This is a genomic window from Frondihabitans cladoniiphilus, from assembly GCF_039544345.1.
GTDB lineage: Bacteria > Actinomycetota > Actinomycetes > Actinomycetales > Microbacteriaceae > Frondihabitans > Frondihabitans cladoniiphilus.
Genome location: NZ_BAABLM010000002.1, coordinates 226,895 through 452,734 on the forward strand (window position 1 = coordinate 226,895; position 225,840 = coordinate 452,734).

Below are 225,840 nucleotides of genomic sequence, written 5' to 3' on the forward strand. Positions count from 1 at the left end.
AAAGGGCCGCCTGGCCGGGGTACACCCGTGCCTCGTAGGCTGGGGCCATGGAATTCAGACATCTCGGACACTCCGGCCTCAAGGTCTCGGAGATCACGTACGGAAACTGGCTCACGCATGCTTCGCAGGTCGAGAACGAGACGGCGCTCGCCTGCGTCCGCGCCGCCCTCGACGCAGGCATCTCCACTTTCGACACGGCCGACGCCTACGCCAACACGGCGGCGGAGAAGGTCCTCGGCGACGCGCTCAAGGGCGAGCGTCGCGAGTCCCTCGAGATCTTCACGAAGGTCTACTGGCCGACCGGCCCCCGCGGGCACAACGACGTGGGGTTGAGCCGCAAGCACATCCTCGAGTCGATCGACGGCTCGCTCTCCCGCCTGGGCACCGACTACGTCGACCTCTACCAGGCACACCGCTACGACACCGCGACACCTCTGGAAGAGACGATGCAGGCGTTCGCCGACGTCGTGCGTCAGGGTAAGGCGCTCTACATCGGCGTCTCCGAGTGGACCGCCGCCCAGATCCAGGCCGGTCACGCACTCGCCCAGAAGCTGGGAATCCAGCTCATCTCGAACCAGCCCCAGTATTCGATGCTCTGGCGGGTCATCGAAGAGGAGGTCGTGCCGGCGTCGAAGCAGTACGGCGTCTCGCAGATCGTCTGGTCACCCGTCGCCCAGGGCGTGCTGACCGGCAAGTACAAGCCGGGCGCCGAGCTCCCGGCCGGCAGCCGCGCCACCGACGAGAAGGGCGGCGCCAACACCATCAAGCGCTTCCTGACCGACGAGGTCCTGACCGGAGTGGCGCAGCTCGAGCCGATCGCCGCCGACCTCGGCATGTCGATGGCCCAGCTCGCAATCGCCTGGGTGCTGCAGAACGACAACGTCGCCTCGGCGATCATCGGCGCCTCGCGGCCGGAGCAGGTGGCCGACAACGTCAAGGCGGCCGGCGTCACGCTCCCCGCCGAGGTCCTCGCGAAGATCGATGCCGCGGTCGGCCACCTGGCCGAGCGCGATCCGGGCAAGACGGTCTCCCCCGAGGTCCGTCCCGCCTGAGCGGCGTCACCGGCCGGACGCGCACGACAGCGCGTCCGGCCGCGCGTCAGTTAACGACCTGTTCTTTTTCCCCGGTCCGGGAATGAAGATCCGTTCGATACGCTTGCATGATTCGACGGGTTCGGTGACATGACACCAAACATCGTCACTGCATCCGTCCCATCAACTCGTAGGAGATCAACAATGGCAATCACCATCGAAACCATCCCCGGCTACGTCGCAGGCACCTGGAACGTCGACGCCGCCCACTCCGAGGTCACCTTCTCGGTCCGTCACCTCGCGATCAGCAAGGTCAAGGGCTCGTTCGGCACCTTCGACGCGACCCTCACGACCGGTGACTCGATCGTCGACTCCACCCTCGAGGCCTCCGTCGACATCGCCTCCATCTCGACCGGCAACGCCGACCGCGACGGCCACCTCCACTCGGACGACTTCTTCAACACCGAGGCGCACCCCACCGCGACCTTCAAGTCGACCACCATCACCGAGAAGGGCGACGACCTCGTCATCGACGGCGAGCTCACCCTCAAGGGCCACACCGAGCCCGTCACCCTGAAGGCCGAGTTCGGTGGCATCGTCACCGACGGCTACGGTCAGACCAAGGCCGGCTTCTCGGCCAAGGGCAAGATCGACCGCACCAAGTTCGGCATCTCGTTCAACGCCCCCCTCGACAACGGCGGGCTCACCCTCGGCAACGAGATCACGCTCGACTTCGAGATCCAGTTCGTTCTCGCTTCCTAAGCACTTCGCTTCACCGCTTCACCTCGAAGGGGCCCACGCCGAACGGCGTGGGCCCTTTCTGCACTCCCTGTCAGGCGGCGACCGCTCCTCGAGCCGAGGCCGGGGTGAGGTGCCGCCGCAGCAGTTCGCGCTCGACGACCGTCCACGCCGCACTCGTGAACAGGTAGAGGGCGGCCGCGAGAGGCGCGAACGCCGCGAACACGACGGTGACGAATGGCAGGATGCGCAGCACGGCTCCCATTCCCGGAACCGCGGCCGCTTCCGTCGACGCCGCAGAACCGGCCCAGCGGAGATTCGCCCGCCGGGTGATCTCCACGACCACGGCGAGCGCCGCCAGCACGACGAGCGGCACCGCCACGGCCACGACCACCGGCGTCAGGCTCGCGAACAGGTTGGCGCCGAGCACGGCTCCGGCGAGGGTCTGGGTCAGCAGCAGATTGGCGTGACCGGCGATCGTCGCATGCGCGAAGAGGGCGTAGACGCCGGACAGCACGGGCACCTGCAGCAGCGTCGGCAGGATCCCGGCCAGGGGTGAGACGTGCTCGGCGGTGTAGAGCTCCTGCAGCTTGCGAGTGGCGGTCGGGGCATCCTTCGCATAGCGCTTCCGGATGGCGGCCACCTGCGGGGCGAGACGACGCCGGGCGACCTCGGCGCGCACCTGCGAGACGGCGACGGGCAGCAGCACGAGCCGGACGGCGAGGGTGAGGGCGACGATGGCGGCGGCGGACGCGGAGGCGCCCGCCCACGGCGAGAAGAGCACGCCGAGCTGCAGAACGAGGTGGTAGAGGCCGTCGAGGGCAGCGGCGACGGGCGGGAAGTCGAACGGGTTCATGGTGAGAGGTCTCCTGAGAAGGTCGAACGGACGAACGGAAGGACCGTCTGACCGTCGCCGGAGCGCGCTCTCGCTAGAGGGAGGGCCGAAGTCGGGCGGCGGTCGGCGTCGACCAACCCGGAGCCCTTGCTCGCACGTGCCCCTCGGCGTCGGGATCGCTCTGCACGACGCGGACCCGCAGGTCGGCGTCTTCCCGCGGGTCGGCGACCGGAAGGGTTCGCACCCCCGAGACCAGTGAGGCGAGGATGCGCGTGGCAGCCACGAGGACGGCCACCGAGGCCACCCCCAGCACCCCGACGAGCAGGAGGCTCGACAGGGCCGGTGCACCGATCGGGAGTCCGCCGGACACCACCTCGCCGGCGGTCGCGAGCAAGCGACCGATCAGGGCGAGGAGGAGGGTCATGCCGAGACGCTAGCATCGGCAGCGCCCCGAGACGCCCGGTCGCCGGTCCGCTGCCCGCGAACACGACCCCGGAACACCCCGGTCGGGGTCGAGGTTGCATCAAACCCGAGCGCGCACCGAGCGGAGCCCGCCGGGACACGCGAGAGGATCCTCATGACGAGCGAGAGCACGACCGGAAGCCCGACCGGGAACCCCACCGACGACACGACCGACTGGCTCGCCCTCCTGGCCACGGCGCACCGCGAGTTCGCCGCGCGCATCGAGTCCGTCGAGGACTGGGACGCCCCGACACCGGACACCGAGTGGAGCGTCCGCGACCTCGTGGCCCACGTCACCGAAGAGCAGCAGTGGGTCCCGCTGCTCCTGGCCGGCAGCACGACCGCCGAGGCGCGACTCGCCATCACCCCGCTCGGCGACGACCTGCCCGTCGAGTGGCACCGGTACTCCCGGGCAGCGCAGGCGGCCTGGGCGTCGGCCGACCTCGGCGCCGATGTGCACCTCTCGTACGACACCGTGACGGTGTCCGACTACTTGACCGAGCAGGTCGGCGACGTGACGATCCACTCCTGGGATCTCGCCCGGGCCACCGGAGCTCCCGAGGCGCTCGACGACCGACTGGTCGACGCGGTCTGGGGGCTCTTCGAGCCGCAGGCCGCACGGCTGCAGTCGAGCGGCCTCTATGCGCCGGTCGTGCCCGTGCCGACGGACGCGCCTCTGCAGATCCGCCTGCTCGCCCTGACCGGGCGCGACGCCAGCTAGCCGACCGCCCGAACCGTTCGGCGGATCGACGTCGCCGGATCAGCGCCGACGTGCGGCGACGGATCAGCGACGGGCGACGCCGGATCAGCGCCGACGGGCCGCGACGAACGGCGGGTCCTCGATGCCGAGGCGGGCGCGTCGCACGCGAGCGGCTTTGGCCGCAGCGGGTTCGGCCCCGAGCAACGCGCCGATCCCTCCGAGCATGACTCCCGCGGGGGCCCGCGTGGGGAGGTCGAGCGACCCGAGGTGCGGGGCCCGGAGTCCGAGGATTTCGCGGAATCGGGGCGACAGCGTGCCGACCGCCCCGTCGAACAGCACGGGGTAGCCCGCCTTCAGCACCGGGAACAGCGGCGGCCGGCGGATGAACTTCACCACGTCGTCCGTGCGGGCGGTCCGCTCGAGCACGCCGTCGCGGTCGAATGCCATCAGCTGCTCCTGCATCTCGACGTAGGAGCGCGGCGGGTTCTCGACCCCCATGAGCTCTCCCGCGGTGGCCCATTCGCGCACGTAGGCGTCGGCACCGCCGGGGATCGGCGCACCCCAGGCCAGCGCGGCGGCGAGGAACGAGTCGGCGAACGCCATGTGCACCCAGGCAAGGAGGTCGGGGTCGTTCGCGGCGTAGTCGTGCGAGACGCCGTTCCGGTCGAGGTAGGAGCCGGTGACCTTCTCGTGAATGCGCGTGACGAAGTTCGAAGCGTGGGTGGCAGCCTCCTTACTGCCGTACGAGACCGTGAAGATCCACCGGATCGTCCCCGCGAGCCGACCCAGCGGGTCCTCGAGGTAGCGGGAGTGGTCGTGGACGCCCGCGAGGGCCCCGGGGTGCAGGGCCTGGACGAGCAGGGCTCGCACGCCGGCCGGGATGGTCGACATGCCCCCGTGCACGGCCCAGACGGCCGACCCCGGGCCGAAGAACCCGGGGTCGTCACCGTCGGCGAGGTCCTCGACCCACTGCGGCGTGCCGGTCCGCTGCCCGTTGAAGGTGAACTGCAGGCGCGAGCGGATCGGCTCGGTGAGGGTGGCGAGGGCGCTCATGGGAGGGGCAGGCCGAGGCCTAGTTGCCCTGCGCCTCTTCGGAGACGTGCTGCCACTCGTTCCAGGTGGCCAGCCGCGACTCGTAGTCCTTGGTGACGAGGCCCAGCGGAACCGACCCGAAGAAGATGCGAAGCGGCGGATTCTCGGCGTCGACGACCTTCAGGATCGCGGCGCGGGTCGCCGTCGGCTCGCCCGGGGTGGCGGCCGCGGAGGGACGGTTCTTGCGTGCCTCGTGCGCCTCGGCGTAGTCGGGCAGCTCCGTGCTGTGCTTGGCCGAGGGGCCGGACCAGTCGGTGGCGAACCCGCCGGGCTCGATGGTCGTGACCTTGATGCCGAAGCCGGCGACCTCCTGGGAGAGCGACTGGCCCATCGCCTCGAGGGCCCACTTGGACATGTGGTACGCGCCGATACCGGGGAACGCCGAGATCCCGCCGATGCTGGAGACGTTGATGAGGTGACCGGACTTCTGACCACGAAGGTAGGGAAGGGCGGCCTGAGTGACCCAGAGGGCGCCGAAGAGGTTGGTCTCGAGCTGGGCGCGCACGTCCTTCTCGCTGAGCTCCTCGATCATGCCGAAGTGGCCGTAACCGGCGTTGTTGACGACGACGTCGAGCCGGCCGAACTTCTCGAACGCGACCTTCACAGCGGTGAAGTCCGCCTCGCGGTCGTCGACGTCGAGCTGGAGGGCCAGGAACGTGTCGGGGTACTTCTCGGTCAAGTCGTCCAGGGTCTCGACCTTGCGGGCGGTCGCCGCGACGTTGTCGCCGCGCTCGAGGGCGGCCTCGGTCCACTCGCGTCCGAATCCACGGGAGGCGCCGGTGATGAACCATGTCTTGCTCAAAGTGGGTGTCCTTTCGAAGGGTGATCCATCGACAGACAACTCCCCGCGCGTCCCCCCTGTTCCAGGTTTCCCCAGGAGACCTCCTAGAGTGGTGCGGTGACCACCGACAGTGCGCGTCCCTGGCTTGATTCCTACGCTCCGGGCATCCCCCACGACATCGAGCCGGCGAAGGGCTCACTGATCGACCTCGTGCGCGACACCGCCACGACCTACCCGAAGGCCGTCGCCCTCGAGTACTTCGGCGCCGAGACCACCTACAGCGACCTCGTCGAGCAGGTGCAGCGGGCGGCCGAAGGCTTGCGCAAGCTGGGCGTGAAGGCGGGCGACACGGTCGCCCTGATCCTGCCGAACTGCCCGCAGCACGTCGTCGCGTTCTACGCGATCCTGCGGCTCGGCGCCATCGTCGTCGAGCACAACCCGCTCTACACGCCCCGCGAGCTCCAGCACCAGTTCGAAGACCACGGCGCCCGGTTCGCGATCGCGTGGGACAAGACCGTGAAGACCATCCAGGCATTCCCCGCCGAGGTGCCGATCGAGGCGATCGTCTCGATCGACGTGACGAAGGCGATGCCGCTCCTCATGCGCGCGCAGCTCCGACTGCCGGTGAAGAGGGCGCGGGAGTCGCGCGACCGGTTGACGACCGAGGTCACGGGGACCACGACGTGGGAGCAGGTCGCGTCGTCGGCCAGGATCGACCTCGCGCATCCCCGGCCCGCCACCGACGACCTGGCGTTGATCCAGTACACGAGCGGGACCTCCGGCAGCCCGAAGGGGGCCATGCTCACGCACGGCAACCTCTTGTCGAACGCGGCCCAGGCGCGGGCGTGGATCCCCCAGATCAAGGACGGCGAGACGGTCGTCTACGCGATCCTGCCGATGTTCCACGCGTACGGGCTCACGCTCTGCCTCACGTTCGCCATGCGGATGGGGGCGCGGCTCGTGCTGTTCCCCGCGTTCGAGCCCTCGCTGGTGCTCAAGGCGATGAAGAAGCATCCCCCGACCTTCCTTCCGGCCGTGCCGCCGATCTACCAGCGCCTGCAGCGCGCCGCCGACGACGCCGGCGTCTCGCTGAAGGGCATCGAGATCGCGATCTCCGGGGCGATGCCGCTCTCGGCCGCGGTCGTCGACCCCTGGGAGGAGCGCTCCGGCGGCTGGCTCATCGAGGGTTACGGCCTGAGCGAGACCTCGCCGATCCTCATGGCGAACCCTGTCTCCGACAACCGTCGAGCCGGCACCGTCGGCATGCCGATGTCGAGCACCTACGCGCGGGCCGTCGATCCCGACGACCCGACCCGCGAAGTGGCGCCCGGCGAGCGCGGCGAGCTGGTCGTCAAGGGCCCGCAGGTGTTCCAGGGCTACTACGGCCGCCCCGAAGAGACGGCCGAGGCGTTCGCCGACGGCTGGTTCCGTACCGGCGACATCGTGACGATCTCCGAAGACGGCTACTTCACCATCGTCGACCGCATCAAAGACCTCATCATCACCGGAGGCTTCAACGTCTCGCCGTCCGAGGTCGAGGACCTGCTGCGGAAGTTCGACGGGGTCGCCGATGTGGCCGTCGTCGGCCTCGGGTCGACGCAGAACGAGCAGGTCACCGCAGCCGTCGTGGTCGAAAAGGGCGCGACCCTCGACGAGGCGGCCTTGCGCGAGTACGCCCGCGAGAACCTCGCCGCTTACAAGGTGCCGCGCCGCATCGTGATCGTCAACGACCTGCCGAAGAGCCTCATCGGCAAGGTGATCCGCCGCAAGGTGAAAGAGCAGCTGCTCGCCAAGAAGTAGGGCTCTGCACCCCTGCCGGCACCCAATGCGTCGACTGGGCGCACACGGCCACCACCGAAGAGCGAGGTGGCCATTCGCGCCCACTCGATCGCAGACGGCGGGATGCACGGCCACCCGTCGGGCGCGTCACCGCGTAGCTAACCACGCGACGAAACCGGCGAGCACTGCAGCGACGAGGACCAGTGCCGACACGAGGAAGGCTCGCACGACGGGCTGCAGGGTTTGCCGGTTCCAGCCGAGCATCAGCAACTCGAGAAGAACCGCGCCTACCACGACGAGCGGCATGTCGTGGCTGAGGTGAGCGGCGACACGATTCCGGGCCGACTGGGCGTTCAGGGTAAACCCCGCGATGAAGCCGATCAGCGCAAACGCGCCGAGAACCGATTGTGTCAGGACCGCGATGACGATGGCCTCGTTGGGTACGAGGAAGCGGCGTGATCCCCCGCGGGCCGCGATCACCGCAAGAAGGAGAAGAGCCTTTCCCCCGCGCACAACAACTCCCACTGGAGAAGCCGCCGAACCGAGCCCATTGGGATCTGACAACGCTTCATACGCTTCTCGGGCCAGAAGGAAGCTGGCGCAGCAGGCAAGAGCCGGGTAAGACGCACAACACAAGGCCGAGAGAACTCGCCGGGCGGATCGACGCGTCAACGAAGGCTGAGGCATCACGTCGCAATCAGCGCTGCTGATTTTTGCGACACTGCGGCACTAAGGGTGAGCAGTTCCTTGGAGTCTGGCTTAGTCTCACCATCGAGAAAGTGCTCTCGCGCGCCCCCGACCAGGAATGATCGCCGGGACAGGGGCAAACGGTTCGGCATGCTCATGAGGCACGACTCTAGAGCTGAGATCTATCCAATGTGAAATGTCTATTCGGCGAGTTGCTGATCCAATCGCCCCCGCCGGGCCCGTCAGCGCAGGTCGGGCAAGTGCCTGATGCCGAACTCGTGCCGCAGCGCACTCCGCGCCGCGTACGCCCCGCCGAGCCCGTGCACACTCGGCCCGGGAGGGGCCGACGACGACCCGAGGTAGACCCCGGGCACAGGCGTCCGCCACGGATCCGTCGACACGTTCGGTCGGGCGATCAGCTGCCAGAGACTCGGCGCCCCGGTGGCGATGTCGCCGCCGATGTAGTTCGGGTCGTAGTTCTCCAGATCCTTCGCCGTCCGGCTCGACGACGCCAGGATCGTGTCGCGGAAACCCGGCGCGAACCGCTCGATCGTCCGGATGATGGCCTCGGTCTGATCGATGTCCGAGTCGCGCGGCACGTGCGTGTAGGCCCAGAGGCTGGCCTTCCCCTCGGGAGCACGGGTGGGGTCGACGACGCTCGGCTGGACGACGAGCACGTACGGGTCGTCGCTGTGCTGCCCGCGCGCGACGGCGGCCTCGGCGGCGGCGATCTCGGCCCGCGACCCACCGAGGTGGACCGTGGGGGCGAGGCGTGCATCCGCGTTCTCCCACGGCACCGGCTCCGACAGCGCGAAGTCGACCTTCGAGGCCGCATTGCCGTAGCGGAAGCGCCGGAGCGCGTCGTTGTAGCGGGTCGGAAAGCGCCCGGCGCCGATGTCGGCGAGGGCCCGGGCCGACACGTCGAGGATCGTCGCGCGGGCGTGCGCCGTCTGGCTGAGGGAGGTGATCTCGACGCCGGTCTCGATGATGCCGCCGTGGGCCGTGAAGTCGTCGGCCAGGGCATCCACGATGCTCTGACTGCCACCCCGAGGCAGCGGCCACCCCTTCGCGTGCGCGTGCACCGCGAGGGCGAGACCCGCCGCCGCGGCGCTCAGGCTCGGCATCGGACGGATCGCGTGGGCCATGACCCCGGCGAGCATCGCGGGCGCCTCCTCGTTCCGCCAGCGCTCGTTCCACCACGGGCCGCCCTGGTCGAGCATCGCCAGCCCGAAGCCGGCGATCGCGAGGGGATGCCGGGGCACCTGGAGAATCGGCGACAGCGTGAACTGCGCGATCTCGGCGTTGCGGTCAATCGACGGCCCGAGCAGGGCGCGGAAAGCCGGCCCGTCGAACCCGAGCGAGTCGACGGTGCGGTCGAGATCACGCCAGGCGACACCGGCCCGGCCCCCGTCGAGCGGATGCGCGTACGAGATCTCCGGGGTGATCACGTCGATTCTGTCGGTCAGCCCGAACCGTTCGAAGAACCCCGAAACCGCGCCCATGGGATGCACGGCCGAACACACGTCGTGGAGGAACCCCGGCAGCGTCAGCTCGGCCGTCCGGGCCCCGCCGCCGATCGTGTCGCTCCGTTCGAGCAGCCGCACCGACAGGCCCGCCCGAGCGAGCACCACGGCTGCGGCGAGGCCGTTCGGCCCCGCTCCGACTACGATCGCGTCGTCCGACATGGCACTCCTCGGTTCCCGGACGACACGGCTCGCGTCCGGCGGTCCACGGTAGTGGAACGGCCGGGCCGCGGTCACGGTAACCTCGTTCTCGCACCACTGTCCCAGGCCCGTCCCGCAAGGGTTCGCGCCCCCCTTGAAGGAGACCCGCATGGGATCGCTGATCTACGGTTCGACGGCCATCGAGATCGAATTCGAAGACCGCACCCTCGAGCACCTTCAGATCGTCATCGCGACGAAGCTGCGCCGACGCGAGTCGTTCTTCTTCTCCTGGCGAGACACGCAGAAGGTCGGCGACGGGCGCTCGAGCCTCTGGATGGACCCGGGCATCCCCCTCTACTTCAAGTACTCCGGCGGGCGCGTGCCGTCGATCAGCCGCGCCTGGTTGGCCGAGCTCACGGCCAGCGCCAACAGCTCGTCGGGGCTGGTGCTGAGCGACGAGCCGTCGCTCGACAACTCGGCCAAGGGCTAGCCGCCCGCCGCTTCAGGCGAGCGCCTTCCGCTTCAGGCGCGCGCCCGACCCTTCGGGCGAGACCGAAGCCGGCCCGCCTCGGAGGCGACGCGCCTCAGGCCCTCGAGCCGCGCATCCGCCGGTTCTTCGCGTTTCTGAGCGCGCCGAGCACGATGCCGCGCCATCCGAGCAGGAAGACGCCGAGCACGATCAGCGCCACGATCACGAAGCTGACGGCGATGCCCTGCCCCGAGACGACGCGGAGGAGCATTCCGAAGAGCACCGTGGCGATCCAGACGACGATGCCCGACCGGAGCGCCGGCAGCCTCCACCGCGCCACGAGCACCACGATCCAGCCGATGGCCATGCCCGACAGGAACGGCCAGGCGGTGGTCCAGATCCCGGCGACCACGTCGTTCTCGTCGTGGCTGCGGCGGCCGATCACGACGAAAGCCAGCACCAGCACGACATCTGCGACGAAGGCCCACCAGGGCGCGCGGCGGGCCATCAGCGGGTCCTCGGGTTCTCGAGGGCCTGCGAGAGTTCGGACAGGAGGTCGTCGATCTGCGGCTCGACGAGGCGGTCGATCGCGTCGGCGATCCGTGAGCGGTGTTCGACGAGGGCGAGGCAGACACCGGTGCCCACCGCCCTCGCATGGTCGTCGGCGAGTTCGAGTTCGGTGCGCAAAGCGGCTTTCGCCTCCTCGGAATAGGCAGCGGGGGGCGTGGGATGCACGGGCTCGGCCAGTGGGAGCGCCGCGTCGCGATCCTCCTGCGCCAGCTCGGCGAGGGTGAAGAGGAACGGCTGGCCCGGCTCCGGTGGCGGATCGATCTCGAGCCCCTGGAACTCGAGGGCGAGACCTTCGTCGGGCCGGTAGCCCGGCAGTTCGGGCCCCTCGGCCTTGGCGAGTTCGCGGCTGACCAGGGGCAGGTTGCGGGCCGTGTAGCGATCGACCTCCTCGTCGACGATGACGCGCATCCGCGACAGGAGGGCGTGCTGGACCGAGTGGGGAACGTCGACGTCGAAGCCCGCGGCCGTGGCGACGGGAGAGCCGAAGCAGAGGCGGCAGACGCGAGTCCGGGCGCGGGAGGTGCCGATCTCCCATCGCGGGAGCCAGCGGAGGAAGGCGTCGACCCCGCTGCGCACGCGCCCCTCGATCGAATCGGCCATGGCGCCATCTTAAGCGTCGACCGTCGCCCGGACCCTGGGACGCGCTCGGAGACCCACGATCTAGACTCGGACGATGCCCGAATCCATCCGACGAGTGTCGCGCTGAACCGGCGTCCCCGGCTGGCCGCCGCTCTCGCCCTCGTCGCCGCGCTCGGCCTGTCCGGTCTCCTCACCGGGGCCGCTTCCGCCGACGGTGCGACCCCGACAGCCGCCCGCATCACCCCGACGGCCACCGGTTCGACCCCGACAGCCGCCCGTACCGCTCCGAGCACCCCGCTCCCGACGCAGGGCCTCCCCTACGTCGCGCTCGGCGACTCCTATGCCGCCGGCTACGGCCTCGCCGACCCGACCGGCGAACCGGTCCCGGCGTGCGGCCAGTCCGCCCTCGACTATCCGCATCGGATCGCCGCGGCCCTGCACCTCGACCTGGTGGACCGCACCTGTGCCGGTGCGACGACGGCGAACATCGTCGACACGAGACAGAACGGCGCCGCCCCGCAGTCCGACTCGTTGAGCCGCGCCACCCGCGTGGTGACCGTCTCGATCGGCGGCAACGACGCCGGGCTCTTCGCGTCGGCTTCGTCGTGCATCGCCCTCTCGGCGAACGGTCCGGTGCTCGCCAAGGGCGGCGGTGCCGATTGCAAGTCCACGTTGGACGCCGACGGTCACGACACGCTCGAGGCCGCCATCGAAGGCCAGGTGGCGTCCGGTCTCACGCGGGCGTTCGCGACGATTCACGCCAAGGCGCCGAACGCCCGGGTCTTCGTCGTGGGCTACCCGGCCATCTTCCCCGACGCCGCCCACACCCCGGCGGCCGGCTGCTACCGACCCGTGTTCGACGCCGCGAGCGTCCTCGGCACATTCCCCGTCGACGGTTTCCCGTTCACGACCACCGACGTGGCGTATCTCGCCGGCGTGCAGAAGGCGCTCGACGCCGAGACGCGCCGGGCGACCGCAGCAGCCGGCTTCACCTCCGTCTCCGCCCTGGCCGACAGCGAGGCGCACTCGGCCTGTGCGGCACCGTCCGCGGCCTACGTCGAGGGCATCACCCTGACGGGCTCGGCAGGACTGACGCAGGTGTCGCTCGAGACGGGAGCCTTGCATCCCAACGCCCGCGGAGCGGCCTTTCTCGCCTCGCTGACGACGCCGCTGGTGCGGAAGGCCTTGGCCGTGACGCCGTCGCCGAGCCCGTCGGCAGCGGCCGCGGCACGACCCTCAGTATCGGGGGATGCCCTGCTCTGGCTCATCGGAGCCGCCGCCGTGGTCGTGGCCGCCGCCGCGGTCCTGACCTTCCGCGTGCGCCGCCGCCGTACCCGCGACCCGGATGCCGAGCCGGTCAGGGAACGGTGACGAAGTCGATCAGCTGTTCGACCCGGCCGAGGAACGACGGCTCGAGGTCGGCGTAGGTCCGCACCCGCGAGAGGATCCGTTGCCAGGCGCGCGCGATGTCGGCCTGCTCTTCATGGGGCCAGCCCAGGGCCTGGCAGATGCCGTGCTTCCACTCGATCGAGCGCGGGACGACCGGCCACTCGGACAGCCCCAGGCGTTCCGGCTTGACCGACTGCCAGACGTCGACGTAGGGGTGCCCGACGACCAGCACGTTCTTTCCGAGCGGGCTCCGGGCGATGGCATCGGCGATCCGGCTCTCCTTCGAGCCGGTCACGAGGTGGTCGACCAGCACGCCCACCCGGCGGTCGGGGCCGGGCTTGAACACCTTCAGCACCTCGGCCAGGTTGTCGACGCCCTCGAGGTATTCGACGGCGACGCCCTCCACCCGGAGGTCGTGCCCCCAGACCTTCTCGACCAGCTCGGCGTCGTGGCGGCCCTCGACGAAGATGCGGCTGGCGAGGGCGACCCGGGCCTTGGCGTCCGTCACCGCGAACGACCCCGAGGCGGATCGCGCCTTGCCCTGCGGAGCGGCGCGGGGGAAGCGGAGGGAGACCGGTTCGCCGTCGATGGCGAAGGCGGCGCTCAGCGGGAAGGCGCGCACTCGGTCTTTCCAGTCGGCCAGCTCGACCATCGAGGCCTCGACCCGCACGACCGCGCCGGTGAAGCCGGACACGGTCTCTTCGACCACGAGATCGCGAACCGCATCGACCTCGCGCGGCGGCTTCTTCGTCGATTTCTTCCAGGCACCGCCCGCGAGGACGTCGGAGCCGTAACGGTCGGGGCCCGCAGCGCCCGGGTGCCGGGTCGCTCCGCCGTCAGCGCCGGGCACTCGTCTGACCCGTCCGCGCACCCACCGCGCCCGTGCCCGATGACCGAGGCGTGGGCGCCGGTCGGAAGCCGTCGGTGAAGACCCAGACGGCGAAGATGAGGAGCCCGACGATGTAGGCGATCGAGACGACGATCGGCGCCCAGGGCGTCTCGAGGGCCGAGCCCTTCTGCGAGAGGATGCCCAGCAGGAGCTCGGCGGCGATGAAGACGTAGGTACCGCCGACCGCTCGACCGAGGTAGGCGGCGTACCGACGCCGCATCTCGGGGTGACGTCCGCCGGACTTCCAGTACGCGGAGTGGGGCACGAGGACGTGGCGTACGGGCACCAGCGCCATGATGCCGGCCGTCACGAGCCAGAGGCCCAGCACGACGAGTCCGGCGATCAGGACGAGGATCTCGACGTCGCTGCTCGAGGCAGCCAGGGCGCGGTCGTGCGGCCCGGCCCAGATCAGGATCGTGTGGAGCGGCAGGGTCTTGAGCCCGACGACGAACACGATGGCCAGGACGACCATCCCGATCGCGACCGGGCGCAGAGGGGACAGCCACCAGCCGACACCACGCGGTGCCGGCCGGGTCGAGGACGTTCGCTGATCGGTCATGATCCAAGGGCGAGGGAGGGCCGCCTCGGAAGGCGGCCCCGGGCCCGCCTCAGGCCTGTGCCCTCTCGAGGACGAGTTCGCGGACACGAGCGGCGTCGGCCTGGCCCTTCATGGCCTTCATGACGGCGCCGATAACGGCTCCGGCGGCCTGGACCTTGCCGTCGCGGATCTTCTCCAGGACGTCGGGCTGCGAGGCCAATGCCTCGTCGATGGCGGCGATGAGGGCTCCGTCGTCGGAGACCACCTTGAGCCCGCGCTTCTCGACGACCTCGATCGGCGTGCCTTCGCCGGCGATGACGCCCTCGAGCACCTGCCGTGCAAGACGGTCGGTGAGCTCGCCGTCCTCGATCAGGGCGATGAGCTCGGACACCTGGAACGGGGTGACGAGCGAGGAGGGTTCGACGTCGGGCCCGGCGGCGTTCGCCAGTCGGGCGATCTCGCCCGTCCACCACTTGCGGGCGGCCTGGGGGGATGCCCCCGCCTTCGTGGTCTCGACGATCTCGTTCGTGAGACCGGAGTTGACAACGTCTTGGAACTCGAGGTCGGTGAATCCCCACTCGGCCTTGAGCCGGCGACGGAGCACCGCCGGCGTCTCGGGCAGGGCCGCACGGAGCTCTTCGATCAGCTCGAGGCTCGGCTCGACGGGCACCAGGTCGGGCTCGGGGAAGTAGCGGTAGTCGTCGGCATCGCTCTTCGGGCGCCCCGCGGAGGTGCGGCCGGTGTCCTCGTGCCAGTGCCGGGTCTCCTGCGTGATGGAGCCGCCCTTGGCGAGGATCGCCGCCTGACGCTGGATCTCGTAACGGATGGCGCGCTCGACGGCTCGGAACGAGTTGACGTTCTTCGTCTCGGTGCGGGTGCCGAGCTTCTCCTGGCCATGGGGGCGCAGCGAGATGTTGGCGTCGCAGCGGAGGTTGCCCCGCTCCATCTTCGCCTCGCTGATGCCCAGCCCGCGCACGATGTCGCGGATGGTCTCGACGTAGGCGGCACCGAGCTCGGGCGCGAGCCGGCCCGCACCGATGATCGGGTGCGTGACGATCTCGACCAGCGGCACCCCGGCGCGGTTGTAGTCGACCAGGCTGTACTCGGCGCCCTGGATCCGGCCCGTGGAGCCGCCGACGTGCGTCAGCTTGCCGGCGTCCTCCTCCATGTGGGCGCGTTCGACCGGCACCGTGAAGATCGTGCCGTCGGCCATCTCGACCTCGACCGAGCCCTCGAAGGCGATCGGCTCGTCGGACTGGCTGATCTGGTAGTTCTTCGCGAGGTCGGGATAGAAGTAGTTCTTCCGGGCGAAACGCGATGACGGGGCGATGGAGCAGCCGAGGGCGAGGCCGAGGCTGATCGCGTAGCGGACCGCCTGACCGTTCACGACGGGGAGCGAGCCCGGCAGGCCGAGGTCGACCGGGGTGATGTTCGTGTTGGGCTCGCCGCCGAAGACGTTCGGCGCGTCGGAGAACATCTTCGTGGTGGTCGACAGCTCGACATGGACCTCGAAGCCGACGACCGGCTCGAAGAGCTCGAGGGCCTTGTCGTAGTCCATCAATTCTGGGCGGGCGGCCATCAGACGACTCCCTCGGTAGCAGCGGATTGTTCCGACTCGGACAGCTCGGGGGCCTGCGACGGCAGCGTGTGGCCCCACACGTCTTCGAACGCCTTCTCGAGGGCGGCGCCGTAGCGGTAGAGGCGCGCGTCTTCGCGGGCGGGCGCCATCAGCTGGATGCCCGTCGGGAGGCCGTCCTCGTCGGCCAGACCCATGGGGATCGACATGCCGGGAATGCCCGCGAGGTTCGCCGGGATCGTCGTCAGGTCGTTGAGGTACATCGACAGCGGGTCGTCGATCTTCTCGCCGAGCGGGAACGCCGTGGTCGGCGCGGAGGGCGATAGGAGGACGTCGACCTCGCCGAAGAGGCGCGAGAAGTCGCGCTGCACCAGCGTGCGCACCTTCTGGGCACTGCCGTAGTAGGCGTCGTAATAGCCGGCGCTCAGAGCGTAGGTGCCGAGGATGATCCGGCGCTTGACCTCGGGGCCGAAGCCGGCCTCGCGCGTCGCGGCCATGACCTGCTCGACGGTGCCTCCACCGGGGATCGTCGCGCGCATGCCGAAGCGGACCGAGTCGAACTTCGCCAGGTTGGACGAGGCCTCGGCGGGGAGGATCAGGTAGTAGGCGCTGATCGCGTACTCGAAGCTGGGCGCGGAGACCTCGACGATCTCGGCTCCGGCCTTCTGCAGGATTTCGACGGCGTCCGCGAAGCGGGCCTTGACCCCCTGCTGGAAGCCGTCGCCGTTGAGCTCCTTGACGATGCCGATCTTGACGCCGCGCAGGGCGCCGTCGGCAAGGCCGTCGCGGGCGGCGTCGGCGAACGAGGGCCACTCGTCGCGCAGCGAGGTGGAATCGCGACGGTCGTGGCCCTTGATCACGTCGTGGAGGAGAGCCGAGTCGAGCACGGTGCGGGAGACCGGGCCGACCTGGTCGAGCGACGAAGCCAGGGCGATCGCGCCGTAGCGGCTGACCGAGCCGTAGGTCGGCTTCACGCCGACGGTGCCGGTCACGGCTCCGGGCTGGCGGATCGAGCCACCCGTGTCGCTGCCGAGCGCGAGAGGGGCCTCGAAGGCGGCGACGGCCGCGGCCGAACCGCCACCGGAGCCGCCGGGGATCCGCTCCAAGTTCCAGGGGTTGCGCGTCGGGCCGTAGGCGGAGAACTCCGTCGACGAGCCCATGGCGAACTCGTCCATGTTGGTCTTGCCGAGCGGCACGAGGCCGACCGCGCGCAGCTTGGCGACGACCGTCGCGTCGTACGGCGGGATCCAGCCCTCGAGGATCCGGCTGCCGGCGGTCGACGGCATGTCGATCGTGCAGAGGACGTCTTTGATGGCGATCGGCACGCCGGCCAGCTCGCCGAGGGGCTCCCCCGCGGCACGGGCGGCATCGACGGCGCGCGCGGCGTCGAGTGCCGTCTCGCTGACGTGGAGGAACGCGTGAACGTCGCCGTCGACGGCGGCGATGCGGTCGAGGTGAGCCTGCGTCGCCTCGACGCTCGACACCTCGCCCGCGGTCAGCTTCGAGGCGAGATCGGCCGCGCTCAGCCGAATGAGGTCGTGGGTCACTGCTCTTCTCCCAGAATGGCGCTCACCTTGAAGCGGCTGCCGTCGTGCTCGGGGGCGCCGCGCAGCGCCTGCTCCTGCGTCAGGGTCTCGCCGACGACGTCGTCGCGGAAGACGTTCGACAGCGGGATCGGGTGGCTGGTCGCCGGGACGTCTTGATTCGCGACCTCCTGCACCTTGGCGATGCTGTCGACGATGTGACCGAGCTCTCCGGTCATCTTGTCGATCTCGTCGGGGGTGAGGGCGATGCGGGCGAGACCGGCGAGGTGCTCCACCTGCTCGCGCGTGATTTCAGACATGCGGCTCCGTCACGTGTTCTGTCGGGGGTACCCCGAGAGTCTATTCGGGTGCCGCCTGGGGCTGCGCCGATTGCGGGGCGCGCCCTCCCTGCGAGGCCGACCCGGGCATCCCCCCGGCTCTCGACGAGAACCGCTCGGACACGGGCGCTTTTCGGACGCGAGCGCTACTCGGACACGGGCGCAGCCCGGACGGACGAGAGGGTCAGACCAGGGCGCCGCGGTTGACGTCCTGCGGGCGGACGTAGGAGAGGTTGGGGCCGGCGACCTCGACGGGGGCGTCCGGGCCGGGCAGGCGGCCGCCGGCGACGGAGGCGTGGCCGATGCCGATCAACGCCAGGTTGCGCATGGACTGGCTGCCCGGCACGAAGTAGCCGTTGTGACTGATGGTGCCGGTCAGGTGCTCGTGCGTGTACGGATCGGTGCCGCCGGCGACGGACAGCAGGGTGGCTCCGAAGCCCGAGGCGCCCGGGTCGGCGCCGAAGAAGGCGCTGCCGGCGACGGGGTCGAGCGGTGCCGCGGCGGCGTAGACGTCGCCCGTCGTGACCGCGAGGTCGGACGCCTTCGGCACGACGCTGCCGGGCGACCCGAGCACCGTGAGGGAGTCCGCGTGGATCGTGCCGGACGAGAGGGCGATCGTCGCGGTGGTCGACCCGTACGAGTGCGCGATGAGATTCAAGCGAGGGGGCGAGGATGCGCGGACCGCGTCGAGCCCCTCGACGGCGTCTTCGAGATGGGTCGCCCCCGCCTGGGCCAGCCGCAGATCGAGGACGTTCGTCAGGTCGGGCGTGCGGTACCCCATCCAGGCCACCGTGGCCGTCGTCAGCGCCGGCGAGGTGGGGGTGGCGAGGTCGTTCGCCCAGAAGGTCTGCTCGGCGTGCAGGGCGGCCGCGCGGTCGGTCCAGAAGCCGATCTGGTTCGAGACCGTGTAGAGCATGCCGGGAATCATGTAGCTGACGCTCTGAGCGGTGTCGACGTCGCCGACCGCCACTGCCGCCCGCCCCGGGAAGACGGTGTCGAGCGAGAGCAGACTGCGCGGCGACGTGTCGCCCTCGGACCCGGGCCGGAGGGCTTCGGAGATCTGCTGGAGCATGGTCAGGCGACGGGTGTCGTCACCGGCGTTCGCCTTTCGACCACTCGAGCGAGCACCCGCGCGCTCGTCGGAGTCGAGGTCGCTCTGCACCTGGGCGATCGTCGTCGTCAGGGTGACGCGGTTGGCGAGGTCGCGCGCGCTGTAGGGAAGGCCTTCGAGGTTTCCGACGACGCCGGGAAGTGCGCCCGTGAGGACCGTGCGTCGTTCGAGGGGCAGCCGCGCCCACCAGGCGGAGACGATCGGGGCGGACGTGTTCTCGCCGAGGACGGTCGCGAACGAGACGTCGGCCCCGGTGGAGACGTCGAAGGTCGCGGCGAAGCGACGGACCTGCCGCGAGGGGGCCGCCGCCAGGGCCGCGAGACAGGCAGTGGGGTCGGCGATGCTCGCACGGGGGCCGTCGACCGCAGTGGTGGCCGAAGCCGCGACGAGCGGGTGGCCGGGCGTGGCCGCGCAGGCGGTCAACGAGGGCGTGACGGGATCACCCTCCACCGGCGCGTCGAGGATGACGATCGACGTCGCGTCCCCTGCGGACGCGTGTCGGAGCGGCACCCCGTCGACGAGCAGCACGCTCGAGAGGGAGACCGACCGCGACTCGTGCACGGTATGCGCGGGTGCGACGGAGGGACCGGTCACACCGAACAGGTGGAACACGGAGTACAGGAAGGCTGCGGCAAAGAACAGCACGTCGGGTTTTTCCCCTCGCAGCGCACCTGGGTCTCGTACCCCTACAGACGAGATCGATGCGCTAGCACACACATTAGGAGAGGGCGACGCCGCTGCACCAGGGATTCCGCGTAAACATCACGTTACGTCCCCCTAATTGGGGGCAGGATCGCCCCCCTCTTTGGGGACATCGGTCGCCACCTCTTCGGGGGCGGACAAAGCGGTCGGCCCCTCGCTCACGAGGAGGGCGAATTCGGCCGCGTCGATGATCCGTACCCCGAGCGCCTCCGCCTTGGTCAGCTTCGACCCGGCGCCCGGACCGGCCGCGACGAAGTCGGTCTTCTTGCTCACGCTGTTGCCGGCCTTGCCGCCGGCGGCGAGGATCGCCTCTTGCGCGCTCTCGCGAGTGAAGCCCTCGAGCGAGCCGGTGGCCACGACGGTCAGCCCGGACAGCACGCCTCCGGCAGCCACGGCCGCACCGGGCCCGGGGTGCCCCGGCGTGGCGAACTGCACGCCCGCGGCCGTCCAGCGGTCGATGATCTCGCGGTGCCAGTCGACCTCGAACCAGGCGAGCAGGGCGTCGGCGATGATCCCGCCCACACCGTCGACGGCAGCCAGCTCTTCGCGGCTCGCCGCTCGGATCGCGTCGAGTGACCCGAACCAGTCGGCGAGCGCCCGCGCCGCGACGGGGCCGACATGGCGGATGCTCAATCCGACCAGGATCCGCCACAGGGGGCTCGTCTTGGCCTTCTCGAGGTTGGCGAGCATCTCGAGAGCGGTCTTGGACGGCACGGACCCCTCGTCGCCCGCGAACTCGGCCGCCTGGGGGTCGTAGTCGCCGTCGCGCTTGGCCCGCTTGCGACGGAAGGGGGTGACGAGCTTCGGTTTGTCGTCGTCTTCGAGCTTGACCATGCCGGTCTCGGAGTCCCGGACAACGACCCGCACGGGGAAGATGTCGCGCATCGTCAGGTCGAACAGCCCTGCCTCGGTGCGCAGCGGGGGGATCTTCGGCTCCTGCGGCTGCGTCAGGGCGGCGGCCGCGACCTCGCCGAGACCCTCGACGTCGAGCGAGCCGCGCGAGGCGATGTGCTCGACCCGGCCGCGGACCTGGGCGGGGCAGCTCTCGGCGTTGGGGCAGCGGAGGTCGATGTCGCCCTCTTTGGCCGGGGCGAGGGGCGTGCCGCACTCCGGGCAGTCGGCGGGCATGACGAACTCGCGCTCGGACCCGTCGCGCAACTCGACGACCGGCCCCAGCACCTCGGGGATCACGTCGCCCGCCTTGCGCAGCACGACCGTGTCGCCGATCAGCACCCCCTTGGCCTTGACGACCTGTTGGTTGTGGAGCGTCGCCTGGCGCACCTCGGACCCGGCGACCTCGACCTTCTCCATGACGGCGAACGGGGTCGCCCGGCCGGTACGCCCGACGCTGACGACGATGTCGAGGAGCTTGGTGTTGACCTCCTCCGGCGGGTATTTGAAGGCCGTGGCCCACCGAGGAGCGCGACTGGTCGAGCCGAGCTCGGCGTGGAGCGCCAGATCGTCGACCTTGATGACGATGCCGTCGATCTGGTGCTCGACGCTGGCACGCTGCTCGCCGTACTTGGTGATGAAGCCGTCGACCTCGGTGATCGTGTCGAAGACGCGGAAGTGGGTCGAGATGGGCAGCCCCCACTTCTCGAGCAGGCCGTACACCTCGGACTGGCTGCGGACGTCGGTGTCGCGCTCCAGCTCGCGGACCGGCCAGGCGCCGATGCCGTGCACGAGCATGCGGAGGCTCGTCAGGCGCCTCTCCATCAGCGCCAGCTTCTCGGCGCTCTTGCCCTCGCGCTTCTGCCTCAACGACCCGGCGGCGGCGTTGCGCGGGTTCGCGAAGAGACGTTCGCCCGCGGCCATCTGCGCAGCGTTGAGCGCGTCGAACTCGGCGACGGGGAAGAAGATCTCACCCCGGACCTCCACGAGCGGGGGATGCCCCTCCCCCACCAATCGCGCCGGGATCGTGCCCATCGCCAGCACGTTGCCCGTGACGTCTTCGCCGACGACGCCGTCGCCCCGGGTCGCCGCCGTCACGAGCACCCCGTTCTCGTAGCGCAGGTTGATCGCCAGGCCGTCGATCTTGAGCTCGGTGAGGAACCGGACCCTCTCGGCCCCGGCGTCGCGCTCGACCTTGCCGGCCCACTCGGCGAGCTCGTCGAAGCTGAAGACGTTGTCGAGGCTCAGCATGCGCTCGGCGTGCTCGACCGGAGCGAACTGCGTCGTCTCGGCCCGGCCGCCCACGGTCTGGGTGGGGCTGTCGGACTTCTGCAACTCGGGGTGGGCGTGCTCGAGCGCTTCGAGCCGGTGGATCAGGGCGTCGTAGTCGCCGTCGCTCACCGTCGAGGCGTTGCCCTCGTAGTACTGGTCGCGGAGTTCGAGGATGCGCGTGGTCAGCGTCTGCGCCTCGTCTCGCGCCTCCTCCAGCCCCTCGCCGCCCTCCGGGGCCGTTTCGGTCGTGGCCGGCTTGGAGGGGGTCATTCGAGACTCCTAGGAGGTGAGGACGGGGACTGCGCCGGGCACGGCGCTCAGGGTGCGGTCGATCGTGCACTGGCCGAGCACCCGGGTGCCGACGTACACGACGGCCGTCTGCCCCGGAGCCACTCCGTTGAGGGGCTCGTGCGGCGTGACGACGAGTTCAGTTCTACCCTCTGCCACCGACACGCGGGCGACCGCCGCGACCGGATCCGCATGTGCGCGGATCTGGACCTCGCACTGGAACGGGATCGTCGGGTCGACGGGGGCGAGACCGGCCCACGAGAACTTCGCGCCGGCGATCTCCGCGATGTCGAGCGCCTCCTTCGGTCCGACCACGACGGTGTTGTCCTTCGGGCGGACCTCGAGGACGAAGCGGGGCTTGCCGTCGTCGGACGGGAAGCCGATGTTCAATCCCTTGCGCTGCCCCACCGTGAACGCGTGGGCACCCTCGTGGGAGCCGACGACCGCGCCGCTCCGGTCGAGGATCTCGCCCGTCTCGGCCCCGACGCGCTCCGCCAGCCAGCCGCGGGTGTCGCCGTCGGGGATGAAGCAGATGTCGTGACTGTCGGGCTTCTGCGCGACGGTGAAACCGCGCTCGGCGGCCTCGGCCCGGATCTCCGCCTTGGACGGCGTCGCTCCGAGGGGGAACATCGAATGGTCGATCTGCTCCTTCGTCAGCACGCCGAGTACGTAGGACTGGTCCTTCGCCCAGGCGGCGGCCCGGTGCAGCTCCTTGTTGCCGGAGGCGTCCGTGCGGATGCTCGCATAGTGACCCGTCGCCACCGCGTCGAACCCGAGGGCGACGGCCTTCTCGAGGAGAGCGGCGAACTTGATCTTCTCGTTGCAGCGCATGCAGGGGTTCGGCGTGCGGCCGGCGGAGTACTCGGCGACGAAGTCGTCGACGACGTCGAGCTTGAACCGCTCGGAGAAGTCCCACACGTAGTACGGGATGCCGATCATGTTGGCGGCCCGCTGGGCGTCCATGGAGTCTTCGATGGTGCAGCAGCCTCGGCTGCCGGTACGGAGCGTGCCCGGCATCCGGCTCAGGGCCAGGTGGACTCCGACGACGTCGTGCCCGGCGTCTTTCGCGCGGGCCGCCGCCACGGCCGAATCGACGCCACCGCTCATCGCTGCAAGAACCTTCATCCGAGAAGTGTACGCACCTCCCCGACGGGTGGCCCCCGTAAACTGATGCTCCCGCGGGAGTGGTGAAATTGGCAGACACGCAGGATTTAGGTTCCTGTGCTTTCGAGCGTGAGGGTTCAAGTCCCTTCTCCCGCACCCGCCTTCGTCGATCAGAACGAGGCGAACCGATCACAGGAGAACCGATGCTGCTTTTGACCCACTTGGCCGGAGTGCATCTCGCTGCGTCGTCCTTCCTTCCCTTCCTCAACCCGACCACGCTCATCGAGGCCTTCGGCCCCTGGGCCGTCCTCGGCATCTCGGCCATCATCTTCGCCGAGACCGGGCTCCTGATCGGCTTCATCTTCCCCGGCGACACGCTCCTGATCATCGTCGGCGTGCTCTCGGCGACCAACAAAGACAGCCTTGGGCTGCCCATCTGGCTGATCGCCCTCGCGATCGCCTTCGCCGCCTTCCTCGGTGGCGAACTCGGCTACCTGATCGGCCACAAGGTCGGCCCGCGCATCTTCGAGCGCAAAGAGAGCGGCATCTTCTCGTCGGACAACGTCAAGCGGACCAACGCGTTCTTCGACCGGTTCGGCGCCTTCGCCGTGATCCTGGCACGCTTCGTGCCGGTCATCCGCACGTTCCTGCCCATCGCGGCGGGTGTCGCCCACATGCGCTACCGCAAGTACTCCCTTTACAACGCGATCGGCGCCCTCGCCTGGGGCTTCGGCATCACGATGATCGGCTACGGCATCGGCCACATCCCGCCGGTGGCCCGCTTCGTCGAGCAGTACATCGACCTGATCCTGCTCGCCGCCGTCGTGGTCACCGTCGTCCCCATCGCCGTCCACCTGCTGCGCACCGGCAAGCACGCCAGGGAGGCGAACGCCGCCGCCGAGCAGGAGCAGACGAGCACTGCTCCCACCGACACGGCGGCCTCGACGAACTAGTCGGCGGTCGCCAGCGCGGCGATCCGCGGCGCCAGGGCCCGGAACGCCTGCGAGCGATGGCTCACATCGTCTTTCTCGTCGACAGTCAGTTCGGCCGCGCTCCGGTCGGAGCCGTCCGGTCGGAAGATCGGGTCGTATCCGAACCCGCCCTCGCCGGCCGGTTCGGTGAGGACGGCGCCCGGCCAGGTGGCCAACTCGACGTACTCGTCGGCGGTGACCGACTCGGCGGGCCCGTCGGGGCCGACCTCCTCGAGCGACGGCGGGACGACGAGTGCCGCCGCGCAGACGAACGACGCCCGCCGATCGGTCGACGAGCCGAGGTTCGTCAGCAGCAGGCGTAGGTTGTCGCCGTCGTCGCGAGTGCCGGCGTAGCGAGCCGAGTGGATGCCCGGCGCACCGTCGAGCGCCTCGACGGAGATCCCGGAGTCGTCGGCGATGGCCGGCAGCCCCGTGTGCTCCGCGGCCGCGCGGGCCTTGATCAGCGCGTTGGCCTCGAACGTGTCGCCGTCTTCGATCGGCTCGGGGCCGTCGTAGGTCAGGAGTTCGATGCCTTCGAGAGCGGATCCGAGGATGCGCTGCAGCTCGGCCACCTTGTGCGGGTTGTGCGTGGCGATCACGACCTGGGTCACGAGGCCGCACCCCCGGCGGGCACCGCGGCGTCGTCCGATGCAGCGGCCGCGAGCGTCGCCGTCTGGATCGCTGCCAGATCGACCGCGCCCCCGAGCGCCAGGTCGAGTAGAGCGTTCAGCTCGTCGCGGTCGAACGGGGCGCCCTCGGCGGTGCCCTGGACCTCGACGAACTTGCCGGAGCCGGTGACGACGACGTTCATGTCGGTCTCCGCACGGACGTCCTCCACGTAGGCGAGGTCGAGCATGGGTTCGCCGTCGATGATGCCGACCGAGACGGCCGAGACGCTGTCGGTGAGGGGCTTCGCCTTCTGGGCGATGAACTTGTTCGCCTTGCCCCACTCGATGGCCTGGGCCAGCGCGACGTAGGCGCCGGTGATCGCGGCAGTCCGGGTGCCGCCGTCGGCCTGCAGGACGTCGCAGTCGAGCACGATCGTGTTCTCGCCGAGCGCCTTCGTGTCGACGATGGCGCGGAGGCTGCGGCCGATCAGGCGGGAGATCTCATGGGTGCGACCGCCGATCTTGCCTTTGACGCTCTCGCGGTCGTTGCGGGAGTTCGTCGCGCGCGGGAGCATCGCGTACTCGGCGGTGACCCAGCCCTTGCCCTTGCCGGTGAGCCAGCGCGGCACGCCGTTCGTGAAGGAGGCCGTGCACAGCACCTTGGTGTTGCCGAAGCTGACGAGGGCGCTGCCCTCGGCCTGGGCGCTCCAGCCCTTCTCGATGGTGACCGTGCGGAGGTCGTCGGCCTGTCGGCCGTCTGCGCGGATCGTCATGGGGTTTCTCCTAGCGTCGATGCCGGTGGAGTCAGCAGGTGCTGGCCGGCGGGTAGAGCGGTCAGCGGGGCCGGCGGGCGAACCCCGCCGGCAGGTCGATGGTGCCGGTCTCGAGGTGGCTGACGGCCCGTACTTCGGGGCCGAGGAACCGCTTCGCGAGCCGGATGAACGGCGCCTGGTCGGCGGCCGTCGCCTGGAAGTCGTAGACCGGGGGCTCGTCGGTGCGACGGAGCAGGTCGTGGGCGACGAGGGTCGAGTAGACGTCGTTGGCGGTCTCCTCGGCACTCGAGACGAGCGTCACGTCGGGGCCCATCACGTACTGGATGGCCGCCGACATCAACGGGTAGTGCGTGCATCCCAGCACCAGGGTGTCGATCTCCGCCTCGCGCAGCGGCGCGAGGTACTCGGACGCCACCTCGAAGAGCTCGAGCGAGGACGTGTCGCCGGCCTCGACGAACTCGACGAAGCGGGGGCACGCCTGCGTGAACAGCGCGAGGTCGGGAGCGGCGGCGAAGGCGTCCTCGTAGGCCCGCGAGTTGACCGTGCCGAGGGTGCCGATCACGCCGACGCGTCGGGTGCGGGTCTGCTTCATCGCCGCGCGGACCGCGGGCTGGATCACTTCGACCACGGGGATGCCGTGCGGGCCGGTGTAGCGCTCCCGGGCATCCCGCAGGACCGCGGCGGAAGCCGTGTTGCAGGCGATGACCAGCAGCTTGACTCCCTGCGCCACGAGGTCGTCCATCACGGCGAGCGCGTATTCGCGCACCTGGGCGATGGGCTTCGGGCCGTAGGGCATGTGCTCGGTGTCGCCCACGTAGAGGACCGATTCGCGAGGGAGCTGATCGATGATCGCCCGGGACACCGTCAGGCCGCCGACTCCTGAGTCGAAGACTCCGATGGGTGCGTCCGTCACGAGACACCACCCTACTGGCCGACCCGAGCAGAAGGCCGCCCGTCGGGTTCGGCCGTAGGCTGGCCGAGTGACCAGCGCCCTGTTGACCGACCGGTACGAACTCACCATGCTCGACGCGGGACTCCGCGACGGCACCGCGAACCGCCGCAGCGTGTTCGAGGTTTTCACCCGCAAGCTCCCGGAGGGGCGGCGCTACGGCATCGTGGCGGGCACGGGGCGGTTCCTCGAAGAGCTGAAGCGCTTCCGGTTCGGCGAACCCGAGCTCGACTGGCTGCGGCGCGAGGAGGTCGTCGCCCCGGCCACGATCGACTGGCTGGCCGACTACCGCTTCTCGGGTGACATCTCGGGCTACCGCGAAGGCGAGGTCTACCTGCCGAACTCGCCGCTCCTCGTGGTCGAGTCGACTTTCGCCGAGGCGGTCCTGCTCGAGACTCTCGCCCTCAGCATCTTCAACTACGACTCGGCCGTGGCCAGTGCCGCCTCGCGCATGGTCTCCGCCGCCTCGGGTCGCCCCCTGGCCGAGATGGGATCACGCCGGACGGGCGAGTGGAGCGCCGTGGCTGCGGCCCGCGCCGCTTTCATCGCCGGTTTCGGCGCCACGAGCAACCTCGAGGCCGGGCGCACCTGGGGTGTGCCGACGATGGGCACGGCCGCCCACGCCTTCACCCTCCTCTACGACACGGAGGAGCAGGCGTTCCAGGCGCAGGTCGAGGCGATGGGCCCGTCGACGACCCTGCTCGTCGACACCTACGACATCCCGACGGCGGTCGAGACGGCGGTCCGCGTCGCCGGCCCCGAGCTGGGGTCGGTCCGCATCGACTCCGGCGACCTTCCCTCGCTCGTGGCTCAGGTCCGGGCGAAGCTCGACGCCCTCGGCGCACCGAACACGAAGATCACCGTGACCAATGACCTCGACGAGTACACGATCGCGGCGCTGCGGGCGGCACCGGTCGACAGCTTCGGCGTCGGCACCTCTGTGGTCACCGGGTCCGGGCATCCCGCGTCGTCAATGGTCTTCAAGCTCGTCGCGCACGAGGACGCGCGCGGCGAATGGGTGTCGGTCGGCAAGAAGTCGGCCGAGAAGGCCACGGTCGGGGGCAGGAAGTTCCCGGTGCGGGCGAGGCGCAACGGCTTCGCCACCGAGGAGATCGTGAAGATCGGCACCGACGAGGTCCGCGGGTCGGAGCGCCCGTTGCTCGTGCCCCTGGTGACCGCCGGCGTCGTCGACGAGCGGTACACGGGGCCCGAGGGCACCCTGCTGGCGAGGGAGCACCGGGCGGCGTCGGTCGGCGAACTGCCGGCGTCGGCGTTCAGCCTGGGCCGCGGCGAGCCGGTCATTCCGACCCGCTACGAGTAGGAGCGGCGGCCGCTACTCCGACTTCATCTTCTCGAAGATCTCTTTGCAGGTCGGGCAGACCGGGAACTTCTCCGGGTCGCGACCGGGGGTCCACTTCTTGCCGCAGAGGGCTTTGACCGGCTTGCCGGTGATCGCCGACTCCATGATCTTGTTCTTCGGCACGTAGTGGGAGAAGCGCTCGTGGTCGCCGGGGTCGATGTTCTCCTCGTTGAGGAGCTTCTCGAGCTCGCGATCGAGAACGTCGAGGCCGCCTGCGGTTCCAGTGTCACTCATGCCGACAATGGTACGCCGACGCGGGCGGGTCGAACAGGGCGCGAAACCCCGAGGAGAGGGCCGCCAGCCGGCCGGTCGGCCGTGGGCCCGCGCGTGCCCGCCGACGGCGGATCAGCTGCGCAGGGCGAACGCGAGCAGCTCCGGTGCGCGGCGCGAGAAGACCCGCGATCCGATCAGGACCCCCACGACGAGCACGACGACCCCCGTGCCGATCCCGACCCAGAGAGCGGCCTGCCCGAGGCCCGACTCGCCCCCGACGACCGCTCGGATGCCGAGGATCCCGGCGGGCACGGACAGGGCCAGCGCTCCGCCGAACAGGATCGACTGCGCGACACCGGCGACTCCCCCGGTCGTCTGCGGCTGCTGGAACGGGTCGTCGCCCGGCCGGACCGCCGCATACGGCAGAGCGGCCGAGAGGATGCTCGACAGTCCCAGCCCGGACAGCAGCAGAGCGACGCACACGCCGAATTCCGGGGCGAAAGCACTGGGGTCGCCGTGAAGCCAGGCCGCGACGATGGACCCGACCGCAGCGACGGGCAACCCGATGACCAAAGGCGGAGCGAGACGCCCCATCCGGTCGGCGAGGCCCGTCGTGTTCGAGGCCACGTGCATCCAGAGGGCCGTGTTGTCGTAGGCGACGTCGTTGTGCGGCAGGAAACCCAGCACGAGGCACATGAGGGGCACGGGGATCAGAGCGAGGGGAGCCCAGGGGATGCCCGCGATGCCGAGCGGCACGACGAGGAGGGGGAGGAACGGCAGGACGACCAGCGACCAGCGATAGCGGGAGTCGCGCGCCCAGTAGGTCAGGCTCCGCCCGGCCACGGCGCCGGCGGGCGTGGCCGTGGTGAGGTCGAACCAGCCCAGCCCTTCGCGTTCGTGGACGACGGCCAGACGTTGCGGACGCGTCAGTGCCTGGCGGACCAGCGACCGCCAGGCCCACCAGAGCAGCGCAGGGGTCGCGACGGAGACGAGGAGGCCGAGGACCACATGCCCGGTTCGAGCCGACGCGACGTTGCCGGGGAGCGCGGCAGCAGCGCCGAAGGGGGTCCAGGCGAGGCCGTGGGAGAGGCCGGACGGCGCATCCCCCGAGTTCATGGCCAGTCGCACGAGGTCGATGACGAGAGGCACGAGGAACAGAGCCACGACGCTGCCGCCCACGATGAGCAGTTGCCGCGAGCGGCGCCCGGTGAGCTGGGCGTTGAGCGTGGCTGCGACCAGGCCGAGAAGGAACGCCGTGGCTCCCGCGAGGACCGCCGAGAGCACCGCGCTCCACGCGACACCGGCTCCGTCGCCCCAGGCCCGGACGTAGCCGATGGCGAGCACGACGACGCCGAGCGTCGGCAGCCCGATCAGCCCGCCGAGGGCCAGACCCGAAGCGGCCGTGTCGATCGAGAGCCCGTAGCCCGCGAGACGACGCGGGTCGGTCCAGGCCGGGCGCGTGGCGGCGAACGGGAACACGGCGAAGGCGACGAGCAGGAGAGCGCCGCCGTCGGTCAGGATCGCCGCGGTCTCGGCGGGAGCAGACGATCGGAGCAGGCTGACCAACGAGGCCACGAGGATGCTCGCCACGAGAACCACGAGCACCGTCACGACGGCCTGGAACGCGGGCCGGAGGCCGAACCGCACCCGGTTCGCGATGGAGTCGAGCCTCAGTCGGAGAAGGTGGACAACCATTCCATCCCCTCCGATGCGGCGCTTCCTCCGGCGAGCTCGACGAAGCGCTCCTCGAGCGAGCGGCCGTCGCGGACCTGCTCGACGGTGCCGCTGGCCAGGACGTGTCCGTCGACGATCACGGCGACCGAGTCGCAGGTGCGCTCGACGAGGTCCATGCTGTGGCTCGACAGCAGCACCGTGCCACCGCCGCGCACGTAGCGCTGCAGGATCTCGGTCACCGTCGCCGCCGACACCGGGTCGACCGACTCGAACGGCTCGTCGAGCACGAGGACGCGTGGCGAGTGGATGATGGCCGCCGCGATGGCGACCTTCTTGGTCATGCCGACCGAGTAGTCGCTGACGAGCCGGCCCAGGGCGTCGTGCAGCCCGAAGGCGTTCGCCAGGTCGGCCGAGCGTTTGCGCGCCGTGGCCCCGTCGAGGCCGCGGAGCGTCGCTGCGTAGTAGAGGAACTGCGCGCCGGTCAGCCGGTCGAACAGGCGCAGCCGGTCCGGCAGCACCCCGAGCGAGCGCTTGGCCACGGCAGCCGCAGCGGCGGCCTCGTGGGTCGTGCCCCACAGGTCGGCGCCGAGCACCGTCACGGTCCCCTGGTCGGGGCGCAGCAGGCCCGTGGCGATCGAGAGGGTCGTCGTCTTGCCGGCGCCGTTGGGCCCGACGATGCCGTAGAACGAGCCGGCGTGCACGTCCAGGTCGACGTTCTCCACCGCGGTCGTGTCGCCGTACCGCTTCACGAGACCGCGGATCGAGAGCACCACAGGCGTCTCGTCGCCGCCTCCGAGCGGCGCCAACACCGGCACGGGTCGGGGCGAGAGCGCGGGATGCCCGGGCCGCCCTTCCGGCTCGTTACCGGTCTTCGGCGTCTCCGCGCCGTCCTGGCGGCCACTGACTCTTTCGCCGCCTCGAAGCGATCTCCACCACGACGTGACCGCCGAGGACGCCTTCGTCAGCACGGTCTCTGCGCGGGCAGCAGTCCCCGCCGCCGGCGCGGGCTGGGCGTCCGCCGCCGTCTCCGGCGCGGGCTCGGCGTCCTCCGCCGGCGCGGGCTCGGCGTCCTCCGCCGTCTCCGGCGCGACTCCAAGGTCCTCGCCTGCCGCCGTAGCCTCGGGGGCTACCGGCTCGGCGAGCTCGGGCTCGAGTCGTTCCGCCCCGTCGAGTTCCGGCTCGCGTCGTCCGCCTCCGTCGGCCTCCCCCTCGTCGGCCTCCACCTCGTCGGGTTCCGGCCGAGCGACCGGTGCCGGCGTGGTGCGTCGCCGAGTCGTCGAGGGCCGAGCCGCTGCAGGGCGGGAGGTGACCGGACGGGGGTCGGCCGCAGGCGCGGCCGGAGTCTCGGTCTCCTCCAGGGCAGCGGTCTCCTCGGCGGCAGCAGCCGCGGCTTTTGCTCGGGCGGCGGCAGTGGTCTTGCCGGCCGCAGTCGGCTTGCCTGCCGCAGTCGGCTTGCCTGCCGCAGTCGTCCTGGCCGCCGCAGTCCTCGTCGCTGCGCTCTTGCCCGCGGCCGTCTTGGCGCTCGCCGTCTTGGCGGCGCCGCCCTTGGCCGCCCCGCGCGGCTTTGCAGTCGGCGTCCTCGCGGCCCCGGATCGAGGCGCTGCTGCTCGGGCTGCGGTGGCCAGAGTCGCAGCGGGCTGAGCCTCAGGGGTCGAGGCGGGCTCGCGTTCCTCGGGGGCGCCCGGCTCCTCCACCTCGCGGCCGTCGACCGCACCCGCGTCCGCGGTGGCCGCCGCCTCTTCCGCCGCGACCGCCTCGAGTCGGATGTCGCCGGTATCGGTGTCGCTCACGTCGTCCCCTTGCTTTTCGTACCCCGGCGCCGGTGCCCGGCAGTGGTGCGAAGACCTCGCGCCTCGAGCTCCGTCGCCTCGAAACGCGCCTTCGCGGGTCCCCCTGGACCATCCCTCTCGGGCTGCGCACCGATTTCCGTACCCCACCGTAGCAACCACGGCGGGGCCTCCGTCGGGCCATGTCTGCATGTCACGAAAAGGACACGAGTGTCTGAGAGACTGGCGGGTTCGCTGGTACCCCGTTTGGGTCACCAGAGTACGATGGGCTTGCACAGTGATGTGTCGCACACTTCAGAAGGAGACAACATGAGCACGCAGATCGTGATCCTCGCCGCAGGCATGGGCACTCGGCTCGGTCGTTCCCTGCCCAAGTGCCTGACGGAGTTGGCCGACGGCCGCACCATCATGCAGCAGCAGTTCGACAACATCCACGAGGCTTTCGGCGAAGACGTGAAGATCACCGTCGTCGTCGGGTACAAGTACGAGCACATCGTCGAGGCCTTCCCGACGGCGAGCTTCGTCTACAACGAGCAGTACGACCAGACCAACACCTCGAAGAGCCTGATGCGCGCCCTCAAGGCGACCGGGTCCAACGGTGTCCTGTGGATGAACGGCGACGTGGTGTTCGATCCCGCAGCCCTGCAGCGCGCCCAGTCGTACGTCGCCGCCGATCAGTCGTTCGTGTCGGTCAACACCGCGAGCGTCTCCGACGAAGAGGTCAAGTACACGACCGACGCCGAGGGCTTCATCGACGAGCTCTCCAAGCAGGTCAAGAACGGTCTCGGCGAGGCGGTCGGCATCAACTTCGTCTCCAAGTCCGACAAGGCGCAACTGACTCGTCAGCTCGGCCGGGTCGACGCCCAGGACTACTTCGAGCGCGGCATCGAGCTGGGCATCGAGCACGATGGCCTACGCTTCGTACCGGTGGACATCTCCGACCTCTACGCCGTCGAGGTCGACTTCGCCGAAGACCTCGAGCGAGCGAACCTCTTCGTCTGACGCATCACAGCTCTTCATGTCCCCTGACCAACAGAGGACGACCGTGACCGCAGCTACGACCACCCGCGTCGAGACGGCTCCCTACGCCCGCGCCACGGGGGTGACGCGGTACCGCAAGGTGCTCTGGCTCTTGACGAGCCGCGACCTCAAGGTCCGCTACTCGACCTCGAAGCTGGGTTATCTCTGGTCGATCCTCGACCCGCTGTTGATGTCGGCGATCTACTTCTTCGTCTTCACGGTGGTCTTCCATCGTCACGTCGGCGAGACGCCGTACATCATCTTCTTGTTGACGGGTCTGCTGCCGTGGCAATGGTTCAACGGCGCCGTGTCGGACAGCACCAAAGCCTTCATCAGCGACGCGAAGCTCGTCCGGTCCACGAAGATCCCCCGCACCATCTGGGTGAACCGGATCGTCCTCTCCAAGGGCATCGAGTTCCTCTTCAGCCTGCCCGTCCTCGCGATCTTCGCCCTCTTCACCCACGCCGGAGTGGGGTGGCACACGCTTCTCTTCCCGGTGGCCATCGTCCTGCAGGGCGTTTTCATAACAGGCGTCAGCCTCATCATCGCGCCGCTCGTCGTCTTCTTCCGCGACCTCGAGAGGGCGACGAAGCTCATTTTGCGTTTCCTCTTCTATGCTTCGCCGATCATCTACGGCACAAAGAACCTCCCCGAGCGCTACCACCTCCTCGCCTCGTTCAACCCGCTCACAGGCATCTTCGGCATGTACCGGTCGGCGTTCTTCTCCGACCAGTTCTCCCTCCGCGACTCCGTGATCGCCGCGGTGGTGAGCTTCGTGCTCCTCGCTGTGGGCATCCTCGTCTTCCGCGCCTCCGAGCGCGCCGTCCTGAAGGAGATCTGATGGCCGTGCCCGAGAGCGGCTCGCCCGTGATCCAGGTCGTCGACGCCGGCATCCGCTTCCGCCGCAACAAGTCGGCGAAGCGTTCCTTCAAAGACCTGTTCAGCGACAGCAGCCGACGCTCGCGTCCGGGAGAATTCTGGGCTCTGCGCCACGTGAGCTTCGACGTCCACCGGGGTGAGGCGATCGGCGTGGTGGGGCGGAACGGGCAGGGCAAGTCGACCCTTCTCAAGCTCGTCGCCGAGGTCGTCCTGCCCGACGAGGGGCGGATCCGTGTGCGTGAGGGCGTGGCCCCGCTCATCGAGATCACGGGGGGCTTCGTCAACGATCTGAGCGTCCGCGACAACGTCTACCTCACGGCCGGGCTCCACGGAATGTCGAAGGACGAGATCCGTGCCAGCTTCGACGAGATCATCGACTTCGCCGAGATCGCCGAATTCGTCGACACTCCCTACAAGCACCTCTCCAGCGGAATGAAGGTGCGCATCGCGTTCGCTGTGATCGCCCGCCTGGACGAGCCGATCATCCTCGTCGACGAAGTCCTCGCCGTCGGCGACCGCGCCTTCCGGGAGAAGTGCTACAAGCGGATCGAAGAGATGGTGGCCTCGGGGCGCACGCTGTTCCTGGTCTCGCACAACGAGAAGGATCTCCGCCGCTTCTGCGAGCGCGGGCTGTACCTCGAGAAGGGTGCGCTCGTCTTCGACGGCCCCATCGACGAGGCGCTCGACATCTACAACGCCGCACTCGACAGCAAGGCGCCGGCCAAAAGCGCTTGAGCCACTGAGCCACTGAGCCACTGTCTCTCCGCGCGCGAACAGCCGCAGCCCGAGTTCCCACCGTCGCGGCGTAGGCTCCGGTGATGCGACGCACCAAGGCCTCCAAGTCGACCGCGCCCGAGACCGGCGACACCACCACGACCGACCTCGAGAAGGCTTTGCCCGTTCAGGGCGACGAGCTGAAAGAGGTCGGCGGAGATCTGGCCGACCCGACCGACGGCCCCCGATGGCAGCGCGGCCTGAACCGCGTCCTCGTCGTGCAGCGGCCCGTCGTGGTCTCCCACATCGCGATGCTTCGCCGACGTCGCCCCGGCGCGACCCCGGCCGACATCCTCAAGACCCTCGAGCGCGAATACCTGGCGGCCGTCACCACGGGCGGTGCGGCCGTCGGCGCGAGCGCCGTGATCCCCGGAGTGGGCATGGCCGTCTCGCTCGCGCTGTCCGGGGCCGAGACCGCCTACTTCCTCGAAGCCAGCGCGCTCTACGCGCAGTCGGTCACCGAGATCCACGGCGTGGCCGTCACCGATCCCGAACGCGCCCGCACGATCGTCATGGCCATGATGCTGGGCGGCCCCGGCGCCGACCTCGTCAAGCAGCTCGCGGGCGAAGCCATCGGCCAGGGCCCGGCCCGCAAGGCCTTCTGGGGCGACCTGGTGGCCCAACGACTCCCCCAGGCCTCGCTCGGCGGGGTCGCCGACCTGGTCCGCAAACAGTTCATCAAGCGCTTCGTCCGTTCGCAGGGCACGTCGATCGTCGGGCGCGCGATCCCGTTCGGCATCGGCGCAGTGATCGGCGGTGTCGGAAACCACACGCTCGGCCGCCGGGTCGTGACGAGTTCGAGGACGGCCTTCGGCCCCGCGCCGACCCGATTCCCCGACGAGCTCGACGCCTGAGGCCCCTCCCCTTCTCCACAGAAGGGGCCGGCACGGCCGTCGTCCACAGGCGAGGCCCTCCTCACAGGCGTCGCACCCCAGACGTCGCACGCTCCTTCTACGTTGTCGGCATGAGCAGTCACACGCCCGCATACGAAGTCCCGTTCTGGATCGACCGACACGACGCACCCCACCTCTACCGCCTCGTCAACCTCTCCGACGAGATGGTCCGAGGCGTCCGGTGTTCCCTTCTCGGGCCCGGCTACCTGGTGCCCCTCCGCCCCACCGACCTGGGGCCCGGTGTCGGCGTCACACTGACCCTCATCGGTAGCGACCTCAGCCGCAGCTCGGTGGTCGTGGTGCGCTGGTTCCGCGAGAACGACGACGAGTACCTGTGGCGCTTCAGCTTCTGACGGCGCCGTCAGCTCTCCGCACGGCGGCGGCGCTGTTCACGCACGAAGTCCGCCGCGCTGAACGCCTCGAGCACCGGGGGCAGGTCGTCGCCCGAGATCCCCGCGACGAGGGTGCCCGGATCGACGCCGACGACCGTTGCGAGACGCACGATCGTGTGCAGAACGGGGTTCCCGATCCCGCGCTCGATCTTGCCGTAGTTCGAGACGTTCATGCCCGCGAGGTGGGCGACCTCGTCCTGGCTGAGGCCGAGACGGAGTCTCTCGGTGCGAACCCGCTCGCCGAAGAGGCGGGCGGCGGCAGAAGTCGGGTCGGGCACACCTCATGGATACGCGGCTGCATGACAAAGGTCCAGACTGTCCAGGCATGAGTACTATATACCTCATGCCTCAGCGCCTCAAGCAGCGAGGCCTGCGGGGCGTCCTCAGAGGATCGGGGGTCGCCCGGCCCTCGTCATCCGCCACACGGTCCGCCACCCGATGGAGCGGCGCCCACCCGGGTCGCTGGCCCAGCCCTCGCGGAATCCCGCGAACCACGGCCGAAGCCGGTCGGGCCGTCGAGCCCATCGCAGCACCTGCACCAGGGTCCAACTCGCCACGTACACGGGCACGAGCGGGCCGGGGAGGTTCCGTCGCGCCAACCAGACGCGATTGCGAGCGTTGAGCCGGTAGTACTGGCTGTGCCGTGCCGGATCGATGGCAGGGTGGGCGGCCACGAGATCGCCCGCGTACCAGACGCGTTTGCCCTGCGCCCAGACGCGCCAGGCGAGTTCGATGCCCTCGTGCGCGTAGAAGAACGGCTCGGCCCAGCCGCCGGCGGCGTCGAAGACGGCCCGGGGCAGCAGCGTCGCCCCTTCCCAGACGGAGAACACGTCGCTCGACGTCGCCGGGTCGCCCTTGCGGAGCCGGGGGATCCATCTCGTCGGGGCTTCGGCGCCGTCAGGGTCGACGACCCGCGGTTGAAGGAGGCCGATGTCGGGCGTCGCCCCGAGCATCCCCGTCGCCTCTTTCAAGAAGGTCGGGGACGGCAGGGAGGCGTCGTCGTCCAAGAAGAACACGAACTCGCCCTCGACCAGGGCGGCGCCGCGATTGCGTCCCGCCGGGATCCCCACGTTCTCGGGCAGTTCGAGGACTCGCACGCCGTCGGGCACCGCCCCCGGCGCGGCTCCGTTGCCCACGCAGACGATGTCGAGCACGACGCCCTCCTGGGCCAGAAGGCTCCGGAGGCCTCGGTCGAGGTCGGCCGGACGGCGGCCCTGGGTCAGGCTGACGACGCCGACGCGCGGGAGGCCGGAGGAGGTTCCGGCGGCGGAGGTCAGTTCCGCACCCGCTTCGATGCCATGATCGCGACGAAGTGGCCGAGCAGGGCCAGGAGCGAGAGCGGCGCGAGGACGGAGAGGAGGATGCGGTCGGCGGCGACCTGCCCCACGGCCAGTCCGACGAGCGAGAAGACGAAGACGATGATCGTCAGCTCGACCGAGTGGTAGAGCCGGTGGAACGGCAGGAACCGAGCGGCGCTGCGAAGACGGGCGAGGAGGCGGCCGCTGGGCACCGTGACTCCCCCGCGCTTGTCCTCCAGCCGGTCGAGCCCGGCGTTGGCGCGGGCGACGTGGACCATGTCGTTGAGCGCCTTGTTGAGCACGATGATGAGCGCCAGCGTCAGCCCGAGCGTGGTCCAGAGGAAGCCGTTGGGCGCATCGAAGGGATGCCCGGCGGCGCGGAACCCGAGCATCACGGGAATGAGCGCCTCGGTCGAGTAGTGCCCGACCTTGTCGAGGAACACTCCTGCCGGCGACGACTCGCGCCGCCAGCGGGCCACCTCGCCGTCGCAGCAGTCGATGAGCATCTGGAGCTGCCCGAGCACGAGGGCGAGCGCGGCCCCTGTGACGCCGGGGATCAGGAGCGAGAAGGCGGTCGCCCACCCCGCGAGGATCATGAATCCGGTGACGCCGTTGGCAGTGATGCTGGTCTTCAGGAAGAGCCAGGTGAGGTACGGCGAGACGTCGCGCAGGTAGAGCGAGGCGGTCCAGTGCTCGGCGTTGGCGCGGCTGCGGACCTCGGGCGGCTGGGCGACCTCGCGCAGCTGGGCGATGGACGTCGGGCGGGTCACGCGAGAAGGCGACGGCATTCTTACCTTCCGATGTGCGCGGTGATGTTCTTCGTGAGCGAGAGGAAGCCGGCCACGAAGCCGATCCCCCAGCCGAAATGGATACACGGCAACACTACGAGAAACCACGCCCGCGTTCGGCCGTCCTCGTCTCGCGCCGACACGAACGTCGCCGCGACGACGAACACGAGGTAGACCGCGGGCACGACGAAACCGATCAGGAACCAGGCGACCGCCGTTCCGGCGATGGCACCCACGACACCGACGAGGCCCGCGACGACCCCGAGGGCGACGGCCAGCACCATCACCGGCGGCACGAGGTAGCGCAGGGAGTTGGCGAAGGCGAAGCGCCGGACGAGTTCGCCACGCCAGATGCCCGTGGCCACGAACTGGCGCACGAGTTTCGCGAGGCTGGGCCGGGGCCGGTAGGTGACCGTCAGGCGGGGAGTGAACCAGACGACACCGCCGGTGGCTCGGAGACGCCGGTTGAGCTCCCAGTCTTGACCGCGCTTGATGTTCTCGTCGAAGAGCCCCACCTCGATGAGGCGGTGGCGCTGGAAGACGCCGAGGTACGCCGTCTCGGCGGGCCCCTCCTTGCCGCCGACGTGGTGCGGGGTGCCCCCGAGACCGACACTGCTTCCGTAGGCGCGAGCCACGGCCTTCTCGAAGGGGGTCCGCCCCTCGGCGTGCATGATGCCGCCGACGTTGTCGGCGCCGCTCGCCACCAGGGTCTCGACGGCGATGCGGGTGTAGTCGGGCGGGAGCACCGAGTGCGCGTCGACCCGCACCGTGACCGGGTACTGGGACGCGAGGATGGCGACGTTGAGACCGGCCGGCGTGGATCCGACGGGGTTGGGGATGCTGCGGATGCGCGGGTCGAGGCGGGCCATCTCGGCCACGACCTCGTTGGTGCCGTCGACGCTGGGCCCGAGGGCCAGGATCACTTCGAACGGCCCCTCGTGGTCTTGCGACACGAGGCTCTCGACGGCGGACCGGATTTCGTCCACCTCGTTCAGGACGGGCATGACGTACGAGACACCGATGGAACGGCTGTCGGGTTCGCTCATGTCATCCTGTGGTCTCGGGCCGCCGGGTATCGGCTCATCGGCGGATGAGCCTATCAGCAGGCGGGGTCAGCCCTTGAGGGTACCGAGGACGACGTCGGCCGTCTTGGTCGAGCCGTCCCGGATGAAGGTCACCTGCGCCGTGGCCCCACCCGCGAGGGTGCGGATCTGGGCGGTCAGGTCGGTCGCGTCGGTGACTCCGTTGCCGTCCACCTTCGTCACGACGTCGCCGGCGCGCAAGCCCGCCTTCTCGGCGGCCCCGCCGGAGACCAGCGACTTGATGAGAGCGCCGGTCTGCGTGGCGGAGCTGTCGCTGGTCGCGTCGTCGATCGAGGCCCCGAGCAGGCCGTGGGTGGCCGAGCCGCTCGCCATGATGCTCTTGGCCACGCGGTCGACGAGGTTGGACGGCACCGCGAAACCGACGCCGATGCTTCCGGCCGAGCCGCCCGACGAGCTGCTCGAGGGCGCGGACGCGATGGCCACGTTGATGCCGATCAGGTGCCCTTTGGAGTCGAGCAGGGCACCGCCCGAGTTGCCGGGGTTGATCGAGGCGTCCGTCTGGACCACCGGGAGGGAGATGTTCGTGGCCGCAGTGCTGGTGCTGCCGGTGCCGTTGTCGAAGCTGAACGGGCCCTGGCCGTTGTTGGACGACCCTCCGGTGGAGCCGCCCGCCGTCGAGCTCGAGTCGGGCACGGCCGACGAGGCGACCGTGATGCTCCGATTGAGCGTCGAGATGATCCCGTCGGTCACCGTGTTCGACAGTCCGAGCGGCGCGCCGATGGCGACAGCGGTGGCGCCGACGTTGATCTTCGACGAGTCGCCGAAGGTGATCGGCTGGAGGCCCGTCGCCGAGATCTTGACGACGGCGAGGTCGACGAGGGGGTCGAGTCCGACCACCTTCCCGGTGTAGATGTGGCCGTTGGCCAGCGTGACGGCGATCGTGCCGGTGGCGCTCGCCCCGTCGAGGGTCACGACGTGCGTGTTGGTGACGATGTAGCCGTCGCTCGACAGGATGACGCCCGATCCGGTACCCGCCGAGCTGCCGGAGACGACGTTGATGGTGACGACCGACGGAGTCGCCTTCGCAGCGACCGCGGTGACGATGGTGGCGTCCTTGTAGTCGTTCACCGTCAGCGAGGTCGAGGTGCCGGTCTCCGACGTCGACCGCGAGCCGAGGAGCGCGTAGCCGCCGGTCGCGACGAGACCACCGATGATCGCGGCGACGACGGCCACCCCGACGAAGGCGCCGATGCCGCGGCCTCGGGTCTTCGCAGCGGGTGCGCCGGCCTCGACACCGGTGCTCCCGTAGGCGGATGCCGCCCCGTTCGCGCCCCCGAGGTAGTCGGCGTTCGCCCCCACGACGGGATCGTTCGCGGCCTGGGCCGAGAGGTCGGCGTAGGCGGCGGAGTGGCTGCCGGCGTAGGCGGCGTGGTCGAGCGAGGCGGGAGCCCGGTGGGCCCCGGTCGGAGCCGGCAGATCGGCCTGGCGCATGGCGGAGAGGGGTTCGGGGGTGGTGCCTGGGAGCGGGGGCGCAGTCGGGCCCGACGCGACGGGGGCCTCGGCGGCAGGAACGGAGTCGTCGCCCCGACGGGACCGGTCGGCCAGGGCATCCTCGTGATCGTCGGGGGTGCCGTTCGGCTCAGGGGTCTCGTTCATGCGCGAAGGCTCCTCTCGTGCGGGCGGCCCGCAGGTGCGACGGGTCGTTCGGCCGGACGCCGACGAACGGCGGCCAGGGCCAGGCTGTCATCATAAGCGGGCCTCGTGAGGAGGCGCCGTGAAGCGGGCTACGGTGGGATGCACATCCCCCATCTCGAACGAGGCCCCATGTCGTCCCTTGCCCCCTGGGAGCGCGCTGCCCGCGGCGCCATGCTCCTCGATGCCGAGGGCCGCCTGGCGCCCACCATCTTCGCCGAGATGTCGGCGCTGGCGAACCGGACCGGGGCGATCAACCTCGGACAGGGTTTCCCGGACGAGGACGGCCCGGAAGAGGTCCTCGAGGCCGCGCGTCAGGCGATCACCGACGGGGTGAACCAGTACCCGCCGGGCCGCGGCCTGCCGGTCCTGCTCGAAGCCGTCGCCGCGCACCAGAAGCGCTTCTACGGCATCGAACTGGACCCGTCGCTCGAAGTCCTGGTCACGGCCGGCGCGACCGAGGCACTCGCCGCGACGCTCCTCGCCCTCGTCGACGCGGGCGACGAGGTGGTCACCCTCGAACCGTTCTACGACTCCTACGGCGCTGTCATCGGGCTCTCGCGGGGCCAGCACGTCACCGTCCCCCTGCGCGGGCCCGACTTCCGAGTCGGCCACGACGAGCTGCGACGCGCCGTCACCGACCGGACCCGCATCATCCTGCTGAACGACCCGCACAATCCGACCGGCACAGTCCTCGACGAGGCGACGAAGTCCCTCATCGTCGAGTTGGCGCACCAGCACGACGCGCTCATCGTCTCCGACGAGGTCTACGAGCACCTGATCTTCGACGGCGTCGCCCACCACCCGATCAGCACTCTGCCCGGTGCGGCCGATCGCACCATCACGGTCTCGAGCGGGGGCAAGACGTTCTCCACCACCGGCTGGAAGATCGGCTGGCTCTCCGGTCCGGCGGCGCTGGTCGAGCGCATCCTCGCGGTGAAGCAGTTCTTGACCTTCGTGAACGGCGCCCCCTTCCAGCCGGCCATCGCCGTGGGGCTCGGGCTGCCCGACAGCTACTTCGAGGGGATCGCTGCGACGCTGCAGCACAAGCGCGATCTGTTGAGCGCGGGGCTGGTCGCAGCGGGCCTGCCCGTCTCGCGCCCCCAGGGCTCGTACTTCGTCGTGGCGGATGCCCGGGGCCTCGGCTTCGACGACGCCGCCGAGCTGTGTCGCCGCCTGCCGTCGCTCGCCGGAGTGGTCGGGGTGCCGATCAGCGCGTTCTGCCACGCCGATCTCGCCGCCGAGTACTCGTCGCTGGTGCGGTTCGCATTCTGCAAGCGGGTCGACGTGCTCGAGCGAGCGTCGGCGCAGCTGGCGGCTCTCCGACCGGGCCTCTAGACGTACCCGGCCGTGAGGTCGGTGATGCTTCGGGCGAGTGCCGCATGCTCCGCGCCGGCTCCTCCGATCCCTCGCTGCACCCTCGCAAGCGGCGAAAACTCTCGTCCGCGGCGCCGATCCTGAGCCGCACGCGAGGGGCTGTGCCACACGCCCCGCGCTGGCGCCTCCGATCCCCCACTGCACCCCCGCAAGCGGCGAAAACTCTCGTCCGCGGCGCGGATCCTGAGCCGCACGCGAGGGGCTGTGCCGCACGCCCGCAGCTCGCCGCCCGCTGCGCGAGTGTCACCAACCTGATGGCTCAGTACAGCTAGAGCGACTCGACCGTTTCGCGGGCCTGCGCCCCGTCGGCGCTCACGGTCGGTGCTCCGGCGGCCACGTGGAACCGACGCAGTGTCAGCGCAGGGTTGACTGTGCGAACCGCCTCCAGCCGTGCCCGACTCACCTCGGCGACGGCGATGCCCACCTCGTCGCCGATGGTGGCGATCTCGACGCCGGACGGGTCGACGACCATGCTGTTGCCGACGCCCACCGGCGGCACGTGGTCGGCGGCCGCGACGTAGATCGTGTTCTCGAGTGCGCGGGCCGTGACGAGCGTCCTCCAGTGGTGCTCTTTGAGCGGGCCGCGGACCCACTCGGACGGGATCAGGACGATCTCCGCCCCGGCATCCACGAGCATCCTCGTCACTTCGGGAAACCGGACGTCGTAACAGGTCTGGAGGCCGACCGTGAAGCCGTCGACCGTGAACGTCTCCGGCTCGTCGATCTCGCCGGGGACGATCCAGTCGGACTCGTTGCCGCCGAACGCGTCGTAGAGGTGCAGCTTGCGGTAGGTCGCGACGAGTTCGCCCGAGGGCGCGAGGGCGACGAGGGTGTTCGAGAAGTGCGTGGCCGAGCGGGTCTCCACCAAGCCGGCGACGACGAACAGACCGAGACGGGCGGCGAGGCGTCCGAGCCCCTGTACGAAGGGGCCGTCGAGCGGCTGCGCCCCGTCGAGGTAAGCGGGGCCGATCTCCTTCTCGAAGAAGGACGAGTACTCGGGAGCGACGAGGATGCGCGCCCCGCGTCGTGAGGCCCGCTCGGCCAGCTCGGTGATCGTCTCGAGGTTGGCTTCCGCATCGCCTGTGGGGGCGAATTGTGCGACGGCGATGGCGAGCGTGTCTTCCATGCCGCCACTGTAGTTCCTGGCGAGCGCGCCGCTGCTGCCCACGGGCCCCTCCCCTGTCGTCGTCGATCCCGGGTTCCCGCGGTTTCGCGTTCTCGCGTTTTCCCGTTCCGGCGTCCCGGCGTTCCGGCGTTCTCGCCTTCCCGCGTTCTCGCGTTCCCCCGTTCCGGCGAGCGAAGCGAAGCCTCAGCGCCCCCGGCGCGCGCGCCGAGAGGCGCCAGACAAGCACGCGAGAAATGCGAAAAGGCCTGTCCAAAGGAAGGACAGGCCTAATGCATTTGTTGCGGGGGCAGGATTTGAACCTACGACCTCTGGGTTATGAGCCCAGCGAGCTACCGAACTGCTCCACCCCGCGGCACAAGAAGTGACTCTATCACGGGGATCAGCACGGCGCCAATCGAGGCCGCCTCCGGCGCTCCGGAGGCGGCCTCGCCGACTACTTCGAAGCGGCCACGGCCGCCTCGAGCGCCTTCTGCAGGTTCGCGTCGGCCTGGGCGGCGGCCACGAGATCGTTCTTGGCGTAGGCGGCCGTCCTGTCGCTCAGCGCCTGCTGCGCCTGCGCCAGGGCCGTCTGGAGCGCCGGGTTCGTCGCGCCGGTGCCGGTACCGGTACCGGTCGAGCCGCCCGTGTCAGTGCTGCCTGAGCCGCTGCTGCCCGTGCTACCGCTCCCGCTGCCCGTGGTCGGCGTTGTCGTGCCCAGGTCGGCGTCGCCCGTCTGAGCGCCGGAGTCGCCGCCGAAGATGTCGTCGAGCGCCCCCTTGAGGGTGCTCTCGAACGCGATCTTGTCACCGAACGAGACCAGGATGCGCTGGAGGATCGGGTACGAGGTGTTCGACGTCGACTTCACGTAGATCGGCTGGACGTAGAGGAACCCTCCGCCGACCGGAAGCGTGAGCAGGTTGCCCCGCTCGATGGTCGTGTCTCCTCGCGAGAGCAGCGAGAGCTCGGACGCGACCGTCGTATCGGAGTTGAAGTTCGCCTGTACCTGTCCGGGGCCCGGCACGTTGTCGGTCTTGGGCAACGCCAGCAACGTCAGCTTGCCGTAGGACGAGGAGATCTTGCCCTTGGTGTCGCCGGCGTCCGAGTTGGCCGCGAGGTAGCCGGTCAGCACGTTCCGAGGGTTCGACTGGCCCGTCTGTTGCGGGATATAGGTCGAGTACAACTGGAACGCGGGATCCTGCCCGGGCAGTTTCATGGTCAGGTAATACGGCGGCTGCAGATCGGCGTCGCCGGTCTTCGTGGGCTCGTTCGGCGTGGTCCACGCGTCGTCGCCGTTGTAGAAGGACCCGGCGTCGGTGACGTGGTAGGTGCCGAGCACCTTCCGCTGCAACTTGAACAGGTCCTCCGGGTAGCGGACGTGGCTGAGCAGCGTGCCGCTCATGTCCGCCATCGGCTTCACCGTGGAGGGGAAGATCTTCTGCCAGGTCTTGAGGACGGGGTCGGTCTTGTCCCAGGCGTAGAGGGTGACCTTGCCCGAGTAGGCGTCGACCGTGGCCTTCACGGAGTTGCGGATGTAGTTGATCTGATCCGTCGCGTAGGCCGGGGCCTGCGTGTACGTGTCGGCGATCGACTGCGACAGGCTCTGCTCGGCGGAGTACGGATACTGATTCGACGTCGTGTATCCCTCGACGATCCAGACCACGTGGCCGTCGACCACGGCCGGGTACGGGTTGCTGTCGATGGTCAGATACGGCGCGACCTTCTTCACGCGGTCGGACGGACTGCGGTCGTAGAGGATCTGCGACTTGGAGTTGACGGCGCTCGACAGGAAGATCTGCTGCGACTGGAACTTGATCGCGTAGATGAGCTTCGTGAAGGCGTTGTCGAGCTTCGGGCCGCCGTTGCCGGTGTAGGTGGTCGTGGCGTTGCCGTTGCCGTCGTCGTCGTTGCCGGACGGGTAGTCGAGCTCGACCTTGTTGAGGCCATTTCCGCCGACGATGGAGTACTGCGGGCTGTTCTCGCCGAAGTAGATGCGCGGCTGGAACGTCGACGAGGTACCCAGGGCCCCGGTGGCCGGGATTCCCGACTCGAGGAAGACGGGCTGACCGTCGGCCGAGCGCTGATTGCCGTACGCCGCGACGACGCCGTAGCCGTGTGTGTACACGAACGTGGAGTTGTATTCGGTGTTCGAGGCGCCGAGGCCCTGCTGGTCGAGCTCGCGGACGGCGATCACGACGTCCTGCACCTTGCCGTCGATCGTGTAGCGGTCGACGTCGAGCTGGTCCGGGAACGAGTAGTACTGCTTGTACTGCTGGAGCTGGGCGAACGCGTCGGTGACGAGGGCCGGGTCGATGATCCGGATGTTCTCCGTCGTGACGGCGTCGCTCGCCAGGGCGCCGGCCGTCGCCGTCGACTTGGCCTTGTAGGTGCTCTCCTTGACGCCCGAGACCCCGTAGGCGTCTCGGGTGGCGTCGATGTTGCGTTGGATGTAGCTCGACTCGATGCTCTTCACCGAAGGGTCGACCGTGAACCGCTGGACGATCCACGGGTAGATCGCGCCGATCAGCAGGCTGATGATGATGAGCAGCGCCGTGCCGATGATCGGGACCCGCCAGCGGCCGATGATGCTGGTCACGATGAAGAGGATGGCGACGACGGCGGCGGCGTAGGCCAGGATCTGCTTGGCGGGGATGCCCGCCACCACGTCGGTGTAGGTGGCGCCGACGAGCAGTTTGTTGGCCCCGTCGGTGAGCGTGGCGTACTGGTCGAGCCAGAGGCTGATGGCTTGCAGCGCGAGATACACCGCGGCGGTGACCGCGATCTGGATCCGTGCGACGCGGGTGATGCCGATCTGACGGCCCGCGAAGCGGAGGGCCCCGTAGAGGTAGCTCGTCGCCAGAGCTGCCAACGCCGACAGCAGCACGACGGCGGATGCAAACCCGACGATGCCCTGGTAGAAGGGCAGCGAGAAGACGTAGAACCCGATGTCGAGGTGGAACTGCGGGTCGGTCTTGCCGAACGGGGTGCGGTTGAGGAACTCGAGGACCATCTGCCAGTGGCTGGAGGCGGCAATGCCCCCGAAGAGCCCGAGCACGATCGGGATGCCGAACATGACCGTCTTGCGAAGGGGCTCGATGACCTGCTGGTAGCGGTCGAGTTGCGAGTTGAGCTTGGCGTAGACCGGCCGGAACCGGAAGGCGACGTCGATGCTGACGTAGACGGGTACGGCCATGCCGAGGAAGCCGATGAAGAAGAGCGACGTGCCGGCGACCCACTGGGTCATGATCACCTTCGTGAAGCCCAGCTGCTGGTACCAGAGGAAGTCGGTCGCCAGGCTGGCGAAGATGAAGAACAGGATCACCAGGACGGCGAGGATGCCGATGGTGATGAGGATGGGCGTGCGCGGGGATCGGCGAGCCGACCCCGAGCGCTGGGGCCCGGCTGCTGCTGCGGATGCAGAGGAAGTCAAGAGGATGCTCCTGGCTCGGGGAGAGGTGGAACCGCCATCCTATGCGTCCGACCTGCGCGGTCCGCGCTCTCGGAGCGAGCCTGTGGAGAACCCTTGGAGACGCCGAACGTGCCCTCTACGAACGGCCGCGAGTCACTTCGTCGAGCAGGTCGGCAGTGCGGACGTGTCGCCCTTGGAGGCGACGGTGTCGAGCACCGTGACGGACTCGTCCAGCGTCGTGACCGCGTAGACCGAGAGGCCCGAGGGGATGTGGCCCACCACCTCGTCGCAGTTGCTCGCCGGAGCGAGGAACACCGTCGCCCCCGCCTCCCGGGCGCCGTACATCTTCTGTCGGATGCCGCCGATCGCGCCGATCGTGCCGTCGGCCGTGATCGTTCCGGTGCCGGCGACGGACTTGCCGCCGTTGAGCGACCCGGGCGTCGTCTTGTCGATGACCCCGAGGGCGAACATCTGGCCGGCGCTCGGGCCTCCGACGTCGGCGAGCTTCAGGGTGACGCTGAAGGGGAACGTGTAGGAGACGGAGGCGCCGATGCCGAGGAGGTACGACCCCTGGAGCAGCTGCGGAGCGACTTCGACCGTCTCGAGCGTCGTTCCCGTGCCTCCTGCGTTCTTGCGGTCCACCACGATGGTCGCCTCGGCGCTGCCGTTCTTCGTCACGAGGGCGCGGAGGGTGTCGACGTCGCTGTTCTGGGTCAGATTCGTGCCGTTGATGCTGACGATCTGGTCGCCCTCGTCGAGTCGTCCCGAAGCGGGGCTGCCCTTCTCGACGGCGCTCACGATGATCTTCGTGCCCACCTTGAAGCCCTCGTGGGCGAGGGCCGCGGTGACCGCCGACTTCTGGCTCTGCTCCATGTCGGTGGTGTTCTGCTGCTCGACCTGCTTGTTCGAGACGCCGGTCGGGTAGATCTCCGAGATCGGGATCACGGCCTTGCTCGGGCTGAAGAAGGCGCTGACGATCTCGAGCCAGTTCGGGCGCTGGGTCTGGTTGCCGACGACGCTCACCGTCAGGAGGTCGAGGCTGCCGGACGTGGGATAGGTCGGGTGGCCGGAGACCGTGATGAGCGGCGTCTGCTTGCCGTCGTACGGATTCGTGCCGAGGGTGTTGAAGACCGGCCCGGGTTGCTCGATGAGGTACGGCGCGGGGAGGAGCGAGAGGACGACGCCGATCACGAGAGCCGCCGCCAGGAGGGCGAGGCCGATCCAGCCGCGGCGCTTCTTCGCGGGCGGTGTCGGCGCCTCGGGCACGGCGAAGAAGCTCAACGGGGTCCTTTCGGGGCGGGCTCGGGAGGTGAGACGGGGGCGCCTCGCTGCGTTTTCTCAGGGCCGGATGCACGGCTCCGGGCCGGATGCACGGCGCCGGGGAGTGTTCGCCCTGGGCGCAGTGCCGAAACCTCGGAACGGGGTGAATCCCAGACTGTCGGAGTGGCCACCGGCTAGCCTAATTGCCATGTCTGAAGATTCGCAGCCGGGGCCGGAGGACGAGTTCCGCGACATGCTGCGGCAGTTCCTGTCCGGCAACTCCGAGATCGACCCGTCGAAGCTGGTCGGCGCCGCCGGCCTGCCCAACGACCCCGCCTTCATGGCGAGGCTCATGAGCCAGTTGCAGGCCGCCGTGAACAGCAGCGGAGACGGCATCGACTGGTCCCTCGCCGCCGATCAGGCGACGGCCATCGGCAACTCGTCGGCGATCGAAGCGACGCCGGCGCAGGTCAGTGGTCTCGAGCAGGCCTTCCACGTCGCAGCACTGTGGCTCGACGAGGTCGCCTACGTGGCCGAACTGACCGTCGAACCCCGCGTCATGACCCGGGCCGAGTGGGCCCGCGCCACCATGCCGGTCTGGAGTCAGCTGGCCGAGCCCGTGGCCGACAGCATCGCCGACTCCCTCACCAAGGTCCTCGGCGAGCAGGCTCCCGAAGAGATGCAGGGCATGCTCCAGGGCGCGAGCCAGGTCATGCGCAGCGTCGGCGGCGCCCTCTTCGCCATGCAGCTCGGCCAGGTCGTCGGCCAGTTGTCCACCGAGGTGGTCTCGGGCGGTGATGTGGGCATCCCCCTTCTCGACGAGCAGCAGGCGGCTCTCATCCCGCAGAACGTCACCGCGTTCGGCGAGGGCCTCGACGTCGACGCCGACCAGGTGCAGCTCTACCTGGCGGTCCGTGAGCTCGCCCACGCCCGACTCTTCCGGCACGCTCGCTGGCTGCGCCTCCACCTCATCTCGTCGATCCGCGAGTTCGCCCAGGGCATCTCGATCGACACCTCCCGTCTCGAAGAGCTGGCCGCGGACTTCGATCCGGCCAACCCCGAGCAGTTGCGCGACGCCATGCAGAGCGGCGCGCTCATCCCGCCGAAGACCGACGAGCAACTGGCCGCTCTCGGGCGTCTCGAGACGACCCTCGCACTGATCGAGGGCTGGGTCGACGTCGTGACGGCCCAGGCCACCGAGCGTCTGCCGAAGTCGGGTGCCATCGCCGAGACGGTCCGCCGGCGGCGCGCGTCGGGCGGGCCCGCCGAGTCGGCGTTCGCGACCCTCGTCGGCCTCGAGCTTCGTCCCCGCCGACTCCGCGAGGCGGCGGCCATGTGGCAGGCCGTGACCGAGGCGACCGGCGGCGAGCTCCGCGACTCGCTCTGGGCCCACCCGGACATCGTCCCCACGTCCGACGACATCGACGACCCGCAGGCCCTGATCGCCCGGCTCACGTCGAAGGAGCCGGCTCTCGACGACGTCGACCGCGCGATCGAGGACCTGTTGAACGACACCCGCGACGACCGTCCCCGCGAGGCGGGCGACGGCACCGCGAGCGAACCGGAGGCCTGAGACCCCGTCGCGGGCCCCTGTGGAGAGGCCTCACGGCCTGTGGAGAACGCGCGCCGTCGAACGGCGACATCGGGCACACTCCCGGGATGAGCATCCGACTGGACCCCCGCCTCCCCCTCGTCTGGCGCGACCCGAGCACCCTGCAGATCGGCGTCGACCATCCCGTCGTCGTCCTCGACGGCCTCACGGTGCGCGACGAACGATTCCTCTCCCTCGTCTCGGCCGGGCACGGCCGAGAGGGCGTCGCCGCTCTGGCCACCCGAGCAGGCTGGCCCCAGGGGGATGCCCAGGCCCTCGTCGACCGCCTCGAACCGGCTCTGGTCCCCTCGACCCCTCCGCGCGCCGTCGCGGTGGCACTCGCCGGCGACAATCGCATGGCCGAGGAGACCCACCTGCTCCTGGCGGATTCCGGGGTCGGAGTCGTGCGGGTCGATGCGGTCTCCGTGGTGACGGCGCCGCCCTGCCACTTGGGCGTCTCCTTCACCCACCATGTCCACGACCCGGAGGTGACGTCGGCCTGGCTGCGACGCGACGTCTCGCATCTCACCGTCGTCTCGGGCGACCGGTCGACGAGGGTGGGCCCCTTCGTCGTGCCGGGGGTCACAGCCTGCTCGCGATGCCTCGATCTCTACCGCTCGGAGGTCGAGACCTGCTGGGGCGTGATCGCAGGCCAGCTCTGGGGGCGGCGAGGCCCCGAGCCCGGGCTCGTGGAGGCCCGGGAGATCGCGGTGCGAGCCGCGCGCCGCGTCCTCTCTCACCTCACTGCCGATCGCGATCCCGACGGCGTCGACGACGCGGTCATCGAGACGATCGACGGAGCGACGGGGGCGGTCAGCCGATCGACGAGCCGACTGCATCCGGCGTGCGGATGCGCAGCTCTTCCAGGAACCGGCTCGGGCGACGCTCGCCCCCGCGCGACGACCCGCCGAACCCCTGTCCGGCGTGGCTCCACGACAGCTGGAGGCGCTCTCGTGCGCGGGTGATCCCGACGTACAACAGCCGACGCTCCTCGTCGACCGCCTCGAAGGTGGTGGCGTAGCTGATCGGAAGGTAGCCCTCGCTCAGGCCGACGACGTAGACGCTGCGCCACTCGAGCCCTTTGGCGGAGTGCAGCGTGGCCAGCGTCACGGCCGCCATGGTCGGTTCGTGCTGGCCGGCCTGCCGGGCGAAGAGCTCGTCGACGAACTGGCGGAGGGTGGTGCCCTCCGGCGATCCCTCGGCCAGACCCATCAGAGCGTTGAGCGACTCCCATTTGTCGCGCACTGCACCGCGCTGCTCGGGCGGCTCCTGCGACCATCCCAGCGAGCGGAGGACGTCGCTGACCGTCTTGAAGAGGGGCTCGCCCACGATGCTGACCGCCGCCCCCTTGAGCATCATCAGAGCCTGCTTGACCTCGCGGAGGTCGAAGAAGCGGGCCCCGCCGTGGAGCCGAGTCTGGATCCCCAGGTCGGCGAGGGCCCGCTCGAGATTCGCCGCCTGCACGTTGACCCGGAAGAGCACGGCGATGGATTCGGGTGCCGCGCCCTGTCGGATCTCCTCGGCGATGGACTCCGCGACGGCGCGAGCCTCCGACACGTCGGTGAGGTGATCGGTGACCTGCGGCGCCGGGCCCTGGGCCTCGGCCACCGGGCTCAGGTGCAGCGCCCCGGGCCGGCCGCGCATGAGCTCATTGGCCGTCTCGACGATGGGTCGCGCGGATCGGTAGTTCTGCTCCAGCCGCAGCACGGTCGCCTCGTCGTAGCGCGAGCCGAAGCCGAGGAGGAAGTCGGCCGAGGCGCCGGCGAACGAGTAGATGGTCTGGCTGGCGTCGCCGACCACGCAGACGTCGTTGCGGTCTCCGAGCCAGAGCTCGAGGAGATCCTGCTGGAGAGGCGAGACGTCCTGGTACTCGTCGACGACGAAGAAGCGGTACTGCTCGCGCACCTGCTGCGCGACGCGCGGCTCCAGTTCGAGCATGCCGGCGGTGGCGAGCAGGACGTCTTCGAAGTCGAGCTGCCGCCGTGCATCCTTCAGGTCCTCGTAGGCCTGGTGCAGGTCGAGCGCCTGCTCGGGGGTGACGTTCTGAGGCAGACCGCGCTTCGGCAGGGCGGCCGCGTACTCCTCCATGGTGAGCCGCGAGACCTTCCGCCATTCGATCTCGGCCGAGAGGTCGCGGAGGCTGGCGGTGTCGAGGCGGAGGCGCAAGGTCTCGGAGGCGTGCGCGAGGAGCTTGGCCTTGCCGTCGAGGAGGCGCGGCATGGTGCCGCCCATGGTCTGCGGCCAGAAGTAGGCGAGCTGCGAGAGGGCGGCCGCGTGGAAGGTCCGCGCCGCCACTCCCCCGGCGCCGAGCTGCCGCAGACGGCCGCGGAGTTCGGCGGCGGCCCGGGAGGTGAAGGTGAGCGCCATGACGCGGTTCGGGGCGTACACGCCGGTGGCCACTCCGTAGGCGATGCGGTGCGTGATCGCCCGGGTCTTGCCGGTGCCCGCGCCGGCGAGGAGGCAGACCGGCCCGAGGAGCGTCTCGGCCGCGAGGCGCTGCTGGTCGTCGAGACCGGCGATCAGGTCGGCGGCTTCCATCTCAGCGCCCCGAGCGGAGGGAGCGCGACGCCTCAGTCGTCGATCTCACCGCCGTACCAGTCTTCGATGATCGCGCGCGCGATAGACGAGCGACCGGGGAGGATGACCGAGTCGCCGGCGGACGCCAGCTCGTCGCGGGTGAACCAGCGGAGGTCGATGATCTCGGCGCCGTCGGGCTCGAGACTGCCGGGGTTCGCCACGTCGACCGTCGCCCGGAAGCCGAGCATCAGCGAGGCGGGGAAGGGCCACGGCTGGGATCCGAGGTAGGTGGCGTTCGTGACCCGGACGCCGCTCTCCTCGAAGATCTCGCGTTCGACGGCCTGTTCGAGCGACTCGCCCGGCTCGACGAACCCGGCCAACAGGGAGAAGCGGTTCTTCTCCCAGAGGGCGTTGGAGCCGAGCAGGAGCCGGTCGTCGGCGTCGGTCACGCCGACGATGATCGCCGGGTCGGTGCGCGGGAAGATCTCGTGGCCGTCTTCGGAGTCGACCAGGACCCAGCCGCCCTTCGACGACACGAGCGGACGCCCGGTGCGGGGCGAGAAGCGGTGCGAGGCGTGCCAGTTGGCGATCGCGATGGCCTCGGTGGCGAGGCCGGCGTCGCGGGCGCTGAGGTCGGTCGCGAACATGCGCAGGTTGCCCCACTGCTCGGCGTCGGCCACGGCCGAGGCCTGCTCGTCGCTCAGGACGGCGGCCACGAGCGGAGTGCCGATCGGCTCGGGGGCGTCGTCGGCGAGCGACCGGCCCAGGTAGATGAGCAGGGCATCCCCCGGGACCTCGCTCGGGGCGAGGAGGGCGAGCGACGACTTCGCACCGTCGGCCGAACCGGTGGCACCGAAACCGTCGGTCTCGGGGGCGGAGGCGCCGGGCGCCAGAAGGGCACGGCCCTTCCAGACCGGCAGGATGCGCGTGGCCGGGTCGGCGAGGAGCTCCACGAAGACATCGGGCCGGTCGCGCGTCAGGTAGTCGCGGTCGACCTCGTGGCGGGAGAGCGGAAGGTGTGCGGAGAAGGACGACTCGTCGCTGCCTCGACCCTGCGCATCGTTCCGACCGGTCGAAGGAGTTGTCGACATGCGCGCACCAATCATGTTCAAGTAACCGTCGTTTTCGGCCCATTCGGGGTGTGGCGAACGACAGGAGCCGGACCTGTCGGCCTACCCTGAGGCATGGCCAGATCTCATCTCACTCTAGCCGCGTTGGCGACAGCAGCCGTCGCCGACCTCGACGTCCGCGCCACCGGCCTCCAGGGCTCCATCGGCACCGGCGACTTCGACTCCGCCCGCCTCACGGGCGGTCAGGGCGAGAACTGGATCATCCGCGTTCCTCGCTCGCAGCGGGCCGAGGCCGAGCAGTCGGCCGATCTCGTCGCCCTGCGCGCGCTGAGCCTCGGCGTGCGCAAGCGCCTGTCGTTCGAGGTGCCGACCTACCGCGGCCAGGCGCCCATCGCCGAGACCCGCGCCATCGTCTACGACTACGTCGAGGGCACGCCTCTCGCCGCCAGCGACGTCCTCGCCGGAACGGGCCTGCCGTCGGCGGTCGGCGCCGCCGTCGCCGCGATCCATGCTCTGCCCACCAGCTTCGTCACCGATGCCGGGCTCTCCAGCCACACCCCCTTCGAGGCCATGCGCTCGTCGGCCAGCGTCGTCGATCGCGCCGCGGCGACGGGGATGCTGCCCGCAGCTCTGCTCGAACGCTGGGAGAACGCGATCCAGGACAGCCTTCTCTGGCAGTTCCAGCCGACGGTGATCAACGGGTCGCTCGAAGCCTCGTCGTTCCTGGTGTCGGGAGACCGCATCTCCGGCCTCCTGGGTTGGCACGACCTGCAGATCGGCGACCCGGCGCGCGACCTCGCCTGGGTTCTCGGTGCTCCGACGGAGGACAGCGTCGACGCGGTGTTCGAGGCGTACAGCGTCTCGCGCGGCACCAGCGACCGGCAGCTCCGCCACCGGGCGACCCTCTACCACGAGCTCGATCTGGCCAAATATCTGCTTCACGGCACCCACACGAAGAACACCGAGGTCGTCGACGACGCCGTGGCGATGATGACGCGTCTTGTCGACACCGTGCAGTTCTCGGACGAGCGACCCCTCGTGGCCGGGACGACCGAGGCGCTCGACCTCGACGGCGTCGAAGACCTGCTGACCGCGACCGAGCGCCGGCACGCCTAGCCCGGTCTCTCACCCGCCGTCTCGACCGTCGACCAGATTCGAAGCAGTTCGTCGCGGTCGGCCACGTGGGTGGGCCGGATCGCCGTGTCGTCGCTGACGTAGTAGAGCACCGCGTCGATCCGCTCGGGATCGACATCGCGGTAGCGCGCGTAGGCCTCGCGGTACAGCGCGAGCTGGAGCTGCTTGAGTTCGAGATCGGCCTCGTCGACCGGCGCCTTGCCGGTCTTCCAGTCGACGACCTGGTACCGCCCGTCGCGCTCGAAGACCGCGTCGATCTTGCAGATGATCGTGCGGGCGCCGAGCGGCAGGTGGATCTCCAGCTCGACGTCGACCGGGTCGAGGTCGGCCCACTCCGAGGCGCCGAAGGTCGCCTGGAGCTCGGCCAGGCGTCGGGCGTCGTCGGCGTCGATCGGCGCGCTGCTGATCGATGCGGTCGACCCGGGCTCGTCGAGATCGGACTCGAAGGGGGCGGCGTCGAGGGTCTCGCCCTGACCGGTCGGACGGTAGCGCTCTTCGACCCACGAGTGGAAGAGGGTGCCGAGCCGGGTGGCCCGATAGGGGCGCTCGGGAAGCGGCCGGCGCAGTGCGGCGGCGACGGCTGCGGGGTCGTCGACGTAGTCCTTGAATCGAGACGCGGGAATGCGCTGCGGCAGCGGCACGGACGAGGCACCCTCGCGCAGCGATGCGCTCTCCCGCAGCAGCAGTTCGATGTCGCGATCCCAGCGTCCGAGCGAGGAGCGGTCTCGACCCGAGCGTTCGCCGGCGCTCGAGAGCTCCTGCGCCTCCCGCACCCGCTCGGCCGCCGCTTCGACGACACCGCGGCGAGCGCCCAACGGGTCGAACGGCCAGACGAGTTCGCGGCTCTCGGCGGCCAGCGGGTTGTCTTCGTGATCGGGAGCCTCGGGCAGCAGGGCGCCGTCGACCAGGCCGGCCTCGACCAGTTCGACGAGGTAGGGACTCGGCCCGCGAGGCCGGGTCTGCGAGGCCCAGAACGAGCCCGTCATCACGAGGTGGTCCTTGGCGCGGGTGATCGCGACGTAGGCGAGCCGACGCTCTTCGGCGAGGTGGCGCTCCTTCAGTTCGGCCTCGAACGCCTTGAGGCCCTGGTCGAACTCCTTCTGGTCGTCGAAGCCCCCCCAGGGCAGCACCGGCAGCTCGAGGGCGTCGCCCCGGAACTCGAACGGCAACTGCCCGGTCGCGAGCCACCCCCGGCCCTCCCGGGACGCCCCGGGGAGCTCGCCCTCGACGAGCCTCGGCACGGCGACGAGCTGCCACTCGAGCCCCTTCGAACCGTGGACGGTCAGCAGTTGGACGACCCCCTCCTCGCTGTCGTCCGACCGCGGCCCCATGTCGTCACGACGCTCGGCGGCGTCGAGCCAGGAGAGGAAGCCGGCGAGACTCGAGGACTCGTCCGTCGCGACGTAGCCGGCCAGCTCGTCGTCGAACGCCTGGAGATACGCACCGCCTCGAAGAGAACCGGAGGCCGCAGCGACCTCGACGTCGAGCAGCATCTCCTGCTGCACGAGCGCGACGAGATCGACGAGGTCGAGCCCGATGCGGTTGCGCAGGAACGCGAGCTGGCGGGCGAGGGCCCGGAGCCGCTCGACCCCCTCGGCGCTGAAGCCCCGCAACTGGGAGTGGGACGCCGGGGCCGTCCCGACGAAGTCGAGGGCGTCGACTATCGATCCGTTCTCGCCCGCGGCGACGGAAGCGCGGAACGAGGCCGCAACCTCGACGTCGAGCTGCTTCTGCGCGTGGTCGTGCGAGAACAGCCAGGAGGCGACACCGCGGAGCGCTGCGATGTCGTGGATGCCGACCCGCCAGCGGGCGCCGGCGAGGAGCCGGATCAGCTCGGAGCCCGCGGCGGGGTCGTGCAGGACGCGCAGGCAGCTCACGAGGTCGACGATCTCGGGCCGTTGCAGGAGGCCGCCGACACCGAGGATGCGGAAACGCACGCCTCGAGACCGGAGCGCGTCGGCGAAGACCGGCAGCGTCTTCTTCGAGCGGAAGAGGAGTGCCGCCGTCTTCTCGGTGCCGTCGTCGTTCCTCTCGGCGAGCCCGCGCGCGAACCAGTCGGCGACCGAGGCCGCCTCGTCGTCGACCGTCTCGCCGAAGACCACGTCGACGGAGCCGGTCGGTGCGTCGGGGCGCGCCACCAGACGACCCACGGGCACGGCCGAGGCCCGCGAGAGCTCGTCGACGACGACGTTCGCCGCATCGAGGACGACCCGGGGGTTCCGCCAACTCGTCGACAGGGTGAAGGTGGCGTCGTCCGCCGCCCCGAAGTCGGTCGGGAAGCGGCCGAGGTTCGCTGCGCTGGCGCCCCGGAAGCCGTAGATGGACTGGTGCGGGTCGCCGACCGCCATGACACCGTGACCGGTGAAGAGCCGTGCGAGAAGCCGCGTCTGCACCACCGAGGTGTCCTGGTACTCGTCGAGGAGGACGACCCGGAAGCGCTCCCGGTGCTCGGCGACGACACCGGGCGCGGTCTCGCAGACCTCGAGCGCGAGAGCGACCTGGTCGGAGTACTCGACGAAGCCCCGGCGGGCCTTCTCCGCCGCGAAGGCCTCCGCTAGAGCGAGCAATGGAGGCAGGGCCGCCACGGAGGCGGCGGCCGTCGTGACGCTCGCGTACGACGACCCCTTGGCCGAGGGGAGGGACGCGACGTCGAGGAAGTGCTCGGCCATGGTCTCCACCCGGGCGGCGTCGGCGACGTTCTCGCCGAGCGCATGACTCAGCGAGAGCACCGTCTCGGTGATCCAGTCGACGGTCTTGCCGAGCCCGGCCAACCGGTCGTCTCGGCTGCCGATCACGAGGGAGCGGGCGAGCTGCCAGGCGGAGGCCTCGCCGAGCACCTGCGACTCGCTCTCCCGGCCGACGAGCAACGCGTTGTCGCGGAAGATCGAGTTCGCGAAGGCGTTGTAGGTCGAGACCGTGGGCGCGTCGAAGGGATCGAGGTCTCCGTCGAGAAGGCCGTGCTCGCCGAGGAGCGCGATCCGCCGCCCGATGCGCTGGCCGAGCTCGCCCGCCGCCTTGCGGGTGAACGTGAGCCCCAGCACTTGGGGAACGGTGACGAGACCGTTTGCGAGCAGCCAGACCACCCGGCTGGCCATCGTCTCCGTCTTGCCGCTGCCCGCCCCGGCCACGACCAGCGCCGGCGCGAGAGGCGCCTCGATGACGGCCTGCTGTTCGAGCGTGGGCGGCGGCAGCTCGAGCGCCGCCGCGACGTCGAGGGCGCTCAGACGTGGGCTCACTGCGTGACCTCTCCGACGACGTGGATGCGGCACGAGCCGCCGAAACGCCCCTGGCAGTGCTCGTCGACCCGGGCGACGAACACCCGATCGGCCATCCCCCGGGCGTCCGTCTCGAGTCGCTCTCGGAACGCGTCGACCGCGACGTCGTCGAACGCCTCCTGCACCCGTTCGGTGTAGGGCTTGCCCCGGACGCCCTTCGCCACGAAGAGCAGTTTCGCTCCGCCGCGGACCGAGTCGGCGTCGGCGGCTTCGAGGGCGCCCGAGGCGAGCGCGAGCTGGTAGCTGGCGAGCTGGGGATGCCCGGTCGTCTCCGCTGCGGTCGTGGGCGTCTTGCCCGTCTTCAGGTCGACGATGACCACGCTGCCGTCGCTCTGCCTCTCGACCCGGTCGACCGTGCCGCGGAGCAGAGCCGGCCCGACGGCGAGCTGGAACGACGACTCGGCCCCCAGCAGCTCTCCGTGGGCGGAACGGAAGTCGCGCAGGTAGGCGGCGAGGCTGTCGGTCATGCTCCGGGCCCGCACGCGTTCGGCGTCGGACTGCCACTCGGCTTCGAACTCGAGTTCGCCCCAGCGCGCCTCCACGCTCTGCCAGAGCGACTCGGGGTCGATGTCGACGGCGTGCTCCATCGCATCGTGGATCACGGTGCCGAGACCCATGGCCGAACTCGACGGCGTGCCGCCGAAGCGGTCCACGAACCAGTGCAGCGGGCACTCCTCGAACGAGCCGATCTGCGACGGCGAGACCGGGACCTGCGCGTCGGGGGCAGTGAGGTCGACGAGCGGCTCGAGGGTCGTCGGCTCGAGCAGGCCGTACCAGTGGTCGGGAGACGCCCCGGCGATGCCCTCGTCGGCGAGACGGGCGAGGGCGGCGGCCGCCTCGTGGGAGGCCGCGGACCCGTCGGATGCTCGGGCCGGCGTCGTGAGGACGTGCCGCAGATGCCCGACCAGCCCTCGGAGCGACAGCGGCGGCCGCACGTCGGCGACGGGTGTCGCCGGTGGCACCAGACGGAGGAACATCGACGGCCCCTCGTCGTCGTTCGCCGTCGACGAGAGGATGACCTGAGTCGTCGCGCGAGAGACCGCCAGTGTGAACATGCGCAGCTCGTCGGACAGGACCGCGGCACGCCGGTCGACGGGCGCCTCGCCCTCTCCGGCGCCGGCGCCGGTCACGGCTTCGACGAGGGCGTCGGGGGCGAGCAGACCGCCACGGACCCGGAGGTTGGGCCACACCCCCTCCTGCAGCCGCGCCACGACCACCACGTCGACCTCGGCGCCGATGGCCCCGGACGGTGTGCAGACGAGCACCGCCTCGCCGAGGGCCTGGGGCGACAGCGTGTCCTCGGCGACCTCGGCACCGAGGATCGAGTCGAGGAACCGGACCGGCTCGGCCTCCGGACTCCGTTCGACGAACCGCTTGGCCGCCGTGAAGAGCGCGACGACGCCGTCGAGGTGGCGATCGGCCTCGGCCGCGACGATGCCGTGGCCGCGCGACTGGGCGCTCCATTCAGCGGCCAGGCCGCTGCGCTCCCACAGCCCCCAGAGGATCTCTTCGATGCTGCTGCCCGACGCGGCTTCGGATCGTGCGGCGTCGAGACTCTTCGAGAATCGACCGGCGCGGGCGGCGAAGCGCGAGTCGATGGTCGCGAACCGCCCCGGGCCGGCGAGGGCCTCGACGATCAGGTCGTCGGCCGAGCGGACGCCGCCGGCGGCCAGTTCGTCGGCGCGGAGGGCGAGCCGGAGGCGCCGCAGGGAGAGCGAGTCGAACCCCGCCAGTGGGCCCGAGAGCAGGTCGGATGCCACGTCGGCAGTGAGCTCGTCGCGGCCGACCGCGACGGAGGCGGCGAGGAGGAGGTGCCGTGCGCCGTATTCGTCGCGGACGGCGTTGCCCGCGACCGGGGTGCGGGTGGGCACCTCGGCCAACTGCAGAGAGCGAGCCACCGCCGGCACGAGGGCCCCGTTGCGGACGACGACCATCATGCGCGCCCAGGGCAGTCCTGCGAAGAGGTGGTGCTCACGGAGGGCCCGGGCCACCGCGGCGATCTCGTGGGCCGGACTGTCGGACTCGATGCGCCAGAGCGGTGGCACGCCCTCGTGCTCCGCCACGTCGGACGTCGCAGCGTGCTGACGCCCGGCACCGGCGGTGCCGATGCGGTCGGTGATCGACGAGACGAAGCGTCGGATGCTCGGGGCGTGTCGGTGGACCCTGGCGAGATGGACCGTGGTCACCTCTGACACCTCGAGCCTCGCCGCGAGACGGCCGAGCACGTCGGGCGAACCGCCACGGAAGGCGTTCGTGGCGAGGTCGGGGTCGCCGAACGCGACGACGTCGACGCCGCGCCGGACGAGCGCGCGGAGAAGCGCCAGGGTGGACTCGGTCGCCTCCTGGGCGTCGTCGAGGACGACCACGCGGAGCCCCTCCAGCAGCGGAGGCGTCTCGCCGCGGTCGAGTGCCGCCACGGCGTACGCCACCAGCTCGGCCGAGTCGAGGGCGTTCGTGCCGAGGCCGTCGACGACCTCGGCATACTCGTCGGCGAAGTCGCCGGCCGCGACCCACTCCGGCCGGTCGTGCTGCCGACCGAGGGCCCGGAGGCCGGCCGGGTCGACGCCGTGCTCGGTCGCCCGCATGAGCAGCTCGCGCAACTCGGTGCGGAAACCGCGGAGCTGCTGCACGACGGGGCCGAGCGGCTCGGGCCAGGCAGGACCGTCGCCCTCGTCGAGGTGGCCCTCCAGAAGGGCTCGGACGATTGCATCTTGGTCGCCGCCGGTGAGCAGCGTCGGCGGGAGGCCGGAGGCGAGGCGAGCGGCGTGACCGGTGACGTCGAATGCGAACGACGCCACGGTGCGGGCCAGCGGCCCGGGCGTCGGCAGGTCGAGCCGGCCGGCGATGACGTCGCGCAGCGCGGTGGCGGTGGTTCGGGAGGGCGTGAGCGCCAGGACCGACTGCGGGCCCCACCCCTCGCGGTGCACCCGGTCGAGGACGAACTCGACCAGGGCCGTGGTCTTGCCGGAGCCGGGCGCCCCGATCACCGCGGCGGAGCGGCCCTCGGGCAGGGCGAGGACCGCGAGCTGGGAGGCGTCGAGAACGGGGGTGGGCACGGAACGACGGTAGCGGGAACCGACGACATCGCCCGGGCGGCGGCCCCGTGCATCCCGCGCTCTTCTGCTCTGGGTGAACGTGGACGGCGAGGCGCTCCGGCGTCGGATATGGTCGTCCTCGTGGACATTCGCATCGGCATCATCAACAGCCCCCGTGAGATCGCTTTCGAGTCGTCGCAGACGAAGGAAGACGTCCAGAAGGTCGTCGCAGACGCCCTCGAAGGCGGCAAGCCCTTCTTCACGCTGAACGACCAGAAGGGCAAGCTCTTCATCGTTCCCGTGGCCAACCTCGGCTACCTCGAGGTCGGCACCGAAGAGCGCGGCCGCGTCGGCTTCGTCAACTGACATGGAACTGCTCTTCGCCGGTCTCGGCGGGGCTCTCCTCGGCTTCATCTTCCACTTCGCCCTGCCGGGTCAAGACACCCGCGGGGCGTTCTGGGCGGCCGCCTGGGGCATCTGCTCCGCGGTCGTCGTGTGGGAGGTCTTCATCTGGCTCGGCCTGAAGTCGGGCGGCGGATGGATCTGGGTCTTCGCGCTGGTCGCCAGCGGGCTGACCGTCATCGCGTCGATCCGACTCACGACCGGACGGCGTCGCGCTGCCGATGCCGAGCTGCTCGAAGCGCTGTTCCGCGGCCAGGCGGCGTAGCCACCGTTCTCGCAGAGCAGTCAGGCCGTCAGGCCCAGAGTGTCCATGCGGCGCGTGTGCGCTGCGATGAGTTCGGTGAAGACCGGCTCGAGACGCTCGTCGTCGGCCGACTCGTGCGAGGCCGAGATGGCCGCCCGTGCCACGAGCAGGGTGTCTCCCACCAGACGACGCCCCCAGAGCGCGAGGCGCGACGCCAGTTGCGGGTCGGCGCTGATCGCCAGCGAGAGCTCGGCCACGATCGACGTCTCGTCGGACGTGGCGTCGGTCTCGAGCGCCGCGACGACCCGCTCGCGCGAATCGCCCGGCAGGCCGGAGGCAAGCCGCGAGAACACGTCGTTGAGGAGCCCCGCCGCGACGTAGGACGCGAGCATGGACTCGTACCAGTCGCCGTTGCCGGTGCGCCGCTGGAAGTCGTCGATCAACCCGGTGTGGGGCTGCATGAGGTCGGCCGCGTCTCCGCTCTGCCGCTCGATCTCGGCGAGGAGGCCGCGGTGCCGTTCGAGGGTGGACGTGGCCACGACGCCGGTCAGAGCCTTGGCGCGAGTGCTCGGAGCGATGGCCGCTGCACGGCCCAGGGACTCGAACAGGGCGAGCTGCAGATAGGCCGACTGGCCCAGGAAGACGTCGAGGGCCGGAGTGAAGTCGGAGAGCTCGACCCGGCTGACCACGAGAGGTCGCGAGGGGCGCTGCGGCCGAGAACTCTTCGGCGCGGCACGTCTCGCCCGAAAGCCCTTCCATGACACCACGGGCCCACCTTACCGGGAGCCGAGGCGGCCCCGACTGGGCGTGCGGCTAAACTGTGGGCTTACCCCTACATATGAGACAGGGCCACACGTGACTTTCAGCGACCTCGCGATCGACGACGACATCGTCGACGCTCTGGCGGCGAAGGGGATCATCGAACCGTTCCCCATCCAGACCCAGACCATCCCCCTCGCCCTCGCCGGCCAGGACATCATCGGCCAGGCCAAGACCGGCACCGGCAAGACCTTCGGCTTCGGCCTCCCGATCATCCAGCGCATCGGCATCGATCCGGCCGCCGGCGTCAAGGTGCTCGTCGTGGTCCCGACCCGCGAGCTCTGCGTCCAGGTGTCCGAAGACCTCGAGACCGCCCTGGCCAACCGCCCCGGCACCAAGATCGTGTCGATCTACGGCGGCAAGGCCTACGAGGGCCAGGTCGAACAGCTCAAGGCCGGTGCGCAGATCGTCGTCGGCACCCCCGGGCGCCTCCTCGACCTCGCCGGGCAGCGACTGCTCGACCTCAAGCACGTCACCGAGGTCGTGCTCGACGAGGCCGACAAGATGCTCGACCTCGGATTCCTCTCCGACATCGAGAAGATCTTCGCGCAGATCCCCCCGACCCGGCACACCATGCTGTTCTCGGCGACCATGCCCGGCCCGATCGTGGCCCTGGCCCGCCGCTTCATGACGAAGCCGATCCACATCCGCGCCACCGACCCCGACGAGGGTCTGACGCAGGCGAACATCAAGCACCTCGTCTACCGGGCGCACAACCTCGACAAAGACGAGGTCATCGCGCGCATCCTCCAGGCCGAAGGCCGCGGCAAGACCGTCATCTTCACTCGCACCAAGCGGGCGGCGGCGAAGCTCGTCGAAGAGCTGAACGACCGAGGCTTCAACGCGGCCGCCGTTCACGGCGACCTGAACCAGGAGCAGCGGGAGCGCGCCATGGCGGCGTTCAAGGCCGGCAAGAAGGACATCCTGATCGCCACCGACGTCGCCGCCCGAGGCATCGACGTGAACGACGTCACCCACGTGATCAACCACACGGTGCCCGACGACCACGACACCTACCTGCACCGCGCCGGCCGCACCGGCCGCGCGGGCAAGACCGGCATCGCCGTCACCTTCGTCGACTGGGACGACCTGCACAAGTGGGCCCTCATCAACCGAGCCCTCGAGATGAACCAGCCCGAGCCGGTCGAGACCTACTCGTCGAGTCCGCACCTCTTCACCGACCTCGACATCCCGGCCGGCACTCGAGGGCGCCTCAAGCCGACGTCGCGCGAGGTCCCCGAACGTCGCAGCACGGCTCCGGCCGGGCGCGACGGCTCCGGCGGCGGGCGTGGCTCCGGCCGCGGTTCCGATCGGGGCGACGGGGGTCGAGGCGACAGCGGCCGTGGCGGTTCGCGCGGCGGCTCGCGCCCCGAGTCGCGCGGCGACTCCGCCCAGTCCTCCGGTCCCGCCCCCGTCCGGCGCGGGCGCATCCGCGGCGACGGCTCCTCCACCCTCGACGACGCCGCCACGCAGACGCGCGAGCCGGCTCGCGAATCGGCTCCCCGCGACTCCGCGCCGCGCGAGGGTCAGGCTCCGGCCGGCGATGGGGCGGCCCGCAAGCGCAGCCGCAACCGCCGTCGCCGTCCGGCCGGCGAGGGCTCGCAGGCGACCCCGCCCCAGGCGTAGCCGGCCCGTCCAGGCGACTCGACCCGCGCATCCCCCGGCTTCGGCCTCGGGCTGTGCGGGTCTTCGCGTTTTCCCCCTCCGCAGCCCTCGGCGCCCCTCATTCTCGAATTCAAGGGCAGAAAGGCCGAGGACAGAGCGGGGGATGCACGACCTCAGCCGACGACGGGCGACGCTCCCGTGGCCTGCTCGACGATCCGCGCGAACTGGTCGGGGGCCGTCGAGTTCTCGCCCAGGCGGTTGGGCTTCCCGTCGCCGTGGTAGTCGCTCGACCCGGTGACGATGAGGTCGTGCCGTTTCGCGAACCGCCGCAGGGCCTCCCGCCCCTCGCTCGTGTTCTCGCGGTGACCGATCTCGACGCCGCCGAGCCCGGCCTCGACCAGTTCGACGAGTGTGTCTTCGGAGAGATTCGTCTGCCGACCCCGGGTGGCCGGGTGCGCGATGACCGGCACTCCCCCGGCCTCGCGGACCAGTCGCACGCCGACGAGCGGGCTCGGCGCCGCATGCGGTTCGTAGTAGCCGCTGCGCCAGTGCAGGATGCCGGCGAAGGCCGCGCTGCGGTCGCGGGCGTAGCCGCGGGCCACGAGGGCGTCGGCGATGTGCGGACGGCCGAGGGTGGCGCCGACGGTGGCCTGGTCGAGGACGTCCTGCCAGGTGAGTTCGTAATCCTCTCCGATCCGGGCGACCATCCGCTCGGCACGGTGCAGGCGGTCGTCGCGCAGGCGGGTCGTCTCGGCCACCAGACCCGGCGACGTCGGGTCGAACAGGTAGGCGAGCATGTGGACGCTGTCGTACCCGACCCGGGTGGAGAGCTCCATGCCGGGAACGAGCGTGAGGCCCGTGCCTTCGACGGCGTGCGTCGCCTCGGCCCAGCCGGCCGTCGAGTCGTGGTCGGTCAGCGCCACCGTGCCGAGGCCGGCCCGGACCGCGGAGGCCACGAGTTCGCCGGGGGTCTCGGTGCCGTCCGAGACGCTGCTGTGCGTGTGCAGGTCGATCGGGCCGGTGCTCATCGTTCCATCGTAGGCGTCGAGGCGGGGTCGCCCTCGGCCTCATCCCCTAGGCTCGACCCACCGTGTTTCGTCGCTTCGTCTCCTTCGTCCTCCTGCTGGCCCTGGCCGCGGCCCTGCTGGTCGTCGTCCTCCCGCAGCTCGTCGGGGTGCAGCGCGAGCACTACACGGCCCAGCTGGTCTCGTTCCGCGGCATCGCGGCGGTCGCCGCCGTCGTCGTGGCGGTCGTGCTGCTCCTGGTCGCGATCCTCCTGCGGCCCATCCGGGGCTTCCTCCGAGGTGCCGCGGTGCTGCTCGTGGTCTTCGCGCTCGTCTCGGCCGGCATCGTGTTCGAGCGCGGCACGGGCGACACGAAGTTCCAGGCGAAGGCGACGGGCGACATCACCGTCCTGTCCTGGAACACCGAGGGCTCGCGGCCCGGCGCCGCGACGATCGCCGCTCTCGCCCTGGCCACGAAGGCCGACGTCGTCAGCCTGCCCGAGACCTCCAAGGCCACGGCCGACGCGGTCACCGCGGCTCTGACCGCGGCCGGCAAGCCGATGCAGGAGTTCAACCTCACCTACGACGAGCTCGACCCGTCGCACTCGACCTCGCTCCTCATCAGCACGGCTCTCGGCAAGTACACGCAGTCGACGGCCACGAAGACGACCGAGACGCTGCCGACCGTCATCGCGACCCCCGACGACGCTTCGAAGCCGATCATCGTCGGCGTCCACTCCGCAGCGCCCGTGCCGGCCCTGCTCTCCGAGTGGCGCTCCGGCCTGAGCTACCTCGCCAAGCTCTGCTCCGGCGACGACATGGTGATGGCCGGCGACTTCAACTCGACCCTCGACCACCAGGCCGGGCTCGGCGACCAGAGCGCCGCCCTCGGCAACTGCCGCGATGCAGCCCAGGCGACCGGCAACGCCGGAGTGGGCACCTGGCCGACCCGTCTGCCGGCCCTCCTCGGCACCCCCATCGACCACGTCATGGCCACGGCCGACTGGCGAGCCACGGGGATGCGCGTCATCGAGACCCAAGACGAGGCCGGCAGCGATCACCGACCGATCGTCGCCCAACTCAGCCCCGTCGCGAGCACGACGACGCCGTAGGCGGCCGATCGCACCACGGTCGCACCGGCCGGACGTCCTCTCGCATCCGGCGATCGCCCGAGCGTTCACCTGCCTGACGGCCCGCCGCGCCATACTGGAGGCATGGCTGATCAGAAGGCTCCGCGCGCGACGTCCAACCGCTCCACGACTCCGGTGTCGGAGACCTTCAAGGAGTACATCTCCTCGCAGTGGGCCGATCGACAGAGCACGGTCACCGAGGCGCGCGAGCAATCGCCCCACGCCGCCGAGCGTCGTGCCCGCCTCTCCGCGCTGCACCCCGGCAAACGCTTGGTCGTACCGGCCGGGCAGGCCAAGGTCCGCTCCAACGACACCGACTACGCGTACCGCGCCCACGCCGCCTTCACCCACCTGACCGGCTGGGCCTCCGACACCGTCCCCGGCTCGGTCCTCGTGCTCGAGCCCAGCGCCGACGGCCACGACGCCACCCTCTACTTCCGCGCCAGCGCCGGTCGCGACTCCGACGAGTTCTACGCGAACCCGGAGATCGGCGAGTTCTGGATCGGGCCCCGGCCCTCCTTGTCCGACGTGGGCGTCGACCTCGGCATCGCGACCCGCGACCTCGCCGACTTCGAAGCCGTGGTCGCGTCGAACGACGTCGACACGCTCCTCGTCCGCGAGGCCGACCCCGATCTCACCCGCCGCATCGAGGCCCTGGTCCCCGACCTCCCGGTCGACTCCCCCGTCGACACCGTGGCCGACAGGGCCGCCGCCGCAGGGCTCCTCGCCCGCGACGTGAGCGAACTGCGCCTGGTCAAGGACAGCTACGAGATCGCCCAGATGCGCGCCGCCGTGGCCGCGACGAAAGTCGGGTTCGACGACGTGATCGCCGACCTCGACGAGGTGGTCGTGCATCCCCGGGGCGAACGAATCGTCGAAGGCACCTTCAACCGACGGGCTCGAATCGACGGCAACGCGGTCGGGTACGACACGATCGCCGCGGCGGGCGACCACGCCTGCATCCTGCACTGGACCCGCAACGACGGCCCCGTCGCCCCCGGCGACCTGATCCTGATCGACGCCGGCATCGAGCTCGACAGCCTCTACACGGCCGACATCACGCGCACGCTGCCCGTCTCCGGGCAGTTCTCCGACGTGCAGCGCCTCGTCTACGACGCCGTGCTCGAGGCGGCCGACGCCGCGTTCGCCATCATCAAGCCGGGCATCCGCTTCCGCGAGGTCCACGCCACCGCCATGGCCGTCATCGCCGAGAAGACCGCCGAGTGGGGCTTCCTGCCCGTGACCGCCGCGGAGTCGATCCAGCCCGACGCCCAGTACCACCGCCGCTACATGGTCCACGGCACGAGCCACCACCTGGGCATCGACGTGCACGACTGCGCCGCCGCCCGGCGCGACCTGTACCTCGATGGCATCGTCGAAGAGGGCATGGTCTTCACGGTCGAGCCCGGCCTCTACTTCCAGCCCGACGACCTCACCGTGCCGGAGGAGTTCCGCGGCATCGGCGTGCGCATCGAGGACGACGTCCTGGTGACGGCCGACGGGGCCGAGAACCTGTCCATCGCCATCCCGCGCACCGCCTCCGACGTCGAGGCCTGGGTCGGTCGGCGCTCGCGGTAGCGAGTCGTTCACCGCGAGCGACTAAATTGGTTCCGTGAGCGCCACGAGAGTCTTCGTCGCCCGGCTCGCCGGGTGCTCCGTTTTCGACCCCGCGGGCGACAAGGTCGGCAAGGTGCGCGACGTCCTCGTCGTGTACCGCCGTTCCGAGGCGCCCCGCGTCGTCGGCCTGATCGTCGAGGTGCCGGGCAAGCGCCGCGTCTTCGTCAGCATCGGTCGCGTCACGAGCATCGGCTCGGGTCAGATCATCACGACCGGCACGATCGCCCTGCGTCGCTTCGAGCAGCGCGGGGGCGAGGTGCGCGTCATCGCCGAGATGCTCGGTCGCCGGGTGTCGCTCCGTCAGGACAACTCCAAGGCCATCATCGAAGACGTCTCCATCGACGAGACGAGCGAGGGCGACTGGGAGGTCGGGCAGGTCTTCCTGCGCAAGCCCAAGACCAGCCCGTCGCCCTTCGGCAAGGGTCCGACCGTCTTCTCGTCGTGGGCCGACATCCAGGAGGAGAACGCGCCGGGCGAGGCCCAGAGCGCCGAGCACGTCATCGCCGCCTACTCCGACCTCCTCCCCGCCGACCTGGCCAACACGCTCCTCGACCTGACCGAAGAGCGCCGCTACGAGGTGGCCGAAGAGCTCTCCGACGACCGCCTGGCCGATGTCCTCGAAGAGATGCCCGAAGACGAGCAGGTCCAGATCCTCAACCGGCTCGAAGACGGTCGGGCCGCCGACGTCCTCGACCAGATGCAGCCCGACGACGCCGCCGACCTCATCGCTCAGCTCACCGACGAGCGCGGTGAGGCCCTGCTCGCCCTGATGGAGCCCGAAGAGGCCGACGACGTCCGCATGCTCCTCAGCTACGACGCCGACACGGCCGGTGGTCTGATGACGACCGAGCCCGTCATCGTCTCCGCCGACGCCACCGTGGCCGAGGGCCTGGCCCTGATCCGCCGCCACGAGATCGCCCCGGCGCTCGGGGCCGCGGTCTGCGTGGTCCTCCCGCCCTACGAGCCGCCCACTGGCCGCTTCTTGGGCATGGTGCATTTCCAGCGCATGCTGCGCTACCCGCCGAACGAGCGTCTCGGCACGCTCCTCGACCAGCAGCTCGAACCCGTCCACGTCGGCGCGAGCGCCCTCGAGGTGACCCGGGTCATGGCGACGTACAACCTCGTCTCCGTGCCCGTCGTCGACGACAACAACCGACTGGTCGGGGTGGTGACCATCGACGACGTCCTCGACCACGTGCTGCCCGAAGACTGGCGCAGCCAAGATCCCGAGCAACCCCTGGGCCGAACCCGCATCCGCGGCAGAAAAGCCCCTGTAGCCACCAGCACCGGAAGGAGGACGACCAATGGCCCGCGATAGCCGCAGCGACGTCCGTCTCGATTCACCGAAGGGCCTGCGTTCGCGCGTCCTCCCCGGCCGCAACCGGCAGAGCAAAGACAGTTTCGGGCGTGCCACCGAATCCATCGCCCGGGGCATGGGCACGCCGTACTTCCTGATCGCGCTGACCCTGTTCTGTCTGGTCTGGATCGCCTGGAACGTCACCGTCCCGCAGTTCCTCCGCTTCGACTCGTCCGACAACGGCTTCACGGCCCTGACGCTCGTGCTCTCGCTTCAGGCCTCCTACGCCGCTCCCCTGATCCTGCTCGCGCAGAACCGCCAAGACGATCGAGATCGGGTCCAGGTCGAACAGGACCGCCAGCGATCCGAACGGAATCTCGCCGACACCGAGTACCTCGCCCGCGAGGTCGTGGCCCTGCGCCTCGCCATCAAAGACATGGCCTCGAAGGACTTCATCCGAGACGAGCTCCGGTCGCTCCTCGAAGAGCTCGATCGGAACCGGAGCGACGACCGAGACCGGGGGGATGCCTCCGCCGACCCCGCCCCGTCCACGAGGGCTCCCCGTGCCTGACCTCGTCGCCCAGACGATCCGCACCGCCCTCTCGCGCGTCCTCGACCCCGAGATCCGCAAGCCCATCACCGAGCTCGACATGGTCGGCGACGTGTCCGTCTCCTCCGACGGTCTCGCCACCGTGGGCGTCAAGCTCACCATCGTCGGCTGCCCGGCCGCCGACACGATCGAGCGCGACGTCCGCGACGCCACCGCTGCCGTGCCCGGCGTGTCCGACGTCGTCGTCGACGTCTCCGTCATGACGCGCACCGAACGAGCAGCCCTCACCGAGAAGCTGCGCGGGGGCCGGGCCAAGCGCGGCATGCAGTTCGGCGCCGACTCGCTGACCCGGGTCGTCGCCGTCACCAGCGGCAAGGGCGGAGTCGGCAAGTCGACCCTGACCGCCAACCTCGCCGTGGCCCTGGCCCGCCGCGGATTGGCCGTCGGCATCGTCGACGCCGACGTGTACGGCTTCTCGATCCCAGGCCTCGTGGGCCTCGTTGACGCCTCCGGGGCGAGCGTCAAGCCCACCCAGGTCGACGACATGATCCTCCCCCCGGTCGCCCACGGCGTGAAGGTCATCTCGATCGGCATGTTCGTCGACGACACCTCGACGGCCGTCGCGTGGCGGGGGCCCATGCTGCACCGCACGATCGAGCAATTCCTGACCGACGTGTACTTCGGCGACCTCGACGTCCTCCTCCTCGACCTGCCGCCCGGCACCGGCGACGTCGCGATCTCCGTCGGGCAGTTGCTGCCGCACGCCGAGGTGCTCGTCGTCACGACGCCCCAGCCCGCGGCGGCCGACGTCGCCGAGCGCTCGGGTCTCGTCGCGCGGCAGACCGGGCAGAAGCTCCTCGGCGTCGTCGAGAACATGGCCGGTCTCGCCCAGCCCGACGGCAGTGTGCTCCAGCTCTTCGGCGAGGGGGGCGGCGCCGAGACCGCCCGCCGCCTCTCCGCCGGCCAAGACGAAGCGGTTCCGCTCCTGGCCAGCGTGCCCCTGAGCATGGGGCTCCGCGAGGGCGGCGACTCCGGCACACCGATCGTGCTGTCGGACCCGGGGGATCCAGCGGCTCGCGTCATCGACGACCTGGCCGCTGCGCTGATGGTGCGGCCCCGCGGCCTCGCGGGGCGGAAGCTCGGCCTCAGCGTCGGCTAGCGCCCCCGCGCCCGTCGCGCCCGTCCCGCCTTCCGCCGGGAAGAACGCGAACCGACGCGGATCGGCCATACAGCCAGGTCCGCGGCGCTGGCACCATGGCCGAACCGCGTCGCCTCGGGCGGCTGCCCGCTGGCAGACGCAAAACGACCACGCCCGCCGAAGCGAGTGTGGTCGTGGCTGCTGCCGGAGGGCGTCGGCGCTCTCAGTGAGCGCCGGGCCGACTCAGCGGTCGAAGGAGCGCGTCGGAACCTGGCGGTAGCCGTCGTGAGCGGTGCTGGCGAACGTGCCGGCGACGGCGGCGACGACTGCGAGGGAGACGATGGAGAGGGCGATGATCATGTCGGGGGTCTGTTTCTTCTGCGGTGTGGTCGAGCCGGTGGTGACCGGCTGTGATATCCAGTATGAGTCGATCGACAGCTAAGAACAATCACGCATTTCTTGACTCACCATGTAGTTTTGCTACATGGACGTCAAGCGACTCGAACTCCTCCGCGAGCTCTCCGAACGGGGCAGCATCGCGGCGGTGGCTCGGGCGACGCACCGCACCCCCTCGGCCGTCTCGCAGCAGCTTAAGGTGCTCGAGCGCGAGGCCGGCACCCCTCTCACCGAGAGGCGGGGCCGTGGCCTGGTCCTGACCGGCTCCGGCCGTGTTCTGGCCCAGACGGCCACCGACGTGGCGGTCGCCCTCGAGCGCGCTCAGGCGGTCTGGGACGACTTCGTGGTGACCCCTCAGGGCGAGGTCACGCTGGCCACCTTCCCCACGGCCGGGCAGATGCTCCTCCCCGGACTCCTGCGCACCGTGGCCGAGACGCCGGGCCTGGTCGTCGTCGCCTCCGACCACGACCCCGCCACGCTCGAGTTCGCCGACCTCGCGGCCGACCACGACGTCGTCCTGGCGCACTCGATCGACGGCGCCCGGACCTGGCGTGGCAGGGGCCTCACGGTGGTGCCGCTCCTGCGTGAACCCCTGGACATCGCGTTGCCGGCCGATCATCGTCTCGCGGGGCGTGCATCCCTCGCGCCGGCCGATCTCGTCGGCGAGAACTGGATCGGGGTTCCCGAAGGCTACCCGTACGACTGGGTCTACCGGGAGATCGAGCGGCTGACGGGCACCGCGGCCCGCATCGCTCAACGATTCAGCGACACTCGCATCACCGAGGCGCTGGTCGGAGCGGGCCTCGGCATCGCGATCCTGCCCCGGTTCACGACGGCCGGAGTGCGCGACGACATCGTGGTCCTGCCGCTCGAAGGGATCCGAGCCGTCCGACACCTGTCGGCGCTCGTCCGCCCGGACCGCGGTGAGCGGCCCTCCGTGCGCCGTGTGGTGGACGCGCTCCGCGCGGAGGCCTCCCAGGTCGCGGCGCGACATGGAGGCGTCTGAGGGCCGCTGGAGACCGCGACGCGGTCCGACCCGACGGAGGTGGAAGCAGGACGGCTGCTAGGTGGCCTCGTTGTCGTACGGCGGCGCCTCGCCGATGGCCAGCGGCACGATGCGCGGCGGAGCGGCTCGCGTCGTCAGCCCCTCGGAGACGGCCATGGACGCCGAGGCCTTCGTGGTGACGGGCACCGCCGGCTCGTCGAGCAGCGCATCGCGGATGATCCGCCGGGGGTCGTACTGGCGCGGGTCGAGCTTCTGCCAGTCGACGTCGTCGAAATCGTCGCCCATCTCGTCGCGCATGCGGTCTTTGGCGTTGTCGGCCATGCCGCGGACCGTCTTCACCAGACGAGCGAGTTTCTGGGCGTAGACCGGAAGTCGTGTGGGCCCCAGAAGGATGACCGCGATGAACGCGATCACGATGAGCTTGTCGGGAGAGAACACGACAAGAGACTAACCGGTCACGGCGGGATCCTCCCCCTAGAGTTGACCGACGAGGAGTGCCAGTGCCACACAAAGAGTCCAGTTGGAAGTTCGCCGAAGAACTGGTCACCGAGAGCGACGCGATCGCTCTCGCACGGCAGCACTCGCTCGAGGCCGGGGTCGAGGCCGTCTCCCCCGGGGTCGGAGCGCAGCTCGCCGTGACCACGGCGCTGGTCGACGCGCGCAACGTCATCGAGATCGGCACGGGTCTCGGGGTCTCGGGCCTGTGGCTCCTGCAGGGCTCCCCCGAGGCGACCCTCACCTCCATCGACGTCGAGGTCGACCACCAGCAGACGGCCCGCGAGAGCTTCGCCGTCGCAGGCGTCCCGGCCAGCCGGGTCCGGCTCATCACGGGCCGGGCGTCCGAGGTGCTCCCCCGCATGAACGAGAACTCCTACGACGTCGTGTTCGTCGACGCCGACCCCGAGGGCGTGATCGAGTACGTCGAGCACGGCCTCCGACTGGCGCGGGCCGGCGGCGTCGTCCTCGTGGCGCACGCCCTCTGGAACGGCCGGGTGGCGAACCCGGCGGCCCGAGACGCACTCACGACGGGGTTCCGCACGCTGCTCACCGAGGTCTCGACCTCACCCGCCGTGACCAGCTCGCTCGCCACCTCCGGCGACGGCCTGCTGCAACTCGTCAAGCGCTGAGAAAGAGGGGCGCGAAACGGGGGATGCACGGCCGCACCCTCGCCGCCCTTCGTCCCCCCTCCCGCACGGAGAAACGCCCCGCCGCACGAACGAATCGTGCTGCGGGGCGTTTCGAAGGACTGCGAAGCGGTGGTGCCTCAGGCTCCGACGACGCCGGCGAGGGCGTCGTGCAACTCTTTGGCTTCGTCGTCATTGACCGACACCACAAGGCGTCCGCCACCCTCGAGCGGAACCCGCACGATGATGAGACGCCCCTCCTTCACGGCCTCCATTGGTCCGTCGCCGGTCCTCGGCTTCATGGCTGCCATCAGATAGTCCCCTTTCGCGGAATGCTCCGTACCATTATCGGTGATTTGTCCGTCGATCCCTAAACGACTGCGCTAACCTCCGCTGCGCGATGACGCAGTGCGTCGCAGGTGCCACCGCCGCCGACTCCAGAAGGGGCAGCCACCGAGGAACTCGGGCGGCGTGTTCTGGAGTCGCTCGCGGCAGGAGGAGCCCGGGCATCCCCCGGCATCGATCACGGCGGCGTCCAGTCGGCGCCGTTCACCCACCAGCAGTAGTAGATCCAGACCCACTGCCCGACGACGCAGAGGACGAGCAGCGCGACGCGGAAGACCTTCGACCGCGGCACCGCGAGGGCTCCCAGCAGCGGGAAGAGCGGCATGAGCACTCGGAACGTGCTCGATTGCGGGAAGAACACCGCGAGGAGATAGAGCGCGTAGGCCACCGACCAGAGGCGCAGGTCGACCGGGAGGCGGCGCACCCACGGCGAGAGCAGGAACAGGGCGAACAGCACGACGGCGACGGCGAGGAAGACGACCCCCGAGCCGCCGGGGAACCACCAGTCGGCGCCTTGGACCCACGAGGTGAACGGGACGAGCTTGCCGTAGCCGATGTAGTCGGCCCGCCAGGCCAGCTCGGTCTCGGTGTAGGCGCTCCGATCGCCCGTGGCGATCCACGCGACGACGGGCCACGCGAGGCCGAGGACACCGGTCACGACGGCGACGACGATCACGACGACGCGGTCGCGCCCCGGGAACGGATCCGTGCGCCGGTTCCACCATCGGAAGGCCCAGTGAAGGACGAGGACGAGCGCGAGGGCGACCATGCCGGGCCGGGTGAACGACGCCACGGCGGCCGTGGCGAGCATCAGCCAGTAGCGCCGCTGCAGCAGGAAGAGCAGGCTCGCAGCGACCAGCAGCAGGAAGAGCGACTCGGCGTAGGTCACCTGCATCAGCGGCGACAGCGGGGCGAAGCAGAACAGGGCGACGGCGAACAGGGCCGAGCCCGCGGGGAGGAACCGGCTGACCAGACGGTGGAACACCAGAGCGGCGCCGGCGGCGGCCACGACGGAGACGAAGACGCCGGCGGCCGGGAACGCCGCCCCCGTCAGCAGCATGAAGCCCTTGACGAGGTAGGGGTAGACCGGCAGGAACGCCCACGCGTTCTGCCCCACGTGCAGCGCCCCGCCCACGTCGACCAGCGGAAGCGTCTTCGGGTAGCCGAGCGTCGCGATGACGTAGTACCACTGGCCGTCCCAGATACGAGCGAAGCTGCCGTAGTCGGGGTGCTGGACGGTCCAGGAGGTGGTCGGCTCCATCGCCGCGAAGATCAACAGGAAGGCCGTGCTGACGAGGCGCGAGGCCACGAAGATCGCCAGCACCCGGAGCCACCAAGGGCTCGCGCGGAGCCGGCCGAGCACCGTCGCCGACCGGCTGCGGAGCGACTGCGGACCGGCCGCGGCCACCGGATCGCGGGTGATGAGGCCGTCAGCCACGGCTCAGGCCGTCAGCCACGCCCGCAGGCCGCGTTCGCACTCGGTGATTTCTCGGACCGCCACGCGCTCGTCGTCGGCGTGGGCCTTCTGCGGGTCGCCGGGGCCGTAGTTGACCGCGGGGATGCCGAGGGCGGAGAAGCGGGCGACGTCCGTCCAGCCGTACTTCGGCGCGGCCGTGCCGCCGACGGCGGCCAGGAACTCTTGAGCCAGCGGCGCGTCGAGACCCGGACGGGCACCGGCGGCGAGGTCGACGATCGTGACCTCGAAGTCGCCGAACAGCTCTGTGATGTGAGCCACGGCCTCGTCGGCGCTGCGCGAGGGGGCGAACCGGTAGTTGACGTGGACCATCGCCTCGTCGGGGATCACGTTTCCGGCCACCCCGCCCGAGATGCCCACGGCGTTCAGGCCCTCGCGGTAGACCAGCCCGTCGACCTCGACCTCGCGGGCCTCGTAGCCGGCCAGGATGTCGAGGATCGGTGCGGCCTTGTGGATCGCGTTGTCGCCAAGCCACGACCGGGCGCTGTGCGAGCGCAGCCCGAACGTGCGGATCTCGGCTCGCAGGTTGCCGTTGCACCCGCCTTCCACGCTGGCGTTCGACGGCTCCATCAGGATGGCGAAGTCGGCGGCGAGCAGGTCGGGGCGCACCCGCGAGAGGCGGCCGAGGCCGTTCAGGGCGTCGGAGACCTCTTCGTGGTCGTACCAGACCCAGGTCACGTCGACGAGGGGCTCGGAGAGCTCGACGGCCAGCTTGAGCTGCACCGCGCATCCCCCCTTCATGTCGACCGTGCCGCGGCCCCACAGATATTCGACGTCGTCGATCGTCTCGTAGCGGGTCGGCACGTTGGCGTTGATCGGCACCGTGTCGATGTGCCCGGCGATGACGACGCGGCGCTCGCGCCCGAGGTTCGTGCGGGCCACGATGGCGTCGCCGTCGCGGAACAGGTCGAGGTGCGGCGCGGCCGTCAGCACCGCCCAGATCTCGTCGGCGACGACCTTCTCGTCGCCCGACACCGACTCGATGTCGCAGAGCTGGCGGGTGAGGTCGATCGAGGTCGTGGTGAGGTCGAGAGACGGCATGGCCATCAGCCTAACCTGCGCCCATAAACGGCGAGTAAGAGCGTGGGATGCACGGGCCACCCCTGCTCCGAGGCCCCTCCCCGCCCCGATACGCTCGTATCCATGAGCATCGAACAGACGTCGCCCGCGCCCCGCCACGCCTGGGGCTACGGCCTCGCCACGGTCTCGTCGGACCGCACCGTCCTCGACACCTGGTTCCCGTCGCCGAAGCTCGGCGAATTCCCCGCCGACCGCGACGCCGCGATTCCTCCCGCCGAGACCGAGTCCCTCGCGGGTCACGACCCCCGCCGCGGAGTGGAGCTCGCTCCGACGACCGTGCAGATCGACCTCGACGAGGCGCCCGCCTCCACGCAGGACGCCTACCTGCGCCTGCACCTGCTCAGCCACCTTCTCGTCAAGCCCAACACCGTCAACCTCGACGGCATCTTCGGGTTCCTGCCCACGGTGGTCTGGACGAATGCCGGGCCCGTGCATCCCACGGACTTCGCGCGACTGCGCATGTCGCTGCAGCGCGCCGGGATCGTGGCCAGCGGGATCGACAAGTTCCCGCGGCTGCTCGACTACGTCGTGCCCGAGCGCGTGCGGATCGCCGACGCCTCGCGCGTGCGGCTGGGCGCCCACCTCGCTCCTGGCACGACGGTGATGCACGAGGGCTTCGTCAACTTCAACGCCGGCACCATCGGCACCTCGATGGTCGAAGGGCGCATCTCTCAGGGCGTGGTGGTCGGCGACGGCTCCGACATCGGGGGCGGCGCGTCGATCATGGGCACCCTCTCGGGTGGCGGCACTCAGCGGATCTCGATCGGCGAGCGGGCGCTTCTCGGCGCGAACTCCGGCATCGGCATCTCGATCGGCGACGACTCGGTGGTCGAGGCGGGCCTCTACGTGACGGCGGGCACCAAGGTGCTGGTCGTCGGCGCGACCGACCCGTCCGGCAAGCCGCAGACCGTCAAGGCCGTCGAGCTCTCGGGCCGGAGCGGGCTGCTCTTCCGCCGCAACTCGTTGACCGGAGCCGTCGAGGTCATCCAGCGGAAGGGCTTCGGCATCGCGCTGAACGCGGCGCTGCACGCGTAGACGGGCTCGAGGCGCCGGCCGGACTGTCTCTGTCTCGGGAACCCGCCCCGTCTGGCAAGAACGCGCGATTTCACGGAGAACGCGCCGTTCTCTGGCCGCGTTGTCCGTGAAATCGCGCGTTCTCCTCGTCGCCGATCGGCCGCGGCTCAGCGGTCGGTCGGCCAGTCGCGCGCCGGCGAGCCGATGTACAGCTGCTGCGGGCGGCCGATCTTCGTGGCCTTGTCCAGGTTCATCTCACGCCAGTGGGCGATCCAGCCGGGCAGGCGTCCGATCGCGAACAGCACCGTGAACATGCGCGGCGGGAAGCCCATCGCCTTGTAGATGATGCCGGTGTAGAAGTCGACGTTGGGGTAGAGCCGGCGCGAGATGAAGTACTCGTCGGAGAGCGCCACCTGCTCGAGCTCGAGGGCGATGTCGAGCAGCTCGTCTTTCACGCCGAGGGCGGCGAGCACCTCGTCGGCGCTCTCTTTGACGAGCTTCGCCCGCGGGTCGTAGTTCTTGTAGACGCGGTGCCCGAAGCCCATCAGCTTGACGCCGTCTTCTTTGTTCTTGACGCGCTCGACGAACCGGGCGACGCCCTGGCCGGAGTCGCGGATGTCGGCCAGCATCTTCAGCACGGCCTCGTTCGCGCCGCCGTGCAGCGGTCCGTAGAGCGCCGAGATGCCCGCCGAGATGGACGAGTACATGTTGGCCTCGGTCGAGCCGACCAGGCGGACCGTCGAGGTCGACGCGTTCTGCTCGTGGTCTTCGTGGAGGATGAGGAGACGCTCGAGGGCCTTGGAGAGCACCGGGTTGATGACGTACGGCTCGGCCATGGTGCCGAAGTTCAGCTTCAGGAAGTTGTCGACGAAGCTGAGCGAGTTGTCGGGGTAGAGGAACGCCTGCCCGAGGCTCTTCTTGTGCGCGTAGGCCGCGATGACCGGGAGCTTGGCCAGCAGACGGATCGTCTGCAGTTCGACCTGGGCGGCGTCGTGCACGTCCATCGTGTCTTCGTAGAACGTCGACAGCGCACCCACGGCGCTCGACAGGACCGACATCGGGTGGGCGTTGGCGGGGAGGGCGTCGAAGAACCGACGGAGGTCTTCGTGCAGGAGCGTGTGACGACGGATGCGCTCGTCGAACGACTTCAGCTCGTCGGCCGTGGGCAGCTCGCCGTAGATGAGGAGCCACGCGGTCTCGAGGAAGGTGCTGTTCTCGGCGACCTGCTCGATCGGGTACCCGCGATAGCGCAGGATGCCCTGGTCGCCGTCGATGTAGGTGATCGCGCTCTTCGTCGCGGCCGTGTTCACGAAGCCGGAGTCGAGGGTCGAGTAGCCGGTCTGCTTCATGAACGTCGAGATGTCGACGCTCGACGCCCCGTCGGTACTCGCGAGGATCGGGAACTCGGCGGTCGTCTCGCCGATCGTCACGGTTGCGGTCTGCGGCGTGGCCTTCTGGGCGTCTTTGGCAGTGTCAGTCACCACGCCAGCCTAATCGCCTCGGGGCGCGAATCGGCACATCCGTTTGGAGCGGTGCAACCTCGGCGCGATGCGGGGCGAACGCGGGATGCACCGTCCCGACGACTCGGAAGGGCTCAGGCCGGGACGGACACGGCCTCGAGCCGGGCCACCGCCGCGTCGATCCGCTCGTCGGTGGTGGTGAGGGCGATCCGGACGTGAGAGCCGCCTGCCGTGCCGTAGAACGTGCCGGGAGCGACGAGGATGCCGAGACGGGCGAGGCGGTCGACGGTGGCCCAGGCGTCTTCGTCGCGGGTGGCCCAGAGGTAGAGCCCGGCCTCGCTGCCATCGATGCGGTAGCCCGCCTGCTCGAGCGCGGCCGACAGGCGCTGACGGCGACCGCGGTACAGGTCTTTCTGCGCGGCGACGTGGGCCTCGTCGCCGAGAGCCACCACCATCGCCTGCTGGACCGGGGCCGGGGGCATGAGACCCGCGTGCTTGCGGACCGCGAGGAGTTGACCGACGACCTCCGCGCACCCGGCGATGAACCCGGCCCGGTAGCCGGCCAGGTTGGACTGCTTCGAGAGCGAGTAGACGGAGATCACGTTGTGTCGGCTGTCGCCGATGACGCGGGGATCGAGGATGCACGGGGTGGGCTGGTCGGCCCACTCCCCCTCCCAGCCGAGCTCGGCGTAGCACTCGTCGCCGGCGATCACTGCACCGAGCTCGCGCGCCCGGGCCACGGCCAGTCGCAACTGCTCGATCGAGAGCACCGTGCCGTCGGGGTTGCCCGGACTGTTCAACCAGACGAGCCTCGTGGAGGCGGGCCATTCGGTCGGGTCGTCGGAGGCCAGCGCCGTCGCGCCGACGAGCGCGGCGCCGAGCTCGTAGGTCGGGTAGGCGTTGGTCGGGTAGACGATCGTGTCGCCGGGGCCGAGGCCGAGCCAGAGGGCCATGCCCGCGATGAGCTCTTTGGAGCCGATGGTCGGGAGGACGTTCGCGTCGGTCAGCCCGGTGACGCCGCGACGACGCGCGTACCACTCCGAGATCGCAGCACGCAGCGCCGGAGTGCCCGCGACCTGCGGGTAGGAGTGTGCGTCGGTGGCCTCGGCCAGAGCCGTGCGGATCAGCGCGGGAGTGGGATCGACCGGAGACCCGACCGAGAGGTCGACGATGCCGCCCTCGTGGGAGCGGGCGACGGCCGTGGCGTCAGCGAGGCTGTCCCACGGGAACTCGGGGAGGTCGAGGGCCACGACGGATCAGGCGTCGGCGCCCTGCGGGGGCAGGGCCGCGATGATCGGGTGGTCTTTGGCGATGACGCCGACCTTGGCCGCGCCGCCGGGCGAACCGATCTCGTCGAAGAACTCGACGTTGGCCTTGTAGTAGTCGGCCCACTTGTCGGGCAGGTCGTCTTCGTAGTAGATCGCCTCGACGGGGCAGACGGGCTCGCAGGCGCCGCAGTCGACGCACTCGTCGGGGTGGATGTAGAGCGAGCGTTCACCCTCGTAGATGCAGTCGACCGGACACTCGTCGATGCAGGCGCGGTCTTTGACATCGACACAGGGCAGGGCGATCACGTACGTCACGGGCGGGGCTGTTCCTTCGCGTCGGGCAGGCCTTGGGAATCCTGCAGCGAGGCCTTCATCTTATCGCCCGCTCCTGGCCGCCTCGTGCCGCGGGACGGGAGCTTCGGCCACCCGACCACGAAGAGCGCGATGACCACCGCGCCGAAGATCCAGACCAGGCCGAGGGCGTCGCCCGTGATCAGCACCGAACCGCCGGCGCTCTGGAACGACAGCAGCACCAGGACCACCAGGACGCCCACGGCGGCGAACGCGGCCACCCGCCTCGAATCGAAGAGGACCCGGAACCCCAGGAGGAGGACGGCGACGACGACGAGCGACAGCACGATCCCGATCGGGAACGACCCGGCGTCGATCTGGTACGAGACCGATCCGATGGCTCCGAAGAGCGCGCCGACGACGAGGGCGAGGATCAGTGTCACTGCTCGGCCCGACCGACCGAGCTCCGCCATGTCGGGTGCGGACGACGTCACGGGCGGCAGCGGCTCGGCCTGGTGACGGAAGGTCTCGACCACCGAGACGGGCTCGACGGCGCCGTGCGGGAACTCGAGGGCCGGACCCCCTGCGGTCGTCACGACTGCCACCTGCGTGCGGTACTCGCGCAGGGCATCCACCTTTCGGTCGATCAGCCGGGAGCCGTCGATGACGACGTCCGCACTCGCGACCGGGCCGAGAGCGCCGGCTTCGGGATGCGCGGTGCCGCCGGTGATGGCGAAGAAGGGCACCCCCGTGAGGCGGGCCACCTGCAGCGCAGCACGGTTGACCCGCACGTGGTCGGGGTGTCCGTAGCCGCCGTCGGTGTCGTAGCTGACGATGGCGGTGGGTTCGAGGTCGGCCACCACGGCTGCGAGATCGGAGACGATCTCGGAGAACTCGGCGGCGCAGAACGACGCCGGGTCGAGGTCGGCCACGGGCACGGGAACACCCTCGGCGCTCCACTGCATGCCGGAGTCGCGGTAGGGACGGGGGGCGAGACCCGCCGTGCGGGCCCCGGGAGCGCCGAGGAAACGATGATCACGGACCCCGAGGACCTGCATCGCACGAGCGATCTCACCCTCGCGGTGCACGGCCAGGGCGGCCGGATCGGTGCGCAGCGCGGCCAGGTCGTCGGGCATGACCTCGCCCAGCTCGCCGCGGGTGCAGGTCACGACGGTGACTCGGGCGCCGGCGTCGACGAGGGCCGCGAGCGTGGCCCCGGTCGTGATCGTCTCGTCGTCGGGGTGGGCGTGGACCAGGAGGACGCGGTCGAGCGGCACGCCGTCGGCGCGGCTCGGAGCGAGGGCATCGGGGGAAGACATCACTGGCCAGAATACGGGCTGGGGCGGAGTGCCTGCTGGACCGAGGGCGGAACGGGGACCGAGGGCGGAGCGGGAACGGGAAACGCCCCCGACCTCACGGCCGGGGGCGTTCGCCTGGAGCGGGTGCGAGCTACGCGTTCTGCTTCTTCAGACGCGCGGTGCTGCGCTGACGCGCGGAGGCGTCGAGCTCGACCTTGCGGATGCGGATCGCCTCGGGGGTGACCTCCACGCACTCGTCGTCGCCGGCGAACTCGAGGGCCTCTTCGAGCGACAGCACCTTGGAGGGGGTCATCGACTCGAAGTTGTCGGCCGTCGACTGACGCATGTTGGTCAGCTTCTTCTCCTTGGTGATGTTCACGTCCATGTCGTCGGCGCGCGAGTTCTCGCCCACGACCATGCCCTCGTAGACCTCTTCGGTGGGCTGCACGAAGAAGGTCATGCGCTCCTGGAGGTTGATGATGGCGAAGGGCGTGACGACGCCGGCGCGGTCGGCGATGATCGAGCCGTTGGTGCGGGTCGAGATCTCACCGGCCCAGGCGTCGTAGCCGTGCGAGATGCCGTTGGCGATACCGGTGCCGCGCGTGTCGGTGAGGAACTGCGTGCGGAAGCCGATCAGGCCACGGGCGGGAACGATGAACTCCATGCGGACCCAGCCCGAGCCGTGGTTCGCCATGTTCTCCATGCGGCCCTTGCGAGCGGCCATGAGCTGCGTGACGGCACCGAGGTACTCGTCGGGCACGTCGATGGTCATGTGCTCGAAGGGCTCCTGGAGCTTGCCGTCGACGCGACGCGTGACGACCTGGGGCTTGCCGACGGTGAGCTCGAAGCCCTCGCGACGCATCTGCTCGACCAGGATGGCCAGCGCGAGCTCGCCACGGCCCTGGACCTCCCAGGCGTCGGGACGCCCGATGTCTTCGACCTTGAGCGAGACGTTACCGATGAGCTCGCGGTCGAGACGGTCTTTCACCATGCGGGCGGTGAGCTTGTGGCCCTTGACCTTGCCGATGATCGGCGAGGTGTTCGTGCCGATGGTCATCGAGATGGCCGGGTCGTCGACCGTGATGGTCGGCAGGGGGCGCACGTCGTCGGGGTCGGAGAGGGTCTCGCCGATTGTGATGGTGTCGAAGCCGGCGACGGCGACGATGTCGCCGGGGCCCGCGCTCTCGGCGGGGTAGCGGCTGAGCGCCTTCGTGATGAGGAGCTCGGTGATGCGGGCGTTCTGCACCGAACCGTCGTGCTTGACCCAGGCGACGGTCTGGCCCTTCTTCAGCGTGCCGTGGAAGACGCGGAGGAGGGCGAGACGACCGAGGAACGGCGACGCGTCGAGGTTGGTGACGTGAGCCTGGAGGGGGTGCTCGTCGTCGTAGGTCGGCGCCGGGACGTGCTTGAGGATCGCGTCGAACAGCGGCTCGAGGTCGTCGTTGTCGGGCAGCGTGCCGTTCTCCGGCTTGTTGATCGAGGCGGCGCCGTTACGGCCCGAGGCGTAGACCACGGGCACGTCGAGGATGGCGTCGAGGTCGAGGTCTTCGACCTCGTCGGCCAGGTCGGAGGCGAGGCCGAGGAGGAGGTCCTGGCTCTCGGCGACGACCTCGTCGATGCGCGCGTCGGGGCGGTCGGTCTTGTTGACCAGCAGGATGACGGGGAGCTTCGCGGCCAGGGCCTTGCGGAGCACGAATCGGGTCTGGGGCAGCGGGCCCTCGGACGCGTCGACGAGCAGGACGACGCCGTCGACCATGGAGAGGCCGCGCTCGACCTCGCCACCGAAGTCGGCGTGGCCGGGGGTGTCGATCACGTTGATCGTGATGGGGCCGTCGGTCGCGTGGACACCGTTGTAGAGCACCGCGGTGTTCTTCGCGAGGATCGTGATGCCCTTTTCGCGCTCGAGCTCGTTGGAGTCCATCATGCGGTCTTCGGTGTCGAAGTGGGCGTCGAAGGAGTTGGTCTGCTTCAGCATCGCGTCGACGAGCGTGGTCTTGCCGTGGTCGACGTGGGCAACGATTGCCACGTTGCGCAGGTCACTGCGGATGGCAGTCGCCATAGTTGTGCACCGTTTCTAATGGGGGTTTGGGGAGAAAAGTCTCGAGGCGCGGCAGTGCCGCGACCTACAGAGTCTACCCGAGGCCGCGTGAACCGGGGGTTTCGTCCTCTGAGGGCGGACATCGGCCGCGATTCGGGCGAAAACGGGGGATGCACCGGCCGACGCGTGAACGGAGGCCGGGCCCCGAGGGATTCCTCCCCCGGGGCCCGGCCCGTGCATCCCGCGCTCTCGCAGGGGTTATTCGTCGGCGCCCGCCGCCATGATCTTGGCGCGGAGCTCGCGGCGGTCGCGCTGGATCTCGGGGTCGGGCAGAGGCACGGCTGCGATGAGGCGCTGCGTGTACGGGTCTTTCGGGTGGCGCAGGATCTCGTCGCGGGTGCCCACCTCGGCGAGCCTGCCGAGGTGCATGACGGCGATGCGGTCGGCGAGGATGTCGATGACCGCCAGGTCGTGCGTGATGAAGAGGCAGGCGAACTGGAACTCGCGCTGCAGCTCGCGAAGGAGTTCGAGCACGGTGGCCTGCACCGACACGTCGAGGGCCGAGGTCGGCTCGTCGGCGATGAGGAGCTCCGGGCGCAGGGCCAGCGCACGGGCGATGCCGACGCGCTGCTTCTGCCCGCCCGACAGCTCGTGCGGGTAGCGGTTGCGGTAGCTGCGCGGCAGTTTGACACTGTCGAGCAGGGTCTCGACCTCGCGGACGAGGCCCTGACCCTTGGACTTCTTGGCCAGGAGGAGGGGTTCGCCGATGCTCTCGCCGATGGACATGCGGGGGTTGAGCGACGAGGACGGGTCTTGGAAGACGATTCCGGCGTTCTTGTGCACCTGGCGGACCAGACTCCGGTTCGGCTTCGACAGGTCGACCCCGACGACGTCGAGCTTGCCCTCGGTGATGGGCAGCAGACCGATGCCGGCACGACCGAGCGTCGTCTTGCCCGAACCGGACTCGCCGACCAGGCCGACGACCTCGCCCTTGTGCACGGTGAGCGACACGTGGTCGATGGCGCGGAACGCTTTCACGCGACCACGGCCCGGGTACTCGATGACGACGTCGTCGAAGGACAGGACCGCCTCGCCCTCGGGAGCGGACTGGCGGGAGAGGTACTCCTCGCGTTCGGTGACGACCGGAGCCGATCCGGAGATGGTGCCGACCGTCTCGGCCATCGTCTCGGTGATGTCGACGCTCTCGTCGCCCTCGCCGCCCTGGCCCAGGTGCGGAACGGCGGCCAGGAGGGCCTTGGTGTACTCGTGCTGCGGGTTGCGGAAGATCTCGAGCGTCGGGCCGGCCTCGACGACCTCGCCCTGGCGCATGACCGCGATGTGGTCGGCCAGGTCGGCGACGACGCCCATGTCGTGCGTGATGAGGAGGACGGCGCTGCCGAGACGGTCGCGGAGGTTGCGGATGAGGTCGAGGATCTCGGCCTGGACCGTGACGTCGAGGGCCGTGGTCGGCTCGTCGGCGATGAGGAGGCCGGGGTCGCACGAGATCGACTGGGCGATCATGGCGCGCTGACGCTGACCGCCGGAGAGCTGGTGCGGGTACGAGTTGAAGGCCTTCTCGGGGTCGGGGAGCTCGACCATTCCGAGCAGCTCGATGGCGCGATCGCGGGCCTCGTGGGGCGAGATGCCGTAGTGCACGCGGAGGGTCTCGACGATCTGGAATCCGACCGTGAAGACCGGGTTCAGGGCCGTCATGGGCTCCTGGAAGATCACGGCGATCTCGCCACCGCGGATCTCGCGCATCTGGCTCTTGGACAGCCCGCGGATCTCGCGCCCCTTGAGCTTGATGCTTCCGCCGACGCGGCTGTTGCGGGGCAGGAGGTCGAGCACCGACATCGAGCTGACGCTCTTGCCGGAGCCCGACTCGCCGACGAGCGCCATGACCTCGCCGCCCTTGATCGAGTAGTTCAGCTTCTTGACTGCGGGAACCCACGTGCCGTCCACGGCGAAGTCGACGTCGAGGTCGGAGACCTGGAGGACGGGGCCGTCGAAGGCGGGGGTGTCGGTGGTGACCTGGGCCATCAGACTGAGGTCCTTTCTCGGTCGGTGACGACCGCGATGTCTCGGTCGGTGACGACCGCAATGCAGGAAGAGAGTGAGGAAGCTGGGACGATGGGGGCATGGTCGAATCGAGCGATGCCGAGAGCGTCGAGTTCCACTCCCGTTTCAACCGAGTGCTGGCCGTCGTGGTCTGGGTGCTGATCGCGTTCGTCGTCGTGTCGACGATCGTCGGCGACGCGGCGAACACCCTCCAGGCCCTGCTGCCGGGCCTGTGCATCGCCGTGGTGGCGTGGATCGTGCTCTGGCGTCCGCACCTCGTCGTCGCCGAGGACGGCGTGACCCTGGTGAACGTGCTGCGTCGGCAGACCGTGCCGTGGGCGGCACTCATCAACGTCGACACGAAGTTCGCGCTGACGCTGTTCACCCCGGGCGCCAAGTACGTCGCCTGGGCCGCGCCCGCACCGGGCCGCACCGGAGCGGCCGTGGCCAAGCGGCAGTCGAGGAGCGGGAACGTCGCTCCGCGCGGTGCCGTCGGAGGTCAGGCCCGACCGAGCGACCTGCTCAGCACGGAGTCGGGCGCAGCGGCCGACATGGTGCGCGAGCGCTGGTACGACCTGCGCGACTCGGGCCGTCTCGAGGTCGGCCGCGCCGACGAGGCGCGCGTCGTGACGAGCGTGCTCTGGCTGCCGGCCGCCATCGCGGTCGTGCTCGCGGTGGCTGCGGGAGTCGTGCTCTCGAGCCACTGACGCGCCGGCCAACGTCGTGCCCCTGAGGACGTCGGTCATGCCGGCGTCGAAGACGTGGTCAGACCGGGCTCGGCGGGAGCCTCGGGCTCGGCCGTCTTCTTCAGGCTGAAGCGCTTCTGGCGCGGGTCGAACGCGTCGCGCAGACCGTCGCCGACGAAGTTGACGCAGAGCGCCAGCAGCACGATGAAGGAGGCGGGCCACCAGAACAGCCACGGGCGGGTCTGGAACGCCGACTGGTTGGCACTGATCAGAAGACCGAGCGACGAGTCGGGCGACTTGATGCCGTAGTTGAGGTAGCTGATCGCGGTCTCGAGCAGGATCGCCGAGGCGATCAGCAGCGTGGAGCTGACGATGATCACGCCGACCGCGTTGGGGAGGATGTGGCGGAAGATGATCCGCGCATCCGATGCCCCGGCGACGCGCGCCGCCTCGACGAACTCGCGTTCGCGCAACGACAGGAACTCGGCCCGGACCAGACGGGCGATGACCATCCAGGAGACGAGCCCCAGGAGCACGGCCAGGCCGAAGGCTCCGAACCCGCCCGAGCCGCTCGACTTTCCGACGATGGCGCCGACGACGAGGGCCGGGATCACGATGAAGACGTCCGTGATGCGCATCAGGATGGCGTCCACGACGCCGCGGTAATAGCCGGCGAACGCGCCGACGACCACGCCGATGATCGTCGCCGTGACGCCCAGGACGATCATGACCAGCACGGAGTTCTGGATGCCGCGCATGACGAGCGCGAAGTAGTCCTTGCCGATCGTGTCCTGCCCGAAGGGGTGGTTGCCGAGGTGGAACCCGGCGCCGCCGAGGAACTTCGGCAGGATCGAGAGAGTCGCACCGCCGTCGTTCTGGATCGGGTTGAGGCCTTTGTAGCCGAACTTCCACCAGCCCGGGATGGGGCCGAGACCGATCGACGTGACTGCGAAGACGATGATCAGCACGTAGACGATCAGGGCGACGACCGCGAGTCGGTTGCCGAGGAAGCGGCGGAAGACGATCCGCCCCTGGCTCTCGCCGCGGTGGTTGTCGTCCAGCTTCGCGGCGTCCTGGACGCCGTCGTTGAGGTTCGGTTCGAGCGGGTTGCCCTGGATGGAGCTCATCGGGTGGCCTCTCGGGAGTCGGTGGTCGCGGTCGTGTCGGTCGTGGGGAGCGCCCGGGTCATCGGACACGCACCCGCGGGTCGAGCGCCGAGTAGGCGAGGTCGGCCAGGAAGTTGAAGCCGATGGCCGTGATGGCGACGACGAGGAAGTAGCCCATCACCGAGTTGACGTCGGTGATCTGCAGACCGGTGTTGAAGAGCGCGCCCATGCCGCTGATGGCGAAGACGGTCTCGGTGATGACCGCGCCACCCAGCAGGGCACCGATGTCGGTCGCGATCAGTGTCGCGATCGGGATCAGCATGTTGCGGAGGGCGTGCCGCACGATGACGGTGCGCTCGGGAAGTCCCTTGGCGCGGGCGGTACGCACGTAGTCCTGGTCGAGCACCTCGAGCATCCCCGACCGCGCGTAACGGGTGTAGCCCGCGAAGCTGATCAGCAGGAGGCTGATGGTCGGCAGCAGGAGGTGCGTGTAGGTGTCGATGCCGCTGATCCAGAAGTTGCCGCCGAGGGAGGGCGTTTGAGCGCCGACGGTGCCGATCGGGCGACCGCCGACCATCTGCACGTAGCTGTCCCACGACTGGACGAACCGGTCGAGGAGGACGATCGCGGCCGACAGGACGCCGGTGAGCGCGCCGATGCGCATCATCATGCCGCGGTCGTAGCCGCCCACGAAGTAGCCGCTGAGCAGACCGACGATCAACGTGATGACCGCGAGGGTGAGGATCGTGCCGAGCGTCGAGATGTTGAAGAGCGACTGCAGCGAGTAGTACGCGACGATCGACAGCAGGACGTTGATCGCGGCGGTCAGGATCGCACGGCGGTTCTTCAGACCCGCGAGCAGCGACACGACGACGAAGCCGATGACGCAGTTGAACACGATGATGAAGACCGGTCCGAGCGAGGGATGCGTGAACCAGTCGCTGGCCGAGAGGCCGCCGAGGATGAGGGCCGAGAGCACACCGGTGCCGACGAACACGATGGCGCGCCGGCGCAGGTCGCCGCCGACGATGAGTTGGACGATCAAGCCGAGCACCACACCGATGATCACCAGGTTCAGGATCGGGATGTGGGCGTCTTGCAAGAAGTTGTTGTACCCGAGCGCGATGAACGATTTCAACAGCACGGCCATCAGGAAGGAGGGCAGCGAGTAGAGGAAGAAGCTGAACAGCGTGATCGTGTAGTCGAAGCCGCTGTAGACGCGGAGAGCGGTGAAGACACCGAGGGCGATACCGAGGACGATCGCGAGGATGAACGAGAGGGTCACGAGCTGCAGGGTCGACGTCATTGCCGCCGGCAGCAGGATGGTGATGGGCTGACCCTGGAAGTTGGTGCCGAGGTCGCAGCCGCCCCCCACGGGGATGATGCACTTGCCGACGCCGCTCAACCAGATGCCCCAGCGGAGCGGAGGGATGACGTTCAAGTGCTGCTGCGCCGTCCGGGCGGCGATGAGCGCGGCCTTGTTGGGCGACGAACTGCCGATGAGGTCGGAGAGCGGATTGCCCGAGTTCGCCACGAGCACGTACATGATGAACGACGCGGCGATGAGGACGAGGACGGAGACGATGATGCGTCTCACGATGAAACTGACCATTTGTGATGGGACCTTTGCGTTGCGGAAGGCGCGCTGGAGACTGCTGACGAAGAGCAGATCGAGGTTACTACGGCTGAACTCATGGCGAGGGCGTCGGACTCCGAAGAGCCCGACGCCCACCCATGTTGTTGCTCGTTGCTTCAGTCGGCGGGCGAGGTGATCACTCGCCCGCCGACGTCAGTCGACTGCTGCTTATTTGGTCCAGTCCCAGATGTTCCAGACGAGACCGGTCTGGCCACCGAAGTAGCCGATGCCCTTGATCGAGCTGTTGGTGGCGAAGATGCCGGGCAGCTGGAAGAGGGGCAGACCGTAGGCGTCCTTGAACGCCAGGGTGTCGAGCTGGATCTTCTCGTCCTGAAGGGTCGAGGTGTCGAGCGTCGTCTGGGTCTTGTTGGCCAGAGCCGTGGCGTCCGCCTCGTTGAACTTGTTGTAGTTCGACGGGTTGTTCGCCTGGAAGAGCTGCGGGATGGCGGCGTTGCCGACACCCGGGTTGATCCAGCCGAAGATCGACGCGTCGTAGTCACCGGTCGTGAGGAGCGAGCTCCACTGAGCGGAACCACCGTCGACCACCTTGAAGCCGGCCTTCGCCGCCGAGGCCTGGATGGCCTGGAAGGTGTTGACGCGGTTCGGGTTCTGGGTGTTGTAGAGGATCTTCACGGTCGGGGTCGCACCGTTGAGGAGCTTCTTGGCGGCGTCGATGTTGACGCTGTTGTAGTCGCTCGAGCCGTTGGCCTTGACGGCCTCGTCGTAACCGGCCTGACCGGGCAGGAAGATCTGCGAGTTCAGGACTTCGGCCTTCGAGTTGATCGGCGTGACGATGGCCTTGAGGATCTCGTCGCGGGGGATCGTGTCGAGGAACGCCTTGCGGACGTTCTCGTCGGCGAACACGGTCGACCCGAAGTTGAGGTCGAGGTGGTCGTAGGCGACCTGGCTGCCCTGGAGCAGCTTGGTGCCCGACGCGGCCTTGAGGGCCTTGACGGTGTCGGCGGAGGCCTGCGGCTGGATCGCGTCGACCTCGCCGTTCTGGAGAGCGGTGACCTGCGCGTTGGCGTCACCGATGAAGCGCATGATCAGCTTCGAGAACTTGACCTTGTGCGAACCGGTGTACTCGGGGTTCGGTACGAAGGTCATGGACTGCTTCGGGGTCCAGGCGCTGACCTCGAGCGGGCCGCCGGAGACCAGGAGGTCTTTGTCGGAGGGGAGCGAGGTGGCGTCGTAGCCCGTGTTCACGAACTTGGCGGCGGCCTCGATGGTCGCGTTGGGGGCCGCCGGGTTGTCGGCGTCTCCCTTGGGGGTGTCCATGAACGCCTTGGTCAGGGCGGCGGTCGAAACGCCTGCCTTCTTGGCGACGATGTGCGCCGGGAACTGGATCGGGTTGACGATGTTCCAGTCCACGTAAGGCGTGTCGTAGGTCCAGGTGATCGTCTTGTTGCCGTTGCTGATGGTCGGCAGGTTCGTCGTGAACAGCTTGCCGGCAGCGGTGGAGAAGTACTGCGTGCCCTTGGTGACGTTGCCGTCGTCGTCGAGCGTGGAGGAGTCGTAGTAGGTCGAGTTGATCGCCCAGCCGAGCATGAGGTCGTCGGCGGTCATCGCGACGCCGTCGGACCACTTCGCGTTCTTGTTCAGCGTGTACTCGACCTTGAGCGGGTCGCTGCTGATCTTCTTGTACGTTCCGAGGTCCGTGTTGGGGACGATGTTGTACTTCTGGTCCAGCGTGAAGAACTGCGGCTGGGTCAGGTAGTTGATCTGGCCGTTGGTGTCGAGGTTGCCCTGCGGCGTGTTGGTGTTGAACGACGTGGCTTCGTTGACCTCGGCGATCGTGATGTTGCCGCCGCTCGAGGACGACGACGACGACGCGCTGCTGCCCGAGGCGGTGCAGCCGGCGAGAGCGATGCTGGCCGCTCCCGCGAGGGCAAGGGCGCCGAAGAGCGGGCGCATCCGCTTACCAGTGATTTTCACTGAATGTTCCTCCTGATGGAATGTGACGCACAGCGGCGCCGTGCAGCGCACAGCGATCCGCCTGGATAAGAAGACCATAAGTAAACCGTTGCCAAACGCCAAACCGCGACGGAAACCGTTACGACTCGGAAACACACGAAGCGGATTCCTTGCGAGGTTGGTCACATTCCTGCGTCGATCGATCAGGCGGCGCAACATTCGTGCAAAACGAGGAGTATGCAGTTGTGCCCGCTGGTCGCAACCTCCCCGTAATGGTCTGACATGATGGGCCGGACCAGGAGGACAGATGTCGCGTAACCCCGCCCCGTCCGCGAGGGCGTCGTTCCCGCTCGCCGAGGCCCTCCCCGTCGGGGTCTCCAGCGGCCGCGTCCGGGCCGAGATCCTTCTCGTCCTCGGTCTCTCCCTCGGCGCCTCTGCCGTCTACTCCGTGGTCCAGATCCTCGACCTGCTGACCCGGACGCAGTCGCTCGCGAGCCAGACCGCGACGCTGAACACCTCGCAGTCGTCCCGTCCCGTGTTCGACTTCGTCTATCAGGTGCTCTCGAACGGCTTCGACCTGGTGCCCGTCGTCCTGGTCGCGTTCCTCGTCTGGAAGCAGACCGCGCCGCATCTCGCGCGTCTCGGCATCGCCTTCAACCGACTGGGGCGGGATGCCCTGGCCGGCGTCGCTCTCGCCCTCGCGATCGGGATCCCCGGCATCGCGCTCTACTTCGTCGGCCGCGCGATCGGCATCTCCGTCGACGTCGTGCCGACCAACCTGGCGGCCCACTGGTGGACCGTGCCGGTGCTGCTCTTCTCGGCCTTCCGCTCCGGCGTGACCGAGGAGGTGATCGTGGTGGCGTACCTGTACGCCCGCCTCCGCGACCTCGGCTGGAAGACCTGGACGATCATCCTCACCGCCGCTCTCCTCCGCGGCACCTATCACCTCTACCAGGGCTTCGGCGCGTTCATCGGCAACGCGGTCATGGGCATCGTCTTCGGCTGGCTCTACACCCGCTTCGGGCGTGTGCTGCCGCTCGTGATCGCGCACTTCTTCATGGATGCGGCCGTGTTCGTCGGCTACCCCTGGGCTGCGGCGGCGTTCCCGGCTCTGTTCGGCTCCCACCACTGAGGTGACGTGGAGCCGTGGCCCGGGCATCCCCCGATCTCGGCGCTGCCGCCGTCTGCATCAGCACACGGAGCTCGCGAGGGAGCTGTGGCGAGTGTCCACCCGATGCCGTCGAACACAGCGTCGACGACACCAAGTGGACACTCGCCTGACGCCCTCTAGGCGAAGGCCTCGACCGGCGGGCAGGCGCAGAACAGGTTGCGGTCGCCCCAGGCCTGGTCGATGCGGCGCACCGGCGGCCAGTACTTGGAACGCACGAGCGCCTTGAGCGGGTAGACGGCCTCTTCACGCGTGTAGGCGGCGCTCCATTCGCCCGCGATGACGGCCTCGGCCGTGTGCGGTGCTCCGCGCAGCGGCGAGTCGTCAGCACTCCACTCGCCGGCCCCGACGCGGTCGGCCTCGGCCTTGATCGCGATCATCGCCTCGACGAACCGGTCGATCTCGGCGAGGTCCTCGCTCTCGGTCGGCTCGACCATGAGAGTGCCGGCGACCGGGAACGACATCGTCGGAGCGTGGAACCCGTAGTCGATGAGCCGCTTGGCGACGTCGTCGACGGTCACCCCGGTGGCGTCGCGCAGCGGACGCAGGTCGAGGATGCACTCGTGCGCCACGAGACCGCTCTCGCCCGAGTAGAGCACCGGGTAGTGGTCGCGAAGGCGGGAGGCGACGTAGTTCGCCGCCAGCACGGCGGCTCCGGTCGCGTCGGTGAGGCCCTGGGTGCCCATCATGCGGACGTAGGCCCAGGAGATCGGCAGGATGCTCGGGGACCCGTAGGGCGCAGCCGACACGGGCACACCCGCGTGGGCGAGCCTGTCGCCCGCGGCTGCCGCCGGAGCACCGGTTCGACGATCCGCCTGCTGAGCCAGCGGATGCCCCGGCAGGAACGGGGCGAGGTGCGCCTTGGCCGCGACCGGACCGACGCCCGGACCGCCGCCGCCGTGAGGGATGCAGAAGGTCTTGTGCAGGTTGAGGTGCGACACGTCGCCCCCGAACTCGCCGAACCGGGCGAACCCGAGAAGCGCGTTGAGGTTGGCGCCGTCGACGTACACCTGGCCGCCGGCCTCGTGCACGGCCTCGGTGATCGCGCGGATGTCGTGCTCGTACACGCCGTGCGTCGACGGGTACGTGACCATCAGCGCTGCGAGCTCTAAGGCGTGCTCGGCCACCTTGGCACGGAGATCGTCGAGGTCGACGTCGCCGGCGTCGTCGCAGGCCACCACGACGACCCTGAGGCCCGCCAGGACCGCGCTGGCCGCATTGGTGCCGTGCGCGGATTGCGGGATCAGGCAGACCGTGCGGGCGTCGTCGCCGTTGGCGAGGTGGAAGCCGCGGATGGCCAGCAGGCCGGCCAGCTCGCCCTGGCTGCCGGCGTTCGGCTGCAGCGAGACGGTGTCGTAGCCGGTGACCTCGGAGAGCCAGCCCTCGAGCTGACCGATGAGCTCGAGGTAGCCCTCGACGTCGGAGGCCGGTGCGAACGGGTGGATGTTCGCGAACTCGGGCCAGGTGACGGCGGCCATCTCGGTCGCCGCATTCAGCTTCATCGTGCAGGAGCCCAACGGGATCATGCCGCGGTCGAGGGCGTAGTCCTTGTCGGCGAGGTGCTTGAGGTAGCGCATCATGCTCGTCTCCGAGCGGTGGGTGCGGAAGACCGGGTGCGTCAGGTAGTCGCTCGTGCGGAGCAGGTCGTCGGGCAGCGACGATCGGGACTCGGAGGGCACCGCGAACCCGAGGATCTCGCCGAGGCGGTCGAGGTCGTCACGGGTCGTGGTCTCGTCGGTCGAGAGACTGATCCGGCCCTCGTCCACGAGGGTCAGCAGGTAGCCGGCGTCGTGCGCTCGAGCGACGAGCTCGTGAGCGCGCCCGGGGACGGACAGCAGCAGCGTGTCGAAGAACACGTCGTTCTCGACCTCGACCCCTGCGGCCTGGGCACCGGCCGCGAGATCGGTCGCCATCCGATGCGTGCGGGTCGCGATGTGCTTGAGCCCCCAGGGGCCGTGGTAGACCGCGTACATCGACGCCATGACCGCGAGGAGCACCTGAGCGGTGCAGATGTTCGACGTGGCCTTCTCGCGGCGGATGTGCTGCTCGCGCGTCTGGAGGCTGAGGCGGTACGCGGGGTTGCCGACGGCGTCTTGGGAGACGCCGACGAGGCGGCCGGGGAGCTGGCGCTCGAGCCCCGTGCGGACGGCCATGTACCCGGCGTGTGGGCCGCCGAAGCCCATGGGCACCCCGAAGCGCTGGCTGGTGCCGACCGCGACGTCGGCCCCGAACTCGCCGGGCGCGCGAAGGAGGGTGAGCGCGAGCAGGTCGGCGGCGACGACCGCGATGCCGCCGCCGAGGTGGATGCGGTCGACGATCGCGGCCGGGTCGAAGACGTTCCCGGTCGCTCCGGGGTACTGGACGAAGACGCCGAAGGCCTCCGGCAGGGCGTCGACGCCGGTTGTGGCGAGCGGCAGTTCGACGAGCTCGATGCCGACCGCGGCCGCACGGCCCTTGAGCAGGGCGCGCGTCTGCGGCAGGGCGTCGGTGTCGACGACGAACCGGTTGCTCGCCGACTTCGACGCGCGGCGGGCGAGCAGCATGCCCTCCACCACCGCGGTCGATTCGTCGAGCATCGAGGCGTTGGCCGTGGTGAGCCCGGTCAGCTCGGCGACCATCGTCTGGAAGTTGATCAGGGCCTCGAGGCGCCCCTGGGAGATCTCGGGCTGGTAGGGCGTGTACGCCGTGTACCAGCTCGGGTTCTCGAGCACGTTGCGCTGGATCACGGCGGGGGTGACGGTGCCGTAGTACCCGAGCCCGAGGAACGAGCGGTTGACCGTGTTCCGCGACGCCAGCGAGCGCAGTTCGACCAGGGCCTCCTGTTCGCCGATGGGCGACGGCAGGATGCTCGACCCGAGCGCCTGGGCGTGGATCGAGTCGGGCACGGCCGCCCGCATCAGCGCCTCGACGCTCGGCTGACCGATCGCGTCGAGCATCGTCTTCTGGTCTTCGGGAGTCGTGCCGATGTGTCGGTCGACGAATCCTTCGGCGGCGGAACCGGTGACCAGCCCCGGGCCGGACTCGACGACGCTCATTCGGCGGTCAGGGCGACGTACTCGTCGCGGGAGAGGAGTGCCGGCAGGTCGCCGGACATGGTGATCTTGACGAGCCAGCCGTTGCCGAACGGCGAGGAGTTGACCAGGTCGGGGCTGTCGACGACGGCGTCGTTGATCTCGAGGACGGTGCCGAGCACCGGCGCGAAGAGTTCGCCGACCGACTTGGTCGACTCGATCTCGCCGACGACCTTTCCGGCCTCGATCTCGGAGCCGACGGCGGGGAGGTCGACGTAGACGACGTCGCCGAGCTTGTCGGCGGCGTAGTCGGTGATGCCCACGGTGGCGGTGTCGCCCTCGATGAGGAGCCACTCGTGCTCGGCGGTGTACTTCAACGTGGTCAGGTCGGTCATGGCAGGGCCTCTCAGGAGCGCTTGTAGAAGGGGAGGGCGACGACGGTCGCCGGGATCGTGGTGCCGCGCACGTCGACGCCGAGCGTCGTGCCGACCGCGGCGGAGTCGGGATCGACGTAGGCCATCGCGACGGGATGGCCGAGCGTGGGCGACAGGGCGCCGCTCGTCACGACGCCGACAGGGGTGCCGGACGGGTCGACGACGGCGTAGTCCGCTCGAGCGGCCCGCTTGCCCTCCAGCGCGAGGCCCACGAGCACTCGGGCGGACGCCTCGGGCTCGACGTGGTCGCGGCCGGCGAACGACGACTTCTTCATGTCGACCACGCGCCCCAGCCCGGCCTGCGCGGGCTTGGTGTGCAGGCCGAGCTCGTGCCCGTAGAGGGGCATTCCGGCCTCGAGACGGAGGGTGTCGCGGGAGGCGAGGCCCGCAGGGACGACGCCGCGCGGGGCCCCGGCCTCGGCCAGCGCCTGCCAGAGGGCCGGCGCGACGTCAGGGGCGAGGTAGAGCTCGAAGCCGTCCTCGCCGGTGTAGCCGGTTCGGGCGATGAGCACGGGGGCGTCGTCGAAGGTGCCCTGAAGCACACGGTAGTAGCGGAGCTCGGAGAGCGGGGAGTCGGGCGCCAACCGGTCTGCGGTGATCAGTTCGTCGAGGACCCCCTCGGCCTCCGGACCCTGGATCGCGATGAGAGCGGTGTCGTCGCTCTCGTCGTCGACGGTGACGTCGAAGCCGTCGGCCCGGTGCGCCAGCAAGTCGAAGGCCGCGCTGCGATTACCGGCGTTCGCCACGACGAGGAAGTCGTGCTCGTCGAGCCGATAGACGACCAGGTCGTCGACGATCCCGCCCCCTGCGGTGAGGAGAAGGGAGTACTTCGCGCGGCCCACGGCGATCGTGGAGAGTGTTCCGGCGAGCGCCGCGTCGAGGAAGGCACCGGCATCGGGACCGCTGACGGCGATCTCGGCCATGTGCGAGAGGTCGAACAGGCCGGCGGCCTGGCGGACGGCGTGGTGCTCGGCCAGGTCGGAGCTGTACCGCACCGGCATCTGCCATCCGGCGAAGTCGGTGAAGCTGGCGCCGGCCGCGACGTGGACGTCGTGCAGGGGACTGTAGCGGGGCTCGACCCCGTCGGAGGCGGGGGGAACGGTTGCGTCGGTCAAACGGGACTCCGGAGGCTCGGTGAGCGTGTCAGCAGGAATCCCCCTCTGTCATGAGCCTGAGAGCTTCGCGCCCCCTCGCAGGAAGGGGGAGCTTTCACCGTGGGCGAGGACGGATGACTCCGTCCTGCTTTTCAGAGTGGCCACAGTGCATGTGGACGTCGCGGTTCGTGTACCTGAGAGATTGGCGGGGATGCTTGCTCCTTCGGTGGCCGACCGGTGAGGGTCGTGCGCTCTCCCGCGACGTGTTCGTGGCCCGATGTTCGATTGTGCGCTCAGCCTAGCAACGCTGTGTTTCGGGCGGGTGACTTCTCCACAGGGGCCGAGCCGGGCATCCCCCGGCCCCGGGCCCCGGCCCTCTAGAAGTTGGGAATCTGGGAGGGCGACACCTTGGAGGGGGTGGTGGGCTGCTCGGCCTGCTGCTGCTCTTCGAGGGCGGCCAGCATGCCGCGGACGTCGTTGATCAGCTGGACGACGCCCTCGGGGAGGATCTCGAAGCCCTCGGTGTTGCCCGGGTTGATGACGAGGCCGGTCTCGGCGGGGATGGCCTGGATGAGCTCGGCGGCAGGAAGCTGGACGGCGTACTGGGCGACCTCGACCACGGCGTTGGCGATGCGGTCGACGTTCGTGAACGCGGCGAGCATGGGCGTGCCGTTGCGGTCGAACAGGACGGGCTGCATCTCGTTGAGGTCTTGGTTGACCTCGGTGGCCGTGGGCACGACGACGAGGGCGTTCACCAGCTGGCCGATGACCTCGTTCATCTCGCCGGTGCCGGCCTGGCCGTCGCGGATGGCCTGCTCGAGGGGGCTGAGTTCGCGCCCTTCGACCGGCCGCACGAGGCCGTTCTCGTCGACGTTGGACGCCGCCTCGAACACCTGCGTGGGGATCTCGGCCTGAGTGTCGTCGAAGGGAGTCGTCTCGGCGGTGGCGTCGTCGCGGGCGGTGTCATCGGAGGAAGTCATCCCGACACCCTGCTCCCTCAACCTCCCAATGCCCTCAATCCGAGGCGGCGTGTCCGGGCAGGACCCTGCACGGTGTGAAGCGTTGGAGGCAACGCGCACCTCCGGCTGGTCGACTGGACGTCAGGGCCCGAAGACGTGCCGCCGACCCCGTCGACATCGTCGAGAGGATCCCCGTGCGCCCGATCATCCGTTCCAGCCTCGCTCTCCCGCTCCTCCTCCTTGCGGCCGCGCTCCCGCTCGCGTGGTTCCTCCTCTCCCCCACGGCCGCCCTCGCCCTCCTGGCGCTGACGGTGCTCGAGATCGCCATGGCGGCCGACTCCTCGGTGCCGATGGCCGGCATCGCGAGCCGCATCGCGCATCCCGCGCGCCGACTCTTCCTGTCGGTCGGACTCGTTCTGGGCGTCGTCGCCATGCGGCTCCTACTGCCGCCCGCGGCCGTGGCCGTGAGCACGGCCGAGTCAGCGGTGGATGCGGCTGCCGACGCGGTCTTCCGGCCGGCGTCGTTCGCCGATCACCTGGCCACCGCGCGCCCCGACATCGCCGCGTTCGGCGCGGTCTTCATCTTCCTGGTGTTCGCCGAGTACCTCTTCAACGTCGACCGCAAGCCCCGGCGGCCGTGGCTGGGACGGTTCGAGGCCGTGCTGGCAGGGGTCCGCTCGCCCCGATGGATCGGGCTCGGTCTCGCCGTCGTCGGAGCAGGCCTGGCCACGGGCTTGACCGCGCCGGACTCCCGCCTCGGAGTCGCGGTGGCGGGCGGCATCGGGATCGCGACCTACCTCGGCGTCAAGGTCGTGGCGGCCGCGGCGCAGCACGGCTCGCCCACCGGGTGGCGGCTGCATCTGCATGCCGCGACGGTCGTGTTCGAGCGGGGGCTGACCGTGTTCATGCTGTTCGAGATCCTCGACGGCGTCTACAGCCTGTCGTCGCAGGACACCGGGCTCGACTACGGCGCACAGGCGCTCGTCGCGGCGGCGGGCGTCGGGATCGGGGCGGTGTTCCTCGCCCGACTCACCTCGCAGGTCGACTCCGAGTCGGGTCTGACTCGCCTGCGGCATCTCAAGGCCGGCGCGGCCTACGTGCTGGGGGTGCTCGCGATGCTGTTGTGGGCGAGCCTGGTGGTGCCGATCCCGAGCGTGGTCGCCGGCTGGTTCGGCACCGTGATCATCGGGCTCGCGTTCCTCACGTCGCTGCCCCGGCGCCGTCGGCGTCGGGCGGCGGCTCAGGCGGCGACCGCCGGCTGACGACGAACGCCCGGGCCGCTGAACGGCGGCCCGGGCGGTGTGCGGTCGGAATGCGGTCGGAGTGCAGACCTAGGACTGCGGCTTCGGCTTCTGCGTGTAGATCGCGCCGGTGGAGAAGTCCTCCTCCAGCTGTTCGAGCGAGCGGCCGTTCGTCTCGGGCACGAACCGGAGGACGAAGAAGAACGCCAGCAGGTTGAGGATCGCGAAGACGAAGAAGGTCGGCGTGATGCCGACTCCCTTCACGAAGACCGGGAACAGCAGGCTGACCACGAAGTTGGTGAGCCAGAGGATCAGCACGGTGAGGCCCATGGCGAGACCGCGGATGCGCAGCGGGAACATCTCGGAGAGCATCAGCCAGATGACCGGGCCGATGGTGCCCTGCATCACGCCGACGAAGCAGATGATGAAGACCAGCGTGACGACCGCGCGGAGCAGACCCTCGGGAACCACGACGGACGTGAATCCGATCAGGAAGTGGAAGACCGTCGTGCCGGCGAACCCGAAGATCAGGAAGTGGCGGCGGCCGAACCGGTTCACGAAGCGGAGGCCGACGAGGACGGCGACCACCGCGATGATGCCCGACCCGACGTTCGCGATGAGAGCGCCCTGCTGGCTGAAGCCCGACTGCTGCAGCACCTGCGTGCCATAGTACATGATCGAGTTGATGCCGGTGAGCTGCTGCGAGATCGCGAGGCCGATGCCGATCAGAAGGAGCTTGAAGATCCACGGCTCACGGAGGTCTTTGTAGGTGCCGTTCTTGGCGGTGGAGTCCTCCTGGGCCAGGAGCCGCACCTCGTCGAGCTCGGCCTGGGCCCGCTCGGGCGTGCGGATCTTCTGGAGCACCTTCAGGGCCTCCTCCTCGCGGCCCTTCGAGAGCAGCCAGCGCGGGCTCTCGGGGTTGCGGAGCATGCCGATGAAGAGGGCGATGGCAGGGAGCACGGCCACGGCGAGCATGTAGCGCCAGACGTTGCCGGTCTCGCCCCAGACGCTGCCGATGACGGCGTTGACGGCGAAGGCGGCGAGCTGACCGGACACGATCATCAGCTCGTTCCGCGTCACGTACTGACCACGGCGCTCGGTCGGGGAGATCTCGGAGAGGTAGACGGGCACCGTCACCGAAGCGCCGCCGACGGCGAGCCCGAGCAGGAAGCGGGTGACGGAGAGGAACTCCCACGTGGGCGCGAAGACGGATCCGAGCGCGGCGATGAAGAACAGGACCGCGAGGGCGGTGACGGTGGGCTTGCGGCCGATCCGGTCGGCGATGCGACCGACGAAGAAGGCCCCCAGAGCGGCGCCGACCAGGAGGATCGAGGTGACGAACCCCTCGGTGAACGAGGTGAGCGAGAGGTCTTTCTGAAGGGAGTCGAGGGCCCCGTTGATGACACCCGTGTCGTACCCGAACAGCAGACCGCCGAAGGTCGCGCCGACGATGACCGTGGACATCACCCGGCTGTGCGGCCCCTTGGTCAGTGGCGGAAGGGGCACTTTCGCCGACGATGGGGATTCGGTCTGGATCACTGTTCCTCCATTGGTGTTTCGTGATCGGGCCGCATCGAGGCGGCCCTCGGAGGAAGCGACTGCGCTCTCTCCGAACCTTTCTCGAGGCGGGAACCCATCACTTGGACCGATCCCAGTCTCGCCACATCATGATAGGCGCGCCGTCTGCATATGTCCCGACAATGTGACAAAGGCATGACGATGTCAATGAGAACGCATGAAGCTGCCCGCGGGCCGAGGGCGCGCGGGCAGCTACATTAGACGACAGGTGCAGCCTAGACCTCCACCGCAGTCACCATGATCGGCCGCCTCACCGACAGCGACTCGGTGGCCGCATCCGCGAGCGCCTGGGCACGGAGGCCGTCCGCGAGCGACGGCGACGGCGTGCGCTCTTCGACGAGCGCGGACACGAACGCTCCGAGTGACGCGGCGTAGCTGTCGCGCAGGCGCTCGAACCACCCGGCGTGCAGGCCGTCCTCCACGATGGTCGAGCCGACGTACTTCGAGACCGAGCCGTTGCGCTGGCGCCGCGCCTCGATCATGCCGAGCGAGCCGACGACCTCGATGCGCTCGTCGTAGCCGTAGCCGATGCGACGGGTGCAGTCGATCTGGCACAGAGCGCCGCTCTCGAGACGCACGGTGACGACGGAGGTGTCGACGTCGCCGATCTCCGTGAGGCGCGGCTCGGCGAGAGCCGAACCCGCTGCGAAGACCTCGACCGGCTTCTCCCCCGTGATCCAGGTGAGCAGGTCGAAGAAGTGCACGGCCTGATCGCGCATCTGCCCGCCCGAGACGGCCAGGTACTCGAGCGGCGGCATGGAGGGGCCCCGCGAGGTGAGGTGGACGAGCTCGACCGTGCCGATGTCCCCGGCCCGCACCTGCGCCTGAAGCGAGGCGTAGTCGCGGTCGAAGCGGCGGTTGAAGTCGATCATGGCCGGCACGCCGCTCTCCTCGACGACACGGACGGCCTCGGTGGCCCGGGCCAGGTCGAGGTCGATCGGCTTCTCGCAGAAGATCGCCTTGCCGGCCCTGGCCGCATTGCCGAGGTGCTCGGCGTGCGTGTCGGTCGACGAGGCGATCAGCACGGCGTCGATGGACGGGTCGCCGAACACGGCCTCGAGATCGTCGGTGGCCACGGCTCCGTACTTCGCGGCGAGGGCCGTGGCGCGAGGCAGGTCGACGTCGAAGACCACGGCGAAGTCGACGGCGGGATGCGCGGCGAGATTGACCGCGTGGGCGGACCCGATGAAACCGGCCCCGAGCAGGGCGAAACGGACGGGCGACGTGAGGCTCATGCGCGAGCCTCCTCTCGGGAGTGCAGATCGGCGAGGGAGACGGAGGGCTTCGTCCAGGCCCCGGAAGCGCTCGACGACCGCGCCGCGGCGTCGACGAACGCGACCCCCAGGACCCCGTCGTCGATCGTCGGGAACGACAGCTCGCGCGGCGTGAAGGGAGCGCCGTCCCGGCGGGCGAGGAGGGCGTCGGCGACATCCGAGTAGAAGTCGGTGAAGGCCTCGAGGAATCCCTCCGAGTGGCCGAGTCCGACTCGCGTCAGCCGGGCCGCGTCCTCCGAGAGGCGGGCCTGCCCCTGGGCGAGGGTCGTCGATGTCGCGTCCGCGCTCCGGACCACGAGGTGCTGCGGATCCTCGTGGCGCCATTCGAGGCTGCCCTTCTCGCCGAAGACGCGGATGCGCAGACCGTGCTCCTGGCCGGTCGCGACCATGCTGGCCCAGAGCGCCCCGCGCACTCCGCCCGTGAGGTGCAGGTGCACGAACGCGTTGTCGATCACCCCGCGCTCGGGAACGACGGTCGACAGGTCGGCCGAGACCTCCTCGAGCTCGAGGCCCGTGATGTAGCGCGTGAGGTGGAAGGCGTGCGTGCCGAGATCGCCGACGACGCTCGGGAACCCGGCGATCTCCGGGGTGGTGCGCCAGAGGGCCTGCTTGTGCCCGGTGCGCTCGAGCGCCTCGGAGGCCCAGCCGGAGGCGTGCTCGACCTGCACCAGCGTGAGCTTTCCGAGGGCGCCATCGCGGACGAGGCGGGCTGCCTCGCGCACCATGGCGTAGGCGGAGTAGGCGTGCGGCACGGCGAAGACCACGCCGGCCGAGGTCGCGAGGCGGTGCAGCTCGAGCGCGTCGGCGACCGAGGTCGTCAGCGGCTTCTCGCAGACGACGGAGAACCCGCGTTCGAGGAAGATGCGAGCGAGGGGCAGGTGACTGCTGTTCGGCGTCGCGATCGTGACGACCTCGATTCCGTCCTCACGCTCGGCTTCGGCGTCGGCCATGGTCTCGGCGTCGGGGTAGATGCGCGAGGGGTCGACGTGCAGACCCGCCCCGAACGTCTTCGACGCCTCGGGGTCCTGGCCGAAGACGCCGGCGACGAGCTCGTAGCGGTCGTCGAGTCGCTGGGCGAAGCGGTGGGTCGCGCCGATGTCGGCACCCGGGCCCCCACCGACCATGCCGATCCTGATACGCGGGCCGCCCGCGGTGGTACGTGAATCCATGAGGCCTCCTTGCCAGTCGGGTGGAGCATCCCACGCTTCGGTCGCTTGCACGACGACGGCGTTGGACCGGTCCAAATCATCTAGACTCTAGAAGTTCCGCGAGGTGCCGTCAAGCACCTCGCCGAGATCGCCGAGGAGGGAGTCGACATGACCGATCGAGCACCCACGATCCGCGACGTCGCCGCCCGCGCCGGGGTGTCGAAATCGTTGGTCTCGCTCGTTCTCCAAGGCGGCCGCAACGTGGGCACGCAACGCCGCGAAGCCGTCGAGGCGGCCATCGCCGAACTCGGCTACCGCCCCAACCTCAACGCCCAGAACCTGTCCCAGACGCACACCCGCACCATCGGCGTGCTGCTGAACGACCTGCGCAACCCCTGGTACGTCGACCTCGTCGAGGAGGCCGTCGGCGTCCTGCACGAGCACGGCCTCTCGCCGCTTCTGGCCGACAGCCACCTCACCCGCAAGTCCGGCCGCGATCCGGCCGAGATCTTTCTCGGGCAGCGGATCGAGGGGATGCTCGTGATCGGCACCGCAGCCGACGAAGACGTCGTCCGCCGCATCGCCGCCGAGGTGCCGACCGTCCTGGCCGGCACGACCGAGCCGCACCTCCCCCACGTCGACTCCGTCTCGAACGACGACGAGCTGGGCGAGCGGCTCGCGACCGAGCACCTCCTCTCGCTCGGCCACCGCGACATCGCCCTGCTGCTCGGGCCCGGCGCCGTCGGCCGCAGTCGGCGGGCGGGCTACGAGGCGGCGATGGCTTCGGCCGGGCTGACCTCGCTGGTGCGGACGGCCGCCTACGACATGACCGAGCAGGGCGGATCCGTCGCCGCGGCATCGCTGTTCGCCTCCGGCCCCCGACCCACCGCGATCGTCGCGTTCAACGACGTCGGCGCCGTCGGAGCGCTCACCGCCGTCGAGGAGGCGGGGCTCTCCGTCCCCGAGGACGTCTCCCTGATCGGCTACGACGACACCTCGCTCGCCCGCCTCCGCCACCTGTCGCTCACCAGCGTCGACAATAGGAACGCCGAAGTCGGCCGCATCGCAGCCGAGGAGCTGGTGACGAGGATGCTCGAGCCTGACCTGCCCGCGCGCTCGAACTCGGTCGTGCCGATCCTCCGCGTTCGAGCCACCACTGCTGCGCCGCGAGGCTGAACCCTCCTCGCCGGTCGCGGCTAGGCTTGCGGGAGCTTCCGCGGCCCGCCCGGGGCCCGACCTGGAGAGGGGATCGTGAAGCCGCTCACCGAAGAAGACATCCTGTCGTCGTTCGTCAACGCGCTGCCCGGCGACCTCGACCGTCTGCCGATCCCGGGGCTCCACGAGATGCTGTGGGAGGAGCGGGAGTTCCTCGGCTGGCGAGACTCGCAGGCCCACCTCCGCGGCTACATCGTCCACTGGATGGACGATCGGCCCGTCGGCCTCGTCGTCCGCACCTCGGGTGCTTCGCTCCGCCCGGGCATCGCGGCCATGTGCTCGCTCTGCCACTCGCCGCAGCCGGCCACTCAGGTGCGCCTGTTCACGGCGCCCAAGGCCGGCGAGGCGGGCCTCAACGGCAACACGCTCGGCACCTACATCTGCGAAGACCTGGCGTGCTCGATGCTGATCCGCGTGGCGCCGCCGCACCTGAACCCGCCGGAGAACATCGCGCGCCGCGCCGCCGGCCTGGCCGAGCGCGTGCAGCGCTTCACCGCCGACGTGATGAAGACGGCCTAGCGGTCGCTCACCGCCAGCGAGTGTCCTTTTGATGCTCCCGGTCGACGTCGACGGAGCATCGAGTGGACACTCGTCGCCCGGACGCGCTCAGAAGGCGCTGCTGGGGAGGTCCTTCTCGTCGTCGACGAGGGCACGCACGATGCGGGAGGCAACGGCCTCAGGCGCGAGCCCCGGAGGGAACGACGGGGCCGCTCCGGCGAGCGGATGCTCGGAGAGGTGGGTCTCGGTGTGGCCGGGCCGTGCATCCACCGCTCGGATCCCGTCTCGGCGGAACTCACGCGAGGTGGCGCTCAGGAATGCGGCGAGCGCGGCCTTCGATGCGGAGTAGGCGGCCATTCCGGCGGTCGGGCTCTCCGCCACGACGCCGCTCAGCGTGAGGACGAACGGTTTGCCGCCGCCCGCTGCGCTCGCCTTGAGCGCCGGGTGCGCGGCCCGGATCAAGCGGATCGGCCCGAGCGCGTTGGTCTCGAACAGCTCGTCGAGCACGTCGTCGTCGAGTTCGGCGACCGGGCCGAACGCCACCACTCCCGCGGCGACGATCACGCCGTCGAGGTGCCCGTGGGCCTGCAAGGCGGCTGCGACGAGGGATGCACCACCCGTCCGTTCGCGGAGGTCCGCGAGGTAGGCGTCCGGCCCCTGGAGCCTGTCGGCACTGCGGCCCGCCCGGACCACGACGGCGCCCGCTGCCTCCAGTTGCGCGGCGAGGATCCGACCCAGGCCTCCGGATGCTCCGGCCACCAGCACGACGGCTCCCGCGAGTTCGCTCATGCCTGGAGCCTAGGCGCGTGGATCCCGCGTCGCGCCCTCGTCCGTCGCTAGGGTGGCGGCATGGCCGATACCCTCGACTCCGCCCTGGCCGTCATCGCTCCTCAGCTCGCCCACCGCGCGAGGATCGGTGACCAGCTCGACGTGCCGCGGCAGATCGACCACACGGCATTCTTCCAGAGGAAGTCCGCCGCTCGCGAGGCGGCTCTGGCCCTGCAAGAGCTCGGGTACCGGGTGAGTGTGAGCGGCGGCCTGCTCAAGTCGACTCTTGAGGCGAACCGGGTCGACTCGCTGGCCGGCGACGCCCCGGAGCGGTTCACCCGAGAGGTCTACGGCGTCGTCGCGGCCCATGGCGGGGCGTACGACGGGTGGGGCGGGGAGGTGCGGCAGGCCGAGGACCCGGCGCCGGCTCGCGGGCCTCTGATCGGATTCACGACGGGGCTCTCGCCGGACCTGACGCGCGGGTCCGCTGTCTTCGGGATCGCCTTCGGCAACGGCGCCCTCGCCGGCCGCTCGCGCAACGCCTTTCGGCGCCTCCAATCGTGGGAACGGACGGCACGGCGTCAAGGCCAGACGATCGAGGAACTCCGAATTCGGGAGATGCCCGGCTCCTCCCGCGACGCGCAGCGCAACGAAATGCAGGCCGTGATGAATCACCTACGAGCGAACGACGGGAAGTTCTAGCCGAGCGACGCCCGCCAGGAGGCCAAGCGTGGGAAGTAGGAGTCGAGAGTCTTCTCGTCTTCGATCTGGTCACCCCGGGCTTCCTCGTCCGGGCTCTCGTCGATCGCGTCGCGGGGGTCGGCGTCGACGCCCCGCTCTTCGAGCACGTCGATGGGCACGTACTCGAGCAGCTCGTTGTCGATGTCGGGGTCGTCGAGGTACGGCACCAGACCGTCCGGATCAGCGAGCGCCTGCTCCACCGCTGCTCGCCCCTTGCCGATGAGCCACGAGCGGAAGTAATGGAAGCCGTCGTTGCTGAGAGCCCCGCTGGCTACATAGCCGGCATCCCAGACCCGCCACTCGTTGAGGCGGATGAGTTCGTTCTGGAAGGCGACGCCGAACGCCAGGACGGCCTCGTCGTCGATCGCCTCGAGGACTTCGCGCAGGCGATCCGGATCCGCGCTGGGCGTCTTCTCGTCGCCGACGCCTCCACGGGCCGCGTCGATCAGGTCGTAGAAATCGTTCACGGTGTCGCGAGTCCTTTAGCCGGGGGCGGACTGTCGGCTGCGTCGGGGTGCGGATCCCCCGCCTCGCGGCTGCGCAGAAGGGCGCCGGAGCGGAGATAGAGGACGGCGAGCGCAAGCCACAACACGAGGCCGGCGACGTCGCCGACAACATCCACCCGGGCGCGCCCGATGAGTTCGAGGAAGAGGAAGCCGAGGATTCCGAAGCCGGCGATCACGGCGAAGAGGACGCCTAGGCCCCGGCTCGACCGCGCCGTGGCAGTCATCTGTCCGAGCCGCCGCGCCGAGTCGCGCGTCTCGCCTCGACCGCGGAAGACGCGGGAGCAGTACAGGACCACGGCCAGATCGAACAGCACGCCGACGATGCCGATGACGTCGTGGTCGACGTGCAGGAGACGCAAGCCCTGCCCCACGACGACTTCGCCGAGGACACCCCCGAGCAGGAGCGCAAGGGCGACCTTCGTCGGCCAGGTCGTGACCCGGATGCTCAACAGACGTCTCATCGTCCCCCCTCGGATGTCATCGTAGGGCTCGACAAGGCGGTCAGGATCCCGTAGGTCGAGCCTCGCGTCTCAGTCGGGCCCCGCGTCTCAGTCGGGCCCCGGGCCGCCGAGTGGGCGCAGACGGCCGGTGGGATGCGCGCGGGTGGCCGTTTCCGCCCGCTCGGTGAGCCGAACGGGGCCACACGAGCGGGACTTGCTTGACGAGCGCTAATCGACATAGCTAGATTAGCGACATGGAACCACTTCAACGCGTCACCGCGCCGACCCTCGACGTGCTCGAGTGCCTGCTCGGCAGCACCGAGGGTCCGGTGTGGGGGCTCGTCATCATCAAGGAGACGGGGCGCCCGTCGGGCACCGTCTATCCGCTGCTCGAACGCCTCGAACGCCAGGGGTGGATCGTCGGATCGTGGGAGGAGGCCGAACGCAGCGGCCCCCGCCGGCGACTGTACGAGTTCACCGCCGACGGGCGCGTCGCCGCGATGGAGCTCGTGGCGGGCGCGGCCGAGCGTCGGGCGACTGCTGCGGCCCGTCCCTCGCGAAGCGCCCGAGCCGGCGGCACCCCCGGTGTCCCCGGCGCCCCTTCGGGTCGGACGGCAACCCCGTGACCGGCCTCGACCGCCGCCTCGTCGACGCCGCCGTCAGCCTCTCCCCCGCCGCGCACCGCGACACGCGCCGGGAGCAGTGGCTCGCCGACCTCGACGGCGCCGACGAGCTCGGCCTCAGCTCGCTCCGTCTCGGCATGGGCGCCTTCACCACCGCGCTCTTCCACCACCGCGCCACCCATCGATCCACTTGGGAGGACTCCCCCATGACCACCGTTCCCGTCACCGGCCACCACCGCGTGCCTCACACGCTCCGCACGGAATCGGTGCTGATCGCGCTGGCGTTCCTGTCGATGTTCGTCGGGGCTCTGCTCCTCATACTCCTCGGCCGGTACGGCGGCACACCTCTATCGCGCACCTTCTACCTGGCAGTCGACGGCGTCATCGCCGGTATACCCGGTCTGCTGTTCATGGGCGCCCTCGGGCTCTCCGAAGGCGGCACCCGTCGCCGACGGTCCCTCGCAATGGGAATGACGGTTCTCCTGACAGTCCTCTTCGGAAGCTACGTCGTCGGATTCGGCCGGATGTTCGCTCCCGACTGGCTCATCATCGGGGTGGTCGTCGCCGGCTCGGTCTTTGTCTGGCTCTTTGCGCGCGGTCATCGCGGACGGGTCTGGCTGGTCACGCTTCTTCCCGTTCTCGTGCTCTGCGCGGCACGCTCAGCGCAGGAATTCGCCTTCTCGGATCTGAATGCTCCGGCGGCCGTTCTGGCGTTCACCTACTGGATGCTCAACCTCGTGCCCTTCGGGGCCTGCGCCGTGGCTGCCCTCCTCGCCGGGCGCATCTCCTCGCGAAGCAGAACGGCAGCGGCCCCGGTCTCCTTGACGGGACGATCGGGCGAGCCGACCTCGTGAACCCGATCACGAGCATCCGGCAATTTCTGGGACTCTGACCCGCAGCGCCGACGGGCACTCCCGACCCGGGCCCCCGCCGAAACGGCAGAGGCCCGGCGAAAAGTCGTCGGGCCCGTGCCGAAAAAGCGGGGGCAGGGCGCCGAGAACCCGGGCACCTGCCGAATCGACGGGGCAGCTGCCGAATCGACGGGGGCAGCGTGCCGAGAGCGCGGGCACCCGCCGAATCGACGGGGCTCGCCGCCGCAACCACGAGAGCCCCATCGACGAGACCGACGGAAAACACCGCCGAAAAGGCAGCCGCCTCGCAGAAACACCGCGTAGCGTGCCGATCCATACGCCGCTGCAAGCCTGCGCCGAGGCGTGTCGAAAGGTTCCCTGCCATGAAGAAGTCCACGCTCCGTTGGATCCCCGCCGTCGCCGTCCCGGTCGTCGTCATCGCCGGGGCCGTCACGGTTCCCGCCATGGCCAACGCCGCGGTCAGCCTCCCCACGAAGACCGCCGACCAGATCGCCGCCCTCGCACTGAAGAGTCCGGGCGCGTCCTTCACCGGCACCGTGCAGACCACCGCCAATCTCGGCTTCCCCGACATCTCGAGCTCGGCACTCGGCGGGGCCGGCGCGAGCGGCAGCGACAACTCCAGCATCTCCGACGCGCTGACCCAGCTCACCGGCACGCACAAGGCGAAGGTCTACGTCGACGGCACCACGGCCTCGCGCATCCAGACCCTCGACACCCTCGCCGAGCGCGACCTGATCGTCAACGGCTCATCCGTCTGGGCCTACGACTCGCAGAAGAACACGGCCACGCACGTGACCCTGCCGAGCGCGGCGAGCATCAAAGCACGCGAGCAGGCCCGAGCACAGGCCGAGACCCAGGCCCCCGAGGCGAGCGCGACACCGAAGACGCCGCAGCAGCTCGCGCAGGCGTTCCTCGCCAAGATCGGTCCGACGACCACCGTCACCACCAGCGACAACGTGAAGGTCGCCGGCCGCAAGGCGTACGAGATCGTCCTCACCCCCAAAGACTCCACGACCCTCGTCGGTCACGTCACGCTGGCCGTCGACGCGTCGACCGGCGTGCCGCTCAAGGTGACGATCACGGCGAAGAAGCAGACCAAAGCCGCCTACACCGCCGAATTCACGAGCATCTCCTTCGGCGCCCCCAAGGCGAGCGTCTTCACGTTCACGGCCCCGAAGGGCGCCAAGGTCACCACCCTCAAGACCCCCACGACCGCAGACACGTCCGGCCAGTTCAAGCACCCGGGCGCTCTCAGCCAGGACGGCGCGCTCAACAACGCGACGGAGCAGCAGACCGCCCGCGCGAACAAGGCCAAGGCCGCGTACGCAGCTCTCGCCCCCACGGTCACCGGCACCGGCTGGAGCACGATCGCCGGCATCACGCTCCCAGCGAAGGCCACCGCGGGCCTGACCGGTTCGGGCAAGCAGTCGGCCCTCCTCGACCAGGTCCTGACCAAGGTCGACGGCGGTCGCGTCCTCCAGACCGCACTCGTCTCGGTCTACCTGACCGACTCGGGCAAGGCCTACATCGGAGCCGTCCCCGCCAGCGCACTCGAAGCCGCAGCAGCCGGCAAGTGAGCCCAGCCGACACGGCCGATTTCGCCATCCAGACGAAGGCGCTGACGAAGTCCTTCGGCAAGCAGCTCGCCGTGAACGACGTCGACCTCGCCGTGCCCCGCGGCAGCGTCTTCGGCTTCCTGGGGCCGAACGGTTCCGGCAAGACCTCGACGATCCGCATGCTGCTCGGGCTCACGCAGGCGACGAGCGGCGAGGTGCGGATGCTCGGCGGCGCCATGCCCGACCGCGCCCACTCGATCCTCCCGCGCGTCGGGGCCCTCGTCGAAGGGCCGTCGTTCTACCCGTTCCTCACGGGCCGCGCCAACCTCCGCCGGCTCGACACCGCCGACCGGTACGCGTCCGGAGCCACCCGTGACGCCCGCGTGGACGCGGCCCTCGACCGGGTCGGCCTCACCCACGCCGCCACCAAGAAGGCGCACGCCTACTCCCTCGGCATGAAGCAGCGGCTCGGCATCGCCAACGCTCTGCTGATGCCGCGCGACCTCCTCATCCTCGACGAGCCGAGCAACGGTCTCGATCCGCAGGGCACCCGCGAGGTCCGGCAGCTCATCTCGTCCCTGGCCGACGAGGGCACGACGATCTTCGTCTCGAGCCACCTCCTGTCCGAGATCGAGCAGATGTGCACGCACGTGGCCGTGATGAGCGCCGGCCGACTCCTGACGCAGGGCACTCTCGACGAGCTGCGGGCGCAGGGCGTGCAACGCGTCACTGTGCTCACGCCCGACCCGGACGACGCGGTGAGGGTCCTGGGCGGTCTGGGGCTGCATCCCACGCTCGCTCCCGGTCACGACGACGAGGCGAGCCACCCGGCGACCGTCACGGCCGAGGTTCCGCTCGACGGGCTGCTGCCCGAGCGGATCACCGCGGCTCTCGTCGAGGGCGGGGTGCGCGTCCGCGGCATCCAGGTCGCCGGGGCCAGCCTCGAAGACCGATTCGTCGACCTGACCGGAGAGGGGTTCGACGTTGCCGGCTGACCCGACCGCCACACGCGCCACCGCACCACTCGGCCCGACACGCGGCCTCGGCCTGGGCCTTGTCGCAAGCGAGATAGCGGTCCTGTTCCGCCGCACCCGCACCATCGCCATGCTCGGGGCGCTGGCCGCGATCCCCGTGCTCCTCGCCATCGCCGTGCGGGTCACGACGAGCCGCGACGGCAGCCGCGGCCCCGCGTTCCTCGGCGACATCACCCAGAACGGCCTCTTCGTCTCGCTCACGGCGCTGACCGTGGCGATCCCCCTGTTCCTGCCCCTCACCGTCGGGGTCGTGGCGGGCGACACGATCGCGGGCGAGGCGGGCCTCGGAACCCTCCGCTACCTGCTCGTGGCCCCGGCCGGGCGCATCCGCCTGCTCGTCGTGAAGTACGTCGGCGCGGCGGCTTTCTGCGCCGCCGGGACCCTCGTCATCGTGGTGTTCGGGGCCATCGTCGGCGTGCTGCTCTTCCCCGTCGGGCCCGTGACCCTCCTCTCGGGCGACACGGTCGGGTTCGCCGGCTACGCGGGCCGGATGCTCCTCATGGCCCTCTACGTGACCATCTCGCTACTCGGCCTCAGCGCCATCGGCCTCTTCATCTCGACGCTCACGTCCGTGCCCGTCGGCGCCATGGCGGCCACCATCGTGCTCTCGACCGTCGCGCAGATCATCGGCGCCCTTCCGCAGCTCGCGTTCCTCCAGCCGTGGCTCTTCACGAACTACTGGCTCGGGTTCGCCGACTTCTTCCGCTCGCCCATCTCGTGGGAGAACTTCGGTTCGAACGCCCTCCTGCAGCTCGGCTACGTCGTCGTGTTCGGGTTCCTGGCCTTCGGCCGATTCACCACGAAGGACATCCTGAGCTGACCCCGGGGCCCGGACGGCTACTCGGGAGAAGCTCCGGCTCGAGGCGGCGCGGAATCCGCCTCGGCCGTCGCCGGGGCCTCGGTACTCCCCGCATCCCCCTTCGGATGCAGGCGCCGACGGAACGACGCGATCGGCGAGGTGAGGAGCAGGACGAAGAGGGCTTTGTTGCCCACCCCGGGCACGGTGGCGGCGAGAACCAGGGCGACGGCCATCAGGATCACCGGATACCAGTGCCGCTGCCGCCGCACGACGAGACTCGTGGCCTCCTTCACCAGGCCGGCGCGCTTCGACAGTGTCTCCACGAGGGCCAGGGCCGCGATCGAGACCAGCATCGTCGAGATGTAGAGCACAGGGGCACCGCGATCGTCTCCCCGCGCTTCGACGAGGAGAACCGTCGGCAGGGGGAGGAACACGATCCCGGCGAGCCACACGAAGTTCAGGTACACCGTCGGACGGGTGTAGCCCTCGATCCGCTCGTACAGAGAGTGATGCTGCAGCCAGAAGCTGCCGATGACGGCGAAGCTCAGGGCCGCGGCGGCCAGACTGCCCACGTTCTGTTGGAGCCAGTCCCCCACCGTGGCGTTCCGCAGGTCACCCGCCGTGTCCACCAGCGGAAGGATGATGAGCGTGATCGCGATGGCCACGACGGCGTCACTGAAGGCGATGATGCGGTCGAGTCCGTGGGAGTTCACAGTGCCATTCGACCACGGCGGGCGTAGCTTGCAAGGCACATCGGCCCAAACCCCGCCGGTTCCGGAAGGAGCACACAATGGCCACCGACCTGCACGGACGACGCGTCCTCGCCATCGTCACGAACTACGGCGTCGAACAAGACGAACTCGTCGTTCCGCTCGAGCACCTGCGCGATGCCGGTGCGCTCGTCACCGTCGCCGCCGAGACCGGCGACGAGATCGTCACCCTCGTGGGCGACAAGAACCCGGGCCGGCGCCTGACGCCCGACACGACCCTCGACGCCGTCGACACCACGGGCTACGGCCTGCTCCTCGTGCCCGGCGGCACCATCAACGCCGACACCCTTCGCCTGAACGAGCGCGCCGTCGACATCGTCACGGAGTTCGTCTCCTCCAAGCGGCCCATCGCGGCCATCTGCCACGGCCCGTGGACCCTCGTCGAAGCCGACGCTCTCCGCGGCAAGCAGCTGACGTCGTACGGCTCGCTGAAGACGGACGTCATCAACGCCGGCGGCTCGTGGATCGATCAGTCGGTGGTCCGCGACGACAATCACAACTGGACCCTGATCACGTCACGCGACCCCGACGACCTCCCCGACTTCCTCCATCAGATCGACGTGGTGCTCGCCGACCACGCCCCGGCGGAGCAGCCGGTCTACTAGCCTCGCGCGGCGCTCCGCCGAGACCGAGAGCGGGGGATGCACGGCCGCCCCTCGGCGGCCGTGCTCACGCCGCTCAGCCGAAGACGGCGACCAGGCGACCGATGACCTCGCCGCGCTGCAGCTTGCCCACCCCGTCGCCGATCTCGTCGAAACCGATCTCGGTGATGCGGGACTTCAGCTTGCCCTGCTCGATCAGCTCGAGGACCTCGACGAGGTCCTGCTTCGTGCCCGCCTGCGAGCCGACGAGCTCGATCTCGTTGAGCGTCAGAGTCTGAAGGTCGAGCGTGCCGGTCGCTCGTGCCAGGCCGACCTGAACGATGCGTCCGCCACGGCGCAGGGTCTTGATGGCGCCGTCGGTCGTCGTGCCGTAGCCGGCGAAGTCGACGATGACGTCGAGCTGGTCGTCCTTGAAGTCCTCGATGTCGGTGGAGACGCCGACCGCGCCGAGGGAGCGGGCGTAGTCGTGGACCTTCTCGTTCTTCTCCGCGACGTACAGCTTGGCGCCGAGGGCGAGGGCGGCCTGCGCGCCGAGCGAGCCCAGGCCTCCGAGACCGATGATGCCGACCTTCATGCCCTCGGACACGCGGCCCTGGACCTTGACCGCGTGGTACGAGGTCAGCCCGGCGTCGGTGGCCGCGGCCGCCTGGTCGAAGGGCACGTGCTCGGGCAGCGGCACGACGAGCTTGGCGAGTACGGCGACCTCTTCGGCGAAGCCGCCGTTCTTCTCCGTGCCGGGGCCGTCCTCGATCGTGGCGGGGATGCCGACGCGCTGGCCGACGGTGAACTCGGTGACGTCGGAACCGACGGCGGAGACGATGCCCGCGATCTCGTGGCCGAGCGTGATCGGGTGGAAGCCGAGGAGGGGGGTGAGGGTGCCGTCGATGAAGCCGACGTCGCTGTGGCAGAGACCGGCCGCCTTCACGTGGACGACGATCTCGTTCGCAGCGGGGGCGGGCGTCTCGACGTCGCTCAGGGTGAGAGGCACATCGACCTCGGTGAACTGCCAAGCCTTCATTGCGTGTTCCTTTCGTGTGGTCGGCGACCACTTCGTCGGCCTCGTCAATATTAGTGGAACTACGTACCGCAAAGGCTGTGCCTTAGCCTCGACGCATGACCGACTCTGCACCCCGTCGCGGCCGCCCGCCCGTCTCGTCCCGAGAGGTGATCGAGGAGATCGCTTTCGGACTCCTCCTCCGCGACGGCTACGAGGCGACGACCGTCCAGGCGATCATGGCCGAGGGCGGCATCGGCCGGACGACCTTCTTCCGCTATTTCGGCACCAAGGGCGGCATCGTCTGGGGCGAGTTCGACCGGGCTGTCGAGCGCCTGCGGGGATGCCTCGACGTCGGCGACGACGTCTCGGTCATGACGTCGATCATCCGGGCGATCGCCGAGTCCACCCGGCTCTCCCGCGAGGCGTCTCCCGACACCTGGCTCGACCGCTTCCGGGTCCTCGACGAAGACGCCGCCCTGTCGGGCGAGACCGCCGAGCACTGGCACATCTGGGCCGGCGCGATCGCCTCCTACATCGAGGAGCGGACGGGTATCCCGGCAGGCTCGGTCGTCCCTGCGGCGATCGGCGGAGCCATGCAGGCGGCCTACGTCGCCGTCCTCCGGGAGTGGGCCGCGCATCCCCCGCTCGTCGACCGCAGCAGTCTCGAGGCCGAGCTGGCAACCCTGGGGGATGCCCTGCAACCGCTGCTCGACGCTGCGAGCCGCCCCTCCGACGTCGCCTCCCGGCCCCTCGGGTAACTCTCAGGTTTCCCGTCCTATCTTTACGGTACGAGGTACCTCAATTCGCACGACCGTGATTCCCACTCTCGCCGGTACCCCGTTCGAAGTAGAACGAAGGAGAACCACAATGGGCCGTCTCGACGGAAAAGTCGCCATCGTCACCGGAGCCTCTCGAGGCATGGGCGAGTCGCACGCCAAGCGCTTCATCAAGGAGGGCGCGAAGGTCGTCCTCACCGACCTGAACGAAGAGGCCGGCCAGGCGCTCGCCGCTTCGCTGGGCGAGAACGCTCGCTTCATCAAGCAGGACGTCACCGTCGCTGCCGACTGGGACCGTGTCGTCACGGAGACCGAGGCCACGTTCGGCAACATCACCATCCTGGTGAACAACGCCGGCATCCTCGGCCCGGTCGTCAACACGGTCGGCCTCGACGAGGCCGCGTACCACAAGGTCATGTCGATCAACGCCGACTCGCAGTTCCTCGGCGCCAAGGCGGTCATTCCGTCGATGCTGAAGGCCGGAATCGGTTCGATCGTCAACATCTCGTCGCTCGCCGGTCTCCGCGCCAACTACGGGTTCCCGAACCTCGCCTACGTCGCCAGCAAGTTCGCGACGCGGGGCATGACGAAAGCCATCGCCTCCGAGTACGGCGCCAACAACATCCGTGCCAACTCGGTACACCCCGGCTTCATCAACACGCCGATGATGGTCGAAGCCACCGACGAGGGCGGCGGAGACGCCATGCGGGAGATCTTCCTCGGCCGTCTCGCCGAGGCCGACGAGGTCTCTTCGCTCGTCCTGTTCCTGGCCTCGGACGAGTCCTCGTACATCACGGGTGCCGAGCACAAGATCGACGCGGGTATGTCCGCTCACTGATCGATGCGCCTCGAACGGCTCGGACCCTCGGGTCCGGGCCGTTCTGCGGTGAACTGTCGATACGAAAAACCATCGTTGATACTGATGTATCAATATGTCACACTGTAGTTATGGAAATCATTGACTCGGTCGCGACCGTCGCCGACCTCTCCGACGCCACCTTCATCAACGTCTCGGCGACCCGTCGCCGACTGGTCACCGCCCTTCACGTCGAGGGGCCTCTCACGATCGCCGAACTGAGCCGGCGAGCCAACCGCCATCCCCGGCTGCTGCGGGGACACCTCCGCCGCCTCGAGGCCCGAGGGATCCTCGCCCGGGTCGGGCTCGAACACCGCACCCGGCCCCGCGAGAACGCCGAGCTCTACGCCCTCACCGCCTGACGGCGCCGCGCCCTGACGACTCCTCAGGCCCCGCTCAGCAGCCTCAGCCGAGCTTCGCCGCGAGCTCGGCGTCGGTCGGCTCGACGAAGAACGTGCCGTCAGGAAACACCACCACGGGGATCTGCGTACGACCGCTCACGGCGTAGGCCCGATCGGCCCCGTCGTCGACGGCCTCGAGATCGACGTAGTCGTACTCGACGCCCTGCCGGTCGAGCAGCGCCTTGGACCGGCGGCAGTCGCCGCACCATTCGGCGCCGAACATCAGGATGCGGTCGGGGGCGGTATCGGTGGCCATGCGACGACTGTAGTCGCCGCGCCTGACGTCAGTACGAGGAGCCGGCGGGCGAGGAGGCACCGGCCGAGGCCCCTCCCCCGAGCAGCGCGGCCGAACCCGAGACGCCCAGTCGAGTCGCCCCCGCCGCGACGTGGGCCCGGGCATCCTCGATGGTGCGGACACCGCCGGAGGCCTTGACGCCGAGTCGCCCCTCGACGGTGCGCGCCATGAGTTCGACGGCGTGGACGCTGGCGCCGCCCGCCGGGTGGAAGCCCGTGGAGGTCTTCACGAAGTCCGCGCCGGCAGCGACGGCGGCCCGGCAGGCCCCGACGATCTCGTCGTCGGTCAGCGCGGCGGCCTCGATGATCACCTTGAGCACGGTCGGCGCGGGAACGGCGCGACGGACGGCCGCGATGTCGGCCTCGACCGCGTCGAACGATCCGGCTTTCGCTGCCCCGACGTCGATCACCATGTCGATCTCGTCGGCCCCGCGGGCCACCGACTCGGCGGCCTCGGCAGCCTTGATCGCCGACGTGTGCTTGCCGCTGGGGAATCCGCAGACGGCCGCCACCTTCAGGCCCGACCCCTCGGGGATCGCGACCGGCAGCATCGACGGCGACACGCAGACCGAATAGGTGCCGAGGTCGACCGCCTCGGCCACGAGGGCCTCGACGTCGGCCACGGTCGCTTCGGGCTTGAGCAGCGTGTGGTCGATCAGGCGGGCGATCTCGGCGGAGGGAAGAGGCGTGGTGGTCATGAGGAGCACGATACCCGGGGGCCCGGCCCCGGTGGGTGCCGGGCCGGGCCGCCGCGCGTTCCGGGCTGATCGCCTGCCGGAAGGGGTTCGGGTCGCCTTCCGACCGAGCGGATCACGGGTTAAGAGCCGGATCGTCCGATTTCCTTACGCGGTCGGGCCGACTTTTTTCCGGCTCGCGGTGTCCACCCGGATGCGCCTTCCCCGCCACCTACACTGACGCAATGGTGAAGGCGGTCGCGACGGAGGGGTCCCGCTCCCGCCCGAGCCGCCAGACCGCCAAGCGCTTGCACCTCACCTCCGACGAGAACCTCCTCCGCGATGCGCGGACCGGCGATTCCGACGCGTACGGCGAGATCTGGCGACGCCACTCCAAGGCCGCGCTCGTCGCTGCTCGCAGCTTCCGCGACCTCGCCGAACCGGAGGACGTGGTCGCCGAGGCGTTCGCGACGATCCTCGAGACCCTCCGGAACGGCGGCGGCCCTCGCGCCACCTTCCGCCCCTACCTCTACGTCACGATCCGGAACCTCGCCCACCGTCGTCTGCGCCTGCCTCCGACCCTCCCGCTGGGCGACGAGGCCGACGGCATCGCGCTCGACGGCGCCGACGATCCCGTCGAGGGGGCGCTCGACCGGAGCGTGACCGCTCGCGCGTTCCGAGCCCTGCCCGAACGATGGCAGAACGTGCTCTGGTACACCGAGGTCGAACAGCTCTCCGCCCGGCAGACCGGCGAGTTGATGGGCATCGGGGCCAACGCCGTCGCCGCCCTGGCCTTCCGGGCACGAGCGGCCCTCCGCGAGGCCTGGCTGCAGGGGCACGTCTCCGAGGCGGCGCAGACGGGCAGCCACCGCGAGGTGCTCGCGAAGGTGGGCGGATGGTCGCTCGGCACCCTGTCGCAGCGCGACGAGGCGATGGTGGATGCCCACCTGAAGACCTGCACAAGATGCCGCGTCATCGCCGAGGAGGTGGACGACCTCTCGGGTCGCCTGGGGCTCGTGCTCCTGCCGCTCGTGCTCGGCGGGGCCGCTGCCCTCGCCTTCTCGAGGCACCTGGCCTCCGGCGCTCAGGTCTCGGCCGTCTCGGCGGCGAGTGTCCGTCTGACCGCGGTCGTGCATCCCGCGCATCGCTGGCCCCTCGTCCTGGCATCGTCGGTGACGGCGGCCGCCGTCATCACCGTGGCCGTCGTCGCGCTCTCGCCGCCCGGTCCGGTGGCGACCGCCGGTTCGACGACGCAGACGGTCGGGGGAGGCTCGGGTCGAGGGAGCGCGCCGCTCGCGGCCCCCACGGCATCGGCGAGCATCCCGGCCGCACCGTCCGCGACGGCGACGCCCCCGATCGCAGTCGTCGTGCCCGGCCCGTCACCCCGGGCATCCCCCGCTCGCCGCCCGGTGCCCACCAGCACGCCCGCCCCCGCCCCCTCGCCGTCGGCGACAGCCACCCCGACGCCCTCCGCACCCACGACGCCCTCGGCCCCGCCGACGCCCGCCGCTCCCACCGTCGACACGACGCCGCCCGCCCCGCCGACCGTGCTCACGACCTGGGTCGCCGCCCAACTACTCCCCCTACAGCTGAACGGCACCGCCGAACCCCTGGCGACGATCACCGTCGAACTGGCCGATGGCACCGTGCTGGCCACGGTGAGCGCGGGGCCCACGGGGCTCTGGGCGACCGGGGTCGTCACCGGGCTGACCCCGATCCTCCCAGGGGTCCTGGTGACGGCGACCGACGCCGCGGGCAACGTCTCTGCGGCCACGACGGTAGGACCGTTCGCGTTCGTCCCGAGCTTCACCGATGCGGACGGGCAGTCGTACCCACCGTCGGCGGTGCCCGTGCATCTGAGCGGCTGGCCGGGGACGAGCGTGGACGTCCGCTTGAACGGGACGGACCAGGGCGTGTTCGTCTTCGGCGCCGACGGCACGCTGACCCTGTCCGCCCAGACGGTGGGAGGCGGTGCTCTACCGGCCGGCGAGTACACGGTGACGGCGACCTACGTGGTCGGTGCGGCCAGGGCTCCCTCGTCGACGTCTCTCGGGTTCACGGTGGCCGTGGCTCCCTGACCGTTCAGGCGGCGGCGACCTCGATCTCGCCCACGGCGGCGCCGGCCGCGCCGAAGACCAGCTTGCGATTGGCCACCTTGTCACTGAAGAACCGGTCGTGCGAGACCACGACGACGGCACCCGGGAAGTGCTGCAGCGCTCTCTCCATCACCTGCGTGCTGGGCATGTCGAGGTGGTTGGTGGGCTCGTCGAGCAGCAGCACCGAGGCCCCCGACAGCAGACACTGCGCCATCGCGACACGCGCGCGCTGCCCTCCCGAGAGGTTGCCGATGCGGTTCTTGAGGTCGGCTTCGGAGAACTGGAACATCGCCAGGAAGCGCCCGACCGACTTGCGGGTCGCGGTGATGGCGAGGCTGTCGGGGTAGGCGTTGACGGCGTGCGTCACGGTGTCGGAGTCGTCGAGGTCGTCGAGCACCTGGTTGTACGAGACCACCTTGGCGCCGGATGCCCAGGCCACCGACCCGGCGTCCTGCTTCTCTTCTCCCGTGAGCACCCGGAGCAGCGTGCTCTTCCCGCTGCCGTTGGCGCCGAGCACCACGATCCGATTGCCGCGCCGCACTTCGAACGACAGCCCTTCGAAGAGCGTCCGCTCGCCGTACGACTTCGCCAGGCCCTCGACCCGGCACAGCACGTCTTTGACGTGGAGGCCCTTGTAGATCTCGGTGATGATCTCGTCGACCGGCCGGGGGGTCCGCGCCTTCTTGATCTTCGCCAGGTCTTTGTCGAGCCCGCGACTGGCGGCCTTCGCGGCCTCGCGCCGGTCGCTGATGCCCTCGGCCTCGAACGCGAGGAGCTCGTTCTCGTGCACGAACTGGGCCTCGAGCGTCTTGAGGCGGAACTGCTTCTGCACGATGTACTCGCCGAAGTTTCCGGGGTATTCGTGCAGGTGGAAGTTCTCGACCTCCACGATGCGAGTGACGACCGCGTCGAGGAACTGCCGGTCGTGCGACACGACGATCGCCGCGCCCGAGAAGTCGCGGAACCACGCCTCGAGCCACTCGACCCCGGCGACGTCGAGGAAGTTGGTCGGCTCGTCGAGGAGCAGGACGTCGGGATGCTCGAGCACGATCTTGGCGAGGGCGGCGCGGTTCCGCCACCCTCCCGACAGGTCGTCGATCGGCACGGTGCGGTGCTCGTCGACGAAGCCGAGCGTGGAGAGCGCGGTGTCGATGTGGCGCTGGTAGTCCCAGCCGTCCAGGCGGTCCATCTCCTCGAAGAGCTGCGCCTGTCGGTCGATGTGGGCCTCGAGCTCGGGGCTGCCCTCGGGCGTCGTCGCGTAGCCGTCGGCGACGGCCTGCTCGATGCTCTTCAGCTCGGCCTCGATGTCGTGGATGTGGCCGAAGAGCCCCTCGAGGACCTCGACGATGGTCTGCGTGCCGTCGAGGGTCGAGAACTGCGAGAAGTAGCCGATCCTCAGCCCGTCCTCGACGGTGACCGTGCCCTCGTCGGGCTGGAGTTGGTCGAGGACGAGCTTCAGGATCGTGGTCTTGCCGGTGCCGTTCCGGCCGATCAGCCCGATGCGGTCCTTCGCCTCGAGCCGCAGGAACGCCTCGCGCAGGATCGGGGCGTTCTCGAAACGGAGGGAGACGTCGTGCAGACGGATGAGGCTCATGCGCCCATCTTCGCAGGCCGGGCTAGGACGCCCGCCGCTCGGGCTGGATCAGGTGGAGGTGCCGACCCTCGTCGGGCACCAGGACGATGCCCAGCACGACGCCACCGGAGGGGACGGCGTCTTCGAGCACGTGCTCGAGACGTTTTCTCGTCGGGGCGTTCCGTTCGAGATGGCGGATGTCGCCGCCCTGGGCTGGGCGGTAGAGAGCGATTCCTTGCATGGTGGACTCCTCGATCGATCGATGAAGAGCGGCACGAACCGGCTGATCCTGTTCGAGAGACAACCGCTGGTGAGACGGTTTCTGTGCGAGACCCGGAATGTGGTGAGGGTGCTGTTCCGGCCGGCTGGTCGCTCGTGATGCGGGTGGGAGCCGGGTCCGGGGCTTCCACTCGTCAGCGTACGACGGTCGCGCGCGATCGATCCGGACTGGGGGTCAGCGTTCAGGTGCGGAGCGGGTGGTCGACGATCGGGGTACGGGTGCAGCGGGGGAAGTGGCGGACTCAGCGCACCCCGGCTGCCGGCGAGCCGGCCAGGAGCGCCCGATAGCCCTCTCGGAAGGTCGGGTAGGCGAACTCGAACCCGGTAGAACGAAGGAGGGTGTTGCGCAGGCGTTTGTCGCCGGGACCCTCGTTCCGAGCGGGGGTCGACTCCGGTCCGGTGGCGCCCTCGGACGGGCGGACGGGTTCGTGGCGGGGCTCGGGCAACCCCAGCTCCTGCGCCAGGAACCGCAGCACGTCGCCGAGTTCGGCGGGCTCGTCGTCGACGCCGACGACGAGCGGGGGCGGTGCATCCCGCGTGGCCAGGTGGACGATGGCCGCGGCGGCGTCGTCGCGGTGGATGCGGTTGGTGTGCTGAGGGTGCGCCGGGATCGTCGCGGTTCCCGATCGCACCTGGTCGATCAGGCGTTCGCGGCCGGGGCCGTAGATGCCTCCCAGACGGAGAATCGGGGCATCCCCCGCCCTCTCGGCGAGGAGTTCTTCGGTGCGGCGCAGCACCCGACCGGTGGGCGAGGTCGGTTCGGCCGGCGTGGTCTCGTCCACCCAGCTGCCGTCGCGCGTGCCGTACACGGCGGTCGACGAGACGAGAAGGATGCGCGGGGCCGCTGCCGAGGCGCCTACCGCGTCGAGCACGTGGCCGAGGCCGCCCAGGTAGCTCTCTTCGTAGGCCGCCGCGGTGCGCTCCCCCGCCGTCAGCGAGACCACGACGAGGCTGGTGTCGTCGGCGACGGTCGGACGCTCACGACGCAGGTCGACGGACTGCTTCTCGAACGAGGCGGGCAGGAGGTCGGTGCGTCGACGGACGCCCACGACCTGCTCGCCTCGGGCCTCGAATCGCCGGCCGACGGCGATGCCGAGGTCGCCGCAACCGGCCAGGAGGATGCTCACGGCGGGGCCCGTCAGAAGCCGACGCGGCGCTGCTGCGGCGGCTCGGGGAAGCCCGGGAAGCCGAGGGCCGCGAGGTCGGGGAAGGCCATCTGCTGAGGCGCCGGGATGTCGCCGTCGTTGATGACGATGGGGGCGCCCGGGGTCCAGAACAACCACGAGGCTCGACCGTCGGCGTCGACCAGCGTCAGGTCGAGCGATCGGCCGGCTTCGGCCGCTTCGCGCAGCTTGTCTTTCACGTCGACGAGCTGGGACGAGCTGATGGCGATCTTCTGACCGGCGTAGACGATGTGCGGCATGCCCGCAGCCTACGACCCGGTGCTTCGAGGGGGCCCGTCGTCGTCTGCCGCCCCGGCCGCATCGGCCGGCTCACGCCCCCACGTAGGCCGCCAGGTGCTGCCCGGTGAGCGTCGTCCGGTCGGCCACGAGGGCCGCGGGCGTGCCCTCGAAGACGACGCGGCCGCCGTCGTGTCCGGCCCCGGGCCCCAGGTCGATGATCCAGTCGGCGTGGGCCATGACGGCCTGATGGTGCTCGATGACGATCACGGATCGGCCCGAGTCGACGAGACGATCGAGGAGGCCCAAGAGCTGCTGGACGTCGGCGAGGTGCAGCCCCGTCGTCGGCTCGTCGAGGACGTAGAGGCCGCCCTTCTCCCCCATGTGGACGGCCAGTTTGAGCCGCTGGCGCTCTCCGCCGGAGAGCGTGGTGAGCGGCTGGCCGATGGTGAGGTACCCGAGACCGACGTCGGCCAGTCTGGTCAGGATCGCCGTGGCAGCGGGGATGCGCGCCTCGCCGTCGCCGAAGAACGCGTGCGCCTCCGAGACGGGCATCGCGAGCACCTCGCTGATGTCGCGGCCGCCGAGGTGGTACTCGAGCACCGACGCGTCGAAGCGCTTGCCCTCGCACTCCTCGCAGGTGCTCGACACCCCGGCCATCATGCCGAGGTCGGTGTAGATCACGCCGGCGCCGTTGCAGGCCGGGCAGGCGCCTTCGGAGTTGGAGCTGAACAGCGCGGGCTTCACGCCGTTGGCCTTCGCGAACGCCTTGCGGATGGGCTCGAGGAGTCCGGAATACGTGGCCGGATTACTGCGCCGAGAGCCCTTGATGGCGCTCTGGTCGATGGTGACGACGGTCTCGTCGCCGGCGGCGCCCCGCACCGAACCGTGGATCAGCGAGCTCTTGCCGGACCCGGCGACACCGGTCACGACGGTGAGGATGCCGAGCGGGATGTCGACGTCGACGTCTTGCAGGTTGTGGGAGCTCGCCCCGCGGATTGCGAGCTGCCCGGTGGCGCGGCGCAGGGCGGCGCCGGTCTTGAGCGCGGCGCGGTCGTCGAAGTGGCGGCCCGTGACCGTGTCGCTGCCCCGCAGGCCGTCGACCGACCCCTCGAAACAGACCGTGCCGCCGTTCGCGCCGGCTCCCGGCCCGAGGTCGACGACGTGGTCGGCGATCGCGATGGTCTCCGGCTTGTGTTCGACGACCAGCACGGTGTTGCCCTTGTCGCGCAGCTGCAGCAGGAGCTCGTTCATGCGCTGGATGTCGTGCGGGTGGAGCCCGGTCGTCGGCTCGTCGAACACGTAGGTGATGTCGGTGAGGGCGGAGCCCAGGTGCCGGATCATCTTGACCCGCTGGGCTTCACCGCCCGACAGGGTGCCGGAGGCCCGGTCGAGCGACAGGTAGCCGAGGCCGATGTCGACGAAGGAGTCGAGGGTGCGCTGGAGGCCGGCGAGCAGCGGCGCGACCGTCGGCTCGTCGAGGCCCCGCACCCACTCGGCGAGGTCGCGGATCTCCCAGGAGCAGGCGGCGGCGATGTTGACCCTGCCGATGCGCGACGAGCGGGCGGCCTCGCTCAGCCGGGAACCGCCGCAGTCGGGGCAGGCCGTGAACGTGACGGCCCGGTCGACGAACGCCCGCACGTGCGGCTGCAGCGAGTCGCGGTCTTTCGACAGCATCGACTTCTGGATCTTCGGCACGAGCCCCTCGTAGGTGAGGTTGATGCCGTTCACCTTGATCTTGACGGGCTCCTTGTAGAGGAAGGCCTCTCGTTCGGCGGCGTCGAAGTCGCGGATCGGCTTCGCCGGGTCGAAGAAGCCGGACTCGTTGTAGATGCGGGTCATCCACCCGTCGCCTGTGAAGCCGGGCACGGTGATGGCGCCCTCGAGGAGCGACTTCGAGTCGTCGAACAGCTCGGTCAGGTCGATGTCGGACACCCGGCCGCGCCCCTCGCAGCGCGGGCACATGCCACCGAGCCGGGAGAAGCCCCGCGACTCGGTTTTCCCGTTCACGGTGATCGTGCCGCCGCCCGAGGCCGAAGCCGTGTTGAAGGAGAACGCGTTCGGCGACCCGATGTGCGGAGAACCGAGACGGGAGAAGAGGATGCGCAGCATCGCATTGGCGTCGGTGGCGGTGCCCACGGTGGAGCGGGTGTCGCCGCCCATCCGCTGCTGGTCGACGATGATGACCGTCGTCAGCCCCTCCAGCACGTCGACCTCGGGGCGGGCCATCGACGGCATGAACCCCTGCACGAAAGCGCTGTACGTCTCGTTGATGAGGCGCTGCGACTCCGCTGCGATCGTGCCGAAGACGAGCGAGCTCTTGCCCGACCCGGACACCCCGGTGAAGACCGTCAGCTTGCGCTTGGGAATCTCGACGCTCACGTCTTTCAAGTTGTTCTCGCGGGCGCCTTGGACGCGGATGGTCTCGGTCATGGCGACCATTGTGACGGAACCCGGCCCCGAGCATCCCCCGTTCTCCACAGGCCGGGGCGGAGGATGGACGCATGCCGCTGCCGTTCGACGCCGTCCTGCTCGCCGGAGGGCGCGCCTCCCGGGTCGGAGGCCGAGACAAGACGGCCTTCCTCGTCGCCGGGACGACGTTGCTCGATCGGGCCCTCGAGGCCGCCCGGGGCGCACGCAGAACCGTCGTCGTCGGGCTACGGCCCGAGGTCGTGCCGCCCGACGGCGTCGTCGTGACACGGGAGGACCCGCCGTGGTCCGGTCCCGTCGCCGCCCTCGCCGCGGGCCTGGTCGCCCTGCCGGAACCGCGGGCGGCCCGCGTCCTCGTGCTCGCCTGCGATCTCCCGCGAGCGCCGGAGGCGGTGCGCGCTCTCTTCGAGGGAGCGATCGGATCCGACTCCTCCGAGAACGCCGAGGGCGTGGTCGCCGTCGACGACGACGGACGGCGACAGCCGCTGCTCGCCCTCTACTCCGCCCCGGCCCTGCGGCGCCGCCTCGATGATCTCGCCCTCGACGGGTCCGTGGCCGGGCTGTCGTTCCGCCGTCTGCTCACCGATCTGGCGCTCGTCGAGGTGCCGGTGCCGAGCCGCCTCTGCGGCGACGTCGACACGCCCGACGACGTCGACCGTCTAGGTGTCGAATGGCCTCCCGAGCCGTCGACTGATTGAGTGAGGCCATGACCGACACCCCTCCGGAGCTCGCCCTCTGGGCCCAGCGCCTCACCGAAGCGCTCGGCCTGCCCGCCGATTTCGTCGTCGACATCCCCGCCGTGCTCGACCTCGCTCGCGACGCGGCGCACGGTGTCGCCCGACCCGCGGCCCCCCTCACGACGTTCCTGGCCGGCTACGCGGCGGGGCTCGAGGGCGGGGCTCGCGCCGACGTCGAGCGCGCGATCGCCACGGCGAGTGCGCTCGCGACGGCCGACCCGGCGTGACGCTCGCTCGGGCGGACTGGCTCGAGGCCCGCGCTGCCGCCAACGAAGCCGGTCTCTCGCATCCCCGCGGCCTCGAGCTCGTCCCTCTCGGCGACGCTGTCGGCCATACTCTCGCCGACGACGTCCGCTCCCCGGGCCGCGTGCCCGGGTTCGACGCCTCGGCGATGGACGGTTGGGCGGTCTCGGGCGACGGACCGTGGACTCTCGGCGAGCCCATCGTGGCCGGCCGTGCGGTCGACGCGACTCCTCTGGCGCCGGGAACCGCCCGCCCCGTCACCACGGGAGCCGCCGTCCCTCGAGGCACCGCCCGAGTCCTCCGCTCCGAGTCGGGGCGGATCGAGCGGGGGATGCTCGTGTCGACCGACGAGGCGGCCTCCGGTCCGTCGCACCCCGGCTCCCGACCGGCTCCCCGCCACATCCGGCGTGCGGGTGAGGAGGCCGAACCGGGCGACCTCCTGTTCGAGGCCGGCACGCTGCTCACACCTCCGCGCGTCGCCGTGGCGGCCGTCTGCGGACTCGACGCCCTGCCGGTGGTCCGACCGCCCCGGGCGGCCTTGGCGGTGCTCGGCGACGAGATCGTCGGCGAGGGCCTGCCGCAACCCGGATTCGTGCGCGACGTCTTCTCGGTGCAGGTGCCGAGCATCCTGCGCTCCCTCGGCGCCGATCCGGTGTCGAGCGACCGGGTCGGCGACCGGCTCGACGCCACGGTCGCTGCGCTCGACCGCCCCGACGTCGGCCTCGTCGTCACCACGGGTGGCACGGCGCACAGCAGCGCCGACCACGTCCGTGAAGCGCTCGCCCGCCTCGGGGCCGAGCTCGTCGTCGATCGGGTCGCGATGCGGCCCGGTCAGCCACTCCTCCTCGCGCGGCGGGGAGAGACGCTGTACCTGTGCCTGCCGGGCAATCCGATGGCGGCGCTGGTCGGGCTGGTCGTCGTCGGCGTCCCGCTGATCGAGGGGCTGCTCGGCCGGCGGCACCGCCTGCCGGGGCGAGTCGTCCTCGCGACCGGTGTCGAGCATCCCCGGCCCGGTGTCCTGGTCCAGGCGTTCCGGGCGACCGACGAGGGGGCCGTGGCGATGCCGCGGCAATCGTCGGCCATGCTCCGCGGGCTGGCGGACGCTTCGGGGCTGCTGGTCGTGCCCGACGGGGGCGCTCGGGCGGGCGACGTCGTCCCCGCGATCGATCTGCCGTGGTGACGCCCTGACGATCGACGCCCGGCTATCGGTGGGGCCGTCGACGGGGTAGACCTGACCCATGGGACGAATCACAGCGCGAAAGCCGGTGACCCGCCTGACCGTCGGCGGCGAACCCCGGAAGACCATGGACTTCCTCGCCGTGGAGGAGCCGCTCGAGATCCGTGTCGGCGGGGAGTCGCTCGCCATCACGATGCGGACACCGGGTAACGATTTCGACCTGGCCGCCGGGTTCCTCGTCTCCGAGGGCGTGATCTCGGTGGGCGACGACTTCTTCGGGGCCCGCTACTGCGCCGGCGCGACCGTCGAGGGGCTGAACACCTACAACGTGCTCGACGTCACCCTGGCGCCGGGAGTCCCCGCCCCGGATCCCAGCCTCGCCCGCGCCTTCTACACGACGAGCTCGTGCGGGCTCTGCGGCAAGGCGTCCATCGACGCCGTCCGAACCAAGTCGCAGCACGCCGTCCTGCACGATCCCCTCGTCGTCGACCCGGCGCTGCTCGCGACCTTCCCCGACGCGCTGCGAGCCGGCCAGGACGTCTTCGAGAAGACCGGCGGACTGCACGCGGCCGCGCTCTTCGACGGCCGGACCGGACGGATGCTGATCCTGCGAGAAGACGTCGGCCGTCACAACGCGGTCGACAAGGTGATCGGCTGGGCCGTGAAGGAGAACCTGCTGCCCCTCACCGGCCACGTGCTGATGGTGTCCGGTCGCGCCTCCTTCGAGCTGACCCAGAAGGCCTCGATGGCGGGGATCCCGATGATGGCGGCCGTCTCGGCGCCGTCGTCGCTCGCCGTCGATCTGGCCGAAGAGCTCGGCGTCACGATCGTCGGCTTCCTCCGCGGAGCCAACATGGTCGTCTACTCCCGACCGGATCGCCTCGGCGTGCCGGCCCCCACTTCGGCCTCCGTCCCCGTCCCCCTCACGTCAGGAACCCGCCAGTGACCCAGAAGCCTCCCGTCGACGACGTCTCCGACGACGACCTCGAAGTCGGCGAACCGCGGAGCTGGGCCGCCGGGGTGCCCGGGGTGCTCCACTCGATGGAGCCGGCCATCAAGCAGCTCGGTCTCGTCCGCACCGTCAAGCTCATGACGTCGCTGAACCAGAAGGACGGCTTCGACTGCATGAGCTGCGCCTGGCCCGACCCGGACCACCGCAAGGTCGCCGAGTTCTGCGAGAACGGCGCGAAGGCGGTCACCTGGGAGGCCAACCCGGTGCTGGTGCCGGACGGCTTCTGGGCCGAGCACTCCCTCGACGACCTTCTCGAGAAGTCGGAGTACTGGCTGGGGATGCAGGGGAGGCTCACGAAACCCGTCCACAAGCCCGCGGGCGCGGACCACTACGAGATCGTCAGTTGGGAGCGGGCCTTCGAGATCGTCGGTGCCAAGCTCAACTCGCTCGCCTCTCCCGACGAGGCCTCGTTCTACACGTCGGGGCGGACCTCGAACGAGGCGGCGTTCGCATACCAGCTCTTCGTGCGGGCGTTCGGCACGAACAACCTGCCCGACTGCTCGAACATGTGCCACGAATCCACCGGGCTCGCGATGTCGGAGACGGTCGGCATCGGCAAGTCGACGATCGCCTACGACGACTTCGAGAAGGCCGACCTGATCATCGTGCTCGGCCAGAACCCGGGCACGAACCACCCGCGCATGCTGACCGCCCTCGAAGACGCGAAGAAGAACGGCGCGAAGATCGTCGCCGTCAACCCGCTGCCCGAGGCCGGACTCCGCCGCTACAAGAACCCGCAGACCGCGCGCGGCGTCGTCGGGCGCGGCACCGACATCGCCGACCAGTTCCTCCAGATCCGTCTGGGCGGCGACATGGCCCTCCTCCAGGCGGTCGCCAAGCGGGTGCTCGAGGCGGAGGACCGCGCGCCCGGCACCGTGCTCGACCACGACTTCCTCGCCTCCCACACCGTCGGGCTCGGAGCCTTCCGCGAGCACATCGCGCAGGTCGACGACGACGAGGTGCTGCTGGCCACCGGGCTCGCCCGCACCGAGATCGACGAGCTCGCGAAGCGCTACCTCGAGTCGGACCGGGTCATCATCACCTGGGCGATGGGCATCACGCAGCACCGTAAAGCCGTCGACACGATCAAGGAGATCATCAACCTCCTCCTCCTGCGCGGCAACATCGGCAAGCCGGGGGCGGGCGCGTCGCCCATCCGCGGTCACAGCAACGTGCAGGGCGACCGCACGATGGGCATCTGGGAGCAGATGTCCGACGAGTTCCTGGACGCGCTGCAGGCCGAGTTCCACTTCGACCCGCCGCGGGCGCACGGCGTCGACGCCCTGAAGGGCATCACCGGCATGCAGAAGGGCGAGATCAAGTTCTGGATGGGCATGGGCGGGAACCTCGTCGCCGCGATCTCCGACACGGCTCTGGCCGAGAAGGCCATGCGCGGCACCGAGATGACCGTGCAGGTGTCCACCAAGCTCAACCGCTCGCACGCCGTCGTGGGCGACGAGGCCCTCATCCTCCCCACGATGGGCCGGACGGAGATCGACATCCAGAAGGCCGGCCCGCAGTTCGTCTCCGTCGAAGACACGGTGTGCTCCGTCCACGGCAGCCACGGGCAGGTGCCGCCGGTGGCACCGAACCTGCTGTCCGAGGTCGCCATCGTGAGCCGGCTGGCCCAGGCGACGCTCGGCGACCGCGTTCCGGTCGACTGGCAGTCGTTCGAGGACGACTACGACACCCTCCGCGACCACATCAGCCGCGTCGTGCCGGGCTTCGAGGACTACAGCAGGCGGATCCGGAGCCGAGACGGCTTCGTCCTCCCGAACGGCCCGCGCGACTCCCGGACCTTCCCGACGAAGGTCGGCAAGGCCGTCATCACCGTCAACGAGTTGGAGCACGTGGAGCGCCCGGAAGGGCGACTGCTCCTGCAGACCCTGCGGTCGCACGACCAGTACAACACCACGATCTACAGCCTCAACGACCGCTACCGCGGCATCAAGAAGGGGCGTGAGGTGGTCTTCATCAACCCCGACGACCTCGACGAGCTCGGCCTCGTCGACGGGCAGCACGTCGACGTCTTCACCGAGTGGACCGACGACGTCGAGCGGGTGCTCCGCAACTACCGCGTCGTCTCGTACCCGACCGCTCGGGGCTGCGCCGCGGCCTACTTCCCCGAGGCGAACGTGCTCGTGCCGCTCGACAGCGCCTCCATCGGGAGCAACACGCCGGTCTCGAAGGCGATCCTCGTCCGGGTGGTCGCGGCCACTCCTGCCGGCGAGCCATCGGGCGCCCCGACCGTCCCGGCGGCGATCTGACCGGGATCGGTGGACAAATCGTTTGCTACCTGACAATATTTGTCAGGTAGCGAACGATTTGCGTCGCCGATCCACGAGGAGAGCACCATGCCCACAGAAGAGACCACCGCTCCGTCCACCACCCCACGTCGCATCGCCCTGGTGACGGGTGCCAATCAGGGGGTCGGCAGACAGGTCGCCCTCGAGCTCGCGGCCGCCGGCGTGACCGTGTTCGTCGGATCCCGCGATCTCGCCCGGGGCAAAGCTGCCGCCGCCGAGATCGGCCAGGGCGCGACGGCCCTGCAGATCGACGTCACCGACACCGCCTCCATCGCCCGAGCCGCTGCGACGATCGACGCGACCTACGGCCGCCTCGACCTGCTCGTCAGCAACGCCGGCATCTCGAACGTCGGCGGCGCCGACCGCACGCCCGAGGAGAACGCCGCGTCGTCGAAAGCCAGCACGGCCTCCCTCGACGAGATCCGCGCGGTGTGGGACGTCAACGTGTTCGGAGTCGTCGCGGTCTACCAGGCCATGCTGCCGCTGCTCCGCAAGGGGGTGGATGCCCGGATCGTCACCGTCTCGAGCGGCGTCGGATCGTTGACGGCCAACGCCGACCCGACCTACCCGTACCACTCGATGTTCGGCCCGGTGTACCCGGCGTCCAAGGCGGCCGAGAACGCCATGGCCCTGGCCATGATGGTCGAGCTCGAAGACACCGACATCAAGATCAACCTCGTCTCGCCGGGCTACACGAGCACGGCCCTCAACAACTTCAACGGCACCGACACGATCGAGGAGGGCTCGCGCGAGGTCGTGCGCGTCGCCCTGCTCGGCCCCGACGGCCCGACCGGCACCTTCACCCGCTGGGAGGACACCACGATTCCGTGGTAACCATGTCGGGTGCCTGACGACCGCTCCCCCGCCTCCGAGCCCGAGGCACACCCCTCCGAACCGGTCGACGTCCACGACTCCGTCGGCGCGTGGGCCAAGAAGTACTACCTGACGTCGCGAAGTCTGCTCGAGTCGCGACTGCGCGAGCACGACCTCGGCCCGACGCAGTGGTACGTGCTCTACCAGCTCGTCAACGTGGGCCCGACGATGCAGCGCGACCTCGGTCAGCTCTTGAAGGTCGAGCGGGCGACGATGAGCGGCGTCGTGGCGACTCTCGTCCGCAAGGGCCTGGTCACTCAGACCGCCGGCACGCGCGATCAGCGACAGCGCCTGCTCGAAGTCACCGAAGCGGGGCGCACCCTCTGGCCCACGCTGCCCGACCCGGTGACCGCAGCCCACGCGTTCGCCGACATCGACGAGGCGGACCTGGCCGTCGCGCGACGGGTGCTGCAGAGGGCGACCGGTCGCCTCGCCGAACAGCTCGAGGCCGAAGGCGAGGCGTAGGTCGAGCGCGGGATGCACGGCCCTGCTGTCTTCGGGTCGTGCATCCCCCGGCCCGTCGCCCTCGACGCCGCCGACGCCCGGGCCGCTCCCGTCTCAGGCCGAAGCGCGGTCGCCCGCCGCCTCCGACCACGCGGCCCCCAGCTCGCGGGCCCGTTCGTGCGATGCGGCCAACGAGGCCTCGTACTCGGCCGAGAAGCCGCTGAGCGCCGGGGAGATCGGGGCGAGGGTCCATTCCGGGACGATCGACGTCACGACGAGACCGAGACCGTGCGAGCCGAGCGCGACCTCGAGGGTCGGCAGCAGGAAGTCGAGGCCGTCGCTCGGAGTGCCCGGGCCGTACGAGCCGCCCCGCGGGACGACGACGAGTGCCTCGCGGCCGGCGGCGGAGCCCTCCTGCACGTGCATGGTGCGCCCCACGATCGAGACCTGGTCGAGCCACGCCTTGAAGACAGAGGGCATCGAGTAGTTGTACATCGGCACGGTGAAGAGGTACGCGCTCGCACCGAGGAACTCGTCGACCAGCTCGTCGGCGACGGCCGCCGCCGCGGCCTGCTCCGGAGTCCTCGCCTCGGGCGCCGTCCGCCAGGACATGATGCCGGCCTCGGTGAGGTGCGGAGCGGGGGTCACGGCGAGGTCGCGGTGGACGACGTCGCCCTCGTAGGTCTCGAGGAACGAGGCGGCGACCTTGCGCGAGACCGACCAGTCGGTCAGGGAGGAGGCGTCGATGTGGAGGAGGTAGGACATGAGGCTCTTTTCTCGGGTCATTACTTACGACTTGTTCGTAGGGCCATGATGGGTGAGAATCGGGGGGCGTGCAAAAGGCACATCGGTGTCCGTATCGCACACCGGCCACCCGCCTTGCGCGGCTTCCCGCACCTCCCCGACGAAAGGGCCCTCGTGACCTCCACCGTGCTCGACGAACCGATCGACACCGCTTCCGCGGTGGTCGACGCCTGCGGACGCCTGCCGGTCGAGAACGGGCAGTTCGTGCGGCAGATCCTCGACCGGGTCGGCGACAAATGGACCCTGTTCGTGATCGCCCATCTGCACGACGGCCCCAAGCGCTACACCCACCTGCACGAGCTGGTGCCCGGCATCTCGCAGCGCATGCTCACGCTCACGCTCTCGCAACTGCGCCAAGACGGCATCCTCACGCGAACCGCCTATGCCGAGGTGCCACCGCGGGTCGAGTACGAGCTGACTCCGTTGGGTCTGAGCCTTCTCGATGCCGCTTCGGCTCTGATCGGCTGGGCCTCCACCCACTTCGAGACGATTCGCGAGAACCGCATCCGTGCCGCGGCCGAAGCCGCCGAGCTCGAGGCGGCGGCGGCGACTCGGGCACGGAGGGGGCGCTGATGGTCGGGTTCACCGGATTCGCCAGCCGCCGCGTCGATCCGTCCCTGCCACCGCTGCCGCCGGGCCAGCACTTCGAGCGGGGCTTCCCCGTTCTGACGGCGGGGCCCGACCCGAACATCAAGGTGTGGGAGCTCCAGCTCGCGACCGAGACGGGTCAGCGCTCCTGGAGCTGGGAGGACTTCCTCGCCCTCCCCCAAGAAGACGTCACGACCGACATCCACTGCGTCACCAGTTGGTCGAAGCTCGGCACGCACTGGCGGGGCGTCTCGGTCGACACGTTGTTCGAGGGCCTGCCGACCGAGCATCGATACGCCCTGGCGCGCAGCTACGGCGGCTACACGACGAACCTCCCGCTCGAAGACCTCCTCGGCGGCAAGGCCTGGGTCGTCCACACCTTCGAGGGGGCGCCCCTGTCGAGCGAGCACGGCGGGCCCGCCCGGCTCTTCGTGCCGCACCTGTATTTCTGGAAAAGCGCGAAGTGGCTGCAGGGCATCCAGACCATGGCCACCGATCGGCCCGGCTTCTGGGAGAACTACGGCTACCACAACCACGGCGACCCCTGGAAGGAGGAGCGCTACTCGTGACGACCGAGTGGCGAGCCGCCCGCTGCGTCGCGGCGCGCCCCGAGACGGCCACCGCCCGCACCGTGCGACTCAAGGTCGACGGGGTCGGCGCCGTCGTGCCGGGTCAGCACATCGATATCCGGCTGACAGCCGACGACGGCTACCAGGCGGTGCGCTCGTACTCCCTGTCGGCGACTCCCTCGGGCAGCCCCGCCGGTGCCGGCATCCCCCGCCTCGCTCCTGACGAGGTCGAGATCACCGTCGAAGAACTGCCCGACGGCGAGGTCTCCCCCTACCTCGTGCAGGGGCTCGAGGTCGGCGACGAGGTCGAGGTGCGCGGGCCGATCGGGGGCTGGTTCGTCTGGCGCGACACCGACCCCGGGCCGGTCCAGCTCATCGGCGGCGGATCCGGCGTCGCCCCGCTCCTGGCGATCCTGCGTGCCCGCCTCGCGAGCGGCAGCGACAGCCCGATGCGGCTCCTGTACTCCGTCCGGTCGCCCGAGCAGGTCTACTTCCGAGACGAGATCGCCGGGCTGGCAGAGGGGGCCGAGCCGGGGGATGCCCGGGGCGTCTCCGTCGACGTCGCCTACACCCGCTCCGCCCCGCCCGACTGGCCGCGGCAGCCCGGCCGGCTCACCGCGGCCGACGTGGCGGCTCTCGTCCAGCGGCCATCGGCCGGCGCGATCTACGTCTGCGGCCCGAACGGCTTCGTGCAGCACGTCACCGATCTCCTGCTCGCCCACGGGCACTCGCCCGAGTCGATCCGCACGGAGCGCTTCGGCGGCGTCTGACCCCTGCCCGATTCTGCGACAGCTCGTCTATTCGGGCCTGAGGGCTTCGACCGCGGCTGGATCGGGGCGCGGTGGCCCGGCTTTCGGCGAAACCTTCGCCGTGTCCCCGCCACCGACCCGGTTGCTCCTCTCCGTCAGAGCGACGAGCGCCAGGTGTCGATCGGCCGTCCACGCCACCAGGCGGCCCTTGTGGTCCTTGCTGCGGGAGAGGATCCCCGCCTCGGCGAGCTGAGTCAAGGCGCTCTGCGCGGCGACGAGGGAGACCCCATGACGGTTCGCGACGGACTCGGTGGTGACCACGGGTTCGGAGGCGAGACCCGCGAGAATTCGCAGGACGACCGAATCGCGACGGGGCACTGCAGGAGACAGACCTTGCGACGACCGAAATCCGATGAGCCGCGCGATGGCATCGTCGTCAACACGGGCGATGTCGTCGGACAATCGCAGGGCGTTTGCAGCGGCCAGCTCGGTCGCCTCGGCGAATCGCAGGACCCAGTCGTCGACACGGCCCTGCCGGTAGGCCGTGAGGCCGGCGATGTACGAGTCGACGTCGCCGGCGAAAACGGTGCTGATCGGTACCAGGATGTGGCGCAGGGCATCCGCCCTCTTGAGCACGGTGTGGATGAGAGCACGGCCCGTGCGGCCGTTGCCGTCGATGAACGGGTGGATCGTCTCGAACTGGGCGTGCGCGATGGCGGCCCGGACGATGGGATTGCCGGTGCTGACCGACACGAAGTCGGCGAGGTTCGTGAGCAGACGCCGGACCTCGCCTTCGGGAGGCGGGACGAAGTCGGCCCGAAGCGGAGACCAGCCGCTGCCTCCGACCCAGTTCTGCTCCTGACGGATCCCGAAACCGATGGACGGCTCGATGACATGCTGCAGGCGCTCGATGTCTTCGAGCGAGACCTCGCGCTCGTTGTCGGCGAGCGTTTCGATGGCCGCCTCGGTGGCGCGCACGTTCGCCACGACGTCCAAGGCGACTCGATTGCCTTGCTGCAGGAGCTCGGCGATGGCGAGCTTCTTGGGCGTGACCCGGTTGCCCTCGATCCAGGACGACGAGATGCTCTCGGACCGGATCAGCAGGTGATTGAGGAAGCCGCCCCGGACACCGATGCGCTCGTCGGCCCGGGCGAGGACCGCGAGCGCATCGCTTGCCGAGTCCGACACGTCGGGCGGGAGAGCGGGGAGATCGCGCGGAAGCTCGTCGGGTACGTAGGCCCGGTAGCGACCTGGCGTGCGGTCTTTTCGGCTGAGGTGGCCGGAGTCTTCGGGATTCCACAGCAGATCGACGTAGTACATGCGCGCCGCCTCACGGTCGATCTCTCGGACGCGAACAACTTTAGCCCATCTAAAGTTGGTTTTCGTTCGACCCGACCAAGGTTAGGGCGACCCGATCGTCTCGCATCAGGGCGTCAGTACTCGCCCTTGATCACGAAGTACGAGCCACGGATCGTGCCGGCGAGCTTGGACTTCTGCCGTGCGAACTTGAAGCGCGACTCGAGCTCGGCGGGCACCTCCATGCCGTCCGACAGCTTGAAGCCCACCGCACGCTTGCCTCCGTCCTCGACGGCGTACATCACGTTGATGGACAGCCCCGACTCGTAGAACACGTATGTCATGCGCAGACCCTCGACCTCGAAGTCGGTCGCCTCGAGGGGGGTCGATTCGATCACGATGTCGCGCTCGTCCTTCAGCACTCGGGCGACGCGCTCGACGGCCTCGGGCGCCTCGGCGGCGGGGGTGGTCGTGAACACGTGGTCGTACTTGGTCTTGTAGTACCGAGCCTCGTTCGCACGGAGGCCCGCGAGCGTCTCCGCGACCGGGGACGATTCGAGGCCGGTCGTGGAGACGTTCACGAAATCGACGGTGTACGGCATGGGGACTCCTGTCTGCGCTGGTAGTGACGAACGTAGCGCAGACCGATTCCCCCGGGAGTCCGTCGATTCTCCGCGGATCGCCGTCAGGAGAGCGAGGCCACCGCCCGCGCGAGACGCACCGCCGCCTCCTGCAGCTTCGCCGCGTCGACGTGCCCGTAGGCGAGACGGAGGTGTCGGTCGGCGTCCGTGCCGGGCCCCGACGGGAAGAAGCTGCCGCGCTGGTACTCGACGCCCTCCCGCGACGCCGCTGCGGCGAGCGCGTCGGCGTCGAGGGAGTCGTCGGTGAGCTTCGGCCAGAGGAAGAGTCCGCCGCCCGGCACGGTGACCTCGAACGCTCCGGGAGCCGATGCCTCGAGGGCGTTGGCGAGGGTCTCGGCACGGGTCCGGTAGAGCGCCCGCGCCCGGTCGAGCGTCCGGTCGAACAGGCCGGCGTCGGACGTGACCAGCTCGCCGATGACGGCTTGGACGAAAGTCGAGCTGTGCGAGTCCTGACGGCTCCGGAGGGCGACGACGTCGGCGCTGAAGCGCTCGGGCACCACGATCCATCCGAGGCGCAGGCCCGGTCCGAGGGTCTTGGTGAAGGTGTTCACGTGGACGACGTGCTCGGAGAGGTTGAACGCATCGACGGGCTCGGGGGCGTCCCCGTACCAGAGCTCGCGGTAGGGGTTGTCGGCGAACACGACGAAGTCGTACGCCTCGGCGAGCGCGACCAGGCGATGGCGGTCCGCCGCGGAGAGCGAGCCCTGGGTCGGGTTGTGGAAGTCCGGCACCGTGTAGAGGGCGGCCGGGCGGGCGCCGTCCTCGAGGGTGCGCTCCAGGGCGTCGAGGTCGATGCCGTGGGGTCCGACGGGAATGGGCAGCGCGCGTCCGTCGGCGAGCTCGAGACCGCGGAGGAACAGCGGGAAGATCGGGTTGTCGACGGCGACGAGGTCACCGCGTTCGAGGACGACCTGGATGGCGAGCGAGAGTCCGTGGAACCCGCCGTTCGTGACGATGATCCGCTCGACGGGCACGCCTTCGCGCTCCGCGATCCACTCGCGGAGCGGCGAGATGCCGGCGGTGCGCGAGTACTGCAGCGAAGGCAGCCCCGGCACCGAGAGGACCCGACGGGTGGCTTCGGCGAGGGCGTCCGCCGGCAGGACCGACGGGTCGGGGATCCCGCCGAGCAGTTCGATGGCATCGGGCCGGGGGTCGCGGAGCGTCTGGTCGCCGAAGCCCTTGGGGACGGTGAACGCCTCGATGAGGGCGGGCTTGGTGCGGGTGGATCGGGGTGCGGCGATGGTCATTCTCTGCTCCTGGAAGGGGGGATGCGAAGGGGATCGGAGAGACGGGGGATGCGCTCAGTCCGCGGACGGGACGGCGTCGAGCAGCGCTCGGGTGTAGTCGTGCTCGGGGTTCGAGAAGATCCGTTCGACGGAGCCGCTCTCGACCACCTGCCCGCGGCGGAGGACCGTGACGGTGTCGGCGATCTGCCGGACGAGGGCGAGGTCGTGCGAGACGAACAGGTAGGTCAGGCCCCGTTCGCGCTGCAGGTGCGTGAGCAGCTCGATGATTCCGGCCTGCACGGTCACGTCGAGGGCCGACGTCGGCTCGTCCAGGACCACGACCTCGGGCTTCAACGCCAGCGCTCGCGCGATCGCGACGCGTTGCCGCTGGCCGCCGGAGAGATCCGTCGGGCGCCGGTTCAGGTAGCGCTCGTCGAGCCCCACGGCGTCCAGGGCCTCGCGGACCCGCTCGCGCCGCGAGGCACGGTCGCCGACCCGGAAGCGTTCGAGGGGCTCGCCGACGATGCGACGCACCTGCCAGGACGGGTCGAGGGAGGTGAAGGGGTTCTGGTACACGAGCTGCAACTGACGGCGGACGCGACGGAGGTCCGCCTTCGAGCGCCCGTGCACCCGGGTGCCGTCGACCGAGATCGAGCCGCCGTCGGGGCTTTCGAGGCCCAGCAGCATGCGCACGGTCGTGGTCTTGCCCGAACCGGACTCCCCCACGAGCGCGTGGGTGGTGCCGGCTGCCACGGAGAACGAGACTCCGTCGACCGCGCGGACGGAACCGTAGTGGCGGGAGACCTCGGAGACGTGGATGCGCGCCGGGGCCGAGCCGTGCATCCCACCCTCTGTCTCGCCCTCGGGGCGGTTCGGGCGCTCGGCGGTGCCGACCCGATACCGATCGGGGTTCAGGGCGGGCACGTCGGCTCGCAGGAGTCGGGCGTACTCCGACTTCGGGGTGGTGAAGACCTCGCGCGAGGGTCCGGACTCCTCGACCCGGCCGTCGCGCAGCACCACGAGCGACTCGGCCCGCTCGGCGGCGATGGCGAGGTCGTGGGTGATCAGGAGGAGACCGATGTTCCGCTCGGTGCGAAGCGTGTCGAGGAGGTCTAGGATGCGCTTCTGGATCGTGACGTCGAGGGCCGATGTCGGCTCGTCGGCGACGATCAGGGCGGGCTCCGGCAGCACCGTCAGTCCGATGAGGACTCGCTGGAGCATCCCACCGGAGAGCTGGTGCGGGTAGGAGTCGTACACGCGCTGCGGGTCGGTGAGGCCGACCTGCTCGAACACCGCGAAGATCGCCTGCCGGCGCACGGCCGCATCCGTCTCGCCCGTCAGAGCCGCGGCCTCGTGGGCCTGCGAACCGATGGTGCGGACCGGGTTGAGTGCGGTGGCCGGATCCTGCGGGATGAATCCCAGCCGGCGGCCCCGGAGCGGACGGAATCGACGCTCCGACAGGGCGAGGATCTCGGCGCCGTCGAAGTCGACTTCGCCGCCGACTCGAGACCCCGGAGTCGGCAGGAGTCCGAGGACGGCTTTCGCGATCGTCGACTTGCCCGAGCCCGACTCCCCGATCAAGGCGACGGCCCGGCCTGCGGCGACCGAGAAGTCGACGCCGCGGACGACCTGGGTGTCTCCGTACGAGACGGTGAGTCCGCGCACCTCGAGCAGAGGGGCGGTGCCGTCGCTCGCCCGAGCCACGGCGGACGGGGCGGTGATCGTATCGAGTGTCGTCATGGTCATCCGGCCTTTCGAAGCCAACGGGAGATGCGGTTGATCGACAGGACCGTGACCACGATCACGATCGCCGGGGCGAACACGAGCCACGGGGCCGTCGGATACGTCTTTCCCGATGCCACCAAGAGGCCCCAGTCGGAGGCCGGGGGCGGGTCGCCGTAGCCGAGGAAGGCCAGGGACGCGATAACGAGGATCGACGTGCCGAAGTTGAGCACGGCCAGCGCCAGCACCGACTTGTACGCGTTCGGGAGGATGTGCCGGAAGAGCACGTGGAGGCCCGACCCGCCCTCGAGGTACGAGGCCTCGACGTAGGTCGACTTGCGCGTCTTGAGCGTCTCCGCCCGCATCAGCCGTGCGAAGGCGGCGACCGCCGTGATGCCGGTCGCGACCGCCGCATTGATCGTGTGGAACCCGAGCGACGACACGATGACCACGGCGAGCAGGAAGCCGGGGATCGCGAGCAGCACGTCGACGACGCGGCCGAGCACCACGTCGACGGCGCCCCGCAGGAAGCCGCTGACGAGTCCGATCAGCCCGCCCACGACGAGTCCGATCAGCACGGCGACGAGCGCGCTCGTGACCGACGACGCCGTGCCGTGCACGACTCGCGAGTAGAGGTCACGGCCCAGGTAGTCGGTGCCGAACCAGTGCGCGGCACTCGGCCCCACGAGCTTCTCGGCCGTGTCGCCGCTCACCTTGCTCTGCGAGGTGAACAGCTCGGGGAAGAGCGTCCAGAGCAGCACCACGGCGAGCACCGCGAACGAGAGCAGCACGGTCGGCGGCACCGACAGCCCCACCCGCCGGCGGGCAGCCGGGGCCGACTTCGGCAGGCGGATCAGCACGTCGGCGCTCATGCGGAGGCCCCTTGCGACGACGGCTGCGCCGGTTGCGGCGGTTGCGACGGCTTCGAAGGCCTCGCTGGTTTCGATGGCTTCGAAGGACGAGGGGCGCGGGATGCGCGGGCCGGGCTCCGGATCTCGACCCGCGGGTCGACGAGCGGCGAGACCAGGTCGGCCAGCAGGTTGACCAGCACGAACACGACCGCGGCCAGCGACACGACCGCCTGCAGCACCGGGACGTCCTGCGTCGTCACCGCCTTCTGCACCACGGTGCCGATGCCGTCCCGACCGTAGATCGTCTCGGTGATGACCGAGCCGCCGAGCAGCTCGCCCACGATGAGGGCGACCATCGTCACGGCCGGAAGGAGCGACGGCTTCACGAGGTGCCGGGCGAACAGGGCCACCGGTGCGAGCCCTCGTGACTTCGCGACCAGGGCGTACTCCTGCTTCGACTCGTGGTCGAGGTTGGCGATGAACACCTCCGCCAGGGGCGCCGAGACCGGGATCGCCAGGGTCAGCGCCGCGAAGAGCGTCGCCACGAGTCCGTCCGGATCGATCACCGAGAAGGTGTGCAGCCGGAAGGAGAAGAACGAGATGAGCACCAGACCGATGACGAAGTTCGGCACCGACAGGAAGAACGACGGCACCGAGCGCAGCGTCTGGCGGACCCGCGCCCCGGGTGCGTACTGCGAGCCGTACGCGATCCCGAGGGCGAGGACCACCGAGAAGAGCAGCGCGGTGCCGGCGAGCACGAGCGTCGAGGGCACGGCGTCGCCGATCACCTGCGTGACCGGCAGGTTCGACTGCAGCGAGTAGCCGAGCTGGCCGACGACGAAGCGCGAGAGCGACAGCGCGAGCTGGATCAGTACCGGCTGGTTCAGCCCGTAGTAGACGACGATCTTGTGGATGTCGGCCTCGGTGAGCCCGCTCTGCGGGTCGCGCAGCAGGTTCGTGACGGGGTCTCCCGGCAGGACGCTGACCACCACGAAGATGAGCACGTACGCCAGCAGGATCACGATGGCCGCCTGGGCAAGGCGCAGCAGGAGATACCCGAGGTATCCCCGGCGCGCTCCGGTCCGGTCGCTCATGGTTCTACTTCGCGATCCAGGCGCTGTAGAAGTTGGCGTAGGCGAGCCCGTTGTACGAGACGCCCTTCACCGACGGCGCGATCAGGTAGAGGCGCTGCACGAGCTGCACCGTGGGGATGAAGTAGCCCTGCTGAAGCACGTACTGCTGCAGTTCGTCGGCGACCTTCGTACGGGTGGTCTCGTCCGAGGCCGTGGCGATCTGGGTCGACAGGTCGTCGAGCTTACTGTCGCTCGTGCCGAGGCGGAACCAGTCCTCGCCGTTGTTCTGGCTGGTCAGCACGCCGGCGACGGTCCCGACGTCGACGAAGCTGCGCGAGGTCTGGTAGAGCGGGGGATGCGAGGCCGCCACGGCCGCGTATCCCGACACGTCCGTGATCTTCAGGTCGACCTTGATCCCGATCTTCTTCAACTGCTGGGCGATGAGTTCGTCCTCGGCCTGCGTCGACGGAACGTAGGGGTTCGGCGAGAGCGAGAACTCGAGCGGGGCGCCGTCCTTCTCGCGGATGCCGTCGGTTCCGGTGGTCCAGCCCGCGGCGTCGAGCAGCTTCTCGGCCTTGTCGGGGTCGTAGGCGAGGAGGCTCGAGTAGTCGCCGACCTCGGGCACGTTGCCCTGGAGGAACGAGGTCGCGGCCTGCCAGTCGCTCGTGTAGACGGTCTTCAGGATCGCCTTGCGGTCGATGCCGATCTGGATCGCCTGCCGGACGGCCGGGTCGCTGGTGGGAGTCGCGGTGGTGTTGACCTGGAACCCGTCGGTGAACCCGAGGTAGCGAGGCGTGTCGACGGTGAAGCCCTGGCTCTTCAGCGAGTCGATCTCCTGGGGCTCGACGTTGAACGAGACCTGGGCCTGGCCCGCGGTGACGGCCTGCGTCCGGACGGACTCGTCCTTGATCACCTTGTAGGTGATCGTGTCGATGTACGCCGGGCCGGTGTGACCGAGCGCCTTCGGACCCCACTCGTAGTCCGCGCGCTTCTTGAGGACGTACTTCTCGCCCTGCTCGACCGAGGCGACCGTGTAGGGGCCGCTGCCGATCTCCTTGGTCAGGTCGGCCTGCTGGTCGAGCGGCAGCGCCAGCGTCTTCGGCGACAGGAGGATCGTGCCGTGGTAGCCGAGCGTCGGGATGAACCCGAGGGCCGGAGCCGAGAAGTCGACGGTGACGGTGTGGTCGTCGGTCGCCACCGCTCCCACGTAGGTGCTGCCGGGGAAGAGTCCCACCTTCGTGATGCCGCGGCTCGGGTCGCCCTTGGCCCAGATGTTCAGGTTGTCGACGACCGCCGCAGCGTCGAGCTTCTCGCCGTCGGAGAAGGTCACGCCCTTCTTCAGGTGCAGCGTGAAGTGCTTCGCGTCGGAGGACTGGTCCCAGCTCGTGGCGATCCAGGGGCTGATCGTGCCCTTCGGATCGACGTAGACGAGCTTGTCGGTGATCTCGCCCCAGAGGTTGCCCTCGTAGCTCGAGATGGACGACTTGCTCGACACGAAGCCGGCGTCGTAGCCCTGGATCAGGAAGGTCAGGTCACCGCCCTCGACGGGTTTGTCCGGGGCCGAGGCCGACGAGGAGGAGCCGGCGGTGGCCCCGGTGCTGCAGGCGGCGAGCGCGAGAGTGGCGGCCGCGGCGACCGCGATGCCTGCGAGAGGGCGACGCCATCGGGTGGGGATGCTCATGGTGGTCCTTTTGCTGGGAGGGAGGGTGTGTGAAAGGGGAGAGGGGGTCAGATGGCCTTGCCGGGGTTGAAGAGCCCGGTCGGGTCGAGGGCGGCCTTGAGCGCTCGCTGAGCCGCACGGTTGCGATCGGAGAGCTCGAGGGCGGCCCAGTCGAGCTTCACGGTGCCGACGCCGTGCTCGCCGCTGACGGTTCCGCCGACGCCGAGGGCGATTCGGACGAGTTCGGTGGCGGCCTCGTCGAGTTCGGCGGGCCGGTCGGCCGGGTCGGCGTCGCCGATCGGCCGGGTGATCGCCGGGTGCAGGTTGCCGTCGCCGGCGTGTGAGACGGCCGAGATGGCGACGTCGTAGCGTTGCTCGACCTCGGCGAAGCGGGCGTAGACCTCCGCCAGGCGCGACTTCGGCACGGCGATGTCCTCGCCGACGAACCACTGCGGCTCGGTGAAGCCTCGGCCGTGGCGACGGAGCTCCCAGAGGGCCGCCCCGTCCTCGTCGGACTCCACCCTGACGGTGCCGCCGACGGCCTCGAGGGCCACGGTCAGGTCGTGCGCCTGCTCGGCGATGCCGTAGCCGTCGAGCTCCACGAGGATCAGCGAGGCGCCACGGCGTCGGAGCCCTGATCCGGAGAAGGCGTCGATCCCGGTGAGGCTCGGCTCGTCGAAGAACTCGACGACGGAGGGGCGCACGCTCGATCGGGTGATGGCGGCCAGGCCGGATGCACCCGCCGGGGTGCTCTCGAAGAACGCCGTCACGGTCTGCCGAGCGACCGGGATCGGCCGGAGGCGGACGGTCGCTCGGACCACGATGCCGAGCACCCCCTCGGAGCCGACGAAGAGCGAGGTGAGGTCGAGGCCGGTGACGCCCTTGATCGACCGGTGCCCGACGGAGACGAGGCTGCCGTCGGCGAGGACGACGTCGAGCCCGAGGACGGATTCGCGGGTCACGCCGTACTTCGCGCAGCGGAGTCCGCCGGCGTTGGTGGCGATGTTGCCGCCGATGCTCGAGATCTCGAAGCTGGCCGGATCGGGCGCGTAGAACAGCCCGAACGGAGCGACGTGCTCGTTGAGAGCGGCATTGATCACGCCCGGCTCGACCACGGCGACCTCGTCGAGCGGCGCGACCTCGAGGATCCGGTTCAGACGCTCGGTCGAGACCACGAGCTGGTCGGGTCGTGCCGACGCCCCGCCCGAGAGCCCCGAACCCGCGCCGCGGGTGACGACGGAGACCCCGAACTCGGCCGCGAGACGGACCACGTCCTGGACCTGCTCCGGCGTGCCGGGCAGCGCGACCAGCGGGCCGTGCTCGTCGTCGGAGATCGGCGACTCGACTCGCGGCGCCGTGCCGCGGTCGTAGCGGTAGGGAGCGGTCGCCGCCGACGGCACTCGGATCGCGATTTCGGGGAAGCGGGTCGCGAAGGCGTCGGCCAACGCGACGACCTCGGGCCGTGCATCCCGCGCTCGTGTTCCGGCGTACGCCTCGGTCGTCGTCATTCGGTCTCCTCCAGGTGGTGCTGTCGTTCGCAGGCGGTGCTGTAGTTAGCAGGCGGTCCTGCTTCTCGACAGGCGATTGGAAGAAGCGTGCTGGGGCGGCCCGGGGCGGAACAACCCGTTCGGTCGAACGTGACGACCCGTCTCCCTCCGTGACGGTTCATGTCGGGAAACGGGCATTCCCGACCTCGTCCGCATGACGTTTCATGACGAATGTGACGAATTGATCAGGCGGCCGGTCGAGAATCGGCAGATGACTTCCCGCTCGCGACCCCCTCTGCGGTTCGCCGCCTTCGTCATGAACACGAACTCGCACATCCAGCACGGGCTCTGGCGTCATCCGACCGCTCGGCAGAAGGACTTCGACGACGTGCGGCTGTGGATCGACCTCGCCGAGACGCTCGAGCGCGGCCGCTTCGACGCGATGTTCTTCGCCGACGTGGTAGGCACCTACGGCCCCGCTCGCGGCGACTACGCGATCAACGCCCACGAGGGTCTGCAGCTGCCGTCGAACGATCCGTCCGTCCTGCTGTCCGCTCTCGCCGTCCGCACCGAGCACCTCGGTCTGGCGTTCACGAGTTCGGTGATCCAGTCGCACCCGTTCGACTTCGCTCGGAAGGTGTCGACCCTCGACCACATCTCCGGCGGCCGGATCGGCTGGAACATCGTCACGAGCGCTCTCGACGCCGCCGCCCGCAACTTCGGCCACGACCGCCTGGAAGAGCACGACGAGCGGTACCGCTGGGCCGAGGAGTACCTCGAGGTCGTCGAGAAACTCTGGGAGGGCTCGTGGGACGACGGGGCCCTGCTGAAAGACCCCGTGCTCGGCTACGCCGACGCCACGAAGATCCACCGGATCGACCACCACGGGCCGCGGTACGACGTCCAGGGCCCCCATCTCACGTCGCCGAGCCCCCAGCGCACACCCGTCCTGTTCCAGGCCGGCTCCTCCCCCGCAGGCCGGGCGTTCGCCGCCCGGAACGCCGAGGCGCAGTTCATCCTCAGCCCGAACCCCGAGGCCACTCGCGAGCTCGTCTCGGACACGCGTCGCCTGGCCGTGGCGGCCGGGCGTCGACCCGACGACATCCTCTTCTTCCTGGGCCTCTCCTTCATCACCGGCTCGACTGAAGCCGAGGTCCGGGCGAACGAGAAGGAGATCGACGAGTACCTCGCCGCCGACGGCTTCCTCGTGCACTCGAACCTCGGGTTCGACCCGGAGACCGGCGAGGCGCGGGATCCCGCCACGCCCCTGTCCGAGGTGGAGACCCAGGCGGGCCAGAGCCTGCTCACCTGGATCAAGGAAGCCGCGGGCGACCGGGAGCCGACGATCGCGGATCTCGCCCGGCTGACGGCGAAGCTCCGGGGCCGGATCGTGGGCACGCCGGAGCAGATCGCCGATCGGCTGCTGGAGTGGCAGGACGCCGGCATCGACGGCATCAACGTCATGAACTGGACCCTGCCCGGCTCGTACGAGATCTTCGTCGACCGGATCGCGCCCGTCCTGCAGGAGCGCGGTCTGATGCAGCGCGAATACACCCCCGGCACCCTGCGCGAGAAGCTGTTCGGGCACGCCCAGCTCGACGAGCGGCATCCGGGGCGGGCTTGGCGCGGGGCGTTCAGTGAGGCCAGCACCGTCTCCGCCTGAGCGTGGCCCCGGGCATCCCCCGTCGCCTGGCCGGCCCGGCTGGCTCTACTGTGTGGTGACCGAATCGAATCCTGGAGGAACCGTGTCGCGAGTCCGAGTCCACAACTTCGCCATCTCGCTCGACGGGTACGGTGCGGGCGCCGAGCAGTCGCTCGAGGCGCCGTTCGGCCACGCGGGCGGCCGTCTGATGCAGTGGTTCATGGGCACGCCGACGTTCCGGGCCATGCAGGGCGCCTCGGGCGGCAGTGAAGGCGTCGACGCCGCTTTCGCGAGTCGGTGGGCGACGGGCATCGGCGCCGAGATCATGGGCCGCAACAAGTTCGGGCCCCAGCGCGGCGAGTGGCCCGACGACGGCTGGCAGGGCTGGTGGGACGACGACCCGCCGTTCCACACGCCTGTCTTCGTCCTGACCCACCACCCGAGGCCACCGCTCGAGATGAAGGGCGGCACGACCTTCCACTTCATCGATGCGACTCCGGAGGAGGCCCTGGCGCAGGCTCGCGAGGCCGCCGGCGACGACGACGTGCGGATCGGCGGCGGCGTCGAGACCGTGCGCGAGTTCTTGGCGGCCGACCTCGTCGACCACCTGCACGTGGTCGTCGTGCCGATCGTGCTCGGCCGCGGCGAACGGCTCTGGGACGGGCTCGAAGGCCTGGAGGAGCGCTTCGACATCGAGGCGGTGGCGAGCCCCAGTGGCGTCACGCACCTGACGTTCAGCCGCCGGGCCGCCTAGTCGCTCGCGGGTCCCCACGAGGTCCCGCTCCGACATCCCCCTCTCGCAGCCGCGCACCGGCCCGCTCGCGCGGCGCCTCCGGACCGATTCAGAATGGGCCCATGGATGCACGCGACCGCTTTCGAGACATGCTGCGAACCGTGGTCGGTCCGGCCCTCCGCGCCGAGGGGTTCTCGGGGTCGGGGTCGACGTGGCACCGCCGCAATTCGTGGGGCGACTGGGGCGTCGTCGGCATGCAGAAGTCGGCCTACGGATCCGCGAACGACGTCGTGGCCTACGTGAACCTCTCCGTCGACCTCGAACCGGAACGGCAATCCCGATCCTGGCTGGAGGAGCGACCCGTGCCTCGACTTCCGTCCGGTTCGAGCGGCATCTGGCACGCCCGCCTCGCTCCCCCCGAAGCGCCGGGTCGCACGCGCCTCGACCGGTGGGACTTCGGTGACGGTTCCGATGCGGAATCGTTCGCCGCCGAACTGGTCGACACCCTTCGGGTGGAGGCGCTCCCCGCGCTCGACCGTCTCCTCGACCGCGAAGAGCTTTTCCGCAACACGTACCGCGCTGGCGGTCCAGAGATCTTCGGCGGTGCCCTCCTGGGTTACGAACCCGAGGCGCTCGCCGTCCTTCTCCTGAGCGACCGGGGCCCGAGCCAGGAGCTGATTCGTGCGTTGACCACCCTGGACGAGCTCGACCTATCGCACGAAGACGAGACGTATGCCGCCCGGCAGCGCGGCGTCGCGAATTGGGTCCGCGAGCGCTCCGCCTGAACACGACCTCCTGAGGCCGTGCATCAGATGTGACGCAAATACCGCTGAAGGCCAGTTGCGTCAGATCTGACGCAATTGCGCTTCAACGCGATATGCTGCAAATATGACGCAGACTAATTGGTTCCGGAGTCGGACTCCAGCGAGCCTCGGGAGCGCGATCAAAGAGCTTCGAGAGGCTGCCGGCGAAACTCAGGCTCAATTCGCTCGAGCCATCGGTTCGTCCCGAGCGACGGTCAGTCGACTCGAACGAGGCGAGTCCGTGACCTCCGACGTGCTGTTCCATGCGTTGGCTCGGGTCCGGCACGAGTTCGCCGTCATTCCTCGCGGGAGCCGGCTGCGAGTCGAGGCGGCCGATGCCCCGAACTAACATCCTCGGCGTTTGGCTGCACGGGAGGCGGCTCGGCGAGCTCGAAAAACTGCGCAGCGGCGATGTCCGACTGCGATTCGACCCTGAAGTCGTCAACGAGTTCGGGACAGGCACGCACCTCATGTCGATCTCCCTGCCGTTGGGAACGAAGCGAGTCCAAGGAGAGAAGCTCAAGCTCTTCATTCGTGGCCTTTTGCCCGAACCTCCCGTTCGCGCCCTCATCGAGACCCGCGAGAAGGTACCTTTCGACGACGATTTCGCCCTCCTGCGGGTAATCGGGAGCGAATGTGCGGGTGCTCTGCAATTCCTACCCGATACTGAGGAGCCGGGCCCCGGAATCCTGCGACCGCTCTCGACCGAGGAGGTCGATCACATCGTGAGCGACCTCCCGACCCTCGACTCCCCCGATGGGCTCCCGGTCGGCGCATCCCTTGGCGGTGTTCAGGCCAAGGTGCTCCTCACTCGGACGAAGGATGGCTGGGCATGGCCCGCATTCGGAGCCATGTCGACGCACCTGATCAAGCCCGCCCCGCAGAACGGAAGCGGGCCGCCCGGACTCCTCGAAGCCGAATGGTGGTCGGGGGCCCTCGCGCGCCATGTCGGCCTTCGGGCCGCAGCGAGCGAACTGAAGCAATTCGGCGAGCGCACGTCGCTCGTGGTGGAGCGTTACGACCGTCACGACGGAGGACGTTTCCACCAGGAAGACTTCACCCAGGCCCTCTCACTGCGACCCTCCGACAAGTACGAGCTCGGCACCACGACCCCGGGCCGACTGCAGAGGATTGCAGCCCTGGCTGGGCCGCTGTCCGACGACGAAAGTGCATTCCTCCTCGACCTTCTCCGCGCGGTGGCCTTCAACGCCATCATCGGAAACAGCGATGCCCATTCGAAGAACTACTCTCTGCTCATCTCGAGCAGCGGCTCCGTCTCCCTTGCCCCGCTGTACGACGTCGCGCCCGTGATGCTCATGGACTCGAACTACCGCTTCGCCGGCCACGCAGTCGATGGGCAGACCCGGCTCGCGTTCGTCACACGAGACCACCTCGTCCGAGAGGCCGTCCGTTGGGGTGTCTCCGCCATCGAGGCGGGCGACACAATCACGAGTCTTGCAACAGCCGTAGCCGATTGGGCGGAATCCATCAGCACTCTGCGCGAACTCGGCGACACCCCCTCACGCGTCGCGATGCGAGCCCGCATCTTCGCAGCCTGACCCGCTTGCGGGGAGGCGAGCCGAGTCGCCGATCTTTCAAGTGATGGTCGGCCTAGCGAGCAGCCAGAGCGAATGGCTCGACGACCAGCGTGCCCTGGGTGAGTTCTCCGCCTCCGATCCCACTGGAGCCCGACGGCGCGGTCGCGATCACCATCCCTCGTGGTGAGCCTGTCAGTTGTCGAAGCGGAACTCCATCACGTTTCGTCCTGCATCGCGCGCCGTGGCCGTGGATTATGAGCGGTTCAAGGACCCTCATGAAATGCCAAAAGGTCGTCCTCGGTAAGGAAGGCGAAGAACCACCTCCGGTGCTCCTGCGTACCGCGCTCGAACTTGCGACGCTTTGCGCGCGTAGGCACGCCGTGCAGCACGCCCTCTGGCAATGACACACCTCGTCCCTCCGCAGGAGCTATGCGAGAACCTTCGCACCAGTCGATACTCCACCGAGTCGTCTCACACAGGAGATCGGACACTTCCTCACGCGTCAGCGCGCCGTCTGGCCAGTTGTTCAATGCGGGCACCCTAGTTGTTGAAGCGGAACTCCACCACGTCGCCGTCCTGCATCACGTACTCCTTGCCCTCGATGCGGGCCTTGCCGTGCGCGCGCGCCTCGGCGATCGAACCCGTGTCGACGAGGTCCTGGAACGAGATGACCTCGGCCTTGATGAACCCCTTCTCGAAGTCCGTGTGGATCACACCGGCGGCCTGCGGAGCCTTCCAGCCCTTGCCGATCGTCCAGGCGCGGGTCTCTTTGGGCCCGGCCGTCAGGTAGGTCTGGAGACCGAGGGTGTCGAAGCCGATGCGGGCGAGCTGGGTCAGCCCGGACTCCTCCTGGCCGGTCGACGCGAGCAGCTCGGCGGCGTCGTCGGGCTCGAGGTCGATCAGCTCGGACTCGATCTTCGCGTCGAGGAAGATCGCCTCGGCCGGCGCGACGAGCGCGGAGAGACGGGCCTTCGCAGCAGTGTCAGCGATGATCGTCTCGTCGACGTTGAACACGTAGATGAAGGGCTTCGCGGTCAAGAGCCCGAGCTCGCGGATGGGCTCGAGGTCGATCGAGGTGGACGACAGCGGCGACCCCTTCTGCAGGGCATCCCGCGCGGCGACGGCCGTGTCGTACGTGGCGGGCTCGACCCGCTTCAGCCGCAGCTCTTTCTCGTAGCGCACGAGGGCCTTCTCGACGGTCTCGAGGTCGGCGAGGATCAGCTCGGTGTTGATGGTGCCGAGGTCGTTCTCGGGGTTGACCTCGCCGTCGACGTGCACCACGTCGGGGTCGACGAAGCCGCGCACGACCTCGGCGATCGCGTCGGCCTCGCGGATGTTCGCGAGGAACTTGTTGCCGAGACCCTCCCCCTCGCTGGCGCCCTTGACGATGCCGGCGATGTCGACGAACGACACCGGCGCGGGCAGGATCTTCTCCGACGAGAACAGCCCGGCCAGCACGTCGAGCCGCGGGTCGGGCAGGTTCACCACGCCGACGTTGGGCTCGATGGTGGCGAACGGGTAGTTCGCCGCCAGCACCTGGTTCTTGGTCAGGGCGTTGAAGAGGGTGGACTTGCCCACATTGGGGAGTCCGACGATCGCGATAGTGAGAGCCACGGTCCCCAAGCTTAAGTCACGCCGCCGACACCCGACGCGTTGGCCGTCGCCGAGCAGGGCGGCGAGGCCGAGCGAGAACGGGGGATGCACCTCCCCCGCCCTGCGTGCCTCACGAGACTGTCGGACCCCCGTGCGACGATGTTTCTCGTGCCCCTCGACTACACCGCCATCGACTTCGAGACCGCCAACTCCTCGAGCGCCTCGGCCTGTTCGGTCGGGTTGGTCAAGGTCCGCGACGGCAAGGTGGTCGACAAGGTCGGATGGCTGATCAAGCCGCCGCTCGGCCACGACTTCTTCTCGGAGTGGAACACTCGCATCCACGGCATCGAGGAGCACCAGGTGCAGGGCGCGAAGGGCTGGCTCGAGCAGCTGCCCGATCTGTTCGGCTTCGCCGGCGACGACGTGCTCGTCGCGCACAACGCGGGCTTCGACATGGGCGTCATCCGCGGCGCTTGCGCGGCCGTCGGCCTCGACTGCCCGGCCCCGCGCTACCTCTGCTCGCTCCAGGTCGCCCGCAAGACCTACACCCTCGACTCCTACCGCCTGCCGCTGGCCGCCTACGCCGCCGGGTTCGAAGAGTTCGCGCACCACGACGCCCTGGCCGACGCCGAAGCGTGCGCGGCGATCATCGCGCACGCGGCCAAGCGCCACGGGGCCCGCGACGTCGACGAGCTGGCGGCGAACGCCGGCGTGAAGATCAACGTGCTGAAGCCGGCGGGCACGAAGCCGAGCACGGTCGTCTTCCGCTGACGGGCCGGATCGGCGTTTGCGCGACATCCGTTTGAGAGACGGTGATATTGTCTGGACAATCGCGCGGAGTGGACGAAGCAGTCTCTCCGCCGTCCGCGTACCAGGAAGATCAGATGACCACTCACGACGGCGTGTTGCCAGCCGGCCTCTTCATGGACCTCGACCGTTCCGGGCCGATGCCCCTCTACTTCCAGGTCTCGACCCGCATCGAGCAGGCGATCACGAGCGGCGAGCTCCCCGCGGGCGCCCGTCTCGAGAACGAGGTCGCGCTCGGCGAACGGCTCGGCCTGTCCCGCCCCACGATCCGTCGGGCGATCCAAGAGCTCGTGGACAAGGGCCTGCTCGTGCGCCGTCGCGGGATCGGCACCCAGGTCGTGCACGGCCCGGTGAGCCGCAAAGTCGAACTGACGAGCCTGTTCGACGACCTCAAGGCCGGTGACCAGCATCCCACCACCCGTGTGCTGGCCCACGCGGTCATCGAGGCCGACGAGCACGTCGCCGAAGACCTCGGCATCAAGGTCGGCGATCCGGTCACGCACATCCGTCGGCTGCGCCTGGCCGACGAGGTTCCGGTCGCCCTGCTGGAGAACTACCTCCCGGTCGCCATCGCCGACCTCTCGCACGAGGACTTCGAGGATTTCGGTCTGTACCAGCTCCTCCGCGGCCGTGGCGTCACGATGCGCGTCGCCAAGCAGCGCATCGGGGCCCGAGCGAGTCACGGTGACGAGGCGCAGCTGCTCGAGATCGAGGAGAACGGCGCCGTGCTGACGATGAGCCGTACCGCCTACGACGCCTCGGGGGCCGCCGTCGAGGTCGGCTACCACTGCTACCGCCCCGACCTCTACTCGTTCAGCATCACGCTCGTCGAGAAGTAGCCGTCGCACGCCCCTGAGGCCTTCGGTTTTCAGGAGTTCGGAGGCCCGGCTCCTGCGAACCGGCGGCAAGGGGCGTGATCCCCTGAACGGGCCCGGTTCGAAGCCGGATCGCCTGAAGAACGCCGGCGCCGTGCATCCCGCCGCCTGAAAAACGGGCGGCGGAGCTCGAGCGGCGTCAGGCCTTCGGCACCCCGAGCTCGCCCGTCATGTACTGCGCGACGCCGAAGCCGAACGACCAGTCCTGCGGGCCGTTCTCGACGTAGCCGATGAAGACGTTCTCGCCCGAGACACCCACGCCGGCGAGGCCGTTGGCGATGCGGTCGTAGAGAGCGGCCTTCGTCTCGTCGGTGCGGCCGCGCTGGGTGAAGATCTGGATCATGACGACGCCGTCGGTGCGCTCGAAGCCGAGCCCCGCATCCTGCGCGATGATCCGCCCCGCGGGCAGCTCGTTGATGATCTGGAAGCGGTCACGGGCCGGGATCTTGTAGACGTCGACGATCGCCTCGTGAATGGCGTCGGCGATGGCGCGGAGTTCGGCCTCGGAGCGGCCGGCGGTGACATCGATTCGAACGAGAGGCATGTGCATCCTTTGCGGGTTGCCCGACCGGGTCGGGGGAAGACTTTGTAAGAACATACTAACAAACTCTCGACCGGGGCGAAAAATTCCCGCGGACCCTGAGCGGGCCGGACCCCGAGAGGCCACAGACGACGAAAGGGCGTGCACCCCGAAGGATGCACGCCCCACGTCGAGCAGGAACCGGACGGACCTAGTTGGCCGGCACGATGATGTCGCGAACCAGCGCATCGAGCTGCGCGTCGGCGTCGAGGAACTGACGCAGCGTCGTGACCGTGGCTCCGAAGCGGTCGAACTCGGCCGGCGTCATGCCGTCCTCGTCGTAGCCGCGGGTGAACTCGGGCACCTTCGCGCGGAGGGTGGCGATGATCTCCGGGTCGACGGGGACGTCAATGCGGTTCTCGGCGGGGATGTTGTTGTTGTTGATGTCGACCTGCCACTGGAACGGCGGCGAGACGACGAGGTCGCCTCCGACGAGCTCGGACCACTGCATGTAGTTGCGGAAGCCGGCCGACAGCACACGGGCGCGGTAGCCGCGCTCGGTGAAGATCTGGTGCGCCTTCTTCAGGGCGGCGACGCCGGCCCACTCGAGGTAGCCGGGGTCGATCATGATCTTGTCGCGCTTGACGGTGACCTTCAGCCAGTCGTCGAGACGGCCGCCCATGATCGTGACGACGTTGCCGAACTCCTTCTCGGGGAGGCCGTCGGCCTTGCGGCGGTCGAGGGCGCGTTCCATGGCCTGGGCCACGGCGACGGCCTGCGCGACGGTGAACGACACCGTCGCGTTGATGCTGACGCCCTGGTAGACCGCCTCTTCCATCGCCTCGATGCCGAGCTTGGTCGCCGGGATCTTCACGATGATGTTCTTGGCCAGGCCGGAGAAGTAGACGGCCTGCTTGACGAGGGCGTCTTTGTCGCGGTGGAAGCGCGGGTCGGTCTGCATCGAGAGGCGGCCGTTGCGACCACCCGACGCTTCGAAGGCCGGCTCGAGGAGCTTCGCTGCCCCGATCGAGAGCTCTTCGACGGCCTTCCAGCCGAGCTCGGACTCGCCCGCGGTCGGGAACTCTTCGGCGAGTTCGCGAATGCGCGGGATCCACGTCTCGGGGTCGCTCTTGATGCAGGTGTAGGCGATGACCGGGTTGCAGGTCGCGCCGACGGCACCGAACTCGGCGATCGAGCGGCTGAGCTCGCGCGGGTCGGCGGAGTCGTTCCAGAGGCTCGTGGGAGTGTCTTGTGCCGCGCGGAGGGTGCTGGGGCGGGTGTCGGTGGACGCGTCTTCGGTGACGGGGTTCGTCGCAAAGGTCGATGTCATGGTTGTTCTCCAATCTCTGGGATCGAGTCTACGAGGCTCGGTCGTAATGTCCTAACAAAGTCGGGGTAGTTGTCGGCGTACTTCAAGAATTCGCTTGTCTCACCCGGCCCCTTCGCAATAGCGTGCGAGGACGACCCCAAGAATCGAAGGGAAAGCCCATGGCAATTGCAACGAAGCTCGACAAGGCGTACGAAGAGACTCCGATCGACGAATTGGCAGCGCTGCCGGTCGCCGCATTGCAGGGCGTCAGCGACTCGGACGCCGAGCACCTGCAGGCGGCGTTCGGCATCAAGACCATCGGCGACCTCGGCACGAACAAGTACTTCGCCTGGGCCCAGGCCATCGCGACGCTGGCCGGCTGAACCGCGCGGCTCGAATTGTCGGGCCGCCTGCACGCACGAAGCCCCCTGCGCTGGCAGGGGGCTTCGTTCGTGGCCATGGTGCGACTACGCCTTGGCGATCCGGGAGGTGATCTCGGAGAGCTGGTAGCGCGAGACCTCGTCCGCGTTCTCGTCCTCGGCGAAGACGCTCGACACGGCGACCGTGTCGTCGCGGTCGAAGAAGCCAAGGCCCTTCAGCCCGCCGAAGAACTGGTCGAAGTCGACGTCGCCCCGGCCGATCGGCAGGTGCTGGTGCACGCGCACCGCGTTGCCGGGCGGGTTCGTGATGTAGCGCAGCCCGTGCGACTTGTGGTGGTCGAACGTGTCGGCGATGTGCACGAGCCCGATCGACTGGCCGGCCGCTTCGAAGATCGCCTCGGTCTGGTCGCCGTAGTGGAACGTATGGCACGACACGAAAGCCATCCCGATGCTCTTCGAGTTGAGTCCGCGGATGACGCGCACCGCCTCGAGGCCGTCCTCGACGAAGTCGTCGGGGTGCGGATCGATCAGCACGCGGATCCCCTCCCGCTCGATGATCGGGAGGAGCTCCTCCATCGACCAGTAGAACGCGCGCTCCGACTCCTCCTGGTGCTCGGGGCGCCCGGAGAACTCGGTGTTGATCAGGTCGACGCCGAGGCGCGACGTGATCTCGAGGACGCGCTTCCATTGCTTCACGGCCGCACGGCGGGACTCCTCGTCGGGGCCCGACCAGCGCAGGACCGGGAGGACCGACGCGATCTGGACCCCGGCATCCTTGCAGGCCTTCGCGAAGGCGTCGACGAGGTCGTCGTCCGCCTTCGGGTGCCGGAAGAACGGGATGAAGTCCTTGTGCGGGGTGAGCTGGAGGTACTCGTACCCGAGGTCCGCCACCTTGCCCGGCAACTCGAGGAGCGAGTAGTCGTGGTGGAACGGGGTCGGGTCGAGGGCGATCTTCACCATGGAGGAGTGCCTCAGGCCGTCGCGAGCGACGAGGTCGTCTCGTAGAAGGCCGGCTTCTCGAGCGCGTAGGTGACGGGCTCCTTCTTGCCGGACTGCTGGGCGAGCACGCCGGCGTCGGCGACGACGCTGGCGAGGTAGCCGTCCCAGGCCGACGGGCCGTCGATCTCGCCCTTGTGGGCGGCGTCGACCCAGCGCTGCACCTCGACGTCGTAGGCCGCTCCGAAGCGCTCCTTGAACGAAGGGGTGACGCTCTGGCCGATGGCGCCGGCAGAGGCGATCTGGATGGTCTCGGCGCGGCCGATCGAGGCGACGCCCGACTCGAACACGGCGTCGGTGGTGACCTGGTAGCCGAACTGCACGTTGACGTTGATCTCGACGATCGCGAGGACGCCGGAGACCGTCTCGAGGAGGACGAACTGCGGGTCGAGCAGGCCGCCGGGAGCCAGCGAGTTGCGACGCGGCTTCTTGACCTCGACCGAGACGATGGGCTCGCCCACGATGAAGGGGACGGTGTCGATCTCGTGGATCACCGAGTCGGTGATGAGGGCGGACTCGGAGTAGTTCGGCGGCGTCGAGGGGTTGCGGTGCGCGCAGTGCAGAGCGAGGAGGGCGCCGTTGGCACCCGACTTCACGAGCTCGCGGAGCTCGAGGTAGCCCTTGTCGAAGCGTCGCATGAAGCCGACCTGGATGTGCGGGCGGTCGAGCTTCTGCTCGGCCTCGATGATGCGGAGGCTCGACTCGACGGTCTCGCTGAGGGGCTTCTCCGAGAGGATCGCTAGGCCGGCCTCGAGCGCGGGCAGGATGACCGGCTCGTGCAGGAACCCGGGGGTCGCGATGATGACGGCGTCGAGCTGGGCGTCGGCCAGGGCATCCTCGAATGCCGCATAGGTCTTGGCTCCGGGGGCCGTGGCGGCGGCCGCGGTCGCGCGCGCGGTGTCGGGGTCGACGACGGCGACGACCTCGGCACCCGAGATGCGCTGGGTGATGCGGCTGACGTGGTCGGCGCCCATCATGCCGGCACCGACGACGGCGACGCGGAGAGGAGCGGGTGAGTTGGACATGAGTTCTCCTGTGAACGAAGTAGAGGTGAGAAAAGGGGGATGCGCGGGGCCGGGTCTCGTGACCCGGCCCCGCGCCGGGGAGGGTGCTGCCTAGTGGACCCGGGCGTAGGGCGACGTCGCGAAGATGTGCTCGCGCGTGCGGGTCGCGATCCCGAGGGGCAGGTCGATCGACTCGACCGGGAACATGTCCTGCTCGACGATGGCGAAGATGTTCGGGTCGATCTTCGAGACGGCCTCGATGATCGGGGCCAGCTCGGGAACGCCCTTGGGCGGCTCGACCATGACGCCGAGGGCGACGGCGTCGCCGAAGGGGACGTCGTTCTTCAGCACCGTGAAGCGGAGGTCGGAGTCGACCTGCTTGAGGTGCAGGTAGCCGATGCGGTCGGGGTACTGCTCGATCAGACGGACGTTGTCGCCGCCGTAGTAGGCGAAGTGACCGGTGTCGAGGCAGAGGTTCGTGTACTGCTTGTCGGTCACCTCGAGGAAGCGCTCGGTCTCCTGGTAGGTGCCGACGTGGCTGTCCGCGTGGGTGTGGAACTGCTGGTGCACACCGAACTCCTCGAGGAGCGCCTTGCCCAGCTTGTCGTGGCCGGCACCGAGCTTGGCCCACTGCTCGTCGGTCAGCGTGCGGTGCTCGAGGACCTCGGCCGTGGCGTCGCTGCGCCACAGGTCGGGGATGGTCACGAGGTGCTCGGCACCCAGCTTCGAGGAGAGACCGGCGACGGCGAGAGCCTGGTCCCACGCGCGCTGCCACTGGTCGTCGCCCTTGTGGAAGCCCGTGAAGACGGTTCCGGCCGACAGTTTCAGGTTGCGCTTGCCGAGCTCGTCCTCCAGCTGGGCCGGGTCGGTCGGCAGGTAGCCGAAGGGGCCCAGCTCGAGCCACTCGTAACCGGCCTTCTCGACCTCGTCGAGGAAGCGGTCCCACGGGATCTGGCTGGGGTGTTCGGGGAACCACACACCCCACGAATCGGGCGCAGTGCCGATGCGAAGCCCCGGGTTGGTGGAGGTGGCTCCCGACGCGGTGTCGGTGGCGGTTGTGGTCATGACTTCGGTGTCTTCCTGTCGTGTGTTCGAAACAGCCTGAACGGCGTGTTGGTGTGTGTGGAGCTAGCCGAGCAGGGGAAGCTGCTTGGCTTTTTCGACGAGGTACTCTTCACGCGCTTTCTGCGTGCTGGGCAGGGTCGAGGTCTGGGCAACGGGGACGTCCCACCAACCTTCGCCGTCCGGGGCGTAGATCAGGGGGTCGCTGTTGATGTGGATGAGGGTCGAGGTGGTGCTGGCCTTGGCCGTCGCGAGAGCCGCCGAGAGGGCGTCGATGGCGTCCGCTTCGGGGGCGATCTCGATGACGTCGATGCCGTAGCTGCGCGCGTTGGCCGCGAGGTCGACGGGCAGGATCTCGGTGCCCTGGAAGTCGAGGGTCTCGGGGTCCATCTTGCGATAGAGCGTGCCGAACCTCTCGGATCCCACCGTCTCGGAGAGATGGCCGATCGAGGCGTAGCCCTGGTTCTGGATCAGCACGATGATGATCTTGATGCCCTCGGCGACCGCTGTGACGAGCTCGGTGTTGAGCATGAGGTACGAACCGTCGCCGACCATGACGATGACGTCGCGCTCGGGTGCCCCGCGCTTGGCACCGAGACCGCCGGCGATCTCGTAACCCATGCAGGAGAACGCGTACTCGACGTGATAGCCCAGGGCGTCGCGCACCCGCCAGAGCTTGTGCAGGTCGCCCGGCAGCGAGCCCGCGGCCTGGACGACGACGTCGGTCGGGTCGCTGGCGGCCTGGACGGCGCCGATGATCTCGGGCTGGCCGGGCAGGGCCAGGTGCGACGGGAGGAAGGCCTCGTCTACCAGGTCGTCCCACGAGGACTTCTCGGCGGCGATGCGCTCGGTGTAGGAGGCGTCGACGTGGAAGTCGCTGAGGGCGCTGGACAGGGCCGAGATGGCCTCGCGCGCGTCGGCGATGATCGGGAGCTGCGAGCCGTGCTTGTAGGCGTCGAAGGAGGCGACGTTGACGTTGACGAACTTGACGTCCGCGTCTTGGAAGACGGTGCGGCTCGCCGTGGTGAAGTCGCTGTAGCGGGTGCCGATGCCGATGACGACGTCGGCCTCGCCTGCGAGGGCGTTGGCAGCGAGCGTTCCGGTGGCGCCGACGCCGCCGAGGTACTGCGGGTCGTCCCAGAGGAGCGCTCCTCCGCCGGCCTGGCTCGTGCCGACCGGGATGCCGGTTGATTCGGCGAAGGCGCGGAGCTCGTGCTCGGCGTCGGAGTACAGCACCCCGCCGCCGGCGACGATGAACGGACGCTTGGCGCCCTTGATGGCCTCGACGGCACGGGCCAGGGGGCCCGCCTCGGGGAGCGGACGACGGATGTGCCATTCGCGCGGCTGGAGGAACTCGAGCGGCACGTCGAGCTCTTCGGCCTGGACGTCTTCGGGCAGCGCGATGGTCACGGCGCCGGTCTCGGTCGGGTCGGTGAGAACGCGCAGGGCGGCCAGGGCGATCGAGAACAGCTTCTCGGGACGGTCGACGCGGTCGAAGAACTTCGAGAGCGGACGGAATGCGTCGGTCACCTGAACACTGGTGTCGTGCGGCTGCTCGATCTGCTGGAGCACGGGATCGGAGACGCGCGTGGCGAAGGTGTCGCTGGGCAGCAGCAGCACGGGGAGGCGGTTGGTGGTCGCGAGGGCGGCCGCCGTCAGCATGTTGGCGGCGCCGGGACCGACCGAGGCGGTGGCCGCGAACGTGCCGCGGCGACGGTGCATGCGCGCGTAGCCGACGGCCTCGTGGACCATGCCCTGCTCGTTGCGGGCCTGGTGATAGGGCATGAGGCCGGGGTGGTCGACGTGGTACTGCTTCAGCGCCTGGCCGACACCCGCCACGTTGCCGTGACCGAAGATGCCGAACGTGCCCACGATGGTGCGCTCGCGGATGTCGCCGTCGACGGTCCACTGGTTGGCGAGGAACTCCACGAGGGCCTGGCCCACGGTGAGTCGCTTGGTGGTGGTGCTCGTCGTCATCGACGCTGTCCTTTCGAGGGGGTGCTGCTGGAGTCTTCGGTGGTGGCGGTACTGCCGGAGCCGCCGGTGGCGACCTCTTCGGAGTACGGCAGACGGGGATCGGGCTCTTGCGTCGCCCACACGTCGCGGACCCAGCCGTGAGCGGGATCGTCGCTGATGTTCCAGACCCGCTCGGGGTCGGGGCCCGCCATGACGTTGAGGTAGTAGAGGTCGTAGCCGGGGGCCGCGACGGCGGGGCCGTGGTAACCGTACGGCACGAGGGCGATGTCGCCGGTGTGCACGAGCGCGTTGATGTCGATGTCGCCGGCCGGCGACGAGTAGGTCGCGAACATGCCGAACGGCTCGGCCTCGCTCGGGGCGTTCGTACCGCGAGAGACCTCGGACTCGAAGTAGTAGATCTCCTCGAGCCGGGACTCCTTGCCCTCGATCGCCTCGTCGTGCTTGTGCGCAGGGAACGACGACCAGTTCTCGGCCGGCGTGATGACCTCGCAGACGATGAGCTTCTGTGCGTGGAGCCCCGCGGGGGTGCCGTAGTTGTGCACCTGACGGGTGGAGCGGCCGGCTCCGCGGATCTCGACCGGGATTTCGGCCTTGCGGAGGACCTGGACGTCGAGGGTCTCGGTGGCCGGGGCCTCGGCCACCCCGACGCGGCCGGAGCCGGTCAGGGTCGCCGAGGTGTCGATGCCGAGGTACGCGACGTCTGGCGGTCCGTCGAAGACCGATGCGCGGCCGGCCAACTCGATCGTGCCGCTCTCGTCACCGCGAGCCCACGAGATCCGGACGTCTCCGGTGAGGGGGACGACCATGCGCTCGGTCTTCGCGGCGTCGAGCACGAGCTCGGTGCCGGTCAGGTCGCCGACTCGGATGCCGGTGTACTGCCAGCCCTCGAGGGTGTCGTCCACCACGCTCTCCCAGCCCTGACGGGCGAGGGAGGAACGGGGGAAGAACCACTGCGGTTCGGTTTCGGACGAAGAACGTGCGGACATGGGGTGCGGACCTCGGTATCGGGTGGTGCGGTGGATCGGGCGGTCGTCGGGGGCTCAGGCCTGGGGGAAGCCCAGGTTGATGCCGCCGTGCGACGGGTCCGACCAGCGCGAGGTGATGGCCTTCTCGCGAGTGAAGAAGTGGAAGCCCTGCATGCCGTAGGCCTTCGAGTCTCCGAAGATCGAGTCCTTGAAGCCACCGAACGAGTAGTAGGCCACCGGGACGGGGATCGGCACGTTGATGCCGATCATGCCGACCTCGATCTCGTTCTGGAAGCGACGGGCGGCGCCGCCGTCGTTCGTGAAGATCGCGGTGCCGTTGCCGAACGCACCGGAGTTGATGAGCTCGACGCCCTCTTCGTAGGTGTCGACGCGGACGACGGAGAGGACCGGGCCGAAGATCTCCTCGGTGTAGACGCGGCTCGTGAGCGGCACCTTGTCGATGAGGGTCGGGCCGAACCAGAAGCCGTTCTCGTCGCCGTCGACCTTGATGCCGCGGCCGTCGACGACGACCTCTGCTCCGTCTTCGATGGCGATGTCGACGTAGGAGGCGACCTTGTCGCGGTGCTGCTCGGTGACGAGCGGGCCCATGTCGCAGGAGCGACGACCGTCGCCGATGACGAGCTTGCCCATGCGGTCCTTGATCATCGGGATGACCTTGTCGGCCACGTCGCCCACGGCGACGAGCACGCTGATCGCCATGCAGCGCTCACCCGCCGAGCCGAAGCCGGCGTTGATGGCGGAGTCGGCGACGAGGTCGAGGTCCGCGTCGGGGAGGACCAGCATGTGGTTCTTGGCGCCACCGAGGGCCTGGACGCGCTTGCCGTTCTTGGCCGCGGTCTCGTAGATGTACTTCGCGATCGGCGTCGATCCGACGAACGAGATCGAAGCGACGTCGGGGCTGTTCAGCAGGCCGTCGACGGCGAGCTTGTCGCCCTGGAGGACGGTGAAGACGCCGTCGGGGAGACCGGCCTCCTTGAAGAGCTCGGCGAGGAAGATGCTCGACGACGGGTCCTTCTCGCTGGGCTTGAGCACGACGGTGTTGCCGACGGCGATGGCGATGGGGAAGAACCACATCGGCACCATGACGGGGAAGTTGAACGGGCTGATGATGCCCACGACGCCGAGGGGCGACTTGGTCGAGTACACGTCGACGCCGGTCGAGACCTGCTGGGAGAAGTCGCCCTTGATGATCGACGGGAAGCCCGTGGCGAGCTCGAGGACCTCGAGGCCGCGCTGGATCTCGCCAAGGGAGTCGGAGATGACCTTGCCGTGTTCGGCGGTGAGGATCTCGGCGAGCTCGCCCTTGCGCTCGTTCACCAGCTCGCGGAACTTGAACATGATCTGCTGGCGCTTGGTGATCGACAGGTCGCGCCACTTCGGGAAGGCCTTCTTGGCGCTGGCGATGGCGGCGTCGATCTCTTCCTGGCTGGCGAGCGCGACGTTCTTCGTCGCGATGCCGAGAGCCGGGTCGAAGACCGGGCTGGTGCGACCCGACGTGCCGGCGACGCGCTTGCCGTCGATCCAGTGGTCGATGGTCGGGATCTCGGTGCTGCTCGACGGCGTCGAGGGAGCGGTGGTGGTCATCTGCGTCTTCTTTCGTGTCTTCGGAGGGAACTATGCGTTCAGGGTCTGTGCCGGCTGCGACGCGTGGACGAGGCCGGCAGCGATGTCGACCGCGCCTTCGACGTCGTCATCCGGCGGGTAGAGCAGGGTGCGCCCGACCGTGAGGCCGCGGACACCGGGCTGGCTGAGGGCTTCCGCCCACTTGGCGTACGTCTCGAGGGGCTTCTCGGCCGGGTCGCCGCCGAGGAGCAGCGTCGGCAGGGTCGTCGCGGCCATGACGCGCTCCATGTCGTCCACGACGGGGAGCTTCAGCCAGCTGTAGGCCGTGGACTCGCCGAGACCCGAGGCGATGGCGACCGACTTGATGACGGCCTCCGTCGAGAGGTCGTTGAGGATGCGCCCGTCGACCCAGTCGGAGACGAACGGCTCGAGCATGATGGGCAGCTTGAGAGCGGCCGACTCGCTGACGGCGTGAGCCGTGGCCTCGATGGTGTCGGCCGTGCCGGCGTCGGAGAGGTTGATGCGGACCAGCAGCTTGGCGAAGTCGAAGCCGGCGTTGACGATTCCCTGCGCCGAGTACGCGGTGAAGCGGTCGTCCATCTCGAACGTCGCGCCCTGCAGACCGCCGCGGTTCATCGAGCCGACCACGACCTTGTCGTCGAGGGCCCCAAGGAGAGCGAGGTCTTCGAGGATGTCGGGCGTGCCGAGCACGCCGTCGACGCCGGGGCGGCCGAGGGCGACGACGAGGCGGCGGAGCAGTTCGCCCCGGTCGGACATGGCGAGCGAGTCGCCCCGGACCCCGAGGGCACCGCGGGCGGTGTGGTCGGCGGCGACGATGAACAGCTTGCCGTCGCCTTCGAGGACGGGCCGGCGACGACGGGCCGCCAGAGCGGTTCCGATCGCCTCGGGGTCGTTGGCACGGATCTCACGCAGTCGGGCGATGTCGATCTCAGACATGAAGGGCCTCCTCCAGGATGGCCTCGACCTCGGCCGTCGTCGGCATCGCGGTCGAGCATTCGAAGCGCGTGGCGACGATGCCGCCCGCGGCGTTGGCGAAACGAAGGATCTTCTCGAGGGGCCAGCCCTGGAGGAGACCGTGGCAGAGGGCACCGCCGAAGCCGTCGCCCGAGCCGAGGCCGTTGATGACCTTGACCAGGTGGGCCGGCACCTCGATCGACTCGTCCGCCGTCTTGGCGAGGACGCCCTTGGGGCCCATCTTCACGATGGCGAGTTCGACGCCGCGCTCGAGCAGGGCGTCGGCCGCGCGGAGGGGCTCGGTCTCGCCGACGGCGATCTCGCACTCCTCTTTGTTGCCCACGGCGACGGTGACGTGCTCGAGGGCCTTGCCGACCTCGCGGGTGGCGACCTCGGGCGACGACCAGAACATCGGCCGGTAGTCGAGGTCGAGGATCGTCAGCGGGCGGCGACCGCGGGCCTGGTAGGCGATGTGGTGCGCCTGGCGGCTCGGCTCCTCGGAGAGGCCGGTGACGGTCGTCCAGAAGATGCCGGCCTGCTCGATGGCGGCGAGGTCGAGCGTCTTCGCCGTGATCATCAGGTCGGGGGCCTTGGGCGCCCGGTAGAAGTACAGCGGGAAGTCGTCCGGGGGGAAGATCTCGCAGAAGGTGACGGGGGTGTTCAGACCCTCGACGGTCGAGATGAACTCGGTCGAGACGCCGAGGCGGTCGAGCTCCTTCACGACGTAGCGACCGAAGGGGTCGGCCCCCGTGCGGGTGATCACAGCGGCGCTGTGCTCGTACCGACTGGCGGCGATGGCGACGTTGGTCGCGCTGCCTCCGACCGACTTCGAGAACGTCTCGACGTCTTCGAGGGGGACCCCGGCCTGCTGGGGGTAGATGTCGACGCCGATGCGACCCATGGTCACGACGTCGTAGGGGGAAGATTTCGGTGTCTGCGTCATACTCCGCTGTACAACTTTCTGTGCTGGAGAGCCGTGCTGGTGCCTGTCGAGATCGAGCGTACACGTACCTTGCCTTAATGTCAGGACATTAAGTCTCAGGGTTCGCAGGGAATCGTATCGCAGTCGTCTGACCAGCCGACAGGGCGACTTCGAGAACGGGGATGCGCGCTCCCCGTCGATGTCGGAGGCCCCTGCCAGACTCCTCCCATGTCTCCCGTCCTCGCTCTCCTGCTCGGCCTCGTCCTCGGCCTCCTCGTTGGTGCCGTCGTCGGTCTCGTCCTGGGTCGGGCCCGCCTCGCCGGTGCCGATTCCACCGTCGATGGACTCCGCGAACGCCTGGCCGCCCAGGAGGGTCTGCACGCCCGGCAGCTCGAGCAGCAGGAGGAGCGGATCGACGAGCTGCACGACCGTCTCATCGCGGTCGCCGAGGCCGAGACCCGGCGCACCTCGACCGACGGCCGCGTCCTCACGGCTCTGAGCCCTGTCGCCGAGAGCCTCCGGGCCGTCCAGCTCAAAGTGGCCGAGCTCGAAGAGCAGCGGCTCCGCCAGCACGGCGAGCTCAGCGAACAGCTCCGCGCCGCGGCCGAGTCCGAAGAGCGGCTTCGCAGCACGGCGGAGTCGCTCGCCGCGGCCCTCAAGTCGAACAGCACCCGAGGCGTCTGGGGCGAGACGCAGCTCCGCAACGTCGTGCAGGCCGCCGGCCTGATCGAGAGAGTCGACTTCGACGTCCAGACGAGCATCCAGAGCGACGCCGGCGCGGGCCGCCCCGACATGGTCGTGCACCTGCCCGGGGGCAAGAACATCGCCGTCGACGCCAAGGTGCCGTTCTCGGCCTACCTCGAGGCCTCGGCCATCCCGGCCACGGCCACCGGCGCCGAGGCGGCCCGCCGCTCGGCGTTCCTGCGCGAGCACGTCAAGGCCGTCCGCGCCCACATCGACACCCTGTCGGCCAAGACCTATTGGGCGGGCCTCGACTCCTCCCCCGAACTCACCATCGCGTTCATCCCCAGCGAGTCCCTGGTGTCGTCGGCCCTCGAAGCCGACCCGGGCATCATGGACTACGCGTTCCAGAAGCGCATCGCCCTGGCCTCGCCGGTCACACTCTGGTCCGTCCTCAAGACGGTCGCGTTCAGCTGGCAGCAAGACGTCGTCACGCAGGAGGCCAAGCAGCTCTTCGACCTGAGCCGCGAGCTCTACGGCCGCATCTCGACGATGGCGACCCACGTCGACAAGCTCGGCCGATCGCTCCGGGGCTCCGTGGTCGACTACAACCGGTTCGTGGGCTCGCTCGAACGCACGGTGCTCCCGTCGGCGCGGCGCCTCAGCCTGCTCGACGAGGCCACGGTCATCGCAGCGTCCTCGCCGATCGAAGACCTCCCCCGCGACCTGACCGCGGTCGAGCTCCGGGTGGAGCTCGACCGCGCGGCGGCCGAGCAGCGCTGACTCAGAGCGCTGACTCAGAGCGCCGACTCAGAGCACCGCCGACGGCGTCACGACCGGAGGGTCAGAGCCACTTCGACTCGAGGTGGTCCGCCACGACGCGGCGCTGCGTGCCCGAGTGCGACCGCAGCACGAGGCTCTCGGTGCGGATGAATCCGTTCTTGCGGCTGACTCCGGCGACGAGGCCACCGTCGGTCACGCCGGTGGCGACGAAGTAGGTGTTGTCGCCGGTGACGAGGTCGTTCTGGTCGAGCACGCGGTTGAGGTCGTGGCCGGCGTCGATGGCGCGCTGACGCTCGACGCTGTCCTTCGGGGCGAGACGACCCTGGATCAGACCTCCGAGAGCCTTGATCGCGCACGCCGTGATGATGCCCTCCGGTGTGCCTCCGGTGCCGACGCACATGTCGATACGCGAGTCGGGCATGGCGGCATTGATGCCACCGGCCACGTCGCCGTCGAGGAGGAGGCGGGTACCCGCTCCGGCGGCACGGATGTCGGAGATGAGCTGCTTGTGCCGCGGACGGTCGAGGACCGCGACGACCATCTGGTCGACGGGCACGCCCTTGGCCTTGGCGAGCGCCCGGATGTTCTCGGCGATCGGCTTGTCCAGGTCGATGACGCCGAGGCCCTCCGGGCCGGTGACGATCTTGTCCATGTAGAAGACGGCGGAGGGGTCGTACATGGTGCCGCGGTCGGACACGGCGATGACCGAGACCGCGTTCTGACGCCCCGTGGCCGTCAGCGAGGTGCCGTCGATCGGGTCGACCGCGATGTCGAACGCGCCGCCGTTGCCGGTGCCGACGTGCTCGCCGTTGAAGAGCATCGGCGCTTCGTCCTTCTCGCCCTCGCCGATGACGACGACGCCGTCGAAATCGACGGTGCCCAGGAACTTCCGCATCGCGTCGACGGCCGCGCCGTCGGCGAGGTTCTTCTCGCCGCGGCCGATCCACGGTGCGGCGCGGATCGCCGCCGCTTCGGTGGCCCGGACCAGCTCCATTCCGAGGTTGCGGTCGGGGTTCGTGAAGAGGGGAGCCGTCTCGTTAGTCATGATGATCGGAACTCTACTAGCGAGTCGGAATCGCCCGCGCGGGCACCCGGTACGGGGCGCCGCGGGGTGGTTAGGCTGAGGTCGAACGCGCCCGTCAGCGAAGACGCTCGCGCCCGTCATCGAAGGAGAAGTCATGCCCGTCGCCACGCCGGACCAGTACGCCGAAATGCTCGAGCGCGCGAAGACGCAGGGGTTCGCCTATCCGGCGATCAACGTGTCGTCGTCGCAGACGATCAACGCCGTGCTTCAGGGTCTGACCGAGGCGGGGTCCGACGGCATCATCCAGGTCACCACGGGCGGTGCCGACTACTTCGCGGGGCAGACCGTCAAGAACCGCGCCGCGGGCGCCCTCGCGTTCGCCAAGTTCGCCACCGAGGTGGCCAAGAACTACCCGATCACCGTCGCCCTCCACACCGACCACTGCCCGAAGGACGCCCTCGACGGCTTCGTCATCCCCCTGATCGCCGCCTCCGAAGAAGAGGTCAAGGCCGGCCGCAACCCGATCTTCCAGTCGCACATGTGGGACGGCTCGGCCGTCCCCCTAGACGAGAACATCAAGATCGCCGAGGACATGATCAAGCGCACCCGGGCGATCAACGCGATCCTCGAGGTCGAGATCGGCGTCGTCGGCGGCGAAGAGGACGGCGTCCAGCACGAGGGCACCAACGACGCCCTGTACACGACGGTCGGCGACGTCACTCGGGTCGTCGAAGCGCTCGGCCTGGGCGAGCACGGCCGCTACATCGCCGCCCTCACGTTCGGCAACGTCCACGGCGTCTATAAGCCGGGCAACGTCAAGCTGCGCCCCGAGCTGCTCGGCGAGATCCAGCAGGGCATTCAAGAGAGGTTCGGCACGAAAGAGAAGCCGCTCGACCTCGTCTTCCACGGCGGCTCCGGCTCGTCCGAGGCCGAGATCCGCGAGGCCGTGTCGAACGGTGTCGTCAAGATGAACATCGACACCGACACGCAGTACGCGTTCAGCCGCTCGATCGCCGACACCGTGCTCAAGAACTACGACGGCTTCTTGAAGGTCGACGGCGAGGTCGGCAACAAGAAGGTCTACGACCCGCGTTCCTGGGGCAAGATCGCCGAGACCGCCATGGCCGCTCGGGTCGTCGAGGCGACCAAGCAGCTCGGCTCGGCCGGTCACAGCGCCGGCTAGCTCGACGGCGGCCGGGTCGGCGCAGGCTGGGCAGCGCCGGCCGGGTCGGCGCCGGCCGGGTCGGCGCCGGCAGGTCACGGCACCGGCCGGGTCAGGACCCGAGCGTCCCCGTGTACGACGGGTCGTTCATCACGATGCTGACGACGGCGAGGCCGGTACCGAGGTTGGCGACGGCCCCTGCGACGAACAGGATCCACCACGACGAGCGGCCGGCCCGCATCCGCCGGAAGCTCCACACGGCGGCCAGGGCGAACAGCACGATCGAGACGACGGCACTGGTCGTGCCGACCGTCTGGAGAGCCGCGAGGTCGCGGAACGTGCCCTTGAGGTAGCCGAGGCTCTCGAACTGCCGGGTGAGCCCCGTCGCGAAGCCCGACGCGGTCACGGCGGCGCTCACGACCTCGTAGGCACCGAAGACGAGCAGGAAATACGTGGCGTAACGGTTGAAGCCGCCGCGGCGGTACGCGATCGGCGGCGCTCCGGGAACGGGGGCACCGCTCGGCGGCGGCGCGTCGTAGCCCCGAGGCGCACCCGGCGTGAAGAGCCTTTCGGGCGTGGGATGCACGGGCTCGGCCTCCGAGGAGGGCTCGGGCACCGGCACCGGACTCACCCACCCGGGTGGCGCGTACTCGCCGTACTGAGGGGCCTGACGCACAGGAGCCCGCTCGCCGTAGCGCGGACGGTCGTCGGCGGGGGCATCCCCCGGCTCGCCTGCGGTGTCGACGCGGGTGTCGTCGCCGGCGGTCATCGGGTGCGGCCGCCGAGCGCCCGCGCGTCTTCGTTGCCGGAGGAGTCTTTGCGCAGCTCTTTCGGCAGCGAGAACATCAGGTCTTCTTCGGCCGTCTTGACCTCGCCGACGTCGAGGTAGCCCGCGTCGGAGAGCTCGGCGAGGACCTCGTCGACCAGAACCTCGGGGACGCTGGCGCCGGAGGTGACCCCGACCGTCTCGACGCCGTCGAGCCACTCCTGCTGGATCTCGGAGGAGTAGTCGACCCGGTAGGCGGCCTTGGCGCCGTACTCGAGGGCGACCTCGACGAGACGCACGCTGTTGGAGCTGTTGGCGCTGCCGACGACGATGACGAGGTCGGCGTCTTTCGCGACCTTCTTGATCGCGACCTGGCGGTTCTGCGTCGCGTAGCAGATGTCGTCGGACGGGGGGTTCTGGATGTTCGGGAACCGCTCGCGGAGACGACGGACGGTCTCCATCGTCTCGTCGACGCTCAACGTGGTCTGCGAGAGCCAGACGAGGTTGTCGGGGTCGTCGATCTCGAGCAGGTCGACCTCGTCGGGGTTCTGGACGAGGGTGGTGCGATCGAGCGCGTGGCCCATCGTGCCCTCGACCTCTTCGTGCCCGGCATGGCCGATCAGGATGATGTGCTGCTCCTGCTTGGCGAAGCGGACGGCCTCGCGGTGCACCTTGGTGACCAGGGGGCAGGTGGCGTCGATGGTCTGGAGCGCCCGTGCCTCGGCGCCGGCCACGACGGAGGGTGCGACGCCGTGCGCGCTGAAGACGATGTGCGAGCCCTCGGGCACCTCGTCGACCTCGTCGACGAAGATCGCACCCTGCTGCTCGAGCGTAGACACGACGTGGACGTTGTGCACGATCTGCTTGCGCACGTAGACGGGCGACCCGTAGTGCTCGAGGGCCTTCTCGACGGCGATGACGGCGCGGTCGACGCCGGCGCAGTAGCCGCGGGGGGCCGCCAGGAGCACGCGTTTGCGCCCGATGACGGGGGTATCCTTTAGCCTGTTGCGCACCGCAGGAACACGCGGTGTCGGAAGGTCGATGGCGAGAGCGCCATTGGTTATACGGCTCACGGTTCGATTGTAGGCGAGCGTTCTGCGCGCCAGCCTTGGAGGAGCCCCGCTTGACCATCGTCACCCCGCCTCCCACCGCCGAGGCCCCCTGGCCGGTGGGCCTTCTCGCGGGCAAGGTCCGCGACTGGATCGACCGTCTCGGCACCGCTTGGGTCGAGGGCGAGATCACGCAGTGGAACGTGTCGGGCGGCAACGTCTACGGCAAGTTGAAAGACCTCGAGATGGACGCGACGGTGTCGTTCTCGATCTGGTCCAGCGTGCGGTCCCGGGTGCCGGTCGACCTCAAGCAGGGCGACCGCGTCATCGCCGCGATCAAGCCCAACTACTGGGTCAAGGGCGGCTCGCTCACCATGCAGGTGTTCGACATGCGGCACGTCGGCCTCGGCGATCTGCTCGAGCGCCTCGAGCGCCTGCGTCAGACCCTCACGGCCGAGGGGCTGTTCGCCCCCGAGCGCAAGCGCCGTCTGCCCTTCCTCCCCCAGTGCATCGGCCTGATCACGGGCAAAGACAGCGACGCCGAGAAAGACGTCCTGCGCAACGCACAGCTCCGGTGGCCGTCGGTCACGTTCAAGGTCGTCCACGCGGCGGTCCAAGGCGAGCGCATGGTCGGCGAAGTCACCGCCGCCCTCCAGCGTCTCGACGCCGATCCCGAGGTCGACGTCATCATCGTGGCGCGCGGCGGCGGCGACTTCCAGAACCTCCTCGGCTTCAGCGACGAGGGCCTCGTCCGCGCCGCTGCCGCCGCGACGACCCCGATCGTCAGCGCAATCGGGCACGAAGCCGACCGCCCCCTGCTCGACGAGGTGGCCGACCTCCGCGCCTCGACTCCCACCGACGCCGCGAAGAGGGTCGTCCCCGACGTCGGCGAAGAGCTCCAGAAGGTGCAACAGGCCAAGGCCCGGTTGGGGATGCGCCTCACCGGGCTCGTGAACACCGAGATCGACCGCCTCGTCCAGCTCCGGTCCCGTCCCGTGCTGGCCAACCCGCAGACGCTGATCGACGTCCGCGCCGACGAACTCGTGCGCTACGTCGCTCGCAGCGAAGAGCTCCTCCTCCGCACTCTCGAACGCGCCTCGACCCGCGTCTCCGAGTTGGCCGGGCATCTCCGGGCACTCTCCCCCGAGTCCACACTGCGGCGCGGGTATTCGATCGCGCAGCTGCCGTCCGGCGCCGTCCTGCGCGATGCCGCCGAGGCCCCGGCCGGCACCGCGCTCCTCGTCACCGTGGGCAGCGGAGCCCTGCGCGCCACGTCCGACGGCCCCGTCGACGGGCTCCCCAGCAACCCCACCTCCCCCGCTCGATAGGATCATCCCGTGGCCCAGACCTCTCTTCCCGACGTCAAAGACCTCAGCTACGAGCAGGCGCGCGACGAACTCGTGACCGTCGTGGCCGAGCTCGAACAGGGCTCCTCCACGCTCGAGCAGTCCCTGGCCCTGTGGGAGCGCGGCGAATCGCTCGCCGCCCGCTGCGAGGAGTGGCTGCTCGGGGCGAAAGAGCGCCTCGAGAACGCCCGGCGGGCTCAGAACGAGCGGGCGCAGACCGAACGAGCGCAGACCGAACGGGCCTCCTCATGACCGGCACTCCCCCGCCTCCCCTCGGCCGACAGCGTCCGCCGCGCGTCGTCGCCGAACTCGGCCGGCCCGAGACGCCCGAAGAGACGGCGTTCCGCAAGGCCACGAGCTCGCGGAACCACCGCCTCAACCAGACCAGCAAGAACCTCATCCTGTCGTTGATCGCGTCGGTGGGCGTGGTCATCCTCCTCGTCCTGGTCGTGGTGCGCCCCGGCGGATCCGAACTCAAGACCGTCGACTACCGCAGCATCGCGGCCGATGCGCAGCAGCAGGTCACCGAACCGCTCGTCGCTCCCGCCCTGCCGAAGACCTGGAAGTCCAACTCGGCGACGATCACCCAGTCCGACGCCGACGGCGTGCAGACCTGGTACATCGGCTTCATCACGCCGGGCACGTCGTTCATCGGCCTGACGCAGGGCATCAAGGCCAACCGCACCTGGGTCAGCGACCAGTTGCAGCAGGGCAAACAGACGTCGAGCATCACGATCGGCGGGCTCGATTGGTCCATCTACGATCGCCGCACCGAGAACGATCCCGGCAACCTGGCCTACGCGATGGTCACGACGTCCGGCAAGAGCACCGTCATCCTCGCCGGGACCGCGCCGACGCAGCAGTTCGACCTGCTGGCCGAGAAGGCGTCCGCCACCCTGACGAAATAGCCCGTGCATCCCGCCCCCTACCCGAAGAGGACCGAATCGTGAGCACCACCCCGACCGTCACCCCCGGCGACGCCTGGTCGCAGATGCAGCAGGGCAACGCCCGCTTCGTCGAGCACCGGCCCGAGCATCCCCACCAGGACGCCGACCGCCGTGCCGAGCTCTCCGGCGGGCAGCAGCCCATCGCCGCACTCTTCGGCTGCGCCGACTCGCGTCTCGCCGCCGAGATCATCTTCGACGTCGGCCTCGGCGACCTCTTCGTCGTGCGCAATGCCGGCCAGGTCGTCGGCGACACCGACCTCGGCTCCCTCGAGTACGCGGTGGCAGTCCTCGGCATCCCCCTCATCGTGGTCCTCGGCCACGACAGCTGCGGGGCCGTGGCCGCGGCAATTTCGTCGATCGACGCGAACTCCGAGCCGCAGACCTTCTACCTCCAGCGCGTCATCGACATGATCGTCCCGTCGGTCAAGCGCGCCCACCGCGAGCTGCCCGACAAGGGCGCGTCCGGTGATCCGCTCGACGCCCGCGAGGTCGGACGCCTTCACATCGAGGCCTCCGTCGGGGCTCTGCTCGAGCGGTCGATTCTCATCTCCGAGGCGGTCGCCGGCGGTAGATTGGCAGTCGTCGGGGCGAACTACGACCTCGCGAACGGCACGGTCGAGGCCCACACGGTGGTCGGCCGGCTCTGAACCCGCGCACACCCGCGCAATCGACGAACGACCGGCCTGCGGCCGGCCCTGGAAGGACCACAGCGACGTGAGTACCAGCGAAGCCACCTCGGCAGCATCGACGACGACCAGCCCCTCGGGCGTCGACGGCGACTACCGCATCGAGCACGACACGATGGGCGAGGTGCGGGTGCCCGCATCCGCCCTCTACAGTGCGCAGACGCAGCGGGCCGTCGAGAACTTCCCCATCTCGGGCACCGGGCTCGAGGCCGCGCAGATCGTGGCCCTCGCACGCATCAAGCGGGCCGCGGCGCTCGTCAACGGCGAGCTGGGCATCCTCGACGCCCCCGTCGCCCGGGCGATCGTGCAGGCGGCCGAGTTGCTGATCGACGGAGCGCACCACGATCAGTTCCCGGTCGACGTCTACCAGACGGGCAGCGGCACCTCGTCGAACATGAACATGAACGAGGTGCTCGCGACCCTCGCCTCGGGGCTGCTGGGCTCGCCCGTGCATCCCAACGACCACGTCAACGCCTCGCAGTCGTCGAACGACGTGTTCCCGACCTCCGTGCACGTGGCCGTGACCGGCGCACTGCTCCACGATCTCGTGCCCGCGCTGGATCACCTCGCGCTCGCCCTCGAGCGCAAGGCCGAGGAGTGGAAAACGGTCGTCAAGTCGGGCCGTACCCACCTGATGGACGCCACCCCGGTCACCCTCGGGCAGGAGTTCGGCGGCTACGCCCGTCAGATCCGTCTCGGCATCGACCGCGTCACCGCGACGCTCCCCCGGGTCTCCGAGGTGCCGCTCGGCGGCACAGCGACCGGCACCGGCATCAACACCCCCGCGGGCTTCCCGCAGCGGGTCATCGCCGAGCTCGCCGCGAACAGCGGCCTGCCCGTCACCGAGGCTCTGGACCACTTCGAAGCGCAGGGGGCCCGCGACGGGCTCGTCGAAGCGTCGGGCGCTCTGCGAGTCCTCGCCGTGAGCCTGACCAAGATCAACAACGACCTGCGCTGGATGGGCTCCGGGCCGAACACCGGCCTCGGCGAACTGCACATCCCCGACCTGCAGCCCGGCTCGTCGATCATGCCCGGCAAGGTCAATCCCGTCATTCCCGAGGCGGTGTTGCAGGTCTGCGCGCGCGTCGTGGGCAACGACGCCACCATCGCCTGGGCCGGTGCCTCGGGCGCCTTCGAGCTCAACGTCGCGATCCCGGTCATGGGCACGGCGCTGCTCGAGTCGATCCGCCTCCTGTCGAACGCCACCCGCGCCCTTGCCGACAAGGCCGTCGACGGCCTCATCGCGAACGTCGAGCACGCCCGGGCGCTGGCCGAGTCGTCGCCGTCGATCGTCACTCCGCTCAACCGCATCGTCGGGTACGAGGCCGCCGCGAAGATCGCCAAGCACTCCGTGGCGGCGAAGCTCACGGTGCGCGAGTCGGTCATCGACCTCGGCTTCGTGGAGCGCGGCGAGGTCACGCTCGAGCAGCTCGACAAGGCGCTCGACGTGCTCAGCATGACCCACCCCGGCTGAGCCGCTCCTTCTGCCGACGGTTCTCAGGAGTTCTGCCACCGGCGTCCTGCGGTGAGCGCCTGGGCAAGACTTTGGGCTGAGTTCCGGCCGCGCCGCGCTCGTTCTCCTGAACAGGAGCGGGCGGGGCGCGGCGGCTCCTGAAAAGCGAAAGCCGGCATCGGGCGGAAACGAAAGCCAGCATCAGGCGAGAGCCGCGTAGGCCACCGCGAGCCAGAAGCCGAGCAGGAGGCACGGCCCGTACGGCACGCTCCACGATGCCCCAGGACGCAGCGCCCCGGAACGCGGTGCCGCAGGGGGTGCCGACGAGACCGTCACGCGCGTCACCCGACCCGGTGCAACCCCGGGCGGCGAGGGCGACGACGACAGCCGAGTCCGCCACCGGCGCCCGACCTGCCACAGCCCGACCACGCCGCCGGCAGCAGCTGTCCCGAGGCCCGCAGGCAGGGGGATACCCGGGTCGAGCCCCGACGCGGCCCCGGCCAGGAGGGCGGCCAGCTTGACGTCGCCACCACCCACGACGCCGGAAAGGGCGACCGCGACACCGGCCACGAAGACGAGGATCGACAGGGCGAGGGGGGCCAGGGCATCCCCCGCGCCATGCCCCGCTGCGAGGGCCGCGAGGCACGACGAGGCTGCCACGCCGAGCCCGGGCAGGGTGATCCCGTTGGGCAGTCGTCGCCGTGCGAGATCCGAGCGCAGCAACGCGGGCGTGACTGCGGCCACGAACAGTGCGGGGATCAGAAGCGGATCGGGGCCCCGCACGGCGAAGGCGAGGCCGGTCAGAGCGAGGATCAGGACGGTGTCGAGGAGGGCGAGCATCCCGCGAGATTAGGGATATCGCAGCGGGCACACCCGCCCCCGACATGTGGTCCGTGGAGAGCGTCGGCAGGCACACGCCCTGGGGACAACAGGTGAGACCCCATCGACACACGAGGCCCAGCCGACACACCACGGCCCCCACCCGCACCGAAGCGCGAGCGGGGGCCGCTCGGCGGAACCGCGCTAGGCCAGCTCGTTCGACTCGAGCATCTCCGTCACGAGCGCCGCGATCGCCGACCGCTCGGAACGGGTCAGCGTGACGTGGGCGAACAGCGGGTGCCCCTTCAGCGTCTCGATCACCGAGGCGACACCGTCGTGGCGTCCGACGCGGAGGTTGTCGCGCTGCGCCACGTCGTGGGTGAGCACCACGCGCGAATTCTGCCCGATACGGGAGAGCACCGTGAGCAGCACGTTGCGCTCGAGCGACTGCGCCTCGTCGACGATCACGAACGCGTCGTGCAACGAGCGGCCGCGGATGTGCGTGAGCGGCAGCACCTCGAGGATGCCGCGCTCGACGACCTCGTCGAGGACGTTCTGCGAGACGATCGCGCCGAGCGTGTCGAACACGGCCTGCGCCCAGGGGTTCATCTTCTCGGAGGCGTCGCCCGGCAGGAACCCGAGGTCTTGCCCGCCGACCGCGTAGAGCGGCCGGAACACCATGATCTTCTTGTGCTGCTGCTTCTCGAGCACCGCTTCGAGGCCGGCGCAGAGGGCGAGCGCCGACTTGCCGGTGCCCGCACGCCCGCCGAGGGAGACGATGCCGACCTCGGGATCGAGCAGGAGGTCGATCGCGAGGCGCTGCTGGGCCGAGCGGCCGTGGAGGCCGAAGACGTCGCGGTCGCCCCGGACCAAGCGGACGTTGCCCTTCGAGACCACGCGGCCGAGGGCCGAGCCGCGATCCGAGTGCAGGACGAGACCGGTGTTGACGGGCTGCTCGGCGGCGCGCGTGGTGATGCGCTCCTCCTCGTAGAGGGTGGCCATCTGCTCGCTCGAGATGTCGGCCTCGGCGAGGCCGGTGTAGCCGGAGTCGACGACCTGCTCGGCGCGGTACTCCTCCGCGGCGAGACCGATCGACGCGGCCTTCACGCGAAGAGGGAGGTCTTTCGAGACGACCGTGACGTCGAGCCCGTCGTTGGACAGGTTGCACGCGACGGCGAGGATGCGCGAGTCGTTGTCGTTCAACTGGAGGCCGGAGGGCAGGACCGACATGTTGGAGTGGTTCAGCTCGACGCGGAGCGAGCCACCGCGCCCGACCTCGACCGGGAAGTCGAGACGTTCGTATTTGATGCGGAGGTCGTCGAGCAGCCGCAGGGCCTGCCGCGCGAAGTACCCCAGCTCAGGATCGTGGCGTTTGCCCTCCAGCTCGCCGATCACGACGACCGGGAGGACGACGGCGTGCTCGTCGAACCGGAACATCGCTTGAGGATCGGAGAGGAGCACCGACGTGTCGAGGACGTACGTGCGCTGCTTGGTCGCAGCCCGCGTCCCCTCCCCCGTGGCCTCGTCGCTGGTGGTTGCGGTGACGTCGAATGCGGTCACGACCGACTCCATCTCCGGATGCGTGTAGCACCCGGTACCTTCCCGCAAGACGGCCATGGAGCAAGAACAAGACGAACTTACGTGGCCGTCTCGACCGGGTGCCTTACCCGATGGCTAGAAGCTACGCGGCACCCCTGACAGTCGGCAAATCCGACACACCGTGGCGGGTTACGGGCAGATTAACCCCCGTCACTCCTGTCGCGGAAAAGCCCGAGAGAGCGGGGGATGCACGAGCCCGCCCCGACCGCGAGCCCGGGTTCTGGGCGTGCCGCCCCGGGCCTCAGTACTGCGCGCTCGACGCGAACGAGGTGAACGCCCCGCGGAGGATCTCGAGGGTCTCCTCCGACGTCGACACGTGCGCCGACAGCCGGACGGCGCCGTCGCGCACCGTGGCCGTGACCCCGTGGTTGATCAGCGACGCCGTGAGCGCCGTGACCTGCGCCGAGTCGGGCTGGAGCACGACGATGCCGGCCCGCTCGGTCTCGGCACGGGGTGACACGACCGGGAGCGCGAACTCGTCGGCGAGGTCGATGATCCGCGAGACCGTCACGGCGATCGCGGCGTTGACCTCGGCGACCCCCACCTCGGCGAGCCGCTCGAGCGCGGTCGCGAAACCCGCCTGCGCGATCGGGTCGGAGCGCGTGATCTGGAAGGCGGCGGCGCCCTGCAGCGGCGGCGGCACCTCTTCGTACGACGCGCCCATCGGCACGATCGTGCCGGTGACTCCGCTGAACAGGGGCACGAGCTCGGTCGCGGCACGGTCGCTCAACGCCAGGAACCCGGTGCCCCAGCCGGCGCGCAGCCACTTCTGACCCCCGGCCACCACGACGTCGGCCACCTGGTACGGCGCCTGGACGACGCCGAAGCCCTGGATCGCGTCGACGATGAGCATCCGGTCGCCGATGACCTCGCGGATCCCCTCGAGATCGGCGAGGTAGCCCGTGCGGTAGTCGACCAGGCTGACGGCGACCGCGGTCGTCGCGGGCGTGAGGTTGTCGCGGACGACTGCGGGCGTGACCAGGCCGCCGGGCGCCTGCAGGGTGATGGCGTCGAGTCGCCCCAGCGACTGACCGGCGCGCTGCGCGGACAGGGGGATGCTCGGATACTCCCTCGCGGAGTACAGCACCTGCCCGCTCATCCCGAACATGGTGTGCATCAGGCCGATCGACGCGTTGGCCTGGAAGACGATCTGCTCCGTGGAGAATCCTGTGATTCCCCGGACGGCTTCGCGGACCCGGATGTCCTGCTCGTCGAAGACGGCGCCGGCACCGTAGCGCGCTCGGGCCTGGATCTCTCCCAGCGCCGTCCGCTCGTCGATGACGGCCCGGCTCATCGGGCCGAACGAGGCGAAATCGAGGTAACCGGGGTCGTCGGAGAACCCTTCGCGGAAGGCGTCGATGGTGATCACGGGTGCTCCAGGGGTTGATGAACTGTCATCAACCGTACAGACTGCCAGGCCAGAGCCCGAATTGAGCCGTCGTCACGTCGCTCGGGCGGCCGTTCAGCTCCCGTAGCGACGATGCCGATTGGCGAAATCCCGCACCGCCCGGAGGAAGTCGACCTCGCGGAGATCGGGGTAGAACGCCTCCACGAAGTAGAACTCGCTGTGGGCGCTCTGCCACAGCATGAAGTCGCTGAGCCGCTGCTCCCCGGAGGTGCGGATCACGAGGTCCGGATCGGGCTGACCACCGGTGTAGAGGTGGTCGGCGATCATCTCGGGCGTGAGCACCTCGGCGAGGTCGTCGAGCGTGCCGCCGTTCTCGCCGTGGTGGCGCACGATGCTCCGCATGGCGTCGGCGATCTCGCGACGGCCGCCGTAGCCGACGGCGAGGTTCACGTGCAGACCCGAGTGCCCGGATGTCGACGACTGGGCACGGCGGAGCGACTCGACCAGAGGCTCGGGCAGCCCGTCGTCGGCACCCACGTGCTGAACCCGCCAGTCGCGGAATTTCGACAGGTCGTCGGCCAGCTCGGCGATGATGTCGACGAGAGCGTTCAGCTCGGCGTCCTCGCGGTTGGTGAGGTTGTCGGCCGACAGCAGGTACAGGGTGACCACCTTGATGCCGAGATCGTCGCACCAGGTGAGGAATTCGCGGATCTTGGCGGCACCGGCGCGGTGACCGTGCGCAGCCGTCTCGAGCATCCGCTGCTTCGCCCACCGGCGATTGCCGTCGACGATCATGGCGACGTGATGCGGCAGTTCGCGGCCGGTCAGATCTCGGCGCAGGCGCTTCTGGTAGAGGTCGTAGAGGAAGGTGCGCCCGACAGGGGTCTCACCCGGGGTGCCTCGCCTGTTCGCCACGAACCCACGCTAGCCCCTCGAAGCGGTGAGGATGCTCGGGTCGACTTCCGGCACCTTCCCCCTACACTTCGACAGATGACGGCCGTTCTCGAAGTGAAGCCCACCTGGCGCGGCTGGATCCACGCGGGCACGGTGCCCGTCGCCCTCGCTCTCGGAGTCGTCCTCGTGACCCTGGCCCACGGCACGCCGGCGAAGGTCTCGTCGTCGATCTACGCGGCGTCGTCGCTCCTGCTGTTCGGCGTCTCGGCCACGTACCACCGCTTCACCTGGAGCCCCCGCACGAAGCTGCTGCTCAAGAGGCTCGACCACTCGAACATCTTCCTGCTGATCGCAGGGACCTACACGCCGATCGCCGTCCTGACGCTGCCGCAGCCGAAGTCCACGATTCTGCTGGTGCTGGTCTGGACGGGAGCCGTCTTCGGCATCGCGTTCCGGGTGTTCTTCACGGGGGCGCCGCGCTGGCTCTACGTGCCGCTCTACGTGCTGCTCGGAGTCGGAGCCCTGGTCTTCGTGAAGGACATCTTCCGGGCCGACCCGGCCACGCTCATCCTCGTGCTCGTCGGGGGTCTGCTCTACATCGTGGGCGCACTCGTCTACGCCTTGAAGGAGCCCAACCCCATTGCCGGGGTGTTCGGGTTCCACGAGGTCTTCCACGCCCTGACCGTCGTGGCGTTCCTCTGCCACTGGACGGCGGTGCTGCTGGTGGCGGTGGCGCCGCCCGCCTTCGGCTAGCGGTCGCACGCGATCGCGGGCCAGCGGTCGCACCCGATCGCGGGCTACCGGTCGAGCGGCCGGCCCTCGGCGTCGAAGCCGTCGCGGAACTCGTCGTCGAGGCCGGCGGCCTCGCGGGCGGCCTCCTGGCGCTCGAGTTCGATCTGCTCGCGGATCTCGCCGCGATACCGAGTGCGGCGGACCCGGCGGGTCATGTCGACGACGAGAGCGACCGTGGCCACACCCACCGCGAAGATCGCGATGAATCCCCACACGCCGGGCGTGACGAGGTTGTCGTCGGGGGCCTTGGGCGGATTGGTGCTCGGGTCGCTCGTCTCGGCGAGGATCGTGATCAGGTGGCTGGACAGGATGGTGAGGGACGCTGCGATGCTCATGACTCGGAACTTTCGGATATCCCCGCGAACAGATCGGTCTCGGGAAGGCTGGTCTCGACCGTCGCCTTGACGAGCTGGAAGTCCTCGGTGGGCCAGGCCCGCGCCTGCAGGTCGATCGACCACAGGAAGAAGAAGCTGTCGGGCGCGACCTGGCTCGCGTGCGACAGGAGGGCCCGGTCGCGGATCGCGAAGGAGTCGGACACGTCGACCCGCGAGGTCGACGGGTCGGGGCGCTCCTCGAAGCGCTGCATCATGTCCTTCATCTTGAGCAGGGCCTCGGAGTCGGGCTCTTCGAGTTCGAGCTGCGCCTTGATCGCGTTCATGCGGGAGGCGTTCATGATCCGGTCGTAGTAGATCTTCGCGATCTCCCACGCGGGACCGGCGTCCGGGTAGCGCGCGGGGTCGGCCGCGGCTTCGGCGGCGTACATCGAGATCTCGTGCGTGCGGATGTGGTCGGGGTGCGGGTAGCCGCCGTTTTCGTCGTACGTGACCAGGACCTGCGGCTTGAACCGGCGGATGATGCGCACCAGCGGCTCGGCCGAGATCGCCAGCGGGATCGTGGAGAACGAGTTGACGGCCACGGGCTCGCCCTCGGCCGGAAGCCCGGAGTCGTGATAACCGAGCCAGACGTGATCGATGTCCATGACGGCCTGGGCGGCGGCCATCTCGTCGAATCGGAGTCCGGCGATGTCGCGCTCGGCGCGCGCTCGGGGCACGAGGTGCTCGTTGAGGATCGACCCCTGTTCGCCGCCGGTGCAGCTGACGACGAGGACCTCGTCGCCGAGCGCCCGGTAGTGCGCATAGGTGGCCGAGCCCTTGCTCGACTCGTCGTCGGGATGCGCGTGCACGGCGAGGAGACGCCGGGCAGCGTGCTGTTCGGATGGGGATCGCACCGGGGCCCTCGGATTTCTGTCACGGCCAGCGTTGCTAACCTGTCCTCAAGGATAAACGGAGGAGTTCGACAGTGGCGCCCACGCCGACCGGCACAGCTCGTCCCGACAACGCCCGCAACGTCGGTGCGCGACAGGACAGCAAGCTCGACGAGCGCTACGGCCGCACCCGGAGCTTCCGTCTCCGCCGCCGCGTCATCGCGATCATCGTCGGCGGCGGCATCGTGGTCGTCTTCGGCGCCTGGGTGATCTTCGCCGCGTTCGACGGGACGAGTGCGTCGATCGACTCCAACGACGCCGGCTACGTGATCCACGACGCGAACAACGCCACGGTCACCTCCGAGATCAGCGTCGACGCCGGCACCCGGGTCGACTGCTCCATCGAGGTGCTCAACTCGGGCTTCGACGTGGTCGGCTGGAAGGTCGTCGACTTCCCCGCGTCCTCGCAATCGTCGAACGTCTACACGACCGACATCAAGACCACCAGCCGGGGTGTGACGGGCTTGATCGACAAGTGCTGGCTCCCGTAAACTCGTCTGATTCACCACCGAGACCGGCCACACGGCCGGTCTCTTGCTTTGGTAGGAGACTTCATGAGCAACACCGAATCCACCACCTGGTTGTCGCAAGAGGCCCACGACCGCCTCGTCGCCGAGCTCGAGACGCTGAGCACGAGCGGCCGTGACGAGATCGTCGCGCGCATCTCCGCCGCCCGCGACGAGGGCGACCTGAAGGAGAACGGCGGCTACCACGCCGCCAAAGACGAGCAGGCCAAGATCGAGGCGCGCATCCGCACCCTCATCAACCTGCTCAAGACGGCCACGGTCTCCGAGTCGACCGCCGCGGCCGGCGTCGTCAGCCCGGGCACCGTCGTCACGGCCACCATCGCGGGCGACCCGTCGCGATTCCTGCTCGGCAACCGCGAGATCATCGCCCCCGGCAGCGACCTGACCGTCTACAGCGAGACCAGCCCGCTCGGCGAGGCCATCAATGGCAAGAGCGCCGGCACCACCACGAGCTACACGGCACCCAACGGCAAAGAGATCACGGTGGAGATCACCGCGGTCGAGCCCTACTCCGCATAGCTCGAAGCCGGTAGCTCTAAGCCGGTAGCTCGAAGCCGGTAGCTCGGAGCCCGAAGCCCGAAAACGGGCGATTTCACGGATGGCGCGCCGTTCAAGCGGCCCGTTTCCCGTGAAATCGCCCGTTTTCCGCGAGCAGGGCGGCTCAGCTGTCGGCGATCACGGGCGTGAAGCCCGCCTCGCGCAGCCGATCGAGCACCTGCTCGGCGTGGTCGGGCCCGCGGGTCTCCACGCTCAACTCGAGCTCGACCTCCGAGATCTGCAGACCGCGTCCGTGCCGGGTGTGCAGCACCTCGACGACGTTGGCGTTGACCTCGGAGATGATCTCCGACACCCGCGACAGCTGACCCGGGCGATCGGGCAGCATCACCCGGAAGTGCAGGTAGCGGTCGGACGCGGCGAGCCCGCGGCTGATCACACGCTCCATCATGAGCGGATCGATGTTGCCTCCCGACAGGATGATCACGGTCTTGCCGAGCGCCCGGACCTGATCGGTCAGCACGGCGGCGACCCCGACGGCCCCGGCCGGCTCGACGACCTGCTTGGCGCGCTCGAGCAGCACCAGGATCGCCCGCGCGGTGTCGTCGTCCTGCACCGTGACCACCTCGTCGACGACCCGCCGCACGATCTCGAAGTTGAGCACACCCGGCTTCGACACGGCGATTCCGTCGGCGATCGTCGGGGTCGACACGACACTGGTGAGTTCGCCGAGCTTCATCGAGAGCGCGTAGGGCGCCGAGTTCGCCGCCTGGACCCCGATGACCCGGATCACGCCACCCGTCTGCGCCCGCACCTGCGTCACCGCACTGGCCACGCCCGACGCGAGCCCGCCGCCGCCGATCGAGACGATGATGGTCTCGACGTCCGGGACCTGCTCCAGGATCTCGAGACCGAGAGTGCCCTGCCCGGCGATGACGTCCGGGTGGTCGAACGGTGGGATGAAGACGGCACCCGTCGTCTCGGAGAACTCGGACGCCGCCCGCAGAGCCTCTTCGACCGAGTGGCCGCTGAGCACCACGTCGGCGCCGTAGTCGCGCGTCGCCTGCAGCTTCGGTAGGGCCACGCCGAGGGGCATGAAGATCGTCGCCTTGATGCCCAGCTCACGGGCGGCGAGAGCGACGCCCTGTGCGTGGTTTCCCGCGGACGCGGCGACGACGCCGTTCCGTTTCTCGTCGGCGTCGAGCCGTGACAGGCGGTTGTAGGCGCCGCGGATCTTGTACGAGCCAGTGCGCTGCAGGTTCTCGCACTTCAGGTAGACCGGCGACCCGAGGTACTCCGACAGGAACGACGAGGTCTCCATCGGGGTGACGTGGACGACCTGCGAGACGCGAGCCCGGGCATCCTCGAAATCGGCCAGGGTCGGGCCCGGCAGCGTCAGGTCTTTCACGGGGAGGTCAGACATTCGAGGTCTCTCCTTCTGGGGCCGCGGATCGGCGCGGCACCACATCGTCGTCGGCGGGGCTGGGATTCTCCCGCCAGTGGCCCGAGGCCACGGATTTCACCATCACGTTCACCGTCGCGACGACCGGCACCGCGAAGAGCGCGCCGGGCACGTCCGCCAGGTAGGCGCCCGCCGCGACGGCGAAGACGACGGCCAGGGGATGCACGCGAACGGCGCTCCCCATCACGAGGGGCTGCAGGACATGCCCCTCGAGCAGGTGCACGGCCAGGACGCCCGCGAGCATGAGCAGGGCCACGAACGGGCCGTTGTAGAGCAGCGCGACGAACACGGCGATGGCGCCCGTCACCACGGCTCCGACGACCGGGATGAACGAGCCGAGGAACACCGCGACCGCGAGGGGGATGGCCAGGGGGATGCGCAGGATCTCGGCCACCACGCCGATGCCGACCGCGTTGACGACGGCCACGAAGATCTGCACCTTTACGAACGTGGTGAGGGTCAGCCACCCGGCTCGACCCGCCCCGTCGACCGCGGCGCGCGCCTTGCGAGGAAAGAGCCGGACCGTCCAGCGCCACACCCCGCCGCCGTCGATCAGCAGGATGATCGTGGCGAACACGGTGAGCAGCAGCCCCGTGACGAAACGTCCGAACGACGAGCCGAACGAGACGGCGCTCGATACGAGCGTGCCGCTGTTGGACTGCACCGCCTGGACGGCGTCGCGGTAGTAGCCGGTGAGCTGGTGCGTCGAGAGATGGAACGGGGCGCCGTGGAGGTAGTGGCGCACGGCCCGGTACGACTCGTCGCTCTGCTTGAGGAGCTCGGGCAGCCCGTGCTGGATCTGCGTCGTGACGAGCACCGAGAGCCCGGCAAGCACCACGAGGACCGCCACGATGGCCGAGACGATGGCGAGCCACTTGGGCCACCGGTGCCGCTGGAGGAAGGCGGAGAGGGGCACGAGCAGCGCCGACAGCAGCAGGGCCACCATCAGCGGGATCACGATCACTGCCAGATGCACGACCAGATAGACGAACAGGAAGCCGACGGCGGCGAACGCGACGATTCGCCAGGCCCACGCCGCGGCGATGCGGACCGGCTGCGGCACCGAGTCGTCGGCTCTCCACGACGAGGGGGCCGGGCTCTGCGCCGACGGCGGCGCGTCGGCACCGCGATCGGGCGACAGCATGCGGCAAGTCTAGGGGCCTTCCGAACCGAGACGGAGCGCGACGAAACAGCGGGAAACGGGGGATGCACGCCTCCTGTCGGTGGCCCCGTCTACGCTTTCGACGTGCCGCCGTCCGACCTCTCCCCCGCCCTCGCTCGCCGTATCGCGCTCGCCGCCCAGGGCTTCGGCGCCGAGCCCCGCGACGTCGGCACCCGCCAGCTCAACCTCGCCGTCGACCGGCTGGGGCTGCTGCAGATCGACTCCGTCAACGTCTTCGAGCGCAGCCACTATCTGCCGCTCTACGCGCGGCTCGGCTCCTATGACCGCGCCCTGCTCGATCGCCTGACATTCGCCCGCACGGGTCGTTACACCGAGTACTGGGCTCACGAGGCGGCGTTCCTGCCGATCGTCGACTGGCCGCTCTGGCGCTGGAAGATGGAGCGCTTCCGTTCCGAGTACGCAAGCGACGAGTCGTCCTGGGCGAACGCCAACCGGCCGATGCTCACCTGGCTCGTCGACGAGCTGCGCGCCTCGGGGCCTCTTCCCGCCAGCGCCATCGAGCACGAGTCCAACGTCCGGCGGGGCCCCTGGTGGGGCTGGAGCGACGTCAAACGCGGGCTCGAGGTGCTCTTCCGCACGGGCGACGTGGTGAGCGCCGGCCGGACCCGGTTCGAGCGCACCTACGCGCTTCCCGAGCAGGTCCTCCCGGCGAGCGTCCTCGATCGCGTCGTCGACCCCGCCGACGCCCACCGCGAGCTGATGCGCCGCGCCTCCCGTGCCCATGGCGTCGGCACCCTCTCCGACCTCGCCGACTACTTCCGCCTCAAGACCCGCGACGCGGCGCCGGCCCTCGAAGCCCTCGTCGACGCGGGCGAGGTGCTGCCGGTCGAGGTGGCCGGCTGGAAGAAGCGGGCGTTCCTGCATCGTGAGGCGCGCATCCCCCGCCGTATCGACGCCGACGCCCTTCTGTCGCCCTTCGACCCGGTCGTCTGGGAGCGAACGCGGACCGAGCGGCTGTTCGGCTTCCACTACCGCATCGAGATCTACACGCCGCAGCCGCAGCGGGTGTTCGGCTACTACGTACTGCCGGTCCTTCAGGGCGACTCTCTGGTGGGCCGGGTCGACCTCAAGAGCGATCGGCAGGCCGGCGTCCTCCGGGTGCAGGCCGCCTGGCACGAGACCGGGCAAGTCGTCGACGTCGAGAGGTTGGCGGCGCTCCTGCATCGGACGGCTGCGTGGCAGGGGCTCGGGTCCGTCGAGGTCGTCGACCGCGGCGACCTGGCCTCAGAGCTCCGGCCGGCCGTGGCGGCGACCGGTCGCTGACGCTCGGCCGCCGGCGCTCGGCCGCTGACGCTCGCCGTCAGAACGTGTCGACGCTGCCGCGCAGCCGGGCGATGCGGTCAGGCAGCGGCGGGTGCGTGCTGAACAGGCGTGCCATCGCGCTCGGCCGCATCGGGTCGCTGATCCAGAGGTGCGCCGTCGACGAGTTCTGCGACTGCATCGGGCGGCCGTAGGCCTCGAGCTTCTCGAGCGCGCGGGCCAACCCCTCCGGGTAGCGGGTCGTCAGGGCGCCCGTGGCATCGGCGAGGTACTCGCGCTGACGAGAGACGGCGGCCTGCACCCCGGCGGCCGCGAGCGGCGCCACGACCATGGCCGCGAGACCCAGCACGATCAGGATCGGATTGCCCCCGCCGCCGTTGCCGTTGTTGTCGCGCCGGTCGTTGTTGCCGCCGAACACCGCCCCGAAGAACGACAGGCGGAGCAGGACGTCAGCGAGGAACCCGACGGCCACGACGAGGCCGAAGACGATCGTGGAGACGCGGATGTCGTAGTTCTTCACGTGGCCCATCTCGTGCGCCATGACGCCCTGCAGTTCGGAGTCGTCCATGATCTGGAGGAGCCCCGCGGTGGCGGCCACGACCGCGTGCTGAGGATCGCGCCCGGTCGCGAAGGCGTTGGGGGCCGGGTCGACCACCACGTACACCTCCGGCATCGGTATGCCCATCGTGATGGAGAGGTTCTCGACGGTGCGCCAGAGACGGGGTTCGGTGGCCTGGTCGATGCGCTGACCGTGGCTGATCGAGATCGCCTGGCGGCCGGCGAAGAAGTACTGGACGAGGGCGTAGAGAGCTGCGATGACCAGCACGGTGAAACCGATGGAGGGGTTGCCCGCCAAGGCGGACGCCGCGAACCCGAGACCGCCGATGATCACCAGGAAGATCAGGATGATGAAGACGGTGTTGCGCTTGTTCTTCGCGACGGCGCTGTACATGGTCGGTTACCGGCCCGGGGATGGATCAGAACTGGACGCGCGGCGGCTCGGCGATGGCCGAGGGCTCGCCCACCTCGAAGAAGTCGCCGGCCTCGAAGCCCAGCCGCTTCGAGATGAGCGTGTTCGGGAAGGTCTTGGTCTTCGTGTTGAACTCGCGGATGCCCCCGTTGTAGAAGCGGCGCGCACCCTGGATCTTGTCCTCGGAATCCACGAGCTCGGACTGCAGCTGGAGGAAGTTCTGGCTCGCCTGGAGCTGCGGGTACGACTCCGCCACGGCGAAGATGCTCTTGAGCGACTTCTGCATGTGCGTCTCGGCCGCCGTCGCCTCGGCCGGTGACGTGGCAGAGAGCGTCTCCGCCCGTGCTCGGGTGACGTTCTCGAAGACGCCCGACTCGTGCGAGGCGTAGCCCTTCACCGACTCGATGATGTTGGGGATCAGGTCGGCGCGCCGCTTCAACTGCACGGTGATGTCGCTCCAGGCCTCGTCGACCCTGACCTTCAGCTTCACCAGGGAGTTGTACGTCGCCCAGAAATAGATGCCGATGATGATCAGAATCACGACGACGGCGATGATGATGCCTACGAGGGCGGAATCCATGTTGTGCGAGCTCCTTGTCGATCCGGCAATCACTCTAATTGGACTTGCAGACCCCTTGGAGCCGGCTGGGCATTTTCGGAGCGAACTCACGTGGGCGCACAGATCTCGATTCCCTTACGATTGCTGGCCTCATCCTCGCGGCGGATTGACTTGTCCCCCGAGTCTTGGCTTACTGGGTGACAGTGCTAACCGACACGACCCCTAGTTCGACACGCTTCGCGGCCCCCGGCGGCGGGCGACGCCGTCGTGCACCCGGGCTGACAGCGTTGGCGGTCGCCACCGGGGCGACGGTGATCGCGAGCCTGGCCCTGTCGGCTCTCCTGTTCGCGGCGGCCCCCGCCGAAGCGGCGCCTGCAGCCACGACGCCGCCGACGAAGGTGGTCTCCCCCTCCCCGACGCCGACTCCGGCGGCGGTGGCGCCGACGATCGTGGTGCCCGACTCGAACTCGAGCTCGACGACCCTGTCGGGCGGCGGGACGCCCGGCGCGAGCCTCCGGGTTCTCGACCCCGTGCATCCCGCGTCGTCGCTCTGCACTCCGACCGTCGCCGGCGACGGGTCCTGGTCCTGCTCGGCCCAGCTGTCGAGTGGCGCGAATCAGACGCTGACCGTCCGCGATCTGACCGACACCCAGTTCCCCGACGTGACGAGTGCGACGTTCTCCGTGCTGACCGCGCCGGCCGTCACGACGGGAGGGGGCGTCGTCGTCGGGGCGCGCCTGGCCGGAACGGGGTATCCCGGGGCGACGGTCACGCTCTCGTTCGGGTCGTCGGCGTCGTCCGCGTCGACGACGGTCGCCGTGGCGTCCAGCGGGTCGTGGCAGACCGTCCTCCCCGCGGCAGCCGTGCCGTCCGGCTCGTACACGCTTCTCGCGACGCAGTCCTCCTCCGCGATCCCCCGGGTGCCGGTCTCGAGCTCGTCCGCTCCCCTGGGGATCGTCATCGACCGCGAGGCCCCGTCCGCCCCCGTCGTGCTCGATCCCTCGTCGGGGTCGACCGTGTCGCAACAGCCTTTCGTCTTCGACGGCACCGGCGAGACCGGCGCGACGGTCACCACCTACGTCGACAGCAACCCCGTCTGCACCGCGCAGGTCACGGCGGGTCAGTGGAGCTGCTCCACCACCGGCCTGCTGATCCCCGACGGCACCCGGAGCGTCCAGGCGGCCCAGGTCGATCCGGCGGGCAACTACGGCCCCCCCTCCACCGGCGTCGCGATCGTGTTCGCCACCGCCGGCACCGGGGCGTCGCCCTCGCCCCAGTCCTCTCCCTCGCCGACGTCGAAGGGCCGCGCTCCGTCGCCGACCGCCACGGCCTCTCCGTCCACCGCGCCGGCCGCTCCCGGTTCGGGCGGCGGCTCGTCGGGCTCGGGCCCGACCGGCTCGGGCGGTACCGCGCACGGCGGATCGGGGTCGATCGGCGGCGGCGCCGACGGTTCCGGGGGCTCGAGCGCGTCGAGCGGCATGTCCAATGCGGAGGCCGCCGCGTCGTGGACGGCCTCGACCGGCTTCGGTCGCAACCTGCCGACGCTCTCCCAGAGCCTCTCGGGATGGTCCTGGCCGATCTCGCTCCTGCTCGGGCTGATCTTCGCCGTGCTGATCATCGCGCCGACACGCCTCGTGTCGTCGACCCTGCGGGGCAGTCGCGCCTGGGGCACGCGCTTGTTCGCGGGCGCCCGTCGTGTCACCGGCCGCAATCGGGCCCGCACCGACGACGACGACTCCCCCGTCCTCTCTCCGGCGTCGACGCTGGCGTTGACCATCGCGGGCGGCGCCGTCATCGTCGCCCTCTCCATCGGCGTCGACAATCAGCTCCGCTACGTCCGCCTGCTGCTGGCGATCGTCCTCGGGCTCGTGGCACTCAACGGCCTCGCCGTCGTCGTCCCCACCTGGATCCTCGGCCGACGCCTCGGGCTCGTGCTCCGTCTCCGCGTCTCCCCCCGCATGCTCGCGGTGGCCGCCCTGGCCTGCCTGGTCACTCGGCTGTTCTCGCTGGATCCGCCGATGGTGCTCGGCGTGCTGCTCGCAGCCGGCCTCACGCAGGCGTCCGCGGCCGTGCCCGACACCGCCGTCCTGCCCGACTCCGCGGCTGGCGCAGCTTCCGGTCCGGCGTCCGGCGCGGCTGCCCGTCCGACCACCGCCAGAGGCGACGAAACGGGGGATGCACGGGCCCGCGTCCGCCTCCGTGGCATCCTCGCGACGGTCCAGCTCGCCTCGCTCACCCTCGTGTCGTTCGTCGCCTGGGTGCTCCACGGCCTCGTCCCCGCGGCCTCCAGTCAGTTCGGAGTGGAGGTCCTGCGGGAGGGTCTCGCCACGGTCTGCCTCGCCGGCCTCGGCTCCCTCATCGTCCTCCTCATCCCCCTCGGAGCCCTCCCCGGCCGATTCCTCTGGGCCTGGTCGCGCTCGACTCTGGTCGGGCTCGCCGTCGTGGGCGTGGCAGCCGCGGGCGTCGTGCTCGGCGGCGACCCGCAGGAGGCGTTCCCGATCATGCCGCTGGTGGCGGCCGCAGTGGTCTTCGCGGCCCTGGCGGTCGCGGCGTGGGTGTGGGCCCGCTACGTCGAGCCCGTCGTCGACGACGCGTAGCGCCCCGGGCTCCGCGGGCGGGCAGCATACGCCCGGCGAATCGGTACCCCCGCAGGGACTCGAACCCTGACTGAAGCGATTTTAAGTCGCCTGCCTCTGCCGATTGGGCTACGGGGGCGTGGGTCCAGCGTACGGGGCGGCGCTCGGCGGTCGGCACCTCAGGCCGGCAACTCAGGGTGGATGGCGCGCTCGACCTCGCCAGAGCCTCGGGCGCGCCGTTCGTCCTGAGCTGCCAGCGCTCGCGCCCCGACGCACGAACGCCCCGACGCACGAACGCCCCGCGCCGACCGAAGTCGGAGCGGGGCGTTCACAGGAGACTACTCGCCGACGGGAGCGGCCTTCTTGGCCGGAGCCTTCTTGGCGGGAGCCTTCGTCGTGGCGGCCTTGGTCTCGGCGGCGGACGCCGGAGCAGCCGCCTTCTCGCCGTCGGCCGGGTTCGCGTACGCCGGGCCGGGCTCGCCGGCGGGGGCACCGATCTCGGGAGCCGGAGCGGCCGGAGCCTCGACGGGTGCAGCCGGAGCGGCGGGCTTCGGACGCGAGGCGAACTCCTCGAACGCGGCGCGCGGGCGCGTCACGTTGTCGAGCGAGGCGATGTCGCGGCCGAGGAAGAAGTTGTTCGCCCACCCGCTGATGACGCGGATCTTGCGCTCGTACGAGGGCATGGCCATGCCGTGGTAGCCGCGGTGCGCGGCCCAGGCCGGGAAGCCCTTGAGGGCGAACTTGCCGCTCTGGAAGACGCCGATGCCGAGACCGAGGCCCGCGACGGCGCCCAGGTTGTCGTGACGGTAGTCCTTCGTGTTCTCGCCGCGGAGGACCGCGGTGATGTTCTTCGCGAGCTGCTTGCCCATGCGCACGGCGTGCTGCGCGTTCGGCACGCAGAAGCCGCCGACGCCGGCGCCTGTGAGGTCGGGCGTGGCCGCGACGTCGCCGCAGGCCCAGGCGTCGGGGACGACGGTGCCGTCTTCGTTGATGACGCGGAGGTCGGGCTGCACGGTGATGCGACCGCGCTGCTCGAGAGGGAAGTCGGTGTTCCGCACAACCGGGTTGGCCATGACGCCCGCGGTCCAGATGATGAGGTCGGATTCGAACGACTCGCCGGTCGAGAGCTCGACCTTGCCGCCGACGGCCGACTGGAGCTGCGTGTCGAGGTGCACGATCGCCTGGCGCTCGGCGAGGTTCTTGAGCACCCACTTGCTGGTCTCGAGCGTGACCTCGGGCATGATGCGCCCCATGGCCTCGACGAGGTGGAAGTGCGTGTCGTCGATGGTGAGGTTGGGGTAGTTCTTGAGGAGGTCGGTCGCGAAGCTGCGCAGCTCGGCGAAGATCTCGATGCCGGCGAAGCCACCGCCGACGACGACCGTCGTCAGCAGGCGGTCGCGCTCGGGGCCGGCCGGGAGGTTGGCGGCCTTCTGGAAGTTGGTGAGGACCTTGTCGCGGATGGCCTCGGCCTCTTCGATCGTCTTGAGGCCGATGGCTTCGTCGGCGACACCGGGGATCGGGAAGGTGCGCGACACGGCACCGGCGGTCACGACGATCTGGTCGTACTCCATCGTCCACTCGTCACCGATCTCGGGGGTGATGGTGGCGGTCTTCGACGCGTGGTCGATCTTCGTGACCTTGGCGGTGACGACGTTCGTCTTGGTCAGGTGGCGACGCAGCGACACCACGGCGTGGCGGGGCTCGATCGAACCGGCGGCGACCTCGGGGAGGAAGGGCTGGTAGGTCATGTACGGCAGCGGGTCGACGACGGTGACGTCGGCCTCGCCCTTGTGCAGCCACTTCTCGAGCTTCCAGGCGGTGTAGAAACCGGCGTAGCCGCCGCCGACGATCAGGATTTTGGGCACGAGAAATGGTCTCCTAGGTATGAATCGGTCAGCGAACAGGCTAGCGCCTTCTGCGCAGCCTGCTGAAGTGCCGTACGGCCCCGATGACGACGGCGAGGAATGCGATCCCGAAGACAGCGTAAACCGCGACGGGCACGACCGTGGAGCGCACCCGGGCCGCTGTCAGGGGCTGCCCAGCATCCACGGCCCTATTGGCGACACCTGTCGTCGGCAGAGCCGTCACCGGGGCGACGGGATCGGGGGATGCGGTGGGTTGCGCCGTCGCCGCGGCTCGCCGATGCAGGCGCACCCAGTCGGCCAGGCTCCCGAGCGGATTCGTCGAGACGGAGGGCACGTCGGCGGTCACCGCCGCAGCTGCGTCGACGAGCCCGTGCCCGTAGATCGGGCCGGGTGTGGGGCTGCCCTTGGGGACGGCCGTCGTGAGGATCCGGTTGATCACGTCGTCGGCCGAGATACCCGGATGGGCGGCGAACACGAGAGCGGCCACCCCCGCCACGATCGGCGTCGCACCGCTCGTCCCCTGCCAGAGCAGGTACTGCCCGCCGGGAGCCGCCCCCACGAGGTCTTCGCTCGGCGCCGAGACCCCGATGGTGATGCCCTGACTGGAAGCGTCGTAGCTGGCCGAGCCCGTCTTGTCGACTCCGGCGACGGCGAGAACCCCGGGCATCGTGGCCGGCGCTCCCACTTCGTCGGTGCCGCTCCCCCGGTTGCCGGCCGCCGCCACGACGACGACGCCGTGGTCCATCGCGTACTGGAACGCGGTGTCCCAGCTGACCGGCCAGTCGAGCGTGTTCCGGGTGAGCGACATGTTGATGACCTTGGCGCCGTGGTCCACCGCCCAGACGACGGCTTCGGCGATCTGGCCGTCGGCGTCGGTGGCGTTCTGGCCGAAGCCGACCGAGATCGAGAGGAGGTTCGCGCGGGGAGCGACGCCGATGACCCCGCCGTCGGCGGAGGTGCCGCGGCCGGCCAGCATCGAGCCGACGAGCGTGCCGTGCGACGAATCCGTGCCGACAGGGGTCTGCCCGTTCGACGAGCCCTGCCCCGAGAAGTCGGTGCCGCCGACGACGGCGCCCTGCAACTCGGGCACGTCGCCGTCCACTCCCGTGTCGATGACGGCCACCGTGACCCCCTGGCCCTCGGTGGTGTTCCAGGCCTGTTGGATGCCGTAGTCGGAGAGCCAGTACTCGCGGCTGCGGATCGAGTCCGCGGAGGCGCTCGAGGCGGGCACGAGTACCACCGACGCGGCGAACACGAGGGCCGTCGCGACCCCGAAGGCCCAGAGCGCTCGGAGTCGGGGCATCGTCAGGCCGGGGCCTGCCCGTCGAGGGGCGCCGTGTCGGCCAGGTAGTCGGGGCAGGTGCAGACGTCGGGGCTCCAGGTCGCCCGCGCCAGGGCGAGGTCGCCGAACGGGTTGACCCCGGGCCCGGCGGCGAGGGCGTGACCGGCGAGGGCATGCAGGCACTTGATGCGCTCGGGCATACCGCCGGCCGTGACGTGGGCGATCTCGTCGACGTGCTCGATGCTCTCGCGGTCGGCCAGGTAGGCCTCGTGCGCCGCCTGGTACTGCTCGCGCAGCTCGGGAGAGGTGGAGAGCAGCTCGGTGTACTCGGCCATCACGCCGGTGGCCTCGAGGGTCGAGATGGCGGCCGTCGCGCCCGGGTGGCAGAGGTAGTAGAGCGTCGGGAACGGGGTGCCGTCGCCCAGACGCGGCTTGGTGGAGACCACGGTCGGATTGCCGCAGACGCACCGAGCGGCGATGCCGATCACGTCGCGCGCGGGGCGCCCGAGCTGCTTGGTGACGATCAGCACGTCGTGCTCGGAGACGGGGGCGAAGGGCGGCGTGGTCATGGGAGTTCCACGATACCGGGCCCGGGCATCCCCCTCTCGCGCTCTCGGGGAACGGACGAGTCGAGCGCGACCCGGGCTACTTCGTCTTGATGCTCGGCGCGACGAGTTTCGCGGCCGGCTGGTCGGTCAGGCCCGCGTCGAGGACCGACGAGAGCAGCCCGCCCACCCAGTCGACGTTCGGGTTCTGGATGTCCTTCGTGATCGCCGCACCGCTCGGCGTGGAGGTCGAAGTGCCGCTCGACGTCGCCTTCGTCGGGTTCATGACCAGGTAGCTGTACTCGCCGGGGTAGACGTAGAGCAGACGGTCGCGGGCCTGAGCCTCGACGTAGGCCGGGTCGTTCCAGCGCGCCACGTCGGACTTGAGCGAGTCGACGTCGGCCTTCTGGTCGTCGACGGCCCGCTGGAGCGACGCGATCTGCTGCTGCTGCTGGATCAGCGTCTTGAGGCTGGGGGCGAGCACCACCACGAACAGCACGATGATCACGAGCATCAGCAGGCTGAAGCCCGAGAACCGCATGCCGCGCAGCCAGCCGCCGGCCGCGGTCTCCATCGCCGGAAGGCTGACGGGCACGCGGCGATTCTTGGGGGCGGAGTCGCGAGGCATGCTTCGACCCTAAGCGAGAAACGGGGGATGCACGGGACCGACAAGCGGCACGTGCATCCCCTGGTCAGGCCTTCGTCGGGCCTTCGGGAACCGAGCTCCTAGCCCTTGAAGCGCGGGAAGGCCGAGCGGCCGGCGTAGACCGCGGCGTCGCCGAGCTCTTCTTCGATGCGGAGGAGCTGGTTGTACTTCGCGACGCGCTCGGAGCGGGCCGGGGCACCGGTCTTGATCTGGCCGGAGTCGGTGGCGACGGCCAGGTCGGAGATCGTGGTGTCTTCGGTCTCGCCGGAGCGGTGCGACAGGACGGCCTTGTAGCCGGAGCGCTGAGCCAGCGCGACGGCGTCGAGGGTCTCGGTCAGGGTGCCGATCTGGTTGACCTTGACGAGCAGCGCGTTGGCGGCGCCGGCGTCGATGCCGCGGGCGAGGCGGGTCGGGTTCGTGACGAACAGGTCGTCGCCGACGATCTGGGTCTTGGAGCCGATCAGCGAGGTGAGGTGCGCCCAGCCCTCCCAGTCGTCTTCGTCGAGCGGGTCTTCGATCGTGACGAGCGGGTACGAGGCGACGAGCTCTTCGTAGTAGGCCGACATGTCTTCGGCGGACTTGGCAGCGCCCTCGAAGGTGTACGAGCCGTTCTTGAAGAACTCGCTCGAGGCGACGTCGAGGCCGAGCGCGATGTCTTTGCCCGGGGTGAAGCCGGCCTTGGTGATGGCGCCGACGAGCAGGTCGAGAGCGGCGCGGTTGCTCGAGAGGTTCGGCGCGAAGCCGCCCTCGTCGCCGAGGCCGGTGGACAGGCCCTGCTGGTTGAGCTCGCTCTTGAGGGCGTGGTAGGTCTCGGTGCCCCAGCGCAGGGCCTCGGAGAACGTGGACGCGCCGATCGGCAGGATCATGAACTCCTGGATGTCGACGTTGCTGTCGGCGTGCGAACCGCCGTTGATGACGTTCATCATCGGCACGGGCAGCGTGTGCGCGTTCGGGCCGCCGACGTAGCGGAACAGCGGGAGGTCGGCCGAGTCGGCCGCGGCGCGAGCGACGGCGAGCGAGACGCCGAGGATGGCGTTGGCGCCGAGACGCTTCTTGTTCTCGGTGCCGTCGAGGTCGATCATGGCCTTGTCGATGACGCGCTGGTCGGTAGCGTCGAGGCCCTCGATCGCCGGGCCGATCTCATCGATGACGGCGTCGACGGCCTTGAGCACGCCCTTGCCCTGGTAGCGGGACTTGTCGCCGTCGCGGAGCTCGTAGGCCTCGAAGGCGCCGGTGGAGGCGCCGGAGGGGACGGCCGCTCGGGCGACCACGCCGTCGTCGAGCAGGACTTCGACCTCGATCGTCGGGTTGCCCCGCGAGTCGAGGATTTCGCGGGCGCCTACGGCGTCGATTGCTGCCACGGAGGACTCCTTCAGATTGTGGTGTTCGGGCTCTCAAAGCCCTCGTCGATCCTAGTCGCCGAGGGCAAACGGGAGGGGTGGGAGGGCGTCAGCCCAGGTCTCGGATCTCGAGGTCGGCCAGGGGGACGGTCGCGTCGCGGACCACGGTGAACGACGAGAATCCGGCCTCGGTCAGACCGTTGAGCTGGTTCGTCAGGTTCTTCGCCTTCTTGTCGATCCGGACCCGGGAGTGGCCTGCCGCCACGAGCTCGGCCTGGAGCCGCACGAGCGCGGCCGGCTCGACGCCCTTCTCGAACAGGACCACGAGACCGCCGTCGCTCGAGTGCCCGGGCACCTCGACGAGGTCGACGAGACGCTCGAAGCCGAGCGAGAAACCAGCCGCGGGCACGTCGGCGCCGAGGAAGCGCCCGATCATGCCGTCGTATCGACCGCCACCGCCGAGGGAGTAGCCGAAGTCGGGGTGAGCGACCTCGAAGATCGTGCCGGTGTAGTAGCCCATGCCGCGGACGAGGGTCGGGTCGAACTCGAGCTTCGCGTCGGGCAGCGCGGCCCGCAGGGCCTCCAAGTCGTGGAACGCCTCTCCGTCGAGCCAGTCGGGCGCCGTCGCGCCCGTCTCCCACGTCGCCTCGGCCAGTTGCCCGAGCTGCTCGGCGAGCCCCGACGTCGGCACCCCGAGCTCGGCGAGCTCGGCGACGACGCCGTCGACTCCGATCTTGTCGAGTTTGTCGATCGTGACGAGTGCCTGGTCGAACCGGTCGATCGGCACCTTCCAGTGCGAGAGCAGGGCGAGGAGGATGCGGCGGTCGTTGATGCGGATCGTCGTGCCGACGAGACCCAGCCGGGTGAGCACCGCCGAAGTCGCGGAGAGCAGCTCGATCTCCGCCAGCGCCCCCGGCTCGCCGATGATGTCGATGTCGCACTGCACGAACTGGCGGTAGCGGCCCTTCTGCGGACGCTCAGCCCGCCAGACCGGAGCGATCTGGATCGCGCGGAACACCGTCGGCAACTCGGCCCGGTGCGTGGCGTAGAAGCGCGCGAGTGGGACGGTGAGGTCGAACCGCAGCCCCAGATCGGCGAGGTCGAGCGGCGACTCGGCGGCCTTGAGGTCGTCCGGGCCGAGCGCCCGCTTCATGACGGCGAAGGCGAGCTTCTCGTTGTCGCCCCCCAGCCCAGCGTGCAGACGCGAACTGTCTTCGACCACGGGGGTCTCGATCTCGTCGAATCCGAACGACCGGTAGGTGGAGCGGATGACGTCGAGGACGACGTCGCGCTTCCGCTTCTCGGAGGGCAGGAAGTCGCGCATGCCACGGGGAGGGTTGACGGGAGAGGCCATGCGGTCAGTCTTCCAGATCCAGGACACCCGCCCGCCCGTCGGGACTTGCGCGTATCTGACATTTCAAGTACTCTTGTGGGACAGGCGGGCGCGAATCGGGTTGCGCGCCTTGCCCCGTCGGGCCGACCGTCCCTTCCCTGCGGCGACGGTCGGGCCCGACCAGCGGTGCCCTGCGCGAGAGCGCGGGGCACCGCTTTCTTGCGTGCCCGCGGGGCAGCGCGTCTGCGTGCCGGAGGATTCATCCGCGTTTCCGGCGACTCATCCGCAGACCGGGCACACTCTGCGTGCCGGGCACACGAAAGCGCCGGCGCTGTTGCGCCGGCGCCGTGCACGATCAGGCGGCTACGACCGCCATCGTCGAGACCCGCTCGGTGAAAGTCGCGGACTGGAGGGCGAACGCTCGAGCGACACGCTCCGTGTCGCCGGTGGCGAGGGCGTCGTACTGCAGCCCGTAGACCGCGTCCGCGAAGAGGGTGGCCTCGAGGTTCGCGCGATCGGGATCGAGCCCCTGCGCCAGCGCCCATGCCACGGTGACCCGACGCCAGCGCGTGACGGCCGATCGAGCGATGCCCGTCGCATCCCCGTCCACCATCTCGAGCATCGCCGCCTCGAACTCGAGACGCTGGAGCTGACGGTTGTGGTCGCTCGAGACCTCGGCCCAGGCGGACTCCAGGAACTGCTGCCACTCGTCGGCGTCGAGCCCAGTGGGATCGAGGGCCAGGACCTGATCCTGACGAGCGACGACGGCCCGCACGATCTCTTGAACGAGCTGGGCTCGGTTGCCGAAGTGATACACGAAGACGTACGTGCTCACCCCGAGCGCTTCGGCCAGGGTCCGGAAGGACACGGTGGCGAGGGTTCGACCGGTGAGGTGGTCGAGGATCTGCCCGAGCAGTTCGGGCTTCCTTGTGGGATCTGGTTTTCGGGGCATGGATGTTGCTCCTTCACGTGCTCTCGTCGGACCGGGCCGCCCTACGCAGCCCCCACGAGCAAAGAAGACAATAACAGACGCTAGTCATCCGAAATCGACAGCGCGGGGGCGGCAGCACCGGTCATCGCCCACCGATATGCGAGCGACTGTTGACTAGAATATCACTGACTCATATACTTGAGACGTCCGGTCATGCCGGGCCGGGCGGGTTGATCCCCCGCTCGCGGCGGGTCCTCGCTATTCGGGTTGCGAGGCGCCCGCCTTTCTCATTTCTGCTCGTGCTGCGGCGTTCCCGTTTCGCGGGCTGCCGTCTCCGTTTCGCGGGCTGCCGTCTCCGTTTCGCGCGCTGCCGTCTCCGTTTCGCGCGCTGCCGTCTCCGCTTCGCGCAGGGCGGCTTCGCGGGCGCGCACGGCTCCGCGCAAAGCGCGCTCGGCGTCCCAGCCACGGGTGCCCGCCCGATCGACTTCGGCCAGCAGAGCGAGACCCCACTCCGCTTCCGTGGTGGCTTCGTCGAGGGCCGGGGGCGTGCATCCCCCGCTCTGCTCTTCGGGCTTCGCCGACACGCGGCGGCTCTCGATCTTCTGCGCCCGCGCCAACGCCGGCAGCCCCAGCGGCACGCCGTCGAAGGCGCTCTTCCGGGAGGCCTTCTCGCGCGCCTTCGCCTCCGACCAGAGCCGCACGATGTCGTCGACGCCGTCCGCGTGGTCGGAGCCGAACACGTGGGGGTGACGGCGGCGGGTCTTGTCGTCGGCGTCGGCGATCACCTGGTCGAGGCCGAAACCCTCGCCGGACCTCTCGGCGATCGCGGCGTGCAGCACCACCTGGTAGAGGACGTCGCCGAGCTCCTCTCGGAGATCGACTGCGGTGCCGTCCTCGATCGCCTCGACCAGTTCGAAGGTCTCCTCGACGAGGTAGGTGACCAGGGTCTCGTGGGTCTGGGATCGGTTCCACTCGCAGCCGGGGGGATCCAGCAGCTCGTCGACGGTGGAGCGCAGCCTGTCGAGGGGATCGCCCTGGTTCGTCGTCACCCGCCCACGATAGGCTGGTCGATGGTGAGTCGGGAAGCCTGGTCGACGCTCGTTCCTCGACCCCTTCGACCGAATGGCCTGCCATGACCTCGTCTCCCCCGTCTTTCCCTCCCTCGTCTTCCGCCTCCGCCGCGTCGTCGGGGCACCGGGCCTCGATCTTCCGGTCCGAACGCGCCGCGGCCGCCCTGCTCCTCGTTGCGGCGATCCTCGGTCTGGTGCTGGCCAACACCGGCATCGGCCCCGCCCTCCTCGATTTGAAGGCGACCCATCTGCCGATCCCGGGCATCGGGCTCGACCTGTCGATCGGCCACTGGGTCTCCGACGGGCTGCTGGCCCTCTTCTTCTTCGTCGTCGCCGTCGATCTCAAACACGAACTGGTGCGGGGCGAACTCGACTCGGTCAAGAAGGCGCTCGTGCCCGGAATCGCCGCCGTCGGCGGAGTGGCCGTGCCCGCGCTCGTCTACCTGCTGCTCACCGCGGGCAGCCCCTACGGCCGCGGCTGGCCGATTCCGACCGCCACCGACATCGCCTTCGCCCTCGGCGTGCTGGCCGTCTTCGGCACGGGGCTGCCGGGGCGGATCCGCGTGTTCCTCCTGGCGCTCGCCGTGCTCGACGACCTCATCGCGATCCTCATCATCGCCGTGTTCTTCACGCACGGCAGCAACCTCCTCTTCCTGGGGCTCGGAGTGGTGTCGGTCGCGGTCACGTTCGGCGTCGGGCGGCTCCTCGGGCGTCCCGGGTCCTCCCTGAGGCGTGGGATGCTCGTGCTCCTCGTCGTCCTCCTGGCCGTCGTCACCTGGTACCTCGTCTACCGCTCCGGTGTGCACGCGACCATCGCCGCCGTCGCGGTGGGTCTCGTGCTGCCCCTGTCGCCCGCCCGCAAGGCCGTGCACGCCCTCGAGCCGTTCGTGAACGGGATCGTGCTACCGCTGTTCGCCTTCGCAGCCGCCGCAGTCGTGCTCCCGAGCGTCGGGCTCGGGCAGCTCAGCCCGGTCTTCTGGGCGCTGGTCGTCGCGCTGCCGGTGGGCAAGCTGCTCGGCATCACGATCGCGGGGGGTGTCGCGTCGCGGGTGTTCCGCGACCCCGACCCCGCTCGCCGGTCGCAGGTGCTGTCGTTCGGAGAGCTGATCACCGTGGCGATGCTCGGAGGCATCGGTTTCACCGTGTCGCTGCTGATGAACGAGCTCGCCTTCGCCTCGGCGCACGAGATCGTCGACGAGGGCACATTGGCCGTGCTGCTGGGCTCCGGGGTGTCGCTGGTCGTCGCCGCGGTGCTGGTGACGGTGTTGCGGCGGCGGTCCCGGGTCGGGGGCAGGTAGCTCGGCGGCGCGTCGTCCCCGCGCCGTTCGTCGACTCCAGAACACGCCGCTCATGTTCGTCTCGGGGCGCTTGTTCGGGAGTCGGGCGGCAGGATCCTCGCGGCGACTCCAGAACATGCGGCCCCCGCTGAAAGCGAGCGGCGTGTTCTGGAGTCCACCGCCACTCGGGCGCGAGCGTTGGCCGTCCCGGACCGACCCGCACCCTCGGCGACGGTGGCGACCCCGCAGGACGAGGGGTCGCGACGGGATCGCAGGGTGCGGGTCCGCGCGAGGAGGGTGCGCCTCCGCGCGAGCAGGGTGCGGCCCCGCGCGAGGCAGGTGCGGGTCCGCGAGGGCAGGGTGCGCCTTCGCGCGAGCAGGGTGCGGGTCCGCGACACGAGGGTGCGAGGGGATCCCCCGATCAGCGTGCGACTCAGCCCGCAGCGGCGCTCGACCCCTCGGATGCCTGCGGCGCCTCGGCCCCGTACACCGTGGTGAGCAGCTGCTCGACCCAGGTGATGAGGTCGGCGTCGGGCAGGGGCTCGCCGTTCTTGCGCGGCATCGGCACCGTGACCGACTTGGTCGCTGCGAAGTACCGGGCGCCGGGGAACAGCCGCGCCAAGCGCATTTGCACGCTGTCGGCGAGCTCCTGAGCTGCGACGCGGAGGTTCGTGCCCATCGCCACGACCTCGCTGAGGCCGGTCTTCTGAGCCATGCGCCGAAGACGCGAGACCTCGATCAGGGCGAGCACCTGCGCCGGCGGCTCGCCGTAGCGGTCGGTCAATTCTTCGAGCACCTGGGTGATCTGCTCGGGCGTCGAGGTGGGCGACGATGCGGTCGACAGCTTCTGGTACGCCTCGAGGCGGAGGCGCTCGCTCTCGACGTACTCCTCGGGGATGTGCGCGTCGACGGGCAGCTCGAGCCGGAGCTCGGTCTGCCCCTCGGCCACGTCGCCGCGGAAGGTGTTGACGGCCTCGCCGATCATGCGCAGGTAGAGGTCGAAGCCGACGCCGGCGATGTGCCCGGACTGCTCGCCGCCCAGCAGGTTGCCTGCCCCGCGGATCTCGAGGTCTTTCAGGGCCACCTGCATGCCCGCGCCGAGCTCGTTGTTCGCCGCGATGGTCTCGAGGCGGTCTTGCGCCGTTTCGGAGAGGGGCTTGTCGGCGTCGTAGAGGAAGTAGGCGTAGCCGCGCTCGCGCCCACGGCCGACGCGACCGCGGAGCTGATGCAACTGCGAGAGGCCGTATTTGTCGGCCCGGTCGATGATGAGGGTGTTCGCGTTGGCGATGTCGAGGCCGGTCTCGATGATGGTCGTGGAGACGAGAACGTCGAACTTGCGTTCCCAGAAATCGACCATCACCTGCTCGAGGGCCGACTCGGGCATCTGGCCGTGCGCGACCGCGATCCGGGCCTCGGGCACCAGTTCGGCCAACTGCGCGGCGATGCGGTTGATGCTCGAGACGCGGTTGTGCACGAAGAAGATCTGCCCCTCGCGGAGGAGTTCGCGTCGGATCGCCGCGGCCACCTGACGGTCGCTGTTCGGCCCGACGAACGTGAGGATCGGGTGCCGGTCTTCGGGCGGGGTCGCCAGGGTGGACATCTCGCGGATGCCCGTCACGGCCATCTCGAGCGTGCGCGGGATGGGCGTGGCGCTCATCGCGAGGATGTCGACGTTGGTCTTGAGCTTCTTGAGCTGGTCTTTGTGCTCGACGCCGAAGCGCTGCTCTTCGTCGATGATGACCAGACCGAGGTCTTTGAAGGCGAGGCCCTCGGTGAGGATGCGGTGGGTGCCGATGACGATGTCGACCGTGCCGTCGCCGATGCCCTTGATCGTCTCCTTCGACTCCTTCGCCGTCTGGAAGCGGCTCAGGGCTCGGAGGTGGACGGGGAACCCGGCGAAGCGCTCGGCGAACGTCTCCATGTGCTGCTTGACCAGCAGGGTGGTCGGGACGAGCATCGCGACCTGCTTGCCGTCTTGGACCGCTTTGAACGCGGCGCGGATCGCGACCTCGGTCTTGCCGTAGCCGACGTCGCCCGAGATCAGGCGGTCCATCGGGATCGGCCGCTCCATGTCGGCCTTGATCTCGTCGATGGTCGTCAGCTGGTCGGGGGTCTCGGCGAAGGGGAAGGCCTCTTCGAGCTCGCGCTGCCAGGGGGTGTCGGGGCCGAAGGCGTGACCGCGGGAGGCCATGCGCGCACTGTAGAGCTTGACCAGCTCGACGGCGATGTCTCGGACCGCCTTGCGGGCCTTGCCCTTGGCGGCCGACCAGTCGCTCCCACCCATCTTGCTGAGTTTCGGCGCCTCGCCGCCGACGTAGCGGCTGAGCAGGTCGAGCTGGTCGGTGGGCACGTAGAGGCGGTCGCCGGCCTGACCGCGTTTGGACGGGGCGTACTCGAGCACGAGGTACTCGCGACTGTGCTTGACCGCGTTGCGACCGCCGCTCGACACCTCGCGGCTCGTCAGCTCGAGGAACTTGCCGATGCCGTGGGTCTGGTGCACGACGATGTCGCCCGCCTTGAGCTGCAGCGGGTCGACCACGTTCTTGCGCCGGGAGGCGAGCTTCTTGACCTGACGGTTCTCGTAGCCGGCCGAGCGACCGTAGAAGTCGCTCTCGCCGAGGACGGCGATCTTGGCGTCGGGGATCTCGAAGCCGGCCTCGACCCCGCCGGCGACGAGGAACACCACTCCGGGCTCGAGCTCGTCGGGGAGCTCGTCGACGAGCCGGGCCGCGATCTCGCGCTCGGCGAGGACGTCGCGGGCACGCTCGACGAGACCGGCACCCCGGGCCGTGACCACCACGCTCCAGCCGTCACCGACGAGCTGCGCGACGTGGTCGAGCGCACCCTCGGCGTTGCCGGAGAAGCTGGGCACCGTCTCGGCCTCGAGGCGCACGTACTCGCCGGCGGCCTCGACCTTCGCGGCGTCGCTCAGGGAGGCCTCTTCGCCAGGCAGCAGCATGCCCGAGTCGAAGCCGCTCATCGACCACCAGGTGCGGTCGCCCGCGGAGAGGCGGAGATCGCCCAGCGTGAGGAAGTCGCCGGAGTCGAGGTCGATCGGGGCCTCGGCACCGGCCGTCGCGGCGCTCCACGCGGCGGAGAGGAACTCGCGGTTGGTGTCGGCGAGGCTCTTGGCCCGGGACACCACGCGCTCGGGTGAGAGGACGGCGATCGCGCTGTCTGCCGGCAGGTAGTGCGAGAGCGGGACGAGGCGGTGCACGAGGGCGGGCGCGAGGGACTCCATGCCCTCTACGGGGATGCCCTGGCCCAGCTTCTCGAGCATCTGCGAGAGGCTCGGGAACTCGTGCTGCATCTCGCGAGCGCGCTGCCGCACGGGCTCGGTCAGGAGCATCTCGCGGCTCGGCGGCAGCTCGACCGACTCGACCTCGGTCTCGAGGCTGCGCTGGTCGGCAACGGAGAACAGACGGATCACGTCGACCTCGTCGCCGAAGAAGTCGACGCGCACCGGGTGCTCGGAGGTCGGCGGGAAGACGTCGAGGATGCCGCCGCGCACAGCGAACTCGCCGCGGCGCGTGACCATGTCGACGCGGGCGTACGCGAGATCGACGAGCTGCGTGGCGATCGCCGCGAGGTCGTACCCGCGGACCCCCTTGGTGAGCACGACGGGATCGATGTCGGCCAGGTTGTCGGAGATCGGCTGCAGGGCGGCCCGTACTCCGGCCACGAGCACGATCGACGGCGTCGAGGCGGGGTTCTCACGGGCCTCGGTCGACCAGGCGGCGAGACGACGGAGAGCGTGGATGCGCTTGCCGACCGTCTCGGCGCTGGGGCTCAGGCGCTCGTGCGGCAGGGTCTCCCATGCCGGGAACTCGAGCACCTCGGCCGCGGGGAGGTAGCTCGCCAACGACCCGCGGACGGCCTCGGACTCGCGCCCCGTGGCCGTGATGACCAACAGAGCCTGTGGCGCCCCGTCGGCCTCGGCCGAACGCTTCTCGAGGAGCCCTGCGAGCAGGGGGATGCGCAGCCCGTCGACCAGGGAGAAATCACTGGATCTCGTGGCCTGCGCCAGGGCAGCGTCGAACGTGGTGGCGCGCGAAAGCGCGGGAATCAAGCCCTGGAGGATCACTCGCCCCAGTTTACGCGGCACCTCCGACATCGCGGCGGGTGTTCGCGCCCGGCCGACGCAGTCGCTCCGACCTCAGTCGGCGGTGTGGAACTTGAGCTGCGCGGCGGTCAGGCCGTCGGCCGCGATCATCTCGACGGCGTCGGCTGCTTCGTCGAGGAGGTTCGGCAGCGTCTTCCGCTCGGTCGAGGTGAAGTCGTGAAGCACGAAGTCGGCCGCGGGCTGACGGCCGGGCGGGCGGCCGATGCCGACGCGCACCCGCGTGAAGTCGTTCGACCCGCAGGCGGCGATGATGTCGCGCAGACCGTTGTGGCCGCCGTGCCCGCCGCCCTGCTTGATCTTGAGGGTGTCGAACGGGATGTCTAGCTCGTCGTGCACGACGACGAGGCGCGAGACGTCGAGGTCGTAGTACCGCAGCAGTGCTGCGACGGGCGGACCCGACACGTTCATGAACGTCGTCGGCTTGGCCAGCACGAAGCGCGGGCCGCCGGGAAAGCTCCGCCCCTCCGCGACGATCGCCTGCGTCTTGTGGGTCTTGAAACCCGACTGCAGTCGATCGGCGAGGAGGGACAGGACCATCTGCCCCACGTTGTGACGGGTCGAGGCGTAGTCGGGCCCGGGGTTGCCGAGCCCGACCACGAGCCACTGATTGTCGTCCAGGGCTTCTCTCCTCGTACCGGTGTCGCTGTGCGCCGGAGCTTACTCGGCGGCCGGGGTCTCGGCGGCCTCGGTGGGCTCGGCCTCGACCTCGCCACGGGGGAGGCTGATGTTGACGACCAGGATCTCCGGGTCGGTGATGAGGACGGCGCCCTCGGGGAGCTTGACGTCGGAGGCGCTGAGCTGCGCGCCCTCTTCGAGGCCCTCGATCGAGACGACGACGTTCTGGGGGATGTCGGTGGCGAGCACCTCGAGGAGGAGGGTGCTGGTCTCGAGCACGTGGATGGTGCCGGGGTAGGACTCGCCCTCGATGTGGACGGGGACCTCGACCTCGACGCGCTCACCGGCACGGACGACGATGAGGTCGATGTGCTCGATGATCTGACGCACCGGGTCGCGCTGGATGTCCTTGACCAGGGCGAGGGCCTGGGTGCCCTCGATGTCGAGCTCGAGGATCGAGTTGGCGCGACGGACGATCAGCATCGTCTCGTGGCCGGGAAGGGTGACGTGGACCGGGTCGGTGCCGTGACCGTAGAGGACGGCGGGGATCTTGTCGACGGCGCGGATCTTGCGAGCCGCTCCCTTGCCGAAGCTGGTACGACGCTCGACCGAGAGCTTGTTCGTTTCGGTGGCCATGATTTCTCCAATTCGTGGGCGCCGTGCCGGGGCACTGCGCCGCGATGCTCGTGCGAGGGCCGATCGGCCTCTCGTCTTGGTTCAACTCGAACGCTGGTTCTGTACGAACGCATGTCAGCGTGAGGAAAGACTCGAGCACCACGCTCACTGCCTGCCCACCGCGTCGATCACGGATGCCTGGTGGTCGTCGGCCTGACGGCCTTCGACCACGTGCATCCCTCGCCGAAGTTCAGTGGGAGAGTCTACAGGCGGCGGAGGATCTCGTCGACCACGTCGTCGGGATCGCCTGCGACGTCGACGGGGAAGCCCCGTTCGTCGTCGCGAAGCGGCTCGAGCACGTCGAACTGCGACTGCATCAGAGCAGGTGGCATGAAGTGGTTCTTGCGATCGTGCTGCCGCTGGGTGATGAGCTCGCGGACCCCGGTCAACTGGACGAACACGAGATCGGGGTCGCCGATGCGCAGGGCGTCGCGGTAGCTGTGTTTGAGCGCCGAGCAGGCGGCGACCATGCCGACCTCGGAGTCACGCAGGAACTCGGCGACCAGTTCGAGCCACGGCTTGCGGTCGAGGTCGTCGAGCGGCTCGCCCGCCGCCATCTTCTCCTTGTTGGCCTGCGGGTGCAGGTCGTCGGAGTCGAGGAACGGCACGCCGGCCCTCTCGGCCAGAAGCTGCCCGATCGTCGACTTGCCGGAGCCGGACACGCCCATCACGACGACTTTCGGGAATTTCGTCGGCGCGGCGCCCGCTTCGCCCGACTCGGCGCGGTGGGCATCGGGAGCGGGCGGGGGCCCGCCGAGGGGGGACGGCTGGGAGGTCATCCCGCCACCCTAACGAGACGGGGGATGCGCGGTCCTCCCTCTCCACAGGGTGACCTCTCGTCCACAACTGAGCGACAACCCTGTAACACGACACCTCATGTCACTACATTGAACGAAACCCCGTACGTAAGGAGGCACCGTGGCCGAACACGGAACGAACACCGGCAAGGCGAACATCGGCGTCGTCGGGCTGGCAGTCATGGGATCGAACCTCGCCCGCAACCTCGCCTCGCGCGAGGGCAACACCGTCGCCGTCTACAACCGCTCCCCCGAGCGCACCGACGTGCTGCTCGACGAGCACGGCGATGTCGGCTTCATCGCCTCGAAGACGATCGAGGAGTTCGCGGATTCGCTGTCGAAGCCGCGCACCGCGATCATCATGGTGCAGGCAGGCAAGGGCACCGACGCCGTCATCAGCCAGCTCGCCGACCTGTTCGAGGAGGGCGACATCATCGTCGACGGCGGCAACGCCAACTTCCAGGACACCATCCGCCGCGAGAAAGAGCTGAAGGAGAAGAAGCTCAACTTCGTCGGCACCGGCATCTCCGGCGGCGAGGAGGGCGCTTTGAAGGGTCCGTCGATCATGCCTGGCGGATCCGACGAGGCCTGGAAGACGCTCGGCCCGATCCTCAAGTCGATCGCAGCCGTCGCCGAGGGCGAGCCCTGCGTGACCCACATCGGTCACGACGGCGCCGGCCACTTCGTGAAGATGATCCACAACGGCATCGAATACGCTGACATGCAGCTCATCGCCGAGTCGTACGACCTGCTGCGTCACATCGGCGGGCACGACCCCGAGGCCATCGCCGAGGTCTTCGGTGAATGGAACAAGGGCGAGCTCGAGTCGTACCTGATCGAGATCACCGCCGAGGTGCTCAAGCAGAAAGACGCCAAGACCGGCAAGCCGCTGGTCGACATCATCGTCGACGAGGCGGGGTCGAAGGGCACCGGCGTCTGGACCGTGCAGAACTCCGTCGGCCTCGGCGTTCCCGTCGGCGGCATCGCCGAAGCCGTCTTCGCCCGCGCCGTCTCGTCGAAGCCCGATCAGCGCGCAGCGGTCCGCAAGACGCTGAAGAACCGCCCCACCGTGCAGGAGAAGGGCGACAACTTCGAAGACGACGTGCAGAAGGCGCTCTATGCGTCGAAGATCGTCGCCTACGCGCAGGGCTTCGACGCCATCATCGCCGGCGCGAAAGAGTACGACTGGGACATCGACAAGGGTGCCGTGGCGAAGATCTGGCGCGGTGGCTGCATCATCCGTGCGCAGTTCCTGAACCGCATCGTCGACGCCTACGAGAACGACTCGACCATCGCCACCCTGCTGGAGGACGAGTACTTCGCCAAGGCCATCGCCGACGGAGAGGACGCCTGGCGTCGCATCGTCGCCAAGGCCGCTCTGTCGGGCATCCCCGTCCCCGGGTTCTCGTCCGCCCTGGCGTACTACGACAGCCTCGCCGCCGAGCGCCTGCCCGCCAGCCTCATCCAGGGCCAGCGCGACTTCTTCGGCGCGCACACCTACAAGCGGATCGACAGCGACAAGGTGTTCCACACCCTCTGGAGCGACGACCGCTCCGAGATCGAGACGGAGCCCTCGACCCACTGAGTCCGACCTGAATGCGTGAACGCCCCTTCCGTTGGGAAGGGGCGTTCGTGCGTCGGGGCGAGCTACGCTGCGCCGTCGGCAGTGCCCGCCGGTTCGACGACTCCGCTACGCTGCGCCGTCGAACATACTCGTGACGGAGCCGTTGTCGAAGACCTCGTGGATCGCGCGGGCGATCAGCGGGGCGATCGGCAGCACGGTGAGCGTCGGGAACTTCTGGTGCTCGGTCAGCGGCAGCGTGTCGGTCACGACGACCGAGTCGATGAACTCGTTGTGCAGGATCTCGGGCGCCGGGTCGGAGAAGACCGCGTGGGTCGCCGCGACGACGACGCCGATGGCACCCGCGTTCTTGAGGGCCTCGGCGGCCTTCGCGATGGTGCGACCCGTGTCGATCAGGTCGTCGACGAGGAGGCAGACGCGCCCGCGGACCTCGCCCACGATCTCGTGCACCGAGACCTCGTTCATGATCTTCGGGTCGCGGCGCTTGTGGATGATGGCCAGGGGGGCACCGAGGCGCTCGCTCCAGATGTCGGCGACCTTGACCCGGCCCATGTCGGGCGAGACCACCGTCAGCGTCTTCGGGTCGAGCTTCTCTTGGAAGTGCTTGAGCAGCACAGGCATCGCGAACAGGTGGTCGACGGGACCGTCGAAGAACCCCTGGATCTGCGGCGCGTGGAGGTCGACGCTCATGATGCGGTGCGCACCGGCCGCCTTGAACAGGTCGGCGACGAGACGGGCCGAGATCGGCTCACGACCACGCCCCTTCTTGTCTTGCCGGGCGTAGGGGTAGTAGGGCGCGACGACGGTGATGCGTTTGGCGGAGGCGCGCTTGAGGGCGTCGACCATGATCAGCTGCTCCATGAGCCACTCGTTGATCGGTCGCGTGTGCGACTGGATCACGAACGCGTCGGAGCCACGCACGCTGTCGTCGTAGCGGGCGTAGATCTCGCTCGACGCGAAGGTGCGGGCGTCGGTGTGGGTCAGCTCGGTGCCCAGTTCGCGAGCGATCTCCTCGGCGAGGGCGGGATGCGCGCGCCCTGTGACCAGGACGAGTCGGTTTTCGCCGGTGATCTTGATTCCGGACACGTCACTCGCTCTCTGGTCGTGAGACCGCGGCCGGCCCGAGCGTTGTCGCCAGGGTCATTCGGCCGGTTCGTCGTTTGCGGACTTCTGGTCGTGCTCGGCTCCGTCGGCGGCGAGGGCTGCCGCTGCGGCGACCGCTCCAGCCGAGCCGGGACGCTTGGCCTCGACCCATCCGCTGATGGTGCGCTGAGGAGCGACGCTGAGGGCCAACGAACCCGGCGGCACGTCTTTGCGCACGACGGCTCCGGCACCCGACGCAGCTCCGTCACCAATCCTAACGGGAGCCACGTAGACGTTGTGCGACCCCATCCGAACGTGAGAGCCGATCACGGTCCGGTGCTTGTTCACCCCGTCGTAGTTGGCCGTGATGGTGCCGGCCCCGAGGTTGGACCCCTCGCCGATCTCCGTGTCGCCGATGTAGCTGAGGTGTGGGACCTTGCTGCCGGCGCCGATGGTCGCGTTCTTGGTCTCGACGAAACCGCCGATCTTGCCGTCGGCACCGAGAATCGTGCCGGGGCGCAGGTACGAGAAGGGTCCGACGGATGCTCGGGCCCCGATCACCGCGAGGGTCGCGTCGGTCCGCTTGACGGTCGCCCCCTCGCCCACCTCGGTGTCGACGAGCGTCGTGTCCGGCCCGACGATCGCTCCGGCTTCGATGACGGTGGCCCCCTTGAGCTGAGTGCCGGGGAGGATCTCGACGTCGGCGGCGAGGCTGACGTCGCGGTCGATCCACGTGGTCTGAGGGTCGAGGATGCTGACGCCCTCGAGCTGCCAGTGGCGGACGATCCGGTCGTTCAGCCGTCGAGCGGCCACGGCGAGCTGAGCGCGGTCGTTGATCCCCTCGACCCGCCAGGTCTCGTCCACGGGCTTCGCGGCGACGATGCCGCCGTTGAGGGTGAGCAGGCCGATGACGTCGGTCAGGTACTTCTCGTTCTGCGCGTTGGACGGCGTCACGAACGGCAGGTGCGTGCGGAGGGCGGCGACCGTGAAGACGTAGGTGCCCGAGTTGATCTCCGCGATGGCCCGCTCCTTCTCGGTGGCGTCCTTCTGCTCGACGATGCGATCGACCGAGTCGTCGGACCGGCGGACGATGCGACCGTAGCCGGTCGGGTTCTCGAGGAAGGCGCTCAGCAACGTGGCGTCCGCCGCCGCCTCGCGATGGCGGGCGAGGAGGTCGGTGAGGGTGGCGAGGTCGACGAACGGCACGTCGGCGCTCACGACGACGACGTCGCCGGCGAAGTCGGCCGGGAGGGCCTCGACGGCCTGCTCGACGGCACGCCCCGTGCCGGGGAGCTCGTCCTGGTCGACGAGGGTCGCGTGCGGGGCGACCTCCAGCACGCTGGCGGCGACGGTGTCGCGATCGTGCCGCACCACGACGACGAGGTGGGCCGGGTCGAGCGCCCGAGCGGACTCGAGCACGTGGTGGATGAGCGGGAGACCCGCCAACCGGTGGAGGACCTTGGGGGTCGAGCTGCGCATCCTCGTGCCCTGGCCTGCCGCCAGGACGATCACGGCTATCGGAGAGGTCGGCATCGTGGCTCCCGCCTGTCGAGGGTGTGCTCGCGGGGCCCGTGACGAACCGTCCGCCGGATCATCCTATGCGCGTGCGCCCGGCCGGTTCCGACGCCTGGTCGGGGCGGGTGCGCGAACTCCAGCGCGGCGCACAAGGCTTGCGTGGAATGATCGATTCGAACCTGGATACCGATGGAGGTCTTCGATGACGGTCACGCTCGAGCGAACGGATGCGGTGGCGTACGTCACCTGGGGCGACGACGAGAACCGGTTCACGGCCGACTGGCTCGACGAGGTCGATGCGGTTCTGGCGGACCTCGCCGCAGCTCCTCCCCGCGTCCTGGTGTCGCACGGCGTCGGCAAGTTCTTCTCGAACGGGCTCGTGGAGGCCGAGATCACGGCGGCACCGCGTCGCCGGGCCGAGTACCTGATCCGCATCCACCGTCTCCTCGCCACGGTGACGACACTCCCCTTTCCGACCGTCGCGGCGGTCAACGGGCATGCGTTCGGGGCGGGCGCGATGCTCGCGCTGGCCCACGACTTCCGGGTGATGAACGCGGAGCGGGGGTACTTCTGCTTCCCCGAGGTCGACATCGGGATCCCGTTCACCGACGGCATGTCGGCGCTCATCCAAGCGAAGCTGTCACCGATGGCGGCCCTCGAGGCGATGACCACCGGGCGGCGGTACGGCGGGCCGGCGGCCGTGGAGCGCGGCCTCGTCGATCGAGTGGCGGCGCCCGAAGCCGTCCTGGAGACGGCCGTGGAGTTCGCCGGTTCGCTCTCGACCAAGGACCCGTCGACACTCGCCGCCATCAAGGGGACGATGTTCGCCGGTCCGGTCGCGAGGCTGCTGGCCGACGAGCGCCCGGCATCCCCCGTCTCGCCGTGAGCCGGTTCGGGAGAGTTACGCGATGACCAGCGCGGACTCGATGGCCTCGACGATCTCGGGGGCGTCGGGCTCGGTCTTCGGGCGGAACCGGCGCACCGAGCCGTCGGGGGTCACCAGGAACTTCTCGAAGTTCCACGAGACACGGCCCGCCTTGCCCGCCTCGTCGGGCGTCTTCTTCAGCTCGGTGTAGAGGGGATGCTCGGACCGGCCGTTGACCTTGATCTTCTCCATCATCGGGAAGGTGACGCCCCAGGTCGCCGAGCAATACTCCTCGATCTTCTCGGACGTGCCGAGCTCTTGCAGGAACTGGTTGCTCGGGAAGCCGATGACCGTGAAGCCCCGCTCGCCGTAGGTCTTCTGGAGCGCCTCGAGCTTCTCGTACTGCGGCGCCAGACCGCAGCGCGAGGCCACGTTGACGACCAGCACCACCTTGTCCGAGAAGGCGCCGAACGTGGTCTCTTGGCCGCGGAGGGTGGTCAGGGCGATGTCGTCGAGGGTCATGATCGCCACTGTAGGACGGTGAAGCGTCACCGACTCGGGCTCACGGGAAAGTTGCAGGCACGCGGGCCCGCAGTGCGGCCCGCGCGCACGGCAGGGACGGTCTCGGTACCGTGGACTGCATGAGCGATCCCGACGACGACCTGTTCGAGTTTTTGGAGCGGTCGACCCCGAAGTCGTGGACCGTTCGCTACCGGACCCCGTTGAGCATCGCCTCGGCCGTGCTGGCGGTGGTCTTCGCGTCGAGCCTGTTCGCGGGCGTTCCGTTCTCACTGTACGTCGGAGCGGTCGGCCTCGGTGTCGTCGTGGTGTGGACCCTCGTGTTTAACTGGCTGTATCGGCGAGGGCATTAGGGCCGGACGCGAGCGTGCGGTCGACGATCACGTACGTGCCGGCGGCGTAGGCCTGCCGCGGAGACCCGAGAGCCAGTGCGGCGCTGATGCGGGCGCGGAGGCCGAGACGGGCCGTCGGGACGGCGCGGATGGAGGCCGTTCGTGATGCACCCGTTCGGATCGAACCGGTGCGCGGGAGGTGGATCGATGCGGTGTCGGACATTGTCGACTCCTTCGGATAAGCGGTGGGCCGCGCCTTCGAAGCCCTCTCTCTGTCTAAGTGCTCGACGAGCACTCACAGCAAGTCGGGGTTCCCACCCCGGCTGCCTCCATCATCCCACTGCGGCCTGGGGTGCGGATGAGGAACGAGCCGCGGGGGTCCGAATCTGATCCACAGCTGTCGTTTAAACCTCACCGACGCGAGTACCGTGAAGTCCGTCGGACTCGGCCGCGCGAGCGAGCGCCGCGGAGTCTCGAACCTCGTCAACCACCTGGACCCGTGCATCCCGCGGGCCCTCTTCGAATCGAACACGGAGCAGAACCAATGAAGGCCTGGCAGTTCACGAACACCCACTCGCCGCTGGCGAAAGTCGATCTTCCCAACCCGACCGCGGGCGCCGACCAGGTCGTCGTCCGAGTGAAGGCCGTCGGTCTCTGCCACTCCGACGTCGGGCTGTTCGAAGACGAGAAGTGGATGGCCATGATGGCTCTGCCCGTCGTTCCCGGCCACGAGATCGCCGGCGAGATCACCGCCCTCGGCGAAGGGGTGACCGACTACGCCGTCGGTGACCGCGTCGCCATCTGGTCGATGGGCGAGACCCACGGCTACACGCAGAACGGCGGCTTCGGCGAGTACCTCGTCGCACACACGAACACCCTGATCCCGGTGCCCGACAACGTGCCGTTCGAGATGGCCGTCTTCGCCGAGCCCGGCATGACGGCGCACTCCGCGGTGGTCTCCAGCGGACAGGTGAAGCCGGGTCAGAAGGTCGGGATCATCGGCTTCGGCGGACTCGGGCAGATCGGAGTCCGGGTCGCAGCCCTCAGCGGCGCGCACGTCTTCGTCGCCGAGATCAACGAGGCCGCCTGGGATCGCGCCCGCGAGGCCGGTGCCGAGAGGGTCGTCAAGGACATCGCCGAACTGGCCGACGAGCAGCTCGATCTCATCGTCGACTTCGCGGGCTTCGGCTCGACGACGGCCGGCGCCATCGCGGCGGTCGGCCAGGGCGGCCGTGTCGTACAGGTCGGCATGGGCCGCCTCGAGGCCACCCTCGACATGTACCCGCTGATCATGAAGGGCGTCAGCCTCATCGGCAACGTGGGAGGGCCCAAGGAGTCGATGGCCGCCATCATCCACTGGATGTCGACCGGCGACATCGTGCCGACGATCGATCGCACCGACTTCGAGCACATCCCCGAGGGCATCGAGCGCGTCAAGACCGGTGACGTGACCGGCCGTCTCGTCGCGGTGTACTGAGCCCGGGTTCTCGAACGGGGCACGCCGCTCCGCCTCCAGGATTCGAACCTAGACCTAACAGCTCCAAAGGCTGTCGTGCTGCCATTACACCAAGGCGGACCGCGCGAATCGCGCCGGACCAGTCTGCCAGATGACGGCGGGATGCTCGCTCCCGCCGCTGTCGCCGGCGACCATCGCCATAATGAACAGATGCCCCAGGACGCCGAGGACGAGGTCGACCGCATCGTCGACGCGTGGAACCGCGAGCGGCCGGACCTCGACTTCGCGCCGCTGCACGTGCTCTCCCGGGTCGGCCGGCTCTCCAAGCACCTCGACCGGGCGCGCCGGGCGGCGTTCACCGCGAGCGACCTCGAGTCGTGGGAGTTCGACGTGTTGAGCGCGCTGAGACGGGCGGGCGCGCCGTATCAGCTGAGCCCGAAGGCACTGCTGCAGCAGACGCTCGTCTCCAGCGGCACGATGACGAACCGGATCGATCGGCTGGTCGAGCGGGGGCTCGTCGAGCGCCGGACCGACCCGAGCGACGGGCGGGGCATCCTCGTCGTCATGACCTCGACGGGGCGCGATGCGGTGGATGCGGCGATCACGGGTCTGATCGCGGCCGAGTCCGACCTTCTCGGCGATCTGACCAGCGACGACCGCGAACGTCTGACCGGGTTGCTGCGGGCGTTGAGCCTCACGCTCGGCGACTGAGCGTCGCCCGAGCGGGAGGCCCGGGCATCCCCCGGCTCAGCCCTCGAGCTTCTCGCTGACCAGCAGCCACTCCGCCTCGAGCTTCTCGGTGCGCGCCTCGAGCTCGGCGACCTTCTTCTGGATCTCGCCGAGGCCGGTGTAGTCGCCCTGGTCGTGCGCGGCGAACTGGTCGAGCAGAGCGAGGCGCTCGGCGGCGCCCTTCTTGATGCGGCGGTCGAGCGAGGCCAGCTCTTTCTCGGCGTTGCGCTTCTCGGCGCCCGACAGCCCCGACTTCTTCGCGGCAGCGGCAACGGAAGCCGACGCCCCCTGGGTCGCGGTGGGCCGGTCGGTCGCCTCGCCGGCGCCCTCGACGGCCTCTTTGCGAATGGCGAGGTACTGGTCGACGCCGCCGGGCAGGTGTCGCATGACGCCGTCGAGCACGGCGTACTGGGTGTCGGTGACGCGCTCGAGCAGGTACCGGTCGTGGCTCACGACGAGGAGCGTGCCCGGCCAGGTGTCGAGGAGGTCTTCCATCGCCGCGAGCATGTCGGTGTCGAGGTCGTTGGTGGGCTCGTCGAGGATCAGGACGTTCGGCTCGTCGAGGAGGATGAGCAGCAACTGGAGGCGGCGTTTCTGGCCACCGGAGAGGTCTTTGACCGCGGTCTGCAGCTGGGGCGTGGTGAAGCCGAGGCGCTCGAGCAGCTGGCCCGGCGTCATCTCCTTGCCGCCGGAGACGTACGAGGTGCGGTACCGGCCGACGACGGTGTTGACGCGCTCGTCGGCGAACTCGGCGAGATCGGCGAGCTGCTGGTCGAGGATGGCGAACTTGACCGTCTTGCCGCGGGTGACGCGACCCTCGGTGGGCTCGACCTCGCCCGTGACGAGCTTGAGCAGAGTGGACTTGCCGGCGCCGTTGACGCCCAGGATGCCGGTGCGCTCGCCTGGGGCGATGCGCCACTCGATGTCGTGCAGGATGCGGCGATCGCCGTACGAGACGCCTGCCTCGATGACGTCGACGACCTGCTTGCCCAGGCGGCTGGTCGCCATCTGGCTGAGGGCGACCTTGTCGCGCACAGGCGGCTCGTCGGCGATGAGCGTCTCGGCGGCGTCGATGCGGAACTTCGGTTTGGCCGTTCGGGCCGGGGCGCCGCGGCGGAGCCAGGCGAGCTCCTTCTTCATGAGGTTCTGACGCTTGGCCTCGGTGACGCTGGCCGAACGGTCGCGCTCGACGCGCTGCAGCACGTACGCCGCGTACCCGCCCTCGAAGGGCTCGACGATGCCGTCGTGCACCTCCCAGGTGTCGGTGGAGACCTCGTCGAGGAACCACCGGTCGTGGGTCACGACGACGAGGGCACCCGAGTTGGGCGACCAGCGGCGCTTGAGGTGCTGGGCGAGCCACGCGACACCCTCGACGTCGAGGTGGTTGGTGGGCTCGTCTAGGAACAGGATGTCCCAGTCGCCGACGAGGAGTGCGGCCAGGGCCACGCGCCGACGCTGGCCACCGGAGAGGGCACCGATCGTGGACTCCCACGGGATGTCGGTGGCGAGGCCCGAGATGACGTCGCGGATGCGGGCGTCGCCGGCCCACTCGTGCTCCTCGCGGCCGCCGACGATGACGTCGCTGACGATGGCGTCGAGGGGCAGGATGTCGCGCTGGTCGAGCACGCCCATCGTCACGCCGCGGCGGGTCGTCACGCGGCCGGAGTCGGGTTCGAGCCGCCCGGAGAGGATCGACATGAGCGTCGACTTGCCGTCGCCGTTGCGCCCGACCACCCCGATGCGCGAGCCCTCGTCGATGCCGAGGGTCACGCCTTCGAAGATCACGCGGGTGGGGAATTCGAGATGGAGCGCTTCAGCGCCGAGAAGGTGGGCCACCCGTCAAGGGTAGGCGGTCGCGCTGATCGCGCCGACCGGCCGTCGTCGATCGCGCCCTGCCGCTCTCGCGAGCGGGGCTATCCGAGGGACGCGACCCACTCGCTGGTGCCGTCGGTGAAGTCCTGCTTCTTCCAGATCGGCACTTGGGCCTTGACCTCGTCGATCAGGGCGGCGCAGGCGGCGAACGCCTCGGCACGGTGCGCGCTGGAGACCGCGCAGGCGAGAGCGACGTCACCGACACGGAGCGGGCCGACCCGGTGCTCGACGGCGACGGCGACCGTGGGATGCGCGGCCGCGACCTCGGCGGCGACGCGCGTGATCACCTCCATCGCCGTCGGGTGCGCCTCGTACTCGAGTGCGACGACGCCCCGCCCGTCGTCGTGGTCGCGCACCACGCCCTCGAAGGTCACGACGGCGCCCGCTGTGGAGGCCGACACGAGGTCGGAGCAGGCCGCGACGGACACGGGGTCGGCGGTGACCCGGGAGAGCAGGACGCGCTCAGCCATGGTGGTGCCTCCCGGCGCCGTCGTCGTGACCGCCGCCGCTCTCGATCTGCGTGAGGACGTGGTCGAGGAGTTCGTCGAGAAGGGCGAGCCCGTCGCGCACTCCGCCGGGCGAACCGGGCAGGTTGACCACGAGCGTGTGCCCGGAGACGCCGACCAGGCCGCGGCTGAGCAGGGCCGTGACGACGTGGACGGAGCCGCGCCGCCGCAGTTCTTCTTCGATGCCGAGGAGGCGCTTGTCGAGCAGCGGCGCCGTCATCTCGGGTGTCGCGTCGGTGGGCGAGACGCCGGTGCCGCCGGTGGTGACGATGACGGAGACGCGCTGGGCGATGCCGGCGATGAGAGCCTGCCCCACCGGCTCGCCGTCGGCGACGACGACCGGCTCGTCGACGGTGAAGCCGCGCTCCTCGAACCAGCGCGCGATCACCGGGCCGGTGAAGTCGTCGGCCGTGCCGAGCGCCGAACGCGTGGAGGCGACGACGACGAGTGCGGTGCGGGTCATGCCGAGACCCCCGTCGACGGTCGTGCCCAGTCGCCGCTCTTGCCGCCGGACTTCTCGAGCACCTGGATCGCCTCGATGACGGCGAGCTTGTCGACCGCCTTGATCATGTCGTAGAGCGTGAGCGCGGCGACGGAGGCCGCGGTCAGCGCCTCCATCTCGACCCCGGTGACCCCGCGGGTGGAGACGGTGGCGAGGATCCGTACGGAGTCGACGGACGTCTCGAAGTCGACCGTGACCGAGCCGATCGGCAGCGGGTGGCACAGCGGGATCAGGTTCGAGGTCTGCTTGGCCGCCATGATGCCTGCGACGCGGGCCGTGCCGAGGGCCTCCCCCTTGGGCAGGCTGCCGTCGCCGATCTGCGCGACGACGTCGGCTCGCGTTCGCAGGACCGCCTGGGCCGTGGCGACCCGTTTCGTCTCGGACTTGCCGGTGACGTCGACCATGTGGGCGCTCCCGTCGGAACGCAGATGGGACAGCGCGGGATGCCCGGGCTGATCGGAGAGGGAGGGGTCAGTCATCGAGCGCCCAGACTACGACCTCGTCGCCGGCCTCGACCCGGTCGACCCCGAGCGGCACGTGCGCCAGGACCGTCGACATCGCGTAGTTGTGCAGGAGATGCGAACTCGCGCCGCCCACGAAGTGCACGCGCCCCTCGTCGTCGAGGCGCGCCCGGCGGAACTGGTGCTTGCCCTTCGGCGAGTCGGCGCTCTCGGCCAGGACGGCCACGGAGTCGCGCCGAGGCGACGGCCGCCCGGCCGCTGCGAGGAGCGGCAACCGGAGGAAGGCCTCGAACGAGACGAGGGCCGACACCGGATTGCCGGGGAAGCAGACGGTGGGCACCGCGGTGCCGTCGAGGTCGAGGAGACCCCAGCCCTGCGGGCCCCCCGGCTGCATGGCGACGGTGCCGATGGTGAGGCCTCGGGGCTCGAAGGCTTCGCGCACCACCTCGTAGGCGCCCTCGCTGATGCCGCCGGTCGTCACGAGCAGATCGGGGAGCGCGCCGGAAATGCGACGGGCCTCGGCGAGCGCTCTCCACAGGGCGTCGACGTCGTCGGAGACGCGGAGGGCGGTGACATCGGCGCCGGCACCCTCGAGGGCGGCCCGCATCGAGGTGCCGTTGGCGTCGTGGATCTTGCCGGGAGGGAGGGGACCGGCCGGAGCGAGCTCTTCGCCGGTCGAGAGCAACCAGATGCGGAGAGGAGACCGGACGTCGATCTCGGTCAGGCCGGAGGCGGCGAGTGCGCCGAGATGCGCCGGCCCGAGCAGCGTGCCGGCGGCGAAGAGAAGGGACCCCGCGGCGACGTCGGAGCCGGGCGGCCGCACGAAGAGCCCGGGAGCGGCACCCGTCGGCAGCTCGACCGTGCCGGCGACGTCTTCGGGGAGGAAGTGCGCGGGGACCGCCTGCTCGATCGGCACGACGGCGTCGGCGCCCTCGGGAACGGGAGCCCCGGTCATGATCGGAGCGGCCGTGCCGGGCTCGAGCGGTGCCGGGACGGTGCCGGCCGGGACCCGTGCGGCGACGACGAGAGCCGGGGCCCCGGGCACCAGCTCGGAGCTGCGGACCGCGTAGCCGTCCATCTGCGAGGCGGGAAAGGGCGGCAGGTCGATCGGAGCGACGAGGTCGTCCGCCAGGGTGCGGCCGGTCGGCAGGGGACCGTCGACGAGGCTCGCCCTCTCGACACCGCGGGCGGACGACGCGGCGTCGACGAGGATGGCGATGGCTTGCGCGTGCTCGATCAGGGTTCGCACGGGGATCCCACGCTCTTCTCTCTCGTCGGTCAGGCTGTCAGCGATAGTCTCCCAGACATGGCATCGGACCCCTCGGAACTCTCCCCAGGCAGCGCCCACGAACCCACAGGCAGTGCCCCCGAGTCCGGCGGGTCGGCTCCTCGAGTCGACGTGGCGGTTATCGGCGGATCCGGGCTCTACGCACTCTTCCCCGAGGGCGAGTCCGAGTCGTTCGTCGTCGACACCCCGTACGGCGAGACGTCGAGCCCCGTCACGATCGGAACGCTCGGCGGCAAGCGCGTCGCGTTCCTCACCCGCCACGGCGCGGACCACTCGGTCGCCCCGCATCTCATCGGCTACCGCGCGAACATCTGGGCGCTGGCCTCGCTCGGAGCTCGCGCCATCGTCTCCTCCAGCGCCGTCGGCGGTGTCAGCCCCGACTTCCCGCCCGGCACGCTGGTCGTGACCGACCAGTTCATCGACCGCACCTGGGGCCGGGCCGACACGTTCTACGACCAGGGCTCGGTGCAGCACCTCGCCGCGGCCGACCCGTTCGACCCGCAGTTGCGCGGGTTCGCCATCGACGCCCTGACCGCCTCGCTCGACTCCTTCTCCCCCACCGGCACCTGCGTCGTGATCCAGGGGCCGCGCTTCTCGACCCGCGCCGAGTCGCTCTGGTTCCGGCAGGCCGGCGCCCACACGGTCAACATGACGATGTATCCCGAGGTGGCGCTCGCCGCCGAACTCAACGTGGGCACCGTCAACCTCTCGTTCGTCACCGACAGCGACGCGGGCCTGGCCCCGGAGGAGGGCGACGACGTCGACACGGTCAGCGCCGAGCTGGTCTTCGAGCGTCTCGCGGCCGCGCAGCCGACGATCGTGGCGGCCATCGAGAAGATCGTCGCGGCGCTTCCGGCAGGCTTCACGCCCCGCGAGCTCATCCCCGCCGCCGCCGTCGCCGAGGTCCTGGCCCGACCGGTCACCGGGGCGCCGAGGCCTCCCCTGTGACCGCATCCGACTCGCCTCTCCTGCTCGTGACGGGCGGGGCCGGCTTCATCGGATCCACCATCGTCACCGGAGCGCTCGACCGCGGGTGGAGCGTGCGGGTCGTCGACGACCTGCGCCCTGACGTGCACGGCGGCGGTGCATCCCTCGACCCTCGTGTCGACTTCCGTCAGGTCGACGTCCGCGACCGGGCCGCCATGGACGACGCCCTCGACGGCGTGGTCGCGGTCTGTCACCAGGCCGCCAAGGTCGGTCTCGGCGTCGACTTCCAGGACGCCCCCGACTACGTGTCGTCGAACGACGTCGGCACGGCCGTGGTCCTCGCCGCCATGGCGAGTCGCGGGATCGACCGCCTCGTGATGGCGTCCTCGATGGTCGTCTACGGCGAGGGCGCCTACCGCGGGCCGAGCGGCATCGTCCGCCCCGCGCCGCGCCGCATCGCCGACCTCGACGCCGGCGTGTTCGACCCGCGCGACGACGAGGGCAACCTGCTCGTCCCGGAATTCATCGGCGAGGATGCACCGCTCGACCCTCGCAACGTCTACGCCATCACCAAGCTCACTCAAGAGCAGCTCGCGACATCGTGGGCGCGGAGCACCGGCGGCCGAGCCATCGCCCTGCGCTACCACAACGTCTACGGACCGGGGATGCCGCAGAACACCCCGTACGCCGGAGTCGCCTCTCTCTTCCGGTCGGCGATCCAGCGAGGCGAGGCACCGCGGGTGTTCGAGGACGGCGCGCAACGCCGCGACTTCGTCCACGTCCGCGACATCGCCTCCGCCAACCTCGCGGCCCTCGACCGCACGGCCGATCTCCCCGCCGACACGTTCCGCCCGTACAACGTCGGCAGCGGCGTCGTGCACACGATCGGCGAGATGGCCTCCGAGCTGAGCCGGGCCGCCGGAGGCCTGCCGCCCGTGGTCACGGGCGACTACCGAGCAGGCGACGTCCGCCACATCACCGCGTCGTCACGGCGCCTCCAGGACGAACTCGGCTGGGCGCCGTCAGTGACCTTCGAGCGGGGGATGCACGAATTCGCGTCCGCTCCCCTCCGCGCGAGCGTGCAGTAGCCGATCCGAGCCAGGTAGCCGGTCTGGGCCAGGTAGCCGGTCTGGGCCAAGTAGCCGTTCTGGGTCCGGTAGCCGTTCGGCGCACTCAGCCGCCTCCGAGCCACCTCTCGGGAGGACCGCTCCGAACACCTCGTGCACGCAACGGACCTCGTTGCACCGAGGTTGGGATGGCCATGCGCACCGAGATCGACACACCCGGACGGACGCTCTCAGCAGCCGATCCGTATGGTGAATATATGATTCCCGGAACGGTCGACATCGTCCTGCCGTGCCTCGACGAGGCGGCCGCTCTGCCGTGGATCCTGGGGCGCCTGCCGAAGGGCTACCGGGCCATCGTCGTCGACAACGGTTCGACCGACGGCTCGGCCGAGATCGCCCGAGAGCTCGGTGCCACCGTCGTGACCGAGAGCCGCCGCGGCTTCGGTGCGGCTGCCCACGCCGGCCTCCTCGCCTCCACCGCCGACTACGTCACGTTCTGCGACGCCGATGCGTCGATGGACCCCCTCGACCTCGAAGCGCTGGTCGCCCCCATCGCTCGCGGCGAGGCCGATCTCGTCCTCGGCCGCCGCCGCCCGACGACCCGCGGCGCCTGGCCCCTCCACGCCCGCCTCGCCAACTTCGCCCTCGCCCGCCTGATGCGTCGCGCCTCCGGCGTCCGTCTCCACGACCTTGGACCGATGCGCGCAGCCCGCCGTGAAGGCCTCCTGGGCCTCGACTTGCAGGACCGCCGCAGCGGGTACCCCCTCGAGATGGTTCTGCGCGGATCGGAAGCCGGGTGGCGCATCCTCGAGCTCGACGCCCCCTACGCGCCCCGCGTGGGCCGCAGCAAGGTGACCGGAACCCTGCGCGGCACCCTCCGCGCGATCCAGGACATGTCCCGCCTCCTGAAGGCGGCCCGGCGATGACCGCCCTCGTCGTCATCGCCAAGGAGTGCCTGCCCGGCAAGGTCAAGACACGCCTCCACCCGCCCCTGAGCCTCGAGCAGGCCGCCGACGTCGCGTCCGCGGCCATCGCCGACACCCTGGCCGCCGTGGCCGATCTGCCGGCGACCCGGCGCATCCTCCTGTTCGACGGCGAGCACGCCCCCGTCGAAGCAGCCGGCTATGAGATCGTGCCGCAGGTCGAGGGTGGGCTCGACGAGCGACTCGGTGCGCTGTTCGACCTCGTCGACGAGCCCACTCTGCTGATCGGGATGGACACGCCGCAGGTGAGTGCGAGCATCCTGCGCCCTGTGTTCCAGGAGTGGCCGACCGGTGTGGACGCCTGGTTCGGTCCGGCGAACGACGGCGGGTTCTGGGCGCTCGGCCTCGCCCGCCCGACCGGCGACCTGCTGCGGGGCGTGCCCATGTCGCAGGACGACACCGGGTTCCACCAACTGGCTCGACTCGCCGCAGCCGGTCTGACCGTCGCGCACCTGCCCGAGCTCGTCGACGTCGACACCATCGACGACGCCCGCCTCGTCGCAGCGTCCGCTCCCGACTCCCGGTTCGCGACGGCGTTGCGCCTGGCCGACCTCGTGGGTGCCCGATGAGCCTCGTCGTCGACTGGTCCGCCCCGCGCGAGGCCAGCTTCGGTTCGGGCGGAGCCGAGCCCTACGCCCACGCCCTGCGCCGCAACGGTGCCCTGACGCTCGTCGGCGACGGCCGTCGCTCCACCGCACCGGCCGCCCCCTACGACCTCTCGCAGTGGATGGCCGCCGCCGACGTGGTCGACCGCAGCGTGCTCCACGGCGAGCGCGGCCCCGTGCTCGACATCGGCTGCGGACCGGGCCGGATGATCCGTGCCGCCGCCGATCTCGGGTTCACCGCCCTGGGCGTCGACGTGTCCGCCGCCGCGGCGCAGGTCGCCCGCGACGCCGGCCTTCCCGTCCTGGCCCAGTCGATCTTCGAGCCGATGCCCTGGGAGGGTCTGTGGGGCACCCTGCTGCTCCTCGACGGCAACATCGGCATCGGTGGCGACCCGGCCGCGCTGCTCGGGCGCTGCCGCGAGCTGCTGCGCGACGGCGGCGCGGTCCTCGTCGAGGTGCAGGACGACCCGTCCGTCGACGACGCCTTCACCGCTCACGTGGTGGACGATCGCGGCGGCTCGAGCGCCGGGTTCCCCTGGGCGGAGGTCGGGCGGGATGCCCTGGGCCGTCATGCGGCGAGCGCCGGTCTCGCGGTCTCGCGCACCTGGCGCGTCGCCGAGCGGTCGTTCTGCCGCCTGACGCCCGCCGCTTCCCGCTAGACACACTCGACCGGCAGGAACACCCCGCCTAGGCGGAGGGTTCGCGCCGATGGAGTGGCTTCGACGGGCGCGCCCCCCTACTTCTTCATCGGATCGTTGCCCCAGTTCATCAGGGAGTAGCGCCAGCGCGTCTCGGTGACGTCGCCGTCGGGGCGCTGCTTCGAGTGCCGTGCGACGTAGCCGACCACCTTCTGCATGTGCTTCAGGTCGCTGTCCGTGAGGTCGGACTTCTTCGTGCCGAGGATCTCGACGATCCGCCGCCCGCTGTGGTGCCCGGTGGACTCGTGGCCGTCGGTCTTCTGACCGACCTCCTTGGACTCGTCGGTCTCCAGCCACTTCGACAACTCGGACGCCGTCATGTTCACGGCGTCGTGGAATTCGGTCTGGATCTGCGCTGCATCGTCGCTCATCCCCCGATGCTGCTCCGCCGGGGCCGGTCGTGCCCGCTCTCGAACGTCGAACACCTGCCACCGGCGCGAACACCCGACCTAGGCGCGAGGTCTACGCCGCTGGGGTGTGATCGACGGGCGAGCGCCGACGCACACGCAGCACCACCACGATGACGACCGCGGTCAGCACCACGATCACGCCCCAGAGGATCGCCAGTCGCGGCGCGTAGTCGAAGGGCAGAACCGTGTAGTTCTTCGGGATCTTCGCCTTGCGGATGATCTCGGGCACGACCACGAGGGTGAACACGCTGCCGACGAAGACCGCCCCCTGGACGATCCAGAGCACCGAGGCGGGGATACGACGGCCGACCCGCTTCAGCCCGATGCCGATGCCGACGACGATCGGAGAGATGATTCCGTCGTGGAGGATCAGGGCACCGATCAGCCAGGTGATGACGCCGACGATGTTCTTGGGCTTGACGGTCGTCATCATGACGTAGGCGCCGAGGAGAGTGAGGGCCGCGCCGAACACGATGAGAGCCACGCGCCCGATGAACACGCCTCGAGACGGAGAAGTGGCGAGGACGGACTCGGAGGATGCCGACGCGGTCATCACAGCACCTCCAACGTGCTCAGCCATTTGGTCTGCAACACCCCGGGGCGCCCGGGCGCGATCATCCGTGCCGGGTACCCGTGCTCGATGTCGAGTCGTTCGCCGTTCAGATGCGTGGCGACGAGCGTGTTCGGGTCGTGGACGTATTCCGAGCCCATCATCATGATCCGGTAGCCGCCCTTCTTCTCCAGGCTGGTGACCTTGAGAGACGCCGACGCGTCGGCGTCGACGAGGGCGACGAGGTCGACCAGTCGGACTCCGCGCCACGTGGCCATCTGGCTCCACCCTTCGACACAGGAGATGGGCAGGTCGGCCTGGTGCTGCGGCAGGGCCAGCAGCTGCGCGGCCGACAGGCGCACCGAGAAGGCGCCCTTCGAGATCGTGAGACCCCAGTTCGGGTCCATCGCCGTCTCGAGCACCTGGGCCGCAGCCGCAGTGCGGTTGATGGGCAGATCGTTCGGGCCGAGCCCCTGTTGGCGGGGAGCCAGGACGTTGATCGTGTCGAACGGCTTGAACGACTGCCCGGCGGTCAGCGCGACCACGCCGACCGTCGAGGCCGTGACCGCGGTGAAGAAGCCCCGACGCGAGGTCTTCGCCGGCGACGAGGGGGTGTCGTCGATCCAGGCGAAGATCCGGGCCACGAAGCCCTTGGGCCGCCTCGCCTCGAACGCCGCGGACGAGACCTCGGCGTCGAGGACGACGGTCGGGTCGTCGAGATCGCGCTGGAACGCGGCCGAGGTCGGATCGACCCCGAGCGCCGCGAGGCGTTCGAGCGCCTGCTTCCGCGGGGTGACGGGCACGAGATCGGACTCGGGCGGGATGAACTCGCCGTTCGCGTCGTAGCTCCTCTTCGCGGTCCAGTAGCGCGTGATCAGCGGCAGCTTGAGGGCGATGTGGATGGCCAGCGACCCGATGATCACGAACGAGAGCGCGAAGTGCACCTGCTTGAACGGGAACGGCCACGGGTAGTACTGGAACGTGTTCAGCAGGCCGGTGAAGATCTGCACGAGCGACGACGACACGAAGAGGGTGATCGAGGCGCGCTCGAAGACGTGACCGATCGACTTGATCGGCGGCGACTGGAACAGCTGCGGGAAGATCGTGTACAGCTTGCCCAGCAGCAGCGGGAAGCACGCGATGCCGACGGTGATGTGGACGCCCTGGCTCCATTTGTAGAGGCTCACCGGGTGGGTCGGGAAGTGCATCCACGAATAGGGCTGCTGCAGGAAGTGGCTGTACAGCCCCGTCAGGATGCACACGACGAACGCCACCCCGAGCAACCGACCCATCACGGTCGCGCTCCGGGCGTTCCGGTTCGTCGAGCTCACCGAGCGGCGGAGGTCGAACAGCAGATGACGCATGCCGTACCTCACCACACTTCCGCTCGACGGGGAGACGACTCTCCACAGGAAGAGGACTCTTCCACAAGCTAGTTCGGATCCGGACCCGAAACCGGTGGGATCCCACCCCACTTCGGGCGGACTCGTCGCGAAGGTGCGGCAGAGTGGTCGCGTGCGCACCTTCCTCGCCGTCCTCGTGGCCGCCGTCCTCGCCGCCACGATCGGCTGGGGCGTGGTCGAACTCGGCTTCTACCTGCCCGGCGTCAGCTGGCCGTTCCGCATCTGGACGACCGTCTGCTGGGCCGTCTTCGCACTGGGGCTCGTCCTCCTGCGCCGGGTCCCCGCCAAGCACGTCGCCGCGGTCGTGCTCGTCGGCGCCGCCCTGATCGGCGGCGCCGCGATCGTCGGCCCGCCGAACACCAGCACCGACTCGGCCCGCTACGCCTGGGACGGCATCGTGCAGGGCCACGGCGTCTCCCCGTACGCCCATACGCCGAACTCGAAGGCCACCGAGAGCCTGCGGCCGGAGTGGCTGTTCCCGTCCACCGTCACCGAGAGCGACGGAAGCGTGGGATGCACGCCCGGGCGAACCGTCAAGACTCGCGACTACGGCACCAAGACGGTCATCTGCACCCAGATCAACCGTCCGAGCGTGAACACGATCTACCCTGCGACCGCCGAGCTCTACTTCGCGGCCGTCCGCTTCGTCGTCCCGACGGACGCGCAGTACTGGCCGTTGCAGGCCGGCGGCCTCGTGATCAGTCTCGGTATCACCGTCGGCCTGGTCCTCGTCCTGCGCCGCCGCCGCCTCGACGTCCGCTGGGCGGCCCTCTGGGCGTGGTGTCCGCTCGTGGCGTCGGAGGCCGTCACGAACTCGCACGTGGATGTCCTGGCGGCCGGTCTGGCGTTCCTCGCGACGGCTCTCGTCGCCACGAACCGGCGCTGGACCGGCGGCCTCGCGCTCGGAGCCGCGATCGCGACGAAGCTCATCCCGGTGATCGCGGCGCCCGCCCTGCTCCGGAGGCAGCCTCTGAAGGTGATCGCCGCATCCCTCGCCGCCTTCCTGCTCCTCTACGTCCCATACATCATCGGGACCGGCCCGAAGGTGCTGGGGTTCCTGCCCGGGTACCTGTCGGAGGAGGGCTACGACGACGGCAACCGGTTCGCGCTCGTGCACTGGTTCGCGCCGGGCGAGCTCGCTGCCCCCGCCGCGGTGCTGATCCTGTTGATCGTGGCCGTGATCGTCTGGCGCGTGACCGAT

At 69.6% G+C, this 225,840-nt stretch carries 210 protein-coding genes, 4 tRNA genes, 1 pseudogene and 2 riboswitches (1 of these 217 running past the window's edge); of the genes and pseudogenes, 87 read left to right on the top strand and 128 right to left on the bottom strand.

Annotated features, from left to right (window positions below):
* The first annotated feature begins 47 nt into the window (after positions 1–47).
* Positions 48–1,052, top strand: a complete 1,005-nt coding sequence (locus ABEA39_RS06080; RefSeq protein ID WP_345374388.1) for an aldo/keto reductase family protein — start codon at positions 48–50, stop codon at positions 1,050–1,052.
* A 183-nt stretch (positions 1,053–1,235) separates the two neighbouring features.
* On the top strand, positions 1,236–1,793 hold the full coding sequence (locus ABEA39_RS06085) for a YceI family protein (protein ID WP_345374390.1): 558 nt from the start codon (positions 1,236–1,238) through the stop codon (positions 1,791–1,793).
* Positions 1,794–1,863: 70 nt separating this feature from the next.
* Here the strand turns inward: ABEA39_RS06085 and ABEA39_RS06090 are convergent, their stop codons facing one another.
* Complete coding sequence (locus ABEA39_RS06090) at positions 1,864–2,625, bottom strand: YidC/Oxa1 family membrane protein insertase (protein ID WP_345374392.1); 762 nt, start codon at positions 2,623–2,625, stop codon at positions 1,864–1,866.
* A gap of 73 nt (positions 2,626–2,698) precedes the next feature.
* On the bottom strand, positions 2,699–3,028 hold the full coding sequence (locus ABEA39_RS06095) for a DUF6412 domain-containing protein (protein WP_345374394.1): 330 nt from the start codon (positions 3,026–3,028) through the stop codon (positions 2,699–2,701).
* Positions 3,029–3,181: 153 nt separating this feature from the next.
* On the opposite strand from ABEA39_RS06095, the gene ABEA39_RS06100 reads away from it, so the two are divergent.
* A complete protein-coding gene (locus ABEA39_RS06100) occupies positions 3,182–3,787 on the top strand; it encodes a TIGR03086 family metal-binding protein (RefSeq protein ID WP_345374396.1) in 606 nt (201 codons plus the stop codon).
* An 84-nt stretch (positions 3,788–3,871) separates the two neighbouring features.
* On the opposite strand, the gene ABEA39_RS06105 is transcribed toward ABEA39_RS06100, so the two are convergent.
* Positions 3,872–4,819 carry an oxygenase MpaB family protein gene (locus tag ABEA39_RS06105; RefSeq protein ID WP_345374398.1) on the bottom strand — a complete coding sequence of 316 codons (948 nt, stop codon included), beginning with the start codon at positions 4,817–4,819 and terminating at the stop codon, positions 3,872–3,874.
* A 19-nt stretch (positions 4,820–4,838) separates the two neighbouring features.
* Positions 4,839–5,660, bottom strand: coding sequence for an SDR family oxidoreductase (locus ABEA39_RS06110; RefSeq protein WP_345374400.1), 822 nt, complete (start codon positions 5,658–5,660; stop codon positions 4,839–4,841).
* Between the two features lie 96 nt (positions 5,661–5,756).
* Here ABEA39_RS06110 and ABEA39_RS06115 point away from each other — a divergent pair, with 96 nt between their 5' ends.
* On the top strand, positions 5,757–7,439 hold the full coding sequence (locus ABEA39_RS06115; protein ID WP_345374402.1) for a long-chain-fatty-acid--CoA ligase: 1,683 nt from the start codon (positions 5,757–5,759) through the stop codon (positions 7,437–7,439).
* A gap of 126 nt (positions 7,440–7,565) precedes the next feature.
* Here the strand turns inward: ABEA39_RS06115 and ABEA39_RS06120 are convergent, their stop codons facing one another.
* A complete protein-coding gene (locus ABEA39_RS06120) occupies positions 7,566–7,898 on the bottom strand; it encodes a hypothetical protein (RefSeq protein WP_345374404.1) in 333 nt (110 codons plus the stop codon).
* Positions 7,899–8,347: 449 nt separating this feature from the next.
* Positions 8,348–9,790, bottom strand: coding sequence for a phytoene desaturase family protein (locus ABEA39_RS06125; protein WP_345374406.1), 1,443 nt, complete (start codon positions 9,788–9,790; stop codon positions 8,348–8,350).
* A 148-nt stretch (positions 9,791–9,938) separates the two neighbouring features.
* Here ABEA39_RS06125 and ABEA39_RS06130 point away from each other — a divergent pair, with 148 nt between their 5' ends.
* Positions 9,939–10,259: a DUF7882 family protein gene (locus ABEA39_RS06130; RefSeq protein ID WP_345374408.1), complete on the top strand. Its 321-nt coding sequence runs from the start codon at positions 9,939–9,941 to the stop codon at positions 10,257–10,259.
* A gap of 94 nt (positions 10,260–10,353) precedes the next feature.
* Here ABEA39_RS06130 and ABEA39_RS06135 read toward each other — a convergent pair whose 3' ends face one another.
* Together ABEA39_RS06135 and ABEA39_RS06140 are read right to left on the bottom strand one after the other, a co-directional pair.
* Positions 10,354–10,746 carry a DUF3054 domain-containing protein gene (locus tag ABEA39_RS06135; protein WP_345374410.1) on the bottom strand — a complete coding sequence of 131 codons (393 nt, stop codon included), beginning with the start codon at positions 10,744–10,746 and terminating at the stop codon, positions 10,354–10,356.
* A complete protein-coding gene (locus ABEA39_RS06140; protein WP_345374413.1) occupies positions 10,746–11,408 on the bottom strand; it encodes a spermidine/putrescine ABC transporter substrate-binding protein in 663 nt (220 codons plus the stop codon). Before ABEA39_RS06140 ends, ABEA39_RS06135 begins: the two co-directional genes overlap by 1 nt.
* 216 nt (positions 11,409–11,624) lie before the next feature.
* Between ABEA39_RS06140 and ABEA39_RS06145 the strand changes: the two genes are divergently transcribed.
* Positions 11,625–12,758 carry an SGNH/GDSL hydrolase family protein gene (locus ABEA39_RS06145; RefSeq protein ID WP_345375280.1) on the top strand — a complete coding sequence of 378 codons (1,134 nt, stop codon included), beginning with the start codon at positions 11,625–11,627 and terminating at the stop codon, positions 12,756–12,758.
* Here the strand turns inward: ABEA39_RS06145 and ABEA39_RS06150 are convergent.
* From ABEA39_RS06150 to mnmA, 8 genes are all read right to left on the bottom strand, one after another.
* Entirely contained in the window at positions 12,745–13,626 is an 882-nt protein-coding gene (locus ABEA39_RS06150) for a DUF3097 domain-containing protein (protein ID WP_345374415.1), read from the bottom strand. The two genes, ABEA39_RS06145 and ABEA39_RS06150, sit on opposite strands and share 14 nt — an antisense overlap.
* A complete protein-coding gene (locus ABEA39_RS06155; RefSeq protein WP_345374417.1) occupies positions 13,613–14,224 on the bottom strand; it encodes a hypothetical protein in 612 nt (203 codons plus the stop codon). Before ABEA39_RS06155 ends, ABEA39_RS06150 begins: the two co-directional genes overlap by 14 nt.
* Before the next feature lie 49 nt (positions 14,225–14,273).
* Positions 14,274–15,782 carry an Asp-tRNA(Asn)/Glu-tRNA(Gln) amidotransferase subunit GatB gene (gene gatB / locus ABEA39_RS06160; protein ID WP_345374419.1) on the bottom strand — a complete coding sequence of 503 codons (1,509 nt, stop codon included), beginning with the start codon at positions 15,780–15,782 and terminating at the stop codon, positions 14,274–14,276.
* A complete protein-coding gene (gene gatA / locus ABEA39_RS06165) occupies positions 15,782–17,326 on the bottom strand; it encodes an Asp-tRNA(Asn)/Glu-tRNA(Gln) amidotransferase subunit GatA (protein WP_345374421.1) in 1,545 nt (514 codons plus the stop codon). The genes gatB and gatA overlap by 1 nt, the downstream gene beginning before the upstream one ends.
* Positions 17,323–17,622 (bottom strand): Asp-tRNA(Asn)/Glu-tRNA(Gln) amidotransferase subunit GatC, encoded by a 300-nt coding sequence (gene gatC, locus ABEA39_RS06170; RefSeq protein ID WP_345374423.1) that lies wholly within the window; start codon positions 17,620–17,622, stop codon positions 17,323–17,325. The genes gatA and gatC overlap by 4 nt, the downstream gene beginning before the upstream one ends.
* Positions 17,623–17,824: 202 nt before the next feature.
* Positions 17,825–19,396, bottom strand: coding sequence for an alpha/beta hydrolase (locus ABEA39_RS06175; RefSeq protein ID WP_345374425.1), 1,572 nt, complete (start codon positions 19,394–19,396; stop codon positions 17,825–17,827).
* Between the two features lie 132 nt (positions 19,397–19,528).
* Complete coding sequence (ligA, locus tag ABEA39_RS06180; protein ID WP_345374427.1) at positions 19,529–21,886, bottom strand: NAD-dependent DNA ligase LigA; 2,358 nt, start codon at positions 21,884–21,886, stop codon at positions 19,529–19,531.
* Between the two features lie 9 nt (positions 21,887–21,895).
* On the bottom strand, positions 21,896–23,029 hold the full coding sequence (gene mnmA, locus ABEA39_RS06185) for a tRNA 2-thiouridine(34) synthase MnmA (RefSeq protein ID WP_345374429.1): 1,134 nt from the start codon (positions 23,027–23,029) through the stop codon (positions 21,896–21,898).
* Positions 23,030–23,082: 53 nt separating this feature from the next.
* On the opposite strand from mnmA, the gene ABEA39_RS06190 reads away from it, so the two are divergent.
* Both ABEA39_RS06190 and ABEA39_RS06195 read left to right on the top strand, forming a co-directional pair.
* Positions 23,083–23,164, top strand: a tRNA-Leu gene (locus tag ABEA39_RS06190).
* 47 nt (positions 23,165–23,211) lie between these two features.
* A complete protein-coding gene (locus ABEA39_RS06195; protein ID WP_345374431.1) occupies positions 23,212–23,961 on the top strand; it encodes a DedA family protein in 750 nt (249 codons plus the stop codon).
* Here ABEA39_RS06195 and rdgB read toward each other — a convergent pair.
* The 3 genes from rdgB to murI all read right to left on the bottom strand — a co-directional run bounded on the left by rdgB (position 23,958) and on the right by murI (position 26,273).
* The gene (gene rdgB / locus ABEA39_RS06200) at positions 23,958–24,590 is read right to left on the bottom strand and encodes an RdgB/HAM1 family non-canonical purine NTP pyrophosphatase (protein ID WP_345374433.1); all 633 of its coding nucleotides are present in this window, start codon (positions 24,588–24,590) and stop codon (positions 23,958–23,960) included. The two genes, ABEA39_RS06195 and rdgB, sit on opposite strands and share 4 nt — an antisense overlap.
* Positions 24,587–25,360 (bottom strand): ribonuclease PH, encoded by a 774-nt coding sequence (gene rph, locus ABEA39_RS06205; RefSeq protein WP_345374435.1) that lies wholly within the window; start codon positions 25,358–25,360, stop codon positions 24,587–24,589. The genes rdgB and rph overlap by 4 nt, the downstream gene beginning before the upstream one ends.
* A 61-nt stretch (positions 25,361–25,421) precedes the next feature.
* A complete protein-coding gene (gene murI, locus ABEA39_RS06210) occupies positions 25,422–26,273 on the bottom strand; it encodes a glutamate racemase (RefSeq protein ID WP_345374437.1) in 852 nt (283 codons plus the stop codon).
* Between the two features lie 67 nt (positions 26,274–26,340).
* Between murI and ABEA39_RS06215 the strand changes: the two genes are divergently transcribed.
* Positions 26,341–27,630, top strand: a complete 1,290-nt coding sequence (locus tag ABEA39_RS06215) for a nicotinate phosphoribosyltransferase (RefSeq protein ID WP_345374440.1) — start codon at positions 26,341–26,343, stop codon at positions 27,628–27,630.
* A 12-nt stretch (positions 27,631–27,642) separates the two neighbouring features.
* On the opposite strand, the gene ABEA39_RS06220 is transcribed toward ABEA39_RS06215, so the two are convergent.
* The 3 genes from ABEA39_RS06220 to ABEA39_RS06230 all read right to left on the bottom strand — a co-directional run bounded on the left by ABEA39_RS06220 (position 27,643) and on the right by ABEA39_RS06230 (position 31,346).
* A complete protein-coding gene (locus ABEA39_RS06220; RefSeq protein WP_345374444.1) occupies positions 27,643–27,903 on the bottom strand; it encodes a DUF3039 domain-containing protein in 261 nt (86 codons plus the stop codon).
* A gap of 111 nt (positions 27,904–28,014) precedes the next feature.
* Complete coding sequence (locus tag ABEA39_RS06225; RefSeq protein WP_345374447.1) at positions 28,015–29,577, bottom strand: hypothetical protein; 1,563 nt, start codon at positions 29,575–29,577, stop codon at positions 28,015–28,017.
* Entirely contained in the window at positions 29,553–31,346 is a 1,794-nt protein-coding gene (locus ABEA39_RS06230) for an ABC transporter ATP-binding protein (RefSeq protein ID WP_345374449.1), read from the bottom strand. The genes ABEA39_RS06225 and ABEA39_RS06230 overlap by 25 nt, the downstream gene beginning before the upstream one ends.
* Before the next feature lie 306 nt (positions 31,347–31,652).
* Between ABEA39_RS06230 and ABEA39_RS06235 the strand changes: the two genes are divergently transcribed.
* From ABEA39_RS06235 to ABEA39_RS06255, 5 genes are all read left to right on the top strand, one after another.
* A complete protein-coding gene (locus ABEA39_RS06235; protein WP_345374452.1) occupies positions 31,653–32,345 on the top strand; it encodes a phosphocholine cytidylyltransferase family protein in 693 nt (230 codons plus the stop codon).
* A gap of 43 nt (positions 32,346–32,388) precedes the next feature.
* Positions 32,389–33,204: an ABC transporter permease gene (locus tag ABEA39_RS06240; protein WP_425556929.1), complete on the top strand. Its 816-nt coding sequence runs from the start codon at positions 32,389–32,391 to the stop codon at positions 33,202–33,204.
* Positions 33,204–33,977, top strand: a complete 774-nt coding sequence (locus tag ABEA39_RS06245) for an ABC transporter ATP-binding protein (RefSeq protein WP_345374455.1) — start codon at positions 33,204–33,206, stop codon at positions 33,975–33,977. Before ABEA39_RS06240 ends, ABEA39_RS06245 begins: the two co-directional genes overlap by 1 nt.
* 83 nt (positions 33,978–34,060) lie before the next feature.
* On the top strand, positions 34,061–34,870 hold the full coding sequence (locus ABEA39_RS06250) for a hypothetical protein (protein WP_345374458.1): 810 nt from the start codon (positions 34,061–34,063) through the stop codon (positions 34,868–34,870).
* Between the two features lie 110 nt (positions 34,871–34,980).
* The gene (locus ABEA39_RS06255; RefSeq protein WP_345374461.1) at positions 34,981–35,262 is read left to right on the top strand and encodes a hypothetical protein; all 282 of its coding nucleotides are present in this window, start codon (positions 34,981–34,983) and stop codon (positions 35,260–35,262) included.
* An 8-nt stretch (positions 35,263–35,270) separates the two neighbouring features.
* Here ABEA39_RS06255 and ABEA39_RS06260 read toward each other — a convergent pair whose 3' ends face one another.
* The 5 genes from ABEA39_RS06260 to ABEA39_RS06280 form a co-directional block, all read right to left on the bottom strand.
* Positions 35,271–35,579 carry a helix-turn-helix domain-containing protein gene (locus ABEA39_RS06260; RefSeq protein WP_345374463.1) on the bottom strand — a complete coding sequence of 103 codons (309 nt, stop codon included), beginning with the start codon at positions 35,577–35,579 and terminating at the stop codon, positions 35,271–35,273.
* A gap of 105 nt (positions 35,580–35,684) precedes the next feature.
* On the bottom strand, positions 35,685–36,578 hold the full coding sequence (locus ABEA39_RS06265) for a glycosyltransferase family 2 protein (protein ID WP_425556940.1): 894 nt from the start codon (positions 36,576–36,578) through the stop codon (positions 35,685–35,687).
* The gene (locus ABEA39_RS06270; RefSeq protein ID WP_345374465.1) at positions 36,575–37,387 is read right to left on the bottom strand and encodes a CDP-alcohol phosphatidyltransferase family protein; all 813 of its coding nucleotides are present in this window, start codon (positions 37,385–37,387) and stop codon (positions 36,575–36,577) included. Before ABEA39_RS06270 ends, ABEA39_RS06265 begins: the two co-directional genes overlap by 4 nt.
* Positions 37,388–37,389: 2 nt before the next feature.
* On the bottom strand, positions 37,390–38,433 hold the full coding sequence (locus ABEA39_RS06275) for a glycosyltransferase family 2 protein (RefSeq protein WP_345374467.1): 1,044 nt from the start codon (positions 38,431–38,433) through the stop codon (positions 37,390–37,392).
* Between the two features lie 66 nt (positions 38,434–38,499).
* Positions 38,500–40,086, bottom strand: a complete 1,587-nt coding sequence (locus ABEA39_RS06280) for a S1C family serine protease (RefSeq protein ID WP_345374469.1) — start codon at positions 40,084–40,086, stop codon at positions 38,500–38,502.
* A 168-nt stretch (positions 40,087–40,254) separates the two neighbouring features.
* Between ABEA39_RS06280 and ABEA39_RS06285 the strand changes: the two genes are divergently transcribed.
* The gene (locus ABEA39_RS06285; RefSeq protein ID WP_345374471.1) at positions 40,255–41,460 is read left to right on the top strand and encodes an aminotransferase class I/II-fold pyridoxal phosphate-dependent enzyme; all 1,206 of its coding nucleotides are present in this window, start codon (positions 40,255–40,257) and stop codon (positions 41,458–41,460) included.
* A 307-nt stretch (positions 41,461–41,767) separates the two neighbouring features.
* Here the strand turns inward: ABEA39_RS06285 and ABEA39_RS06290 are convergent, their stop codons facing one another.
* The 4 genes from ABEA39_RS06290 to ABEA39_RS06305 form a co-directional block, all read right to left on the bottom strand.
* Complete coding sequence (locus ABEA39_RS06290; RefSeq protein ID WP_345374473.1) at positions 41,768–42,625, bottom strand: carbon-nitrogen hydrolase family protein; 858 nt, start codon at positions 42,623–42,625, stop codon at positions 41,768–41,770.
* A 278-nt stretch (positions 42,626–42,903) separates the two neighbouring features.
* Positions 42,904–42,977 (bottom strand) — tRNA-Met (locus tag ABEA39_RS06295).
* Positions 42,978–43,058: 81 nt separating this feature from the next.
* Positions 43,059–46,031, bottom strand: coding sequence for a UPF0182 family membrane protein (locus tag ABEA39_RS06300; protein WP_425556930.1), 2,973 nt, complete (start codon positions 46,029–46,031; stop codon positions 43,059–43,061).
* Between the two features lie 132 nt (positions 46,032–46,163).
* Entirely contained in the window at positions 46,164–47,291 is a 1,128-nt protein-coding gene (locus tag ABEA39_RS06305) for a YlbL family protein (RefSeq protein WP_345374475.1), read from the bottom strand.
* Between the two features lie 187 nt (positions 47,292–47,478).
* On the opposite strand from ABEA39_RS06305, the gene ABEA39_RS06310 reads away from it, so the two are divergent.
* Positions 47,479–48,843 (top strand): zinc-dependent metalloprotease, encoded by a 1,365-nt coding sequence (locus ABEA39_RS06310; protein WP_345374477.1) that lies wholly within the window; start codon positions 47,479–47,481, stop codon positions 48,841–48,843.
* 831 nt (positions 48,844–49,674) lie between these two features.
* Here the strand turns inward: ABEA39_RS06310 and ABEA39_RS06315 are convergent.
* Positions 49,675–51,399, bottom strand: a complete 1,725-nt coding sequence (locus tag ABEA39_RS06315) for an ATP-dependent helicase (RefSeq protein WP_345374479.1) — start codon at positions 51,397–51,399, stop codon at positions 49,675–49,677.
* A gap of 32 nt (positions 51,400–51,431) precedes the next feature.
* Entirely contained in the window at positions 51,432–52,469 is a 1,038-nt protein-coding gene (gene nudC, locus ABEA39_RS06320) for an NAD(+) diphosphatase (protein WP_345374481.1), read from the bottom strand.
* 93 nt (positions 52,470–52,562) lie between these two features.
* Here nudC and ABEA39_RS06325 point away from each other — a divergent pair, with 93 nt between their 5' ends.
* On the top strand, positions 52,563–53,564 hold the full coding sequence (locus tag ABEA39_RS06325) for a phosphotransferase (protein WP_345374483.1): 1,002 nt from the start codon (positions 52,563–52,565) through the stop codon (positions 53,562–53,564).
* On the opposite strand, the gene ABEA39_RS06330 is transcribed toward ABEA39_RS06325, so the two are convergent.
* On the bottom strand, positions 53,561–56,818 hold the full coding sequence (locus ABEA39_RS06330; RefSeq protein ID WP_345374485.1) for an ATP-dependent DNA helicase: 3,258 nt from the start codon (positions 56,816–56,818) through the stop codon (positions 53,561–53,563). The two genes, ABEA39_RS06325 and ABEA39_RS06330, sit on opposite strands and share 4 nt — an antisense overlap.
* The gene (locus ABEA39_RS06335; protein ID WP_345374487.1) at positions 56,815–59,913 is read right to left on the bottom strand and encodes an ATP-dependent helicase; all 3,099 of its coding nucleotides are present in this window, start codon (positions 59,911–59,913) and stop codon (positions 56,815–56,817) included. Before ABEA39_RS06335 ends, ABEA39_RS06330 begins: the two co-directional genes overlap by 4 nt.
* A gap of 120 nt (positions 59,914–60,033) precedes the next feature.
* On the opposite strand from ABEA39_RS06335, the gene ABEA39_RS06340 reads away from it, so the two are divergent.
* Positions 60,034–60,258, top strand: a complete 225-nt coding sequence (locus tag ABEA39_RS06340; RefSeq protein WP_345374489.1) for a DUF3107 domain-containing protein — start codon at positions 60,034–60,036, stop codon at positions 60,256–60,258.
* A 1-nt stretch (position 60,259) separates the two neighbouring features.
* Positions 60,260–60,559 (top strand): hypothetical protein, encoded by a 300-nt coding sequence (locus ABEA39_RS06345; protein ID WP_345374491.1) that lies wholly within the window; start codon positions 60,260–60,262, stop codon positions 60,557–60,559.
* A 20-nt stretch (positions 60,560–60,579) separates the two neighbouring features.
* Here ABEA39_RS06345 and ABEA39_RS06350 read toward each other — a convergent pair whose 3' ends face one another.
* Positions 60,580–61,227 (bottom strand): ferritin-like fold-containing protein, encoded by a 648-nt coding sequence (locus tag ABEA39_RS06350; protein WP_345374493.1) that lies wholly within the window; start codon positions 61,225–61,227, stop codon positions 60,580–60,582.
* Between the two features lie 166 nt (positions 61,228–61,393).
* Here ABEA39_RS06350 and ABEA39_RS06355 point away from each other — a divergent pair, with 166 nt between their 5' ends.
* Entirely contained in the window at positions 61,394–62,983 is a 1,590-nt protein-coding gene (locus ABEA39_RS06355) for a DEAD/DEAH box helicase (protein ID WP_345374495.1), read from the top strand.
* Between the two features lie 152 nt (positions 62,984–63,135).
* On the opposite strand, the gene ABEA39_RS06360 is transcribed toward ABEA39_RS06355, so the two are convergent.
* A complete protein-coding gene (locus tag ABEA39_RS06360; RefSeq protein ID WP_345374498.1) occupies positions 63,136–63,990 on the bottom strand; it encodes a PHP domain-containing protein in 855 nt (284 codons plus the stop codon).
* Between the two features lie 62 nt (positions 63,991–64,052).
* On the opposite strand from ABEA39_RS06360, the gene ABEA39_RS06365 reads away from it, so the two are divergent.
* The 6 genes from ABEA39_RS06365 (at position 64,053) to ABEA39_RS06390 (ending at position 71,100) form a co-directional block, all read left to right on the top strand.
* On the top strand, positions 64,053–65,078 hold the full coding sequence (locus ABEA39_RS06365; protein WP_345374500.1) for an endonuclease/exonuclease/phosphatase family protein: 1,026 nt from the start codon (positions 64,053–64,055) through the stop codon (positions 65,076–65,078).
* 102 nt (positions 65,079–65,180) lie between these two features.
* Positions 65,181–66,674 (top strand): aminopeptidase P family protein, encoded by a 1,494-nt coding sequence (locus ABEA39_RS06370; RefSeq protein ID WP_345374502.1) that lies wholly within the window; start codon positions 65,181–65,183, stop codon positions 66,672–66,674.
* A gap of 34 nt (positions 66,675–66,708) precedes the next feature.
* On the top strand, positions 66,709–68,031 hold the full coding sequence (locus ABEA39_RS06375) for a magnesium transporter MgtE N-terminal domain-containing protein (protein ID WP_345374504.1): 1,323 nt from the start codon (positions 66,709–66,711) through the stop codon (positions 68,029–68,031).
* The gene (locus tag ABEA39_RS06380) at positions 68,018–68,581 is read left to right on the top strand and encodes a DUF1003 domain-containing protein (RefSeq protein ID WP_345374506.1); all 564 of its coding nucleotides are present in this window, start codon (positions 68,018–68,020) and stop codon (positions 68,579–68,581) included. The genes ABEA39_RS06375 and ABEA39_RS06380 overlap by 14 nt, the downstream gene beginning before the upstream one ends.
* Positions 68,535–69,719 (top strand): Mrp/NBP35 family ATP-binding protein, encoded by a 1,185-nt coding sequence (locus ABEA39_RS06385; RefSeq protein WP_425556931.1) that lies wholly within the window; start codon positions 68,535–68,537, stop codon positions 69,717–69,719. Before ABEA39_RS06380 ends, ABEA39_RS06385 begins: the two co-directional genes overlap by 47 nt.
* 463 nt (positions 69,720–70,182) lie before the next feature.
* Positions 70,183–71,100, top strand: coding sequence for a LysR family transcriptional regulator (locus tag ABEA39_RS06390; protein ID WP_345374510.1), 918 nt, complete (start codon positions 70,183–70,185; stop codon positions 71,098–71,100).
* Positions 71,101–71,157: 57 nt separating this feature from the next.
* On the opposite strand, the gene ABEA39_RS06395 is transcribed toward ABEA39_RS06390, so the two are convergent.
* Complete coding sequence (locus tag ABEA39_RS06395) at positions 71,158–71,538, bottom strand: Sec-independent protein translocase family protein (protein ID WP_345374512.1); 381 nt, start codon at positions 71,536–71,538, stop codon at positions 71,158–71,160.
* 62 nt (positions 71,539–71,600) lie between these two features.
* On the opposite strand from ABEA39_RS06395, the gene ABEA39_RS06400 reads away from it, so the two are divergent.
* Entirely contained in the window at positions 71,601–72,227 is a 627-nt protein-coding gene (locus ABEA39_RS06400) for an O-methyltransferase (RefSeq protein WP_345374514.1), read from the top strand.
* 137 nt (positions 72,228–72,364) lie between these two features.
* Here ABEA39_RS06400 and ABEA39_RS06405 read toward each other — a convergent pair whose 3' ends face one another.
* From ABEA39_RS06405 to dapE, 3 genes are all read right to left on the bottom strand, one after another.
* Entirely contained in the window at positions 72,365–72,535 is a 171-nt protein-coding gene (locus ABEA39_RS06405; protein WP_146853833.1) for a DUF3117 domain-containing protein, read from the bottom strand.
* A gap of 212 nt (positions 72,536–72,747) precedes the next feature.
* On the bottom strand, positions 72,748–74,007 hold the full coding sequence (locus ABEA39_RS06410; RefSeq protein ID WP_345374516.1) for a hypothetical protein: 1,260 nt from the start codon (positions 74,005–74,007) through the stop codon (positions 72,748–72,750).
* 3 nt (positions 74,008–74,010) lie between these two features.
* The gene (gene dapE, locus ABEA39_RS06415; protein ID WP_345374518.1) at positions 74,011–75,084 is read right to left on the bottom strand and encodes a succinyl-diaminopimelate desuccinylase; all 1,074 of its coding nucleotides are present in this window, start codon (positions 75,082–75,084) and stop codon (positions 74,011–74,013) included.
* A gap of 102 nt (positions 75,085–75,186) precedes the next feature.
* On the opposite strand from dapE, the gene dapD reads away from it, so the two are divergent.
* Positions 75,187–76,158 carry a 2,3,4,5-tetrahydropyridine-2,6-dicarboxylate N-succinyltransferase gene (gene dapD / locus ABEA39_RS06420; protein WP_345374520.1) on the top strand — a complete coding sequence of 324 codons (972 nt, stop codon included), beginning with the start codon at positions 75,187–75,189 and terminating at the stop codon, positions 76,156–76,158.
* Between the two features lie 146 nt (positions 76,159–76,304).
* On the opposite strand, the gene ABEA39_RS06425 is transcribed toward dapD, so the two are convergent.
* The 6 genes from ABEA39_RS06425 to ABEA39_RS06450 form a co-directional block, all read right to left on the bottom strand.
* Complete coding sequence (locus ABEA39_RS06425; protein WP_425556932.1) at positions 76,305–77,618, bottom strand: citrate synthase; 1,314 nt, start codon at positions 77,616–77,618, stop codon at positions 76,305–76,307.
* A 113-nt stretch (positions 77,619–77,731) separates the two neighbouring features.
* Positions 77,732–78,847: a succinyldiaminopimelate transaminase gene (gene dapC, locus ABEA39_RS06430; protein WP_345374523.1), complete on the bottom strand. Its 1,116-nt coding sequence runs from the start codon at positions 78,845–78,847 to the stop codon at positions 77,732–77,734.
* A gap of 6 nt (positions 78,848–78,853) precedes the next feature.
* Positions 78,854–79,180 (bottom strand): ferredoxin, encoded by a 327-nt coding sequence (gene fdxA / locus ABEA39_RS06435; protein ID WP_345374525.1) that lies wholly within the window; start codon positions 79,178–79,180, stop codon positions 78,854–78,856.
* The gene (locus ABEA39_RS06440) at positions 79,177–80,475 is read right to left on the bottom strand and encodes a DUF6113 family protein (protein WP_345374527.1); all 1,299 of its coding nucleotides are present in this window, start codon (positions 80,473–80,475) and stop codon (positions 79,177–79,179) included. The genes fdxA and ABEA39_RS06440 overlap by 4 nt, the downstream gene beginning before the upstream one ends.
* 130 nt (positions 80,476–80,605) lie before the next feature.
* The gene (typA, locus tag ABEA39_RS06445) at positions 80,606–82,513 is read right to left on the bottom strand and encodes a translational GTPase TypA (RefSeq protein WP_345374529.1); all 1,908 of its coding nucleotides are present in this window, start codon (positions 82,511–82,513) and stop codon (positions 80,606–80,608) included.
* Between the two features lie 237 nt (positions 82,514–82,750).
* Positions 82,751–84,532, bottom strand: a complete 1,782-nt coding sequence (locus ABEA39_RS06450) for an ABC transporter ATP-binding protein (protein WP_345374531.1) — start codon at positions 84,530–84,532, stop codon at positions 82,751–82,753.
* 98 nt (positions 84,533–84,630) lie between these two features.
* Here ABEA39_RS06450 and ABEA39_RS06455 point away from each other — a divergent pair, with 98 nt between their 5' ends.
* Positions 84,631–85,257: a PH domain-containing protein gene (locus ABEA39_RS06455; RefSeq protein WP_345374533.1), complete on the top strand. Its 627-nt coding sequence runs from the start codon at positions 84,631–84,633 to the stop codon at positions 85,255–85,257.
* A gap of 35 nt (positions 85,258–85,292) precedes the next feature.
* On the opposite strand, the gene ABEA39_RS06460 is transcribed toward ABEA39_RS06455, so the two are convergent.
* The 3 genes from ABEA39_RS06460 to ABEA39_RS06470 form a co-directional block, all read right to left on the bottom strand.
* Positions 85,293–86,363: an ABC transporter permease gene (locus ABEA39_RS06460; protein WP_345374535.1), complete on the bottom strand. Its 1,071-nt coding sequence runs from the start codon at positions 86,361–86,363 to the stop codon at positions 85,293–85,295.
* A 58-nt stretch (positions 86,364–86,421) separates the two neighbouring features.
* Positions 86,422–87,939 carry an ABC transporter permease gene (locus ABEA39_RS06465; RefSeq protein WP_345374538.1) on the bottom strand — a complete coding sequence of 506 codons (1,518 nt, stop codon included), beginning with the start codon at positions 87,937–87,939 and terminating at the stop codon, positions 86,422–86,424.
* Between the two features lie 207 nt (positions 87,940–88,146).
* Positions 88,147–89,913 carry an ABC transporter family substrate-binding protein gene (locus ABEA39_RS06470; RefSeq protein WP_345374540.1) on the bottom strand — a complete coding sequence of 589 codons (1,767 nt, stop codon included), beginning with the start codon at positions 89,911–89,913 and terminating at the stop codon, positions 88,147–88,149.
* Positions 89,914–90,199: 286 nt separating this feature from the next.
* Here ABEA39_RS06470 and ABEA39_RS06475 point away from each other — a divergent pair, with 286 nt between their 5' ends.
* Positions 90,200–91,024 carry a CPBP family intramembrane glutamic endopeptidase gene (locus tag ABEA39_RS06475; RefSeq protein ID WP_345374542.1) on the top strand — a complete coding sequence of 275 codons (825 nt, stop codon included), beginning with the start codon at positions 90,200–90,202 and terminating at the stop codon, positions 91,022–91,024.
* Positions 91,025–91,179: 155 nt separating this feature from the next.
* On the opposite strand, the gene gcvP is transcribed toward ABEA39_RS06475, so the two are convergent.
* The 4 genes from gcvP to ABEA39_RS06495 form a co-directional block, all read right to left on the bottom strand.
* Positions 91,180–94,095 (bottom strand): aminomethyl-transferring glycine dehydrogenase, encoded by a 2,916-nt coding sequence (gene gcvP, locus ABEA39_RS06480; protein WP_345374545.1) that lies wholly within the window; start codon positions 94,093–94,095, stop codon positions 91,180–91,182.
* Positions 94,092–94,466 (bottom strand): glycine cleavage system protein GcvH, encoded by a 375-nt coding sequence (gene gcvH, locus ABEA39_RS06485; protein WP_345374547.1) that lies wholly within the window; start codon positions 94,464–94,466, stop codon positions 94,092–94,094. Before gcvH ends, gcvP begins: the two co-directional genes overlap by 4 nt.
* Before the next feature lie 11 nt (positions 94,467–94,477).
* Entirely contained in the window at positions 94,478–95,620 is a 1,143-nt protein-coding gene (gcvT, locus tag ABEA39_RS06490; RefSeq protein ID WP_345374549.1) for a glycine cleavage system aminomethyltransferase GcvT, read from the bottom strand.
* A gap of 35 nt (positions 95,621–95,655) precedes the next feature.
* A riboswitch (glycine riboswitch) is annotated at positions 95,656–95,765 on the bottom strand.
* A gap of 6 nt (positions 95,766–95,771) precedes the next feature.
* Positions 95,772–95,868: riboswitch (glycine riboswitch) on the bottom strand.
* Positions 95,869–95,976: 108 nt separating this feature from the next.
* Complete coding sequence (locus ABEA39_RS06495; protein WP_345374551.1) at positions 95,977–96,579, bottom strand: SseB family protein; 603 nt, start codon at positions 96,577–96,579, stop codon at positions 95,977–95,979.
* A gap of 173 nt (positions 96,580–96,752) precedes the next feature.
* Between ABEA39_RS06495 and ABEA39_RS06500 the strand changes: the two genes are divergently transcribed.
* A complete protein-coding gene (locus ABEA39_RS06500; protein ID WP_345374553.1) occupies positions 96,753–97,820 on the top strand; it encodes a DUF475 domain-containing protein in 1,068 nt (355 codons plus the stop codon).
* A gap of 69 nt (positions 97,821–97,889) precedes the next feature.
* Here ABEA39_RS06500 and ABEA39_RS06505 read toward each other — a convergent pair whose 3' ends face one another.
* The 3 genes from ABEA39_RS06505 to ABEA39_RS06515 all read right to left on the bottom strand — a co-directional run bounded on the left by ABEA39_RS06505 (position 97,890) and on the right by ABEA39_RS06515 (position 101,820).
* On the bottom strand, positions 97,890–99,449 hold the full coding sequence (locus ABEA39_RS06505) for a sugar porter family MFS transporter (protein WP_345375293.1): 1,560 nt from the start codon (positions 99,447–99,449) through the stop codon (positions 97,890–97,892).
* Between the two features lie 143 nt (positions 99,450–99,592).
* Positions 99,593–100,612 (bottom strand): Gfo/Idh/MocA family oxidoreductase, encoded by a 1,020-nt coding sequence (locus ABEA39_RS06510; protein WP_345374555.1) that lies wholly within the window; start codon positions 100,610–100,612, stop codon positions 99,593–99,595.
* A complete protein-coding gene (locus ABEA39_RS06515; protein WP_345374557.1) occupies positions 100,609–101,820 on the bottom strand; it encodes a Gfo/Idh/MocA family protein in 1,212 nt (403 codons plus the stop codon). Before ABEA39_RS06515 ends, ABEA39_RS06510 begins: the two co-directional genes overlap by 4 nt.
* Positions 101,821–101,967: 147 nt before the next feature.
* Here ABEA39_RS06515 and ABEA39_RS06520 point away from each other — a divergent pair, with 147 nt between their 5' ends.
* Together ABEA39_RS06520 and ABEA39_RS06525 are read left to right on the top strand one after the other, a co-directional pair.
* On the top strand, positions 101,968–102,975 hold the full coding sequence (locus ABEA39_RS06520) for a LacI family DNA-binding transcriptional regulator (protein WP_345374559.1): 1,008 nt from the start codon (positions 101,968–101,970) through the stop codon (positions 102,973–102,975).
* Between the two features lie 75 nt (positions 102,976–103,050).
* Positions 103,051–103,533 (top strand): FBP domain-containing protein, encoded by a 483-nt coding sequence (locus ABEA39_RS06525; protein ID WP_345374561.1) that lies wholly within the window; start codon positions 103,051–103,053, stop codon positions 103,531–103,533.
* A gap of 87 nt (positions 103,534–103,620) precedes the next feature.
* On the opposite strand, the gene ABEA39_RS06530 is transcribed toward ABEA39_RS06525, so the two are convergent.
* Positions 103,621–104,301, bottom strand: a complete 681-nt coding sequence (locus tag ABEA39_RS06530; RefSeq protein WP_345374564.1) for an SDR family NAD(P)-dependent oxidoreductase — start codon at positions 104,299–104,301, stop codon at positions 103,621–103,623.
* A 60-nt stretch (positions 104,302–104,361) separates the two neighbouring features.
* On the opposite strand from ABEA39_RS06530, the gene ABEA39_RS06535 reads away from it, so the two are divergent.
* A complete protein-coding gene (locus ABEA39_RS06535; protein ID WP_345374566.1) occupies positions 104,362–104,982 on the top strand; it encodes a ribonuclease E inhibitor RraB in 621 nt (206 codons plus the stop codon).
* Here the strand turns inward: ABEA39_RS06535 and ABEA39_RS06540 are convergent.
* Complete coding sequence (locus tag ABEA39_RS06540; RefSeq protein ID WP_345374568.1) at positions 104,979–105,488, bottom strand: DUF4240 domain-containing protein; 510 nt, start codon at positions 105,486–105,488, stop codon at positions 104,979–104,981. The two genes, ABEA39_RS06535 and ABEA39_RS06540, sit on opposite strands and share 4 nt — an antisense overlap.
* Positions 105,485–105,988, bottom strand: coding sequence for a hypothetical protein (locus tag ABEA39_RS06545; protein ID WP_345374570.1), 504 nt, complete (start codon positions 105,986–105,988; stop codon positions 105,485–105,487). The genes ABEA39_RS06540 and ABEA39_RS06545 overlap by 4 nt, the downstream gene beginning before the upstream one ends.
* Before the next feature lie 233 nt (positions 105,989–106,221).
* Between ABEA39_RS06545 and ABEA39_RS06550 the strand changes: the two genes are divergently transcribed.
* The 5 genes from ABEA39_RS06550 (at position 106,222) to ABEA39_RS06570 (ending at position 110,872) form a co-directional block, all read left to right on the top strand.
* Complete coding sequence (locus ABEA39_RS06550) at positions 106,222–106,593, top strand: PadR family transcriptional regulator (protein ID WP_345374572.1); 372 nt, start codon at positions 106,222–106,224, stop codon at positions 106,591–106,593.
* A complete protein-coding gene (locus ABEA39_RS06555) occupies positions 106,590–107,444 on the top strand; it encodes a hypothetical protein (protein WP_345374574.1) in 855 nt (284 codons plus the stop codon). The genes ABEA39_RS06550 and ABEA39_RS06555 overlap by 4 nt, the downstream gene beginning before the upstream one ends.
* 380 nt (positions 107,445–107,824) lie before the next feature.
* The gene (locus tag ABEA39_RS06560; protein WP_345374576.1) at positions 107,825–109,039 is read left to right on the top strand and encodes a LolA family protein; all 1,215 of its coding nucleotides are present in this window, start codon (positions 107,825–107,827) and stop codon (positions 109,037–109,039) included.
* Positions 109,036–110,013 carry an ABC transporter ATP-binding protein gene (locus ABEA39_RS06565; RefSeq protein WP_345374578.1) on the top strand — a complete coding sequence of 326 codons (978 nt, stop codon included), beginning with the start codon at positions 109,036–109,038 and terminating at the stop codon, positions 110,011–110,013. Before ABEA39_RS06560 ends, ABEA39_RS06565 begins: the two co-directional genes overlap by 4 nt.
* A complete protein-coding gene (locus ABEA39_RS06570; protein ID WP_425556933.1) occupies positions 110,003–110,872 on the top strand; it encodes an ABC transporter permease in 870 nt (289 codons plus the stop codon). The genes ABEA39_RS06565 and ABEA39_RS06570 overlap by 11 nt, the downstream gene beginning before the upstream one ends.
* Before the next feature lie 17 nt (positions 110,873–110,889).
* Here the strand turns inward: ABEA39_RS06570 and ABEA39_RS06575 are convergent, their stop codons facing one another.
* Entirely contained in the window at positions 110,890–111,564 is a 675-nt protein-coding gene (locus ABEA39_RS06575) for a TMEM175 family protein (RefSeq protein ID WP_345374579.1), read from the bottom strand.
* A gap of 77 nt (positions 111,565–111,641) precedes the next feature.
* Here ABEA39_RS06575 and ABEA39_RS06580 point away from each other — a divergent pair, with 77 nt between their 5' ends.
* A complete protein-coding gene (locus tag ABEA39_RS06580; protein ID WP_345374580.1) occupies positions 111,642–112,226 on the top strand; it encodes a type 1 glutamine amidotransferase domain-containing protein in 585 nt (194 codons plus the stop codon).
* Between the two features lie 73 nt (positions 112,227–112,299).
* Here ABEA39_RS06580 and ABEA39_RS06585 read toward each other — a convergent pair whose 3' ends face one another.
* Complete coding sequence (locus ABEA39_RS06585; RefSeq protein WP_345374582.1) at positions 112,300–113,241, bottom strand: zinc-binding dehydrogenase; 942 nt, start codon at positions 113,239–113,241, stop codon at positions 112,300–112,302.
* A gap of 95 nt (positions 113,242–113,336) precedes the next feature.
* On the opposite strand from ABEA39_RS06585, the gene ABEA39_RS06590 reads away from it, so the two are divergent.
* The 3 genes from ABEA39_RS06590 to ABEA39_RS06600 all read left to right on the top strand — a co-directional run bounded on the left by ABEA39_RS06590 (position 113,337) and on the right by ABEA39_RS06600 (position 115,214).
* Complete coding sequence (locus tag ABEA39_RS06590) at positions 113,337–113,978, top strand: acyl-CoA-like ligand-binding transcription factor (RefSeq protein ID WP_345374584.1); 642 nt, start codon at positions 113,337–113,339, stop codon at positions 113,976–113,978.
* Between the two features lie 109 nt (positions 113,979–114,087).
* The gene (locus tag ABEA39_RS06595) at positions 114,088–114,834 is read left to right on the top strand and encodes an SDR family NAD(P)-dependent oxidoreductase (protein ID WP_345374586.1); all 747 of its coding nucleotides are present in this window, start codon (positions 114,088–114,090) and stop codon (positions 114,832–114,834) included.
* A 110-nt stretch (positions 114,835–114,944) separates the two neighbouring features.
* Positions 114,945–115,214 (top strand): helix-turn-helix domain-containing protein, encoded by a 270-nt coding sequence (locus ABEA39_RS06600; protein ID WP_345374588.1) that lies wholly within the window; start codon positions 114,945–114,947, stop codon positions 115,212–115,214.
* A 43-nt stretch (positions 115,215–115,257) separates the two neighbouring features.
* Here the strand turns inward: ABEA39_RS06600 and ABEA39_RS06605 are convergent, their stop codons facing one another.
* A complete protein-coding gene (locus ABEA39_RS06605) occupies positions 115,258–115,509 on the bottom strand; it encodes a glutaredoxin family protein (protein WP_345374590.1) in 252 nt (83 codons plus the stop codon).
* Positions 115,510–115,537: 28 nt separating this feature from the next.
* Positions 115,538–116,245, bottom strand: a complete 708-nt coding sequence (gene deoC, locus ABEA39_RS06610; protein ID WP_345374592.1) for a deoxyribose-phosphate aldolase — start codon at positions 116,243–116,245, stop codon at positions 115,538–115,540.
* A 221-nt stretch (positions 116,246–116,466) separates the two neighbouring features.
* Here deoC and ABEA39_RS06615 point away from each other — a divergent pair, with 221 nt between their 5' ends.
* Positions 116,467–118,299, top strand: coding sequence for a sigma-70 family RNA polymerase sigma factor (locus ABEA39_RS06615; RefSeq protein ID WP_345374594.1), 1,833 nt, complete (start codon positions 116,467–116,469; stop codon positions 118,297–118,299).
* A gap of 4 nt (positions 118,300–118,303) precedes the next feature.
* Here ABEA39_RS06615 and ABEA39_RS06620 read toward each other — a convergent pair whose 3' ends face one another.
* The 5 genes from ABEA39_RS06620 to ABEA39_RS06640 all read right to left on the bottom strand — a co-directional run bounded on the left by ABEA39_RS06620 (position 118,304) and on the right by ABEA39_RS06640 (position 124,002).
* Complete coding sequence (locus ABEA39_RS06620; RefSeq protein ID WP_345374596.1) at positions 118,304–119,911, bottom strand: ABC-F family ATP-binding cassette domain-containing protein; 1,608 nt, start codon at positions 119,909–119,911, stop codon at positions 118,304–118,306.
* Positions 119,912–119,933: 22 nt separating this feature from the next.
* Positions 119,934–120,131, bottom strand: a complete 198-nt coding sequence (locus ABEA39_RS06625) for a hypothetical protein (RefSeq protein ID WP_345374598.1) — start codon at positions 120,129–120,131, stop codon at positions 119,934–119,936.
* Positions 120,132–120,411: 280 nt separating this feature from the next.
* Positions 120,412–121,296, bottom strand: coding sequence for an SDR family oxidoreductase (locus ABEA39_RS06630; protein ID WP_345374600.1), 885 nt, complete (start codon positions 121,294–121,296; stop codon positions 120,412–120,414).
* 11 nt (positions 121,297–121,307) lie between these two features.
* On the bottom strand, positions 121,308–121,592 hold the full coding sequence (locus ABEA39_RS06635; RefSeq protein WP_345374602.1) for a hypothetical protein: 285 nt from the start codon (positions 121,590–121,592) through the stop codon (positions 121,308–121,310).
* A gap of 70 nt (positions 121,593–121,662) precedes the next feature.
* On the bottom strand, positions 121,663–124,002 hold the full coding sequence (locus ABEA39_RS06640; protein ID WP_425556934.1) for an ATP-binding cassette domain-containing protein: 2,340 nt from the start codon (positions 124,000–124,002) through the stop codon (positions 121,663–121,665).
* 71 nt (positions 124,003–124,073) lie between these two features.
* Between ABEA39_RS06640 and mobA the strand changes: the two genes are divergently transcribed.
* The 7 genes from mobA to ABEA39_RS06675 all read left to right on the top strand — a co-directional run bounded on the left by mobA (position 124,074) and on the right by ABEA39_RS06675 (position 130,812).
* On the top strand, positions 124,074–124,697 hold the full coding sequence (mobA, locus tag ABEA39_RS06645) for a molybdenum cofactor guanylyltransferase (protein WP_345374606.1): 624 nt from the start codon (positions 124,074–124,076) through the stop codon (positions 124,695–124,697).
* A gap of 8 nt (positions 124,698–124,705) precedes the next feature.
* Positions 124,706–124,963 carry a DUF6457 domain-containing protein gene (locus tag ABEA39_RS06650; RefSeq protein ID WP_345374609.1) on the top strand — a complete coding sequence of 86 codons (258 nt, stop codon included), beginning with the start codon at positions 124,706–124,708 and terminating at the stop codon, positions 124,961–124,963.
* The gene (locus tag ABEA39_RS06655; protein WP_345374612.1) at positions 124,960–126,159 is read left to right on the top strand and encodes a molybdopterin molybdotransferase MoeA; all 1,200 of its coding nucleotides are present in this window, start codon (positions 124,960–124,962) and stop codon (positions 126,157–126,159) included. The genes ABEA39_RS06650 and ABEA39_RS06655 overlap by 4 nt, the downstream gene beginning before the upstream one ends.
* A 58-nt stretch (positions 126,160–126,217) precedes the next feature.
* A complete protein-coding gene (fdhD, locus tag ABEA39_RS06660; RefSeq protein WP_345374615.1) occupies positions 126,218–127,102 on the top strand; it encodes a formate dehydrogenase accessory sulfurtransferase FdhD in 885 nt (294 codons plus the stop codon).
* Positions 127,099–129,435, top strand: coding sequence for an FdhF/YdeP family oxidoreductase (locus ABEA39_RS06665; protein ID WP_345374618.1), 2,337 nt, complete (start codon positions 127,099–127,101; stop codon positions 129,433–129,435). The genes fdhD and ABEA39_RS06665 overlap by 4 nt, the downstream gene beginning before the upstream one ends.
* 87 nt (positions 129,436–129,522) lie before the next feature.
* Positions 129,523–130,308, top strand: coding sequence for an SDR family NAD(P)-dependent oxidoreductase (locus ABEA39_RS06670; RefSeq protein ID WP_345374621.1), 786 nt, complete (start codon positions 129,523–129,525; stop codon positions 130,306–130,308).
* 9 nt (positions 130,309–130,317) lie between these two features.
* Complete coding sequence (locus ABEA39_RS06675; protein WP_345374623.1) at positions 130,318–130,812, top strand: MarR family winged helix-turn-helix transcriptional regulator; 495 nt, start codon at positions 130,318–130,320, stop codon at positions 130,810–130,812.
* Positions 130,813–130,905: 93 nt separating this feature from the next.
* Here ABEA39_RS06675 and ABEA39_RS06680 read toward each other — a convergent pair whose 3' ends face one another.
* On the bottom strand, positions 130,906–131,577 hold the full coding sequence (locus ABEA39_RS06680) for an FMN-dependent NADH-azoreductase (RefSeq protein WP_345374626.1): 672 nt from the start codon (positions 131,575–131,577) through the stop codon (positions 130,906–130,908).
* 132 nt (positions 131,578–131,709) lie between these two features.
* On the opposite strand from ABEA39_RS06680, the gene ABEA39_RS06685 reads away from it, so the two are divergent.
* From ABEA39_RS06685 to ABEA39_RS06695, 3 genes are read left to right on the top strand one after another with little or no spacing between them, the layout of a single operon-like run.
* Complete coding sequence (locus ABEA39_RS06685) at positions 131,710–132,168, top strand: winged helix-turn-helix transcriptional regulator (RefSeq protein WP_345374629.1); 459 nt, start codon at positions 131,710–131,712, stop codon at positions 132,166–132,168.
* A complete protein-coding gene (locus ABEA39_RS06690; RefSeq protein WP_345374633.1) occupies positions 132,168–132,752 on the top strand; it encodes a molybdopterin-dependent oxidoreductase in 585 nt (194 codons plus the stop codon). The genes ABEA39_RS06685 and ABEA39_RS06690 overlap by 1 nt, the downstream gene beginning before the upstream one ends.
* Positions 132,749–133,522, top strand: coding sequence for a ferredoxin reductase (locus ABEA39_RS06695; protein ID WP_345374635.1), 774 nt, complete (start codon positions 132,749–132,751; stop codon positions 133,520–133,522). Before ABEA39_RS06690 ends, ABEA39_RS06695 begins: the two co-directional genes overlap by 4 nt.
* 27 nt (positions 133,523–133,549) lie before the next feature.
* Here the strand turns inward: ABEA39_RS06695 and ABEA39_RS06700 are convergent, their stop codons facing one another.
* The 8 genes from ABEA39_RS06700 to ABEA39_RS06735 all read right to left on the bottom strand — a co-directional run bounded on the left by ABEA39_RS06700 (position 133,550) and on the right by ABEA39_RS06735 (position 143,478).
* On the bottom strand, positions 133,550–134,821 hold the full coding sequence (locus ABEA39_RS06700) for a Fic family protein (protein WP_345374637.1): 1,272 nt from the start codon (positions 134,819–134,821) through the stop codon (positions 133,550–133,552).
* Positions 134,822–134,934: 113 nt separating this feature from the next.
* A complete protein-coding gene (locus ABEA39_RS06705; protein ID WP_345374639.1) occupies positions 134,935–135,399 on the bottom strand; it encodes a phage tail protein in 465 nt (154 codons plus the stop codon).
* Positions 135,400–135,482: 83 nt separating this feature from the next.
* Complete coding sequence (locus tag ABEA39_RS06710; RefSeq protein ID WP_345374641.1) at positions 135,483–136,685, bottom strand: aminotransferase-like domain-containing protein; 1,203 nt, start codon at positions 136,683–136,685, stop codon at positions 135,483–135,485.
* A gap of 54 nt (positions 136,686–136,739) precedes the next feature.
* The gene (locus ABEA39_RS06715; protein WP_345374643.1) at positions 136,740–138,410 is read right to left on the bottom strand and encodes an ABC transporter ATP-binding protein; all 1,671 of its coding nucleotides are present in this window, start codon (positions 138,408–138,410) and stop codon (positions 136,740–136,742) included.
* Entirely contained in the window at positions 138,407–139,258 is an 852-nt protein-coding gene (locus ABEA39_RS06720) for an ABC transporter permease (RefSeq protein WP_345374645.1), read from the bottom strand. Before ABEA39_RS06720 ends, ABEA39_RS06715 begins: the two co-directional genes overlap by 4 nt.
* Entirely contained in the window at positions 139,255–140,331 is a 1,077-nt protein-coding gene (locus ABEA39_RS06725) for an ABC transporter permease (protein ID WP_345374647.1), read from the bottom strand. Before ABEA39_RS06725 ends, ABEA39_RS06720 begins: the two co-directional genes overlap by 4 nt.
* Before the next feature lie 4 nt (positions 140,332–140,335).
* Positions 140,336–141,991 (bottom strand): ABC transporter substrate-binding protein, encoded by a 1,656-nt coding sequence (locus tag ABEA39_RS06730; RefSeq protein ID WP_345374649.1) that lies wholly within the window; start codon positions 141,989–141,991, stop codon positions 140,336–140,338.
* Positions 141,992–142,038: 47 nt separating this feature from the next.
* A complete protein-coding gene (locus ABEA39_RS06735) occupies positions 142,039–143,478 on the bottom strand; it encodes an FAD-binding oxidoreductase (protein ID WP_345374651.1) in 1,440 nt (479 codons plus the stop codon).
* A 250-nt stretch (positions 143,479–143,728) separates the two neighbouring features.
* Here ABEA39_RS06735 and ABEA39_RS06740 point away from each other — a divergent pair, with 250 nt between their 5' ends.
* The 6 genes and pseudogenes from ABEA39_RS06740 to ABEA39_RS06760 all read left to right on the top strand — a co-directional run bounded on the left by ABEA39_RS06740 (position 143,729) and on the right by ABEA39_RS06760 (position 148,194).
* Positions 143,729–145,120 (top strand): LLM class flavin-dependent oxidoreductase, encoded by a 1,392-nt coding sequence (locus ABEA39_RS06740; protein WP_345374653.1) that lies wholly within the window; start codon positions 143,729–143,731, stop codon positions 145,118–145,120.
* 82 nt (positions 145,121–145,202) lie between these two features.
* Positions 145,203–145,853 (top strand): dihydrofolate reductase family protein, encoded by a 651-nt coding sequence (locus ABEA39_RS06745; protein WP_345374655.1) that lies wholly within the window; start codon positions 145,203–145,205, stop codon positions 145,851–145,853.
* Positions 145,854–145,954: 101 nt separating this feature from the next.
* Positions 145,955–146,617: a DUF4304 domain-containing protein gene (locus ABEA39_RS06750; RefSeq protein ID WP_345374657.1), complete on the top strand. Its 663-nt coding sequence runs from the start codon at positions 145,955–145,957 to the stop codon at positions 146,615–146,617.
* A gap of 103 nt (positions 146,618–146,720) precedes the next feature.
* Positions 146,721–146,984 carry a helix-turn-helix transcriptional regulator gene (locus tag ABEA39_RS18825; RefSeq protein WP_425556935.1) on the top strand — a complete coding sequence of 88 codons (264 nt, stop codon included), beginning with the start codon at positions 146,721–146,723 and terminating at the stop codon, positions 146,982–146,984.
* Positions 146,971–147,231: pseudogene (locus tag ABEA39_RS18830) on the top strand (HipA N-terminal domain-containing protein); the annotation flags it as partial. The gene ABEA39_RS18825 and the pseudogene ABEA39_RS18830, both read left to right, overlap by 14 nt.
* A 129-nt stretch (positions 147,232–147,360) precedes the next feature.
* Positions 147,361–148,194, top strand: a complete 834-nt coding sequence (locus tag ABEA39_RS06760; RefSeq protein ID WP_345374660.1) for a type II toxin-antitoxin system HipA family toxin — start codon at positions 147,361–147,363, stop codon at positions 148,192–148,194.
* Between the two features lie 519 nt (positions 148,195–148,713).
* Here the strand turns inward: ABEA39_RS06760 and ychF are convergent.
* Positions 148,714–149,787 (bottom strand): redox-regulated ATPase YchF, encoded by a 1,074-nt coding sequence (gene ychF / locus ABEA39_RS06765; RefSeq protein ID WP_345374662.1) that lies wholly within the window; start codon positions 149,785–149,787, stop codon positions 148,714–148,716.
* A 147-nt stretch (positions 149,788–149,934) separates the two neighbouring features.
* On the opposite strand from ychF, the gene ABEA39_RS06770 reads away from it, so the two are divergent.
* Together ABEA39_RS06770 and ABEA39_RS06775 are read left to right on the top strand one after the other, a co-directional pair.
* Positions 149,935–150,537, top strand: coding sequence for an exonuclease domain-containing protein (locus ABEA39_RS06770; protein WP_345374664.1), 603 nt, complete (start codon positions 149,935–149,937; stop codon positions 150,535–150,537).
* A 113-nt stretch (positions 150,538–150,650) separates the two neighbouring features.
* A complete protein-coding gene (locus ABEA39_RS06775; protein WP_345374666.1) occupies positions 150,651–151,412 on the top strand; it encodes a GntR family transcriptional regulator in 762 nt (253 codons plus the stop codon).
* Positions 151,413–151,587: 175 nt separating this feature from the next.
* On the opposite strand, the gene ABEA39_RS06780 is transcribed toward ABEA39_RS06775, so the two are convergent.
* Complete coding sequence (locus ABEA39_RS06780; RefSeq protein WP_345374668.1) at positions 151,588–151,992, bottom strand: tautomerase family protein; 405 nt, start codon at positions 151,990–151,992, stop codon at positions 151,588–151,590.
* A 187-nt stretch (positions 151,993–152,179) separates the two neighbouring features.
* On the bottom strand, positions 152,180–153,298 hold the full coding sequence (locus ABEA39_RS06785; protein ID WP_345374670.1) for a transaldolase family protein: 1,119 nt from the start codon (positions 153,296–153,298) through the stop codon (positions 152,180–152,182).
* A 158-nt stretch (positions 153,299–153,456) separates the two neighbouring features.
* Here ABEA39_RS06785 and ABEA39_RS06790 point away from each other — a divergent pair, with 158 nt between their 5' ends.
* Positions 153,457–153,660: a hypothetical protein gene (locus tag ABEA39_RS06790; protein WP_345374672.1), complete on the top strand. Its 204-nt coding sequence runs from the start codon at positions 153,457–153,459 to the stop codon at positions 153,658–153,660.
* An 84-nt stretch (positions 153,661–153,744) separates the two neighbouring features.
* Here the strand turns inward: ABEA39_RS06790 and ABEA39_RS06795 are convergent, their stop codons facing one another.
* The 8 genes from ABEA39_RS06795 to iolC all read right to left on the bottom strand — a co-directional run bounded on the left by ABEA39_RS06795 (position 153,745) and on the right by iolC (position 163,163).
* A complete protein-coding gene (locus tag ABEA39_RS06795; RefSeq protein ID WP_345375299.1) occupies positions 153,745–154,614 on the bottom strand; it encodes a sugar phosphate isomerase/epimerase family protein in 870 nt (289 codons plus the stop codon).
* Between the two features lie 14 nt (positions 154,615–154,628).
* Entirely contained in the window at positions 154,629–155,678 is a 1,050-nt protein-coding gene (locus ABEA39_RS06800) for a Gfo/Idh/MocA family protein (RefSeq protein WP_345374674.1), read from the bottom strand.
* A 90-nt stretch (positions 155,679–155,768) separates the two neighbouring features.
* The gene (locus ABEA39_RS06805) at positions 155,769–156,722 is read right to left on the bottom strand and encodes a sugar phosphate isomerase/epimerase family protein (protein WP_345374676.1); all 954 of its coding nucleotides are present in this window, start codon (positions 156,720–156,722) and stop codon (positions 155,769–155,771) included.
* 63 nt (positions 156,723–156,785) lie between these two features.
* A complete protein-coding gene (gene iolD, locus ABEA39_RS06810; protein WP_345374678.1) occupies positions 156,786–158,696 on the bottom strand; it encodes a 3D-(3,5/4)-trihydroxycyclohexane-1,2-dione acylhydrolase (decyclizing) in 1,911 nt (636 codons plus the stop codon).
* Positions 158,693–159,682: a 5-deoxy-glucuronate isomerase gene (gene iolB / locus ABEA39_RS06815; protein ID WP_345374680.1), complete on the bottom strand. Its 990-nt coding sequence runs from the start codon at positions 159,680–159,682 to the stop codon at positions 158,693–158,695. The genes iolD and iolB overlap by 4 nt, the downstream gene beginning before the upstream one ends.
* 54 nt (positions 159,683–159,736) lie before the next feature.
* On the bottom strand, positions 159,737–161,266 hold the full coding sequence (locus tag ABEA39_RS06820; protein WP_345374682.1) for a CoA-acylating methylmalonate-semialdehyde dehydrogenase: 1,530 nt from the start codon (positions 161,264–161,266) through the stop codon (positions 159,737–159,739).
* Between the two features lie 30 nt (positions 161,267–161,296).
* Positions 161,297–162,202, bottom strand: coding sequence for a class I fructose-bisphosphate aldolase (locus ABEA39_RS06825; protein WP_345374684.1), 906 nt, complete (start codon positions 162,200–162,202; stop codon positions 161,297–161,299).
* Positions 162,195–163,163, bottom strand: a complete 969-nt coding sequence (gene iolC / locus ABEA39_RS06830; protein WP_345374686.1) for a 5-dehydro-2-deoxygluconokinase — start codon at positions 163,161–163,163, stop codon at positions 162,195–162,197. Before iolC ends, ABEA39_RS06825 begins: the two co-directional genes overlap by 8 nt.
* Before the next feature lie 207 nt (positions 163,164–163,370).
* Between iolC and ABEA39_RS06835 the strand changes: the two genes are divergently transcribed.
* Positions 163,371–164,606, top strand: coding sequence for a DNA recombination protein RmuC (locus tag ABEA39_RS06835; protein ID WP_345374688.1), 1,236 nt, complete (start codon positions 163,371–163,373; stop codon positions 164,604–164,606).
* Positions 164,607–164,667: 61 nt separating this feature from the next.
* Here ABEA39_RS06835 and glpX read toward each other — a convergent pair whose 3' ends face one another.
* Complete coding sequence (glpX, locus tag ABEA39_RS06840; protein ID WP_345374690.1) at positions 164,668–165,651, bottom strand: class II fructose-bisphosphatase; 984 nt, start codon at positions 165,649–165,651, stop codon at positions 164,668–164,670.
* 133 nt (positions 165,652–165,784) lie between these two features.
* On the opposite strand from glpX, the gene fbaA reads away from it, so the two are divergent.
* Positions 165,785–166,813, top strand: coding sequence for a class II fructose-bisphosphate aldolase (gene fbaA, locus ABEA39_RS06845; RefSeq protein WP_345374692.1), 1,029 nt, complete (start codon positions 165,785–165,787; stop codon positions 166,811–166,813).
* 91 nt (positions 166,814–166,904) lie between these two features.
* Here the strand turns inward: fbaA and ABEA39_RS06850 are convergent, their stop codons facing one another.
* Together ABEA39_RS06850 and ABEA39_RS06855 are read right to left on the bottom strand one after the other, a co-directional pair.
* Positions 166,905–167,561, bottom strand: coding sequence for a DUF6264 family protein (locus ABEA39_RS06850; protein ID WP_345374694.1), 657 nt, complete (start codon positions 167,559–167,561; stop codon positions 166,905–166,907).
* On the bottom strand, positions 167,558–168,622 hold the full coding sequence (locus tag ABEA39_RS06855; RefSeq protein ID WP_345375301.1) for a 4-hydroxy-3-methylbut-2-enyl diphosphate reductase: 1,065 nt from the start codon (positions 168,620–168,622) through the stop codon (positions 167,558–167,560). Before ABEA39_RS06855 ends, ABEA39_RS06850 begins: the two co-directional genes overlap by 4 nt.
* A gap of 59 nt (positions 168,623–168,681) precedes the next feature.
* Here ABEA39_RS06855 and xseA point away from each other — a divergent pair, with 59 nt between their 5' ends.
* From xseA to ABEA39_RS06880, 5 genes are all read left to right on the top strand, one after another.
* Entirely contained in the window at positions 168,682–169,935 is a 1,254-nt protein-coding gene (gene xseA, locus ABEA39_RS06860) for an exodeoxyribonuclease VII large subunit (RefSeq protein WP_345374696.1), read from the top strand.
* A 9-nt stretch (positions 169,936–169,944) separates the two neighbouring features.
* Positions 169,945–170,205, top strand: a complete 261-nt coding sequence (locus ABEA39_RS06865; RefSeq protein WP_345374698.1) for an exodeoxyribonuclease VII small subunit — start codon at positions 169,945–169,947, stop codon at positions 170,203–170,205.
* On the top strand, positions 170,202–170,861 hold the full coding sequence (locus ABEA39_RS06870; RefSeq protein ID WP_345374700.1) for a DUF4245 domain-containing protein: 660 nt from the start codon (positions 170,202–170,204) through the stop codon (positions 170,859–170,861). The genes ABEA39_RS06865 and ABEA39_RS06870 overlap by 4 nt, the downstream gene beginning before the upstream one ends.
* Before the next feature lie 83 nt (positions 170,862–170,944).
* Entirely contained in the window at positions 170,945–171,547 is a 603-nt protein-coding gene (locus ABEA39_RS06875) for a carbonic anhydrase (RefSeq protein WP_345375303.1), read from the top strand.
* Between the two features lie 139 nt (positions 171,548–171,686).
* Positions 171,687–173,060, top strand: coding sequence for a class II fumarate hydratase (locus tag ABEA39_RS06880; RefSeq protein ID WP_345375306.1), 1,374 nt, complete (start codon positions 171,687–171,689; stop codon positions 173,058–173,060).
* 180 nt (positions 173,061–173,240) lie between these two features.
* On the opposite strand, the gene ABEA39_RS06885 is transcribed toward ABEA39_RS06880, so the two are convergent.
* The 4 genes from ABEA39_RS06885 to ABEA39_RS06900 all read right to left on the bottom strand — a co-directional run bounded on the left by ABEA39_RS06885 (position 173,241) and on the right by ABEA39_RS06900 (position 177,720).
* Positions 173,241–173,879, bottom strand: a complete 639-nt coding sequence (locus tag ABEA39_RS06885; RefSeq protein WP_345374702.1) for a prepilin peptidase — start codon at positions 173,877–173,879, stop codon at positions 173,241–173,243.
* Positions 173,880–174,062: 183 nt separating this feature from the next.
* Complete coding sequence (locus ABEA39_RS06890; RefSeq protein ID WP_345374704.1) at positions 174,063–175,430, bottom strand: PhoH family protein; 1,368 nt, start codon at positions 175,428–175,430, stop codon at positions 174,063–174,065.
* A 268-nt stretch (positions 175,431–175,698) separates the two neighbouring features.
* Positions 175,699–176,826 (bottom strand): aminotransferase class V-fold PLP-dependent enzyme, encoded by a 1,128-nt coding sequence (locus tag ABEA39_RS06895; RefSeq protein WP_345374706.1) that lies wholly within the window; start codon positions 176,824–176,826, stop codon positions 175,699–175,701.
* Positions 176,827–176,919: 93 nt separating this feature from the next.
* A complete protein-coding gene (locus tag ABEA39_RS06900; protein WP_345374708.1) occupies positions 176,920–177,720 on the bottom strand; it encodes an isoprenyl transferase in 801 nt (266 codons plus the stop codon).
* A 75-nt stretch (positions 177,721–177,795) separates the two neighbouring features.
* Here ABEA39_RS06900 and trhA point away from each other — a divergent pair, with 75 nt between their 5' ends.
* Positions 177,796–178,452, top strand: a complete 657-nt coding sequence (gene trhA, locus ABEA39_RS06905) for a PAQR family membrane homeostasis protein TrhA (RefSeq protein ID WP_345374711.1) — start codon at positions 177,796–177,798, stop codon at positions 178,450–178,452.
* Positions 178,453–178,496: 44 nt separating this feature from the next.
* Here trhA and ABEA39_RS06910 read toward each other — a convergent pair whose 3' ends face one another.
* Both ABEA39_RS06910 and mca read right to left on the bottom strand, forming a co-directional pair.
* Positions 178,497–178,826 carry a hypothetical protein gene (locus ABEA39_RS06910; RefSeq protein ID WP_345374714.1) on the bottom strand — a complete coding sequence of 110 codons (330 nt, stop codon included), beginning with the start codon at positions 178,824–178,826 and terminating at the stop codon, positions 178,497–178,499.
* Positions 178,823–179,719, bottom strand: a complete 897-nt coding sequence (mca, locus tag ABEA39_RS06915) for a mycothiol conjugate amidase Mca (protein WP_345374716.1) — start codon at positions 179,717–179,719, stop codon at positions 178,823–178,825. Before mca ends, ABEA39_RS06910 begins: the two co-directional genes overlap by 4 nt.
* A gap of 71 nt (positions 179,720–179,790) precedes the next feature.
* On the opposite strand from mca, the gene ABEA39_RS06920 reads away from it, so the two are divergent.
* Both ABEA39_RS06920 and greA read left to right on the top strand, forming a co-directional pair.
* Positions 179,791–180,246, top strand: a complete 456-nt coding sequence (locus tag ABEA39_RS06920) for a DUF4307 domain-containing protein (protein WP_345374718.1) — start codon at positions 179,791–179,793, stop codon at positions 180,244–180,246.
* A 63-nt stretch (positions 180,247–180,309) separates the two neighbouring features.
* Positions 180,310–180,801 (top strand): transcription elongation factor GreA, encoded by a 492-nt coding sequence (gene greA / locus ABEA39_RS06925; RefSeq protein ID WP_345374720.1) that lies wholly within the window; start codon positions 180,310–180,312, stop codon positions 180,799–180,801.
* A gap of 142 nt (positions 180,802–180,943) precedes the next feature.
* On the opposite strand, the gene ilvA is transcribed toward greA, so the two are convergent.
* Both ilvA and ABEA39_RS06935 read right to left on the bottom strand, forming a co-directional pair.
* Entirely contained in the window at positions 180,944–182,200 is a 1,257-nt protein-coding gene (gene ilvA, locus ABEA39_RS06930; RefSeq protein WP_345374722.1) for a threonine ammonia-lyase, read from the bottom strand.
* Entirely contained in the window at positions 182,193–183,383 is a 1,191-nt protein-coding gene (locus ABEA39_RS06935) for an AI-2E family transporter (RefSeq protein ID WP_345374725.1), read from the bottom strand. Before ABEA39_RS06935 ends, ilvA begins: the two co-directional genes overlap by 8 nt.
* A 102-nt stretch (positions 183,384–183,485) precedes the next feature.
* Here ABEA39_RS06935 and ABEA39_RS06940 point away from each other — a divergent pair, with 102 nt between their 5' ends.
* Complete coding sequence (locus tag ABEA39_RS06940; protein WP_345374728.1) at positions 183,486–184,685, top strand: winged helix-turn-helix domain-containing protein; 1,200 nt, start codon at positions 183,486–183,488, stop codon at positions 184,683–184,685.
* A gap of 37 nt (positions 184,686–184,722) precedes the next feature.
* Here ABEA39_RS06940 and ABEA39_RS06945 read toward each other — a convergent pair whose 3' ends face one another.
* Together ABEA39_RS06945 and ABEA39_RS06950 are read right to left on the bottom strand one after the other, a co-directional pair.
* Positions 184,723–185,634: a M48 family metallopeptidase gene (locus ABEA39_RS06945; protein ID WP_345374730.1), complete on the bottom strand. Its 912-nt coding sequence runs from the start codon at positions 185,632–185,634 to the stop codon at positions 184,723–184,725.
* Positions 185,635–185,659: 25 nt separating this feature from the next.
* Positions 185,660–186,232: a LemA family protein gene (locus ABEA39_RS06950; RefSeq protein WP_345374732.1), complete on the bottom strand. Its 573-nt coding sequence runs from the start codon at positions 186,230–186,232 to the stop codon at positions 185,660–185,662.
* A 266-nt stretch (positions 186,233–186,498) separates the two neighbouring features.
* Between ABEA39_RS06950 and ABEA39_RS06955 the strand changes: the two genes are divergently transcribed.
* Positions 186,499–188,808 carry a hypothetical protein gene (locus ABEA39_RS06955; protein ID WP_345374735.1) on the top strand — a complete coding sequence of 770 codons (2,310 nt, stop codon included), beginning with the start codon at positions 186,499–186,501 and terminating at the stop codon, positions 188,806–188,808.
* 44 nt (positions 188,809–188,852) lie between these two features.
* Here the strand turns inward: ABEA39_RS06955 and ABEA39_RS06960 are convergent.
* The 9 genes from ABEA39_RS06960 to ABEA39_RS07000 form a co-directional block, all read right to left on the bottom strand.
* Positions 188,853–188,926 (bottom strand) — tRNA-Leu (locus tag ABEA39_RS06960).
* 199 nt (positions 188,927–189,125) lie between these two features.
* Positions 189,126–190,652 carry an NAD(P)/FAD-dependent oxidoreductase gene (locus ABEA39_RS06965; RefSeq protein WP_345374737.1) on the bottom strand — a complete coding sequence of 509 codons (1,527 nt, stop codon included), beginning with the start codon at positions 190,650–190,652 and terminating at the stop codon, positions 189,126–189,128.
* Positions 190,653–190,692: 40 nt separating this feature from the next.
* Positions 190,693–191,955, bottom strand: a complete 1,263-nt coding sequence (locus ABEA39_RS06970) for a S8 family peptidase (protein ID WP_345374769.1) — start codon at positions 191,953–191,955, stop codon at positions 190,693–190,695.
* Positions 191,956–191,957: 2 nt separating this feature from the next.
* The gene (locus ABEA39_RS06975) at positions 191,958–192,503 is read right to left on the bottom strand and encodes a DUF501 domain-containing protein (RefSeq protein WP_345374771.1); all 546 of its coding nucleotides are present in this window, start codon (positions 192,501–192,503) and stop codon (positions 191,958–191,960) included.
* A 76-nt stretch (positions 192,504–192,579) separates the two neighbouring features.
* A complete protein-coding gene (locus tag ABEA39_RS06980) occupies positions 192,580–193,107 on the bottom strand; it encodes a septum formation initiator family protein (RefSeq protein ID WP_345374773.1) in 528 nt (175 codons plus the stop codon).
* Positions 193,108–193,205: 98 nt separating this feature from the next.
* Entirely contained in the window at positions 193,206–194,486 is a 1,281-nt protein-coding gene (gene eno, locus ABEA39_RS06985; protein ID WP_345374775.1) for a phosphopyruvate hydratase, read from the bottom strand.
* An 88-nt stretch (positions 194,487–194,574) separates the two neighbouring features.
* A complete protein-coding gene (gene hisS / locus ABEA39_RS06990; protein ID WP_345374777.1) occupies positions 194,575–195,819 on the bottom strand; it encodes a histidine--tRNA ligase in 1,245 nt (414 codons plus the stop codon).
* Positions 195,820–196,153: 334 nt separating this feature from the next.
* Positions 196,154–196,750 (bottom strand): TetR/AcrR family transcriptional regulator, encoded by a 597-nt coding sequence (locus ABEA39_RS06995; RefSeq protein WP_345374779.1) that lies wholly within the window; start codon positions 196,748–196,750, stop codon positions 196,154–196,156.
* Positions 196,751–197,016: 266 nt separating this feature from the next.
* On the bottom strand, positions 197,017–197,778 hold the full coding sequence (locus ABEA39_RS07000) for a MazG nucleotide pyrophosphohydrolase domain-containing protein (protein WP_345374780.1): 762 nt from the start codon (positions 197,776–197,778) through the stop codon (positions 197,017–197,019).
* 83 nt (positions 197,779–197,861) lie between these two features.
* On the opposite strand from ABEA39_RS07000, the gene nhaA reads away from it, so the two are divergent.
* Positions 197,862–199,097, top strand: a complete 1,236-nt coding sequence (gene nhaA, locus ABEA39_RS07005) for a Na+/H+ antiporter NhaA (protein ID WP_345374781.1) — start codon at positions 197,862–197,864, stop codon at positions 199,095–199,097.
* A 412-nt stretch (positions 199,098–199,509) separates the two neighbouring features.
* Here the strand turns inward: nhaA and mfd are convergent, their stop codons facing one another.
* The 4 genes from mfd to ABEA39_RS07025 form a co-directional block, all read right to left on the bottom strand.
* Positions 199,510–203,160, bottom strand: coding sequence for a transcription-repair coupling factor (mfd, locus tag ABEA39_RS07010; protein ID WP_345374783.1), 3,651 nt, complete (start codon positions 203,158–203,160; stop codon positions 199,510–199,512).
* 72 nt (positions 203,161–203,232) lie between these two features.
* The gene (gene pth / locus ABEA39_RS07015) at positions 203,233–203,817 is read right to left on the bottom strand and encodes an aminoacyl-tRNA hydrolase (RefSeq protein ID WP_345375309.1); all 585 of its coding nucleotides are present in this window, start codon (positions 203,815–203,817) and stop codon (positions 203,233–203,235) included.
* Between the two features lie 39 nt (positions 203,818–203,856).
* Positions 203,857–204,450, bottom strand: a complete 594-nt coding sequence (locus ABEA39_RS07020) for a 50S ribosomal protein L25/general stress protein Ctc (protein WP_345374785.1) — start codon at positions 204,448–204,450, stop codon at positions 203,857–203,859.
* Between the two features lie 242 nt (positions 204,451–204,692).
* Complete coding sequence (locus ABEA39_RS07025; RefSeq protein ID WP_345374787.1) at positions 204,693–205,268, bottom strand: gluconokinase; 576 nt, start codon at positions 205,266–205,268, stop codon at positions 204,693–204,695.
* Between the two features lie 139 nt (positions 205,269–205,407).
* Between ABEA39_RS07025 and gndA the strand changes: the two genes are divergently transcribed.
* Positions 205,408–206,871 carry an NADP-dependent phosphogluconate dehydrogenase gene (gndA, locus tag ABEA39_RS07030; protein ID WP_345374789.1) on the top strand — a complete coding sequence of 488 codons (1,464 nt, stop codon included), beginning with the start codon at positions 205,408–205,410 and terminating at the stop codon, positions 206,869–206,871.
* Positions 206,872–206,976: 105 nt separating this feature from the next.
* Here the strand turns inward: gndA and ABEA39_RS07035 are convergent, their stop codons facing one another.
* A complete protein-coding gene (locus ABEA39_RS07035; RefSeq protein WP_345374791.1) occupies positions 206,977–207,954 on the bottom strand; it encodes a ribose-phosphate diphosphokinase in 978 nt (325 codons plus the stop codon).
* A 54-nt stretch (positions 207,955–208,008) separates the two neighbouring features.
* Positions 208,009–209,484, bottom strand: coding sequence for a bifunctional UDP-N-acetylglucosamine diphosphorylase/glucosamine-1-phosphate N-acetyltransferase GlmU (glmU, locus tag ABEA39_RS07040; protein WP_345374794.1), 1,476 nt, complete (start codon positions 209,482–209,484; stop codon positions 208,009–208,011).
* 184 nt (positions 209,485–209,668) lie between these two features.
* On the opposite strand from glmU, the gene ABEA39_RS07045 reads away from it, so the two are divergent.
* Positions 209,669–210,352: an enoyl-CoA hydratase/isomerase family protein gene (locus ABEA39_RS07045; protein ID WP_345374796.1), complete on the top strand. Its 684-nt coding sequence runs from the start codon at positions 209,669–209,671 to the stop codon at positions 210,350–210,352.
* A gap of 15 nt (positions 210,353–210,367) precedes the next feature.
* Here the strand turns inward: ABEA39_RS07045 and ABEA39_RS07050 are convergent, their stop codons facing one another.
* On the bottom strand, positions 210,368–210,853 hold the full coding sequence (locus tag ABEA39_RS07050; protein ID WP_345374799.1) for a glutathione peroxidase: 486 nt from the start codon (positions 210,851–210,853) through the stop codon (positions 210,368–210,370).
* A gap of 119 nt (positions 210,854–210,972) precedes the next feature.
* Here ABEA39_RS07050 and ABEA39_RS07055 point away from each other — a divergent pair, with 119 nt between their 5' ends.
* Positions 210,973–211,203 (top strand): hypothetical protein, encoded by a 231-nt coding sequence (locus ABEA39_RS07055; RefSeq protein ID WP_345374803.1) that lies wholly within the window; start codon positions 210,973–210,975, stop codon positions 211,201–211,203.
* Here the strand turns inward: ABEA39_RS07055 and ABEA39_RS07060 are convergent.
* Positions 211,175–211,405, bottom strand: a complete 231-nt coding sequence (locus ABEA39_RS07060) for a hypothetical protein (RefSeq protein WP_345374806.1) — start codon at positions 211,403–211,405, stop codon at positions 211,175–211,177. The two genes, ABEA39_RS07055 and ABEA39_RS07060, sit on opposite strands and share 29 nt — an antisense overlap.
* A gap of 321 nt (positions 211,406–211,726) precedes the next feature.
* On the opposite strand from ABEA39_RS07060, the gene ABEA39_RS07065 reads away from it, so the two are divergent.
* Positions 211,727–212,659, top strand: a complete 933-nt coding sequence (locus ABEA39_RS07065) for a zinc-binding dehydrogenase (RefSeq protein WP_345374808.1) — start codon at positions 211,727–211,729, stop codon at positions 212,657–212,659.
* A 27-nt stretch (positions 212,660–212,686) separates the two neighbouring features.
* Here the strand turns inward: ABEA39_RS07065 and ABEA39_RS07070 are convergent.
* Positions 212,687–212,758, bottom strand: a tRNA-Gln gene (locus tag ABEA39_RS07070).
* Positions 212,759–212,848: 90 nt separating this feature from the next.
* Here ABEA39_RS07070 and ABEA39_RS07075 point away from each other — a divergent pair.
* The gene (locus tag ABEA39_RS07075; protein ID WP_345374811.1) at positions 212,849–213,349 is read left to right on the top strand and encodes a MarR family winged helix-turn-helix transcriptional regulator; all 501 of its coding nucleotides are present in this window, start codon (positions 212,849–212,851) and stop codon (positions 213,347–213,349) included.
* Between the two features lie 36 nt (positions 213,350–213,385).
* On the opposite strand, the gene ABEA39_RS07080 is transcribed toward ABEA39_RS07075, so the two are convergent.
* The 5 genes from ABEA39_RS07080 to ABEA39_RS07100 all read right to left on the bottom strand — a co-directional run bounded on the left by ABEA39_RS07080 (position 213,386) and on the right by ABEA39_RS07100 (position 217,957).
* Positions 213,386–215,203 (bottom strand): ABC-F family ATP-binding cassette domain-containing protein, encoded by a 1,818-nt coding sequence (locus ABEA39_RS07080; protein ID WP_345374813.1) that lies wholly within the window; start codon positions 215,201–215,203, stop codon positions 213,386–213,388.
* A 77-nt stretch (positions 215,204–215,280) separates the two neighbouring features.
* The gene (locus tag ABEA39_RS07085; protein ID WP_345374815.1) at positions 215,281–215,709 is read right to left on the bottom strand and encodes a molybdenum cofactor biosynthesis protein MoaE; all 429 of its coding nucleotides are present in this window, start codon (positions 215,707–215,709) and stop codon (positions 215,281–215,283) included.
* A complete protein-coding gene (locus ABEA39_RS07090; protein WP_345374817.1) occupies positions 215,702–216,208 on the bottom strand; it encodes a MogA/MoaB family molybdenum cofactor biosynthesis protein in 507 nt (168 codons plus the stop codon). Before ABEA39_RS07090 ends, ABEA39_RS07085 begins: the two co-directional genes overlap by 8 nt.
* Positions 216,205–216,726 carry a cyclic pyranopterin monophosphate synthase MoaC gene (gene moaC, locus ABEA39_RS07095; protein WP_345374819.1) on the bottom strand — a complete coding sequence of 174 codons (522 nt, stop codon included), beginning with the start codon at positions 216,724–216,726 and terminating at the stop codon, positions 216,205–216,207. Before moaC ends, ABEA39_RS07090 begins: the two co-directional genes overlap by 4 nt.
* Positions 216,719–217,957, bottom strand: coding sequence for a molybdopterin molybdotransferase MoeA (locus ABEA39_RS07100; protein WP_345374821.1), 1,239 nt, complete (start codon positions 217,955–217,957; stop codon positions 216,719–216,721). Before ABEA39_RS07100 ends, moaC begins: the two co-directional genes overlap by 8 nt.
* A 57-nt stretch (positions 217,958–218,014) precedes the next feature.
* On the opposite strand from ABEA39_RS07100, the gene ABEA39_RS07105 reads away from it, so the two are divergent.
* The 5 genes from ABEA39_RS07105 to ABEA39_RS07125 all read left to right on the top strand — a co-directional run bounded on the left by ABEA39_RS07105 (position 218,015) and on the right by ABEA39_RS07125 (position 222,237).
* A complete protein-coding gene (locus ABEA39_RS07105; RefSeq protein ID WP_345374823.1) occupies positions 218,015–218,944 on the top strand; it encodes an MTAP family purine nucleoside phosphorylase in 930 nt (309 codons plus the stop codon).
* Entirely contained in the window at positions 218,941–220,011 is a 1,071-nt protein-coding gene (locus ABEA39_RS07110) for an NAD-dependent epimerase/dehydratase family protein (RefSeq protein ID WP_345374825.1), read from the top strand. The genes ABEA39_RS07105 and ABEA39_RS07110 overlap by 4 nt, the downstream gene beginning before the upstream one ends.
* A 236-nt stretch (positions 220,012–220,247) precedes the next feature.
* Positions 220,248–220,916 carry a glycosyltransferase family 2 protein gene (locus tag ABEA39_RS07115; RefSeq protein WP_345374827.1) on the top strand — a complete coding sequence of 223 codons (669 nt, stop codon included), beginning with the start codon at positions 220,248–220,250 and terminating at the stop codon, positions 220,914–220,916.
* Positions 220,913–221,542: a TIGR04282 family arsenosugar biosynthesis glycosyltransferase gene (locus ABEA39_RS07120; RefSeq protein WP_345374828.1), complete on the top strand. Its 630-nt coding sequence runs from the start codon at positions 220,913–220,915 to the stop codon at positions 221,540–221,542. The genes ABEA39_RS07115 and ABEA39_RS07120 overlap by 4 nt, the downstream gene beginning before the upstream one ends.
* Positions 221,539–222,237: a class I SAM-dependent methyltransferase gene (locus tag ABEA39_RS07125; RefSeq protein WP_345374830.1), complete on the top strand. Its 699-nt coding sequence runs from the start codon at positions 221,539–221,541 to the stop codon at positions 222,235–222,237. The genes ABEA39_RS07120 and ABEA39_RS07125 overlap by 4 nt, the downstream gene beginning before the upstream one ends.
* A gap of 77 nt (positions 222,238–222,314) precedes the next feature.
* On the opposite strand, the gene ABEA39_RS07130 is transcribed toward ABEA39_RS07125, so the two are convergent.
* The 3 genes from ABEA39_RS07130 to ABEA39_RS07140 all read right to left on the bottom strand — a co-directional run bounded on the left by ABEA39_RS07130 (position 222,315) and on the right by ABEA39_RS07140 (position 224,600).
* Positions 222,315–222,647 carry a DUF3140 domain-containing protein gene (locus ABEA39_RS07130; RefSeq protein ID WP_345374832.1) on the bottom strand — a complete coding sequence of 111 codons (333 nt, stop codon included), beginning with the start codon at positions 222,645–222,647 and terminating at the stop codon, positions 222,315–222,317.
* 91 nt (positions 222,648–222,738) lie between these two features.
* Positions 222,739–223,239 (bottom strand): hypothetical protein, encoded by a 501-nt coding sequence (locus ABEA39_RS07135; protein ID WP_345374834.1) that lies wholly within the window; start codon positions 223,237–223,239, stop codon positions 222,739–222,741.
* The gene (locus ABEA39_RS07140) at positions 223,239–224,600 is read right to left on the bottom strand and encodes a molybdopterin-dependent oxidoreductase (protein ID WP_345374836.1); all 1,362 of its coding nucleotides are present in this window, start codon (positions 224,598–224,600) and stop codon (positions 223,239–223,241) included. The genes ABEA39_RS07135 and ABEA39_RS07140 overlap by 1 nt, the downstream gene beginning before the upstream one ends.
* 151 nt (positions 224,601–224,751) lie before the next feature.
* Here ABEA39_RS07140 and ABEA39_RS07145 point away from each other — a divergent pair, with 151 nt between their 5' ends.
* A protein-coding gene (locus ABEA39_RS07145; RefSeq protein ID WP_345374839.1) for a glycosyltransferase 87 family protein crosses the window boundary here: on the top strand, positions 224,752–225,840 show its 5' portion. It continues 345 nt past the right edge of the window; the window shows 1,089 of its 1,434 coding nt (coding positions 1–1,089); it begins with the start codon at positions 224,752–224,754; the stop codon falls past the right edge of the window.

Bases quoted from the DNA above. Each gene is read 5' to 3' on its own strand.
- ABEA39_RS06080 (WP_345374388.1), top strand. From the start codon at position 48: ATGGAATTCAGACATCTCGGACACTCCGGCCTCAAGGTCTCGGAGATC.
- ABEA39_RS06085 (WP_345374390.1), top strand. From the start codon at position 1,236: ATGGCAATCACCATCGAAACCATCCCCGGCTACGTCGCAGGCACCTGG.
- ABEA39_RS06090 (WP_345374392.1), bottom strand. From the start codon at position 2,625: ATGAACCCGTTCGACTTCCCGCCCGTCGCCGCTGCCCTCGACGGCCTC.
- ABEA39_RS06095 (WP_345374394.1), bottom strand. From the start codon at position 3,028: ATGACCCTCCTCCTCGCCCTGATCGGTCGCTTGCTCGCGACCGCCGGC.
- ABEA39_RS06100 (WP_345374396.1), top strand. From the start codon at position 3,182: ATGACGAGCGAGAGCACGACCGGAAGCCCGACCGGGAACCCCACCGAC.
- ABEA39_RS06105 (WP_345374398.1), bottom strand. From the start codon at position 4,819: ATGAGCGCCCTCGCCACCCTCACCGAGCCGATCCGCTCGCGCCTGCAG.
- ABEA39_RS06125 (WP_345374406.1), bottom strand. From the start codon at position 9,790: ATGTCGGACGACGCGATCGTAGTCGGAGCGGGGCCGAACGGCCTCGCC.
- ABEA39_RS06130 (WP_345374408.1), top strand. From the start codon at position 9,939: ATGGGATCGCTGATCTACGGTTCGACGGCCATCGAGATCGAATTCGAA.
- ABEA39_RS06135 (WP_345374410.1), bottom strand. From the start codon at position 10,746: ATGGCCCGCCGCGCGCCCTGGTGGGCCTTCGTCGCAGATGTCGTGCTG.
- ABEA39_RS06140 (WP_345374413.1), bottom strand. From the start codon at position 11,408: ATGGCCGATTCGATCGAGGGGCGCGTGCGCAGCGGGGTCGACGCCTTC.
- ABEA39_RS06155 (WP_345374417.1), bottom strand. From the start codon at position 14,224: ATGACCGATCAGCGAACGTCCTCGACCCGGCCGGCACCGCGTGGTGTC.
- gatB (WP_345374419.1), bottom strand. From the start codon at position 15,782: ATGGCCGCCCGCCCAGAATTGATGGACTACGACAAGGCCCTCGAGCTC.
- gatC (WP_345374423.1), bottom strand. From the start codon at position 17,622: ATGTCTGAAATCACGCGCGAGCAGGTGGAGCACCTCGCCGGTCTCGCC.
- ligA (WP_345374427.1), bottom strand. From the start codon at position 21,886: ATGACCCCCTCCAAGCCGGCCACGACCGAAACGGCCCCGGAGGGCGGC.
- mnmA (WP_345374429.1), bottom strand. From the start codon at position 23,029: ATGAAGGTTCTTGCAGCGATGAGCGGTGGCGTCGATTCGGCCGTGGCG.
- ABEA39_RS06195 (WP_345374431.1), top strand. From the start codon at position 23,212: ATGCTGCTTTTGACCCACTTGGCCGGAGTGCATCTCGCTGCGTCGTCC.
- rph (WP_345374435.1), bottom strand. From the start codon at position 25,360: ATGACGATCCGCGCAGACGGCCGACAGGCCGACGACCTCCGCACGGTC.
- ABEA39_RS06220 (WP_345374444.1), bottom strand. From the start codon at position 27,903: ATGAGTGACACTGGAACCGCAGGCGGCCTCGACGTTCTCGATCGCGAG.
- ABEA39_RS06225 (WP_345374447.1), bottom strand. From the start codon at position 29,577: ATGGTTGTCCACCTTCTCCGACTGAGGCTCGACTCCATCGCGAACCGG.
- ABEA39_RS06235 (WP_345374452.1), top strand. From the start codon at position 31,653: ATGAGCACGCAGATCGTGATCCTCGCCGCAGGCATGGGCACTCGGCTC.
- ABEA39_RS06245 (WP_345374455.1), top strand. From the start codon at position 33,204: ATGGCCGTGCCCGAGAGCGGCTCGCCCGTGATCCAGGTCGTCGACGCC.
- ABEA39_RS06250 (WP_345374458.1), top strand. From the start codon at position 34,061: ATGCGACGCACCAAGGCCTCCAAGTCGACCGCGCCCGAGACCGGCGAC.
- ABEA39_RS06255 (WP_345374461.1), top strand. From the start codon at position 34,981: ATGAGCAGTCACACGCCCGCATACGAAGTCCCGTTCTGGATCGACCGA.
- ABEA39_RS06270 (WP_345374465.1), bottom strand. From the start codon at position 37,387: ATGCCGTCGCCTTCTCGCGTGACCCGCCCGACGTCCATCGCCCAGCTG.
- ABEA39_RS06275 (WP_345374467.1), bottom strand. From the start codon at position 38,433: ATGAGCGAACCCGACAGCCGTTCCATCGGTGTCTCGTACGTCATGCCC.
- ABEA39_RS06280 (WP_345374469.1), bottom strand. From the start codon at position 40,086: ATGAACGAGACCCCTGAGCCGAACGGCACCCCCGACGATCACGAGGAT.
- ABEA39_RS06285 (WP_345374471.1), top strand. From the start codon at position 40,255: ATGTCGTCCCTTGCCCCCTGGGAGCGCGCTGCCCGCGGCGCCATGCTC.
- ABEA39_RS06290 (WP_345374473.1), bottom strand. From the start codon at position 42,625: ATGGAAGACACGCTCGCCATCGCCGTCGCACAATTCGCCCCCACAGGC.
- ABEA39_RS06310 (WP_345374477.1), top strand. From the start codon at position 47,479: ATGTCTGAAGATTCGCAGCCGGGGCCGGAGGACGAGTTCCGCGACATG.
- ABEA39_RS06315 (WP_345374479.1), bottom strand. From the start codon at position 51,399: ATGGAAGCCGCCGACCTGATCGCCGGTCTCGACGACCAGCAGCGCCTC.
- nudC (WP_345374481.1), bottom strand. From the start codon at position 52,469: ATGTCGACAACTCCTTCGACCGGTCGGAACGATGCGCAGGGTCGAGGC.
- ABEA39_RS06325 (WP_345374483.1), top strand. From the start codon at position 52,563: ATGGCCAGATCTCATCTCACTCTAGCCGCGTTGGCGACAGCAGCCGTC.
- ABEA39_RS06345 (WP_345374491.1), top strand. From the start codon at position 60,260: ATGGAACTGCTCTTCGCCGGTCTCGGCGGGGCTCTCCTCGGCTTCATC.
- ABEA39_RS06360 (WP_345374498.1), bottom strand. From the start codon at position 63,990: ATGAGCACCGGCCCGATCGACCTGCACACGCACAGCAGCGTCTCGGAC.
- ABEA39_RS06370 (WP_345374502.1), top strand. From the start codon at position 65,181: ATGGCTGATCAGAAGGCTCCGCGCGCGACGTCCAACCGCTCCACGACT.
- ABEA39_RS06380 (WP_345374506.1), top strand. From the start codon at position 68,018: ATGGCCCGCGATAGCCGCAGCGACGTCCGTCTCGATTCACCGAAGGGC.
- ABEA39_RS06385 (WP_425556931.1), top strand. From the start codon at position 68,535: ATGCCTCCGCCGACCCCGCCCCGTCCACGAGGGCTCCCCGTGCCTGAC.
- ABEA39_RS06390 (WP_345374510.1), top strand. From the start codon at position 70,183: ATGGACGTCAAGCGACTCGAACTCCTCCGCGAGCTCTCCGAACGGGGC.
- ABEA39_RS06405 (WP_146853833.1), bottom strand. From the start codon at position 72,535: ATGGCAGCCATGAAGCCGAGGACCGGCGACGGACCAATGGAGGCCGTG.
- dapE (WP_345374518.1), bottom strand. From the start codon at position 75,084: ATGCCGTCTCTCGACCTCACCACGACCTCGATCGACCTCACCCGCCAG.
- dapD (WP_345374520.1), top strand. From the start codon at position 75,187: ATGAGCATCGAACAGACGTCGCCCGCGCCCCGCCACGCCTGGGGCTAC.
- ABEA39_RS06440 (WP_345374527.1), bottom strand. From the start codon at position 80,475: ATGTCTTCCCCCGATGCCCTCGCTCCGAGCCGCGCCGACGGCGTGCCG.
- typA (WP_345374529.1), bottom strand. From the start codon at position 82,513: ATGGCGACTGCCATCCGCAGTGACCTGCGCAACGTGGCAATCGTTGCC.
- ABEA39_RS06450 (WP_345374531.1), bottom strand. From the start codon at position 84,532: ATGGCCCAGGTCACCACCGACACCCCCGCCTTCGACGGCCCCGTCCTC.
- ABEA39_RS06455 (WP_345374533.1), top strand. From the start codon at position 84,631: ATGGTCGAATCGAGCGATGCCGAGAGCGTCGAGTTCCACTCCCGTTTC.
- ABEA39_RS06460 (WP_345374535.1), bottom strand. From the start codon at position 86,363: ATGAGCTCCATCCAGGGCAACCCGCTCGAACCGAACCTCAACGACGGC.
- ABEA39_RS06475 (WP_345374542.1), top strand. From the start codon at position 90,200: ATGTCGCGTAACCCCGCCCCGTCCGCGAGGGCGTCGTTCCCGCTCGCC.
- gcvP (WP_345374545.1), bottom strand. From the start codon at position 94,095: ATGAGCGTCGTCGAGTCCGGCCCGGGGCTGGTCACCGGTTCCGCCGCC.
- gcvH (WP_345374547.1), bottom strand. From the start codon at position 94,466: ATGACCGACCTGACCACGTTGAAGTACACCGCCGAGCACGAGTGGCTC.
- ABEA39_RS06495 (WP_345374551.1), bottom strand. From the start codon at position 96,579: ATGACTTCCTCCGATGACACCGCCCGCGACGACGCCACCGCCGAGACG.
- ABEA39_RS06510 (WP_345374555.1), bottom strand. From the start codon at position 100,612: ATGAGCCTCACGTCGCCCGTCCGTTTCGCCCTGCTCGGGGCCGGTTTC.
- ABEA39_RS06515 (WP_345374557.1), bottom strand. From the start codon at position 101,820: ATGGATTCACGTACCACCGCGGGCGGCCCGCGTATCAGGATCGGCATG.
- ABEA39_RS06520 (WP_345374559.1), top strand. From the start codon at position 101,968: ATGACCGATCGAGCACCCACGATCCGCGACGTCGCCGCCCGCGCCGGG.
- ABEA39_RS06530 (WP_345374564.1), bottom strand. From the start codon at position 104,301: ATGAGCGAACTCGCGGGAGCCGTCGTGCTGGTGGCCGGAGCATCCGGA.
- ABEA39_RS06535 (WP_345374566.1), top strand. From the start codon at position 104,362: ATGGCCGATACCCTCGACTCCGCCCTGGCCGTCATCGCTCCTCAGCTC.
- ABEA39_RS06545 (WP_345374570.1), bottom strand. From the start codon at position 105,988: ATGAGACGTCTGTTGAGCATCCGGGTCACGACCTGGCCGACGAAGGTC.
- ABEA39_RS06550 (WP_345374572.1), top strand. From the start codon at position 106,222: ATGGAACCACTTCAACGCGTCACCGCGCCGACCCTCGACGTGCTCGAG.
- ABEA39_RS06560 (WP_345374576.1), top strand. From the start codon at position 107,825: ATGAAGAAGTCCACGCTCCGTTGGATCCCCGCCGTCGCCGTCCCGGTC.
- ABEA39_RS06580 (WP_345374580.1), top strand. From the start codon at position 111,642: ATGGCCACCGACCTGCACGGACGACGCGTCCTCGCCATCGTCACGAAC.
- ABEA39_RS06585 (WP_345374582.1), bottom strand. From the start codon at position 113,241: ATGAAGGCTTGGCAGTTCACCGAGGTCGATGTGCCTCTCACCCTGAGC.
- ABEA39_RS06590 (WP_345374584.1), top strand. From the start codon at position 113,337: ATGACCGACTCTGCACCCCGTCGCGGCCGCCCGCCCGTCTCGTCCCGA.
- ABEA39_RS06595 (WP_345374586.1), top strand. From the start codon at position 114,088: ATGGGCCGTCTCGACGGAAAAGTCGCCATCGTCACCGGAGCCTCTCGA.
- ABEA39_RS06600 (WP_345374588.1), top strand. From the start codon at position 114,945: ATGGAAATCATTGACTCGGTCGCGACCGTCGCCGACCTCTCCGACGCC.
- ABEA39_RS06605 (WP_345374590.1), bottom strand. From the start codon at position 115,509: ATGGCCACCGATACCGCCCCCGACCGCATCCTGATGTTCGGCGCCGAA.
- deoC (WP_345374592.1), bottom strand. From the start codon at position 116,245: ATGACCACCACGCCTCTTCCCTCCGCCGAGATCGCCCGCCTGATCGAC.
- ABEA39_RS06615 (WP_345374594.1), top strand. From the start codon at position 116,467: ATGGTGAAGGCGGTCGCGACGGAGGGGTCCCGCTCCCGCCCGAGCCGC.
- ABEA39_RS06620 (WP_345374596.1), bottom strand. From the start codon at position 119,911: ATGAGCCTCATCCGTCTGCACGACGTCTCCCTCCGTTTCGAGAACGCC.
- ABEA39_RS06625 (WP_345374598.1), bottom strand. From the start codon at position 120,131: ATGCAAGGAATCGCTCTCTACCGCCCAGCCCAGGGCGGCGACATCCGC.
- ABEA39_RS06635 (WP_345374602.1), bottom strand. From the start codon at position 121,592: ATGCCGCACATCGTCTACGCCGGTCAGAAGATCGCCATCAGCTCGTCC.
- ABEA39_RS06640 (WP_425556934.1), bottom strand. From the start codon at position 124,002: ATGACCGAGACCATCCGCGTCCAAGGCGCCCGCGAGAACAACTTGAAA.
- mobA (WP_345374606.1), top strand. From the start codon at position 124,074: ATGCCGCTGCCGTTCGACGCCGTCCTGCTCGCCGGAGGGCGCGCCTCC.
- ABEA39_RS06650 (WP_345374609.1), top strand. From the start codon at position 124,706: ATGACCGACACCCCTCCGGAGCTCGCCCTCTGGGCCCAGCGCCTCACC.
- fdhD (WP_345374615.1), top strand. From the start codon at position 126,218: ATGGGACGAATCACAGCGCGAAAGCCGGTGACCCGCCTGACCGTCGGC.
- ABEA39_RS06670 (WP_345374621.1), top strand. From the start codon at position 129,523: ATGCCCACAGAAGAGACCACCGCTCCGTCCACCACCCCACGTCGCATC.
- ABEA39_RS06680 (WP_345374626.1), bottom strand. From the start codon at position 131,577: ATGACCCGAGAAAAGAGCCTCATGTCCTACCTCCTCCACATCGACGCC.
- ABEA39_RS06690 (WP_345374633.1), top strand. From the start codon at position 132,168: ATGGTCGGGTTCACCGGATTCGCCAGCCGCCGCGTCGATCCGTCCCTG.
- ABEA39_RS06700 (WP_345374637.1), bottom strand. From the start codon at position 134,821: ATGTACTACGTCGATCTGCTGTGGAATCCCGAAGACTCCGGCCACCTC.
- ABEA39_RS06705 (WP_345374639.1), bottom strand. From the start codon at position 135,399: ATGCCGTACACCGTCGATTTCGTGAACGTCTCCACGACCGGCCTCGAA.
- ABEA39_RS06710 (WP_345374641.1), bottom strand. From the start codon at position 136,685: ATGACCATCGCCGCACCCCGATCCACCCGCACCAAGCCCGCCCTCATC.
- ABEA39_RS06715 (WP_345374643.1), bottom strand. From the start codon at position 138,410: ATGACCATGACGACACTCGATACGATCACCGCCCCGTCCGCCGTGGCT.
- ABEA39_RS06720 (WP_345374645.1), bottom strand. From the start codon at position 139,258: ATGAGCGCCGACGTGCTGATCCGCCTGCCGAAGTCGGCCCCGGCTGCC.
- ABEA39_RS06725 (WP_345374647.1), bottom strand. From the start codon at position 140,331: ATGAGCGACCGGACCGGAGCGCGCCGGGGATACCTCGGGTATCTCCTG.
- ABEA39_RS06730 (WP_345374649.1), bottom strand. From the start codon at position 141,991: ATGAGCATCCCCACCCGATGGCGTCGCCCTCTCGCAGGCATCGCGGTC.
- ABEA39_RS06735 (WP_345374651.1), bottom strand. From the start codon at position 143,478: ATGACGACGACCGAGGCGTACGCCGGAACACGAGCGCGGGATGCACGG.
- ABEA39_RS06740 (WP_345374653.1), top strand. From the start codon at position 143,729: ATGACTTCCCGCTCGCGACCCCCTCTGCGGTTCGCCGCCTTCGTCATG.
- ABEA39_RS06750 (WP_345374657.1), top strand. From the start codon at position 145,955: ATGGATGCACGCGACCGCTTTCGAGACATGCTGCGAACCGTGGTCGGT.
- ABEA39_RS18825 (WP_425556935.1), top strand. From the start codon at position 146,721: ATGACGCAGACTAATTGGTTCCGGAGTCGGACTCCAGCGAGCCTCGGG.
- ABEA39_RS06775 (WP_345374666.1), top strand. From the start codon at position 150,651: ATGACCACTCACGACGGCGTGTTGCCAGCCGGCCTCTTCATGGACCTC.
- ABEA39_RS06780 (WP_345374668.1), bottom strand. From the start codon at position 151,992: ATGCCTCTCGTTCGAATCGATGTCACCGCCGGCCGCTCCGAGGCCGAA.
- ABEA39_RS06785 (WP_345374670.1), bottom strand. From the start codon at position 153,298: ATGACATCGACCTTTGCGACGAACCCCGTCACCGAAGACGCGTCCACC.
- ABEA39_RS06790 (WP_345374672.1), top strand. From the start codon at position 153,457: ATGGCAATTGCAACGAAGCTCGACAAGGCGTACGAAGAGACTCCGATC.
- ABEA39_RS06800 (WP_345374674.1), bottom strand. From the start codon at position 155,678: ATGTCCAACTCACCCGCTCCTCTCCGCGTCGCCGTCGTCGGTGCCGGC.
- ABEA39_RS06805 (WP_345374676.1), bottom strand. From the start codon at position 156,722: ATGACCACAACCGCCACCGACACCGCGTCGGGAGCCACCTCCACCAAC.
- iolD (WP_345374678.1), bottom strand. From the start codon at position 158,696: ATGACGACGAGCACCACCACCAAGCGACTCACCGTGGGCCAGGCCCTC.
- iolB (WP_345374680.1), bottom strand. From the start codon at position 159,682: ATGTCCGCACGTTCTTCGTCCGAAACCGAACCGCAGTGGTTCTTCCCC.
- ABEA39_RS06820 (WP_345374682.1), bottom strand. From the start codon at position 161,266: ATGACCACCACCGCTCCCTCGACGCCGTCGAGCAGCACCGAGATCCCG.
- ABEA39_RS06825 (WP_345374684.1), bottom strand. From the start codon at position 162,202: ATGTCTGAGATCGACATCGCCCGACTGCGTGAGATCCGTGCCAACGAC.
- iolC (WP_345374686.1), bottom strand. From the start codon at position 163,163: ATGACGCAGACACCGAAATCTTCCCCCTACGACGTCGTGACCATGGGT.
- ABEA39_RS06835 (WP_345374688.1), top strand. From the start codon at position 163,371: ATGTCTCCCGTCCTCGCTCTCCTGCTCGGCCTCGTCCTCGGCCTCCTC.
- glpX (WP_345374690.1), bottom strand. From the start codon at position 165,651: ATGACTAACGAGACGGCTCCCCTCTTCACGAACCCCGACCGCAACCTC.
- fbaA (WP_345374692.1), top strand. From the start codon at position 165,785: ATGCCCGTCGCCACGCCGGACCAGTACGCCGAAATGCTCGAGCGCGCG.
- ABEA39_RS06850 (WP_345374694.1), bottom strand. From the start codon at position 167,561: ATGACCGCCGGCGACGACACCCGCGTCGACACCGCAGGCGAGCCGGGG.
- ABEA39_RS06870 (WP_345374700.1), top strand. From the start codon at position 170,202: ATGACCGGCACTCCCCCGCCTCCCCTCGGCCGACAGCGTCCGCCGCGC.
- ABEA39_RS06875 (WP_345375303.1), top strand. From the start codon at position 170,945: ATGCAGCAGGGCAACGCCCGCTTCGTCGAGCACCGGCCCGAGCATCCC.
- ABEA39_RS06885 (WP_345374702.1), bottom strand. From the start codon at position 173,879: ATGCTCGCCCTCCTCGACACCGTCCTGATCCTCGCTCTGACCGGCCTC.
- ABEA39_RS06890 (WP_345374704.1), bottom strand. From the start codon at position 175,430: ATGGAGTCGGTCGTGACCGCATTCGACGTCACCGCAACCACCAGCGAC.
- trhA (WP_345374711.1), top strand. From the start codon at position 177,796: ATGACGGCCGTTCTCGAAGTGAAGCCCACCTGGCGCGGCTGGATCCAC.
- ABEA39_RS06910 (WP_345374714.1), bottom strand. From the start codon at position 178,826: ATGAGCATCGCAGCGTCCCTCACCATCCTGTCCAGCCACCTGATCACG.
- greA (WP_345374720.1), top strand. From the start codon at position 180,310: ATGAGCAACACCGAATCCACCACCTGGTTGTCGCAAGAGGCCCACGAC.
- ilvA (WP_345374722.1), bottom strand. From the start codon at position 182,200: ATGTCTGACCTCCCCGTGAAAGACCTGACGCTGCCGGGCCCGACCCTG.
- ABEA39_RS06935 (WP_345374725.1), bottom strand. From the start codon at position 183,383: ATGCTGTCGCCCGATCGCGGTGCCGACGCGCCGCCGTCGGCGCAGAGC.
- ABEA39_RS06945 (WP_345374730.1), bottom strand. From the start codon at position 185,634: ATGTACAGCGCCGTCGCGAAGAACAAGCGCAACACCGTCTTCATCATC.
- ABEA39_RS06950 (WP_345374732.1), bottom strand. From the start codon at position 186,232: ATGGATTCCGCCCTCGTAGGCATCATCATCGCCGTCGTCGTGATTCTG.
- ABEA39_RS06970 (WP_345374769.1), bottom strand. From the start codon at position 191,955: ATGCCCCGACTCCGAGCGCTCTGGGCCTTCGGGGTCGCGACGGCCCTC.
- ABEA39_RS06975 (WP_345374771.1), bottom strand. From the start codon at position 192,503: ATGACCACGCCGCCCTTCGCCCCCGTCTCCGAGCACGACGTGCTGATC.
- ABEA39_RS06980 (WP_345374773.1), bottom strand. From the start codon at position 193,107: ATGCCTCGCGACTCCGCCCCCAAGAATCGCCGCGTGCCCGTCAGCCTT.
- hisS (WP_345374777.1), bottom strand. From the start codon at position 195,819: ATGGCCTCTCCCGTCAACCCTCCCCGTGGCATGCGCGACTTCCTGCCC.
- ABEA39_RS06995 (WP_345374779.1), bottom strand. From the start codon at position 196,750: ATGCCCCGAAAACCAGATCCCACAAGGAAGCCCGAACTGCTCGGGCAG.
- nhaA (WP_345374781.1), top strand. From the start codon at position 197,862: ATGACCTCGTCTCCCCCGTCTTTCCCTCCCTCGTCTTCCGCCTCCGCC.
- ABEA39_RS07020 (WP_345374785.1), bottom strand. From the start codon at position 204,450: ATGGCCACCGAAACGAACAAGCTCTCGGTCGAGCGTCGTACCAGCTTC.
- ABEA39_RS07025 (WP_345374787.1), bottom strand. From the start codon at position 205,268: ATGACCTCCCAGCCGTCCCCCCTCGGCGGGCCCCCGCCCGCTCCCGAT.
- glmU (WP_345374794.1), bottom strand. From the start codon at position 209,484: ATGCCGACCTCTCCGATAGCCGTGATCGTCCTGGCGGCAGGCCAGGGC.
- ABEA39_RS07045 (WP_345374796.1), top strand. From the start codon at position 209,669: ATGACGGTCACGCTCGAGCGAACGGATGCGGTGGCGTACGTCACCTGG.
- ABEA39_RS07050 (WP_345374799.1), bottom strand. From the start codon at position 210,853: ATGACCCTCGACGACATCGCCCTGACCACCCTCCGCGGCCAAGAGACC.
- ABEA39_RS07055 (WP_345374803.1), top strand. From the start codon at position 210,973: ATGAGCGATCCCGACGACGACCTGTTCGAGTTTTTGGAGCGGTCGACC.
- ABEA39_RS07060 (WP_345374806.1), bottom strand. From the start codon at position 211,405: ATGTCCGACACCGCATCGATCCACCTCCCGCGCACCGGTTCGATCCGA.
- ABEA39_RS07065 (WP_345374808.1), top strand. From the start codon at position 211,727: ATGAAGGCCTGGCAGTTCACGAACACCCACTCGCCGCTGGCGAAAGTC.
- ABEA39_RS07075 (WP_345374811.1), top strand. From the start codon at position 212,849: ATGCCCCAGGACGCCGAGGACGAGGTCGACCGCATCGTCGACGCGTGG.
- ABEA39_RS07085 (WP_345374815.1), bottom strand. From the start codon at position 215,709: ATGGCTGAGCGCGTCCTGCTCTCCCGGGTCACCGCCGACCCCGTGTCC.
- ABEA39_RS07090 (WP_345374817.1), bottom strand. From the start codon at position 216,208: ATGACCCGCACCGCACTCGTCGTCGTCGCCTCCACGCGTTCGGCGCTC.
- moaC (WP_345374819.1), bottom strand. From the start codon at position 216,726: ATGACTGACCCCTCCCTCTCCGATCAGCCCGGGCATCCCGCGCTGTCC.
- ABEA39_RS07105 (WP_345374823.1), top strand. From the start codon at position 218,015: ATGGCATCGGACCCCTCGGAACTCTCCCCAGGCAGCGCCCACGAACCC.
- ABEA39_RS07115 (WP_345374827.1), top strand. From the start codon at position 220,248: ATGATTCCCGGAACGGTCGACATCGTCCTGCCGTGCCTCGACGAGGCG.
- ABEA39_RS07120 (WP_345374828.1), top strand. From the start codon at position 220,913: ATGACCGCCCTCGTCGTCATCGCCAAGGAGTGCCTGCCCGGCAAGGTC.
- ABEA39_RS07125 (WP_345374830.1), top strand. From the start codon at position 221,539: ATGAGCCTCGTCGTCGACTGGTCCGCCCCGCGCGAGGCCAGCTTCGGT.
- ABEA39_RS07130 (WP_345374832.1), bottom strand. From the start codon at position 222,647: ATGAGCGACGATGCAGCGCAGATCCAGACCGAATTCCACGACGCCGTG.
- ABEA39_RS07135 (WP_345374834.1), bottom strand. From the start codon at position 223,239: ATGACCGCGTCGGCATCCTCCGAGTCCGTCCTCGCCACTTCTCCGTCT.
- ABEA39_RS07140 (WP_345374836.1), bottom strand. From the start codon at position 224,600: ATGCGTCATCTGCTGTTCGACCTCCGCCGCTCGGTGAGCTCGACGAAC.